The 230,686-nt window shown below is 38.5% G+C and carries 191 protein-coding genes, 3 tRNA genes and 1 other RNA gene; 76 read left to right on the forward strand and 119 right to left on the reverse strand.

The annotated features are described in order from the left end of the window. Positions 1–216: 216 nt before the first annotated feature. A complete protein-coding gene (locus B9A18_RS12280; RefSeq protein ID WP_084289596.1) occupies positions 217–2,772 on the forward strand; it encodes a zinc-dependent metalloprotease in 2,556 nt (851 codons plus the stop codon). 54 nt (positions 2,773–2,826) lie between these two features. On the opposite strand, the gene B9A18_RS12285 is transcribed toward B9A18_RS12280, so the two are convergent. From B9A18_RS12285 to B9A18_RS12300, 4 genes are all read right to left on the reverse strand, one after another. Continuing rightward, positions 2,827–3,915, reverse strand: a complete 1,089-nt coding sequence (locus tag B9A18_RS12285) for a sensor histidine kinase (protein ID WP_084289598.1) — start codon at positions 3,913–3,915, stop codon at positions 2,827–2,829. A 53-nt stretch (positions 3,916–3,968) separates the two neighbouring features. Beyond that, positions 3,969–4,715, reverse strand: a complete 747-nt coding sequence (locus B9A18_RS12290; RefSeq protein ID WP_084289600.1) for a LytR/AlgR family response regulator transcription factor — start codon at positions 4,713–4,715, stop codon at positions 3,969–3,971. Positions 4,716–5,156: 441 nt separating this feature from the next. Next, positions 5,157–5,783 (reverse strand): phosphatase PAP2-related protein, encoded by a 627-nt coding sequence (locus B9A18_RS12295; RefSeq protein WP_084289602.1) that lies wholly within the window; start codon positions 5,781–5,783, stop codon positions 5,157–5,159. Between the two features lie 313 nt (positions 5,784–6,096). Next, complete coding sequence (locus tag B9A18_RS12300; protein WP_084289604.1) at positions 6,097–6,675, reverse strand: hypothetical protein; 579 nt, start codon at positions 6,673–6,675, stop codon at positions 6,097–6,099. A gap of 223 nt (positions 6,676–6,898) precedes the next feature. Between B9A18_RS12300 and B9A18_RS12305 the strand changes: the two genes are divergently transcribed. From B9A18_RS12305 to B9A18_RS12325, 5 genes are all read left to right on the forward strand, one after another. Then, positions 6,899–7,885: a Gfo/Idh/MocA family protein gene (locus B9A18_RS12305; protein ID WP_084289606.1), complete on the forward strand. Its 987-nt coding sequence runs from the start codon at positions 6,899–6,901 to the stop codon at positions 7,883–7,885. 67 nt (positions 7,886–7,952) lie between these two features. Further along, complete coding sequence (locus B9A18_RS12310; protein WP_084289608.1) at positions 7,953–9,689, forward strand: ABC transporter ATP-binding protein; 1,737 nt, start codon at positions 7,953–7,955, stop codon at positions 9,687–9,689. Beyond that, the gene (locus B9A18_RS12315) at positions 9,673–11,433 is read left to right on the forward strand and encodes an ABC transporter ATP-binding protein (protein WP_084289610.1); all 1,761 of its coding nucleotides are present in this window, start codon (positions 9,673–9,675) and stop codon (positions 11,431–11,433) included. Before B9A18_RS12310 ends, B9A18_RS12315 begins: the two co-directional genes overlap by 17 nt. 230 nt (positions 11,434–11,663) lie before the next feature. Next, positions 11,664–12,800, forward strand: a complete 1,137-nt coding sequence (locus B9A18_RS12320) for a serine hydrolase domain-containing protein (protein WP_235005312.1) — start codon at positions 11,664–11,666, stop codon at positions 12,798–12,800. 75 nt (positions 12,801–12,875) lie between these two features. Beyond that, positions 12,876–14,660: a glycoside hydrolase family 15 protein gene (locus B9A18_RS12325; protein WP_084289614.1), complete on the forward strand. Its 1,785-nt coding sequence runs from the start codon at positions 12,876–12,878 to the stop codon at positions 14,658–14,660. Positions 14,661–14,736: 76 nt separating this feature from the next. Here B9A18_RS12325 and B9A18_RS12330 read toward each other — a convergent pair whose 3' ends face one another. Next, the gene (locus B9A18_RS12330) at positions 14,737–16,917 is read right to left on the reverse strand and encodes a bifunctional alpha,alpha-trehalose-phosphate synthase (UDP-forming)/trehalose-phosphatase (RefSeq protein WP_084289616.1); all 2,181 of its coding nucleotides are present in this window, start codon (positions 16,915–16,917) and stop codon (positions 14,737–14,739) included. Positions 16,918–17,127: 210 nt separating this feature from the next. On the opposite strand from B9A18_RS12330, the gene B9A18_RS12335 reads away from it, so the two are divergent. Beyond that, complete coding sequence (locus tag B9A18_RS12335) at positions 17,128–17,886, forward strand: hypothetical protein (protein WP_084289618.1); 759 nt, start codon at positions 17,128–17,130, stop codon at positions 17,884–17,886. Between the two features lie 68 nt (positions 17,887–17,954). Here the strand turns inward: B9A18_RS12335 and B9A18_RS12340 are convergent, their stop codons facing one another. Together B9A18_RS12340 and B9A18_RS12345 are read right to left on the reverse strand one after the other, a co-directional pair. Further along, on the reverse strand, positions 17,955–20,648 hold the full coding sequence (locus B9A18_RS12340) for a PQQ-dependent sugar dehydrogenase (RefSeq protein ID WP_084289620.1): 2,694 nt from the start codon (positions 20,646–20,648) through the stop codon (positions 17,955–17,957). 61 nt (positions 20,649–20,709) lie between these two features. Continuing rightward, positions 20,710–21,579 (reverse strand): HD domain-containing protein, encoded by an 870-nt coding sequence (locus tag B9A18_RS12345; RefSeq protein ID WP_084289622.1) that lies wholly within the window; start codon positions 21,577–21,579, stop codon positions 20,710–20,712. A 198-nt stretch (positions 21,580–21,777) separates the two neighbouring features. Between B9A18_RS12345 and B9A18_RS12350 the strand changes: the two genes are divergently transcribed. Further along, complete coding sequence (locus tag B9A18_RS12350) at positions 21,778–22,353, forward strand: thioredoxin family protein (RefSeq protein ID WP_084289854.1); 576 nt, start codon at positions 21,778–21,780, stop codon at positions 22,351–22,353. A 4-nt stretch (positions 22,354–22,357) separates the two neighbouring features. On the opposite strand, the gene B9A18_RS12355 is transcribed toward B9A18_RS12350, so the two are convergent. The 13 genes from B9A18_RS12355 to B9A18_RS12415 form a co-directional block, all read right to left on the reverse strand. Beyond that, the gene (locus B9A18_RS12355) at positions 22,358–23,131 is read right to left on the reverse strand and encodes a polysaccharide lyase family 7 protein (RefSeq protein WP_084289623.1); all 774 of its coding nucleotides are present in this window, start codon (positions 23,129–23,131) and stop codon (positions 22,358–22,360) included. Positions 23,132–23,140: 9 nt separating this feature from the next. Beyond that, on the reverse strand, positions 23,141–25,462 hold the full coding sequence (locus tag B9A18_RS12360) for a chondroitinase-B domain-containing protein (protein ID WP_084289625.1): 2,322 nt from the start codon (positions 25,460–25,462) through the stop codon (positions 23,141–23,143). Further along, on the reverse strand, positions 25,462–26,739 hold the full coding sequence (locus B9A18_RS12365; protein ID WP_084289627.1) for a hypothetical protein: 1,278 nt from the start codon (positions 26,737–26,739) through the stop codon (positions 25,462–25,464). The genes B9A18_RS12360 and B9A18_RS12365 overlap by 1 nt, the downstream gene beginning before the upstream one ends. A gap of 17 nt (positions 26,740–26,756) precedes the next feature. Next, complete coding sequence (locus B9A18_RS12370; RefSeq protein ID WP_235005313.1) at positions 26,757–28,358, reverse strand: RagB/SusD family nutrient uptake outer membrane protein; 1,602 nt, start codon at positions 28,356–28,358, stop codon at positions 26,757–26,759. A gap of 3 nt (positions 28,359–28,361) precedes the next feature. Continuing rightward, on the reverse strand, positions 28,362–31,565 hold the full coding sequence (locus B9A18_RS12375; protein ID WP_084289629.1) for a SusC/RagA family TonB-linked outer membrane protein: 3,204 nt from the start codon (positions 31,563–31,565) through the stop codon (positions 28,362–28,364). Positions 31,566–31,613: 48 nt separating this feature from the next. After that, a complete protein-coding gene (locus B9A18_RS12380) occupies positions 31,614–33,008 on the reverse strand; it encodes a RagB/SusD family nutrient uptake outer membrane protein (RefSeq protein ID WP_159452656.1) in 1,395 nt (464 codons plus the stop codon). 10 nt (positions 33,009–33,018) lie between these two features. Next, entirely contained in the window at positions 33,019–36,066 is a 3,048-nt protein-coding gene (locus tag B9A18_RS12385) for a SusC/RagA family TonB-linked outer membrane protein (protein ID WP_084289632.1), read from the reverse strand. A gap of 161 nt (positions 36,067–36,227) precedes the next feature. Continuing rightward, positions 36,228–36,980: an SDR family NAD(P)-dependent oxidoreductase gene (locus B9A18_RS12390; RefSeq protein ID WP_084289634.1), complete on the reverse strand. Its 753-nt coding sequence runs from the start codon at positions 36,978–36,980 to the stop codon at positions 36,228–36,230. 14 nt (positions 36,981–36,994) lie between these two features. Beyond that, positions 36,995–38,278 carry an MFS transporter gene (locus B9A18_RS12395; RefSeq protein ID WP_084289636.1) on the reverse strand — a complete coding sequence of 428 codons (1,284 nt, stop codon included), beginning with the start codon at positions 38,276–38,278 and terminating at the stop codon, positions 36,995–36,997. Further along, entirely contained in the window at positions 38,275–39,156 is an 882-nt protein-coding gene (locus B9A18_RS12400) for an alpha/beta hydrolase (RefSeq protein ID WP_084289638.1), read from the reverse strand. Before B9A18_RS12400 ends, B9A18_RS12395 begins: the two co-directional genes overlap by 4 nt. Before the next feature lie 18 nt (positions 39,157–39,174). Continuing rightward, entirely contained in the window at positions 39,175–39,516 is a 342-nt protein-coding gene (locus tag B9A18_RS12405) for a cupin domain-containing protein (RefSeq protein ID WP_084289640.1), read from the reverse strand. Positions 39,517–39,522: 6 nt separating this feature from the next. Next, a complete protein-coding gene (locus B9A18_RS12410; RefSeq protein WP_084289856.1) occupies positions 39,523–41,658 on the reverse strand; it encodes an alginate lyase family protein in 2,136 nt (711 codons plus the stop codon). Positions 41,659–41,694: 36 nt separating this feature from the next. After that, the gene (locus tag B9A18_RS12415; protein ID WP_084289857.1) at positions 41,695–42,432 is read right to left on the reverse strand and encodes a FadR/GntR family transcriptional regulator; all 738 of its coding nucleotides are present in this window, start codon (positions 42,430–42,432) and stop codon (positions 41,695–41,697) included. Positions 42,433–42,703: 271 nt separating this feature from the next. Here B9A18_RS12415 and B9A18_RS12420 point away from each other — a divergent pair, with 271 nt between their 5' ends. From B9A18_RS12420 to B9A18_RS12435, 4 genes are all read left to right on the forward strand, one after another. Next, a complete protein-coding gene (locus B9A18_RS12420) occupies positions 42,704–43,894 on the forward strand; it encodes an MFS transporter (RefSeq protein ID WP_084289642.1) in 1,191 nt (396 codons plus the stop codon). 178 nt (positions 43,895–44,072) lie between these two features. After that, positions 44,073–45,506, forward strand: a complete 1,434-nt coding sequence (locus tag B9A18_RS12425) for a 3-keto-disaccharide hydrolase (protein WP_084289644.1) — start codon at positions 44,073–44,075, stop codon at positions 45,504–45,506. A gap of 16 nt (positions 45,507–45,522) precedes the next feature. Next, a complete protein-coding gene (locus B9A18_RS12430) occupies positions 45,523–47,469 on the forward strand; it encodes a c-type cytochrome (protein ID WP_084289646.1) in 1,947 nt (648 codons plus the stop codon). 118 nt (positions 47,470–47,587) lie between these two features. Continuing rightward, the gene (locus B9A18_RS12435) at positions 47,588–49,273 is read left to right on the forward strand and encodes a sodium/sugar symporter (RefSeq protein WP_084289647.1); all 1,686 of its coding nucleotides are present in this window, start codon (positions 47,588–47,590) and stop codon (positions 49,271–49,273) included. Between the two features lie 145 nt (positions 49,274–49,418). Here B9A18_RS12435 and B9A18_RS12440 read toward each other — a convergent pair whose 3' ends face one another. Genes B9A18_RS12440 through B9A18_RS12450 form a run of 3 tightly spaced genes read right to left on the reverse strand, consistent with a single transcriptional unit; the run spans position 49,419 to position 53,208 of the window. Continuing rightward, complete coding sequence (locus tag B9A18_RS12440; RefSeq protein WP_084289648.1) at positions 49,419–50,777, reverse strand: Gfo/Idh/MocA family protein; 1,359 nt, start codon at positions 50,775–50,777, stop codon at positions 49,419–49,421. A gap of 7 nt (positions 50,778–50,784) precedes the next feature. Beyond that, the gene (locus B9A18_RS12445) at positions 50,785–52,149 is read right to left on the reverse strand and encodes a 3-keto-disaccharide hydrolase (protein ID WP_084289649.1); all 1,365 of its coding nucleotides are present in this window, start codon (positions 52,147–52,149) and stop codon (positions 50,785–50,787) included. A gap of 33 nt (positions 52,150–52,182) precedes the next feature. Next, entirely contained in the window at positions 52,183–53,208 is a 1,026-nt protein-coding gene (locus B9A18_RS12450; protein ID WP_084289650.1) for a DUF6807 domain-containing protein, read from the reverse strand. Positions 53,209–53,422: 214 nt separating this feature from the next. Between B9A18_RS12450 and B9A18_RS12455 the strand changes: the two genes are divergently transcribed. Genes B9A18_RS12455 through xseB form a run of 3 tightly spaced genes read left to right on the forward strand, consistent with a single transcriptional unit; the run spans position 53,423 to position 55,995 of the window. Beyond that, the gene (locus B9A18_RS12455) at positions 53,423–54,442 is read left to right on the forward strand and encodes a S66 peptidase family protein (RefSeq protein ID WP_084289651.1); all 1,020 of its coding nucleotides are present in this window, start codon (positions 53,423–53,425) and stop codon (positions 54,440–54,442) included. Further along, positions 54,417–55,811 carry an exodeoxyribonuclease VII large subunit gene (gene xseA, locus B9A18_RS12460; RefSeq protein WP_084289858.1) on the forward strand — a complete coding sequence of 465 codons (1,395 nt, stop codon included), beginning with the start codon at positions 54,417–54,419 and terminating at the stop codon, positions 55,809–55,811. The genes B9A18_RS12455 and xseA overlap by 26 nt, the downstream gene beginning before the upstream one ends. Next, positions 55,786–55,995: an exodeoxyribonuclease VII small subunit gene (gene xseB / locus B9A18_RS12465; RefSeq protein ID WP_084289652.1), complete on the forward strand. Its 210-nt coding sequence runs from the start codon at positions 55,786–55,788 to the stop codon at positions 55,993–55,995. Before xseA ends, xseB begins: the two co-directional genes overlap by 26 nt. A gap of 7 nt (positions 55,996–56,002) precedes the next feature. On the opposite strand, the gene B9A18_RS12470 is transcribed toward xseB, so the two are convergent. The 3 genes from B9A18_RS12470 to spt all read right to left on the reverse strand — a co-directional run bounded on the left by B9A18_RS12470 (position 56,003) and on the right by spt (position 59,403). Then, positions 56,003–56,995 carry an NAD-dependent epimerase/dehydratase family protein gene (locus B9A18_RS12470; RefSeq protein ID WP_084289653.1) on the reverse strand — a complete coding sequence of 331 codons (993 nt, stop codon included), beginning with the start codon at positions 56,993–56,995 and terminating at the stop codon, positions 56,003–56,005. Between the two features lie 3 nt (positions 56,996–56,998). Next, positions 56,999–58,117, reverse strand: coding sequence for a hypothetical protein (locus B9A18_RS12475; RefSeq protein WP_084289654.1), 1,119 nt, complete (start codon positions 58,115–58,117; stop codon positions 56,999–57,001). A gap of 80 nt (positions 58,118–58,197) precedes the next feature. Next, positions 58,198–59,403 carry a serine palmitoyltransferase gene (gene spt, locus B9A18_RS12480; RefSeq protein WP_084289655.1) on the reverse strand — a complete coding sequence of 402 codons (1,206 nt, stop codon included), beginning with the start codon at positions 59,401–59,403 and terminating at the stop codon, positions 58,198–58,200. A 573-nt stretch (positions 59,404–59,976) separates the two neighbouring features. Here spt and B9A18_RS12485 point away from each other — a divergent pair. Continuing rightward, complete coding sequence (locus B9A18_RS12485) at positions 59,977–60,282, forward strand: RNA recognition motif domain-containing protein (protein WP_084289656.1); 306 nt, start codon at positions 59,977–59,979, stop codon at positions 60,280–60,282. Between the two features lie 103 nt (positions 60,283–60,385). Beyond that, positions 60,386–61,072 (forward strand): lysoplasmalogenase, encoded by a 687-nt coding sequence (locus tag B9A18_RS12490; RefSeq protein WP_235005314.1) that lies wholly within the window; start codon positions 60,386–60,388, stop codon positions 61,070–61,072. A 5-nt stretch (positions 61,073–61,077) separates the two neighbouring features. Here B9A18_RS12490 and pbpC read toward each other — a convergent pair whose 3' ends face one another. The 5 genes from pbpC to B9A18_RS25160 all read right to left on the reverse strand — a co-directional run bounded on the left by pbpC (position 61,078) and on the right by B9A18_RS25160 (position 72,648). Beyond that, positions 61,078–63,477 (reverse strand): penicillin-binding protein 1C, encoded by a 2,400-nt coding sequence (gene pbpC / locus B9A18_RS12495; RefSeq protein WP_084289658.1) that lies wholly within the window; start codon positions 63,475–63,477, stop codon positions 61,078–61,080. Further along, a complete protein-coding gene (locus B9A18_RS12500; protein WP_084289659.1) occupies positions 63,477–69,056 on the reverse strand; it encodes an alpha-2-macroglobulin family protein in 5,580 nt (1,859 codons plus the stop codon). Before B9A18_RS12500 ends, pbpC begins: the two co-directional genes overlap by 1 nt. 81 nt (positions 69,057–69,137) lie before the next feature. Further along, positions 69,138–69,542, reverse strand: a complete 405-nt coding sequence (locus B9A18_RS12505) for a hypothetical protein (RefSeq protein ID WP_084289660.1) — start codon at positions 69,540–69,542, stop codon at positions 69,138–69,140. Positions 69,543–69,637: 95 nt separating this feature from the next. Beyond that, positions 69,638–72,220 carry a type I DNA topoisomerase gene (gene topA / locus B9A18_RS12510; RefSeq protein WP_084289661.1) on the reverse strand — a complete coding sequence of 861 codons (2,583 nt, stop codon included), beginning with the start codon at positions 72,218–72,220 and terminating at the stop codon, positions 69,638–69,640. Between the two features lie 269 nt (positions 72,221–72,489). Then, complete coding sequence (locus B9A18_RS25160) at positions 72,490–72,648, reverse strand: hypothetical protein (RefSeq protein WP_159452657.1); 159 nt, start codon at positions 72,646–72,648, stop codon at positions 72,490–72,492. Between the two features lie 15 nt (positions 72,649–72,663). Here B9A18_RS25160 and B9A18_RS12515 point away from each other — a divergent pair, with 15 nt between their 5' ends. From B9A18_RS12515 to B9A18_RS12525, 3 genes are read left to right on the forward strand one after another with little or no spacing between them, the layout of a single operon-like run. Beyond that, on the forward strand, positions 72,664–73,176 hold the full coding sequence (locus B9A18_RS12515; protein ID WP_084289662.1) for a glutathione peroxidase: 513 nt from the start codon (positions 72,664–72,666) through the stop codon (positions 73,174–73,176). 3 nt (positions 73,177–73,179) lie between these two features. Beyond that, positions 73,180–73,941, forward strand: coding sequence for a 5'-nucleotidase C-terminal domain-containing protein (locus tag B9A18_RS12520; protein WP_084289663.1), 762 nt, complete (start codon positions 73,180–73,182; stop codon positions 73,939–73,941). Further along, a complete protein-coding gene (locus tag B9A18_RS12525; RefSeq protein ID WP_084289664.1) occupies positions 73,919–74,869 on the forward strand; it encodes a bifunctional metallophosphatase/5'-nucleotidase in 951 nt (316 codons plus the stop codon). The genes B9A18_RS12520 and B9A18_RS12525 overlap by 23 nt, the downstream gene beginning before the upstream one ends. A 5-nt stretch (positions 74,870–74,874) precedes the next feature. On the opposite strand, the gene mnmA is transcribed toward B9A18_RS12525, so the two are convergent. From mnmA to ribD, 10 genes are all read right to left on the reverse strand, one after another. Continuing rightward, a complete protein-coding gene (mnmA, locus tag B9A18_RS12530; protein ID WP_084289859.1) occupies positions 74,875–75,966 on the reverse strand; it encodes a tRNA 2-thiouridine(34) synthase MnmA in 1,092 nt (363 codons plus the stop codon). 163 nt (positions 75,967–76,129) lie between these two features. Continuing rightward, entirely contained in the window at positions 76,130–77,821 is a 1,692-nt protein-coding gene (locus B9A18_RS12535; protein ID WP_084289665.1) for a RagB/SusD family nutrient uptake outer membrane protein, read from the reverse strand. Positions 77,822–77,838: 17 nt separating this feature from the next. Then, the gene (locus B9A18_RS12540; RefSeq protein WP_084289666.1) at positions 77,839–80,976 is read right to left on the reverse strand and encodes a SusC/RagA family TonB-linked outer membrane protein; all 3,138 of its coding nucleotides are present in this window, start codon (positions 80,974–80,976) and stop codon (positions 77,839–77,841) included. 20 nt (positions 80,977–80,996) lie between these two features. After that, the gene (locus B9A18_RS12545; protein ID WP_144009489.1) at positions 80,997–83,120 is read right to left on the reverse strand and encodes a surface glycan-binding family protein; all 2,124 of its coding nucleotides are present in this window, start codon (positions 83,118–83,120) and stop codon (positions 80,997–80,999) included. Between the two features lie 11 nt (positions 83,121–83,131). Next, positions 83,132–85,201 (reverse strand): heparin-sulfate lyase HepC, encoded by a 2,070-nt coding sequence (hepC, locus tag B9A18_RS12550; RefSeq protein ID WP_084289668.1) that lies wholly within the window; start codon positions 85,199–85,201, stop codon positions 83,132–83,134. Between the two features lie 335 nt (positions 85,202–85,536). Next, the gene (locus B9A18_RS12555; protein ID WP_084289669.1) at positions 85,537–85,860 is read right to left on the reverse strand and encodes a hypothetical protein; all 324 of its coding nucleotides are present in this window, start codon (positions 85,858–85,860) and stop codon (positions 85,537–85,539) included. 111 nt (positions 85,861–85,971) lie between these two features. Continuing rightward, entirely contained in the window at positions 85,972–86,838 is an 867-nt protein-coding gene (locus tag B9A18_RS12560; RefSeq protein WP_084289670.1) for a nucleoside phosphorylase, read from the reverse strand. A gap of 50 nt (positions 86,839–86,888) precedes the next feature. Beyond that, positions 86,889–87,503 (reverse strand): IMPACT family protein, encoded by a 615-nt coding sequence (locus tag B9A18_RS12565; RefSeq protein WP_200816359.1) that lies wholly within the window; start codon positions 87,501–87,503, stop codon positions 86,889–86,891. Positions 87,504–87,508: 5 nt separating this feature from the next. Then, positions 87,509–88,363 (reverse strand): DMT family transporter, encoded by an 855-nt coding sequence (locus B9A18_RS12570; RefSeq protein WP_084289671.1) that lies wholly within the window; start codon positions 88,361–88,363, stop codon positions 87,509–87,511. Continuing rightward, on the reverse strand, positions 88,360–89,412 hold the full coding sequence (gene ribD, locus B9A18_RS12575; RefSeq protein ID WP_084289672.1) for a bifunctional diaminohydroxyphosphoribosylaminopyrimidine deaminase/5-amino-6-(5-phosphoribosylamino)uracil reductase RibD: 1,053 nt from the start codon (positions 89,410–89,412) through the stop codon (positions 88,360–88,362). The genes B9A18_RS12570 and ribD overlap by 4 nt, the downstream gene beginning before the upstream one ends. A 39-nt stretch (positions 89,413–89,451) precedes the next feature. On the opposite strand from ribD, the gene prmC reads away from it, so the two are divergent. After that, positions 89,452–90,315, forward strand: coding sequence for a peptide chain release factor N(5)-glutamine methyltransferase (gene prmC, locus B9A18_RS12580; protein WP_084289673.1), 864 nt, complete (start codon positions 89,452–89,454; stop codon positions 90,313–90,315). Here the strand turns inward: prmC and xerD are convergent. After that, positions 90,312–91,211 (reverse strand): site-specific tyrosine recombinase XerD, encoded by a 900-nt coding sequence (gene xerD, locus B9A18_RS12585; RefSeq protein WP_084289861.1) that lies wholly within the window; start codon positions 91,209–91,211, stop codon positions 90,312–90,314. The two genes, prmC and xerD, sit on opposite strands and share 4 nt — an antisense overlap. Before the next feature lie 45 nt (positions 91,212–91,256). Here xerD and aroQ point away from each other — a divergent pair, with 45 nt between their 5' ends. Both aroQ and B9A18_RS12595 read left to right on the forward strand, forming a co-directional pair. Further along, complete coding sequence (aroQ, locus tag B9A18_RS12590; protein ID WP_200816362.1) at positions 91,257–91,676, forward strand: type II 3-dehydroquinate dehydratase; 420 nt, start codon at positions 91,257–91,259, stop codon at positions 91,674–91,676. A 5-nt stretch (positions 91,677–91,681) separates the two neighbouring features. Further along, the gene (locus tag B9A18_RS12595) at positions 91,682–92,647 is read left to right on the forward strand and encodes a M20/M25/M40 family metallo-hydrolase (protein WP_084289675.1); all 966 of its coding nucleotides are present in this window, start codon (positions 91,682–91,684) and stop codon (positions 92,645–92,647) included. Positions 92,648–92,650: 3 nt separating this feature from the next. On the opposite strand, the gene B9A18_RS12600 is transcribed toward B9A18_RS12595, so the two are convergent. Together B9A18_RS12600 and B9A18_RS12605 are read right to left on the reverse strand one after the other, a co-directional pair. Next, positions 92,651–93,664: a glycosyltransferase family 2 protein gene (locus B9A18_RS12600; protein ID WP_084289676.1), complete on the reverse strand. Its 1,014-nt coding sequence runs from the start codon at positions 93,662–93,664 to the stop codon at positions 92,651–92,653. Then, a complete protein-coding gene (locus tag B9A18_RS12605; protein WP_084289677.1) occupies positions 93,664–94,545 on the reverse strand; it encodes a lysophospholipid acyltransferase family protein in 882 nt (293 codons plus the stop codon). The genes B9A18_RS12600 and B9A18_RS12605 overlap by 1 nt, the downstream gene beginning before the upstream one ends. Positions 94,546–94,583: 38 nt before the next feature. Here B9A18_RS12605 and B9A18_RS12610 point away from each other — a divergent pair, with 38 nt between their 5' ends. From B9A18_RS12610 to bioB, 4 genes are read left to right on the forward strand one after another with little or no spacing between them, the layout of a single operon-like run. Beyond that, the gene (locus B9A18_RS12610) at positions 94,584–95,195 is read left to right on the forward strand and encodes a WbqC family protein (protein WP_084289678.1); all 612 of its coding nucleotides are present in this window, start codon (positions 94,584–94,586) and stop codon (positions 95,193–95,195) included. Between the two features lie 3 nt (positions 95,196–95,198). After that, a complete protein-coding gene (gene corA, locus B9A18_RS12615; RefSeq protein ID WP_084289679.1) occupies positions 95,199–96,317 on the forward strand; it encodes a magnesium/cobalt transporter CorA in 1,119 nt (372 codons plus the stop codon). Positions 96,318–96,345: 28 nt separating this feature from the next. Beyond that, positions 96,346–97,695, forward strand: coding sequence for a magnesium transporter (gene mgtE / locus B9A18_RS12620; RefSeq protein ID WP_084289680.1), 1,350 nt, complete (start codon positions 96,346–96,348; stop codon positions 97,693–97,695). A 12-nt stretch (positions 97,696–97,707) separates the two neighbouring features. Then, complete coding sequence (bioB, locus tag B9A18_RS12625; protein ID WP_084289681.1) at positions 97,708–98,715, forward strand: biotin synthase BioB; 1,008 nt, start codon at positions 97,708–97,710, stop codon at positions 98,713–98,715. Positions 98,716–98,717: 2 nt separating this feature from the next. Here bioB and B9A18_RS12630 read toward each other — a convergent pair whose 3' ends face one another. The 7 genes from B9A18_RS12630 to B9A18_RS12660 all read right to left on the reverse strand — a co-directional run bounded on the left by B9A18_RS12630 (position 98,718) and on the right by B9A18_RS12660 (position 107,840). Beyond that, entirely contained in the window at positions 98,718–100,877 is a 2,160-nt protein-coding gene (locus B9A18_RS12630) for an FUSC family protein (protein WP_084289682.1), read from the reverse strand. A 218-nt stretch (positions 100,878–101,095) separates the two neighbouring features. Then, positions 101,096–102,244: a tetratricopeptide repeat protein gene (locus B9A18_RS12635; protein WP_084289683.1), complete on the reverse strand. Its 1,149-nt coding sequence runs from the start codon at positions 102,242–102,244 to the stop codon at positions 101,096–101,098. 84 nt (positions 102,245–102,328) lie between these two features. Next, positions 102,329–103,405, reverse strand: coding sequence for a tetratricopeptide repeat protein (locus B9A18_RS12640; RefSeq protein ID WP_084289684.1), 1,077 nt, complete (start codon positions 103,403–103,405; stop codon positions 102,329–102,331). A gap of 77 nt (positions 103,406–103,482) precedes the next feature. Further along, on the reverse strand, positions 103,483–106,086 hold the full coding sequence (gene gyrA, locus B9A18_RS12645) for a DNA gyrase subunit A (RefSeq protein ID WP_084289685.1): 2,604 nt from the start codon (positions 106,084–106,086) through the stop codon (positions 103,483–103,485). Positions 106,087–106,215: 129 nt separating this feature from the next. Continuing rightward, positions 106,216–107,112 carry an oxygen-dependent coproporphyrinogen oxidase gene (gene hemF, locus B9A18_RS12650; RefSeq protein WP_084289862.1) on the reverse strand — a complete coding sequence of 299 codons (897 nt, stop codon included), beginning with the start codon at positions 107,110–107,112 and terminating at the stop codon, positions 106,216–106,218. Between the two features lie 158 nt (positions 107,113–107,270). After that, on the reverse strand, positions 107,271–107,471 hold the full coding sequence (locus B9A18_RS12655) for a coproporphyrinogen III oxidase (protein WP_084289863.1): 201 nt from the start codon (positions 107,469–107,471) through the stop codon (positions 107,271–107,273). A gap of 63 nt (positions 107,472–107,534) precedes the next feature. Further along, the gene (locus B9A18_RS12660) at positions 107,535–107,840 is read right to left on the reverse strand and encodes a phosphoribosylpyrophosphate synthetase (protein WP_084289686.1); all 306 of its coding nucleotides are present in this window, start codon (positions 107,838–107,840) and stop codon (positions 107,535–107,537) included. 78 nt (positions 107,841–107,918) lie between these two features. Here B9A18_RS12660 and B9A18_RS12665 point away from each other — a divergent pair, with 78 nt between their 5' ends. From B9A18_RS12665 to B9A18_RS12685, 5 genes are all read left to right on the forward strand, one after another. Further along, a complete protein-coding gene (locus B9A18_RS12665; RefSeq protein WP_084289687.1) occupies positions 107,919–108,404 on the forward strand; it encodes a DUF4442 domain-containing protein in 486 nt (161 codons plus the stop codon). A 19-nt stretch (positions 108,405–108,423) separates the two neighbouring features. After that, positions 108,424–109,047, forward strand: a complete 624-nt coding sequence (locus B9A18_RS12670; RefSeq protein ID WP_084289688.1) for an AlbA family DNA-binding domain-containing protein — start codon at positions 108,424–108,426, stop codon at positions 109,045–109,047. Positions 109,048–109,176: 129 nt separating this feature from the next. Next, positions 109,177–110,538 carry an MATE family efflux transporter gene (locus tag B9A18_RS12675; protein WP_084289689.1) on the forward strand — a complete coding sequence of 454 codons (1,362 nt, stop codon included), beginning with the start codon at positions 109,177–109,179 and terminating at the stop codon, positions 110,536–110,538. 317 nt (positions 110,539–110,855) lie between these two features. Further along, on the forward strand, positions 110,856–113,828 hold the full coding sequence (locus B9A18_RS12680) for a TonB-dependent receptor (protein WP_084289690.1): 2,973 nt from the start codon (positions 110,856–110,858) through the stop codon (positions 113,826–113,828). A 20-nt stretch (positions 113,829–113,848) separates the two neighbouring features. Further along, the gene (locus B9A18_RS12685; RefSeq protein ID WP_084289691.1) at positions 113,849–114,790 is read left to right on the forward strand and encodes a sulfite exporter TauE/SafE family protein; all 942 of its coding nucleotides are present in this window, start codon (positions 113,849–113,851) and stop codon (positions 114,788–114,790) included. Between the two features lie 22 nt (positions 114,791–114,812). Here the strand turns inward: B9A18_RS12685 and B9A18_RS12690 are convergent, their stop codons facing one another. The 3 genes from B9A18_RS12690 to B9A18_RS12700 all read right to left on the reverse strand — a co-directional run bounded on the left by B9A18_RS12690 (position 114,813) and on the right by B9A18_RS12700 (position 116,715). After that, complete coding sequence (locus B9A18_RS12690; protein ID WP_084289692.1) at positions 114,813–115,013, reverse strand: hypothetical protein; 201 nt, start codon at positions 115,011–115,013, stop codon at positions 114,813–114,815. A gap of 36 nt (positions 115,014–115,049) precedes the next feature. Continuing rightward, positions 115,050–115,631, reverse strand: a complete 582-nt coding sequence (locus B9A18_RS12695; protein WP_084289693.1) for a DUF4833 domain-containing protein — start codon at positions 115,629–115,631, stop codon at positions 115,050–115,052. Positions 115,632–116,256: 625 nt separating this feature from the next. After that, positions 116,257–116,715 carry a JAB domain-containing protein gene (locus B9A18_RS12700; RefSeq protein WP_084289694.1) on the reverse strand — a complete coding sequence of 153 codons (459 nt, stop codon included), beginning with the start codon at positions 116,713–116,715 and terminating at the stop codon, positions 116,257–116,259. Between the two features lie 218 nt (positions 116,716–116,933). On the opposite strand from B9A18_RS12700, the gene B9A18_RS12705 reads away from it, so the two are divergent. Continuing rightward, the gene (locus tag B9A18_RS12705; protein ID WP_084289695.1) at positions 116,934–117,611 is read left to right on the forward strand and encodes a hypothetical protein; all 678 of its coding nucleotides are present in this window, start codon (positions 116,934–116,936) and stop codon (positions 117,609–117,611) included. Between the two features lie 133 nt (positions 117,612–117,744). On the opposite strand, the gene B9A18_RS12710 is transcribed toward B9A18_RS12705, so the two are convergent. The 7 genes from B9A18_RS12710 to B9A18_RS12745 form a co-directional block, all read right to left on the reverse strand. Further along, positions 117,745–118,452 carry a hypothetical protein gene (locus tag B9A18_RS12710; protein ID WP_144009490.1) on the reverse strand — a complete coding sequence of 236 codons (708 nt, stop codon included), beginning with the start codon at positions 118,450–118,452 and terminating at the stop codon, positions 117,745–117,747. Continuing rightward, a complete protein-coding gene (locus B9A18_RS12715; RefSeq protein WP_144009491.1) occupies positions 118,445–118,888 on the reverse strand; it encodes an HNH endonuclease in 444 nt (147 codons plus the stop codon). Before B9A18_RS12715 ends, B9A18_RS12710 begins: the two co-directional genes overlap by 8 nt. Before the next feature lie 146 nt (positions 118,889–119,034). Then, positions 119,035–119,520: a hypothetical protein gene (locus B9A18_RS12720; protein WP_084289698.1), complete on the reverse strand. Its 486-nt coding sequence runs from the start codon at positions 119,518–119,520 to the stop codon at positions 119,035–119,037. An 82-nt stretch (positions 119,521–119,602) separates the two neighbouring features. After that, entirely contained in the window at positions 119,603–120,904 is a 1,302-nt protein-coding gene (locus B9A18_RS12725) for a hypothetical protein (protein WP_200816360.1), read from the reverse strand. Positions 120,905–121,271: 367 nt separating this feature from the next. Beyond that, positions 121,272–121,868, reverse strand: a complete 597-nt coding sequence (locus B9A18_RS12735; protein ID WP_084289700.1) for a hypothetical protein — start codon at positions 121,866–121,868, stop codon at positions 121,272–121,274. Positions 121,869–122,070: 202 nt separating this feature from the next. Beyond that, on the reverse strand, positions 122,071–122,271 hold the full coding sequence (locus B9A18_RS12740; RefSeq protein ID WP_084289701.1) for a hypothetical protein: 201 nt from the start codon (positions 122,269–122,271) through the stop codon (positions 122,071–122,073). Positions 122,272–122,314: 43 nt separating this feature from the next. Further along, on the reverse strand, positions 122,315–122,671 hold the full coding sequence (locus B9A18_RS12745; RefSeq protein ID WP_084289702.1) for a DUF6717 family protein: 357 nt from the start codon (positions 122,669–122,671) through the stop codon (positions 122,315–122,317). A gap of 345 nt (positions 122,672–123,016) precedes the next feature. Here B9A18_RS12745 and B9A18_RS12750 point away from each other — a divergent pair, with 345 nt between their 5' ends. Further along, positions 123,017–123,646, forward strand: coding sequence for a DUF6266 family protein (locus B9A18_RS12750; protein ID WP_084289703.1), 630 nt, complete (start codon positions 123,017–123,019; stop codon positions 123,644–123,646). Between the two features lie 109 nt (positions 123,647–123,755). On the opposite strand, the gene B9A18_RS12755 is transcribed toward B9A18_RS12750, so the two are convergent. Both B9A18_RS12755 and B9A18_RS12760 read right to left on the reverse strand, forming a co-directional pair. Then, positions 123,756–124,394, reverse strand: coding sequence for a DsbA family oxidoreductase (locus B9A18_RS12755; protein ID WP_084289704.1), 639 nt, complete (start codon positions 124,392–124,394; stop codon positions 123,756–123,758). Further along, positions 124,394–125,431: an aldose epimerase family protein gene (locus tag B9A18_RS12760; protein ID WP_084289705.1), complete on the reverse strand. Its 1,038-nt coding sequence runs from the start codon at positions 125,429–125,431 to the stop codon at positions 124,394–124,396. Before B9A18_RS12760 ends, B9A18_RS12755 begins: the two co-directional genes overlap by 1 nt. Positions 125,432–125,558: 127 nt before the next feature. Between B9A18_RS12760 and B9A18_RS12765 the strand changes: the two genes are divergently transcribed. From B9A18_RS12765 to B9A18_RS12775, 3 genes are read left to right on the forward strand one after another with little or no spacing between them, the layout of a single operon-like run. Then, positions 125,559–126,710 carry a galactokinase gene (locus B9A18_RS12765; protein ID WP_084289706.1) on the forward strand — a complete coding sequence of 384 codons (1,152 nt, stop codon included), beginning with the start codon at positions 125,559–125,561 and terminating at the stop codon, positions 126,708–126,710. Positions 126,711–126,725: 15 nt separating this feature from the next. Further along, complete coding sequence (locus tag B9A18_RS12770) at positions 126,726–127,256, forward strand: RNA methyltransferase (RefSeq protein ID WP_084289707.1); 531 nt, start codon at positions 126,726–126,728, stop codon at positions 127,254–127,256. A 14-nt stretch (positions 127,257–127,270) separates the two neighbouring features. Further along, on the forward strand, positions 127,271–127,924 hold the full coding sequence (locus tag B9A18_RS12775; protein ID WP_084289708.1) for a YdeI/OmpD-associated family protein: 654 nt from the start codon (positions 127,271–127,273) through the stop codon (positions 127,922–127,924). An 11-nt stretch (positions 127,925–127,935) separates the two neighbouring features. Here B9A18_RS12775 and B9A18_RS12780 read toward each other — a convergent pair whose 3' ends face one another. The 4 genes from B9A18_RS12780 to gltB form a co-directional block, all read right to left on the reverse strand. Next, complete coding sequence (locus B9A18_RS12780; protein WP_235005315.1) at positions 127,936–128,502, reverse strand: hypothetical protein; 567 nt, start codon at positions 128,500–128,502, stop codon at positions 127,936–127,938. A gap of 22 nt (positions 128,503–128,524) precedes the next feature. Then, complete coding sequence (locus tag B9A18_RS12785; protein WP_084289709.1) at positions 128,525–129,319, reverse strand: metallophosphoesterase family protein; 795 nt, start codon at positions 129,317–129,319, stop codon at positions 128,525–128,527. Between the two features lie 167 nt (positions 129,320–129,486). Continuing rightward, positions 129,487–130,953: a glutamate synthase subunit beta gene (locus B9A18_RS12790; RefSeq protein WP_084289710.1), complete on the reverse strand. Its 1,467-nt coding sequence runs from the start codon at positions 130,951–130,953 to the stop codon at positions 129,487–129,489. A gap of 61 nt (positions 130,954–131,014) precedes the next feature. Continuing rightward, positions 131,015–135,523, reverse strand: a complete 4,509-nt coding sequence (gltB, locus tag B9A18_RS12795) for a glutamate synthase large subunit (protein ID WP_084289711.1) — start codon at positions 135,521–135,523, stop codon at positions 131,015–131,017. A 398-nt stretch (positions 135,524–135,921) separates the two neighbouring features. On the opposite strand from gltB, the gene ffs reads away from it, so the two are divergent. Together ffs and fsa are read left to right on the forward strand one after the other, a co-directional pair. Beyond that, positions 135,922–136,021: signal recognition particle sRNA small type (gene ffs, locus B9A18_RS12800), an RNA gene on the forward strand. A 144-nt stretch (positions 136,022–136,165) separates the two neighbouring features. Further along, complete coding sequence (fsa, locus tag B9A18_RS12805) at positions 136,166–136,825, forward strand: fructose-6-phosphate aldolase (RefSeq protein ID WP_084289712.1); 660 nt, start codon at positions 136,166–136,168, stop codon at positions 136,823–136,825. A gap of 67 nt (positions 136,826–136,892) precedes the next feature. On the opposite strand, the gene B9A18_RS12810 is transcribed toward fsa, so the two are convergent. The 4 genes from B9A18_RS12810 to B9A18_RS12825 form a co-directional block, all read right to left on the reverse strand. Next, positions 136,893–137,423 carry a D-glycero-alpha-D-manno-heptose-1,7-bisphosphate 7-phosphatase gene (locus B9A18_RS12810; protein WP_084289713.1) on the reverse strand — a complete coding sequence of 177 codons (531 nt, stop codon included), beginning with the start codon at positions 137,421–137,423 and terminating at the stop codon, positions 136,893–136,895. A 26-nt stretch (positions 137,424–137,449) separates the two neighbouring features. Beyond that, the gene (locus B9A18_RS12815; RefSeq protein ID WP_235005316.1) at positions 137,450–138,025 is read right to left on the reverse strand and encodes a PhnA domain-containing protein; all 576 of its coding nucleotides are present in this window, start codon (positions 138,023–138,025) and stop codon (positions 137,450–137,452) included. A gap of 84 nt (positions 138,026–138,109) precedes the next feature. Then, positions 138,110–139,408, reverse strand: coding sequence for a sensor histidine kinase (locus tag B9A18_RS12820; protein ID WP_084289715.1), 1,299 nt, complete (start codon positions 139,406–139,408; stop codon positions 138,110–138,112). Between the two features lie 99 nt (positions 139,409–139,507). Beyond that, positions 139,508–140,587 (reverse strand): universal stress protein, encoded by a 1,080-nt coding sequence (locus B9A18_RS12825; RefSeq protein WP_084289716.1) that lies wholly within the window; start codon positions 140,585–140,587, stop codon positions 139,508–139,510. 179 nt (positions 140,588–140,766) lie between these two features. On the opposite strand from B9A18_RS12825, the gene B9A18_RS12830 reads away from it, so the two are divergent. Then, positions 140,767–141,870 (forward strand): class I SAM-dependent methyltransferase, encoded by a 1,104-nt coding sequence (locus B9A18_RS12830; RefSeq protein ID WP_084289717.1) that lies wholly within the window; start codon positions 140,767–140,769, stop codon positions 141,868–141,870. Here B9A18_RS12830 and B9A18_RS12835 read toward each other — a convergent pair. Next, positions 141,851–142,171, reverse strand: a complete 321-nt coding sequence (locus B9A18_RS12835; protein ID WP_084289718.1) for a hypothetical protein — start codon at positions 142,169–142,171, stop codon at positions 141,851–141,853. The genes B9A18_RS12830 and B9A18_RS12835 overlap by 20 nt on opposite strands. A 239-nt stretch (positions 142,172–142,410) precedes the next feature. Here B9A18_RS12835 and B9A18_RS12840 point away from each other — a divergent pair, with 239 nt between their 5' ends. Beyond that, positions 142,411–145,083, forward strand: a complete 2,673-nt coding sequence (locus B9A18_RS12840) for a non-ribosomal peptide synthetase (protein WP_084289719.1) — start codon at positions 142,411–142,413, stop codon at positions 145,081–145,083. 22 nt (positions 145,084–145,105) lie between these two features. Further along, the gene (locus B9A18_RS12845) at positions 145,106–145,549 is read left to right on the forward strand and encodes a GNAT family N-acetyltransferase (RefSeq protein WP_084289720.1); all 444 of its coding nucleotides are present in this window, start codon (positions 145,106–145,108) and stop codon (positions 145,547–145,549) included. 65 nt (positions 145,550–145,614) lie between these two features. Here B9A18_RS12845 and hmpA read toward each other — a convergent pair whose 3' ends face one another. The 12 genes from hmpA to B9A18_RS12905 form a co-directional block, all read right to left on the reverse strand. Continuing rightward, positions 145,615–146,826 (reverse strand): NO-inducible flavohemoprotein, encoded by a 1,212-nt coding sequence (hmpA, locus tag B9A18_RS12850; RefSeq protein ID WP_084289721.1) that lies wholly within the window; start codon positions 146,824–146,826, stop codon positions 145,615–145,617. A 56-nt stretch (positions 146,827–146,882) separates the two neighbouring features. After that, a complete protein-coding gene (locus B9A18_RS12855; RefSeq protein WP_084289722.1) occupies positions 146,883–147,320 on the reverse strand; it encodes an RrF2 family transcriptional regulator in 438 nt (145 codons plus the stop codon). A gap of 155 nt (positions 147,321–147,475) precedes the next feature. After that, positions 147,476–149,218 (reverse strand): ABC transporter ATP-binding protein, encoded by a 1,743-nt coding sequence (locus B9A18_RS12860; RefSeq protein WP_084289723.1) that lies wholly within the window; start codon positions 149,216–149,218, stop codon positions 147,476–147,478. Between the two features lie 109 nt (positions 149,219–149,327). After that, entirely contained in the window at positions 149,328–150,314 is a 987-nt protein-coding gene (locus B9A18_RS12865) for a 2-hydroxyacid dehydrogenase (protein ID WP_084289724.1), read from the reverse strand. 186 nt (positions 150,315–150,500) lie between these two features. After that, the gene (locus B9A18_RS12870) at positions 150,501–151,823 is read right to left on the reverse strand and encodes a hypothetical protein (RefSeq protein WP_084289725.1); all 1,323 of its coding nucleotides are present in this window, start codon (positions 151,821–151,823) and stop codon (positions 150,501–150,503) included. A 175-nt stretch (positions 151,824–151,998) separates the two neighbouring features. Continuing rightward, positions 151,999–152,661: a response regulator transcription factor gene (locus B9A18_RS12875; protein WP_084289726.1), complete on the reverse strand. Its 663-nt coding sequence runs from the start codon at positions 152,659–152,661 to the stop codon at positions 151,999–152,001. 316 nt (positions 152,662–152,977) lie between these two features. Then, positions 152,978–154,435: a hypothetical protein gene (locus B9A18_RS12880; protein WP_084289727.1), complete on the reverse strand. Its 1,458-nt coding sequence runs from the start codon at positions 154,433–154,435 to the stop codon at positions 152,978–152,980. Between the two features lie 7 nt (positions 154,436–154,442). Further along, entirely contained in the window at positions 154,443–155,696 is a 1,254-nt protein-coding gene (locus B9A18_RS12885) for a hypothetical protein (RefSeq protein WP_144009492.1), read from the reverse strand. A 26-nt stretch (positions 155,697–155,722) separates the two neighbouring features. Further along, entirely contained in the window at positions 155,723–156,307 is a 585-nt protein-coding gene (locus B9A18_RS12890; RefSeq protein WP_084289729.1) for a hypothetical protein, read from the reverse strand. Positions 156,308–156,702: 395 nt separating this feature from the next. Then, on the reverse strand, positions 156,703–157,404 hold the full coding sequence (locus B9A18_RS12895) for a carboxypeptidase-like regulatory domain-containing protein (protein ID WP_084289730.1): 702 nt from the start codon (positions 157,402–157,404) through the stop codon (positions 156,703–156,705). A gap of 37 nt (positions 157,405–157,441) precedes the next feature. After that, on the reverse strand, positions 157,442–158,119 hold the full coding sequence (locus B9A18_RS12900) for a hypothetical protein (RefSeq protein ID WP_084289731.1): 678 nt from the start codon (positions 158,117–158,119) through the stop codon (positions 157,442–157,444). Between the two features lie 405 nt (positions 158,120–158,524). Continuing rightward, the gene (locus tag B9A18_RS12905) at positions 158,525–159,298 is read right to left on the reverse strand and encodes a hypothetical protein (RefSeq protein WP_084289732.1); all 774 of its coding nucleotides are present in this window, start codon (positions 159,296–159,298) and stop codon (positions 158,525–158,527) included. A gap of 460 nt (positions 159,299–159,758) precedes the next feature. On the opposite strand from B9A18_RS12905, the gene B9A18_RS12910 reads away from it, so the two are divergent. After that, the gene (locus tag B9A18_RS12910) at positions 159,759–160,202 is read left to right on the forward strand and encodes an SRPBCC family protein (RefSeq protein WP_084289865.1); all 444 of its coding nucleotides are present in this window, start codon (positions 159,759–159,761) and stop codon (positions 160,200–160,202) included. A gap of 88 nt (positions 160,203–160,290) precedes the next feature. Continuing rightward, on the forward strand, positions 160,291–160,728 hold the full coding sequence (locus B9A18_RS12915; RefSeq protein ID WP_084289733.1) for a VOC family protein: 438 nt from the start codon (positions 160,291–160,293) through the stop codon (positions 160,726–160,728). Positions 160,729–160,846: 118 nt separating this feature from the next. On the opposite strand, the gene B9A18_RS12920 is transcribed toward B9A18_RS12915, so the two are convergent. Beyond that, positions 160,847–160,919, reverse strand: a tRNA-Lys gene (locus B9A18_RS12920). A 159-nt stretch (positions 160,920–161,078) separates the two neighbouring features. Further along, complete coding sequence (locus tag B9A18_RS12925) at positions 161,079–161,738, reverse strand: hypothetical protein (RefSeq protein ID WP_084289734.1); 660 nt, start codon at positions 161,736–161,738, stop codon at positions 161,079–161,081. A 130-nt stretch (positions 161,739–161,868) separates the two neighbouring features. Here B9A18_RS12925 and B9A18_RS12930 point away from each other — a divergent pair, with 130 nt between their 5' ends. Then, positions 161,869–162,303: an immunity 22 family protein gene (locus tag B9A18_RS12930; protein ID WP_084289735.1), complete on the forward strand. Its 435-nt coding sequence runs from the start codon at positions 161,869–161,871 to the stop codon at positions 162,301–162,303. Positions 162,304–163,188: 885 nt separating this feature from the next. Here the strand turns inward: B9A18_RS12930 and B9A18_RS12940 are convergent. From B9A18_RS12940 to B9A18_RS12960, 5 genes are all read right to left on the reverse strand, one after another. Continuing rightward, positions 163,189–163,261, reverse strand: a tRNA-Lys gene (locus B9A18_RS12940). A 212-nt stretch (positions 163,262–163,473) separates the two neighbouring features. After that, positions 163,474–163,764, reverse strand: a complete 291-nt coding sequence (locus B9A18_RS12945; protein WP_084289737.1) for an Rdx family protein — start codon at positions 163,762–163,764, stop codon at positions 163,474–163,476. A 44-nt stretch (positions 163,765–163,808) separates the two neighbouring features. After that, entirely contained in the window at positions 163,809–164,243 is a 435-nt protein-coding gene (locus B9A18_RS12950) for a tail fiber domain-containing protein (RefSeq protein ID WP_084289738.1), read from the reverse strand. A gap of 61 nt (positions 164,244–164,304) precedes the next feature. Continuing rightward, entirely contained in the window at positions 164,305–164,613 is a 309-nt protein-coding gene (locus B9A18_RS12955; protein ID WP_084289739.1) for a hypothetical protein, read from the reverse strand. Between the two features lie 169 nt (positions 164,614–164,782). Then, on the reverse strand, positions 164,783–165,757 hold the full coding sequence (locus B9A18_RS12960; RefSeq protein ID WP_084289740.1) for an LCP family protein: 975 nt from the start codon (positions 165,755–165,757) through the stop codon (positions 164,783–164,785). 216 nt (positions 165,758–165,973) lie between these two features. On the opposite strand from B9A18_RS12960, the gene B9A18_RS12965 reads away from it, so the two are divergent. Next, positions 165,974–166,513 carry an SRPBCC family protein gene (locus tag B9A18_RS12965; protein ID WP_084289741.1) on the forward strand — a complete coding sequence of 180 codons (540 nt, stop codon included), beginning with the start codon at positions 165,974–165,976 and terminating at the stop codon, positions 166,511–166,513. Between the two features lie 49 nt (positions 166,514–166,562). Here the strand turns inward: B9A18_RS12965 and B9A18_RS12970 are convergent, their stop codons facing one another. The 7 genes from B9A18_RS12970 to B9A18_RS13000 all read right to left on the reverse strand — a co-directional run bounded on the left by B9A18_RS12970 (position 166,563) and on the right by B9A18_RS13000 (position 177,304). Continuing rightward, positions 166,563–167,627 carry a TlpA disulfide reductase family protein gene (locus B9A18_RS12970; RefSeq protein ID WP_084289742.1) on the reverse strand — a complete coding sequence of 355 codons (1,065 nt, stop codon included), beginning with the start codon at positions 167,625–167,627 and terminating at the stop codon, positions 166,563–166,565. Between the two features lie 103 nt (positions 167,628–167,730). Beyond that, positions 167,731–168,867: a TlpA disulfide reductase family protein gene (locus tag B9A18_RS12975; protein ID WP_084289743.1), complete on the reverse strand. Its 1,137-nt coding sequence runs from the start codon at positions 168,865–168,867 to the stop codon at positions 167,731–167,733. A gap of 16 nt (positions 168,868–168,883) precedes the next feature. Continuing rightward, positions 168,884–170,365 carry a PKD-like family lipoprotein gene (locus B9A18_RS12980; protein ID WP_159452658.1) on the reverse strand — a complete coding sequence of 494 codons (1,482 nt, stop codon included), beginning with the start codon at positions 170,363–170,365 and terminating at the stop codon, positions 168,884–168,886. Between the two features lie 11 nt (positions 170,366–170,376). Beyond that, complete coding sequence (locus tag B9A18_RS12985) at positions 170,377–171,099, reverse strand: DUF4843 domain-containing protein (RefSeq protein ID WP_084289745.1); 723 nt, start codon at positions 171,097–171,099, stop codon at positions 170,377–170,379. Positions 171,100–171,110: 11 nt separating this feature from the next. Beyond that, positions 171,111–172,532, reverse strand: coding sequence for a RagB/SusD family nutrient uptake outer membrane protein (locus B9A18_RS12990; protein ID WP_084289746.1), 1,422 nt, complete (start codon positions 172,530–172,532; stop codon positions 171,111–171,113). An 11-nt stretch (positions 172,533–172,543) separates the two neighbouring features. Then, positions 172,544–175,933: a SusC/RagA family TonB-linked outer membrane protein gene (locus B9A18_RS12995; protein WP_084289747.1), complete on the reverse strand. Its 3,390-nt coding sequence runs from the start codon at positions 175,931–175,933 to the stop codon at positions 172,544–172,546. Positions 175,934–176,107: 174 nt separating this feature from the next. Further along, positions 176,108–177,304 carry a FecR family protein gene (locus tag B9A18_RS13000; RefSeq protein ID WP_159452659.1) on the reverse strand — a complete coding sequence of 399 codons (1,197 nt, stop codon included), beginning with the start codon at positions 177,302–177,304 and terminating at the stop codon, positions 176,108–176,110. A 215-nt stretch (positions 177,305–177,519) separates the two neighbouring features. On the opposite strand from B9A18_RS13000, the gene B9A18_RS13005 reads away from it, so the two are divergent. Together B9A18_RS13005 and B9A18_RS13010 are read left to right on the forward strand one after the other, a co-directional pair. Beyond that, positions 177,520–178,122, forward strand: coding sequence for an RNA polymerase sigma factor (locus B9A18_RS13005; RefSeq protein ID WP_084289749.1), 603 nt, complete (start codon positions 177,520–177,522; stop codon positions 178,120–178,122). A gap of 57 nt (positions 178,123–178,179) precedes the next feature. Continuing rightward, positions 178,180–179,553: an NAD-dependent succinate-semialdehyde dehydrogenase gene (locus B9A18_RS13010; protein WP_084289750.1), complete on the forward strand. Its 1,374-nt coding sequence runs from the start codon at positions 178,180–178,182 to the stop codon at positions 179,551–179,553. A 19-nt stretch (positions 179,554–179,572) separates the two neighbouring features. On the opposite strand, the gene B9A18_RS13015 is transcribed toward B9A18_RS13010, so the two are convergent. Beyond that, positions 179,573–180,985: an MBL fold metallo-hydrolase RNA specificity domain-containing protein gene (locus B9A18_RS13015; RefSeq protein ID WP_084289751.1), complete on the reverse strand. Its 1,413-nt coding sequence runs from the start codon at positions 180,983–180,985 to the stop codon at positions 179,573–179,575. Positions 180,986–181,221: 236 nt separating this feature from the next. On the opposite strand from B9A18_RS13015, the gene B9A18_RS13020 reads away from it, so the two are divergent. Continuing rightward, a complete protein-coding gene (locus tag B9A18_RS13020) occupies positions 181,222–182,271 on the forward strand; it encodes a response regulator (RefSeq protein WP_084289752.1) in 1,050 nt (349 codons plus the stop codon). Here B9A18_RS13020 and ppsA read toward each other — a convergent pair. From ppsA to B9A18_RS13040, 4 genes are read right to left on the reverse strand one after another with little or no spacing between them, the layout of a single operon-like run. Beyond that, positions 182,268–184,634, reverse strand: a complete 2,367-nt coding sequence (gene ppsA / locus B9A18_RS13025; RefSeq protein WP_084289753.1) for a phosphoenolpyruvate synthase — start codon at positions 184,632–184,634, stop codon at positions 182,268–182,270. The genes B9A18_RS13020 and ppsA overlap by 4 nt on opposite strands. A 25-nt stretch (positions 184,635–184,659) precedes the next feature. Then, positions 184,660–185,670, reverse strand: a complete 1,011-nt coding sequence (locus B9A18_RS13030; RefSeq protein ID WP_084289754.1) for an MlaD family protein — start codon at positions 185,668–185,670, stop codon at positions 184,660–184,662. Beyond that, positions 185,670–186,446: an ABC transporter ATP-binding protein gene (locus B9A18_RS13035; RefSeq protein ID WP_084289755.1), complete on the reverse strand. Its 777-nt coding sequence runs from the start codon at positions 186,444–186,446 to the stop codon at positions 185,670–185,672. Before B9A18_RS13035 ends, B9A18_RS13030 begins: the two co-directional genes overlap by 1 nt. Before the next feature lie 6 nt (positions 186,447–186,452). Beyond that, complete coding sequence (locus tag B9A18_RS13040) at positions 186,453–187,235, reverse strand: MlaE family ABC transporter permease (RefSeq protein WP_084289756.1); 783 nt, start codon at positions 187,233–187,235, stop codon at positions 186,453–186,455. A 181-nt stretch (positions 187,236–187,416) separates the two neighbouring features. Here B9A18_RS13040 and B9A18_RS13045 point away from each other — a divergent pair, with 181 nt between their 5' ends. Beyond that, positions 187,417–188,067, forward strand: coding sequence for a dienelactone hydrolase family protein (locus B9A18_RS13045; protein ID WP_084289757.1), 651 nt, complete (start codon positions 187,417–187,419; stop codon positions 188,065–188,067). 24 nt (positions 188,068–188,091) lie between these two features. Continuing rightward, positions 188,092–188,706, forward strand: coding sequence for a phosphoribosyltransferase (locus B9A18_RS13050; protein WP_084289758.1), 615 nt, complete (start codon positions 188,092–188,094; stop codon positions 188,704–188,706). On the opposite strand, the gene B9A18_RS13055 is transcribed toward B9A18_RS13050, so the two are convergent. The 11 genes from B9A18_RS13055 to B9A18_RS13105 all read right to left on the reverse strand — a co-directional run bounded on the left by B9A18_RS13055 (position 188,696) and on the right by B9A18_RS13105 (position 197,920). Next, positions 188,696–189,790: a baeRF3 domain-containing protein gene (locus tag B9A18_RS13055; RefSeq protein WP_084289759.1), complete on the reverse strand. Its 1,095-nt coding sequence runs from the start codon at positions 189,788–189,790 to the stop codon at positions 188,696–188,698. The two genes, B9A18_RS13050 and B9A18_RS13055, sit on opposite strands and share 11 nt — an antisense overlap. Before the next feature lie 31 nt (positions 189,791–189,821). Then, a complete protein-coding gene (locus B9A18_RS13060; protein ID WP_084289760.1) occupies positions 189,822–190,337 on the reverse strand; it encodes a YciE/YciF ferroxidase family protein in 516 nt (171 codons plus the stop codon). Between the two features lie 20 nt (positions 190,338–190,357). Next, the gene (locus tag B9A18_RS13065; protein ID WP_144009493.1) at positions 190,358–190,780 is read right to left on the reverse strand and encodes a hypothetical protein; all 423 of its coding nucleotides are present in this window, start codon (positions 190,778–190,780) and stop codon (positions 190,358–190,360) included. Between the two features lie 21 nt (positions 190,781–190,801). Continuing rightward, on the reverse strand, positions 190,802–191,710 hold the full coding sequence (locus B9A18_RS13070) for a universal stress protein (protein WP_084289762.1): 909 nt from the start codon (positions 191,708–191,710) through the stop codon (positions 190,802–190,804). A 12-nt stretch (positions 191,711–191,722) separates the two neighbouring features. Next, the gene (locus B9A18_RS13075) at positions 191,723–192,145 is read right to left on the reverse strand and encodes a hypothetical protein (RefSeq protein ID WP_084289763.1); all 423 of its coding nucleotides are present in this window, start codon (positions 192,143–192,145) and stop codon (positions 191,723–191,725) included. Positions 192,146–192,278: 133 nt separating this feature from the next. Further along, positions 192,279–192,689 carry a hypothetical protein gene (locus tag B9A18_RS13080; RefSeq protein ID WP_084289764.1) on the reverse strand — a complete coding sequence of 137 codons (411 nt, stop codon included), beginning with the start codon at positions 192,687–192,689 and terminating at the stop codon, positions 192,279–192,281. A gap of 47 nt (positions 192,690–192,736) precedes the next feature. Then, positions 192,737–193,165, reverse strand: a complete 429-nt coding sequence (locus tag B9A18_RS13085) for an Hsp20/alpha crystallin family protein (RefSeq protein WP_084289765.1) — start codon at positions 193,163–193,165, stop codon at positions 192,737–192,739. 102 nt (positions 193,166–193,267) lie between these two features. Further along, on the reverse strand, positions 193,268–194,152 hold the full coding sequence (locus tag B9A18_RS13090) for a universal stress protein (RefSeq protein WP_084289766.1): 885 nt from the start codon (positions 194,150–194,152) through the stop codon (positions 193,268–193,270). A gap of 36 nt (positions 194,153–194,188) precedes the next feature. Then, a complete protein-coding gene (locus B9A18_RS13095; protein WP_159452660.1) occupies positions 194,189–195,646 on the reverse strand; it encodes a L,D-transpeptidase scaffold domain-containing protein in 1,458 nt (485 codons plus the stop codon). A gap of 131 nt (positions 195,647–195,777) precedes the next feature. Beyond that, a complete protein-coding gene (locus B9A18_RS13100; protein ID WP_084289768.1) occupies positions 195,778–196,422 on the reverse strand; it encodes a hypothetical protein in 645 nt (214 codons plus the stop codon). A gap of 97 nt (positions 196,423–196,519) precedes the next feature. Then, positions 196,520–197,920, reverse strand: a complete 1,401-nt coding sequence (locus B9A18_RS13105) for a DUF3943 domain-containing protein (RefSeq protein ID WP_084289769.1) — start codon at positions 197,918–197,920, stop codon at positions 196,520–196,522. Positions 197,921–198,193: 273 nt separating this feature from the next. Between B9A18_RS13105 and B9A18_RS13110 the strand changes: the two genes are divergently transcribed. Both B9A18_RS13110 and B9A18_RS24990 read left to right on the forward strand, forming a co-directional pair. Further along, complete coding sequence (locus B9A18_RS13110; protein WP_084289770.1) at positions 198,194–199,036, forward strand: VOC family protein; 843 nt, start codon at positions 198,194–198,196, stop codon at positions 199,034–199,036. Between the two features lie 132 nt (positions 199,037–199,168). After that, positions 199,169–199,321: a lmo0937 family membrane protein gene (locus B9A18_RS24990; protein ID WP_144009494.1), complete on the forward strand. Its 153-nt coding sequence runs from the start codon at positions 199,169–199,171 to the stop codon at positions 199,319–199,321. 59 nt (positions 199,322–199,380) lie between these two features. Here B9A18_RS24990 and B9A18_RS13115 read toward each other — a convergent pair whose 3' ends face one another. Beyond that, positions 199,381–200,172, reverse strand: coding sequence for a pseudouridylate synthase (locus tag B9A18_RS13115; protein WP_084289771.1), 792 nt, complete (start codon positions 200,170–200,172; stop codon positions 199,381–199,383). Between the two features lie 239 nt (positions 200,173–200,411). On the opposite strand from B9A18_RS13115, the gene B9A18_RS13120 reads away from it, so the two are divergent. The 4 genes from B9A18_RS13120 to B9A18_RS13135 all read left to right on the forward strand — a co-directional run bounded on the left by B9A18_RS13120 (position 200,412) and on the right by B9A18_RS13135 (position 203,088). After that, positions 200,412–201,626 carry a site-specific integrase gene (locus B9A18_RS13120; protein WP_084289772.1) on the forward strand — a complete coding sequence of 405 codons (1,215 nt, stop codon included), beginning with the start codon at positions 200,412–200,414 and terminating at the stop codon, positions 201,624–201,626. Positions 201,627–201,629: 3 nt separating this feature from the next. After that, on the forward strand, positions 201,630–202,286 hold the full coding sequence (locus B9A18_RS13125; protein WP_084289773.1) for a hypothetical protein: 657 nt from the start codon (positions 201,630–201,632) through the stop codon (positions 202,284–202,286). 108 nt (positions 202,287–202,394) lie between these two features. Then, the gene (locus B9A18_RS13130) at positions 202,395–202,748 is read left to right on the forward strand and encodes a helix-turn-helix domain-containing protein (RefSeq protein WP_084289774.1); all 354 of its coding nucleotides are present in this window, start codon (positions 202,395–202,397) and stop codon (positions 202,746–202,748) included. 7 nt (positions 202,749–202,755) lie between these two features. Next, positions 202,756–203,088, forward strand: a complete 333-nt coding sequence (locus tag B9A18_RS13135) for a helix-turn-helix domain-containing protein (protein ID WP_084289775.1) — start codon at positions 202,756–202,758, stop codon at positions 203,086–203,088. Positions 203,089–203,342: 254 nt separating this feature from the next. Here B9A18_RS13135 and B9A18_RS13140 read toward each other — a convergent pair whose 3' ends face one another. Then, on the reverse strand, positions 203,343–203,618 hold the full coding sequence (locus B9A18_RS13140; RefSeq protein WP_084289776.1) for a hypothetical protein: 276 nt from the start codon (positions 203,616–203,618) through the stop codon (positions 203,343–203,345). Between the two features lie 599 nt (positions 203,619–204,217). Between B9A18_RS13140 and B9A18_RS13145 the strand changes: the two genes are divergently transcribed. Next, positions 204,218–204,469, forward strand: a complete 252-nt coding sequence (locus B9A18_RS13145; RefSeq protein WP_159452661.1) for a helix-turn-helix domain-containing protein — start codon at positions 204,218–204,220, stop codon at positions 204,467–204,469. Between the two features lie 341 nt (positions 204,470–204,810). Here B9A18_RS13145 and B9A18_RS13150 read toward each other — a convergent pair whose 3' ends face one another. The 3 genes from B9A18_RS13150 to B9A18_RS13160 all read right to left on the reverse strand — a co-directional run bounded on the left by B9A18_RS13150 (position 204,811) and on the right by B9A18_RS13160 (position 209,842). After that, positions 204,811–208,656 (reverse strand): hypothetical protein, encoded by a 3,846-nt coding sequence (locus B9A18_RS13150; protein ID WP_084289778.1) that lies wholly within the window; start codon positions 208,654–208,656, stop codon positions 204,811–204,813. Positions 208,657–208,707: 51 nt separating this feature from the next. Further along, positions 208,708–209,616 carry an HNH endonuclease gene (locus B9A18_RS13155; RefSeq protein ID WP_084289779.1) on the reverse strand — a complete coding sequence of 303 codons (909 nt, stop codon included), beginning with the start codon at positions 209,614–209,616 and terminating at the stop codon, positions 208,708–208,710. 153 nt (positions 209,617–209,769) lie between these two features. Further along, positions 209,770–209,842 (reverse strand) — tRNA-Lys (locus B9A18_RS13160). A gap of 372 nt (positions 209,843–210,214) precedes the next feature. Between B9A18_RS13160 and B9A18_RS13165 the strand changes: the two genes are divergently transcribed. From B9A18_RS13165 to B9A18_RS13250, 18 genes are all read left to right on the forward strand, one after another. Beyond that, the gene (locus B9A18_RS13165; protein WP_084289780.1) at positions 210,215–210,964 is read left to right on the forward strand and encodes a polysaccharide biosynthesis/export family protein; all 750 of its coding nucleotides are present in this window, start codon (positions 210,215–210,217) and stop codon (positions 210,962–210,964) included. A gap of 44 nt (positions 210,965–211,008) precedes the next feature. Beyond that, positions 211,009–213,318 (forward strand): GumC family protein, encoded by a 2,310-nt coding sequence (locus B9A18_RS13170; protein WP_084289781.1) that lies wholly within the window; start codon positions 211,009–211,011, stop codon positions 213,316–213,318. Between the two features lie 121 nt (positions 213,319–213,439). Then, positions 213,440–213,991: a UpxY family transcription antiterminator gene (locus tag B9A18_RS13175; protein ID WP_084289782.1), complete on the forward strand. Its 552-nt coding sequence runs from the start codon at positions 213,440–213,442 to the stop codon at positions 213,989–213,991. Next, positions 213,988–215,430 (forward strand): lipopolysaccharide biosynthesis protein, encoded by a 1,443-nt coding sequence (locus B9A18_RS13180; protein ID WP_084289783.1) that lies wholly within the window; start codon positions 213,988–213,990, stop codon positions 215,428–215,430. Before B9A18_RS13175 ends, B9A18_RS13180 begins: the two co-directional genes overlap by 4 nt. Continuing rightward, positions 215,427–216,596 (forward strand): DegT/DnrJ/EryC1/StrS family aminotransferase, encoded by a 1,170-nt coding sequence (locus tag B9A18_RS13185; protein WP_084289784.1) that lies wholly within the window; start codon positions 215,427–215,429, stop codon positions 216,594–216,596. The genes B9A18_RS13180 and B9A18_RS13185 overlap by 4 nt, the downstream gene beginning before the upstream one ends. Positions 216,597–216,600: 4 nt before the next feature. Beyond that, positions 216,601–217,458 carry a glycosyltransferase family 2 protein gene (locus B9A18_RS13190; protein WP_084289785.1) on the forward strand — a complete coding sequence of 286 codons (858 nt, stop codon included), beginning with the start codon at positions 216,601–216,603 and terminating at the stop codon, positions 217,456–217,458. Continuing rightward, positions 217,452–218,564 carry a glycosyltransferase family 4 protein gene (locus B9A18_RS13195; protein WP_084289786.1) on the forward strand — a complete coding sequence of 371 codons (1,113 nt, stop codon included), beginning with the start codon at positions 217,452–217,454 and terminating at the stop codon, positions 218,562–218,564. The genes B9A18_RS13190 and B9A18_RS13195 overlap by 7 nt, the downstream gene beginning before the upstream one ends. A 76-nt stretch (positions 218,565–218,640) precedes the next feature. Next, entirely contained in the window at positions 218,641–219,897 is a 1,257-nt protein-coding gene (locus B9A18_RS13200; protein WP_084289787.1) for a DegT/DnrJ/EryC1/StrS family aminotransferase, read from the forward strand. A 2-nt stretch (positions 219,898–219,899) separates the two neighbouring features. After that, the gene (locus B9A18_RS13205; RefSeq protein WP_084289788.1) at positions 219,900–220,502 is read left to right on the forward strand and encodes a sugar transferase; all 603 of its coding nucleotides are present in this window, start codon (positions 219,900–219,902) and stop codon (positions 220,500–220,502) included. 22 nt (positions 220,503–220,524) lie between these two features. Beyond that, a complete protein-coding gene (locus B9A18_RS13210; protein WP_084289789.1) occupies positions 220,525–221,769 on the forward strand; it encodes an O-antigen ligase family protein in 1,245 nt (414 codons plus the stop codon). A gap of 18 nt (positions 221,770–221,787) precedes the next feature. Continuing rightward, the gene (locus B9A18_RS13215) at positions 221,788–222,462 is read left to right on the forward strand and encodes a class I SAM-dependent methyltransferase (RefSeq protein ID WP_159452662.1); all 675 of its coding nucleotides are present in this window, start codon (positions 221,788–221,790) and stop codon (positions 222,460–222,462) included. Between the two features lie 31 nt (positions 222,463–222,493). Then, positions 222,494–223,636, forward strand: coding sequence for a glycosyltransferase (locus B9A18_RS13220; RefSeq protein ID WP_084289791.1), 1,143 nt, complete (start codon positions 222,494–222,496; stop codon positions 223,634–223,636). 25 nt (positions 223,637–223,661) lie between these two features. Further along, the gene (locus tag B9A18_RS13225) at positions 223,662–224,867 is read left to right on the forward strand and encodes a pyridoxal phosphate-dependent aminotransferase (RefSeq protein ID WP_084289792.1); all 1,206 of its coding nucleotides are present in this window, start codon (positions 223,662–223,664) and stop codon (positions 224,865–224,867) included. Then, positions 224,851–225,402, forward strand: coding sequence for a hypothetical protein (locus B9A18_RS13230; RefSeq protein ID WP_084289793.1), 552 nt, complete (start codon positions 224,851–224,853; stop codon positions 225,400–225,402). The genes B9A18_RS13225 and B9A18_RS13230 overlap by 17 nt, the downstream gene beginning before the upstream one ends. Then, entirely contained in the window at positions 225,399–226,445 is a 1,047-nt protein-coding gene (locus B9A18_RS13235) for an ATP-grasp domain-containing protein (protein ID WP_144009495.1), read from the forward strand. The genes B9A18_RS13230 and B9A18_RS13235 overlap by 4 nt, the downstream gene beginning before the upstream one ends. A 12-nt stretch (positions 226,446–226,457) precedes the next feature. After that, positions 226,458–227,534 (forward strand): glycosyltransferase, encoded by a 1,077-nt coding sequence (locus B9A18_RS13240; protein WP_235005317.1) that lies wholly within the window; start codon positions 226,458–226,460, stop codon positions 227,532–227,534. Positions 227,535–227,557: 23 nt separating this feature from the next. After that, positions 227,558–229,447 carry an asparagine synthase (glutamine-hydrolyzing) gene (gene asnB / locus B9A18_RS13245; protein ID WP_084289795.1) on the forward strand — a complete coding sequence of 630 codons (1,890 nt, stop codon included), beginning with the start codon at positions 227,558–227,560 and terminating at the stop codon, positions 229,445–229,447. 19 nt (positions 229,448–229,466) lie between these two features. Then, positions 229,467–230,558 carry an NAD-dependent epimerase gene (locus B9A18_RS13250; protein WP_084289796.1) on the forward strand — a complete coding sequence of 364 codons (1,092 nt, stop codon included), beginning with the start codon at positions 229,467–229,469 and terminating at the stop codon, positions 230,556–230,558. The last annotated feature ends 128 nt before the right edge of the window (positions 230,559–230,686 follow it).

Genomic DNA, 230,686 nt, shown 5'->3' on the forward strand with positions numbered 1-230,686 from the left:
GATGAAAAACCACTGGTAAAACCAACAGGTGCCAACTACGAATCTGTTGAATACCTACACTTTCTTGAAAGCGGTATAGCTGCTTTTAAGAATAAATAACTACACAATTGATTGTACACAATAAGAGCAATGGTTTTGCATAAAAGCTATTGCTCTTATTCGTATGGTTATCGCACAATTATACCAAACAACTAACTCTATAAATCAACAATTTAAATGAAGAAATTAAGTTTGATCGCGCTGGCGTTATGCTGTGCCAGCTATCAGGGTTTTTCTCAAAAAAGAAATCCAAAAACGCCAACTCCTGCACCTGGTACGGCAGCCCCGATAGGTGGCCCCAATGCAATGAACCGCCCTGGTGGACCGCCAGCCGGACCTAAGCCTTATAATCAGGTTATTACTGGTAAAGCAAAAACAGATAAAGGCTTATTCAAAGTTCACAATGTTGAAGACCGCTATTTCTTTGAAATTCCTGATTCACTGTTGGGCAGAGAAATCTTAACAGTAAACAGAATTAGCAAAGCAGCAGCAGGTAATCGTGGTTCAATGATCGGTTACGGTGGTGATCAGATTGGTGATAATGTGATCAGTTTTGAAAAAGGTCCTGCAAATAGAATTTACTTAAAGAGTATTTCTTTTAGTGAGCGCTCACAAGACACTACAGCACAGGGACTTTACAAGTCTGTAATGAACTCTAATATCCAGCCTTTAGTAGCATCATTTGATGTTAAAGCTTTTGCTAAAGATTCTATCTCTGGTGCTAAAGGAGTTGTAATTGATGTTACTGATTACATGAATAGCGATAACGATATTTTCTTTTTTGACGCAGGAACTAAAAGATCACTGTCTTTAGGTGGACAAGTTGCTGATAGAAGCTATATCAAGGAAATTAAAGCGTATCCGCTGAATATAGAAATCAGAACCTTGAAAACTTATACGAAGTCAGCTGGCCAGCAAGGTCCAGGTATGATGGGGGGTGGTGCACCATCTTCAACTCCTGCAACTTATGAGCTGAACAGTTCAATGGTGTTGTTGCCAGCAAAGCAAATGAAACCAAGGTTCTTTGATCCAAGGGTAGGTTATTTTGCAACTGGCTATGTTGATTTTGATGCTAACCCACAAGGAGTAAAAAACCAGTCGTTAATTACACGCTGGCGCCTCGAGCCTAAAGATGCGGATATCGAAAAATACAAAAGAGGCGAATTGGTTGAACCAAAAAAACAAATCGTTTATTATATAGATCCGGCAACTCCAAAAAAATGGGTACCATACTTAATTCAAGGTGTGAACGACTGGCAGGTTGCTTTTGAAAAAGCAGGTTTTAAAAATGCTATCGTAGCTAAAGAAGCACCAAACGATCCTAATTGGAATCTGGAAGATGCAAGACATAGTGTGATCGTTTATAAGCCGTCTGATATAGCAAATGCTAGTGGTCCGCATGTACATGACCCTCGCACAGGTGAAATCTTAGAAACACACATTAACTGGTATCATAACATTATGCAGTTGTTAAGAAACTGGTATTTTATCCAGGCTTCAGCAATTGATCCTCAAGCTCGTAAAATGAAGTTTGATGATAAATTAATGGGAGAGTTAATCCGTTTCGTATCGTCTCATGAAGTTGGACACACTTTAGGATTACGTCATAACTTTGGTTCATCTGCTACTGTTCCTGTTGAAAAATTGAGAGACAAGCAATGGGTAGAGAAAAATGGTCATACGCCATCAATTATGGATTATGCACGTTTCAACTACGTTGCACAACCTGAGGATAATGTTTCGGCTAAAGGAATATTCCCAAGAATCGGTGATTATGATTTATGGGCTATTGAATGGGGATACAAATGGTTACCTGAGTTTAATACTCCACAGGATGAAGCTTCTTACTCTAATCAAACTATTATCAAAAGAGTTGGAGCAAATAACCGTTTAGCATTCGGAACAGAAAGTGATCCTAATGATCCACGCAACCAAAGTGAAGATATTGGTGACAATGCGATGCTTGCATCTGCTTATGGTATTAAAAACCTTAAGCGCGTGTTGCCTAACATCTTAACATGGAGCAATGAGCCTAATGAAAGCTACCAGAATGCAAAAACACTTTACACTGAAGTTATTGGTCAATATGGTCGCTATATGGGCCACGTTGTAAAAAATGTAGGTGGTATTTATGCTACTCCTAAAACTGTTGAGGAAAAAGGTGGAGCGTTCAAACCGGTTTCATTTGCTAAGCAAAAAGAAGCAATGACGTTCCTGAATACTCAATTGTTTACTACACCAACATGGTTGATCAATAAAGAATTAATCGAACGTACTGGCCTTAATCCGGCGGATCTGTTCCAGGGTGTTCAAAAGAATACTTTGATTAAACTTCAGAACGCTGGTACTATTAGTAAACTGATCAATGATGAAGCTTTAAACGGTGCTAAAGCATATACCGTTACAAATCTGTTTACTGACCTTAAAACTGCTGTTTGGTCGGAATTGTATTCACATAAAAACATTGACGTTTACAGAAGGAATTTGCAGAAAGCTTACGTTGATAACATGACAAAACTAATTGTACCTCCTGCTCCTGCAACTGGTGCTCAGGGTATGGGTATGAGAGTGATTGATCCTACAAGTTCTGATGTATCAAGTGTTAGTCGTGCACATTTAACTACTATGGCAAAAGATATTCGTGCTGCAATTCCAGCTGCTACCGGAATGAGCAAGTATCATTTACAAGATTTATTGGTTCGTATCAATTCGGCCCTGAATCCTAATTCATAAGGTTAAATCTTATACTGAAAAGGGGTGTCCAATAATGAATTGGACACCCCTTTTTTATTTTAATTCAATCCTAAGTACGACATTGAAATAATTCTCCTCATCAGTATATGTTTGAAATGAAGCTCTATCTTCATAAATCATAGTCAGTCTCTTTCTTACATTTGCCAGGCCAATCTGATGGCTTACAGGGGTTATCTTTAGATCGATTAAATTTTCTGTCTCGATAATTAATGTATTTCCATCTGAACAAATTGTGACTCTGGCTGGATGATCGTTTTGCAACAAATCTCCATGCTTAAACATATTTTCAACCAGGGTAATCAACACAAGCGGAATGATTTGAACTTCCTTTAAATCATCTTCATAATCAAAAACGACATTGAATTTATTCTCTGACTTGATCTGATGAAGTCTGATGAGATTTTCTACCTGTTCAATTTCATCTGATAATGCAGTGAAAGTACGTTCGTTATCATCTTGTATTGCATACCTCATCATTTCCGAAAGTGTCATTATAGCTTCAGCAGCCTCAGGAACCACTTTTCTGGTATTAGCATAAATAAAGCTTAAGGTATTGAAAAGGAAGTGCGGATTAATCTGCGCTTTTAAATGAGCATGCTGTGATTTTATTAGTTCGGCCTGCATATTCTGATTCTCAATAACCATGATTAGCCGCTCTTTCTCAGATTGCTGGGTATTTTTTCGTTCTTTAAGATAATTCATCAGATAATAGTATCCTGAAGAAAATAGGATAAAATACATGGTCCGCCAAACCCCATTACCCAATGTCGTCTTATTGAGAACTGCAGTAACGTACACAGATAAGTTGGCATACTTTTGAAGAAAGCCAACGGTGTAAATTGTTAATGGGACATATAAGGCTACTTCAATAATAATCAATAGAGGAAGTAACCAGATCGTATGTTTTGGGTTGGTTCTAGCTATCGGCAGAATTAAATGAGCATGAAAGTAGAATAAGCAGATATTAAAAAAATAAAACACGACATAATTTCCGAAACTAGCAAAATAGCCTCTCAATATCCCTGTCAATACAACTTCATAGAGAATAAAGAAAAACCAGGCTATGAAATGGATTCGGTGTTTAATTATAAACAGAACATATTTTTGTAAATGGCTTTTCATTTCAATGTAGTATAGGCTCCTCGATGTAAGGGAGGGGCTTGAAAAAGGATAATCTAATTTGGTACTCCCCGTACGGTTTTTAAAGTCATTTCTTCCAGAAAAGTCAGAAATTGTTTTTTATACGTAGTTCCTAATGGTACTTCTAATTTATTACTCAAAGTAATGGATGCTCCCTCAACTTTACTAATGAAATCCATAGAGATAATAAATGATCGTTGAACCCGCATAAAAGAACTGTTACCATCTAATTTTTCCGCCACCTCTTTTATAGTTAGATAGGTTACATAAATACCATTAACTGTATGGATTTTCACATAGTTATTTAACGCTTCAACAGCGATAAGATCCTTTAGGTTGACCTTGATGTATTTTTGACTCTGATCTGCTCTAATAAAAAAGTAGTCTGGATGCTTTTCTTCGTTTCTCAAACCAGTGTCTGATTGAAGCAAACGATTAATTGTTAACGCGAATTTGCTCATCGAGATTGGCTTTAAGAGATATTCATTTGCTTGTACCCCAAAAGCATCAATAGCATATTTAGAATGAGCAGAAGTGAATACAAGGTATTTTGTTTTAAATCTGATCGCCTGTGATAAATCTAATCCCGTCATTCCTGGCATATCTATATCCATAAATAGAATATCAACCTTATCTTCAGCTGTAATTTCGATTAAAGCCTTAAGCGGGTCGGTAAAAGATTTTACCAAGTGTAAATCGGGCATAGCATCGATATAATCTGTCAGAAGATCAACAGCATGCTTTTCATCATCAATAATAATGCAGTTTAGTTTGCTGTTCATCAATATTATTTTCCTTTAAATTTTTACAATGTATTTTGAACCTATAGTATATCCAAAAAAAACACAAGTGTTATATGCGTTATAGTTTGATATTTTACGCTATACAAATCTAGGTGAAAACTAACTAAAACCATAATCGCATTCATTGTTATTTGTTCACCACGGAAAAACGATCATTAACCACGATGATCAAGTCATTAGCGTAATATAATTGCAGCTTGTTACAATCTTTTATACTTTCATACAAAATATCTATTAAAAACAAAAAATCCTGGCCCATTTATGTGTCAGGATTCTCGTAAAATACATCAAGGTGCTCAGTACGTTCTCGTATATATTTAGTGCTAAAGGGAGGTAAGACTCCCTTTAGAAACTAAATTTCAGGATTCTAATCATACTATTGTTTTGTTTAAATTGTTGGCTTGGTCAAGCCAACTTTTTTTAAATGGCGTTTTTAGCCACTGATTTACCTAAATACCAGCATATCCAGGTGAAAAAAGGGGCAGCTAAAATATCTACGGTATAATGTACATGCTGAATTAAAAGCAGTACAGCTATCACCCCGGTAGCGATTAGTGCAAAAGTTTTATCTTTTTTTCGTTGCATGCAAAGGGCTCCTAGAAAAACCGTTGCTGTATGGCCTGAAAAGAATAAATCCTTAGTGATCACATTGGAGTGATAAAAGAAAATAGAACAAGGATCAGCTAGATTTATAATATCATTGGGTGGATTAAGTGGTACCAGGGTTATGGTAATTATTCTAGCTACACATAAAAATATAAAAGCCCACAATGCCGTAAGACACATTATAGTGTTTTTAGACATTCGAAATAAAAACAATCCAATCATCGAATACAACACGATAAAAATAAGGAAGGAAACGTCTTTTGCAGGAATATTAGTAAGCACATGGTCGTTTAATACAATTCCCTCTCTGGCTTCAACATGTGAAAAGAAATGAGGTATAGAAACTAAAATGGCAACAAGGAGTAACATCCCTATAATAAATTTTATTCTAAATGTCTGATAATCCCAGGCAACTTGCCATGTAAGTTGTTTAGTTTGCATTAAAAGGTTTAGTTGTTACTTTGGTAAAAATATACAAATTAAGTGATTTTAATATAAAAGTTGCAAGTACTTATATATTTATTTGAAACCCGGTTCATCATTTCGAATTTAGTGAAATACTAATGCATTAGTGAGCTGGGGGAGGTTCAATTCTAAAAAAAACTTGGGGAAGGGGCGTTGGCTATCCTAAGATTAGCAAGATTGATGTAAAAAGAAACGGGGATAGGTCCTAAGACTTACCCCCGTTAAATTAACGCTCTCACTACAAATGTACATGTTATTTTTAATTCTCCAAATACATTTTACTTTTTTATTAATTCATATCACGTTCTACTTTTCTAGCTGTACTTTTTCCTGGTAGATAGATTTGAAATCCAACACCGAGTCCCAGATTGTGAGCGTAAGGACTTGAACCAAAACCTACCACACCATTGTACTTCAGCAAGGCCTCAAGACCTATCGATGGGGTGACAAAATAAGTAAATCCGGGACCAAAGCCAAAGCCTAATCCATTGGTATTTCCACCACCTGCAGGATTAATGCCTTGTATGCCTACTGTCGCTTCACCAAAAAATCTGGAATTATTTACTACTTCATTTGCACCTTTGGCGCCATAATATCTTCCTAAAGCACTTGCGCCATACCGATAGGTGGTTCCCGCGCCTTTTTGTGTTTCTATTCCTAATAGTACCTCACCACCTATAGCAATACCATCTTGTACGAACCACGCTGCTTTAGGATTAATATTTAACTGAAACACATTAGGCTTGTCCAGGCCAAAACTTAAGTTCGACAAGTTTGCCCCCATCATTATATTCCCTTTTTGTATCTGAGCACTTGCTCCAAATGCCAGTATACTCCCTAAAGTAATAGTAAAAATTAGCTTTTTCATAAGATTTTGTTTAGTGTTTTTCTAATTACGAAACTATCGTTAGCCTCAACTCTACAAAACAACAGATCTTATCGCTTTTTTGTTTATAACATTTTAATCCTGATCTTTAGTTGTACACTAAGCATTGTTGATTAGTGCAACGTAAAATAGGCCTTTTAGTGTATTTTCTGGAATACATTAGTTAAAGGAACTCCAATTTTGTTTTATAGAAAAAATTCGATACATGCTAGAAAGAAAAGATATCCAAGAGGTTAAATGGGGCATTATTGGTTGTGGTGATGTTACGGAGAAAAAAAGCGGACCAGCTTTTAATAAGGTAGCAGACTCCACTCTCATTGCAGTAATGCGTCGTGATGGTGCTAAAGCTAAAGACTATGCTACGCGACATGGTGTTTCTAAATGGTATGATAATGCAAACCAGCTTATTGACGATCCTGATGTAAATGCTATTTATATCGCCACTCCACCTTTACAACATGAAGATTATACCCTCAGGGCTTTAGCAGCAGGAAAACCAGTGTACGTTGAAAAACCCATGACTTTAAATGCTGCCTCTGCAATAAGAATGAAAGAGGCAGCTGAAAAACATAAGGTCAAGCTTTCAGTAGCGCACTACAGAAGGGCTCAGCCTATGTTTTTAAAGATTAAGTCGCTACTTGATGCTAAAGCGATCGGAACAGTGAAATTAGTACAGCTTCAAATGTTGCAACCTGAAAATTCAAATTTAATAGCGGATTCTGATACCAACTGGCGTCTTGACCCTACAATATCAGGGGGTGGATTATTTCATGATTTGGCTCCGCACCAACTTGATTTAATGATCCACTTCTTTGGGGAAGCTGTCAAATCTTCTGGAATATCTCTAAACCAGGGAAGCCCACATGGTGTCGATGATATGGTTACCGGACATATTTTGTTTAAAAATGGAGTGGTTTTTAACGGATCCTGGTGTTTTTCTGTTGCTGAACATGTCGATATATGCGAAATCATAGGAAATGAAGGGAAAATCAGTTTTCCTATGTTCGGTAATAAGGTTACTATAAGTAAAAGCGGTGACGATGAGGAATTCATCTTCGATGCTTTGCCGCATGTGCAACAACCAATGATAGAGCAGGTAGTTAAATATTTCTTAGGGAAAGCTGGTAATCCTTGCGATGCCGATCAGGCGATACAGTCTATGCAGCTAATGGATAGCTTCACAAAAAAATAAAAATTATATATACATATTTGTATTTTGATGAACTACCTTCGATATCGGCAGATCTCAATTTATATGTATGAAAAAAACTAGTAACCCCGGTAAACCAGGTATTTTTAGCTTACTCAAGCCTTATAAGGGGTTAATTATGTTATTAGTTTTATTTGCGTTGATCAGTAATGGTATAAATCTTATCCTGCCTAAGATTGTAGCTAACGGAATAGACGCTTACACTAATGGTAATTTTGACCTCCAGGGAATTCTTATCAAGTTTTCCATCGCCATTTCTTTTATTTTTATATTCACATTACTGCAAAGTATCATTCAAACTTATGCATCGGAAAAAGTGGCCAGGGATCTTAGAACGCAGCTTGCCGATCAGATTTCAAAGCAGAGTAATGCGTATGTTGAACAGGCTAATCCCTCTAAACTGTTAACTAATCTTACGGCTGATGTAGATTCTATTAAATTGTTTATTGCTCAGGCAATAGTTTCAATTACCTCATCTGTATTCATTATAATAGGGGCAACCATCCTGTTGCTAACTATTAACTGGAAATTAGCTTTAGCAATTATAGCCATCATTCCTATTATTGGTGTCACATTTTTTCTGGTAATTAAAAAGGTAAGTGTACTCTTTAAACAAAGCAGGGAAGTTATTGATTGGTTAAACAAAGTAATTAACGAGAGCATATTGGGTGCTGCCCTAATTAGGGTCATTAATTCTCAGCAATTGGAATATGCTAAATTCTTATCTGCTAATACAAAGGCTAAAGACCTTGGATTATCCATATTAAGCCTTTTTGCAGGTTTAATACCGGTGATTATATTCGTGGCCAATCTTGCAGGACTAACTATACTATTGGTAGGCGGCCATTATGTAATTAATGAGACAATGACACTCGGTGATTTTTCCGCATTTAACAGCTACCTGGCCTTACTTATTTTTCCTATTATCGTTATTGGCTTTATGAGTAATGTAATAGCCCAGGCTACTGCATCATACGGCCGTATTTATCATGTGCTGAACCAGACTAATGTGGCTGGCACAGGAACTATAACTGAATCTTTAAAAGGTGAGGTTGAAATGAAAAACATAAATGTAATATATGGACAAAAACCTGCCCTTAAGGATATCTCATTCCAGCTTAAACCGGGTTCTAAAACAGCAATCATAGGTCCAACTGCAGCAGGTAAAACCCAATTGCTTTATTTACTTACTGGTTTGATTAATCCTGATAATGGAGAAATTTTATTTGACGGCAAGCCTGTAGCAGATTATGATCAGGAATCATTTCACAATCAGATCGGGTTTGTATTTCAGGACAGTATTATATTTAATATGAGTATTCGTGAGAATATCGCTTTCAATGATCAGGTGACAGATGAGTCGTTAGAAAAGGCAATTGAAACCGCTGAATTGAAGGATTTCATTAACGCCCTCCCTGAAAAACTGGATACTGTTGTATCTGAAAGAGGATCCAATCTTTCGGGTGGACAGAAGCAAAGGATTATGTTGGCAAGAGCCTTGGCTTTAAATCCAAAAATATTACTGCTTGACGACTTTACTGCCCGTGTTGACAACAATACAGAACAACGTATTTTAGAAAATGTACATCGTAATTATCCGGGATTAACTTTACTTTCTGTAACACAGAAAATTGCGGCAGTCCAGCATTACGACTGTGTTATATTGATTATGCAGGGCGAGATTATAGCTCAGGGTACCCCTCAGCAGCTGATGAAAAGCAGTCCTGAATATGTACAGATTTACAACTCACAACAAAGCACCAGCAACTATGAACTACGATCTTAACCAGATTAGCGGTAAGGAAGAAAAAAAGTCAACATTTGCTGTCTTAAAAAAGTTATTGCAGCTAATTTCTCATGAGCGAAAAAACCTTTTACTTGCTTTTGTAGCTATAGTTATAAACTCTACTTTGCTTTTGGTCTCGCCCTTAATTATCGGACACACCATAGATAATTATGTGATTACCAAACAATTTAATGGAGTTTTGCTTTACTCAGGCATCCTTTTTATGATGTATCTGGTTACCCTGTTAACAGGGTACCTGCAAACTAAATTGATGGGTGGAGTAGGGCAAAGAACGTTGTACACCCTTCGAAATGCAATATTCAGCAAGCTGCAGGAACTACCGGTTTCATTTTTCAGTCAGAATAAAGCCGGAGATCTGATTTCAAGGGTTAACAACGATACCGATAAACTGAACCAATTCTTTTCGCAATCCTTAATGCAGTTTTTAAGCAGCATCTTTACCATGCTTGGTGCCGGTGTTTTCCTGTTGGTAATTAATTTTAAACTCGGGACGGCAACACTTGCGCCAGCTTTAATCATATTGATATTTACAGGATTTGTATCGGCATGGGTTAAAAAGAAAAATGCGATTAACCTAAAGAGCGTAGGGAACCTTAGTGCGGGCATTCAAGAAAGTTTGAGCAATTTTAAAGTTATTATTGCTTTTAACCGTCGTGATTACTTCAGAAAACGCTTTGATGAAACCAATCAGCAAAATTATAAAACCGCAATAGGAGCAGGCATTGCTAATACGATTTTTGTACCTGTCTTTGGATTCTTCTCGGGCGCCGCGCAATTGATTGTACTGGTCTACGGCATCCATCTCATCTCAATAGGTGAATTTACCATTGGCTTACTGATTAGTTACCTATCCTACGCAGTTAACTTCTACAATCCATTACGCCAGCTTGCTGCGTTATGGAGCAGTTTTCAGGTTGCTATGGCGGGCTGGGACAGAATCTCTCAGATCTTATCCCTGGAAAGCGATCTGCAGGTTATTGACGACACAAGTTTTGACGGATCAAACGAACTTTTAACATTCAAAAACGTTCATTTTTCTTATACCGGTGGTGAAGAGATTTTGCACAACATCAGCTTTAATCTCCAAAAGGGTAAAACATATGCTTTGATTGGTCCAACTGGAGGAGGGAAAACAACTACCGCATCACTAATGGCCCGTTTATACGATGCTACTAAAGGAAAAGTCCTTTTGAATGGAAAAGATATCCGTTCCTATACTGCTGAAGAGCGTAGTAAAAAGGTTGGGTTCATTTTGCAGGAACCATTTCTATTTACGGGTACGGTGAAAGACAATATATTGTATAGCAATAGTGCTTATAAGGATTACAGCAATGATCAATTAGAGGAGGTGATTAAAGGTGCTCACCTGGAAGGGATATTGGCTTTGTTCGATAAAGGCTTAGATACCGAAATCACATCGAATTCTGACAACATCAGTCTAGGTCAAAAACAATTAATTGCTTTCATGAGAGCTGTTTTACAGAGTCCGGAATTGCTTATTCTTGATGAGGCTACCGCAAATATAGATACCATTACAGAAAAACTGCTTAGTGACATCCTTAAGAAATTACCGAAGGAAACGACACTTGTAATTATTGCTCACCGTTTAAATACAATAGAAAACGCTGATGAAATATATTTTGTAAACTCGGGTGAAGTGATTAAAGCCGGCACATTAGATCATGCGATGAATATGCTGGTAAAAGGAAAAAGAAACAGTTAAACAGCGGAGATTAATGTCCGCTGGTATCTTTTTTCTTTCTGAATGTTAAATAAAGTGCTGTAATCATAATGATTACTGAAAGGGTAACTAAACTGATTAATGATGCCATATAATTAATGTTAAAGATAATTTACCCGGCAAATATAACTTTACAAATTGATAAAAAAACAATAAGGGCTATAAACTTATTCTAACTCTCCACATACATACTTTCAGACATGGTTAACTTCTTGAAATATCTAATTATACTACTTCTGTTTGCTACACTTACTGCACCTGGTTTTGCCCAGCGGGATAAAGTACAGGCTGAAGCAGAATTACAAAGTATCATGAAAAAGCTTGATGCAATAGGTCTTTCGGTAGCTGTTGTAAAAGATAGTAAACTTATTTACGCGCAGTCTTTTGGTCTAAAGGATGTAGAAAGCAATATGGCGCTAACCGTAGATCACATTTTCAGAATCGCATCTATCTCCAAATCATTTTCTGCCACCTCCATTATGCAACTCGTTGAAGCCCAGAAATTATCTCTAAATGATGACTTTAGTGATCTGATAGGTTTTAAAGTAAGAAATCCAAAGTATCCGGAACGCATTATTACTTTAAAAATGTTGATGTCACATACCTCCAGTATTAACGATAGTGAAGGCTATTTTAATCTTGATGCAATTAATCCTGAAAAAAATGCGAACTGGGAAAAATGCTACAATAGTTATGAGCCTGGTAAAGGTTATCAGTATTGCAACCTCAATTATAATCTTGTAGGGGCTGTTATAGAAAAACGTTCGGGAGAGCGATTTGATAACTATGTAAAACATCATATACTGAACCCATTGCAACTTTATGGAGGATATTGTGTGGACGCTCTCGATGCCAGTAGGTTTGCGACCCTTTATGAATTTGATACGATCTATAAGACATTCAGTCCGGCACCAGCCGCATATGCAGCACGTACCAACGAAATAAAGAATTATGTAAATGGTTACAGCACCCCAATATTTTCCCCTACAGGAGGTATGAAAATCTCAGCATCGGATTTAGCAAAATACATGACTATGCACATGAATCAGGGTAAATATAAGGGGAAAAGGATCATCTCTAAAAAAAGTGCCCGGTTGATGCAAACAAAAGTGTCTGACAAAGAAAATTACGGCCTGGCTATTCATACTACAGATAAACTTATTCCCGGAAAAACGATGAAAGGTCATACAGGTTCGGCATATGGTCTCTATAGCGCTATGTTTTTTCAACCTGAAGAAAAGTTTGGAATAGTGGTCATTACCAATGGCAGCAGCCCTAAATACACCGAAGGTTTTAATGACGTATTACTACTGTCTATTAATAGTTTATATAACACCTTCCTCAAATAGCCCCTTATCCGATGCAGTTAAGCTGAACAAATCTATGTCCAGCCTGTTGTTATATTACATCAATTGAATTAATATATGACAGAAAGACACACATACCAAACAGGTATTATTGGAAATTGTGCATTCCTTGCCCATATTAACAAAAACACAAACGTAGACTGGCTTTGCTGGCCAAGGTTCGACAGTAGTTTTGTTTTTGGAGGATTACTTGACAAAAAACAGGGTGGTGAGTTTTCCATTCTTCCAAAAGGTGAGTACATCTCCAGGCAGTACTACCTTGAAAATACTACCATACTCTGTACAGAGGTGAGCAATCCTGATGGCAAATACAGGATATTAGATTACGCTCCACGTTTCCGCCAATTTGAGCGATACTTCAAGCCACTAATGCTGATCCGAAAAATTGAACCTCTGGAAGGAGAGCCAAGGGTTCGCGTGGTATGTAAGCCCGTTTATGAATATGGGAAAATTATCCAAAAAGGACATCGGGGGAGTAATCACATCGGGTTTGATGGTGCTGATGAAGAGATGCAGTTGAGCACAAATATATCATTGAGTTATATCGAAGATGAAAAATACTTCGCTTTAAATGAATCGAAATATCTAATCCTCACTTACGGACACGAATTGGGTGCCCCTGTAATAAGTACTGCTGAACGGTTCTTGACAGAAACAATTAATTACTGGCGTACCTGGATTAAGCACACCACTATAGCTGGGTTTTATCAATCGCTGGTTATCCGTTCTGCACTCACCCTAAAAATTCATCAGTATGAAGATACGGGAGCTATCATTGCTGCCAGCACCACCAGTTTACCCGAGTCACCGGGCAGTGCCAGAAACTGGGACTATCGATACTGTTGGATGCGTGATACCTATTATGTAATTACCGCCTTAAATCATATTGGCCATTTTGAAGAAATGGAAAAGTACTTTGGCTATGTTACTGATATTTCTTTCAGGGATGATGAACGCTATCAGCCTTTGTTTGGTATAGCAGGTGAGAAGGTCCTTACGGAGCGTATTCTTGATAACGTTGATGGTTATATGGGCAATAAGCCCGTTCGTGTGGGTAATCAAGCTTATGAGCACATTCAAAATGATATTTATGGCCAGGTATTGGTTTCAATGATTCCTTTATACACAGATTCGCGTTTCATTTATTCAGAAAGGAAAGATTCTGAAAAATGGCTCGACTATCTGTTAAAAAAGATCGAACGTACCATTGACGAGAAAGATGCCGGCATTTGGGAATTTAGAAATATTGCCAATACGCATTGCTATACAAATCTTTTCCAATGGGCTGGCGCAAATGCGGCGTTGAAAATGGCAAAAACAATTGGCAATAGTATATACGAAGAGCGGGCACAGGTTTTAATTGATAAGGCTGCTCAACATATTGAAAATTGTTATGATCCGGTTCGTAAGGTGTACACACATGCTGTGGGTAGTCCGCATTTAGATGCCAGTACCTTACAATTAATATTAATGAATTATCTGGATCCAAATTCACAAAGAGCTAAAGATCATTTAGCTGCACTTGAGCAGGAATTAAAAACAGAAACAGGGCTGTTTTACAGGTATTTACATACTGACGATTTTGGAAAACCGAAAACAACATTTTTAATCTGTGCCTTTTGGTATATAGAGGCGCTTGCCTGCGTTGGAAGAATAGATGACGCGGTGAGGGAGTTTGAATCCATAATTAAATATGCAAATCATTTGTTACTCTTCAGCGAAGATGTTGATGAAAAGGATGGAAGCCAGTGGGGAAATTTCCCTCAGGCCTATAGCCATGTGGGGTTGATGAATGCTGCTCACCGAATTGCAATCAAATTGGATAGACCGGTATTTCTTTAAAACAAAGAGAGCATTCGATTTAGCACATGACGCGCTTTAAATCGAATGCTCTCCTTTCATTAGGTAAAGACTAAAACTACTGTACCAATTCCCTCAGCAACTCTCGTACTTCCCGATAATCTTTCAGATAGTAGCGTGCTACAGAGATATTGCTACCTACTTTTATAGTGTATGCTTCCGGTGATAGCGCTTTAAAAATATCCTCATCAGTATGGTCGTCGCCTAAGGCAAGTACAAAATCAGGATTATTATTGTAAAGCCAGTTTTGAGCTGCTTTCCCTTTATTCACTTCAATATTTTTAAATTCAATTACTTTATTTCCTGGCATCATTTGAAGTCCCTTATCTGCAATAAACACACGCAGGTGGTTGATGATCTCATTTTTACGAAGCTCTCCCAGTCCTTCTTCAACTTTTCGGTAATGCCAAACCAATGAATAACTTTTCTCCTCCACGAAGGAACCCGGCGTACGATCAGTATAGGTATCCAGTACAGTTTTCACTTCCTGTTTCCATTTATCTGTTAGCAGAGGCAGAGCTTTCCATTCCGAGTCCTGATACTTTTGCCAGGCACCATGCTCAGCAATCATATCCAGTTTTAAATGTCCGAACCACTGTTGAAGTGTTTGGTATTTTCGCCCACTGATAATGATAATCCGGTTTAGTGGATCAATCGTTAATTGTTTTAAAATAGCATATAATTCCTCATTGGGAGCTGCTTTCTCAATATCACCATGAAAGGGAACCAATGTCCCATCGTAATCTAAAAATAAGTAGCGTTCTTTTGCCTTGGCATAATCATTTGCAATTTGCATCCTAACGGCAATATTTGCATGTTTGGTGAGCAATGACTCCTGCTTTGACTTCACTTCTGATAATTTGTCCATAAAGTTTTTAACCCATCGGTGTACGTTGAACTTGCGGACAATAGCCCGCATGCTTTTCATTCGGGTAATTTGCTCTTCCAATGGCATATTAATCGCTTTAATGATGGTCTCCATTGTATCGACGATGTTATTTGGATTAACAATTAACGCATCATTCAGCTCTTTAGAGGCACCCGCCATTTCGCTCAAAATCAAAACTCCATCTTCATTCGTCCTCGATGCCACATATTCTTTACTAACCAGGTTCATTCCGTCGCGCATGGGCGTAACCAGACAAATGTCTGCCGTACTATAAATAGCCGATAAAAACTCAATAGAGAATGAACGATAAAAATAATGAATAGGAACCCAGTTAATGGTTCTAAAACGGGCATTGATATTACCAACAACCTGATCAATTTGATCCTTCAATTCCTTATATTTTGGAACGGTATCTCTGGAAGGAACAACAACCATGTATAGTGCTAATTTACCAATGTATTCAGGGTGTTTTTCGAGGAGTAATTCAAAAGTCTGTAAGCGCTGTAGTATTCCTTTGCTATAATCCAGCCTGTCAATGGTCAATATTGTTTTCAGGTTCTTTAAACTTGCTTTAAAAGAAGTCACATATTTTGCAACCTTCTCATTTCTTGTAAGTTCTTCAAACTTGTCCGAGTCAATTCCCATGGGGAATGCTTCAACTACAATCTGACGGTTTTTATATACCAGCACATTGTCAGACAGATTACTGGAGGAAAGCCTGGATGCTGCACTTAAAAAATGTCTGGCATCATCAAAAGTATGGAAACCAAGAAGGTCAGCCCCAAGCATACCCTCAATCAATTGTTCACGCCATGGGATCAGTCGGAATATTTCAAAAGATGGAAAAGGGATGTGCTGGAAAAATCCAATAGTCACATCTGGTTGTTCAAAACGAATAAGACAAGGCAACAGTAGTAATTGATAATCATGCACCCAAATTGTATCACCAGTATTCAGATTATCTAGTAATGTATCTCTGAATTTCTCATTTACAGATCTGTAAAATCCCCAGTAAACTTCGTCAAATTTCGCATAGGTAACCAAATAATGAAACACTGGCCACAAAATCTCATTGGAAAAACCTTCATAGTAAAAATTAATCTCCTCTGCGGTTAAAAATACCGGTATGAGGTTATGTGCTGCGAGTTTCTTTATTACTTCTGGTTTCCTTTCATCAGGTACTTCTATACCTGGCCAGCCTATCCAGATGTTATTACCTTCCTTATAAACAGATCCTAAACCTGTGGCCAAACCACCTTCGCTGGTACTTAGTTGGTATTCGCCATTTTCTTCTGTGATTTTAACCGGTAAGCGATTCGATATTATTATTGTTTTATTAATTGTACTCATATGTTAATAAAACAACTCCTGTTAATGGTATTTGTTTGAACTATTTTTAAATTAATAGTTAACAATCTCTATTAAAGGGTAATTAATAGCAATTCAAGATTGAAACGCTACTGATCACCTGGTCTCAGATTCATAAAAAAGTAATACCTTGCAAGAAAACAAAACAAACTACGTTAAATGTAGAGTTAGAGCAAACTCTTACCTAATTTTATGATTAAAAAACTTAAACTACCTCTTTTTATTGCTACAATTTTCGCGAGTTCATGCTCTTCAGTATATATGCCCAACGTACCCAACACCCCAATGCTTAGTCAGAAAGGAGAATTTAGTGGCGGGCTACACATTTCACCACGAATTAATACTAGTATTAATGGAGCTTATGCTGTTTCCGACCATATTGGTGTACTCTTTAGTGGCTCTTATATAAACAGAGAAAAGAAAAGTAAAGATTACAGGCAAAAGCTAGTAGAGATAGGGGGAGGCTGGTTCGATACCTTTGGCCCGGATAATAACAGAATTATAGAAATATATGCCGGGTTCGGAGCTGGGAATACCGATCGGGTATTTAGAGAATTTGATGATAACGATATCTTGATCAGCCGTGATGTGGAGGAGATCACTTATAGCAAAACCTTTTTGCAAGTAAATTATAGCTCTAAAAAGAATAGCAACCTACGTCTTTTCGGAACCAATTATCCATTAAATTATGGAACGGCCTTACGCATCAGCAATGTAGACATGAAAACCTTTATGCGTAATTCGATGGGGCAGGTTAGAGAAGGCAATATATTTCTGGAACCTATTTTCTTTACCAGAATGCGGTTAAATGAAACTATACAATTACAGTATACCACAAGTGGAACTTTTGGTTTAAACAGCAGGAAACATATGAATGCTGGTAATTCTATATTCACGATCGGAGCGGTAATTAATTTAAATGGGAAAAAAGCGAAAGAAAGTTCAAATTAATATTCAAAACATGCCTTCTATTCGGGTACTTCCTGGTCTCCTCATAGAAGGCATATTTTGTGTTCACATTATGTTGAAAGCTTAATATTGAGCAACAACGGCCTGTCTTTTATACCCTTTTTATTGGCCTTAAAGATAATATAAACGTCATGAAGCTGACCATCCTTAACTACATTTAAGGAGAGGTTCCCAGCTGTTGCGCTTATACTCCCCTTACCAAGTAATTGTCCGTTTTGATTGTTCAGCCTGATTTCAGCACTATACTCACTGCTTACGCCCATTTCTTTTATCACAATCGAAAGTGAAGAAATATCAGTCAGATCGATTTGTTTCAGTTTAATCCAACCTGCATCCTGAGGGAGGATTAAAGCTTCTGTGCCTGAAAAATCGCGGCGACCGAACTCAGATATATCCTTTAAATCACGAGCTTCAATTACATTGCTTCTGAGGTTAACAACATTCGTAGTACTTAAAAATTTCAATCCTGGGGCTCCCATATCCGAATAACTAGCCTTTAATGTAAATATAGGTTTGCCGGTATTTATAGTTGCAGGAGGAATAATTTTACCTGCTAAAGGGAGTGAAGGTTTATTGTTAGCCGTAGCGCTAAGTGACATGATCCATTCAGCTATTTCTTTCGCTTCTCCTTCTTTCATTGTAGGATGGGCAGGCATTGGAACTTCGCCCCATACTCCACTACTGCCTTTTACAACTTTAGCAGCCAGATAGGAAATTGCTTTGCTGTTTTGCTGATATTTATTAGAAACTTTCTTAAAAGATGGGCCAATGGATACCTCATTAACCTTATGGCAGGTACTACAATCGGATTTAAGCATTAGTGATTTACCTATCAGGGTTTGGGCGGCCTGCTGATGACCCAATTGTGCCCCAGCAAGATCAAGCCCTTCAGTGTAAGTACTAGATATATATATCCTTTTTTTGTTAACTGTGGACCCATTATCAGTAACCAGCACCTGGTAAGAAACCGGTTTAGAAGGGAAATAAAAACTCTTGTTGCCTGTAAGTCTGATTTCAACCTCCGGATGTTCATTACCGGCAAATACAGTGATTGTATTACTTGCCGATGATGCTCCGGCTTTATCCACTGCTTTTACACTGATAGCGTATTCACCTTTTTGAGTAAATGTATGCGTAAGCACAGGCGTCCTGGTTGTTTTTTTTATTCCCTTACCTAAATTCCAGATATAGGATAGCGTATCTCCATCTGGATCCTTCACATTCAAAGTAGCTATAAGTTTATAAGGTAATAAACCACTGGTCTTCTTAATTTCCATCTTATTGATCTGTGGAGGTCTATTACCTTTCAGGTAGTCGACTCTAACGATTCCGGCATCCGGGTTTTTGGTGAACCAGCCTTTTCCATATTCCAGAATATATATTTTACCATCCGGACCAAGTTCCATATCAATCGGAGCAGCTAGTTCCATATTGCCAAATATAGGCTCCATAGCCAGGTAATCTCCGGTTGGTGACATGCTTACCGCTTTTACCCAGCCTCTCATCCATTCATAAATCAATAATTTGCCATTATAATAAGCAGGATAGGGACTTACACCAGGTTTTGGACGGTAGACTGGGCCGGCCATTGCGGTTCTTCCTCCTGAACCTACTTGAGGGAACTCTTTTGATTCGCCATAAGGATACCATATAAATGCTGGTTGAGCTGGTGGGAGTTGGGTTAATCCTGTATTGTTTGGCGAATTATTGATACCGGATAGTGGATTAAAAGCTTCGCCACTTTGGCCATTAGTGTAGTCATAAGCTCTGTAGGCATAATTGTTTCCAATAAATAGGGGCCATCCAAAGAAGCCGGCTTTACGCGCCTGGTTAATTTCATCATAACCCCTTGGTCCCCTTAGTTCATTGTCGCCAGACGCATCCGGACCAACTTCACCCCAATACAAATAACCTGTTTGTTGATCAACTGATATGCGGTAGGGGTTTCTGTTACCCATTACAAAGATTTCAGGTTTACTTTTAGGGTCATTTTTGGGAAATAAATTTCCATCAGGAATGCTGTAGGTACCATCGCTTTTCACCTTTATCCTCAGTATTTTACCTCTTAGGTCATTAGTGTTCCCCGACGATCTCCTTGCGTCATATTGCTGAAGTCCCGGACGATTATCTAAAGGTGCATAACCTTTATTTACAAACTCTTGTTTTGGTACATCGAAAGGAGTAGAATTGTCTCCTGTAGATACATAAAGCAAGCCATCTGGACCAAACGTGATAGATCCGCCTGTATGACAGCAGATTTCCCTTTGAGAATAGAATTCCAGAACTATTTTTTCAGAAGAAGGGCTGATTTTATCGTTAACCATTTTAAAACGTGATAAACGGTTTACAGCAGTCTTTATAGGGCTATAGAAAACATATATGTACTTATTTATCGCAAAGTTAGGATCAATAGCGATGCCTAGTAAGCCTTCTTCGGCGTTAACATTTGGTACATTCGCTTTGTAATAAACATCTAGTTTAAGGGCTTCTTTTAAGGTTTTAGCATGATTTTTATAGATCATTATTTCGCCTCTACGCTGTGCAACCAGAATATCAAGATTTGGTAAGATGGCCATTTCAGTTGGCTCTGTGAATTGTCCTTGTACCAGTTTAACCTTTACAAATCTGCTTTGGTCTGGTGTGTCGATTTTTAATTTATGATTTTCAGCAGCTCTACTTTGCCCGAATAAGAACGACAGCAGAAACGTAATGCCAGAAAGCATTAAAGTACGTAGTGTATTCATTTTTTAATTTTGTGTGTGGTTTATACACTAAATATAAAATAAATGAATTACTTATTTAGAATTAATGAATTTGATTATGTGTTTGAATGACTTTCAATCTACGTGGCTTTATCTTTAAAACTGAGCCTTTTCTTAGAAAGTTGGTATAGCCTTTATGTAATTTTATAGCCTTTACAGCCTCATAGCCTGCATTTGTACTTCTAATCTTATTTAGTAAGAAAGTGTCATCCTTAAAAAGATCACTTTCTTTTAAAAAGCCACTTTTTAAAAAATTACGTATAATTACAGCTAACTCCTGATTGGCATATACATGTAATGGTAAATTAAATAAATCATCATTTAATCGCTTGAAAACATCGTTAATCCAGTCAGCCTGCACCTCATCTGTGACAACTATTTGCTCATCATGTAGTTTAATACGTTGTAAAAATAGCCTGGCACTATACCTCGTAATCAATCCGCCATGCAAAGAATCACGTAAGGTATAGTCCAATCGGTCAGCACAAAGATGGGGCAGGGGCTGCTCAAGAATAGGAAAATCTCCATTCAATACCTGATCAATATGATAACCATGTTTCAGCAAAACTGCAGGTATTTCTGAATTCAGTAAAACGTCAGCATATACCTGCTCATGATAGTTTTCTTCCTTATTCTCGAATACATAATCACCTACATGTGAAAATGCAGTATGTGAAACATCATGCAATAAACCAGCAATTTGTTCCAACTCAGATCCACCAAGCATTCTGATCAGCAGTGTCACACCAATAGAATGCTCCAGTCGCGAATGACTCATGTCGGGGTTCACTAAAAAAATGGCGCCACTTTGGTGTACGCCACTCAATCGTTTCAATGCTGCTGTATTTAGCAAATCCTCAAAAATAGCTGGTAATTCAACATTTCCGTAAAGTATATCGTTCAACTGTATCATATGTAAAGCTTAAATAAACCGTCATTTATTGCTATATATCGGTACTGCAATATTACTAATATTTTTAGTTTTATCTAAAAAATTGATGCAATTTATTTTAGTATACCACTAAGAAGTATAGCTTAGCAATTCGCTTGTCATAATGTTCACTTGGAAGGGAATGGCATATTTAGTAACTTCAAAAAAACTTATTATATCATGAAACTAAAATCATTATTGCTAACCATTACAACTGCGTTAGTTATTCAGACTGCCATTGCTCAAAGCACACCGGCAGTTGCTACGCCAGCACCAGCAACCGAAGTGCTAAATACAGCAATCCAAAAAGCGAAAAAAGAAAAGAAACAAGTATTGGCTATGTTTCACGCTTCATGGTGCGGTTGGTGCCATAAAATGACCGCTAGCTTAAACGATCCGGCTATAAAACCTTATTTTGATAAAAACTACGTAATTGCTGATTTTGTAGTTTATGAAAATAAAGGGAAAGAGAATTTGGAAAACCCAGGTGCTGCCGATTTGTTAAAGAAATATAATAACGATAAACAAGGTTTACCTACATGGTTGTTTTTTGATGCAAAAGAGAACTTAATTGCCGATTCGCAAATGAGACCAGAAGGCACTCCGCTTACTGCTAAAGGTGAAAATGTAGGCTGTCCGGCAAAACCAGATGAAGTGGCGCATTTCATTACTTGCTTAAAAAAGACATCTAAACTGAACGAGAAACAACTAGCAGAAATAGCCGCTGTTTTTAGTAAAAACGAGATTAAAAGGTAAAACACTATTCGTGCTTTACCCACACATTATAAATTTGTACCGCCCCAAAAGCATCGCAGGATTCACCTTCGACTTTCCTTTTGCCCTGGCAGGATGATTGAACATAGGCTCCGGCTTTAAAATAAGCACCTGTAAATGCTTTTGGGTAGGTATATTTTAGCTTCCCATTATAGTAACACTCGGTTTCGTTATTTTTTACTTTAAACAAAACGGTAAACCTTGTGCCAAGCTGATAGTTTTCATCAAGCACCGGACCTTTATCATCGTCCATTTTAACAAATAGCTTATTCTTTTCTAACCTAAACACGATTACATCATCTTCCGCATCGTGAATTTGCCCTACAACAATATGAGGCTTTTTTGTAGGTAAGTGAATAATGCTTTGATCAATTAATAGGGTATGAGTGCCTTCTGATGAAGACCATGACGCATTCTTTTTGCCATTATCGGTCATTTCTCTTAGCTCTGACCTTGGATAGCCTGAACCCTTGGTTGTTGTGCCACCTGTTAGGGCCCTAAAAACTACTGCATCACCTTCCTTATTAACGTAAAACCAATGAGGATTACTATAGGTCCCGAGCTCTGGCTGTTTATATTCGTCAGACCTATCAGGTGTTTTAACTCCCTCTGGTACATTAAGCTTCCAGTTTGTGAGGTCTAGTACTTGTGCAGGTAGTTTTTGAATAGACTTAACTGCACTTCCCGTAGCCAGCAGCAGGAATAGTCCGGCCGCTGTGCTAAGTATAATAAACCTGTATATAGTTCCTTTAAAATTCATGGTGTGTTGCTATTTACTTACGCCTATTGGCAATTGATTGCTTGTGATAGGGGAAGTACCCTGCCATTGAAAGTTAAGTCGCTCAGGATTGGCATAATTAGGTTTAGCACTGTAAATATGCTTTCCTGTGGCTTTGTTGTAAAATGATTCTACTTTTCCCGATTCATAAAAGTTGCAATAGTCAACCAAAATATTGTCCCATCGGTACTCTTGAAACAAAATAGACCTGCCGCCCTGACCGCTATTAGAAAAGTTACTGTTTGTTACCGTGGCCTGCTGCGCCCCCACAAGCCTTATTACGGTTCCTTGTTCTCTGTTTTCTACTTCGTTAAAAGTACAATGATCAATGGTTACAAATGGACCGAGCGTACTTTCGTCATTTCCGCCTCGATAAATATTTATGGCGCTGCCCAAAAGGTTGGTAAATGTGCAGTTTTTGATGATGGTATATTCTGCATTGTAAATGCCTTTATCATCTTTCTCTGCAGATAAATCTATTCCACTCCCAGACATGTGGTGAAAAATGGAGTTGATGACCACTAAACTATCGGCAAGTGTACTTTTAGATGCTTTAAAACCGCTATTTGTACTCTCATTATAGTCGTAAAACTCGCAATCATCAATGGTTAGCAGGTAAGGTCTGTTCATGGGCTGCTCAGTTGATTTGATACCTGCATCGGCAGCCGAAAAGCTCTCGTACGTACCTTTAAAAGCCAATCCTTTAACAGTAAGGTCACCACCGTTTTGTATGGTAATAAATGCCGGTAAAGATTTTAAAGACGCATTTACCAATACAGGCCTGTTTTTTAGGTTTTTAGCCGCCATAATTATAAGAGGCTTGCTAACGATAATTCCTGATACCATTTTATAGTACCCTTCATCAGCCAGCACAATGGTATCGCCAGCAAGGGCATTATTTACAACACCTTGTATAGTTGCACTTTGTGCGGCTTTTACAATAAAACTTTGTGGTTTACGCAATGACTTGTTTGTTACCACTTTATACCATTTTGCACCTGTAGCTTCTTTATTAATTAAGGGTAGTTTTTTTAAATTGGCTCCAAACTGTGCATCATAAGGTAGGTCATAGCCTTTTATGCTAATTGTGTTGATTTTTACCTTTTTAAACCCTGCAGGTGTTTCTCCTTTAAAGCTATCATTCAACGAGTTATTGGTAAATACAATACCCTTATCATTATTAGCATCAGTGTATACCTCGTTGGTTTGGCTAAGCACCAGATTGTTTTTAAAAGCTACATTTTCTGGCCCCAGTGTTCGCTCTGCATCTTTACCTGCACCAAATAGGATGCTACCACTGTTGATAAAGGTATTGTTTTCTATAATTGCATCTTTAACCTGATAATACCTGTTTATTAACGAATTGGGTACACCATTTAATACAGCCAGTGCCGACCTGAAGTTATTACCTTGCAGTTGGTAAAAGACATTGTTAAATACACGTTGCCGTGGATTAATAACTCTAACACCACCAGTAAATGGTTTGTTGTTGCCTATAAAAAAGTTTCCTTCTACCACGTTTTCAGATCCATGTCTTAATACCAATCCACCTTCGCATTCGTAAAAAGTATTGAAGCTTACATTATTGTTTCCAGATTTGACAGACACCACCTCAACCTCTCCATTGCAACGCTCAAAGTAGTTGCTTACTATGTTAGTACGGGAGGCAGTTAAAGAATACCTTGAGTTTCCTATGCGGATGGTTTCACCTCCATTTGAGCCAAAGCGCTGACGGCCTTTGAAATAATTACTGTCTATACTATGGTGATTCTCCTGACTCCGGGCATCATCCAACTCTGCTACAATTAGCGGCCCGGCATTAAGCTTGTTTACGAAAGTACAATGGTCTACACGGTTGTTTTTACCGTAAAAGGTAACCCAGTTATCTGATTTAAAACGCTCTGGCTGGCTATAGTTTTCGATAACGATATTGCTGACTCTACAATTATTGGCCAGCATATCGTTGTTGATGCGAAAAGAAATAACATCGCGTTTAGGGGAATAGCCATTTCTAAAGTGGAAACCTTTTACCACCAGATACTCGCCACCAATTTGTATAGAGGACTGACCAGTGAAGGTTACGCCACCTGGGGTTTGTGGCATAATTACAATCGGTGCTTTAGCCGCTCCTTTTCCTTGTAGCTGTATGTTGGCATTGATCCATTCTTTGTCTTTTAAATAAATAACATCGCCTGGTTTCGCACTTGCGACAGCCTTACTTAGCGCTTGTGGACTGTCAACCACAATATTGCTTGAAAAGCTATTGAGGCTGAACAATAATAAAAATGATAGAAAAAATGTATTTGCAATCATTATTTAGAAACTAAAATGTCAAACTTAATGGTGGATAGTGGTGTTGAAGAGCCAATAATCACCTCTTTAGCCCTTAGTAACATATTGGTAAAACTTCCATCAGCTTCTGGTACTCTTATCCAAACCAAATAGGCCGTAGTTAGGTTAAAAGCATTTGCCGCAGCTACAAGATCGTATTTAACACTACTGCTACCGGGCAGTAATATACCTGTAAAGAACTCATCACCCAGATCGGTAATAGTGTTAGCATTGTAAGAAGCATATATTTTATCAGTTTCTGCGGTTCCCGGAATCAGTGTTCTAAACTTTGTTGCCTTAAGATCTATTGCACTTGGTTCCCATATTTGGACACCGCATTTAAAGTTTTTGGCAATAGTAGTAGTATTCGACGGTCCATATATTGTAAATGCAGGTGTGGTGGTGCAATAGGTTACAAAATCCAGATCCTTTTCCTTTCCGCTGATGGTGCAAGTACCCAACAGTGTTCCACTTTTCCCCATAAAGAAGCTATTGGTTGATGGTGCTGCCGCTGTACCATGCGCCATCATGATGACATCTTTATAAAGTGTGAATTTTTTAAGCGGGATATTGATTACAGATTCTGCTCTTAAGTCGAATTTATCGATAATAACCACCTTTAAATTTCCGGCATTTTTACGATAGGTATACTCATAATTAAGGTCATATACCTTTTCGCTGTTGCTTAAGTCTATTTTATTAACCAACACAAAAGTACCCTGATAATCATCATATATCTCAATTAGTTTCAAACCATTCTCTGAACTGGCCTTGCCGGTAACGCTTATTATGTTTGATGCATTTGGCAGCAAGCTAACTGGTACGTTTTCTAGCTTAGGCATAGGAGGGGTAAACGAGGTTACTTTAATAAAACCTTCAAAAGTGGTGTTGTCAAGGTGTTTAACCATTACTTTTACACCCATTACCTGCGCCATTTTTGCAACTGCATAGCTCGAAGAAGGGATATTAAACTTGTAATTGTTCCTACTGTCCTCAGCAGGATTTCCAATATAGATTAACGAGTCTGTTGTATTATTGCGTACCAGATAGCAGTAAATTAACTTTATGCCAGCTGGCGAAATAAGCTCCGCGTTGATTTGTGCATCAGGGCTAATCTGTTTTGTAGCCATGTTGTACGTAAACTCGTTGGTACTAAAAGTATCTGGACTAGAGATCCCTACTTTATCTTTCTTACAGCTTTGCATTAACACGGAAGCGATTAGCAGAACAGTAAACCAAAGGTTGTTTTTATGCTTCATATTCAATTTTTTTAGGGCTAGTAACCCGGGTTTTGAACAATTTTTATCTGGTCGTTTGCATCCAACTCACGTTGCGGAATTGGAAGCAATAGTTTTTCAGCAGTTAAATTAGATTGCAATTCAGCAAGCGTAAATGCGGGCCTATAGGCCTTGTAATGCGAATCGAATTCAAGCGCATAGTGATTTTTGATAACCGTAATGGCTTGTCCAGTACGTATAAGGTCAAAAAAGCGTTGGTTTTCAAATGCAAATTCAAGTCTCCTTTCGTTCAATAAAGCATTTAAGTACTGTGCAGAAGTTGTTATAGCATTGATAGTTCCGTCTGTTGGGTACTTGTAAAAGCCCGCATTAAAATCTCCCGTACTATAATCTGCAGCTCCGGCTCTTGCTCTAACCTGATTTATCAAGGCTATACCTGTAGCTCCAAAGCCCAGCGCTTCAGCTTTCATTAACAGCACATCAGAAAAACGAAGTACAGGAAAGTCATTCTCAGCATCAAATTTAACCAGTACCGGAGAGATGAACTTTTTAACGTACAGTTTAGAAGAGTATTTTGCCATGGTTACGGCTTTTCTGTTATCTGTGGCACCTGTTGCCGGTGTTTTATAGGTTAGGTCCAACTCATTAGTAGGAAAGTTGTAACCACTACCATCGCCGTTAACAATAGCGCTTCCGCTAGATGTTGGGGCAAAGTTATTGGCCATTAAGCTACCCAAGCCAAAACCTCCGGCTTTAAACCTTACAGCAAACAGGATTTCTTTGTTCATCTCATTATTGATAGAAAAAACATCAGAAAAAGATGGTAGTAAGCCGTGGCCACTGTTTGTGATCACATCATCTAGTAAAGGAAGTGCCTCGGATGCGCGGTTTGTCGTTAAATACACTTTAGCCAACAAAGCTTTGGCGGCCCATGAAGTTGCGCGGCCAGCATCAGTGCCAGTTGCAGATGAGTAAGGCATTTGTGAAAGCAGATCTTTAGCCGCCAATAAATCAGCTGAAATGAGCTTATAACTATCTGCTAATGGTGCCCGGGTAATCTTTTTTGATTGCTCCGGATCAACGGGCTCCGTAATCAGAAATACATCACCATATAGTCTTACAAGGTTAAAATAGTGGTAAGCACGTAAAAATAAGGCTTCTCCGGCTAGCTGATTTTTTTGCTGTTGGGTCATTTTAGCCGTTCCCTCGCCAAGCGTTGTTTGTCCCGCAGCGTAGCTAACACCAAGGCTTTTTAATACGTAATTGATAGAACGAAGGTTTTTGTAGGTAACTAACCAGTATTGATATACTTTATCGTGAGCAGAATTTAGGGTGTACATATCCAGTTCATTAAATTCGAAGTTAATAGCCGCCGAACTGTTTGCTACACCTTGTTTAGAATTGTCAGTACGTAAATCTGTTAGCATCCATTCAAATTCCAGTGGCTTTTGCAGTCCGTTATAACTACCCGTAAGAGCCACACTGGTTTCTTCGTAATTTCTATAAAAAGCATTAACCCCAATATTAGAAATGGGATCAATATCGATGATCTTATTACAGGCGGTAGTGCTGATTATCAGCAATAGCCCCGCAGCTATGTATTTAAAGCTTTTCATCTTATTTGTTTTCAGGTGTTTCATGATTTAAAAATTAACATCTATACCAAATGTGAAAGTGCGTGAGATTGGAAATGCACCACGCTGATAACCGTCAATAAGTGGAGAAGAGTATTGTGATGAGGTGGTCCGTGCTTCCGGATTTATACCACGGTAAGAGCTGCCCATTAAATAAACCACATTATCTGCAGAGCTATAAACTCTTACGCCATTAACACCCAGTTTTTTTGTGATTTTAGAAGGCAGGGTATAACCTAGTATTACGTTTCTGATAGCTGCATAAGAACCATCCTCAATCACGTAATCGGTAAGTAACCAGTTTTCTCCATTGGTATAGTATGGTGTTTTACCATCACCAGGGTTGGCTGCGCTTATCCACCTGTTTTTATTGAAGTTCTCATTATACCTTCTGGATTCATTGTAATTGGCATCGCCATTAATTAAGCTTACGCCTTGTACACCTTGTATAAGAATGTTTAGATCGAAACCTTTGTACTTGAATGAGTTATTGATGCCCCACGTAAAATCCGGGAAAGGAGTACCAAGAGTTGTACGGTCGTTTACATCAATTTTATTGTCGCCATTGATATCTACAAACTTCAAACCACCCGCAGCATAGTATTTGGCAAGGGTAGAGGTTTGGCCGCTGGCTTTGGCTGCATCAATTTGCGCCTGAGAAGTCCAGATACCATCAGTTTTATAGCCAAAGAACTGGATGGCAGGCTGACCAACAATAGCTGCATATATTTCATTACGCTCGCCATAATTGTACTGAAAAGGCTCTCCGCCAAGTTCAAGTAGCTTGTTCCTGTTAGCTGAAAAATTTAAGGCCGTAGTCCATTGAAACTTGTCATTTTTGATGTTGTTAGAAGTTAATTCTACCTCTATACCTTGATTTTTCACTCTTCCTGAGTTGTCAAAATATTCATAAGAGCCGCTAAATGATTGAGTAGATCTTTTGTATAATAGCTTTTCCGTATTTGAGTTATAATATTCTAAACTTAAGCCGAACCGGTCTTTCATAAAGCCTAGATCAAGTCCTGCATTGAATTCGAAAGTTCGTTCCCAGGTAATATTTGGGTTAGCCAATACATCTGAATTTGGCGCAAGCCCCAGGTTTACATCACCATTGCTACCTCCAAAAGAGTAGTTCCCAGGATATAATAGATTTTGGAAAGCGAAACTCTCAATTTTATTGTTCCCTGTAGCGCCGTAACTAGCTCTTAGTTTCATGTTGCTAAGCCAGGTCATATTTTTCATAAAATCTTCTTTTGCTATTCCCCAACCTGCAGATATAGCAGGGAAGGAACCGTATTTCTGTCCCTTAGCAAAGTAAGAGCTTCCATCCATACGATAACTCACAGCCATCAGGTATTTGCTTTTGTAGTCATAAGTTAAACGACCTAAATAAGAAACAAGACCTATGCGATCTTTCATTGTTCTGGTTAGCGCCTGATCAATTTGAGCAGCCTGGTTTAGCGTTTCAAATTCGTCGGTAGGGAAATTGCGTCCTACCATATTTGATTCTTTGATCATTGTTTGTTGGGTAGTAAAACCCAGCAAACCGGTAAAACTATGGTTGCCTTTGGTCAGGTTATAATTTAAAGTATTTTCAAATAACAGATCGAGGTAGTTCTTAGTATAAACTGTTGCCTCGTTTACATCGCCATCTTTTCTGGCACTTGACTTTGTAAAGGTGTTATTTTCTTGCTGAGAGAAATAACCACCAATAGAGGTTTTAAAGATTAAATTAGGTAAGAATTTAATGCTGATATCACCACTACCCAGCATCCTGTAGGTTTGCTGATCCCTGGTTTCTCTTGCCGCAATAGAAAGGGGAGTGTTGTTGCTTGTAGCAAATGGTTCTACAGGACCTGTGCTGGTCCATAAACTGCCATCAGGCATGGTGCCAGAGTATTGCAAGCCATTAAAGTGACGCGCCTGTACAAATTCCCCCGGTAAAATACCTGCCCATTGTGCATTTTGGTGCACATAAGCTGCTGTAAAATCATTATGATAAACAGGCAGGAAAGATCCGAACCTGAAATAGTCTGTGAAATTTACCGCTGGTCTTTGGGTTTTTATATAGGATGGGTTGAAATTGATACTAAAATCTACTTTCTTACCTAACGCACCATCTATCTTAGCTTTTACATTTAAGCGCTCATTATCGCTGTATTTTAAAATAGCCTGATCTTTTTGGCCACTCGCGGATATATAGTACCTCAAATCTTTCTTACCACCTGATAACCCCATTTGTATATTTGCAATGGAAGCGTCTTGCAGGGCTTCTTGTTGCCAATCAGTTGGAACACCACTAATCTGATCTTCGATGATGTAAGCGGCTCTTTCTGGTCCTGTAATGAGGTTTTTACCGTTAGCAGGTACCGTGGGGTCATTTTCTCTTAAAGCAGCCTCAGCAAACAGCATTTTAGTATAATCAGTAATACTCATGATTGGGTTAAGCTCATAAGGCTTTTTAAAACCGTAATACGATTTAACCGAATATCTGGGCTTATCAGATGCACCGCTTTTAGTGGTAATCAGAATTACACCATTTGCAGCTCTGGAGCCATATATCGCTCCGGATGCAGCGTCTTTCAGTACCTCGATAGATTCTACATCTTGTGGGTTGACAAACGACAGGCCATCTGGCACGGGATAACCATCAACTACAACTAATGGCTGGGAGTTGGCACTGATAGAACTAAAACCACGAATTCTTACAATCGGTTCAGCACCCACTTCAGAACTCACATTCTGAATAGTAACGCCCGCAATTTTACCAATCAAGGCATTATCTAATCTTGAAGTAGGGATCTCATCAAGATTATCATTCTTTAACTTGCTTACAGCACCAGTTACGGATGATTTTTTTTGTGTTCCGTATCCAATTACTACAAGTTCGTTCATGGTATTTTTTACTTCTTGTAAGGTGATGGTTACAGTGGCTGCACCTTTTACAGCATAGGCCTGCGATTGGTAACCTATGTAGTTTATCAGTAAAAGCTTACCTGTTTCTGCACTAATAGTAAACTCGCCTTTGTTGTTGGTCACTGTTCCCTGTTTCGAATCCTTAATGGTAACAGATGCGCCAGGTAAAGTTTCTCCCTGTGCAGATTTAACCACACCCTGGACTTTTACCCGGGTTTGCGAAAACCCTGACTTAGCGAACAGAAAGCTGGAAATTGCAACCAGCAGAATGCTTCGCAATAAAACGCTCAATTTCATATTTATATTGTTTTAATTTGGTTTTAGATTGATTGTGTTTTTACATCGTTAATTGTACTGAGGATTTTGTTTCAGATTACCTTTACTCAAATCAATTTCTGTTTGCGGAATTGGAAAGATTAACCTGTATGCTGGCACCGTGATATTAGGATTACCGGTATTGACCAAATATGCATTGAGAATGGTAATTGTGCTCGCCTGATCCATTCTTACCAAATCGTACCATCTTTCGTTTTCAAATCCGAACTCCAGCTTCCTTTCTTTAAATATGGCAGCTCTTGCAGCTTCTTTAGTGTTTAATCCGACTAAGATATATTGACTAGCTACAGCTCTTGCTCTTACCTCATTTAATGGTGTAAGTACGTCTGTTGTTGGTGTTGCAGCCAGCTCGTTAGAAGCTTCTGCATACATCAATAAAGCATCAGCAAACCTGATAACAGGGAAGTCGTTTCCGGCATCTCTTTGAGGAGCAGTTGGATCCAGAAACTTGGTACAGAGTCCGTTTACAGCATTAAATGTGGTCGCTTTTCTGATATCCGAGGCTTCGAAAAGTGCCTGATAAGCAGCAGATGCTTTTACATTTCGGGCATCACCATTATTGGTATATTCATAAGAGAATGAGTTTCCTTCTCCATTTGCACTTGCTTTATAGCGAACAGCAAACAGGATCTCTTTACTCATTTCAGTTGCAGTGCTAAATATTGCACTGTACGATGGGTTAAGTTGATAGGTACTGCCTTTAAAATTGGCACCTACAATAGGAGCAAGCTGTATTTTAGCATTATCATACTCTTTTAAGGTAAGGTATACTTTTGCCAATAGGGCTTGTGAAGCACCTTTGGTAACTCGTGCTACTTGTGCTGTAGGCCATGATGGTGGGCAATAATCCACCGAGGTTAAAAGATCTGTTTTGATCTGACCGTAAATCTCTGTTTTATTGATGCGTTTGAATTTCTCAAAATCATCAAATTTGATAGAAGCTGTAAGCAATGGAACATCGCCGTATAGCCTTATTAAATTGAAATACATTAAGGAACGGATAAATTTGGCTTCCCCCTCAAAGTATTTCTTCTTAGCAGGATCTGTTACATTATCAATGTATTTTAATACAAGGTTACAGCGGGCAATCGTATTAAATGCACGTTGCCAGTAATCTAACACAAAGAAGTTTGAAGGTGCATCTCTAAAGAACTTTATGGCGCCCCAATCACCCTCTAAAGAAACACCAGAGGTATTATCAGCCCTTATTTCGGTTAATTTAAACTCCATGTCATATACCTTTTGGAGTCCATCGTAACAAGCAATTACACCTGTTTCTACTTCTTCGGTATTGCGGTAATAGGTTTGCTCAATTAAATTTGAAATTGGCTTTTCATCTAAAAACTTTTTACAGCTGGTAAAGCTTAATACAATTACTACTGCCGTTAATATTTTATGTCTCATTTCAGTAAGTTTAAAAGTTAGCATTAATACCAAAAGTGATGTTTCTGGTTACCGGAGCAGAGCCTCTTTGATAGCCATTTTTTAAAGGATCGTCTGTATATTCGTTTACACCCTCAGGGTTGTAGCTCGAGTAACCCTTGGCAAACTTGTACCATAAATTAGCCGCCGAAGCATATATTCTTAAGTTGCTAGCCTTAATTGCACTTAACCATTTTGCGTTTAAAGTATAACCTATATTAAGGTTTCTTAAGGCTACAAAAGATGCATCCTCAATAGAATATCTACTTTCTGTTTTATACTTGGTTTTAGCTTGTAAATTGGCAGGCAGACTTAAGTATGCCGAAGTTCCGGTTGCAGAGAACTGCGTTTCGTAATAGTTAGGGTCAGCATTAAATACGCTGGCACCTTGAGAACCCTGAAGCACAAAACTCAAATCAAAGTCTTTGTATTTAAAGCTACTGGTTAAGCCCCAGGTAAACTTTGGTGTTGGTTGCCCTAGTATTACACGATCTTGCTCATTTACTACGCCATCGTTATTGATATCTCTGGCAATAATCCTGTCCGAATGCACATTGGTAGGCCAGAAGGTGCCACCAACAGCTATATCGCTATCGTACTCGTATCCATAAAATTGAACCAGTGGCTCGCCAACTTTAGCAAGGAAATAATTTAACCTTTTAGGATCGCCTACACCAATTATGAAATTGCTGTTGCCTAAAGCTTTAACTTCATTTTCATTGGTAGCTCCGTTAGCACTTATGCTCCATTTTAAATTTTCTTTATCGATGATTTTAGCGCCTAATTCTATCTCTAAACCTTGATTTTGTACCTCACCTATATTGGTCCATACACCATTGCTTCCAGTAATCGTATTGATAGGAAGGAAGAAAAGAAGGTCTTTGGTTGTAGAGCGGTATGCATCTACTGTTAAAGTAAATCTGTTTTTTAAAAATGCCATATCCACACCTGCGTTGAAACTAAAACTGCGTTCCCAACCCAAATCAGGATTATCATAGAAGCTAGAATTAAATCCTAAACTTGTGGCATCGCCTAATATAGCACCAACCGTATTTACGTTAGCAAAAGCTCTGTAGTTACCTATGTTGTTATTCCCCGTTGCGCCATAACTTGTTCTGATTTTAAAATCGTTTACTACAGCACCTTCTGGATAGAAATCTTCATTACTTACACGCCAGCCTAATGATGCCGAAGGGAAGTATCCCCAACGATTATCCTGACCGAATCTAGAGCTGCCATCCCAACGCGAACCTATAGATACCAGGTATTTATTATCATAAGCATAGTTAGCCCTGAAAAGTAGTGAAGCTAATGTGCTGCGCTCTTCTGCAGATGTTAACGAACTTAATGTACCTGCATTTAATGTTGGAATATTATCAGTAGCAAAGTTTGTAGCCGCAGAGTTGCTGCTGCTTAGCTTGGTAGATTGCGCTGTAAAACCTGCAATCACACTCAAATCGTGCTTATCAAAACTCTTGTTATAACTTAATATGTTCTCATTCAAAAGATCGACAGTTTGAGTGTTAGATAAAGTTCCTCTTGTAGAAGCCTGTGCTACTGCAGCTCCTTGTAAAAAAGGATCTCTGGTTGCCCATGACTTCTGAAAAAACTCATTGCGCGAGTTGCTAACAAAGGCACCTCCAGATATTTTTAATGATAAAGCCTTGCTAAAGTTGTATTGAACATTTGCATTGGCAAGGGTTTTAAAGGTATAAGTGTTATTGTCTATACCGTACAAATTTGCATAACCATTGTTATTAGCTGTTGCTGACAAGTTGATGCCTTTATATCTTGTATTTGCAGCCGGATCAAAGGCGCGTTGATGAACCAGATTTCCTAACGGCAAACCAGTAGCCTGCGATATGCTTTCGTTAGCGTACAGTGGCATCCAGGTAGCAAAACTCCTTAACAGATCGTGAATTTTATAGTTAGGTGTACGTTGTGCTGTGTAAGAAGGAGTGAGGCTAACACCTATTTTCCATTTATTATTTGGGGTAATATCTATATTCGCTTGTCCACCATATCTTTTATAATCGTTCGTTACAATTACTCCTTTATCAAATAAAGCTTCACCAGATGCATAGTATCTTACGGTACTACTTCCACCACTCACATTAACCTGCGCATTTTGAAAGGCACCTTGTCTAAAAACAATATCCTGCGGATCAAGTGGTACATCATATTGTTGTGCAGCGATGATTTCGGGCGACAAAACTCCGTTGTTTACAGATTTTACATGATCAACCCATTGCGAAAGAGTAGGGAAGTCTAATCTTCTGTATACATCTTTAAATCCGGCTGAAGTATTAAAGCCAACTACAGTTTTTCCATTTTTACCAGATTTAGAAGTAATAAGGATAACTCCATTTGCACCTCTGGAACCATAAATAGCTGCCGAGGCTGCATCCTTTAATACCTCAATACTTTCGACGTTATTCATGTCGACTGCAGAAAGATCTGTAGGTACAGGATAACCATCTATTACAATAAGCGGGTTTGTACCTGCCGTAATAGATGCTGCACCACGAATTTTAATTACTGGCGCTGCACCTGCTGTTGCATCAGTAGTTTGAATTTGAACACCGGCAAGTTTACCTGCTAGTGCCTGATCTGCCCTTGAAACAGGGATCTGGTTCAGGTTGTCGTTAGTTAATTTAGCAACTGACCCCGTTACTGAAGATTTTTTCTGCGTACCATAACCAATAACTACCACAGTGTTCATGGTATTGTCCTGAGCTTGTAGGTTTATGGTAATGGTTTCGCTTTTAGTAATAGCGTAAGTTTTCGACTGATATCCTAAGTAATTTATGATCAGGTTTTTTCCAGCATCCAGGCTTAATGAAAACGCTCCTTTTTCATTTGCGACCGTACCTTGTTTGGTTCCTTGTACCGTTATGGATGCACCAGGCAATATTCCGCCTTGTTCATCTTTTACAACACCCTGAATAGTTAGTTTAGTTTGAGAGAATGCTGGTTTCCAAAACAGAAAACAGGACAATACAATGAGGAGAATACTCCGTAAGTAAACTTTCGAATTCATATTTGTAATGATTTATATTTGGTTTCAGGTTACACCTACTTAGTAAAATCCCTTTTTACCGTAGGAAACAGTTCTTAACGCGTAGAGCTGCCAGGTAATATTTTAGAGGGTGTTTAAAAATTGTGGTTCAATGCTTTTCAAACACCCTCAAATATTTAGTTTTAAGAGAAATTTAATCCACCATTGATGTCAATGTTGGTTCCTGTAATGTAACTGGCTTGATCAGATGCTAAATAAACAATTAAATCAGCTACCTCAGAGGCTTCACCTTCTCTTTTTAATAAAGTTGCATTTGCCACATTAACCCTTACTTCAGGCTTGCTAAATGTATCGTGAAAAGTAGTAGCAATCATTCCTGGCAAAACAGCATTTACACGGATGTTTTTAGGCCCAAGTTCTTTAGCCAATGATCGGGTATAGGTCATTATTCCACCTTTTGCAGTTGCATAAGCACTTGCACCGGGACCACCACCATCCCTACCTGCTAATGAAGAAAGATTTACAATTGAGGCACCCGATTTCATATGAGGGATAGTCGCCTTACTTACCAGATATGCACTTTTTAAGTTTAAATCCATAACAGCATCCCAAAATTCCTCGTCTAATTCAAGCGTAGGTTTTCTGGCCACCATACCACCTGCAACGTTTACCAGGATATGGATTTCGTCACCAAACGCCGCTCTTGCCTGGTCTACTAGCTGTGCTACCTCAGCAGATTTAGTTACATCACCCTTTACAATGATACCCTCACCACCTTGATCTGTAATCAGTTTTAAGGTTTCTTCAGCATTGGCAATATTGCTATGATAGTTGATCACAACTTTTGCTCCTTCTTGTGCAAGCTGACAGGAAACAGCTCTACCGATATCTCTGGACCCACCAGTTACAATTGCAACTTTATTTTTTAAACGCATAGTCAAAATATTAATTAGTTAATTACTTTTTTAGATGTTATAAATTTTATACATACCCATGTGATTGGAACCAGCACTGCTGCCAGAACAAAAAAGGATACATAGCTTGTTTTTGTAATAATTGGAACCGCCCAGGTAGTCAGCAATGTTCCAGCTACAGCGGCTGTACCGCCCATGCCGGCTACTGTACCTATATTTTTGCCATTGAAGTAATCACTCGGCAAGGTTTGGATGTTTCCGATAAGGAATTGGAATCCGAATAATGTGGTACCAATCAAAATCATCGCCAGTGTCGGTTTATCCTTAAGGTCATCAAGGTTGTAAACAATAGCTACCAACGAGATCAACATCACTACACAGCCAAATGCAATGGAATTTTTTCGCGCTTTTACTGCGTTTACACCACGTTTAACTTGCCACGACGAATGGTATCCTCCAGCTAAACTACCTATGGCCGCGAAGAGATAAGGCAACCAGGTAAAAGCGCCAATTTGTTTAATATCGAACAGAAACTGTTCTTTTAAAAAGGTAGGAAGCCAGGTTACAAATAACCACCATACGGGGTCTATAAAAAACCTTCCCATAATGATACCCCAGGTATTCCTGAATTTTAGAAGTTCCTTCCAGGTTAATACTGGCGCAACCTCCACAGATGTATTGGTATCAGGATTGGTATCCAATATGTAATTACGCTCTTTCTCTGTAAGCCAGGGGTGTTTTTCAGGTGCAGCTTTATTAATTACCAACCATGGTATAACCCAAATAAGTCCTAATGCTGCAATCAAGACAAATGTCATTTTCCAGCCAAACGCAATGTAAAGCAATGCAATTATTGGGGCAGAGACGACTGAACCCAAGGAGGCACCTGCGCCAAAGATACCTTGTGCTATGGCTCTTTCTTTTGCTGGAAACCATTCTGCATTACTTTTGGTCGCACCGGGCCAGTTACCTGCTTCAGAAAACCCAAGCAGGAACCTAAAGATGTTGAAGGACATTAACGACTGTGCCAATGAATGTAACGCAATAGAAACACTCCATCCAATAATGGATATTGTCATCCCTAATCTGGTACCTACAGCATCCATCAGTTTACCTGTAAAGGTTTGTCCAAGGGCATAGGCAATCATAAAGAATGTTGTGATCAACGCCAGTGCACTTTTATTGTCTACATCTGCAATCCCAAACTCCTTATAGATATAAGGCCACATGATATTAATCGCACTACGGTCTATATAATTGATCACGGTTGCAAAAGCAATCAGCGCAATAATATACCATCTTAATCCTTTTACTTTCATAAACCAAGCCCCTTCAAGAATTCCATAATCTTAGCATTTACCATGCTGTTATCTTCAGAACTGAATTTACCATGCTGTCCGCCTTTAACGGTAATGAACTCATTTTTCACACCCATCTCATCTAATTTTGCTTTAAGGGCCACAGATTGCTCATAAGGGACTATTGGATCTGCATCACCATGTACAATAAATACGGGTGGACTGCTCTTTTTAATTTGGTAAAGGGGGGATACAGATTTGGCAAAATCTTTATCTTTTGCCTTGTCACCTAACCAGCTTGTTGCTGATTTACTTGTCTTTAGCGGCCCGTAACCCCAATCCCATACATCAGTAATGCCATACTTGTCTATGATTGCTGCAACTTTAATATTTTCTGTGCCTTTGCAATTCGTATCAAAAATGTGGTTGTTCTCTAACAGGCCACCCATTAAAGCCAGATGTCCGCCCGCAGAACCGCCCATAATCACAATTTTATTCACATCGATATTAAATTTTTTAGCATTTTTTATCAGGTAAATTAAAGCGCAACGGGTGTCTTCAACGGCCGCCGGAGCCGTAGCAACGCCTGTTAAACGATAAGCAATATTGGCTACTGCATAACCTCTTTTAAAGAAACCATTAAAACCTGTTTGAGATTCCTTGTTTCCTTTATTCCAGCCACCACCGTGAATATTTATCATGAGAGGACTGAGGTCGTTCTTGGCAGGAGGTAGGTATAAATCTAGTTTACCTTCCCAATTGTTTACTTGCGTATATACCAAATTGAGCTGTTCACTAAAACCTGCAGGGTAGGTAACTTTCTTTACTTGTGCCGAATCTTGGGCACTAAGGGTCTGGCCGGCTAGTAAAAGCCAGCAAATTAGCACTATCTTCTTCATCTTATTTTATAGGATAAATTAACTTTTCAAAAAATCTTCGCGGTGAGGAGAGAAGACATCAATAAGGATTCCGGGCTCTATACACACGCAACCATGCCAAACATGAGGAGGTGCGTAAAAGCCATCGCCTTTTTTAATAATCTTCTTTTTGTCACCAATAGTCATTTCAAATATGCCACTTTCAACATAGGTAACTTGTGAATGATGATGCTCATGCAGCACCCCCACAGCTTCCGCCTCAAATTTTGCCTTTACCAGCATGATCTGGTCGTCATAGCCGTATATCTGCCTATTTATCCCGTTACCCAAATCTTCCCAGGGCGTTTCTTCATCTATTTGAAATAAGTTAGTCTGTAACATGATAAATTAATTAAGTTTTATAAAGTTTTCTTTGTTCTGATAATTGATTTGGTAGGTATAAACCTTTTGCTTCACCTTAAATGAAAGCGTAACCTGTTTTTTGTCACTGCTTATTATCCGTAAGTCGCTCAGGGCACTGGATGCCCCGGTAGTAGTTTCACTAACTGTATTGGTACGACCATGCGTTTCTATAATATTAAAGAACGTTTGATTATTTGATTTTGGAGCCGATAACATAAAGGCTTTACTTTCAACCAAGCTCATATCCGGGTCGTTCGCACCAAGAGACAATACCTTTAAATTAACTTCATTATCAGTTGCAAAATGAATGGTATAAAAGCGTTTGTTATTTAATATGCTTAGATAACCTGCTTTTTCTTTAACCAGCTGTTCTGCATTTAGCCAAATATGCTGGTAACCATAATTTTCACCAAGTGGTTTAAGTTGATCGGTAAAGCCGCTTATTTTTAAAGAAGCATCTACAATATGGCCTTTATACCAAAAAGGAAGATCATATTGATGTGGTTTTTCCGACAAGGCCTGAAATACATCTATAACCAATGGCTTTTTTAACTCAGCCACTTTAAGCAAGGCAGTAGTTCTTATCATTTCTACACCAGGATACGCATTTCGCTCGGCTGCGCTAACAACCTGCAGGTTATTGTCACTTTTGAAATACAGTACTTCAGGATAGCTTTTTTGTGCCACATCCGAGTTGCCTTTATGATGTGAGGTTTGATCAACTACTAAAGTATTATGCGCTACCGTTTGTTTGGCCCAGGATTTATTCTCAGGTAAATAATCACCACCTTTTTTAGATTCTATATTTATAAATCTGGCTGAGCCGTAATCGGGTAATATCTCTACACCATTATCATAGTACAGCAGGTTAAGGCGATCAAAGTGTCCGTGTCCCATCCCTTGAGATGCGGCTTTTATCAGTAAAACCTGTTGATCTTCATTACTGCCGTATCTCAATATACCTAAACCTCCTTCCTTACCATTAGCGCCGTCTTTGATCAATTGAGGGCGGTAAGAAAAAGGCGTGGCCATACCAGCATACAAATCGGCCGCCACTTTCAAACCTGCATCGGATACAACAACCTCGGCTTGTCTTTCCGCAACACTTAGCAAATCTGGTAAAGGTTTAATATCTGCATAGGCGATATCTACACCATAAACCAGTTCAGGAGTTTCATAAGTCTTACTTTTTATTGCATCATTAATAGGGAAGAAAGTACCATCAGTGTAAGTGAGCTGTAAAGAAGTGTTGATCGCTTTGGCCAGTAATTGGTTTCGGTATTCAAAAATCTTCAACTCCGGCTGAAAGTTATTGATGGCTTTAGCAAAAATAATAAACGGGAGCAAGGCATATCTTTGATAATATGGCCCCTCAGTATAGTATCCATCAGGAGAGAACAATTGATCTATTTGTGCAAGATAACCGGTTTTACCATCTTTTGCTGAGCCTTTTATTGCCATTTGTACATATTCAGGTTTGTTAAGTACATACCCAGTCATACCTACAGCAGCAATATCCCATGTGCCATGATTATGTATTTTATCAAAGGTCTCTTTACAATCTACAGTAAAGAATTTAAGCATGGGCTCAAATAAGCCCGCATTAATAATTTCTCTGTTTTTTGGAGAAATGGCTTCGTAAACCATATCATAGCCTTGTATGGTATAAACCTGCCACACGAAATCATTCAGACTTTGCCAGAAGATTTTACCAGCCTGATGATTTTCTTTTCTTTTAGGATGTAATGGCCATTTATTATAATCCGCAGCATACTTCAACAACATGCTTTCTACATAAGTGGCATATTTCTTATCACCGGAAATTTGATAAGCTACACCACAATTAAGCATATTGGTGTAGTTCTTTTTATGTTGTTCGTGCGTAGCACCACCGCCGGCATCTTTAGGTGTTGGTACATTAACAGATTCTACCAGAGCTTTGTCCGCATCAGCTTTTACCTTCTGATAAGATTTTTTCAGTAGTGGATAGGTATCCGTTCCCTTTCTTACCGCTTCAATATTTTTCTTGGTCAGCATAATACCCGGATGTTCCTGCGCTGATATGCGTAGGGCAAACATTAGGCAAAACATAGCCATTACCAACTTTTTTAAGTAGTTCATATTCATTTTAAAGAAATGGGAGCGGTTTACGTCTAGTTAGTTGTCATTAATAATATTTTGTGCGGAATATCCTGCTTTACTAATCTGAAACATATCGTTAAGATGTGCAGCTACTGCATTCTCTGCCGCATCTATATCCTGATTTTCTATAGCCTGGAATATGTTTCTATGCTCTTCGATAGCTAGCTTACCACGATTAGCTCCACAGATTTTGCTCTCTACAATGCTTTTAATCAAATCAGGTATTAAAATAAGGATCATAGACTCGATAACTGAGTTCTTGGTAGCTCTGGCAATTGCGATATGAAAAAGCATATCTTCTTCAATTGCATCCTGATTACTGTTGGCTTTGTTTTCGTAATCAATCATAGCTTCTTTTAGTTTCATCAGATCTTGCTCTGTTCTTCTTTCTGCTGCCAGTTTCACCGCATCCAGTTCTAAATAATACCTGGCTTCTAAAAGTGCATTGAAATCTTCCTTATTAAACTTGATGATATCAGTAATGATATTGTCTAATACTTTAATGCTTAATCCCGCAACATAGGTTCCGCTTTGTGGATTGGTTCTGAGTAAACCATAAAATTCAAGTTTTAGAATTGCCTCACGAACATAACTTCGGCCGACCCCAAATTTTTCAGCCAATATCCTTTCTGCAGGCAATCTATCGCCTGGTTGTAACTGCCCACTGGTAATGAGTTGTTTTAGCTGTCCAATTATCTTATCAACCGGTGATTCAAGTTCAATAGACTTGATGGTTTCTATAAATGATTTCATACTGTATATTTGGTCTACCAATTTATTGGTTAACCAAATATATGTATTAAAATGAATAATCAAAAAGAATTTAATAAAATATGAATGCCTGCTCTCAAAGTGTCCCGGCATTGTGCTAACACACTTGTTCTGCTTGATTTATTAAGTAAAATTAGCCTTTTCTGAAAGAGCCTTAGCCTTCTTCGCTTCTTCAGCGAAGTAATGCAGCTCTTGAAGAGAACGGCTAATTTTACTACCTTTGCAGTATTCTACTCCCGTTACCCTTCTATAAATGCATCAATCTTCTAATTCTATCTATACCTTACAATTTGGACTTGTTTGTTTAAGCTCATTTCTTTTCTCGGCCAGTTTTAACATGCTTATCCCTGAATTACCAGCTTACTTAACAGCAATGGGAGGGGCAGAGTACAAAGGACTTATTATCGCTCTTTTTACCCTTACAGCTGGAATATCAAGGCCATTTAGCGGCAAATTAACCGATACGATTGGGAGAGTACCTGTTATGGCGGTAGGCTCGCTGGTTTGTTTTGTTTGTGGATTTCTTTACCCTCTATTAACAACTGTAGTGGGTTTCCTTTTTTTAAGGTTGATACATGGATTTTCTACAGGCTTTAAGCCAACCGCTACAGCCGCCTATGTAGCAGATTTAGTTCCAGCAGGAAAATGGGGTGAAGCAATGGGTATTCACGGCATTTGCTTCAGTACCGGGCTCGCCATAGGACCAGCAATTGGGAGCACCATTACCGATCATTTCAGTATAAACATTCTTTTTTACTGCTCATCATTATTCGCACTGTTGTCCATCGTTATTTTGGCTAACATGAAAGAAACACTTCCCGATAAACAAAAATTCAACCGCAGCCATTTAAAAATCGACAAAAAAGACATCATCGAATGGCGTGTTATGCCAGCTGTTATCATTATATTTTTAAGCTATATAAGCTATGGCGCTATACTTACTGTTATTTCTGATTGGAGTGCTCACCTCGGAACTTCCAACAAAGGTTTGTTCTTTATGGTATTTACACTTACCTCTCTACTGATTCGTTTTGTTGCCGGAAAGGCATCCGACCGCCATGGCAGAACAGTCATTTTAAGAATATCACTTGGGCTATTGGCCGCATCTATGTTGTGGATTGCGCTGGCCAATTCATCTCTACAATTGATGCTTGCTTCGGCTTTGTATGGTATTGCAACCGGTATGCTTTCACCAACTGTCACCGCATGGACGGTCGACCTGAGTAACCCTGCACAGAGAGGGAAGGCCATGGCAACGATGTATATTGCACTTGAAGCTGGAATTGGACTTGGCGCATTATTGGCTGGATGGTTATTTATCGACGACATCAGAATGATTCCCGTTACTTTTTACTATTGTACCGGAATCACTTTACTGGCACTTGCGTACCTGCAGCTTCTTTATCGGCCTAAATCCAGCTTAAATACAGAGGAAAAAGCCTAGTTAGTGTAAAAAGTACAATAATATTTATCAACATTTTTTAAGCTAAAAATAGTCTTAAAACACAAATAAACGTACATTATTCACATCCAGGTTCTCAAATCTAACAAAATCATTGTTTGAAAAATCTTTTCAGATTAGATGATTTTATTACATTAGTTTAATAAACCAACCACACAATATGGAATTAAACTTTTTCAAGTTCAAAACAACTGTTTTTTTATGTTTGTTTGGAACAACACTGGTATCTGCACAGCAGATAACCGATCAACCGGGGATTAGTCTCAATGATTTCTCCTCGTTTAAAGCCCCTGGCAAAAGCTGGTCATTGGCTAACAGCGTTATAGCTAACCCTAATATAGAGGGTGAATTGAATGCAGTCACGGGTTCTGGAATTCTTGTCAATAAACCTAGTAAGAAAAACCAGGGCTTCGATTTGTTTACTGCTGCTTCGCATGGCAATATGATTCTTGAACTCGATTATCTTATGGCTAAAGGGGCAAATTCAGGAGTTTACCTTCAGAGTAATTATGAAATTCAGTTATTTGACTCATGGGGAAAGAAAAAGTCTGTCTCATCTGATAATGGCGGGATCTATGAACGCTGGGATGATTCAAAACCAGTTGGCAACCAAGGTTTTGGTGGCTACGCGCCACGTCAAAATGCAAGTAAAGCCCCCGGGTTATGGCAACACTTAAAAATTGCATTTCAGGCACCACAGTTTGATGCTGCTGGGAACAAAGTTGCCAATGCAAGAATACTAACAGCAGAATTGAATGGCGTATTGATCCACGATAATGTGGAATTGTTTGGACCAACCAGAGGAGGCAATGGGAAGGAAGTTGCATTGGGACCATTGCGTTTACAGGGTGATCATGGTGCTGTAGCTTTCAGGAATATTAAAATAGCTAAGCTACCTTCTGATATGCTAAATGGTAAGAAAAGTGATGGGGGACCAGACCCAATTTATATAGACGCTACTTCAAATACGATGATCCGCAGCTTTGTTGATTTTGCGCCTAGGCAACGCGCTGTACATGCCATATCTGTTGGTAGTCAGAAGGACGTACATTACAGTTATGACCTGGACAACGGCTTATTGCTACAAGGATGGCATGGTGAATTTATAGATGCAACCCCAATGTGGGATGGCAGGGGGAATGGCACGTCTAAAGCGCGTGGAGCAATAACACCGTTTAGTGCTAAACAAAGACCTGCATTAGCGCAGTTAAGCAACCTTCAGGCCGCATGGCCAGCGGATAGTACTGGTACGGGATTCCGCACAAAAGGTTATGTAATGGATGATAAAGACATGCCTGAATTCAAGTACAACATCTATGGCACCCAGGTTACTGATGCTATAAAACCATTAGATAGTGGCAAAGGTCTGAGCAGAACAATTACTATAGATAAACCAGTATCGGGTTTATATGTTTTGTTAGCCAATGCAAACGCTATTCAAGAATTAGCTAAAGGCCTTTATCTTATTGATGGGCAAGCGTACTATCTAGAACTTGATGAAATAGCAGATAAGCCAATTATTAGGGATGTTGATGGTAGAAAAGAATTTATCATTCTGCTTGGCAGCAAGTTAAAATATTTTATTTCATTCTAATTCGATTTAGTACAATATGAAACATACTTTAAAGATGCTGGCTATGCTGGCTTTAAGCTTTATATACACCAATATTTCAGCCCAGGAAACACCAAAAGAAGAAGATTTTTTTAAAATACTGAAGGTGAGAATACCTGAAGGTCCCGTACTTGAGGTAGGTGGACTAGTTACTTTACCTAATGGGAATCTGGGGATATCAACCCGTCGTGGTGATGTTTATATCGTTGAGAACCCAACGAGCAACAGACCTTACTTTCGTAAGTTCGCTACTGGTCTGCACGAAATATTAGGCTTAACTTATAAAAATGACGCCTTTTATGTAGCACAGAGAGGAGAACTAACTAAGCTTATTGATAAGAATATGGATGGTAAGGCTGATGTTTATGAAACTATTTATGCCTGGCCTTTAAGTGGACATTACCACGAATACAGCTTTGGACCAAAGGTAGCGCCGGACGGCTCCTTCTTTGTTACAGCCAATGTTGCTTTTGGTGATGAAGAGTGGTGGCGTGCAGAGAGCCGTGTACCAATGCGCGGCTGGACAATGAACATTACCGAAGATGGTAAAATGAAGCCATGGGCTGCAGGAATGCGCTCTCCAGCTGGATTAAATGTAATTGATGGTCAACTTTATTATACCGAAAATCAGGGTGACTGGGTTTGTTCAGGAGGAGTATGGACAGTAAATGAAGGTGATTTTATGGGGCATCCTGCCAGTTTAGCATGGACTAAAAGAAAAGATTCTCCTGTAAAATTAAGCTCAGAATTCTTTTACTCTAAAGTTGATGAGAGAAGGATAAAAAATGCAAATGGCAGATATATTAAACCGGAAAATAGGGTAAATGAGAATTTCAAAACCTTATTCGATATGAAAAAAGAGTTCAGCGAACTTCGTTTGCCTGCGGTTTGGCTTCCTTACGGTATTTTAGGTATTTCTACTTCAGAACCTGTTAAAATCCCTGCCGGTGCTTTTGGCCCTTTTGAAGGACAACTTTTAGTTGGTGATCAAGGGATGAGTATCATCTCAAGGGTGTTTATGGAAAAAGTGAATGGTGAAGAACAGGGGGCGGCGTTTATGTTTAGAAGTGGCTTCCGTTCGGGAGTATTAAGAATGGCATGGGCACAAGACGGTTCATTATTTGTTGGAGAAACCAATCGCGGATGGGGATCTGCCGGCGATGCCAATGAAGGATTGGAACGTCTGGTATATAACAATAAGATACCTTTTGAAATGAAAGCTGTAAGAGCGATGCCTGATGGATTCGAAATTGAATTTACAAAACCCGTTGATTTAAAATCAGCACAGGATGTGGCTTCATACAGTGTAGAAAGCTTCACTTACAAATATCATCCGGTTTATGGTTCACCACCGGTAAACACAGAAAGCTTAAAAATCAGAGGTATTAAAGTATCACCGGATGGCTTAAAAGCAAGAATCGTAGTAAATAACCTACGTCAATATTATATCCACACGATTAAAGTAGATGGTATCCGCGAAAAGCAAAACTTCTATTCTGTTGTTCATCCGGTAGCTTATTATACCCTAAACAATATCCCTTCGGGTGAAAAACTACCAGCGAATGAACTGAGCACCAGAAATTCGGCAAACGATCCTGTCGCTGAAGTTACACCAGCACGGGTAAAAAAGGCGGTTAGTTCTGTTAAAGGAAAAAGTGTTTCAGGAGAAAAGGTTACAGCTAAGGCACCAACTTATGCCGAAGTAAAAGGCTTATTAGCTAATAATACTTGTTTGGCTTGTCATAATCCTACGAAGAAGCAAATTGGCCCATCATTTACTGATATAGCCAAACGTAAATACACAAACGAAAAGATCCTGCAACTCATCCATAACCCTAAACCTGAGAACTGGCCTGGGTATGCAACAGAAATGCCCCCAATGCCGCAGGTTTCTAAAGCAGATGGGCTAAAAATAGCAGCTTATATCAACTCATTAAATAAATAATAAATAAAGGATAAACCAATTTGGCTTTTCTATTAACATATTTGGCCTAATTCCCCCAAATGAGATGTAATGCTGAATGTTTTTTTACATTAGTAGTCTAATAATCAATATAAATAACATGAATACACTTCACAAATACGATTATATCGTATTTCTAATCTACTTTTTAATCGTTTCCAGCTATGGATTTTGGATTTACTATAAAAAAAAGACAGCAACTGCAGACTCTAAGGATTATTTTCTGGCCGAAGGTTCATTAACCTGGTGGGCCATTGGCGCTTCTCTTATTGCTTCGAATATCTCCGCGGAACAAATGATCGGCATGAGTGGCTCAGGTTTCAAATTAGGCTTAGCAATCTCTGCTTACGAATGGATGGCAGCGTTAACACTAATCATTGTGGCTATATTCTTTATGCCAGTTTACTTAAAGAATAAAATCTTCACCATGCCGCAATTTTTAAGTCAGCGTTACAATGAGAAAGTAGCCATGATTATGGCTGTATTCTGGTTAATGTTGTACATTGTGGTGAACTTAATGTCTATTCTTTACCTGGGCGCTTTAGCCATTAGTGGTATATCAGGGCTTGACATTACGGCATGTATTCTTGGCTTAGCTGTGTTTGCGATCTTAATCACCCTGGGTGGTATGAAAGTAATTGGTTATACCGATGTAATACAAGTGTTCTTCCTTGTGTTAGGTGGTCTTGTAGCAACTTATATTGCATTAAATCTTATTTCAGGCAACGGTGGTATTATAAAAGGATTCTCAATCCTTACTGATGGAGCTTCCGAACATTTTCACTTAATCTTCGATAAAGACGATGCGAATTATATGGATTTACCTGGTTTAAGTGTGCTTATTGGGGGTATGTGGATTGCAAACTTAAGCTATTGGGGCTGTAACCAATACATCACCCAAAGAGCACTTGGTGCATCATTGCCAGTTGCCAGATCAGGGCTTTTATTTGCTGCATTCTTAAAAATGCTAATGCCTGTAATTGTAGTTATTCCTGGTATTGCTGTTTATTATATTATTAAAGAAAAAATTCCTGGCATTAGTGCCGACAACTTGCTTACCTCTTCAGGTGTTCAGGATCCAAATAAGGCTTATCCTGCATTATTAGGTTTATTACCAGTAGGCTTGAAAGGTCTTTCTTTTGCTGCTTTAACGGCAGCTATTGTAGCCTCTCTTGCAGGTAAAGCAAACAGTATTGCGACCATATTCACACTGGATATTTACAAAAAAGCATTCAATCCGAATGCCGGAGAAGGCAACCTGGTTAATGTAGGTAAAATTACAGTTGTTGTATCTATGCTGATTGCTGTTGTACTTTCTTTGATCGTTGGTGATGCTTTAATGGGCGAAGGTAAACAAGGATTCCAGTACATTCAGGAATATACAGGTTTCGTATCTCCTGGTATTTTTGCTATGTTCATTTTAGGTTTCTTCTGGAAGAAAACTACTTCAAATGCTGCACTTTTTGCAACAGTAGGAGGGTTTCTCGTTTCAGTATTGCTTAAATTCCTTCCGGGAATGGTCGACCTTTCTCCGCTTTACAATTACGGATGGGCAGTAGCAAACACCGCAGGAGTATTCGAAATTCCTTTCATGGATAGAATGGCGATCGTTTTTGCTATCTGTTTGATTGGTATGTATTTCATAAGTATATACGACAATAAGAAAGGTGTTGTTGCACATGGACTGGAGATTGATCCTAAAATGTTCAGGGTATCAACTTCCTTCGCTATTGGCGCATTAATCATATTTGCCATGGTTGTAGCACTTTATTCTGCTTTCTGGTAATAGATAAATTATGATAACTCCACAGTAGGAGTTATCAGTTTAAATTAAACAAAATGGCCGGGCTGAAATTATCAGCCCGGCCATTTTGTTTAATAAATATTGAATCGTGATGCCGAAATACATTCAGCAACGCGAAATAGAAGTGTTAATATTTAAATACCTTTCCGTCAACCATCACTTCTTGTTTCGCCTCATCAAACGTAGCTTTCTTTCCGGTTCTTGCTGCAGCATTGGTCATGATGTTTGCTATTGAATGATAATAGCCTGCTTCAACAGGAGCATTTGTTTGTTGTCTGCTTCTGATACACTCCATCCAATTACGCATATGCGCCGAGGTTAATTTATCCCCACCCGTGCTAGCCGATGCTGCAACCTGTTCAACCATATCCGTTAGCTTTAATTCAGGTAATAAGTTAGGCTGCATTTTCATTGCAGCAGCGGCTTTAGCATTCAGGCCACCTACAGGAGAAACCATATTCGTAATTAGATTCAGCTCCCCTCCATTTGAATAGTAGATTTCTGCCGGCTTCTCATCACCATTGTGCATTCTTGATGTAAATACAACCTGGAATCCATTGTTCGGATCGTTTGGTTTACCATAATCAAATACTGCAGTAGTGGTATCCCAGTTTCTTCTACCATCTTTCCATTGATAAATTCCGCCATTGGCAACCACACTTCTTGGATGCTTCAAGTCAGTAAACCAGTGTACAGTATCAATCTGGTGCGACATCCACTGACCAGGCATACCCGATGAATATGGCCAGAACAAGCGATACTCAAGATATTTACGAGGATCCCATTCTTCAAAAGGACGGTTAATCAAAAAGCGTTTCCAGTCAGTATCTTCTTGTTTTAGTTTAGCTACAAGATCCGGTCTGCGCCAACGTCCCGGTTGGTTTACATTCCAGCTCAACTCAACCATGGTAATATCTCCAAACTTACCATCTTTAATAAACTGTGAAGCAGCCTTGTAATTACTACCACTTCTGCGTTGAGAACCAATCTGAACAATTTGTTTTGAGGCCTTAACAGCTTTTAAAGCCATACGTGCATCTTCCATAGTTTCAGCAAAAGGCTTTTCGCAATACACATCACATTTGTTATTTACAGCTTCAGTAGCATGGAAGGCATGCTGAAAATCAGCGGTACTGACAATCACAGCATCAATATCCTTTAAATTATAAAGCTCATCATTATTGCGGCATGCCGTGATATCATGACCGAATTTAGATTTTAAATGATCTACCCCCAGACCTCTGCGGTAACTCCAAAGATCAGATACGGCAACAATATCAAAATTTAGTTCTTTATTATGATTTAAAAAAGATGGCAAAAGTGAATCTTTAAAGCGGTCGGAGAAACCTACCACACCAACTCTTACCCGATCGTTAGCCCCGATAATGTTGCCATAACTCTTTGCACTTAAGCCCATAGTTCCTAAATAGGTTCCAGCTGCTGCAATAGCAGATTGCTTGATAAATTTTCTTCTTGAATCTAACATGATGCTATTATTTAATTTCTTTTAATTTAATGCTTCTAAATGATACGTTATCGCCATGATCCTGAAGCAGGATATGTCCTTTAGCCGCCATCCCAAAATCCTTCCAGTTTTTATATTTACTGCCGGCAACGAGTGATTTAAATTCTTCTGATCCTCTAACATATTCAAGAATCTTATAGCCATTTAAATAATATTCTACTTTATTATCAGGGAAAACCATAATCACACCTTTATTCCATTCGCCAATTTTCCTTTGTGCATTGGGGATTTTTTTACTGGTTATCAGGTCGTATAATGAACCAAGCGTACGATTGCCATCCTTACCTAATTTCGCATCTGGGTGTTTTACATCATCAAGAATTTGATATTCAGGCCCGATTGCCGATCCTTTGTTTCCTTCAGTCAAGGTTACAAAATATTTAACGCCACTATTTGCACCTTCAGTTAGTTTAAAATCAAACTTCAGTGCGAAAGCACTATATTGTTTTTCAGTCACGATATCGCCACCATTGGTCGACTCTCCTCCATTAGATTTAACCACGCTCAGTTCACCATCTTTTATTTCCCAACCTTTTTCCGGAAAACCTGGTTTATAAGCACCTTTCCATCCTTTGGTCGTTTTTCCATCCCATAATAAGCTATACCCATTTGCTTTTTCAGCTGCCGACAAGTTATTAGGGATCATGTTTGCTACGTAAATCTTATCTGTTTTAGTAGGTTTCAATCCCTCAGTCTGAATTCGGATATTTCGCCATCTGATTTGTTTACCAGGCTCATCATTTTTACCTATTGAATGTACCTGTAAAGCGATAAAACCGGTAGAGGTCATATCATCAACTACGTTTGCTGTAGGTACACCATTTACCCATGTTCTGATCGAATTTCCAATACACTCAATGCGGTACTTATTCCATTCACCTTTTTTAAAGGCTGTTTTACCTTTCGGGTTTGCGTCCATAGGGTATAACCAACCTCGACGGGCCTCATCATATATACCACCACTGTAGGCCCTGTCTGATGGGTCAACCTCCATTTGATAACCATGAACTCTTCCGTTGTTTACATCAGATTTACTTTCGCTTCGAAACTGTACACCAGAATTCATCGAGTTATCTACAAGTAATTCCAACTCAAAAATAAAATCACCATAATTTTTCTCAGTGGTTAAAAAAGAGTTTGGTGTATCGCGGACTGTCGTTCCTACGATTTCACCGTTTTTTACTTCATATTTAGCTTTACCATTAAGTTGTTTCCAGCCTTTTAGATCTTTCCCATTGAAAAGATTCTCCCATTTCCCGCTTTGAGCGTGTAAAGAAGTTAAGGAAGTGCCTAGCATCAGGCCGGTAAGAATTAGTAGTCTTGTGGTCTTCATGTGTGTTTGTGGTTGTTTTATTTTTTGAATTAATTATTTCCCAAATTCAGCAGCCTGCTTGTTAAGCAGTTCTGGTGTTTGTTGAATAGCTGAAGCAATTACTACGCGATATCGGAAGGTAACTGATTCACCAGGTTTTAAAGTCAGATTCATACTTTCTTTGCCTTTACTAAAAATGGCTTGTCCTAGCGGGTTTGCGGCAAATAACCCATAATCCCTGGCATGCCAGTAAGTAGGGTAGCCCGGATTTTTTGGATGATCAATAACCGCAACTGAAACCTGTTGCTGATCTTTTACACCAAAAAGCACACACCAGTTGGCCCGTGTGCCCCAGGCATCATTACCCTTTTTCCCCGCACTGGTAAGGTAATCACCAGTTGCCCCATTTTTACCAGGTGCTATTTTGGTTACGATCCCGTTGTTGTCTGTATAAGATTCTTCTTTATCTGATGCCAATTCCAATTCCCTGGTCACCCTTATACCAAGCATACCATCCTTGATGTCTTTAAAATAAACTGTATCCTTTTGGGCAGTTAGCGTAGTGGTTCTATCAATAGTCCTGGTATAGTCAGTACCGCTAAATACAAAAGTCGTTGCTTCTTTCAACAGAGCTGTCCTATCCTGCCTTTCCCAGTTGGCTATGTAATTTAGGGTTCCTTTAGCCGCACCATCCTTTAAAGCAGTCACCCTCACATTTCTGATCCATCCATATTTCGATTTCTTTTCTGCAGGAATGTTGTACGAATTATTCCAGAAATCCAAACCGTTTATACTTTCATAATTGAACCATAAACCTACATGATGGGGATGGTCGGTACGCTCGTTACCTCGCTTATCCAAAGGGAAGCCCCTGGTTACGGTAAGACCGCTAGCTGTTTGCAGTGGATATAAAATTGGTTTTTCCAGATTATCCGGATAAAGGAAACTTGTGAAAGGTTTATCACCTATTAAAACATCAACCTTCTGCTGTTTCGCATTTCGAACGAAACTTACTTTTTTAGTTTGTGCATTTAGCTGCAAACCCATAAAGCAACAGCCCATGATCAGATATTTATTCATTTACATTTGGTTAAAATTAGCTGGCACTGGCAAGTCATCATCCTGAAATCCCCAGTAACTTACAGATTAAGTTTTAGCTAAATATACCCTTCTTAGAATACATTCAACTCAAAAACCAGCAGGACTTCATAAAAAAACTACGAAAACGATTGAGTAAATTTCAAAAAATTATCGTCAATAAATCTTATCATTGTTTGTCAATAATAACCATGTCATGAATCGCAAACATTTTCTTTCTTTCCTGGCGGTTGCGGGGTCAACATTGACCGGTTTCAAAGCACCAGATAGCCTTACAGATCCAATTAAGGAAATAAAAATGCCACCATATTTAAAACCGGGTGATATTATAGGCATCACCACTCCGGCAGGCCACATGACCACAGAGCAAATACAGCCCGCGATACAATTAATGGAAAGTTGGGGGTTTAAAATAAAAATTGGTAACACCATTGGCAATAGAGATTATTGTATGGGAGGCACGGATCAGCAACGTACACAAGACTTCCAGCAAATGCTGGATGATCCTAACATCAAAGCAATTATGTGCGCACGAGGCGGATATGGTGCCATCAGAATGATTGATCAGCTTAATTTCAAAACTTTTAGTCAACATCCGAAATGGATTATCGGCTTTAGCGATATTACCGTATTTCACTGCCATTTAAATCGACAATTGAACACAGCTTCAATACATGCTAAGATGTGCAATAGCTTTCCGAACGTATGGACACTTGCAGATCCCATGCAGATAGAAACTATACTATCGATCAGACAAGTATTAAGCGGTCTGCCTGTAAAATATACAGCGGCACCGGTAAGTTACAATATAATGGGCAGGGTAGAAGCTCCGCTGATTGGGGGGAACTTGAGTATCATCGAAACGCTTACTGGAACCGACTCAGATCTGATAACTGATGGTAAGATTTTGTTTGTTGAGGATACAGGGGAGTACCTGTATAGTGTAGACCGCATGTTCTGGAACCTGAAACGAAGTGGCAAGCTATCAAAATTGAAGGGCCTTGTTATTGGAGGTTTTAAAGTCAAACCTGATGATCCCGGGGAAGAATTTGGAAGAACTGTATATGAGATCATTATAGAAAAAGTAAAAGAATATGGCTATCCGGTGTGTTTTGATTTCCCTATAGGCCATCAAAAGAATAACTTTGCGATCAAATGTGGTACAAAACACATTCTCAATATCGATGCAAATGGAAGCTCACTCGTATCAATCTAACCCTGCTGCTATTAGGCTATCGGAACTGACTACTCAGATCCGGCAGGTAATTGATGAAGCTTTTGGAAACCGAACTTTTTGGGTAATTGCTGATGTAACCAGTCATACATATAAAGAACAAAGTAACTACCATTACTTTGAATTGGTGGAGAAAGACAAAGCCTCGGCAAAAATCCTTACCAAGATAGCTGGAAGAGCCTGGGGCAATGCTTCAATAAACATTTCAAATTTTGAACAGGCAACGGGGCAAAAGTTTAAAAACGACATCAATGTATTGGTACAGGTTGCTGTTCAATACACTCCGGCATTCGGTCTCCAGTTAAACCTGCTCGATATTGATACCAATTTTACATTGGGCATGTTTGAACAACAGCGGAAAGAAACGTTGCAAAAATTAGTTATCGAGAACCCTGGTTTTATACAAAAATCAGGAGAACAGTTCATCACACGGAACAACAGTCTTGCTTTAAACAAAGTACTTCAGAATATTGCGATCATCTCCTCAGCCACATCCGCAGGATACCAGGATTTCAGACATACGCTTGAAAATAACTCTTTTGGGTACACTTTTCAGATAGATGATTATTTTACACTGATGCAGGGTGAAACAAATGCTAAACAGTTTCTGGCTAAAATTGTAGAAGTATATCAATCCGGAAAGGCCTATGATGTATTGGTGATTATCAGGGGTGGAGGAGCACAGACGGACTTTCTTATTTTTGACAACTACGATCTGAGCCGGGCCATTGCCAAGTTTCCGATTCCCGTAATAACTGGAATCGGTCACCAGAAAAATGAAACCATCGCCGACCTGATGGCGCATACTTCTACAAAAACACCGACGAAAGCAGCCGAATTGATTATCGCACATAACCGGGGATTTGAAGAATCGCTGATTGGCCTGCAAAAAATGATGCTGATAAAAACTTACCAGTTGATTAACTATCATAAAGATAGGCTGGCACATATCAATCAGATTACGATCAGTACCACCAGAAACTTGTTGCATGAGCAGCATCGCAATATTATTAACCTATCGCGACTCGTGTTAACCAATCCGAAGATCATGATCTCGAACAAGCAAAAGGATCTGAGTAATATTGTCAGCAATATACAATCTTATAACAGGATCTATTTTGCCAATAAAAGAGGGTATATTAGCCACTTTCAATCGGTAGTAAGGCTCATGAGCCCACAAAACATATTGAATAAGGGATTTGCCATCCTTAAAGTAAATGGCCGTATTGCAAGCAATGCGGACGATATTGCGGTAGGATCTGAACTTACAGTCAGACTGGCCACAACAGAAATTAAAACTACAGTAAACGCTAAATCAACCCTAGATGGAAACGACGAATTTAACCTATGAAAGCGCCTATAAAGAGCTCACAGAAATAGCACAGGAAATAGAAACAGAATCGGTATCAGTAGATGTGCTGGCCGAAAAGGTAAAACGTGCTTCAGATCTGATTGAATTCTGTCAGACCAAATTACGTGCAACTGAAACTGAGGTGAATAAAATCATCAAACAAATGGAAAACCCACCCGCTTAGGGAGGAGCTACAGCCAATTGTTCAGTTTATACCATTTAATGGTTTGCATTAGTCCCTTTTCCAGATTGTACTCAGGTGTATAACCTAAATCGGATTTAGCAGCTTCAATCGTACATGCCCAGTTAACAGCAGTGAGTTCAGCCATCTTTTCCTTATTTAAAGCAGGGGTATTCTTACTGTTCGCATATGCAAAATCCATCATTCTGGCAAGCAGTGCCACCAGAGAGACCGGAATATGAAATTTAAAGGTTTTCCTGTTCAGGGCTTTTTTCGTATAAGCCGCCAACGCATAGCGGTCGTAAATCCCGCCATCGGAAATATTGTAAGGCTTATGAACCACGGCAACTGTTAGGGCTTGTACTATAACTTTAACCAGATCTTTCACATATACAAAGCTCAGCTGTTGCTTAAAGCTACCTATATGTGGCTCAAGACCTTTATTTATACTGTTGAATAGAATAAACAGATCCTTTTCCCTGGGACCATAAACAGCAGTTGGGCGAATAGTAATTAAGGGTAGTGTTTTAAATTCAGACAAGTATTGCTCTGCCAGCACTTTACTAGCACCATAATTGGTTACCGGATTAGGCGCACTATTGTCTTGAATTTCTGCAGATAAGTCTGTTAATGGACCCAATGCGGCTAAACTGCTTACAAAAATAAATTTCTCTAAGTTAATATTAGCTTCCAATGCAGCAATGGCCAGATTACGCGTGTATTCTGCATTCACCAAATCATACTCCGCTTTGGTTTTTGCTTTTGTTGTTCCTGCGGCATGTATAATATAAGCGTATTGCTGATCTTCCAGGTCATGTTTTAAACCAGGAACATCCCTATAATCCAGGTTAACATATTTAATGTTAAATGCTTTTAAATGAGATTTATCACTGCTCGGTCGTATAGCTGCATACACATCCAGACCGGCTTTTAAAGCTTCTTCAATTAAATGATAACCAACAAATCCACTCGCACCGGTAATTAATACCTTCTTTTTACTCATATGTTATATTTCTCTCTCGTAGAGTCTGTATTTCTTATATGGATCACCCTTTATTGCGATAATAGCGTTGTTTACCATATCATTATGCTCTAAAGTCCATGAGGCCTCTGCATACTCCATACCTTTTGCACGGTAAGCTTTAATCATCATTCCATAAATACAGGCTTCAATTCCCAATTTACGGTAGCCATCGATCACACCAAGTAACAAAATTCTGATGCCTTTTACTTTCTTCTTTCCAAAAAGTAGTTTAAAAATCCCGGTAGGGAATAGCCTGCCTTTTTTAATCGTTCTCTGGATTTGATTCATATCAGGAATGGCGGCTCCAAAACCAACCAATTTCCCATCCTGTTCGGCAACAAGACAAAAATCCGGATCTAATACCAGTTTAAGATCCTTAGCCTGGTAATCAAATTCCTCATCATTTAGAGGAACAAAGCCTAGGTTTTTATCCCATGCTTTATTATAAACTTCACGTAAACTATCCGCTTCCTGCTTAAAATTTTTCATGTTGATTTTACGGATCGTGATGTTGCTACGCTTTAAACGCTCTTCCAGGCGCTCCATCAGCTTTACAGAACGATCATCGTAGTTATCACCATTAAATCTCCAGGCAATCAGATCCACCTGCTTCTTCAATCCCCAGTTTTCCAATAAAGTAGGGTAGTAGGTAGCATTATAAGGCATCATCACAACAGGAGGTTCATTAAAACCTTCAACCAATAAACCACAGGATTCATTGGTTGAGAAGTTGGTAGGCCCCATTATTTTTCCTTTTACCCCTTTATCTTTTAGCCAGTTCACTCCTGTTTCCAGTAGCAAATTTGCTGCTTCCTGATCATTGATACAATCAAAAAAACCAAAGAAACCATCATTGGCATTGTTCATCGCATTGTGGCTATTATTTAATATAGCAGCAATACGGCCAATCACCTGGTCGCCCTGATAAAGCAAAAAACACTGTAGTGAAGAATGTTTGTGAAAAGGATGTGTTGTTAAAAGATCCTTTTGAGCAATAAATAGCTCAGGAACATAATTGGAGTCTGCTTTATACAGATCGTGAGGAAAATCAATAAATGTTGCTAACTGTTTCTTTGTGCTAACGGCAACAATATTCTTCATTAGATTACGGTTTATTTTGGTCTGTAAAAGGGGTGGAAAAACATAGGCTTACTTTGAGTTAAGTAAGCCTACGCGGGATGTTAAATAGTTTCCTGGAAAGATTTTACCTGCACTTCCTTAGCGGCAGCAGATAGTTTCTCAATGGCCTCTTCAATTTGCTCAAAAGTATGAGTAGCCATTAAAGAGAATCTGATTAATGAAGAATCAGATGGAACGGCAGGTGAGACAACAGGGTTAACGAAAATACCGTTGTTGCTCAAAATATTAGTTACCATAAAGGTTTTATCGTTATCTCTGATGTATACAGGGATAATAGGACTGTCGGTATGACCGATATCAAATCCAGCTTCGATAAGTAATTTCTTAGCGTAGTTTGTATTTGCCCATAATTTATCAATGCGCTCAGGCTCAGACTCGATAATGTCTAAAGCTGCAATTACACTGGCCACAGCGGCAGGAGGCATACTTGCGCTGAACATTAAAGAGCGTGCGCGATGCTTAACAAATTCAATAGTTTCTTCAGAACCGGCGATAAATCCACCTAAAGAAGCTAATGATTTACTGAAGGTACCCATAATCAAGTCAACCTCGTCGGTTAAACCGAAGTGAGAAGCAGTACCCGAACCATTAAAACCAATTACACCTAAACTATGGGCATCATCCATCATGATGTTGGCACCAAATTCATTAGCAATTTTAACAATTTCAGGTAAGTTTACTAAATCACCTTCCATACTAAAGATACCGTCAGCAACAATTAGTTTTGCGGAATCTTCAGGTAATCTGCTCAATTTCTTGCGCAAATCATCCATATCATTGTGGGCGTATTTTATAGATCTCGAGAAAGATAAGCGACTGCCATCTATAATCGAAGCGTGATCGTATTCGTCAAGAATTAAATAATCATTCCTGTCTAGCAAGCAGGAAATCACCCCTAAATTAACCTGGAAACCAGTGCTGAATAAAACAGCAGCTTCTTTACCAACATAAGCGGCAAGTCTTTTTTCCAATTCGATATGAATATCAAGTGTTCCGTTCAAAAACCTTGAACCAGCACAACCTGTTCCATATTTGTCAATTGCAAGTTTAGATGCTTCTTTAATCTTAGGATGATTAGTTAAGCCCAGATAGGAGTTCGAGCCAAACATCAGCACCTTCTTCCCGTCTATCACAACTTCTGTGTCCTGGCCTGATTCAATTGCACGGAAATATGGGTACAAACCTTTTTCCTTAATTGCGTTAGCGTCTTTAAAAGCTGCTATCCTATCGTATAATTTTTTGCGCATGCTGGTACTTGTATGTTTAGATCACAGAACTTTTTTAGTTGATATTATTTTTTTCATGAGGCATTATCTGTTCTGTCTTCAATAAGACCCCATCGTTTTTATTCCTGACTATATTAACAATTTTGTCAATTCGTAAAAGTCCCCAAAGCTAAGATCATAAACACAGAAAACAAAACTTGAAGTCAACCAAGTTTCAATATATTACTTTTTCCAACAAAAATTACAATTTTGTTATAATTTAATTGAAGCCTGCTCTATTATCATCGCTTAAAAGTAAGAACTCTTTAGCAATATTCACTAAGCGCAGTTGCACTATTTTTCAAGACAAAGTTGTAACTACCCCGTAATCAACCAGATAAAACTTATATATAAATGTTACATTATGAGATTTTTTTACGTCTATAATAGAAAATATAGACTAATCCAGTCGAAATACTCAAAAAACTAAATCATGTAAAACAATTCGTGTAAACATGTGTTGATATGATTGTCAGTTAATTATACTTATAACTGACACTAAACTTGGATTTTAAGTAAAAAAATGCTTACTTTTGTAGAAATTTTTAGACATTAATGAAGATATTTATTACAGGACTTCCTTTAGAAGTAGGGGAAGATGAATTAACAGCCGTATTTGGTGATTTCGGTCAAGTAAAATCACTTAGGATAATCAAAGATCGTGAGACTGGTCAAAGTCGCGGTTTTGGTTTTGTGGAAATGCCTGTTGAAGAAGAGGCAAAAGAAGCTATCAAACGCATGAACGGTGGTGATTACAATGGTAACCGCATCAAAGTTGCAGAAGCTCAGGAAAAACCAAACACCGGTGGTGGTGCAGGTGGTGGCTTCAGACGCAACAACCGTACAGAAAAAAGCTACTAAGCTTATTTTTAACACAGATTCTATTCAATAGAGCTAACTATATAGGACAGCAGTTATGCTTATACCATAACTGCTGGTTTTATTATAGGCCCATGTAGTACTGATGAAAAAACACATTAAGTTTAGTATTCTATTTGCGCTGATCTTTGTTATCCAGCTTACTGCACTTTATAGTGACAGCACGATTCTTGCATCACTTATTAAGCCCTGCATTGTATTATCGCTATTAATTGTACTATATATTAGCACAAGATTAAAGGGGCGATTTCACAAGCGTCTTTTCACAGGTTTGATTTTTGCTTTAACCGGGGATGTATTACTGATCTATGCAGGACAGGATGAAACTTATTTTATGTATGGCCTAATGGCTTTCCTGCTATGTCATATATTTTATACCAGTGCCTTTTATCTCGACTTTAAGTCTGCTCCTGAATTAGATAAAAAAGGAGCAAGAATAGCTATTTTTCTTTGTGCCGTCCTGGCCATTGGCTTTTACTTCTTCTTAAGGCCACATCTCGGAATTATGAAACTTCCCGTAATGATCTATGTACTGGTGATCAGCATGATGATGATGATGGCGAGCTTCCGAAATCTACGTGTTAATGCCAATAGTTTTAAGCTTATTCTTTTTGGAGCCATGTTTTTCCTTTTGTCGGATTCCATTCTGGCTTACAATAAATTTGTACAACCTATCAATTATTCTGGTATTTGGATCATGGCGACCTATATGATTGCACAATACCTTATTACTATAGGTGCAATAGAACGTAAACTGATTCGTAACAGTTAATCCCCCTAATTCTTTTCTTTATCCAAAATTGTAAAGGCCTGTACTAACCTTGCACCTTTGTCGTCTACCAATGTAAGCGTATGCTTTCCCGCAGGTGGACTTACAGCGAGTTGATGATAAGTCGTTGTAGCAGCCACATATTCTCCATCAATATGCCAGTAAATCTTAGCGTCCGTATTTCGGTGCGTAGCGTTTAAAACCACTTTCCCACGACTGCCGTCAAACTCTACCGGCACATAAATACTTGCATTATTTTTAGGGTAAATCATTTCCATAACATATTGATTATCTTCCTCACTACAGCCCGGTTTAAAAGGGGGAAGCGACTTATAATCGCTATGTTTAATCCTGTAGTAATACTCCATCGCCGGTGGTAATATAAACCAGGGCAAATGCAACATGTCCGTCGGAGTTTCGCAGGCATCAGTAACCCTGTATGTAGCCGTTCCGTCTAAATGAACCAATTTATGGTAAGGACAAAGCGTAGTTTTTTCTCCTGCCGGCGATACCAATTCTTCTACTGCGTCTTTGCAATACTCACCCGCTTTATAGCCACTTTGTCTGCATACCCGCATTTTCTTTAACTTATTCAAAGGCGTTTTAAACCATTTACTGTTTGGCAGCTGCTTAAATATATCAAACATTACCGGAGCGGCAGCATCAATGCCGGTAAGCCCAGGTCTGCCTTCACCATCAGCATTACCAACCCAAACACACACCACGTAATCAGGTGTCAAACCTATTGCCCAGGCATCTCTGAAACCGAAGCTTGTTCCGGTTTTCCAGGCTAGTCTTTGTGAAGACGAAAATTGTTCCCACAAACCTTCTTCCCCCGGTCGCATCAACTCTTCCATAGCATTAAAGGTATTCCATATGGAAGCATGGTCTATTACTGAGTTTATTTGTACATCATATTGATAAAGGCGATCCTGTTGCTCAGGGCTCATTCCAGTATCGTTTCTGATGTAACTCGGTGCATCATAATCATGTGGATTATACTTGCCTTTATAATCATTAAAATGATTTAATGTGCGCGCCATACCCAGGTAGGTTTTTGCCAGATCCCACATGGTTACCTCGCTACCACCCAGAATCAGCGACAAGCCATAATGATCCGCAGACTTATTCAACGTACTGAAACCAAACTTTTTTAAACGATCATAAAATCGCTGATACTTATAGTTTTGCAACATCTTAACTGAAGGAATATTTAAGGATCTGCTCAGCGCTTTGTCGGCTGGTATCGCTCCGTCATAACCCAGGTCGTAGTTTTGTGGTGAGTAGCCACCAATCTGGGTTGGAATATCCGCGATCAGCGTTTTTGGTAAGATGAATCCATCATTTAACATACTTGCATAGAGCAAGGGTTTTAAAGTACTACCCGGACTTCGGGCTGCCCTGATCATGTCGACATGACTTTCAAGCTCCTTGTTTTCTGGCTGATAAATATTACCTACATAAGCCGCCACTGTTCCATCTTTTACATCGAGTATCAATGCCGAAATGTTGTTGATGTCGTTTGCGCGATAACGATTATTATACCTTTTAAGCAGGGCAGCCACTTTCAACTGCAGGTCGTAATTAAGTGTTGAAATCACCCGTGTTTCCTTATTACCAAACTCAGTTTTAAAGCGATTGAGCAGGTGAGGAGCATTCTGTGGTAAAGCCTGAGGTTTCCCCGGAATAGGTTCCAGTTTGGACAAATTAGCTGTAGCCTGATCCAAAATCTTTAAGGTAGCAAGCTTGTCGAGCAAATCGTTTCGCTTTTTAATCAGTTTAACCGAGTTTTTACCAGGATGTACCAGGGAAGGACTATTTGGTAATACGGCCAGCGTGGCCATTTCTCCCCAGGAAAGGGCTTCCGGACTTCGGTTAAAATAACGCCATGAAGCCGCTTCTAAACCAACCACATTGCTTCCAAAAGGCGCGTTGGCAGCATACAGCTTCAAAATATCCGCTTTGGAATGTGTTATTTCCAGCCTTAACGACAATAACACTTCTATCAACTTTTGCCATACGGTGCGACTTTCTTTACGGGACAACCGGATTACCTGCATACTTAATGTACTTCCACCGCTAACCACGCTCTTAGCCCTCCAGTTTTGTCGCATTGCCCTGCTCATTGCCAGCATATCTACACCAGGATGATTGTAAAAGCGCTTGTCTTCAAAAGCCACAATACACTGTGCAAACTTTTCGGGAATGGAATCCGCAACAGGAAAGCGCCATTGCCCATCTTTAGCAATAGATGCGCTTAGCAACTCACCATTAGATGCCTCTACAACATAAGAAGTAGGGCTAACGAATAATCTGGATGGTAAAGCGAACCAAAACCATAAAAGCAAGAACAGAAAAACTGCATCACTAATTAATAGTTTTGGTTCGTAATTTAATTTCTTCAGCATTATTTAATTACCTGCACCCATTTCCCTGCCTCAGTTGCACTTATGTTATTGTTATACATGGCTTCGCATTGTACAGCCGATAAATAATACCTACCAATATAAGATGCATTTAACAACACTTTGTAAGTCACCGTTTCATGTTCTCTCAGATTAAAATAGGTAAACACGCGGTCGTCCCTGATGTCTCTGTAAGTATAAGGGGAAGAAGCAATGATGCTTTCATTGTCATTTACTCTGGTGTTTATGATCTCCCAACCTGAAGGGAAGATCTGCGTTAAGGCCATCTGTTCATAATAACCCATTTTGCCAGGGTTTTTAACGACCACTTCAGCATAAAAATCAGTTCCTTGTTTCAGTGTTGAAGGATCTAGCGGCTTACCATTTAATAACTTATAACTAACACTCATATCCAGTATTTCAGGATTGTTGGGCAGGAAGTCATTTTGTCCGGCTGCCGGTTGTCCTTCCAAAATCAAGCGCACAAACAATACCCGATTACCGGTATTATTGATTGCAATGCCATTTCCAGCTTTAAATGTTAAAGCAGCACTGTTCAGGAACAGATTAGCATTTACTTTTCCGCTTTTCCCATCAATGGTGTAGCTGTATTGTAAGTTATTGGCAGCTGTATTGGCTCCGCAGAATTTAGCAACTGCCAGTAGACTATATGCAGTGGTCTGTGTGCTGTACCAATCATCCTTACCTAATTTAGTAGCTAGCGACTGGATCAGTTTAGCGCCTTCAGTTTTACGACCAAGTAAAGTTAAAGTCTCCAGTATCATTGCTTCATCTCTGATATCAGATCCATAAGTACCACCCAATTGGTTATAGGGTTTTACTTCTACAGTTAAACCTTTAATGAGGTTGTTAGCTGCATCCGATTGTCCAGCAAGCTTATAAGCTGCAGCCAATCGCCATTTAGCACTTGCAGACAGGTATTCAAAGGCTCTTAATCTGTTCATCGCTGCCATATCAGCTCTTTTTGCTAGCGCCAACACATATAACCTGTAAGATTGCGAAAGATCGCCGCCATAAAAATTGGTACTGTTAGGCGACCAGTTAGCGGCCTTAGATTTTAAATACCGCAACAACTCATCCAGCATACCGACAGGAGTGGTGTAACCGGCATTTTGTGCTTCAACAAGGAAATGACCTGCATAATTACTTCCCCATTCATCTGAGCTGCCTGCACCCGGCCAATAACCTAAACCACCATCAGTGGTCTGGAAGCCGCGCAGCTTGTTGATCCCTGCTTTTAAATTACGTTCTGTTTCTGCTTTCTGTTTTTCAGTTAATGCGGTAAGTTTATTCAAAAACAATTGAGGGAATACACCTGAAGTAATTTGCTCCACACAACCATGGGGATATTGCACCAGGTAACTTAAGCGTTTTTTTAGGTTGATCGGTGGGATAGAAGACACCTCTATACTACCCGAGTTAGTCCCCGCCATTCCTATCGGAAGATATTTTGTTCCCCAATTACGACCTGGCTCAATCACTGCTGAAGCTACATTGGTTACAAATGGATTCGGATTACGAATATCCAGCTCTACATCATAGCTTGTTTTTTCAGCGCCACTTTGGGCTATCAGTTTTATTTTAGCAATTCCGGTCATTTCAGGCGCTTGAACCTCAAAGTAAGCCATTTGCTCACCTGGTTGTTTAAAGTTCAACCGAACAGCTTTACTGCCCACCACCTGCAAGTTCTGCATCTGTAGCTGTACTGTAACATTTTTCAGATGATTTTCTGTGGCAAATACGGTAGTAGGAAGCGTAAAACGCTCACCCGGCCCAATCACTCTTGGCACCGTAGCAAGCAACATCAGTGGCTTCTTAACTTGTACAGTCTTTTCAGCTTTACCATAGGCACCATCCTGACCAGCTACAACCATTGCTCTAACCGCACCGATATATTGTGGTAGCTTAAACTTATGTGTTTGAGAGCCACCTTTACTCAAGGCAAATGGGCCTAAATATTTTACTACAGGTACAAAACGATTTGCTTTAGCCGGATTTAGGTTTTTGTTTACACTACCATCACCACCAATACTAAGAATACGCTCCAGATTACCACCCCAGGCGCCCAGGACATAATCAAACAGATCCCATGTTTTTACTCCCAAGCCTTCACGAGCATAGAATACAGCATGAGGGTCAGGCGTTTTAAACCTCGTTAAATCAAGTAAACCTTCGTCTACAATAGCGATGGTATAAGTCATCGCTTTACCGTTTTGCTCCGAAACAGTAATACTACTTTCTGTTTCAGGACGTAACTTATCGGCCATTTTAATTACCGGTTTCAATATCGTTTGCGGATCTTCAACCATTAAAGGAATAGCACCATACATGCGGATTGGCAAATCATTTACCGTTTGCGCATGCGGTTGTAATAAAGTAACATTGGCAAACACGTTAGGGGCCATTTCCTTTTCTGCCTTAAACTTAAACTGTGTTTGTCCTTTCTTCGTATCTGTCCAGAATGTTTTTAATACCTTACTACCATTCTCTATAGAGATCAACGCGCGACCACCATCACCTGATGGAATTGTAAGTATAACTTCCTCACCAACCTGAAATTTGGTTTTATTGGCGGTGAAGGAAAGCATAGAAGCTTCGGTAGGGTTGCTGCCTTGTTCACGTTGTGCCCAGCCTGGCCAGTCGATATATACCGACTGGCCAGTTACATGACCACCGTTTTCATCTCTGATCAGGATCAGGTAACGACCCCATTCCGGTTCGTCAATTCTAAATTTCCAGTTTCCTTTACCATTAGACAAGCTAACATTTTCCTTTTGAATCAACTTATTATACGAGTTCTGGGTGAAATTGGCATATGAGTTCTCATTGTCTTGTTCCCACCACCAGCGCCATTGCACTTTGTAGAGTTCTACAGTTACATTTTTACCGCCTTGCAACAGCTTACCATCGCGATCTACATTCACAATGTCAAGTTTGTGATTTTGCCCCGTAAGCAACATTCCGCTTAATTTATCGCCCTCAGGTGTTTTAATTCCGTAATAGTCGCTATAAACATGGTAAGGGATGCTGAAATTGTCAATGCTAAAGTTACCACCGGCTTCGAACACCTTAGTGGTGAAATTGGCTTTAAGCACACCCGGGACACTATTGTTTTCGTTTAAATTGGTATTTACTGTAGCAGTACCATTCTCATCTAAAGTTCCTTCAAATATGGTTTTTACCTGCGACTGAAAAGCTACAGTCGGATTATCAAAGGTGTAAGCTTCGAACCCTTTAAAAGTAGTTTGCATGGTATTCAGGTTCACATCTACTTTAGCTTTAAGATGCTTACCTACAGCACCAAATAGCCAGGCTGCCGAAAGGGTAGCAGTAGAAGGGCCACCCGAGCCAAGATATGTGCGGTTACCGATATCGAAATTGATCTTCAGCCTGTTCGGCATAACGGTTTCAATTTTAATCGTTTTGGTAAATGTAGCGCCACCTGCTTTGACCTTTACCAGCCAGTTTCCGGTTGGTGAGGTATTTTCAGTAGCAGTTTTAAATGCATAAAATCCATTTAAAGGCTTACCGTTGATGTTGCGCTTGATCAGCTGTCCCTGAGGATTATATAGTTCAAAAGTAACCGGATATCCACCAGGAAGTTTCTTTAATTTATCCTCAAGTACAAAGGACAAGAACACAGAATCACCCGGACGCCAAACGCCACGTTCACCATAAATAAATCCTTTTAGTCCATTCTGCACTACGTCGCCGCCTACATCAAATCTGCTTAACGGAAGCGAGTTCCCATCATCCAGCTTTAAATAAGCACGTTCCTTTCCATTTTTTGCAACCAGCAAGTATGGCTTTCTTTTCAAATCAAATGAAGCCATACCGTCGCCATCGGTTGTTACCGTATGGATAACCTGACGCTGGTAATCCAGCAACTCCAAGGTTACACCGCTTAGCGTTTTTGCAGTCAGCAAATCCGTTGCAACGATGATCATGCTATTGTCGTTTCCTCGCTTAGCAATCAATCCAATATTCGAAGCCATTAAATTCCGGCTTGCCCAACGTTCGTTGGTATAATAGGATGGGGTACAAGGATTATCGCGATCTTCCCACCTGTAATTGTTTGGATAATAACTGTTATATCGTTCCCAAAATTCATCATCCTCGTCAATTTTCTCTCCGTAACTGCCATACTCATTGTCACCATCACGCTCCGAATCCGATAATTCTGCGCATTTATAGACGTTGTACTCTCTTCTAAAACCAATAGTAATGCGATACATAGCACCCGGTTCAGTACGAATAATCTTGTCCAGATCCAGTGTGAAACGATGTTTTTTATGAAGGTCAAGGGCTTTATCTTCATCCAGCCTGATGGTTTTCTGAATAACAGGCTTACCTACACGACGCAATTCATTACCATCTTTGTAGTTATTGGTTTGAAAGAATTGAGGGATGTTATTTTCATAAACCTTGATGATCGTTACATCTACCGCCTTTAGATTGACAGCCTCGAATGGCAACACCAGTTTGCCTGAATTAGGAATGATGGTACCGCTGCCGGCTATAACCACCGATGGTAGTTTATTCTCGAACACGATATTGGCTGTTTTTCCGGCCAAAAGTTTTTTCCCGTTAATATTTTCTATGCCTTCATTAACATTTAGCGCATAGTTACCTTCCAGTGTATTTGGTGAATAGATTTTAATCTGGCTCGCATCAATAGTAAAACGCAGGTCAGATAACCCTGATAATGAAACCAGACCTGTTAAATCCTGTCCAACATTTATAGGCTCCGAAAATTGTACCAGCGCGAAATCTTCAAGATCCTGAACGGCAAGGATATTTAATATCTTAAATACACCAACTGCCGGGACGATGACACTTTCTTCCCCCTTACTTTCGGCACCGATAGGCTCGCCTGACCAAACCAGGTCTAGTTTGGTTTCAGCTTTGGTCTTTTTGATGCTATCCACTGTAAAAGTAGAAGTGTTTTTTGCAGGATCATGCTGCCATTTCACCTTAAGAGACTGTGGATAATCTACCTTTAAACTCTTTTCAATCAGTTTAACATCCTCCTGATCTGAAGTGGTAATTTCACCACTTAGCTTCATATAGTCCAATGAAGTGTTGTTCTGCGAAACAAGTCCCTTTTGTGTTAAATGCATTCCAGGATTTATCACCCTGAAATCAAATTCGAATGTTTCAAGACCTTCTTCAGTGTCAGTAACTTTATTTAAGTTGAAAGTAGCCTCATAGGTTTCTCCAGGTTTCAAACTTTCTTCAGGTCTGAATTCCACAGTCTGGGCATCAATCCAAAAAGCTTTACCTTTTACAGAAGGAGAGAAGCTAAACAAATCTCTGCTGTCAGCCACACCAACATCATTCATTGTTTTTACCTGGTTAGCCAGGTGCACACGAATAAAACTCTTCTTTGAAACGGTTCCAGAGGTGTAGGCCTCAATGTATTTGGAATATTGTTGATTATAGTCTTTTGGCTTGTCTTTTTTAAAAAAGAAGTAAGCGCCAATACCAATCAGAGGAACAATAAGCGCAGTAATGAGCATATTTCTGTTCCGCTGAAAAAAGGAATGAGAGTTGTTTTTCATGTTTTCGTACAATTCTTTTAATAGATAGGTACGAAAATTAACAAAAATGATTTGGAACGGAAATTATTGTTATCAACAACCCTACTTAATCATGACGCCAGGCATATCTACCAGCGGCACATGGATCAGGTTTTCATCAACGATGCTTTCAGGAAGGAAAATGAATTTTTTATCGTAAATCACACCATCAATATAGTAGCTCAACCAATATTCATTAGTTAAACCGAAAACCTCAGGGTCTATAGCTTCAACACCGGCAAAAGACTTAGGTTTTAAATCACCTACAAAATGGCGTAAAACGGATGTTTTAACCATTTTACCATCTTTTTCACCGTATCCTTTAGAACTAATCAGTACATTACTTAGGGCAATATCTTTCATGTTTACCACGTAAACAGTCCAATTTTTAACCTCTGGTGTCTCGCCGATCAGCACGACAGCCATTGCAACGTCTTCAACTATATTTTCAGGAAGATCCTTTTTCATTATTTATTAGTTTACATGCTTCGCCATCCTATTGGATTATGGGAACCTGAAAAAAATCAGGATGACGAAGCATATATATGCTTAATCTTGGTTAACTACTTTTTAGCTGCAGCCTTTTTTGCCGGGGCTTTCTTTTTAACTGCAGTTTTAGTTCCCGCAGCCTTCTTAGCACTTGCTTTTTTAGGCTCAAATGCGTTAGGAACCTGCTCGATAATCAGTTTTTTAACCTCTTCCAAAGAAATTGAAGCCAACTCTTCAGGGGTATACTTATCATTGGTAGCAGGGTTTTTACGCAGTTTCAGCATTTCTTTGCCAAAACGGATAAATGGTCCCCATCTGCCGTTTTCAATAGCTATTTTCTCAGCTGTCCATTGCTGGATAAACCTGTTTGCTTCTTTTTCAATTTTCTTGCCAATCAGTTCCTCAATATCAGTTTGAGAAAGTTTGTCGAAATTATAAGCTTTAGGCACATTGATAAACAGATCATTCCATTTAATAAATGGACCAAAGCGACCTGTTCCTTTTGTAACAGGCATCTCCTGAAAATGTGCCACAGGCGCATCAGCCGTAATTTTTTCACCAATAATCTCTATTGCACGTGCCTGATCGACAGACAAAGGCTCTTCGTTTTTAGGTATAGAAATGTAAGTTTCACCCCATTTCACATATGGACCGAAACGACCTACACCAACAGAAACCTCTTTACCTTGATAATCTTCAAGCTGGAATGGTAATTTAAACTGCTCTAAAGCTTCATTTAAGGTGACAGTCCCAACCGATTGTGATTTAGCTAAACTCGCATAGCGCGGCTTCTCTTCATCATCATTTTCTCCAATTTGCACTAATGGACCAAAACGACCAACTTTAGTATATACGTTCTTACCCGTAGTAGGATCAACACCTAATAAACGCTCACCATTTGCACGGTCGGCAGTCTCCAATGTTGTTTCTACTTCCTGATGGAAAGGTGTATAGAAGGAGTGAAGCATCTTTGTCCATTCCTGTAAACCTTGCGCAATCTCATCAAATTCCTTCTCTACATTGGCTGTAAAGTTAAAATCAACAATATCTTTAAAGTGTTCTACCAGGAAGTCGTTAACTACCTCACCTATATCTGTAGGGAATAGTTTTGCTTTCTCTGCTCCAGTAATTTCTGTTTTTGTTCTCTTGGTTACTGTGCCATTCGCAAGCTCAATAGTTCCAAAACTACGCTGGCGACCGTCGCGATCTTCCTTAACCACATAACCGCGGTTTTGGATGGTAGAGATGGTAGGCGCATACGTAGATGGTCGACCGATGCCCAATTCTTCCAGTTTCTTAACCAACGAAGCCTCTGTATAACGTGCCGGCGGTCTTGAGAAACGCTCCGTAGCATTCATTACCTTTAAAGTAAGCTCCTGTCCACGTGAAAGTGGCGGCAACATACCAGTAGCTTCCGAATCTTCTGCCTCATCTTCGTCTGATGATTCCAGATATACCTTTAAAAATCCGTCAAACTTCAATACTTCCCCTTCAGCAATTAAATGCTCCTTGCGGGTACTAATAGCAATCTGAGCGGTTGTTTTTTCAAACAAAGCCTCGCTCATTTGCGATGCGATGGCACGTTTCCAGATCAATTCATATAAGCGCTGCTCTGAACTGTCGCCAGGTACGGTATGGTGATTGAAATAAGTAGGGCGGATGGCTTCGTGAGCTTCCTGTGCACCTGCAGATTTCGTTTTATAAGTTCTTGGCTGGTGATATTTATCGCCATAAGCCGTTTTAATTTCAGCGGCTGCAGCCTGTAAAGCTGTTTCAGAAAGGTTTACCGAATCCGTTCTCATATAAGTGATTCGTCCACTTTCATACAGTCTTTGTGCGATCTGCATGGTTCTGCTTACGGAGTAACCTAACTTGCGCGAAGCTTCCTGCTGTAAAGTAGAAGTGGTAAATGGCGCTGCAGGATTACGTTTTGCAGGCTTAGTTTCTAAGCTATCTACAGAAAAACCTGCACCCACACAGTCGTTAAGGAACTTTTCAGCATCAGCTTCTTTTTCAAAACGCTGTGGCAGCTCTGCTTTAACCAACTCTCTTGCGTTTCCGGTAGAGAACTCAGCAGTGATTTTATATGCAGCAGAAGCATTAAATTTATTTACCTCACGCTCTCTGTCGACGATTAAACGAACGGCTACAGATTGTACACGTCCGGCCGACAGGGATGGTTTAATTTTTTTCCATAATACTGGTGAGAGCTCAAACCCCACCAATCTATCTAACACACGTCTGGCTTGTTGTGCATTTACCAGATTGTAATCTATAGATCGTGGTGTTTCTATTGCTTTTAATATAGCCGGTTTAGTGATCTCATGAAAAACAATACGTTTAGTCTTGCTTTCTTTAAGTCCTAATGTTTCAAATAAATGCCATGATATGGCTTCTCCCTCGCGGTCCTCATCGGATGCGAGCCATACCATTTCTGCGTCTTTAGCTAACTTCTTAAGTTCAGCAACTACCTGCTTCTTATCAGATGGAACTTCATAGGTTTGGGCAAAATTATTGGATATATCTATACCCATATCTCCTTTAACCAGGTCTCGGATATGCCCGTAACTTGATTTTACAAGGAAATCCTTGCCTAAATACCCTTCTATGGTTTTAGCTTTCGCAGGTGACTCAACTATTAGTAAATTCTTCGCCATTCAGACCGTTTTTCTGCAAATAAAGCTATAAATAAGGCTAATTTCAAAATTCGACAGAATTTTATAATAAATTTATTTGTAAATGGCTCATTTAATCCCAGATATAGTAAGAATTAACCTTGTAACAATATTGATTTATTTAGCCTAACGGGCAAATAAGTAATTTTATAAAAAAAATCGGCCAGTTTAGGTGTAATTAGAAAACCCACGGCCTGATTGCTATAATAATCAATAGTTACCTTTAAAATTGCTGGGAGGTATCGAGGGATTTACTGAGGCCTTTCCGGAACTAAGGGCCCCATCAAGGCCCCGCCAACGCCCCAGCAATGCCCCGGCAAGGCTCCCGCAATCATCGTCTGCACAGCGCCATATTTTACCTTGTAATTATAGTTTGGTAAATTATTTGTACCTAAATTCGTAGGTATCATTAAAAACCCTAAATCATGAATACATTATTAATATTGCTGAGTTTATTCTTTACGCCTCCGGCCCAATCTATTTACGATTTTTCGTTTAAAACCATTGATGGTAAGGAGATAAAGCTTTCTAAGTTCAAAGGCAAAAAGATCCTGATTGTAAACACGGCATCCAAGTGTGGCTATACACCACAGTATGAAGATCTCGAGAAATTACAGAAGCAATATGGTAAAAATGTGGTATTGATTGGTTTTCCGGCAGGAAATTTTGGCGGACAGGAACTCGCTACCAATAGCGAAATCAAAGAATTTTGTACGGGTAAATTCAATGTTACCTTTCTTTTAGCCGAAAAAAGCAGTGTAAAAGGAAACGACATTACACCTTTGTTTAAATACCTCACTACAGCTGAGAACCCTGATTTCACCGGAGATATCAACTGGAATTTCGAAAAATTCCTGATCAATGAAAAAGGACAATTGGTGCACCGCTTCCGTTCTAAAGTAAAACCCTTGGATGAAGCCATCACAAAGAAATTGTAATTCATGACATTCCGTTTGAAACGTTCGCTGGCGGCTTTAACGGTAGCTGCCAGTTCACTACTGCTTTCCTGTTCATCCAATTACCAATTGGTAAAAGCCAACAGAGCTGAGTATGCCATCAATAAGGATGTAGCAGCAGATAGCGCAGTGATCAACACTTACTTACCTTATAAAAAACAGTTAGATGCTGAAATGAATCAAGTTATAGGTCATTCAGCGGTGCTGATGGTTAAAAGCAACGATTTTCCTGAAAGCTTACTGAGTAATTTTTTCTCGGATGCTGTTCTGCAACAAGCACTGAAATCCGATCCTACAATTGATTTCTCCATGCCTTCTACAAAGGGGGGAATAAGGGTAGATGTGCCAAAAGGGGATATCAGATTATCGAATATATTTGAGCTGATGCCCTTTGAAAATGAATTGATTGCCTTTACTTTAAAAGGTACCGATGTGCAACAATTGCTGAATTTCATCGCAACGACTAATGGCCAGCCTGTTGCTGGCTTGCGCATGAAAATCGTGGATAAAAAGCCGGTAGACGTGCAGATTAAAGGTCAACCCTTTGATCCACAGAAAACCTATCGGGTGCTGACTTCCGATTACATAGCAGGTGGGGGCGACAATGCCCTTGGCTTTAAAAACCCCATTGAGAAGAAAGTCATTGGTTTAAAAGTGCGCGATGCACTGATCAATTATGTGAAAGATACTCAGGCAGCCGGAAAAACCATTAACCCTAAATTGGATGGAAGAATTACTAAAAATTAACCGTAGAAACTTTATAAGAACGGGAGGGATAGCTGCTGCTGCAACAGCATTCAGTTTAAGCTCGCTGGACGCATTAGCAGCCGGCGATGTAGTGAAACTAACCATTCTGCATACCAACGACGTACATAGCCGCATAGAGCCTTTCCCAATGGACGGTTCAAGAAACCAGGGATTAGGTGGTACAGCAAGACGTTCGGCGTTGATTAAGCAGATCAGAGCAAAGGAACAAAATGTACTTTTACTTGATGCTGGAGATATCTTTCAGGGCACTCCTTATTTTAATAAATATGGGGGAGAGCTGGAGATCAAATTGATGACCGCTATGGGTTATGACGCCGCAACGATGGGGAATCATGATTTCGACAATGGCCTGGAAGGCTTCCATAAGCAGTTGCCACATGCAAATTTTTCCATTTTATGTAGCAATTACGATTTTTCAAACACCTTATTGAAAGGCGCAACACAGCCTTACAAAGTGTTTAAAAAAGGTGGTTTAAAGATTGGCGTATTCGGAATTGGGATTGAATTGAAAGGCTTAGTTGAAGGAAAAAATTATGGTGATACGGTATTTATTGACCCTGTTGTAAAGGCCAATGAAATAGCCGATTTACTAAAGAATGATTTGAAGTGTCATCTGGTAATCTGCTTATCTCATTTGGGTTATAAATATGCTTCTGGCAAAGTTTCTGATCAGGTATTGGCTAAAAACAACAAAAACATAGACCTGATTATAGGCGGCCATACACATACTTTTATGGATCAGCCTGAAGATGTACAGAATTTAAGCGGACGCATTACCTCAATCAATCAGGTTGGTTTTGCAGGTATTAATCTGGGTAGAGTAGATTATTACTTTGAAAGACATAAAGGGAAGCGGATTAAAACCGCCTCACCTTATTTAATATCGAATAATTTAGAGATTGATTAGGCTAATTAACAAAGGAAACCGCCACCTAAAAGGTCGTTACCTTCATAAAATACCGCCGATTGTCCGGGAGCAATAGCAGAAACGTTATGGTCAAATACCACGCGCATTTTGTCATTCTCCTGTACAATTGTACTTAACATACCTGCATCTTTATAACGTATTTTAGTTACTACATTATCCATAGGCTGTAAGATATTCTCGTATTTCACCAGGTTTAAGTTTCTTACCAGCGCTTCTTTGCGTTCCAGTTCATCAGCTCTGCCCAATACGACCGTGTTACTTTCCGGAAGGATTTGAGTAACAAACATTGGCTCGCCAAAAGCAATACCCAGACCTTTTCTTTGTCCGATAGTGTAAAATGGATATCCCTTGTGTTGTCCAACTACCATACCATCACTAGTGATGAAGTTACCACCTGCAACACGTTGCTCCAGGTCTTCTACTTTATGCTTTAAGAAGGCGCGGTAGTCGTTGTCAGGCACAAAACAGATCTCATAGCTTTCGCTTTTTTTAGCCAATTCTTCCTGTCCCATATCCAATGCCATTTGTCTGATCTCAGATTTAGCGAAAGAACCTAAAGGGAATTGCGTCCGTGACAGGTTTTCCTGAGAAACACCCCACAATACATAAGATTGATCTTTATTTTCGTCTTTACCTTTAGAAATTACATGTCTCCCTGTATCCAGTTGACGGATATTGGCATAGTGCCCTGTTGCGATAAATTCGCAATCCAATTTATTGGCACGTTTTAACAAAGCTTCCCATTTGATGTGCGTATTACATAAAACACATGGGTTAGGTGTACGTCCGGCAAGATATTCATCAACAAAATTATCGATTACAAAATCACCAAACTCGTCTCTGATATCAAGGATGTAATGCGGAAAACCGTAATTTACAGCTAGGGTCCGGGCATCGTTAATGCTATCCAGACTGCAACATCCGGTTTCCTTACTGCTACTTCCTGAAGTAGCGTAATCCCATGTTTTCATGGTTAAGCCAATTACTTCATATCCTTGTTCGTGCAACATTACAGCTGCTACTGAACTGTCAACACCGCCACTCATGGCTACTAATATTCTACCGCGTTTGCTCATAATTTTTAATACTGACTCGGGTTCAAGGCCCGGCATATAAATACAAAGCGCAAAAGTAAGGCTTTTTAAGCGGAATTTTGAGTAGGGGTAGTCAATTAGGTGTAAATAAAAAAAGCGGTTAGGAAATTAATCCTAACCGCTTTTTTTTTCAATCAGTTATATATTACCAACCAAAGTTTTGTTTAAACTGTGTCGCTAAATCCATTTCACGCTGTGGGATTGGGAATAGATCGTGTTTGCCTTTAGTGGTAAAACCGGGCTGTGCAACTACATAATTAGGAGCGCCGGCCGTTATCCACCATGATCCCAATTTCTTGGCTGTATCCTTTACCGTTTCATAGTAAACGCCCCAACGTATCAAATCTAACTTTCTGTCGCCTTCAAATGCCAGTTCGAAAGCACGCTCTTTACGAACAGCGTCACGAAAGGTAGTCACATCCAGACCTGCCGGTAAATCAGCTAAAGTACTGGTTGCACTTACTGGTAAGCCATAACCACGTCTCCTTACCATATTAATAGCAGTATACGCATCAGCTGTTGGTGCCTGTTTCCATTCGTTCAATGCTTCTGCATAGATCAATAATACATCTGCATAACGCAAAACATACCAATTGATATTAGATCTGTCATTATTGATCAGCTTGTTGCTTTGAGGAACATATTTTTCGGTGTCCCATTTTCCTGGTGTATAGTTTTGCTTTTCTTTCTGTTTTTTTGTCGGGTCAGCGTCATTGGCTATGGCAACCTGTTCGGTCTCACTAGCAGCCTTTACCCATAGTGTTTTAGACGGATTGTATTGATAGTTGGCTATAGAAATATCTCTTCTTAAATCCTCAGGGTAGTTACGCCAATCCAATACAAAAGTATGTACAACTTTCACATTGGCCGCATTGCTTCCTCGTTCTGCGCTAATTGTAGCTTTAACACCATTCCATTTACCAATACGACCAATCGGGTCAGCTGCTCCGTTAGTTGCTGTTGGAGAATAGAAAGAAACTTCAATTAAACTTTCTGTTGGATTCCATAAACCAGCACCAGAATTTTTCCATAGTTGTTCATAGTTGTCCAGCAAACCATGTTTGTTCGACTCGACTAATATTTGTGCAGTTTTTGCTGCCATTTCCCATTTAGAAACATCTTTAACAGGAGCACCTGCCCATGTAGCATACACTTTAGCTAATAAACCCAATGCCGAACCTTTGGAAAGTCGGAAGCTTTTATTGCCTCTGAAAGTATCGTCTACAGCATAAGGAAGATTTTCAATAGCATATTGCAAATCCTGTTCTATAAAAGCATAAACTTTTGTCGGGTCTTCCTGCACAAATGTAGAAGGAGCCTGACTAGACATCGAAGTGTTGGTAATTAAAGCAATATGTCCATAACGGCGCAATAGCTCAAAGTAATATAGTCCACGCAAACCTCTTGCTTCAGCCAGGTAAATTGTCGCCAATTGCTTATCCATATTCGAAAAGTTTACCATCTTCTGCTCCAGGCTTTCGATGAAATCATTGGCATTGTAAACAGAATTGTACAATTTAGCATAGGTACCTTGTATTTCTGCCTGATTGGGTGTAAAGGAATTGGTAGGGATAATACGGAAATTTTCGTTGGTACTACCTTCTACCTGAGAAATATCAGTACCCATCGTAAACAGGATAGATAGGTTGAAACCGTACATATCATCTGTTACCAGATTACGATAAACACCTAACAATACGTTTTCGGCTTCCGCCGCATTGTTCATATACTTATTTTTATCAATGTCGGTCCTTGACTCTTCAACCAAATAATCCTTACACGATGTGCTCATCATTAACACAAGTGCAGCTAGTATATAATATATTTTTGTTTTCATTTCTTCTTTGTTTTTGATTAAAACTGAACTTCCAATCCGAATGTAAATACCTTACTTCTAGGATATCCACCCCAATCCAATCCTGGTGTCATTGGATTGCCACCCGATGTACTAACTTCCGGATCATAACCACTGTATCCTGAAAAAGTGAGTAAATTTTGTGCTGAGCCATACACTCTAGCTCGCGACATATAAGCTTTTTTAGCCCATGTAGTAGGTAAGGTATAGCCTAATGAAACACTTTTCAATCTTACAAAAGAACCATCCTCAACAAAGCGAGAGTAAACATCGTTAGTAATATATCCATTAGTAGAAGGGACTTTGTTAGAAGCATGTGTAGGTGTCCATCTATCTGCAACCTCTGCCAGCATGTTTCTACGTCCAGAACGAGATTGTGTAGCATATAAACGAGTTGCATTGTAGATGTCATTGCCATAGTTGAATTGTACCATCACACCTAAATCAACATTTTTATAGTTGAATGTATTGTTCAAACCGCCAAAAAATTTCGGAATAGCATGGCCGATAACTGTACGATCCTTAGTCGTGATCACCCCATCTCCATCCTGATCTTCATATTTTACCATTCCCGGAGCCAGGTTTGTAAGACGTTTGTTATTGGTAACGCCATCCTTTAAGATCAATTTCCCATCAGGCGTCGTATTGAAATCGCTCGACTGATAGATGCCATCAAATTTATAACCATATATAAGGCCCAGAGACTGACCAATGATAGCCGCATAATCATTTTCGGTAAAATTACTATCAAAACCAGAGCGCGTGTACATAGCGTTCGCACCAGATTGAAGCGCAACCAATTCGTTCTTAATGAAGGAAATATTAAAATTAGTCTCCCAGGAGAATGTTTTGTTTAAAATTGGTTTACCTGTTATACCTAATTCAAAACCTTTGTTTCTGATTTTTCCGATATTTTGATATTGAGAAGAAAAACCTGTTAGCTCAGCAAGAGATTGTGCTAACAAAAGATCTTTGGTATCCTTGATAAAGAAATCGGTCACCATTGTCACGCGATTTTTTAGGAATCCCCAATCAATACCCATATTAATCGTAGATGATCCTTCCCATTTCAGATTTGCATTTTTAAGCTGTTTTGGCATCAACACTGTAGAGGTAGTACTGCCAATACCGTATTTGCTGATATCGTAAAGATCCAGGGAAAGAAAATTAGATATCCTGTCGTTACCAACTACTCCCCATCCTAAACGAAGTTTAAGATCAGATATAGCAGGTATTTTTTTCATGAAATCTTCCTGTGAAACACGCCATGCCCCAGAAAAAGATGGGAAGTATCCCCACTTGTTTTTATCAGAGAAAACAGTTGATCCATCGGCTCTTATTGTCGCAGTTAACAAATACTTATTGTCATAATTATAATTTGCCCTTGCGAAAAAAGATAGAAGCTTTTTATCGGAATAGCCTGTACCTACACGGCTTGGTGTAGCCCCAACGCCCAGGTTGTCATTACCCAGATTATCGAAAGGGAAATCCATTGCCTGACCTAACAAATACTCAGAACTGTTGAAAGACAACTCTTGTCCTACCATAACATCGTACTGGTTTTTATTGTCAATTTTCTTTTTCCAGGTTAGATTGTTATAGTTAGTCCAGCGTACATTTTTACCCATTTGTGTTTGCCCAAAAGGTTTTTGTCCATTACGGAAAGCCTCTTTTGAACCATTTTTATAAAACAGGTCGTTACGTGTATTATTTGTGTTAAAGGTTCCTGCCGAGCGGAAAGTTAACCCTTTCAAAATTTCCCAATTCACTGATAAATTGGAACCCCACAACTCTTCTGCTCTGTTATTGATGACAGACTCTGTTTGTACGATAGGATTTACCTGAGCTAAACTTGTACCATCTGCCAGCATTTCCGGGTCGATAGCTGATGACAAAAGCGTTTCATTATCTATGTTCAATCCTCCGGTAGGTCTGGCGCTAAAAATCTGTGCCAGCATATTAAATCGTCCGTTATCGGCTGTAGTTCCAACTCCCGATCTATTGGTCTTACCATAGTTTATCGTAGCATCTACACTTATCGTGTTGGTCAGTTTTTGGTTTATTCTCATTTTGGCTGCTGTTCTGCCAAAATCACTATTGTTGAATATACCGTTTTCATTATATCTGTTTAGTGAGAAATTGTACTTCGTTGTTTCTATACCACCACTTACTGAAAAATTTTGATCATTCGACCACGTTGGTCTAAATGCTTCATCTTGCCAATTAACACCTTGCACACCGATATAATCCTCAGCCGACTGGTATTTGTAAGGAATTCCATTATCATCTGCACCTGGTTTATAATAAGTACCAGCATAGGCGCTATTTACATCTGCCTGTAGTTTTACAAACTCATAAGGACTCAGTAAATCCAATGTTTTATTGATCTGGCGGTAAGTACTCGCGTTACTGTAATTTAACTGTGGTTTTCCTACCTTTCCAGATTTGGTGGTAACCAAAACTACTCCATTTGCTGCTCTTGCCCCATAAATAGCCGAAGCAGAAGCATCTTTCAGCACCTCGATAGATTCTATATCCGTATTTGGCAGAAAATCAAGGTTGGCTACTTCAAACCCATCTACAATATAAAGAGGAGCAGAGTTGCCAGTTAAAGTTCCTATCCCACGAATATTGACATTAAACCCAGAACCTGGTTCGCCATCATATTGGGTGATTTGTACCCCAGCTACCTGACCGCCTAAAGCTCCTAATACTGAACTTGACTTAAAACCTTCTACATCTTTTCCTTTTACAGTAGCAACAGATCCGGTAAGGTCTCCACGTTTTACAGTACTATAACCTACTACAACAAATTCGTCCAACAATGCAGCATCTGGTTTTAATCTGATAACTACATCGTTCTGGTCACCTATGCGAAGGGCTTGTTGTACGTAGCCTACATAGCTAATCATTAAGGTCTCACCTTTTTGAACACGTATAGAAAAAGTACCTTCTTCATTTGTCATTGTCTTATTAGGTTTTCCTGGTACGACTACTGTTGCTCCCATTAAGGGGGCATTTGTTTCGTCTAAAACTTTTCCTTTTAAGGTACGTTGCTGTGCAGACAGACTTAGAGACCATAACAATGCCACTATGAACATAATGGTCCCCTTATTTACACTTATCTTCTTTATCATATGATGTATTTCTGTTCTTTTTAAAATTTGGTATCAAACCATAAAACAATAGGGAATAGCCCAGATCCACCTTGAGGGTCTTTTCCATCAATTCCGAAGGTAATTTGTCCAACCATGGCACCATTCGCGGCTTCACCATTGTAAATCCATTTATTCGGGTTAACTACTAATTCCAAAGTACTTGCATCTAGATAAGCCAGTGGCAGGGTAAGGTTAGCCTGATTGGCATAATAGGAGAGTGGATCTCTTGAACCATAGTTTGGATTAGTGCCCTTGCTCTCAGCGTATTTATCAAAAAGACCACGGATAAACGAGTTTTCTACAGTTGGTTGACCACTTAATTGAGTGCCAAAGAAATTGTAGTAATTGAAAGTTCTTCTATAATCCATTGTAAATTTGGTTTTATCGGCTACTCCGGTAATCGCTGGTCTTGTTGATCGACCACCAGTATTTGGATTTACCTGGAAAACGAAAGGTGAATATTCAACCACCGCCGCGTTTACTGCTTGTGAATTATGAATAAAGACTGGAGTTTGAACAGCGTACTCTTCAGGTGTTCCTTTTCCTGCAGTGGCTGTAACCATAAAAACACCACATGATGCCGCATTAACAGTAGTTAATGTTATCTGTCCTGTACCAGCGTTTATTGTTCCAGATCCCTGAATATTTCTAATCTCATAGGTCAGGCTTACCTTGGCATCTGTTGCTGCTGGCGTAGGCTTGACAGTAGAAAGGGCAGCGCCTACGGCTATACGGAATTGATTTGCATAGTTTTCTGCAGGGGCCAGGCCAAGATTATTTCCGTACCTTACATAAGTGAAATAGTTTGGATTTGTGCCCACAGTTAACGTAAATGAAGCAATAGACTCATTTTTTGGGTTTGTAGCTTTTACTTTTATGGTATAGGCTCCTAGAGGGATCGTGTTGCCTTTAACAGCGCTGATAGCTCCTTGGGCACTTAAAGAAAGTTTACCTTGTAATGCAGCAGGTAGCTCTATAAATTCAAAGCGAACTTCATCTCCTTTGAAACCAGCATCTGGATTCACATTAAAAGCAACTGCTTGTGTTGCATTCTTATTCTGATAAGCAAATAACTGTATAGGCTCTATGAATTTAACAACATCAAGTACAAAAACGTCGTTAAAATCAACACCAGCCTGGTCGTAAACATTTTTTGCATTTACCGTAACTTTATACTGTTGCCCCGCAGCAAATCCATGGTTTTCCGGAACAGAAATAACGCCTGTTTGTGGATCAATCGTTATTTTATTTGTAGCCGGGCTTATGCTTTTGATGGAATAAGCTAAATCATTCATAGAACCTTTATATGCAGGAACATTACTTTTAAATGAGGTTTTTCCACTTAGCGCAGATTCTTCTTCTATCTTACCTAATGATGGTGTGTAGATTAGTGACAAGGGCTTAGAAATAATATCTATTTCAATTGCATTTTGAAATATCCCTTCATCTTCTTTCGAAGCTCCGGTTGTTAGCTTAAGCGACAGCACATATTTCCCTGGCAATAAAGTAGCATCACCTCTCACAATAGATATAACTCCGGTAGCAGATATGGCGAAGTATTTAGAAAAATCACTTTTTGCTATTTCATACTTTCTAATAGAAACGTGATTTTTGTTTGTGGTTACCTGTGCCGTAGGTAACTCCGCAGTGCTCTGAGGGTCAATGATGTCTGAATAATTAACTGTAAGTTTGTTTGGCTCTACTGTAATGCCATCCGGAACAGGTTTCATCATATTGATTTCGATGGCATTTTTAAACTCATATCTTGTACCATTAGAATAGCAGCTAACTGTAATTTTGTATAAACCAACAGGTATACCCGTTGTTTCCTTTATACTGATACTTCCATTATCCTTATTGATCTCAAAACTATTTCCTGAATAGGTCGCGCCATCTAAGCTGATGCTCAGGATTTCAAATGAATTTGGTTTAGCCCCGATAAAGGTTGGAGAGGCAATTACCCCTGACATTGACGGCCCTATATCGGTCATACCGGTATAGTATATGGCGAAAGATGTATTATCGGTAACTTCTTCCTTTTTGCATCCCCCAGTAATGAGCAGCAATGCAAATACCCACGATAGGTATCGTTTCAATTTTAGGTTTGTATTTGTTGGATTCATAATATATGAGTTTATAGATTATAATTAAGATTATATGTTTTACCATCGATGTTAACTTCTAAAGCAACACCAGTTTCTTGAAAAGGCTGTGTAAATGCAGCATTGATTTGCACTGCAGCAGCCTGAGTAGCCGGATACAATACCGTAATATAGCGAGCTGTTTGTCCAGTGCTTTTTGCCATATTAACGGTATAGGCTTTACGATTAAATTCAATACCCGGACTGTAGGAAACTTTTCCGGAGAATGGGAGGGTAGTTAGACTCTCGTTTCCAAATGTTCTTACAATGATATTATTGCCATCTGTAAAATTCGTGTGGGCACCGTTTTTATCAGTACTTACGATAACTTCATTCTCACCTTCGCATAAATTGAAATTAAGATTTACTGTTCCACTTGCAGCACCTATCCCTTCATCAACCAATACAAAAAATGTCTTGTTGACAAAAAATACATAGCGGCGATGTTTGAGGTTAGTATAGCCCTGGTTTTCTGTGGCTATTATTTCGGTCTGGCCGTTCGAGACTACAGCAAGGGATTTCCCCTTAGCATTTGTAATGTTTTTACCGTCTAATGTCATTGTATTGTGTACCCTCGTTTGGCGGTACCACTCCCTTGCACTGTTATCTCCATCGCTTGTATACGCATATACTCCCGCATCCGGGAAGAAATTACGTCCTTTATGATAAAGCTCAAAGGTACAATTATCAGGTTGCTTATGACTCCATATTTGCATAGGATCTTTTGAATAATTATTGCTGAGCATTAACATTGTTGATAATCTGTCCCAACCATTTCGCAACATATACGTTCCAGATGTTGTGAATGCTTTAGGAGTATTGGCAGGTACTGTTCCTTTTTTTCCATAAGAGGCCATGTACAGCAACTCATTATCATCAGGAAACATTTCATTATATCTTAAGAAATTACGATTGAGTACAGATCTTGACCATGAACTTTGTCTTGTATCATTAAAACCAGGGACGAACTGACTATTTGAAGCCGTACTGGTAAAATAATGGGGATAAGTAAAATGCATAACTACTTGTGCTGCCTTGTGCAAATACACATTAAAATTTGCTGCAACATTTCCTACAATGGATTTATTGGCATCTGCCAGTTTCATCACTTCATAGAAATCACCTATGGCACTAATATGGTAACTAAAATCTAACTCATAGTGCATGCCGTCCTCCAAAAACTGTGTTTTAACTTCCGTATCTAATATTCTAAAACCCGTATTCATCCATTCAGAAGCTTTTTTAAACTCTGGAAATAATACACCAGCAAAAGCAAGGGCGCTACCCTGAGATATCAGAATGTTACCGTCCGCGTAAGGATATTTTACCAGAAAATCAGCATGTTCGGAAAAATGAACCATAAATTCAGAAAACCATTCCGGTGTAAAGCTTGTCGAGTTTTTGTAGTATTCAAATAGTTGGGTCTGTCCCATAACACGCTCTGCAACCTGAAGTTGCCACCAGGTAGTCGTATTGGTACCTGTTTCAGGCATAGGATTTTTTGCCAGCCAATCTTTATACACGTTAATCCATGATTGGATATATTTCTCGTTTTGAGTTGTACGGTAAACTTTTGCCTGCGGAACAAACCACTGATGTCTGTGTAATTGCTTTTGGTATTCATTATCAGCTCCAGCTGGCTGAAATAACCAATTTATAGTACCGCCACTATGGAGTGAATAAGGCATCTTTTTAACAGCATCTTCGTAATAGTTGTTCACAAAAAACCGGTAATTATCTAATGCAAAATCTGCCTTAAGTTTATCATCTTCTGTAGCTGTTACATTAATTAACGAAATGCTGGGGTTGACTACATTTGTGCGTAGCCTATAATATTCAAGAATAGCTTTAGTTGCTTCATATTGTTTGCCAGCTTCATATAAGACTTTAGCCTTCTCCAGCCCGGGATAATTCAGATTAATTAGTTCAAAAATCCTGGGATTTATAACACTGTTTGGCTTCGAGGTTTCCGTATTCCCCGAATTCACATGTGTTTTTCTAAGAGACTCCTTTGTACAGGAAAATAGTACAATAGTCATAAGAATGAAATTGAAATACTTCATGATTTATAATTTGGTTGGCTTAGTTTTAATCCCTATATCAAAGATTGTCTATATAAAGCTTTTCGGAGTTCAATTTTGATTAATATCGTTTAGATATTGGTTAAAATCATTTAGATAATAGCGAATAATGATGGTCAAATCCAGTTTCAGGCAGATTTTCTTATTTTAAAGAGATATTGGCACCTGGATTTTTCAGGAAGAATCATTTTTCAAATGAACAAAAAAATGCCCTTCGTTTGGGAGTTACAATTGGTAACCTCAAACGAAGGGCACGGCGGAAAACGCTATATAAGCTACTATCTGCTTATTTCAGCAAATTCATTAAGAAGGATGATTTATACAAAAGCAGGAACATAGCAATCGGGATCATTTCCCTGTATTTGATTTCTACGCATATCAGAAATATCAACAGGCTTTATAGTGATCCTTTTATGGATACCTGCGGCAGCGCTATACAACAGAATGCCACCCAAAGCAACTTCTTCTACAGCGAGCAGGGGTTGTTTTTCTATAATATGCCGTATTCCTCTCTGAAGAATATAAACACCCGCTATAACGGAGATAAGACGCTTTCCGGTTTCCAGTTCAGTGGTTTCGTATTTGTCTAATAAAGAATTTAATACGGATATATTGAGTTTATCTTTTAATTTTTGAAACATAGTACTTTATTTAAATAGGGTACATAAGTAACGCTAATTTGACGCTTTTGTTTTGATTTAATTGCGCAAAATCGATGTCCATTGAGTTTACAGACCGTAATAAAGAAAAAACTATAGCTTATCAAGCACCATCTTAATGGCCTTGTCGACCACCTTATCTGGTTCTTTACTGAACTCGAAATTAACCCTGCTGGCAAGGATTGCATTTACCGACAATGCCTTGTGGCCAAGTACTTTTGCCAAAGCATATATTCCCGCCGTTTCCATCTCCAGATTAGTAATTCTATGATCCAGATGGCGAAAAATATTGAGGTGATTAACCAGGTTAGGAATGGCATTTTTAGCCCTCACTTGTCGACCTTGCGGTGCATAAAAACCCGGTGCAGTTACGGTAATACCTTGCGCCATCTCATTACCTATAGATTTCAGCAAAGTATTGTCGGCCGCTGTAACGTAAGGATGTATGCCTTTGAAATGGGAAAAGTGCGCTTTTATATTGTCCAATAAACTATGTTCATCACCAGACAGTTCGTGGATATAATAATGCATCAACGAATCCAATCCAAGGCCAAAAGTAGAGGCTAATATAGTGCCCGTCGGTAAATCAGGCTGTATCGCACCGGAAGTGCCAATACGAATAATATTTAAAGAAGTTAACTGCTCTTTGATCTCCCGCGTTTGGAAATCAATATTTACCAAGGCATCCAGTTCGTTAAGAACGATATCAATATTATCCGTCCCAATACCAGTGGAGAGGACAGTTATGCGTCTTTTTCCCAGGTATCCGGTATGGGTCATGAATTCCCGCTTGCCTTTTTTAAGCTCTACCTTGTCAAAATGTTTGGATACTTCAGTCACCCGATCAGGGTCGCCAACGGTAATAATCGTTTCGGCAATATCCTCCGGTAAAAGGTTTAAGTGGTAAATGCTGCCATCCGGGTTGATGATCAAATCTGCGGCTGATAGTTCGTGTGCCATAATTAATTCTGGTAAAGCTAACGTGTATAGCTACATAAAGCTATCAATTCTTAAGCAGTATACAGGTATTTTAATTTAACTCCTTCGATTTTTTCGATCTTCCCAAGGATAGCGTTAAGACTGGCTTTTCTGATCTCGATTTTCATGCTACAGGTGTTATCGAAGTCCTGCGACAATACATTAAGTTTTTCTTCCTTGATCAGTTTCATCACATCATTCATAACCAGATAATCAAACTGAACCTCGTAAAAGTCGTTCACTGTCTTTTCAATAATGTTTGCCGCCAGAATAGCTTCTGCAGCGGCTGTTTTGTAAGCGTTAATCAAGCCTGGAACACCAAGCAATGTTCCACCAAAATACCTGACTACAACAATAACTACGTTTGTAATGTCGGCCGAAAGCATGGTATTTAGGATTGGCCTGCCTGCTGTACCTGAAGGCTCCCCATCGTCTTGAATTCGGAATATGCTTCTATCAGGACTCAAACGTAGCGCCCAGCAAAAGTGCCTGGCTTTAGCATGTTCTGATCTTAGGCTTATTAAAATATTTTTCACCTCATCTTCAGATGAGATGGGGTAGGCATAACCTATAAATTTACTTCCGCGGTCTCTGAATATACCTTCGGAAGCTTCAGCTATAGTTTTATAAGTATCGTCGAATAACATAATTTCTAAATAACATTGGTAATGAGTACAATAGCCACCAGTGCCAGGAATAACCCCCAATAGTTCAGTTTGTTCAATTTCTCTTTAAAAATGAGTATACCAACGAGGCTACCCAAAATGATCACCCCCATATTCATCGCTGCAAATACAACAGATGGATTATCGGCCATTGCACGATGTGCCTTAAGATAAAACAGGATATTAAAGAAATTGAAGAAACCCAAAATACATCCACATATGAAATTTATAAATTCAATCTTCTGCTTTTTAACCACTGATAAGTATAAAATTGAAATCAGTGAAATGACAAAAGCAAGTATGAAGATGACGATTAATGAGGTGGTATAAGGTATAGCTTTGATTTGAGCTACCTTTTTAAAAAGGATATCAATGATACCAAAACCAACGAATACAAAAATAGGGTAGAGCCAGCTAAGCCCTTCACTTTTCTGAGTAGTTTTCTTAAACAAGGTCAGAAATATAGCCACAAAGCCAACCGTTAGTCCCACTATTTTTAGCGTACTAAAATTTTCATTAAAGAGAAAATACGCTGCCAGCAAAGGGATAAATAAGGATAAGCGCTGTGCAATATCTGTTTTTACAATCCCTATGTTCCTTACAGATCCGGCCAGGAACAAGAATACGACTGGTAGGAGTATTCCTAGTGCAATGTAGACTGAATTAATTGGAGCAAATACCAGATCATGTAAAGTAGGCCTGTAAAAAACAATGGCTAAACAGATGGCAAAGAAATAGTTCCAGGTAACGGCTTGAGTAATGTTGATTTTGTATCTTTTGGCAAGCTTTAATAATACGGCGACTGTAACGCTACAGCAAATACTGATAAGTAGAAATATCATGAATGGTTGTTTTGAAAGATCGTTAGTTTATCGTTTTCGATGGTAAACTGATCGGCAATAAGGCCATGAATTTGTGGGGATGCAATTCCTTCTTTCCATATTTTGTCTGAACTGAACACCCTGGCTTCGTCCCATAAATTGGCATGGATAAATTGGTTCAGGATATTCGCGCCGCCTTCAATGATGATAGACTGAATATCCATCAGGTATAACTGAAAGGCTATTTTTTGAGGAAGATAGTACTGCATATCTTCCATTTGTATATAATGAATGTTATCCTGCACATCAGTCTTTACCTCGTTAAAAATAACGGTCTTGGCATGATCATTATAAATATGATTGCTTTGTGGGATCTTCAGGTGGCGGTCGATCACAATACGAACGGGATTTTTTCCTTCCCATTCTCTCGCGTTAAGTTGTGGGTTATCGGCTATTGCGGTTTGCTTTCCAACAAGGATCGCATCTTCTTCGGTACGCCATTTATGCACCAGTTTTTTAGCCATAACACCACTTATCCACTCTTGCGTTGTATTTTTTGGTGCAAAATATCCGTCAGCAGTTGTTGCCCATTTTAATATGATATATGGTCTTTGCTTAAGGATGCGCGTAAAGAAACGACGGTTAAGCTCGGTACATTCTTGCTCCAGAATACCTGAAACAACGGCTATACCGGCATTTTTTAGCTTTTGGATGCCTTTACCATCTACACTTTCGAAGGGATCTTTATTGCCTATTACAACTCTTTTAAGCTGATGCTTGATTAACAGATCGGCACAGGGCGGTGTTTTGCCAAAATGTGCACAGGGCTCCAGACTAACATATGCTGTAGCGCTTGCCAGCAAATTGGCTGCCTGATCACCATATTTTTCAATAACTGATTTTACAGCGTTAACTTCGGCATGCGCTTCGCCAAATTTCTGGTGATAGCCTTCTCCAATAATCTTTCCATTGCTCACAATTACGCAACCTACAAGTGGATTTGGGCTTACGTTACCCATGCCCATAATGGCCAGTTCAAGGCACCTTTGCATATATAACTCGTCCGTCATTGAAACAAAAGTAAGGTATATTTTCGCTATTTTTACCAGATGAAGTTGAAAGATTTAGCGGAGCATTTTAATACTACTTTAGACAATATTTATGATGCTGAAGAGGCTCATGCTATATTTTTAGTCGCCATTAACACCGTACTTAACTATAGTAGAGCCGATTATTTGCTTAAAAAGGATGAAGTAGTTAATGGTAGTGACTTAGTTAAACTAAAAGATATCGCAGCTGAACTAAAAAGCGGTAAACCTATTCAATATATACTTGGTGAGACTGTTTTTTATGGTTTACCATTTAAGGTTAGTCCTGCCGTATTGATACCCAGACCAGAAACAGAAGAACTGGTAGACTGGGCTATTGAATGTAGCGAACTGGCTGATCTTACCGGCTCGAATGTACGCATCATTGATATCGGCACGGGGAGTGGCTGTATCGCTGTTTCCTTAAAAAAGAATCTACCCGGTGCTGAAGTTTTTGCGCTGGATGTATCTGAAGATGCAATAGAAATAGCTTCAGCTAATGCAGCTTTAAATCAGGCAGATATTAATTTCATTAAAGCGGATATACGGCAGTTTAATACCAAACAGAAATTTGATGTGATCATCAGCAATCCTCCTTATATCACCCCTGTTGAAAAGGAGCAAATGCATGAAAATGTATTGGTTCACGAACCACATTTAGCTTTGTTTGTTACCAACGAAAAACCACTTGAGTTTTATGAGGCCATTGCTGATTTTGCCTGGGTATCTTTAAGTGATATGGGCTTATTATTCTTTGAAATCAATGAATACCTTGCTAAGGAAACAGTAGAGATGCTTGAAGCTAAATCATTTATTCATATTGAATTAAGAAAAGATATGCAGGGAAAAGATCGAATGATAAAATGCCAGTTGGCCCAGGTTTAACTCCTGGAATGAAACTCAGTGATCACACCTTTTAAATAATCCCTGTCAAGGTGTGTATAGATCTCGGTTGTTGTAATACTGGAATGCCCTAACATTTCCTGTACGGCCCTTAAATCAGCTCCACCTTCGATTAGATGGGTAGCAAAGGAATGGCGGAAGGTATGTGGACTAATACTCTTTCGTAAACCAGATTTTATCGCAAGGGTTTTAATGATACTGAAAACGGATATGCGCGATAAGCGGGTTCCTGTACGGTTCAGAAAAATATAATCTTCAAAACCTTTTTTAATAGAAAGATGGACCCTCGTTTCCTGCAGGTAGATATTGATGTATTTTAATGCAATGTTTCCGATGGGCACCAGCCTTTCTTTATTTCCTTTTCCGGTAACCCTAATGAACTCATTATCTTCAAACACATCTGATATTTTAAGGTTAATGAGCTCAGACACCCTTAATCCACATCCGTATAATGTTTCTAGGATGGCTTTATTGCGCATCCCATCAGGCTTTGAAGCGTCAATAACTTCGATCATAGCATTGATTTCGTGCGTTTCAAGTGTATCCGGCAAGTGTCGGACTAAGCGGGGTGTTTCAAGCAGGGCAGAAGGGTCGTCGCTGATGATCTCCTCCAGCATAAGAAAACTAAAGAATGATTTTAAGCCTGAAACCACTCTTGCCTGCGTACTGGGCAACATCCCCAACTCATTGATCCAGCTTATAAATAACTTTAAGTGATCACTTGTAACATCTTTAACTAATCGGACTTCTCCGGTAGATTCGAAATACTGAAAGAGCTTATTCAAATCACTCAGATAGGCATCAATGGAGTTATTTGATAGTGAACGTTCTAGTTTCAGGTAATTTCGAAAGGACTGCAGGTAGGGGTTATGAATCACAAAAAAAATTTTATACTCTAAGTTTTTAAGGCTAAGTTTGAAATGATGAAGATACAAATTATTAATGGCCCAAATTTAAACCTTTTAGGCGTACGTGAACCCGGTATTTATGGAAGTCAGGGTTTTGAAGCATACCTAGAAACACTACGCGACATGTACAGCATTATAGAAATTGATTATTTTCAAAGTAATGTGGAGGGGGAGCTGATTAATAGATTACATGAAGTTGGTTTTGACTATGATGGTATTGTAATTAATGCCGGTGGTTATACGCATACATCAGTAGCAATTGCTGATGCAATTGCAGCCATTAAAACTCCTGTCGTTGAGGTTCATATATCGAACATCTATGCTCGTGAAGAATATCGTCACGTATCCCTAACTGGGAAGAACTGTAAAGGTGTGTTAACCGGCTTTGGTATGGATGGCTACCGTCTAGCTATTGAAAGTCTCCTTAAAGGCTAATTCCTATGTGTATAAAAAAATATTTCCTTACAGCGCTATGTTCAGTAATAGCTTATGGTGCTTCTGCACAATCAGACATTACGGAAAAAGAGATTGCTGCCCATATTTCTTTTCTGGCCTCTAAAAAGATGGCTGGTCGTTTTCCTGGAACCAGGGAGAACAAAAAGACAGTTGGTTATCTGATTAAAAACTTTAGAAAGGCTGGCATAAAACCTTTTGGTATAAGTTATACACAAGAATTCTCAGCTAAAATAAGAGTTAAAAAAGGAGTAACAGATACCCCGGTTGTTAAAACTCAAAATGTTATTGGTTTTATTGAAGGTAATGATCCGGTTTTAAAGCATGAGTACATCGTGTTGGGTGCGCATTACGACCATCTAGGTATGGGCGGCCCATCCTCAAAAAAGCCCGACACTGTTGGCATTCATCTTGGCGCTGATGATAATGCAAGTGGTACAGCCGCCTTATTAGAAATTGCAGAAAAACTACAGGCCAATAGTAAAGACCTGAAACGTAGTATACTGTTCATTGCTTTTGGAGCAGAAGAACAAGGTTTACTGGGTTCAAGATACTTTGTAGAAAACCCTGTTGTTCCTTTGTCCTCCATTAAACTGATGATGAACATGGATATGGTGGGCCGAATGAACAGCGAGAAGCACCTTTACATGGGTGGTGCAGCCACTTTTGACGGGGGAATGGAACTTATGAAAGGCTTAGGTCCGCAGATTGGCATAAACCCGCTTGTAATTGCTTATGACGTAGGTGGTTCTGACCATGTGTCGTTCTTTAAAAAGAACATTTCAGTATTAGGCTTCCATACCGGCGGCCACCCTCAGTATCACACGCCTGAAGATGATTTCGCACATATCAATGTACCTGGCGAGAAACTGGTTTGTGATTATATTTACAAAGCAATTGTTAGCGTAGCCAATCGGGAAGGGGCAATATCGTTTATTCCGGAAAAGAAATAACGCTTAAAGCTGAGTAAAATACTTGATCTTTTTAACGAAATAAGCCCATACTATGCTAGATGGGTATTGACCTTTATGCTTTAGAAAATCAATTTGATTTCCATTTCTTTTTGCGCCATTTTTAGAAAGGCTCATAAGAAAATGATAATGGGCTTTATTAATTGACCAGGCAAACTGCGTTTTACCTTGCAGTAAAAAGTGTATCCAGGCTATAAAATCCAGCGACATACGAATGAAGATTCGAAAATAAGCATCATTTAAAGGCAGGTTTTTCTGCATTAGAATCAGGTTGTTCCTGAAATTCAAATAGCTTTTATATGGATTATTTGCATCGAGACTGCCACCGCCAACATGATAGATTTCGGCATCAGGACAATAGATCACCTTATAACCGCGATTTTTTAAACGCCAGCAAAGATCAATCTCTTCCATGTGTGCAAAAAAATCAGTGTCTAAGCCACCAACTTCTTTCCAGCATTTGCTTTTAATAAACAGGGCAGCACCACTAGCCCAAAATATCTCTATCTGGTCGTTGTACTGCCCCATATCAGCTTCTACAGTATCAAACACCCGTCCTCTGCAGAACGGAAAACCGTGTAAATCCAGATAGCCTCCGGCAGCACCGGCATATTCGAACATATGCTTGTTTTTTTGCCACTTGATTTTGGGTTGTGCTACAGCAATAGCATGATCAGCTTCCATGGCAGCAATAACCGGCTGAATCCAGTTTTCAGGCACTTCAACATCGGAATTAAGCAATACATAGTAATCAGCTTCAATTTGGCTCAACAGCTGGTTATATCCGCCGGCAAAACCATAATTATGATCGTTTTGAATCAGTCTTATTTCAGGATAATTAGCTTTTATAAAAGCAATGGAGTCGTCTGTAGAGGCATTATCACCTACAACAATTTGTAAATTAGCGTATTCCGACTTTAGTACACTGGGTAAAAATTGCTCAAGTAAAGCTTTCCCGTTCCAATTTAAAATCACTACTGCTACACTTGGTATTGTCATTATTCTGCGTTATGTGGTTTATGTTTCCATCGCCTATGGCTCCAAAGCCAATAAGCGGGTTCTTCGTTAAGAATATCCTGTAACAAAGCAAATTGCATATCTGTTATCTGGTGACCATCGGTCGCCTTAGGTTCAAGGCATAATGGAATGCAATCCACCTCGTAATAACCTTTCTTAATTACCTTAGCTTTGAAATAGAATATAGGTCTATTGGTTTGCAATGCGATTTTTTCCATCCCCATTAGCACAGCCGTTGGCTGATGCATAAAATCTATCCAATAGTGCGCTTCGCTCCCCACAGGGGTTTGATCGCCCGCAAAACAGAACATGGTTGGTTCGTTCCTTGTGGCAGCGATCGATCTCAGGGTTTGGCGCATCGGAATAAATTGGTTACCAAATCGGGTACGAATCTTATAAAACCAGTCGTCAAAAACCTTGTTGTTTAATGGCTTATAAATAACGTATTCCGGCTTAGATAGTTCTGCACCCAATGCAAGCATACACAACTCCCAATTGCCATAATGACCTGTACAGGCCAATACACTTTCCCCTTTGCTAAAATATGCCTCTACCAATTCAAGGTTATTGAATTTTACTCTTTTTTTAAGCTCAGACCTTGATATGGACGCCATTTTAACCACCTCAATAACAAGATTGGCAAAGTATTTAAAGTACTGCTTTTCGATGCGAATAATTTCTTCCTCTGACTTTTCCGGGAAAGAATTAGATAGGTTTTCGCGGACAATATGCTTGCGGTAGGGAAAAATGTAATATATAATATAATAACCCAAAGTAGCCAACATATAGAGCAACGATAGGGGCAGCAGAGATAAAAAGTTCAAAAAAAATATTCCTATGTAAGAAAAGCTTTTTTTTATCATTAATTTGGCGAATTGAGAATGCAAACATAAAATATCAGATGCAAAGTTCAGCTATATTCCCTCTTTTTTATCTTCCGCCTGTTGGTTACTTCTCTGGTTTGAAAGACTTTGATTACAATTTTTTATTAGAAAAGGAAGAACATTTCCCTAAACAAACCTATAGAAACCGGACCAGCATATACTCGCCCAACGGACAATTAGATTTAATAATTCCTGTAATCAGGGGCTCAAAGGTCCATACCAAGATTAAAGATGTTAAAATTAGTAATGATTTTAACTGGCAAAGACTGCATTGGAAGAGCTTTGAAAGCTGTTACAGGAATTCTGCATACTTCGAATTTTATGAAGATGAGTTTGCTCATTTCTACCATAAAAAGTTCGATTATTTGTTTGATTACAATTTACTGCTTTTAGAATGGCTCATCAAACAACTTAAAAAAGAAGCTACCATTGGCTTTACGACTGAGTATATAAAGGAAATTGATCCCGCTCTGGATTTCAGAAGCAAACTGCACTTTAAAAATCCTATAAATGAAAGTGATTACAAACCTTATTTCCAGGTTTTTGATGACAGAGAGGGTTTTAAACCAAACTTAAGTATTGTCGACCTGTTGTTTAACCAAGGTCCGCAAACCAAATCATATCTCTGATGTATGGGAAAACCGTCTAAACGCAAGCATAAGCGCAAACATTATTCTTTTCAATCGGTAGGCACTAGTCCGGGTGTTGTATCCATCGATGAAAATGCGCTAAAGCCCATTATTAATTTCCATAGCTATAATGATCACCATTATGCGGTTAAGGAACTGGAACACATCAATGACTTAGCGCGGATTATTTGCAATAAGGAATTCAATTACTGGATTGAGATTAAAGGTTTTAAATCGCCTGAGCTGTTTGAAACCTTGAGTACTGATTTTAACATCAACAAACTGGTGCTGGAAGATATAACCAGCACTTATCAGCGTCCGAAGTTTGAAGAATATGGAAAGTATGACTTTTGTGTTAGCCGGATGCTTCGTTTTGATGAGCAGAAGAACCTGGATAATGATCAGGTATCTTTTATACTGACAGACAATGCTTTATTTACCTTCCAGGAGGAATATGAGGATTGTCTTGATCCGGTAAGAACCCGCCTGAAAGGCGGCAAAGGTAACATCAGAATTGGAGGTAGCAGCTACTTGATGTATGCTTTAATGGATACTATTATTGATACTTATTTTGTAATCCTTGGCGCCTGGGGCGATGAGCTTGATCTGATTGAAGATCGTTTGTTTGAAAAGCCGGATAAAAGTGTGATGTTTGACACCCAACTGGTTAAACGGAATCTTATTAACGTTAGGAGGGTGGTTTGGCCAGAGAGAGACAAGCTGAACGATATACTTAGAAGCGATAGTCTTTTGATTCCGGATCAAACCAAGATGTATATCCGTGATTCTTATGATCATTGCATACAGATTATTGATATGGTAGAGTCTTTAAAAGAGATTTCGGCCAGTAATATTGATATGTACTTATCCATCATCAGCAACAGAATGAACCAGATCATGAAGGTGCTGACCATCATTTCTTCCATATTTATTCCCCTAACTTTTATTGCCGGAATTTATGGCATGAATTTTTCCTATACTGATCCGGTGACGGGTAAAGTATTGCCCCAGAATATGCCTGAGCTTTATCAGGAACATGGGTATTTATATACCATGATCGTAATGGGGGCCATCGCCGTGTTACAAATCTTATATTTCTGGCGAAAAGGATGGTTTAAATAGAAACGATTATTATTACCTTTACCGCCTCATGCAATCTTTCGATCTAGACAAAACAGATATCTCTAAGATTAAAGCAGCGCTAAGCGGTGATGATGAACAACTCAAAGTTATTCTGGGGGAATATCACGCCTCTGAAATCGCTATTCTTTTCGAGAGCTTAAGCAAGGAAGATAAGCAACGGATCATCAATCTCCTTGATGTAGAAATTGCCTCGGAGGTCATCTCTGAAATGCATGAGGAATCCCATCCGGAAGAACTTTTACTGCAACTGCATCCCGATAAACGTACTGAAATCGTGGAAGAGCTGGATTATGATGACGCGACAGACATCATTTCTCAACTGGAAGAGCATGAGCAGAAGGAAATTCTTGCAGATCTGAGCGAAGATGACGCTTCCAGCATCAGGAACTTATTAAGCTACCACGAAGAAACTGCGGGTGGTTTGATGAATACGGAGTTTATCCGCGTCAATTTGAACCTGACTAAAAAGGATGCGATTGAGGAGATCATCAGACAAAGTGAAGAAATTGAGGAATTCTACACCATCTTTGTGGTTGATGACGACAATGTTTTTCATGGAATTGTATCTTTAAAGGACATCATTAAGGCCAAAGGGAACGTGAAAATCACGGAGCTCGTTAAGGCTGAAGTCGCATGGGTATACCCAGATACAGATCAGGAGGAAGTAGCCAGATTGATTTCACAGTATAACATTACCAGTATCCCGGTACTGGATAAGGAAATGAAACTTTTAGGTCGGGTTACCTTTGATGACGTTATCGATGTACTGGAAGATGAAAATACGGAAGATATCTTGAAAATATCCGGGGTATCGGAAGATGAGGAACTTAGCGGTAACTGGTTAGAGGCTGTAAAATCACGTTTACCATGGCTTATCCTTAATCTGGGCACTGCATTTTTAGCTTCTTCGGTAGTCAGACATTATGACGACACCATAAAGCTGATTACTATTTTACCCGCCTATATGACAATTATTGCCGGTATGGGAGGGAATGCAGCTACACAGGCCCTGGCCGTAACCGTAAGAAGGATTTCCTTATATGATCTAACCGACAGCCAGGCTTACCGAACTGTTTTAAAAGAATTTACAGTAGGGTTGATCAATGGAGCCTGTACCGGTGCTATCGTATTTATAGTTGCACTATACTTTGATTCCAATCCAATGCTTGGTCTGGTTATTTTTTTAGCGATGACCGGGAACTTATTAATTGCGGGTATAACCGGCGCTGGCATTCCTTTGGCACTAAAAAGAATTGGCATCGACCCGGCTATTGCATCTTCAATAATTATTACAACATTTACAGACGTTTTCGGATTTTTACTCTTGCTGGGACTGGCAAGCCATCTTTTACTTTAATAAACCAAATATATGCAACAAACAAAACACAACTGGACTAAAGAAGAAATCTCGGCTATTTATCACAAGCCGTTTCTTGACTTAGTTTATGAGGCTGCAACTATACATCGTGAAAATAAAGACTACAATGAAGTTCAGGTTAGTTCATTAATATCTATAAAAACCGGGGGTTGTGCTGAGGATTGTTCTTACTGTCCACAGGCCGCACGTTACCATACAGATTTAGAAGTTCAACCACTTATGCAGGTGAGTCAGGTTGTTACTGCCGCAGTTAAAGCAAAAGAGGGTGGAGCATCCCGTCTGTGTATGGGTGCTGCATGGAGAGAGGTTCGTGATAACAGAGATTTCGACCGTGTGATAGAGATGGTTAAAGCTGTAAATGAAATGGATATGGAAGTTTGCTGCACGTTGGGCATGCTTTCCGAAAGTCAGGCTCAAAAACTTGCTGATGCGGGTTTATACGCATACAACCACAACATTGATACCTCAGAAGATGACTATAAACGTATCATTTCTACCAGAACTTACGATGATCGTTTAAATACCATCAAAAATGTACGTAAAGCAAAACTAACTGTTTGCAGTGGAGGAATTATCGGTTTGGGTGAAACAACTGAAGACAGGGTATCTATGCTGCAAACCTTAGCCAATATGGAGGTTCATCCTGAATCAGTTCCTGTAAATGCACTTGTTCCTGTAAAAGGTACGCCATTAGAAGATCAGCCACGTGTTCCAATCTGGGATATGGTTAGGATGATTGCTACAGCACGCATTGTAATGCCGAACTCAGTTGTACGCTTATCGGCAGGAAGAAATGAAATGAGCACCCTGGAACAGGCATTCTGTTTTATGGCTGGAGCAAGTTCCATTTTCGCAGGTGACAAGTTATTAACTACACCAAATCCTGCTTTTGTAGACGATATGGCTATGTTTGAATTGCTGGGATTAAAAACCAGAGATGCATTCAAGAACGGCAGACCAGCTAATACAGTTAACAAAACTGAAACAGCAGCTTTATAAGCCTAAATTTTAATCTTTTCAGATAATTTAAAGATATCGTAAGATACCTTTTGTATTAGATCAATCTGCTCGAAAACCATAATCTCATCGTTTGGAATTTCAGTAGATTGATTTATGTTTCTTCTGATCAAAGGAACATTGCTGGTAATTTCCTTGTTATACTCCAGATTCTCAATCGCCATGTTTAACAGATAGATGCTATTCTGTACTACTGGTTTAAGCACATCAAAATCAGCTATAACAAAATCGTGTTCCTTTTTATACAAGGAAAGTGTGGCGATATAAGAGGATAAATGGTGATTTAGTGCTGTGAACTGATGAAGTTCAGTCATCATTAGCTGTTTACTTTTAGGCTCAGAAAACATCCGCTGAAAAAGCGAAGCCAGGTTGGCTGTGGTAACATACACTTCTTTACGCGCCACCTTGTAATTGGTCAGATCATGAACACCATTTGTATACAGCAATACAACCTCTTCAAAATACTTCATATTCGCTTTGAGGGTATCTAACATGGCTTCTTTAAGTTTCTCGTGCTCCCAATTTGGAAACAGCGAATAACTGGCCATCAACGCAATACCTGATCCGATCAAAGTATCATAAATCCTTTCCCGGGCAATAGATAAACTACCCATGCCGAGGAAATCAAACAGGACAAGTATGTAAGGCGTCATGAAAAGTACACTCACTACGTAGTTTTTACGCTGGAAACTATAGGCTCCAATCATACAGAAAAGAAGGATAATAAAAAGGGTATTCTTGTCCTGGATATAAACAAGTATGCCCATCCCAATAAATGCACCGATTACCGTACCTATGATCCGTTCGTAATTTCTTTTCTTGGTTAAGCTAAAGCCTGGTTTTGAGATCACCAATATGGTAAGTAATATCCAGTAACTATGCGAGAAATTTAAGGTTTTTGCGACCATAAAACCAATCAGCATCACAATCGCAACGCGCAGTGAATGCCTGAATGTAGAAGAGCTAAAAGTGATATTTTCAAATAACAACCCAGGATCTATGCTTTGTCTGGTCACAAATTTTTCCACCTCAATTTTCCTGGGTTTCAGATTTTTCTTTTCTTTTTTATTGAAGTAACTGTTGATTGTTTTAACACGGGATAGGATGTTTTCAATGTTAACCTCTATATTCTTTAAAGCGATAATACCTAAAGTGTTGTATTTACCATCAGTATTCTCACGCTCCAGCTGGGTAATCTCATTTCTTAGGGTAGCGACATCGTCAATGAGTGAAGTTGGCAGACTTGGGATTCCTCCGGTTTTTAAGGCAAAGGCAATATCATCCAGCTCATCAGCTATTTTAATAATAACAGATTCGTAATGCGTTAAAATCCCTGAAGAATCAAACTGCTCATGCAACTGTTTGTAGTTGTAATAGGTAGACATCACTTGCTCAAACAGGTCGACCATATCTACGAAAACCAACAGGAGAAACCTTCCTTCAGGAGTAGATTCCCTTACAATTTCCCGTGTTTTAAATAATACTTCCCTTACAGCATCCTGTTTTTCATGTACAAGCACCTGGAGTTGCAATAATTCAGCGTAATTATCATCATAATCGATATTTTGATGATAAAATCGGGCCTTAGCTCTCAAAAACAGACTAACCTCATGAATTGAATCACTTAAAATTTGCTGGGCAATACGAAAGGGGCGGATGCGGTAGAAAAAATAGCTTAATAGGGTATACCAGATACTTCCGGTAAAAATAAGCGCAGAAGAAAACAAGACTTCCTGCCATGGCCTGATGTCATCAATACTTAAAACCATGATCAGCAAGGATGCAGTGCCAATTGAAGCCGCTCTTAATCCATACACAAAGAACATAGAAAAACCGAAACTGAAAAGTACAATAAGTACACCGGTAAAATAAATGTTGCTATTGGTTAAGCCAACGATAATGAAAATTAGTGTAATCAATGCAGTGGTAATAAGCATCGCATTTCTGCGGTGCACAATCGGACCTGGCGTATCTACAACACTTGCACATAAAGCGCCCAGGGAAAGTGTCATTCCATATTGAATCAAGCCAAATTGAGCAAGAATCAAAGATGGACAAAGCACACCAAGCGTTATACGTAATCCATCAGCAAAATATGTACTTAACAAAAAATCATGAACACTTCTGATGGGACGATTTAACATACTTCGAATTTATAATTAATACATATCAATTATTTGACCATTATTCTTAGTAAGATCAACATTTTTTGTGTTATATTTAATTTTAAAGACAAAAAGTCTTTCCTCATAAACAATCCCAATATATCTTCCTAATAATCAACCTGCCATAATTATGTATAATTAATATTATGTTAAGTACGATTTTGTATAAGGCCCTATTGAGCTTTATTTAGTGTATTCTAAAATTCTTCGAGTTTACCTTTTAATTCCTGGATTTTATCCAATCTACCTTTACGTGTATAGATATCCATCAGCAATTGTACTGTTGCTTTATCATTTTGATTCACTTCATGTGCCTGAAGCAATGCAATTTCTGCTCTGTTGATATATGAAGAAAATTTACCGGAATTTTCTTTCTTACCATTTTTCAAGGATTCATTTGCAGAGTTTATATAAACGAGGCCAAGTTGGTATAATGCATCAAAATAATTTTCATCCAACGCTAAAGCTCTGTTGTAAGCGAGTTCTGCTGTACTGTTGTTAGCTTTATGCTGTTGAAGATAGCCATACAGGAAGAATAATAATTTATTACCAGTCTCTACTTTAAGTGTTGATTCGATGACATGTAATGCTTCCGTGTATTTTTCATTATCCAAAAGCAGATTAATGTAATCATTGGTCAGAAAAACATTATAAGGATTGACTTTGATGCCATCTTCAAGTGTTTTTATGGCTAGTTCGTGTTCAAATTTAGAACTGTACATTTCGGCCATGCTTTGAAAAACAACCGGATTTTTAATACCATTGTCTTTAGCCCGTTTAAAGTACAACAAGGCATTATCGTAGGCCTGGATACTTTGTGCCGACAATGCGGTATTGATGGCTAATGCAGTGTCTTTTGGTAAAAAATCACTTACATCCTTAAGTAGTTCATATGCAGCTGCGAAGTCGCCTTTTGCATAGGCTACTCCCCCTTTGTTTTGCTTTCTGATGTTTACATTGTAGGTCGCTGCAGAGATTAAGTTGCTATTAGCCTGAAATTTATCTAATCTTTTAGCTGAATCCAACGCTTGTATTGCGAGATTGTAATATCTATCTGCATTTCCTTCATCTGTCTCAATAATGGAGACATACGCACTTAAATATGCTTTTATAGCCCATGTTTCCGGCCACTTCTTGGTTTTCTTATCATTTTGAGCAGCTTCAACAGCTTTCACCCCCTCTCCTAGTATACTCAGCTGTTTTTTTGCATCCTGTTTGCCGTTGATTGCCACTTGTAGCTTACCAACGCTGTTACGCGCAATTTGAAGCTGACTCTTTTGGGCAAAGGCAACATTACAGCTTATTGAAACCAGCAATACACTAGAAAAAAAGGATATCTTACTCATACAAAACATGTTCTTGATACAAACTTATAAAAAAAAAAGAGGGATAAAAATTACCCCTCCTTTTAATTACTTATTCTTAATTGATTATTGCTTTAGTGCAGTCAATTTTTTGTTTACGATTTCATAGTTAACCTTATCATCTTTAAACAAATAAATGATCTTAAGATTCTCTAACGCATTAACGTTTTTAGGATCTAACTCTAAAGCCGCTTTATAGTAAGGAAGAGACTGATCGATGAATTTTGTCATCTTTACACCCATCTCATTAAATTCTTTAGTTTTCTTTACATCCAAAGCATTTCTTTGGGTTTGTATAGCTAAAGCTTGCTTGTAATAAGTATCTCCTAACAGGTACTGATAAATTGCATTTTTAGGATCTTTAGCAATTAGCTTTTTCAGCATCTCCTGAGATTTCGCGATATCACCTTTTTTGATATATAGATCGGTTTCCATACCAATGAAATAAGAATCATCTGGGTATTTAGCGCCTGCTTCCTGAAGAAGAGTCATACCACCAACACTATCTTTCAATTTATCGAAAGTAATGTTTATAATCTCAGAATATAATACTTTAGAATCCGGGTAGTTTAAATCAATTGCTTTTTTGAAATTTCTAACAACCTCAGGATAGTTTTGTATTTCTTTAGCGGTTACACCAGCATTAACATACATTCCTGTATCTGTAGGATTTTTAGTTGTGATTTCGTTGAAAGCATCAAGAGCCAGCGCGAAGTCTTTCTTTTTGTACGCGTAGATTGCTCTGTTTCTTAAAGCATTTTCTACACTTACTTTTGACTGCTCGATATTTTCTTTCTCAGCGCCCTTTTTGTCTAATTCTACAGCTTTAGCAATAGCTTCTTCAGCTATTTTCTGTTTAGCTTTAGCGTTATTCAAATCTACAGAATCAACCATTGCAATTCTTGAAGCGAATAAAGCTCTGTAAGACCAGGCCTCTGGCATAATCTTCGACTTTTCATCAGCAATTGCCTTATCGGTATGCGCTAAACCTGTGTTAAGTGCTTTTAAATGAGCATCTAAGGTCTTACCTGCGGTAATACCTAAAAGATTCCAAGCTTTTTTAGCCTCATTGACTTCACTTTTTTGAGCGTTTGCAACTGTGGCGACACCTACAAACAATACACCTAAAAGTACTTTTTTCATCGTTTTAATTTTTGTTTTTTAATGGTAAATGAAGCTACCGTATTAGGATAGCTTCATTTTATTTATGTTGAAATCGATTAATTCTCTTTTTCAGAAGAATCTTCATCAGCCTCGCCTTCTTCGGCTTCATTGTCTTCAACTGCGTCATCAATAGGCTCGTCTTCTACTTCACCTGCTGCTTCCCCATCAACAACTATATGGCTTTCTGCATCTTCAGTTTCCTCGTCTTCATGTTCAATTCTGGCAACAGAAGCAATTTCATCATTACCTTTAAGGTTGATCAGGCGTACTCCCTGAGTTGCACGACCCATAACTCTTAATCCGCTCACTACAATCCTAATTACGATACCTGATTTATTGATAATCATTAAATCATCTGCATCAGTAACATTTTTAATGGCAACAAGGTTTCCGGTTTTTTCGGTAACATTAATGGTTTTAACACCTTTACCACCTCTATTAGTAACGCGGTAATCTTCGATGTCAGTACGTTTACCATAACCTTTTTCTGAAACTACCAATACAGTTGCTCCCGGATCATCCACAGCAATCATGCCAACTACTTCATCTTTATCATGTGCAAGGGTTACACCGCGTACACCAGTAGCAGTTCTACCCATTGGTCTAACCTTCTCTTCATTGAAACGAATCGCTCTTCCTGAACGTAAAGCCATTACAATCTCACTTGAGCCGGTAGTTAAACTTGCTTCTAATAATTGATCACCTTCATTGATATTAATTGCATTGATACCATTTACCCTAGGTCTCGAATAAGCTTCCAGAGAAGTTTTCTTAATCGTTCCTTTTTTGGTACACATGATGATGTAATTGTTTTCAAGGTATTCCTGATCTTTCAGATTTTTAACCTTGATAAAGGCTTTAATTTTCTCTTCTTTAGGAATGTTGATGATGTTCTGGATTGCTCTTCCTTTACTCAACCTTGATCCTTCAGGGATTTCGTAAACTCTTAACCAGAAACAACGACCGGTTTCTGTAAAGAACAACATATAGTTGTGGTTAGAAGCAATTAATAAGTGTTCAATAAAGTCTTCATTTCTTGAATCACTTCCTTTTGATCCTTTCCCACCTCTACCTTGAGTACGGTATTCAGTAGCTGGAGTACGTTTAATGTATCCTTCATGAGAAATGGTAATTACTACCTCTTCATCCTCAATAAAGTCTTCCATACTCATATCTTCTGCTGAGTGAACGATAGAAGTTCTACGCTCATCACCATATTTTTCCTTCATTTCGATCAACTCATCCTTGATGATCTGCATACGTTTGCCTTCATCATCCAGGATAGATTGTAAGTACTCAATCAATTTCATCAATTCGTTGTACTCTTCTTTGATCTTATCGCGCTCCAGACCTGTTAACCTACGAAGGGTCATATCAAGGATCGCTCTTGCCTGAATATCAGACAAGCCGAATTTCTCCATTAAGCCCATTCTGGCTTCTTCCGGTGTTTCCGAACTACGGATCAATTTGATGACTTCATCTAAATGATCTAGTGCGATTAATAAGCCCTCTAAAATATGAGCACGTTTGTTCGCTTCAGAAAGTTCAAATTTAGTTCTACGAACCACTACCTCATGTCTGTGCTCCACGAAATAGTGGATCAGATCTTTCAGGTTCAACAATTGCGGTCTGCCTTTAACAAGCGCAATGTTGTTTACACTAAATGAGGTTTGTAGAGCCGTTTGTTTAAATAAGTTATTTAGTACAATAGAGGCATTTGCATCACGTTTGATTTCGTAAACGATACGGATACCATCTTTGTTCGACTCATCCTTGATGTTAGAGATACCTTCGATTTTTTTCTCACCTACCAATTCGGCGGTGCGCTCAATCATCATGGCTTTATTTACCTGATAAGGTATTTCAGTTACGATAATGGTTTCGCGATCTTTTGTAGCTTCAATTTCAGCTTTTGCACGCATTACAATACGGCCTCTACCTGTTTCAAAAGCTTCCTGCACACCTGTGTAGCCATAAATTATAGCTCCTGTAGGAAAATCAGGTGCTTTAATGTGCTTCATCAGCTCTGCTATAGTTATTTCATTATTATCTATATAGGCTATAGTTGCATTAATAGTCTCGGTAATGTTATGTGGAGGCATATTTGTTGCCATACCTACCGCGATACCTGATGAACCATTGATCAATAAATTCGGAACTTTCGAAGGAAGTACTGTAGGTTCCTGCAATGAATCATCAAAGTTCAGCTGGAAGTCAACCGTATCCTTATTGATGTCCGCAAGCATATCCTCGGCAATCTTCTGAAAGCGCGCTTCCGTATAACGCATTGCTGCCGGAGAGTCACCATCAATTGAACCGTAGTTTCCTTGTCCTTCAACCATCAGATAACGTAGGCTCCAGTCCTGGGCCATCCTTACCATCGTATTGTATACCGATGAATCACCATGTGGGTGATACTTACCCAGCACCTCACCAACAATACGTGCAGATTTTTTATATGGTTTATTGTTTGCTAATCCCAGATCAAGCATCCCGTACAACACACGACGGTGTACCGGTTTTAATCCATCCCGCACATCAGGCAGAGCCCTTGATACGATAACCGACATCGAATAATCGATGTAAGCGGATCTCATTTGCTCGTCAATATCGATTCTAATTATTTTGTCGTTTTCTTGATTTTCTAAATCTTCAGCCATAAATATTAATGTTCCTTAAGAACGATTTAAATGTGGTATTCTTATAACCTTGCGAATCTAATAAAAAATGCGCCATAAAGGCGCATTGTGGAAAAATTTTAACCTATAAATCTTGGGTTTATTTGGCCGTTAAGCCCATACTATTCCCTTTTTAAGCTTACTTAAAGTGTCAGACTCCTGACTACCAGAAAGTGGTTGATGGTTGTAGGTCCATTTTGCCAATGGAGGCAAACTCATCAGGATAGATTCTATCCTTCCGTTGGTCTCCAATCCGAATTTAGTTCCTGCATCATATACCAGATTAAACTCAGCATACCTGCTTCTGCGCAAATATTGCCACTCCTGTTGTTTTTCATCGAATTCCTTATCCCTGTTTCTATCGATCAGTTCTGTATAAGCAGGAATAAATGTATTTCCTACCGCTTTAGAAAATTCAAGGATCTGATCAAAGGAAAGTCCCGTATTTTCCGGTTTTAGTCTGTCGTAAAAAATACCACCTATACCCCTGGTTTCTTCGCGGTGTTTGATGAAGAAATAGTCATCAGCGTGTGCCTTGAATTTCGGGTAGAATGAAGGATCAAATTTATCGCAGGTTTGCTTCAAAAGATGATGAAAAAACCTTGCGTCAGTATCGATGATATAGTGCGGCGTTAAATCAATACCACCACCAAACCACCTGGTCTGTTCGTCCATTTCGAAATACCTGATATTCATGTGAATTATTGGCACAAATGGATTAGAAGGATGCATAACTATGGACACGCCGGTTGCAAAAAACTCATCACTTTCTACTTTAAATGCTTTCTTAACGGCATCGGGTAATTTCCCGTGTACCGCGGAGAAATTAACCCCTCCTTTTTCAATCACATTACCATGCTGCATGATGCGGGTTCTGCCGCCACCACCACCTTCGCGGCTCCATATCTCTTCTTCAAATTTAGCCTTTCCATCAGCCAGTTCTAAACTGCCACAAATCTCATCCTGAATTTTTTGATAGGCTGCTACTACTTGATCTTTAAACACCATTTCAATTAAAACTAAGCTCAAAGTTAACCTTAAATACAAGGCGTTTTCCCTAAAATTTACAGATAGTACATTGTTTTGACAAACAAAAAAAGAGGTAGTTGTCATTGCTGATCTACCTCTTTTTAAAGTATTTTTTTGTTTTGCCTTACCTCAGCTATTTACTGTACAGGAGGCTTTTTTGTGGTGTCAGGTGGCATTGTTTTCATTGTATCTTTTTTCATGGTATCAATAGGCTTAGACATATTTGTGTCAACAGCCATTGTATCGGTAGTCCCCGATACACTCTTTGTTGAATTACAGGCAGAGATTGCCATGGTTAAAGTGCCAGCTACGGCAAGAGTTAAAAGTGTTTTTTTCATGTGGTTCTTTTTTATATCCATCCACTTAACAAACCAGAGGAGTAAAAGTTTTATTAATTTACATCAATGATGCATTTTTAGCTTATCTAATAACTCAGGAGAAATATTTTCTGCATAGGCACCATAAGCATCTATAATTACGCCTTTTAAATTCCCTACACTAGAAGAGATCGCATAAATCACGGAACTATCATCCGGATCCGTCATTCCCTCAAAACGATAAAACTCATCAATTTCAAACTCTTCAGGCATCAGCTGTATATCGATGGCTTTGCACTCAATATATTCAGCTGTTAAACTGAAATCATATTCATAACCTCGTTTTTCGAGATCTTCAACTGCAGCTGTAAGGGTGTCATATATATACATAACTCTAATTTAAAAAAAAATACTTTATCCTCCTAGATTAGTTTTATTGTTCAATAATCTTTCTGATATTTAAGCATCATGGTTGTATCAGAAAATACCCTTAAATGGGGCTTGTGTTTATATCCTCCTTTATTATTTCAGCGCATCTGGGTTAAAAAATTCCATAAAGGATTTAGAGGGGTTGATGTTAAAATTGCAAAAAGCATATTCAATAAAAACTATAATGGTTCCATTTTTGGCGGTACAATTTATGCCGCTACCGATCCATTTTACGCTTTGTTGTTCGATCAACTACTTCAAAGGGCGGGCTTTAAAGTGCGGGTATGGCTAAAAAGTGCTTCCATTCAATACCTAAAACCAGGACGTGGACATTTGTATTTTACGATCTATGTAACTGATGATATGTTAAACGAAGCGATAACAGCGTTAAACTCCACAGGAAAGTTTGTAAAAGCCTATCCTATGGAAATTAAAAATGCCGAAGGTGAACTCTGCGCAACAGTGATGAATGAAGTTTATATAAGGAATCTACACCAGGGAGAAGAACCAATTATTGCCTATTAACGGTTTAAGAAGTCGAGACATGAATATTAGGAAGCTGATTTTACAAGGAGAAGGTACAACGCTGGATTTTAAAAAAACAATTACCAGCAATGAGAAAATAGCCAAGAGTCTTGTCGCATTTGCCAATAATAAAGGTGGACAACTATTAATTGGCGTTGCTGATGATGGAAGTATTAAAGGGGTTAAATCTGAAGATGAAGAGCGGTATATGATTACAAAATCAGCTCATCAGTTCTGTAAACCAGCAATTGAACCTGAATTTGAAGAAGTGTACGTGGATGATAAGCTTGTGCTTGTTGTAAAAATAGCCTGCAGTGATACAAAACCTCACTATGCCCTCGATGAGCAAAAAAAATGGTGGGTGTATTACCGGGTTAAAGATAAGAGCTTGCTGGCCAGCAAAATCATTGTTGATGTAATCAAAAAAAGCAGTGAAAAAGACGGACAGATGATCACTTATACTGAACAGGAAAAGAAACTGTTTGAATACCTTGGTGAAAAAGGAAGGATTACTTTAAAAGAGTTTAGCAAACTCACCAGAAGCTCATACAGGCAAGCTCAAAAGATCCTTGTAAGCTTAATTCTAAGTGGCGTCATCAGGCCACATTCTTCCGAAAAGGAAGAATATTTCACTTCAATTTAAGAAGGCTCGTGTCATCCCAAATTCATTTCATAATCCGTAATATTATTTTAAACGTTTTAAACTGGGATTGATAGATTATTTGCAAACCTAAAGCGATAATTCAGGACAAAAAAGCCGACTTTTGCCCGAATGTTGATGAATCTGTATACAAAATATAAGCCCTATTACTCTGATAATTTACGTCTGGCCATGCCAATTGTGGTGTCACAATTGGGACATACATTGGTGCATCTGGCGGACAGTGTAATTGTTGGTCATTTTGCAGGTACCATTCAACTTGCGGCCGTTTCGTTGGTAAACAGTCTGTTTATGCTCATTCTTGTTTTGGGTATGGGTATCTCCTACGGACTAACTCCTTTAATCGCGCAGGAAAACGGACGTAAAAATTATGATGAGTGTGGTAAATTACTGTCCAATAGCCTTATTATAAACTTTTTCATGTCTATCCTCCTGTACGCTTTTGTACATCTGGGAACTTTATTGGTGATAGACCATATCGGACAGTCGCCAGAGGTTGTTGCTTACGCTAAGCCTTATCTTGGCTACCTGGGTATATCAATTATCCCCTTGATGATCTTTCAGACTTTCAAACAGTTTGCAGAAGGATTGGGCTTTACAAAACAAGCGATGTTCGTTTCCATCTGGGGGAATTTACTTAACATCATTCTCGGGATCATATTTGTAAAAGGTATGTTTGGTATTGCGCCTATGGGTGTTAAAGGTGTAGGGTTGAGTACTTTGATCGACCGTACATTAATGGCTATAGTGATGTCGTACTATGTATTAAAGTCTAAACACTTCAAGCTTTACACTAAAAGCTTCCGTCTGGGTTTAATAGATAAGGTACGTAGCTTTAAGATTGTAAAAATTGGTGCTCCTGTGGCGCTACAGTATTCATTTGAGATCAGTGCATTCAGTGGAGCTGCTATATTAATCGGTACGATTGGTGCTGTAGAGCAGGCAGCGCATCAGGTAGCCATAAACCTGGCCTCGGTTACCTATATGATGGCTAGCGGTATTGCTTCTGCAGCTACTATAAAGACAGGAAACAACTTTGGGAAAGGTAATTTTTCTGACCTTAGGAAGTCTGCGATTGCCAGTTATCATGTTATTCTGTTGTTTATGACTGTAACTGCCGGTCTGTTTATTCTGGCTAATAATTTTCTGCCTTATATCTATACCGAAGATGTTGCCGTAATCAATATTGCAGCGCAGTTGCTCATTATTGCGGGGTTCTTCCAGCTATTTGATGGTACGCAGGTAGTTGGTCTAGGTGTTTTAAGAGGAATTGGCGATGTAAATATCCCTACCCTTATCACCTTTATAGCTTATTGGATTATCGGTATACCTTTGGGATATTTGCTGGGCATTGTGCTTGGTTTTGGTGTAAATGGTATCTGGTATGGTTTAACATTTGGATTACTTACGGCTTCTACCCTCTTGTTTCTGAGGTTCCAAAAAAAGACCAGACTTTTAACGGTTAATCCTTAAGGGTTAACCGCTCTCTCCTTCCTCTTCATAATTATTTGCAATTCCAGGCTAATTAGCCAATGGCCCTTTCCTGCCCGCAAACGGGCATTTTAAAATTAAATCTATTAAATTAGTAGAATTATTTTGATTATTGAAAAAGTTGAATTAATATTGTCTACCAATTTGATAGATATTATATATGAAACTAAAACTACTTAGCGAATTTTACACTGCATTTTTGAAAGATTCTGAAAGAAAATCAATGTGTTGCTGTCCCATGTAAACTACATGCAGATGTCAATTAACAAATTATAGATTTTCATTTTCACAAATTTCCAATGAAACCTTACAAACACAAAATATACTACTTCATTTTACCACTGCTTGCCCTTCTATCCAGTCAACACGGCTTTGCCCAGGGAAACAACTTCATCGTTATCTCAGGTAAGATTATTGATGAACTTACCAAAGAATCCTTACCGGGTGTCAATGTGCAGATTAAAGGAACCGTAAACGGGATAGCAACAGGTGCAAATGGTGAGTTCAATTTAAAAACAAGAGCAAGGTTCCCTTTCGTACTTCTGGTGTCGAGCATCGGCTTTAAAACACAGGAATTCGAAGTAAAAGGTACTGATTCAAGAATAAATATTGCACTGGTCACACAGACTCAATTGGGACAAGAAGTGGTTATCACCGCATCCAGAGTTGAAGAAAGTATTCTTAAATCCCCTGTAGCCATTGAAAAACTAGATATACGGGCCATTCGCGAATCGCCTGCACCCACCTTTTATGATGCGCTAGAAAATGTAAAAGGTGTACAAATGATCACCTCCAGTTTGACTTTTAAAGTGCCTAATACCCGTGGATTTAATATCCCCAACAACTTTCGCTTCATGCAATTGGTTGATGGTGTAGACATGCAAGCTGCAACTTTAGGTGTGCCTCTTGGCAATGCCATTGGCCCTACTGAGCTTGATATTGCAAGTGTAGAGATCACGCCCGGTGCTGCTTCAGCCCTATATGGCATGAATGCAATTAATGGTATGTCGAACTTAATTACTAAAAGTCCTTTTCTATATCAGGGCTTAAGCATATACCAAAGAACAGGTGTTAACCATGTGGATGGCATTGATGCCGACCCGAGCGTGCTTACAGAAACAGCTTTCCGTTTTGCACGTGCGTTTAACAATAAGTTTGCTTTTAAAATCAACGGTAGCTACATACAAGGTACCGACTGGCGTTCAAACACCCGGTTAGACCAAAACCCCAATAATTTAAAAAGTGCCAATCCTGGTTTTCCTGCCTTAGATGGCGCTAATAACGTAGCTTTCGATGGCTGGAACAAGTATGGTGATGATGCACTGGCAGGTAGCAATTTGGCTTCAAACGTAACCGGATTAACCATTGACGGCAAGCCTAATCAAACTTTACGTGTGGTAAGAACCGGTTATTGGGAAACAGATCTGGTTAGTCCGAAGGTAGATAACCTTAAGTTCGATGCAGCTTTACACTATCGTCTAAATGATCATGCAGAACTTTCCTATTCTTACCGCATCGGTAAAATGGATGGTGTATTTCAACGCGGTAATAAAATACAGCTTGATAATGTTGTTGTACAAAATCATAAGCTGGAGTTAAAAGGCAGTAACTTCTTGGTGCGTGGCTATGCTTCCCTTGAAAACACAGGTGACTCTTACAATGTAAAGCCACTTGCCGATAATATTGATCTTTACGGTGATGGTACAGGGACAAATGGGAATACGGCCTGGGGAACAAAGTATAAAAATGCACTAAATACCTATGCGACTAATAATGGAGGTTCACTGACTTCTGCTAACCTTGGAGCTGCTACACAGTATGCCCGCCAGATTGCCGATGCCGGACGTGCTTTACCTGGCACTCCTGAATTTCAAGCTTTAAAAAATACAATCCGGAATATCAATAACTGGGATTTTTACAACGCCAAAACATTGCCTAATGCCCCTAAAACAGGTGGAGCTGCATTGATTCAAAAAAGCAGGTTGTACAATCTGGAGGGACAATGGGACTTGTCGAAACAAGTGAAGATCTTCGACCTATTGATTGGTGCAGACGCACGTCTTTATGATATTATTCCTGATGGAAACAATTTTGTTGATTTTAAGCGTCCTATCAATGAACGTAATATTCCATTGGCCGACGGCAGTTTTGGAGAAGATGTGTATTACAAGAAATTCGGAGGCTTTGGTCAGATCACAAAAACACTATTTAACGAAAAACTTAAACTGTTCGGATCTGTACGTGTAGATTATAACCCTGAGTTTGACCCTAAGCTTACGCCACGTTTGGCAGCAGTATATACCGTTGCACAACGTCATAATTTCCGATTTACCTTTCAGCAAGGTTACCGTTTCCCGGCCTTATTTGAAGCTTTATCTTTCGTAAACAATGGTACGGTAAAGCGTGTAGGTAGTTTATCCTACATTAACGAAGGTTTAGGATACCTTGAAAACAGCTACACTCAGGCCTCTATCGTTAATTTTAATGCGGCAGTGAGCAGTCAGGGTAATACAGACGCAGCAGCGTTGGCAAACCGAGGCTTGCTTAAACCGGCCGATCTACCCAAAGCCCGTCCTGAAAAGATCAACTCTTTCGAGGTTGGTTACAAGAGCATTTTGTTAGACAATAAGCTTGTGGTAGATATTGATGCTTATTCCAATACCTACGATGGCTTTTTGGGTCAGGTACAGGTAAGCGTGCCTATTGGTACTACATTGAGCACTGATGCAGCTGTATTGGCGATGGTAGATAGAAACCGTGATGGTACGACTGCAAGTGGCGGCAATGCGGCCAGTGATGGACAGGCGCGCTATAGGGTTTATACAAATGCAAAAAACACGTATCGCAATTACGGTTCATCATTAGGTATCACTTACAACTTCTATGAAAAATATACCGTAGCAGGTAACGGAAGTTACAATAAAATGAAGAGTAATGCTACGAACGACATTTTCGTAACAGGATTTAACACACCAAAATGGTCTACTAACCTTTCTTTCGGAAATCGTGAAATCATAAAGAATGTAGGCTTCAGTGTGGTGTATAAATGGCAGGATGCTTTCTTATGGGAAAGTCCGCTTGTAACTGGTCAGATCGCCGCAATAAACACCTTCGATACGCAGGTATCTGTTAAAATACCTAAAGTTAAAACAAGCATTAAAACAGGTGCTACCAATATTTTCAACAAGCGTTATGTACAATATGCAGGCGGACCAACCATTGGTGGTTTGTATTATGTAGCGATTACCTTAGATGGATTATTAAACAAATAATATTTTAAAGAAACACAATAATGAGTATCCCAGAAACTGAAATCAAAGTACCCATACATCATCGTAAGTCCCAGGAGAAAAAGTGGCGACAAATAGCCTATTTATGTCTTTTTATTCTTGCGGCCTTATTTGTAGGCTATGCTATATACTCTTACCTATCCTATGAATCAGTAGTAGCATTTGGCAGGTCTATATATGCGCAAATGGATGAAAAATTTTATTGGATGCTCATTGTTGGGTTTCTTGCCCAATTGGTCGACGGCGCTTTAGGTATGGGCTATGGAGTAGTTTCTACTACTCTGCTGTTATCAGGTGGTTTGAATCCGGCTGTTATTTCCGGAAGTATCCATACTGCTGAGATGTTCTCGAGTGGAGCCTCAGGCTTCAGTCATTACCGTTTTGGAAACGTTAATAAGAAACTGTTCAGAACCCTGCTTATTCCGGGGGTACTGGGCGCTATAGCCGGTGCTTTATTATTGAGCTATGCGGGCGACGCATTTTCTCAATGGATCAGGCCGGTAATTTCGTTGTACACACTCCTGCTAGGTATTAAAATTCTTAGTAATGCTTTTAAGGATAAGCCTAAACCTCAGAAAGTAAAACGTGCAGGATGGCTAGCGGGTGCAGGAGGTTTCCTGGACTCGTTTGGTGGTGGTGGATGGGGACCATTAGTTACTTCAACTTTAATATCAAAAGGCCGAACACCTAAATACGTGATCGGCTCTGTCAGTTTAACAGAATTCTTTGTAACCATGGCCAGTGCTATTACCTTCTTTTTCGTTTTAGGCGTTAGTCATTGGCAATCTATAATTGGCTTAATCGTAGGCGGTGTTCTTGCTGCTCCTATAGCGGCACGCCTTGTAGGTAAACTGCCAATCAAGAAGATGTTTATTGGTGTTGCGGTAATTGTTATCCTATCCAGCCTTCGTATTATCTGGATGTCAGTTGGGAAAATGATCTAATCTAAAACCTTAGGGTTTTAGATTACTCCTGGTTATGCAACATTTCCAGGTAGTGTAATCCTTCTGGTGTTAAGGTTGCAAAATGTTGTACCCTATGCTTATCTATGGTGACGTAACCAAGCCTTTCTAATTCTTCGTAAGTCTCTTCCGTACCTCCAAGTATAGCGGCGTTAACTTGTTGATCAATGGTCTCTAATAGTGATTTAATAGCTTCCTTTTCCATGACTTTAAATATTAGGTTATTTAAAGATAGTAAAAACTAAACTTTTATTCTTTCTATTATCTGTGATTTATTGGCTGTATTGATACCTTTTAGCTCAACATATTTCACGTTTGGCAACCAGAACGATCCACCTTCTATCCTAACAAATATGCGGTCTAGCTGAATTCTCTTGTTATTTACAGTAACATAAACATGGTATTTTTTATCCTCAGCAGACTTCATCAGGTATAATGGGAGTTTTTTATGCGACACGAACCTTAACTCATATTGATCGTCTCCAATACTTTTAGTTTGAATACCGTATGCAAATTTTCTTTGGATATAACTAAGGTCTTCCTTTTTTCCGTTTTCGCCGAACCTTACCCAATAAACCTTTATAGGTTCACTTTTATTTACTACCCCATCGCGGTCTACATTCAACTCACAAATAATCGTATTGGTATTTGGATCACGCTGCAAGTAAAAAAGCTGATTGCTTATACCTTTTGGCGTTGGAAATCTTAATGGAGAAGGATTTTCATTATCTGGATTTTGGGCATATACGCCTACATTTAAAAATAAACTGATAAAAAACCAGGTTAATAAAAAGATACGAGCGTTAGGTTTTAGCGATTTCATGTTTACTATTTAAATGTGCATCAAATTTAGTTCAAAACTGATACACCTTATCCCTGTCGATATTATTTTACATTAAATCGATACTTCATTCTGACCCTATTTAGGAACAAAAAAGAGTAGTATTTAACCGAAAAAGGTTTGTGTTAATGTAACTTTTAAGTGAATTTAAAATAATCTTTAAACTTAACTTTTATGGAAAAACCACGCTTACAGTCGGTTATATTAACATTTCATCTTGCTATTTAATTAAAAAGTCATTTTTTTGAAATTTCAATAGTGTATTATGTACACTATATGAAAATATCTCCTTATATTTGTCCTATTAAAAATGAACAACAGCTTCTACTCAGGTACCTAATCAATCCTGATAGAACTTAAAGAGAAAACCCGTTCATACAGGTTTATATTTGGTTAGAATAGGGATGTGCGTGGATGCGACAACCCTTTCTTTTTTTATAGACCTTTTGTAATTGTGGTAATCAGGTAGTTAGGTTCAAAACTAAGGTTCAACATGTGTTAATTATTCTGTTGCTTATCTTTTAATACTGAATGCTAATATAGGCATTTAAAGGCTGTATTGAAGGTCTTGTCCCCCATCTTGTCCCCGTGTTTGTCCCTGTAAATTCTAGAGTAATCCCTCATCAGCAAAGCTGTAAAAGCCATCCTTGCTCACTATTAAGTGATCCATCACCTCAATATCTAGTAACCTGGCACCTTCCCGTAGTTTCCGCGTGAGGTTTATATCATTACTTCCAGGCTTTAATTCTCCAGATGGATGGTTATGCGCTAAAATGCAGCCGCTAGCTGCACTTTTAAGAGCTACTGCAAATATCACCTTAGGGTCTGCAAGTGTTCCACTCACTCCACCTTGTGAGATATTTACGAGCCCCAAAACTCGGTTCCTCCTATTTAATAGGATGATTTTAAACTCCTCTAAGAACTCGATTTTGTCCATTGACCAGTTAGCTATCAGAATAGCATAAGCTTCCTCAGAGGTAGTGATTTTAGGTCTCTCTAAAGGTTTGTAATTAGGTTTGTAGCTGATCTCTATCTCTGCTACTTTAAATAATGTGTTATGTACCATAGTTGTATGAATTATGGTAACCAGACCAAGCTTTCCGAGCGACTAAGTAAAGAGGCAACGGAATAAATAGGTGGTGTGCAAAGGAACTTCTTTAAACGTGTCGATTGGACAAGCTTAACTTTGTGTAGTAATTAATATATTCATTACCATAGTCGCACGTTAAATTTAGTATTGATATAATGTTATAAATCTTATATTGTGTTGTATACTTTTTAGTTATGATAAAACCTTTGTTTATTATTGGATGCATCCTGTTTTTAATTTCAGTGGCATCAATTCTTATCTTCACATTACCTGCCATTACTAGTAATTTTGACTTATCAACGTCATATACAGCAAATATTGGTACAACTATCAGCGGAATAACTTCACCAATCATTAATGTAATATCCATTTACTTTCTTTATATAGCATTTACTAAACAGCAAGAGGCCAATGATTTGCAAAGAAACAGGAATGACGTTGATTTAGCCTTTAGGATTTTGGATGATGTAAACACTGAATTAAACAACTTCGCAATTAAAGAGACTGATATGCGAACGAATGAAGTCACAATGTATCACGGAACTATTGCACTTTTTAGATATTGCAAGCCTTTTTATGACCATCCCGACAGATATAGATTATTTACTGAACAATATGAATCGGATGTTATAATTAGTATTTTAATGTCGTATGATATTATGGTAGAGAAATTTAAAATTGCTGCACTGCCTATGGATATTCCTAAACAATTCTTCAACTCTAAGCTCAAAGTACCTTTGAGCTATTTGGTTAAGGTACAAATTCATGAGGTGGATGATATGGCAGATCAAATAAGAACCTTTTATAATAAATGGAGCGATGCACCTATTTGTCAGGAAAATCTAGATCCCGCAGACCAAATTTGGCGCTAATCATTTTAATTGGGACAATTATTTTACTGCCTATATATGCCGTCAATATTTTGTCCCATTTTACTGAAACGTGTTGATTTGGATAAGCTTACCTCTGTGTAATGATTTATAAAAAGGATAAGCCATAGCGAAATTAAATCCAAGTAATTTGTGAAGAATTACTTTCTATATCATTTACTACTGTACTAACAAAAAGCAGAAGTGATATTGCTTTTGAGCTATTTAATTCAGTGTTGTAAGATATATCTCTACCGTGTAAAATTCTGTTCCGATTTAATGCATTTGGAAAATTTACTGATTCTGAAAAATTTGCGGATAAATTTGAATTGTATTTAAGTGATTCCAGTATTGCCAGTCTGACATCACGTGGTGTTTGTTTCTTTGAGTCAAACCAGTTGGCAGCAGTATTCTCTTTGTTCTTACCCCTGCCTTTACTAAAAATATCTTTCTCTGTTAAGTCATGAAATATTCCTTCAGTTTGAATCAAGAAAACGGGAGTAGATAATTCGAAATCTCCACTTAAGTGTGCCTGAATCCCTTTTTTTATGATATGAGCTCTTTCTTTATAGTTTTCTTGAAAAAACAACTCTATATCGGGTAATTTCTTTTTATAATGCTGTATCATGTAATAATCTAAAACCTTAATTTCATTAAAGACCTGTTTTATATACAGCTCGGAGAGGGTTTTTATTGCTAAATCATAGTCGATATACCAGCCTTCATCTGAAAGTAGGACACTGAACAACTTATCAGTTTCATTCAATTTATCCCAAAAGTTAAGCGTTTCATCAGCCTGAAAAGAAATTATTCTGTTAATAAGGTCGTCTCTTCTATTACTCATTGTTTGCAGGTTTTTTCTCATGGATAGCACTATGGCAAGTGGTGCAAAGTGATATTAAATCATCTAAATGCTCATTTCGGAAGTTGTTATAATGTTTATGATGGGCTTGCTCTGCATTACTGCCACATTTAACACATTTATAATTATCTCGTTGAAAGACGCGCTGCCTAAGTTCTTTCCATTCTCTGGTAAAATAGTAAGACTCATAGGTGTTATAGCGTATACGCCCATAGTTCCCTTTAATTAAGCTATCATAATAAGCTTTAATTTCCTGTAGCTCTTCCTTTCTGTTATCAGCTAAAGTTTCGTTGTATAGAAGAGTCTCTTCCTGATTTACCTTGGAAAATGAGGTTGCAGGAGTATTAAGCAACTTGCCGCATTTCGTACATTGATCACGTATAGTCTTTCTATCATCTTTCTGATAGTAAATAACCATTTCGATCTGATCATTATTACAACATTGGAAATAATTAACTTTAAAAAGCCCACAATTGAAACATGAACTTGTTGTCGCATATTTTTCAATCTGTGATTCTAAAGTTTGGGTTTTGGAAATTGGACACATTTCAGGAAATGGCTTCATCACTGATTATGTCTATGCTTACAACATTCTCCATTCACAGACGGTTGTTTAACTGTTCTACTAAATTTCTCTAGAATACTAATTTTAAACTTCTTCGTGCTATCTTCTAATTCACGACCATCAAAATCAACAACATTTCCACACCAACCGCAACGGTAAATTATATCATAAGCATAACTTTCAGATGGTCCGCTTATTTTGATATTGTTATAATCTCCAGCGAATCTTTCACTATCATGTTTAACAACTTTGATTCTGCCAACCGGTGTTGAATTCATTTCATCCTCTTTGATCAACACAGTCAAAAGATAATACGGTACAACTAAATTCTCTTTGTAATCATCCCTATATTCTAGTGCTAATTCATCAAAATCAATTTGGTTTAGTAAAACTGTATCATTTTCTGATATGGAGTTGTCAAGTATAAAATCCCTTAATGTTCTAATTGATGGCTTTCCAATGTACTCAATAGATGTATTTTGCATAAAAATAAGGTATTGGATAAAGTTAATTAGCTTTTATAATAAATGCTTGCATGTTGAAAACTTGCATAACTCTCAACAACATTTATTTGCTTGTTCCAGTTAGAACGTACATTTCAGTAAGCCCTTTGCGATTAAATAACTCATCTTGCTTTCTAGCTGACACCAGTAAGCTATCGATTTCTCCATCAGGTTCGTCCCAAAGTGGGTGACTAAATAGCCTTTGTAAAGAAACACGAATTCGATCCTTTTGATTATCATCCATTATTGCACGGTAAAGTAATTTTTCTCTGTCATCACTAGTTATAAAGCTAAGACTAGAACCTAATATGCTTTTTAAATATGGAGCCCAAGTTAAAACAGCTCCTTTATGCCAAATTCTTCTTGCCTTAAGCTGAATATTTGTTAATTCTTTCCCTCTGGGATTTGTTATCCAATCGTTCAAGCACCCGTATTCTACCAGTAACGACGCTAATTCACGGAAATTTTCTAATTCTGCATCTCTAAAATCTGCAATGGATTTAAACGGTGCTGTTGAGGGTTCTAAGTATAAACTATTTGGGAATAGAGCTTTAGTTAACAAATCAATTGATAAAGGATAGTTAGAATCTCTTGATGCTATTGCAGTAAAATCTTTAAAATGCGATAATTCAACAGCATTAGTTATAATAACACTCTTAAGCATTTGTTTTGCATCAGCTCTAGTATGCTTTTTGTCAGAAACCAAGAAATTAATGAAATTATCTTCCGAATGTTTATCTGCGGATTTTGATGCAGTAAATTCTTCTAGCATTTCCCTATATATAACCGATAGCCTGTCTAACAGAGTCGAGGTGTAAAAAGGAATCTGTTTGTGCTTTGAGTGAGCCTCAAGATTTGTAATCATTAGATCGTCAAATAGCTTTTTGGCTTGATGGGTATCATCTTCTGATATATAAGCTTTAATATCAACATCCTTAACGTTATTTAATATTTGACCTGCTAATTTATGTTGTCCATCAAACAACTTAAGTTTGCCGTTTACTAATCTTGCAATTGAAGGTGCCAATTGTGGGTGATCTTTTAAATGATTCCGAAGAGCTATTAATCGCTTATAATCTATTACTCTAGGCTGTAATCCTTCTTGGTCATCATTTTCAAGCCACTTAACAGGAATTCGACCGTAGAAATATTTAACATTTAATATTCTATCCAAAAGTAATGTAAAAGTGATTTTATCAATGCCATCATCAATAGTTATATCATTATCAATAGTATTGAAATGAAAAGTCTTTCGGGAGATCTCTTTAAGCTCTAGGATATCCTGTAGCTTGATATTATTTTTCTTTTCATTAAACAACCTTTCAAGCTTAAGTAGATTTTCCAAATATAAAATAAACTTAACCATCTGCAAATGCGATTGGTAACCGCCTGCCCTGAAATGAAAATCGATGGAGCAGAATTTTATAAAAATAATGTACTGTTATATTTAACACACGAGGCGGAGCTTTTTATATAATGTCGTCTTTGGTATATTCCATTTTGTCTATTAAGGTTGTGAATAGATCCTGTAAAAAATCCTGGGCTTTATCATTATCTTGATACAGGTGCCGGTAAAAAAAACGTAGCATATACGGAGCATATCTTTTATAAACTTCTTCGAATGCTTTATGGTTGCCCTTTACTAAATACGCCATTAGTTCCTCATCGGAACAAACGGCGTATTTTTTAGAACGAAATTGCAGCATTCTTAATTTAAATTAATACGTAAATTATTAATTCTGGTCTTCAAAGCTCGAATTTTGTGGCTTGCTTGGTGATGAGTTTTTTAACGTAATGTCTGTTAACGGCACGTTTTTGTCCACTACTTCAAATTTTAAATCATCCAGCCAAACCTCACCTGTTCCAGCTAACAATACACCAAAGGCAAATGCTTTGCTATTCTGGGGAGCATCAAGAACGATCTCGTACTTTTTCCAGTCAGTATTTCCTTTAATTGCTCTTTTCTGCATGTTGTCGAAACCGAGCGCATTTTTGTCCTCTCCATCTATTCTAAACCACATCCCTGCCCATTCCTTCACGTCTTTACTTTTTATGTAACCTGTAAGTCTTACCCGTTTGCCCAAATAATCCGAAGGAATGAAGCTTTGCATAACGGTTCCGAAACCTTTTGATTCTTTAACTGATTTAATGTATCCAACATTTCCGTTTCTTTCCTGGTCTTTTACTACTCCAATTTGGTAGCTTTTAGGATCGTCACCCGCTAAGAACCATCCTTTTATATCATCAAAATCTATGGGCTTAAAAGCAAAAATGGTTAAAACCGTTAGTATGGAAGCGCCAGCCATCAAGTAATTTTTTAATTTTTTCATAGGTCTTTAAATTATCAGGTTAATATTTGGATCTATATACACCTGAAAAAAGCAAACGTTCAATAAGTTCGAAAATATTTATTAAAATTCTTCGTCTTTGATTCCAGGGGTATTATTTTACCACAAAGAATCCCATTAGCTGAGTATTAAATTCAGCTAGCTATGCATATGGTTTGTTGTTTACTGGAGATATATGTTGCCGTTAAGGTTTGGCAGCTTTGTATTTTACATAAGCCAGAATAGCAAATGCAATCAGTGGCGTTGTGACTATTGCGAGTAAAACAGATCCCCAATACCCAAAAACGGTATTCTTTCCGTAATTCCCTAAAGCGATTATGAAAAATAAGGCAAGTACAATGATAAGTACCTCTCCTCCTCCTAATCCAAATGTTGCTAGCGTCATATTATTTTAATTTGGTTAAAACGAAGATAGTAAAATATAGCTTTTATTTAGAATTGGGATAACTTACATAAATAGCCCTGGGCAAATCATGAAACACATCAACTGTAACCTGACATAGCCACATATCATGATTAACCAGCTCCCCTTTATAAGTTTCCATAACATAATTGCCCCCACCAAGAGTGTTAGTTAAGTCTTGAACGAGTTTAATCCTGTCAGCACCGTCAAATGGCTCATCACTCATCTCCAGGTAACATTCATTCGTATGCCCACTCACTTTATCAAGCATAGTGTCTGCTCCTTGCACCATTTCTAAATCCTCAGTATTACCGCCCCATTCAGGTAGATCTATATACCACTTGCCAGCTGCCGTTTTATAAAATCTAAATGTTTCTTTCATAATTTATTGTGTAAGATAAAACAAAAGCATCAAATCATTGTTCCTTGTTACGAATCAGTAATTGGCGTATCTCTTTCTGTCATTTTTAATCAAGATATGACGATAACGCCGGTTGTTAACCGGAGGTTAATAAATACAGTATAAGTTTAAAGCGGATTGTCTGTCCTCTATATTTTAGAGTTTTTAAACAGGAATCCGACAGGGATTCAACAGGGACCCAACAGGGAGTTAACAGGGACAAATGCCTGTGGAATTCCTGTTTAACCCTTGTTAGATTCTTTTTACTTTATAGCAACATGCGATTTCAGCTCGAATTGTTTATTTTTTTATTATAAATCATTAATTATGGGAGTTATTAAAAATGGAATTTTAGGCGGTTTTAAAGGTAAAACCGGTACTGTCGTTGGTTATAAGCTGAAGGATCAGGATATAATACGTGGAGTTGGTGATGGGCGCAAGGCTCCGTTTACCAACGGAGAATTAAAAAATCAGTCAAAATTTGGAGTTTCTCAGCGCTGGCTTCAGCCGCTAACTGAATTTTTACGGGTTGGTTATAAGGACTACAATACACGGTATGAAGGTTTCGTCGCTGCTAAATCTTATATTTCGAAAAACGCCATAAAACAGGACGACGCTGGTTTCCATGTGGATCCGGAACTGGCATTGCTTAGCTATGGCGACATGGATCTGGCCGAAAAGGCGACTGCAGTTTCCGAGAGTCCAAATACAGTTACCTTTAAGTGGTCAGGAGGTAAAAGCGAGTATGACGATCGTGCAATGTTTGTGTTGTACGATATTGATGGTCAGGACGCTGAGTTTGATACGGCTGCGGTAAAACGGGAATTAAAGACTGGCGTGTTTAACACAAGTGAAAGTTTTTCTGGTAGATCTGTTCATGCGTATATTGCCTTCGTATCTGAAGACAGAAAAAGAAGAAGCAATAGTCAATACCTGGGTGTAATTACCGTTCTATAAGTTTTTTTTTTTAAAAAAAAAGGTGCGTGCCATAATGGCACGCACCCCAATTAACGCTTTCAACCCTATGTACGGAAAATCATAATAGTTGGTTTTAATAAGTTAACACCTATTCCTTTTCTTCTTCGGCTTTAATTAAAGCGCCTAAAAAAGTTTCCGGCGACTGTGCTCCCGATATTCCAAATTTCTGATTGATCACAAAGAAAGGAACTCCGGAAATCCCAATATTTTGTGCTGTTTTTTCATCATACCTTACCTCATCGGTAAAATCATTGCTTTTCAGCATCACCTCTGTTTCAAGTACATTCAATCCACTCGCTTTGGCAATTTCGATAAGCACCCCATGATCTGCTATGTTTTTACCATCTGTAAAATGTGCTTTAAATAAGTTTTCTTCTACCTGATCAGATACACCATTCGCCTTAGCCAATTGGATTAAGCGATGTGCATCAAATGAGTTTGCCATGATCGACTGGTCGAAATTGAATGTCAATCCAACTTCTGCAGCTGTCTGCGCTACCTGTTCATGTGTGCCAATAGCCCATTCCCTGCTTTTACCATAGCGCTCAGCCAGGTAATCATACGGGCTTTTATCAAGCAGCGTTTCTGCATTTGGATCCAGCTCAAAGCTGTGCCATTCGATCTCTACTTGATCTTTATGCTCAAACTGAGCTAAAGCCATTTCAAATTTTCTTTTGCCTATATAACAAAACGGACACCTTACATCCGACCAGATATCTACCTTCATTAGTTATGTTCTATTTTGTAAATTGTTGTTTGCGTATAACGCTCCCCAGGTCTTAAAACCGTATTTGGAAAAGCCGGAATATTGATCGCGTTTGGATGATGCTGCGTTTCCACACAAAATGCACTATAAGGATGGTAGTCTGCTCCTCCTTTGCCATTTTTCACATCCAGATATTTAGCGGTATAAAAATGAGCAACAGGTTCAGTAGTATAAACCGAAAGCGTTAGCCCACTTTCTTCCTCATAAGTCTCTGAAGCTAAAGTGAGTTCTCCATATTCCTTGTCCAGTACATAAGTTTGATCGTATCCTTCCTCAGGATCCCAATCTCTTCCTATTGCCTTGTCGCCCAAAAAGTCGTGTTTAGTCCCTTCTACAGGAATAAGTTTGCCTGTAACCACATAGTTGTCATCCTGTTCCAGGTAATTACTTGCTGGCATCCTATGTATATGGTTAGCGATTGAACCGCCCTTTGGCGCCAGATTAAAATAACTATGATGGGTAAGATTAACTGCCGTTGGCGCGTCTGTTGTTGCAGTGTAATCTAAAATTAACTCGTTATCATCCGTTAATTTAAATGTGAGCTGCACCGTCAGTGTTCCCGGAAAATTCTCCTCTCCGTCCGGACTCACATATTGCAGTGTAACACTTGGAACGATAGTAGGCATAATCTCCCACATCCTTCTGTCTAAGCCTATAACACCACCATGCAAGCAATCACCACCATTGGCTTGCGAAACCTGATGTGTCGTCCCATCTATGGTAAATCGTCCGTTTTTAATCCGGTTTGCATAACGGCCTATTACAGCTCCCAGATACGGGTAGTTGCTCAAGTAATCCTCACTCGTATATTGATCAATGTCGTCAAAACCTAAAACAATATCCTGCCGCTCGCCATTCTTATTAACTACAACAAACTTATTTAAAATCGCGCCGTAGTTGTAGATCTTCACATAAGTGCCATGAATATTAGTCAGCTCTACAGCAAGAACTTCCTGACCATCAATATATTTTCCAGTTTTAATAAGTTTTGTCTCCATTGGGATATAGTTAGTTATTTAATGGTTGATGAACTATCGTGAGTTTTGTATATTAGGACCGTTCGTAATTCGCGAGCAATACTATCAATACTTTAACTTAAAACAAAACCAAACTTAAAATATTACAATGAAAGCGGAATTAATTAATAAGTTCTTAGAAATATACGGGCATGAGCCAACTGCAAATTATTTTACCCCTGGTCGTGTCAACCTTATAGGAGAACATATTGATTATAATGGCGGATTAGTGATGCCATGTGCTGTTACATTAGGAACATGGTTAAGCATGGCCCCAAACAACAATAACGTGATCAGATTTAAAAGTTTAAACTTCCCTGAGTCACAAGAATTTCCATTGCAGTCGAGCTATACCAAAACAGGCTCGGAATGGTTCAACTACCCACTCGGCGTTTTTCACGAAGTGTTAAAAAAACACAACATTACCACCGGTTTAGATCTGTTGTTTTCTGGGAATATCCCTATAGGCTCAGGTCTGTCGTCCTCTGCCTCTATTGAAGTGGCCATGGCCTACGCTTTAAACAGTTATTTCAATCTGGGTTATGAGAAAATTGAAATCCCATTGCTGGCCCAAAAAGTAGAAAATGATTTCATCGGTGTAAACTGTGGGATAATGGATCAGTTTGCGGTTGCATTTGGCGAAACCAACAAAGCAATTGTTTTAAACTGTGATACACTTAACTACAATATTGTCGACTGCAATCTGGGCGATTATTCCTTAGCGATCATCAATACCAATAAACCACGTAAACTGGCAGAATCCAAATACAATGAACGTGTTGCAGAATGTCAGACTGCTTTAAAACAATTGAATCAGGAAGTCTCATTAAACAACCTATGTGAGCTGAATGCAGAAAAACTCTCCTTACACAGTCACTTAATTACAGATCCAACTGTATTAAAAAGAACTACACACGTAGTTAATGAGAATGATAGGGTAAATTTAGCTGCCAAAGCTCTAAATGAAGGCAATCTAATAGAGTTTGGTCGCCTAATGTATGCTTCTCATCAATCGCTTAAAGATTTGTATGAGGTTACAGGAGCAGAACTGGATGCGGTAGTTGAATTCTGTTCAGGCTACGAGCATGTAATCGGTGCACGTATGACGGGTGCCGGTTTTGGTGGTTGCGCAATCGCTTTACTCAAAAAAGGCCAGGAAGAAGATTTCACGAATAAGCTTAACGATTTCTATATGGAACGTATCGGTTATCCGACCGCAGTTTACATCAGTGAAATTGGTAATGGCGCTTCGGTAATTTAATTTTATTTTTGCGCCATGCAGAAATTAAAATTAGACGACCTGAACCGTGTGAGTATTGAAGAGTTTAAAGAACAGGAAAAGCTTCCGGTAGTTGTAGTGCTTGATAATGTACGCAGTATGCACAATATCGGTTCTGTTTTTAGAACCGGTGATGGTTTTGCTGTTGAAGGAGTTTATTTGTGTGGCATCACTGCACAACCTCCGCACAGAGAGATTGAAAAAACAGCGCTGGGTGCAACACAGTCTGTAAACTGGAAACATTTCGAAACTACACTGGATGCTGTTGCCTCTTTGCGAGCGGATGGTTATAAAATCATAGCTATCGAACAAGCTTCCGGTAGTACCATGTTAAATACATTCAAGCCAGCAACTGATGAAAAATATGCTTTAATTTTCGGTAACGAGGTGAATGGTGTGAGTGATGAAGTGATGGCACAAATTGATCAATGTATCGAAATCCCTCAATTTGGCACCAAGCATTCCTTCAACATCGTTATCTCAGCTGGAATTGTACTCTGGGATTTCTTTGCTAAATTAAGGTTATAAAAATCTGTACGTCTATGGAGAATGGCTTGTTAAAAAAACTGTATTTCAAACCAGGATTTAAAGTACGCATTGCGAACGCACCAGATGATGTGGCAGCTATTTTAGGTGACACATCATCCATTGAAACCATTAAAGATGAAAACGAGCCCTATCAGGGAATCTTGCTCTTCGTGAAAAACAGTACTGAGCTATTGCAAGCCTTAGCTACTTATGGTTCAAAAATAAAAGACCAGGTGGTGTGGTTCGCTTATCCAAAAAAGAACTCCGGAATTGAAACCGACCTTAAGATGGAGCAATGGAAAGAACTGGATAGTTATAAATTAACGCCTTGCGCTTCTGCAGCAATCAGTGAAGTGTGGACGGGATTAAGAATTAAACCTGTTGATGCGGTAAAAGCGTCTGGAGTTGGCAACAACGAAATTAAAAGCAGTGCATTCTCTGAATATATCGATGTATCGAACAAAAAGGTAATCGCTCCACCTGAACTGGCTGAATTATTAATTCAGCATCCTAAGGAACAGGAATTCTTTAATGCATTGGCTTATTCGCACAAAAAAGAATATGTACTCTGGATTCTTACTGCAAAACAGGAAAAGACCAAAGCGAGTCGATTGGAAAAAACGATAGCGTTATTGAAAGCGGGTAAGAAAAACCCAACTCTGAAATAAACAGGATGGCCTTAAAATTTCACTTTTACCCCTATTCCCAACATAAAAATATCATCCAATCTTAGGGTTTTCATATTCTGCAGGTAATTAATGAGATAAAAATCATTTGTATTGGCCTCTATGTAAAAACCCAATCTACGTACAGCCGTATTTTCCAGGACTTTAGGTGGCTTTACGTCAAGTTCAGTATTAAAAGAAAGATGAGGGCGTATGGCCTCCGACCAATAGTAATAATCTCCCGGATATTGTCCCTTAGGAAAACGAAAGCCAAGATCTTTGTGAAAGGTATAACTGGCAAAAAAACCGGGATTAAACGGATACAACTTACCCCATTCCTTTAAATGTACTTCCCAGGGCTTGTACGACAGTTTTACGGTTGTGACATGTAGTTCTCCACCCTTATTTTCCGGCACATATCCATAGTGAAAAGATAAGTTACCGCGTTTGTTGCCAAATACGTCATACCCAGCTCCTGCACTGAAAAAACCTATACTACCAGCGTATTGTACGATAGCCTCATCCGGAATTAAGAATTTGAACTGCTGCGCGCGAACACTGAGACAGCTTACTGTCAGCAACAACGAAAAAATTATTTTATATTTAAAATGGTACACGCTCAAAACTCAATTTATTATTTACAATTTGTATAACTAAAAACTCTCTGTTACCAATAGAGCTGGTCACTATATAAGGAATCCCCGACTTGTCCGGGTAAAGCACTTCATGATTATGTGTGTGGGCATGCAATGACGCTAAAAAGCCCGGCGTTTGCGCAAAGGAAGCCATATAGTCTTCCCTTAACTTACTATCAAAGTCTAAGGAGTTTACCGGAACATGCGAAACAGCTACAAAACCTGTAACATCCTGACTAGGTTTCAATTGTTCCTTCATCCATGGCATATTTGGCACTTGACCATTAAAATCATATTCTCTGCTGTTTGTATCATGACAAATGAATTTAATGCCGCCATAAACAAAGGAATAGTTTAATTCACCAAACATGTTTCTAAAAGACTCTTTACCCCTACCTGTTTCATCATGGTTGCCGATAACTGCTACATAAGGCATGGTAAGATCCTGAAGCGTTCGTGAAATCCATAGCATTTCCTTTAGCGCTCCAAATTCTGTAATGTCACCAGCTAATACTACTAAGTCAATTCCATCAATAGCATTTACGGTTCTACAAAGTTTGACGGTCTCGTCACGTGATCGTTGGCTATCGCCAGTTAAAACAAATTTTACAGTGTCATCATTTACGCCGCTCCCCAACCGTTTTAAATTAGTGGCGTTTATATCCTTTAATGATATACTATCAAAAGTTTGATTGGGACTAAATTCAAAATGATTACAGCTGGATAAAATTATGCATATAAAAAAAAGAGTGAATGTTTTCATAACCTTGCAAATCAAACGCTTTAAAAAAAACTATTTGTCAGGCTTATCTCACACTTATACACTTTGACTTTTCACAAACATTAGTCAGCAAATACAGGTTATATATAAAACAAAAAACGCCAGGAAAAGTTCTTCCTGGCGTTTTTTGTTTTATATATTTCTTCCGCTTACGCGTATGGAATACCATCTTTTGAAGGCAAACTGCTATGCCCCATTAAATACTGATCTACCTTACGTGCAGCTTCTCTGCCTTCAGATATAGCCCAAACAACGAGTGATTGTCCGCGACGCATATCACCGGCTGCAAAGATCTTGGCAATATTGGTTTGGTACTTACCTTCCTCAGCCTTAACATTACCTCTGTTGTCTACATCTACGCCCAATTTCTCAATTAAGCCTTCTTTTTGAGGATGTAAGAAACCCATCGCCAACAATACCAGCTGACAAGGTAAATCGCGTTCTGTACCTGGTTTTTCTTTGAAATTCAAAGGGCGACCTGTAGCATCAATATCCCATTCTACATCTACAACTTTTACAGCTTTCAGGTTTCCGTTTTCGTCTTTAATGAACTCCTTGGTGTTTACTCCCCAGCCTCTTTCGCAACCTTCTTCATGTGAAGAAGTCACTTTAAGCACCATTGGGTAAGTTGGCCAAGGCATATTTTCAGTACGGCTCTGAGATGGCATCGGCATGATTTCGAATTGAGTAACCGATTTAGCTCCCTGACGATTAGAAGTACCAATACAATCAGATCCGGTATCACCACCACCAATTACAATGACATCCTTACCGGTAGCCAATATATCTTCGCCTTCAACTTTAAAGTTCTTCACTCTTTTGTTTTGCTGCTTTAAGAAGTCCATCGCAAAATGTACGCCTTTAGCTTCTCTTCCTTTGGCGGGAAGATCACGTGGAATAGTAGAACCACCAGCAAGAATTATAGACTGGAACTCTCTCAATAAAGTATTCAACTCTACATTTACACCAACATTCGAGTTGCATTTAAACACAATACCTTCTTTTTCCAGCAAGGCAATACGACGTGTTACCACATCTTTTTGCAGCTTAAAATCAGGAATACCATAGTTCAATAAACCTCCAGGTGTGTCGTCACGTTCGTAAACAACAACCTCATGTCCGGCTTTGTTCAGTTGCGCTGCAGCTGCAAGTCCGGCAGGACCAGAACCAATTACAGCCACTTTTTTACCCGTACGGATCAAAGGTGGCTCTGCTTTGATGTATCCTTTAGCAAACGCAGTCTCTATAATGTGTTTCTCTATTTCTTCAATGGATACAGGTGATTTGTTGATTCCCAATACACATGCAGACTCGCATGGCGCAGGACAAATCCTTCCTGTAAACTCAGGAAAATTGTTGGTACTCAACAAAATAGTTGATGCCAGATGCCAATCTCCTTTATATACAGCTTCGTTAAATTCAGGGATAACATTACCTAGCGGGCAACCCGACTGGCAAAAAGGAACCCCGCAATCCATACATCTGGCTGCCTGTGTATTTACCTGTTCAGCTTCAAAAGCCTCTACAAACTCATTATAATGTTTTAAACGAGCTTTAGCATCTTCTTTTACAGGAGCAGTTCTATCATACTCTAAAAATCCGGTTACTTTTCCCATTATATTTTTGAATTATTAGTTATTGTCATTTTTTGTCTTCTTTTCGGTGATCTGATCAATCCTACGCTTTAACTTTTTGAGCTCTTTTTTGCAACACTGCTTTGTATTCTTTAGGGAATACTTTAATAAAGTGCGCAGATTGAGTTGTCCAATCATTTAAGATAAACCTCGCTAAATCACTATCTGTAAGCTGGATATGTCTTTTCAGCAATACATTAATTCTTAGCTCATCTTGTTCGTCAAGCGGATCAAGATCTACCATTTCCTTGTTGCATTTGCTTGCAAAATCACCTTTTGCATCATATACCCAGGCTACACCACCGCTCATACCTGCAGCAAAGTTGCTGCCCGTACCGCCAATCACAAGCACTTCACCACCGGTCATATACTCGCAACCATGGTCACCCAATCCTTCAACCACCGCAGTAGCACCAGAATTCCTTACCGCAAAACGCTCACCGGCCTGTCCGCGGACAAACAACTCTCCGGATGTCGCACCGTAAAGCGCCACATTACCGATAATGATATTCTGCTCAGGCACATACTTGATCTCACTGAAAGGATAAATAGATAACCTTGCTCCTGATAAACCTTTACCTACATAGTCATTCGCTTCACCTTCCAGCTGTAATGAAATACCTTTTGCTGCAAAAGCACCGAAACTTTGTCCCGCAGATCCTTTAAACTTGAAGTTTATAGTATCGTTAGGTAAACCCTGACTCTTATAGATTTTAGATACCTCGTTAGAAAGCATCGTTCCTACAGCGCGGTTTGTGTTTTTCAGTTCAAACTCTTTGTATATAGGCTCTTTACTGGTTAATGCAGGTTGTGCAGCTTTGATCAGTTCGTGATCTAATATTTCTGACAATCCATGATCCTGCTCTTCAGTTTGATACAAGCTCAATCCGTTATCCGGTGCTTTGTACAATATCGCCGAAAGATCCAGGTCTTTTAGTTTCCAGTCAGCAGCTTCAACAGGGCGTACACTTAATGCATCAGCCTGTCCAACCATTTCCTGTACAGTTCTGAAACCAAGCTCAGCCATCGTTTCCCTTAACTCTTCAGCTAAGAAATAGAATAAGTTAACTACATGTTCAGGTTCGCCGGTAAACAGTTTTCTTAAATTAGGATCCTGTGTAGCTACACCAACCGGACAAGTATTTAAATGACACTTACGCATCATGATACAACCTGAAGTTACAAGAGCTGCGGTTGCAACACCCCACTCTTCAGCACCCAATAAGGTTGCTATAGCGATATCCTTACCAGTTTTCAGCTGTCCGTCTGTCTGCAGTACTACCCTGCTACGCAAACGGTTTTTCACCAATGTCTGATGCGCTTCAGCCAAACCAAGTTCCCAAGGTAAACCAGCGTGTTGGATAGAAGTTAAAGGTGAAGCACCTGTTCCTCCATCAAATCCCGATACCAGGATCACATCAGCGTGTGCTTTAGCAACACCTGCTGCGATGGTACCTACACCTGCTTTAGAAACCAATTTCACATTGATTCTTGCTGCGCGATTGGCATTTTTCAAATCGAAAATCAGCTGTGCTAAATCCTCAATTGAATAAATATCATGGTGTGGTGGCGGAGAGATCAAACCTACACCCGGTGTAGCGTGGCGAACCTTTCCAATCCAGTCGTCTACCTTCTCACCAGGCAACTGTCCACCTTCACCAGGTTTAGCACCCTGTGCCATTTTAATCTGTAATTCATCTGCATTGCTCAGGTAATAACTGGTTACCCCAAAGCGTGCAGATGCAATCTGTTTAATAGCAGAACGCATAGAGTCGCCATTTGGCAATAACTCATATCTCAATTCATCTTCACCACCTTCACCGGTATTGCTCTTTCCGCCAATGCGGTTCATCGCGATAGCCAGGGTAGAGTGCGCTTCATGAGAAATAGAGCCGAATGACATCGCTCCTGTAGCAAAGCGTTTTAATATCCCTTCAATCGGTTCAACTTCTTCCAATGGAACAGCCGGACGATTGTAATTGAATTCAAATAAACCTCTGATGGTAAACGCCTGATTGGTTTGCTCATTTACCAGTTTAGAATACTGCTTATAGGTGCTATAATCCTTTTTACGGGTAGCATTTTGCAACAAGTGTATGGTTTGCGGGTTAAACAAATGCTGTTCACCCTTGCGTTTCCATTTGTAATTTCCACCTGTAGGTAATATTGGGTCAGGGCGGTTAGCCAACTTAAATACCCTGTTATGTTTAATTAAAGTTTCTTTGGCAATTTCGTCCAATCCTAATCCACCAATTCTTGATACAGCACCAGTGAAATAATTATCTACCACACTTTTATGTAAACCAAGGATCTCGAATATCTGCGCACCATGGTATGATTGTAAGGTAGAAATTCCCATTTTCGAGAAGATCTTTAACAATCCATTATTAATGGCATAGATATAGTTCTGGATTAATTTCTCAGGCTTAGCTGCCAGCTCAGTTTGAAATCCGGTAATGGTTTCTAAAGCCAGGTATGGATTTACCGCTGTTGCGCCAAAACCGATTAAGGTTGCAAAATGATGTACTTCCCAAACGTCACCAGCTTCAACCACAATACCTACTGCACCGCGGTATCCTTTACGGATCAGGTGATGGTGTACTGTAGAAACAGCCAATAAAGAAGGAATAGCAGCATGCTCTGAATCCAGGGCACGGTCAGATAAAACAATCACCTGAAAACCATCCTCTACTGCATCAACAGCATAACGGCACAACCTGTCAAGGGCCTTTGCCAGGGCACCTGGATTACCATCAGCCCTGAAATAAGTTTGAAGGGTTTTTGATTGGAATACTCCGGTATCAATACTTCTTAGCTTTTCAAGCTCGTGGTTAGTTAAGATTGGATGCTTAATACCAACGCAGTGACACTGTAAGGCATTTTCCTCAAGGATATTACCGTTGTTGCCCATAAAGCCTGCAAGACTCATTACAACCTTCTCCCTGATTGGATCAATCGGCGGATTGGTTACCTGCGCAAACAACTGCTTAAAATATGATGATAAGTGTTGCGGTTTCTGAGAAAGCACAGCCAATGGAATATCAGTACCCATTGAACCAATTGGTTCTTTGGCGTCTCTGGCCATCGGCTTCAAGATCAAGTCGACATCTTCCCTGCTGTAACCAAATACTTGCTGATATCTGAATATAGACTCCTGTGATAAACCACTAAATACCAATCTTGGCTCCGGAAGTTCTTCCAGTCTGATCTGATACTGATTGATCCAATCCGCATAAGGTCTTCTGCTGCAAACCTGTTGTTTGATTTCTACATCACTGATGATCCTACCCTGCTCCATGTCTACGACGAACATTTTACCAGGTGTTAACCTACCTTTTTCAATGATCTTACTCTGGTCAAGTGCTAATGCTCCTGCTTCAGAAGCCATAATTACATGGTCATCCTCAGTAATGGCATATCTTTGCGGGCGTAAGCCGTTTCTATCCAGCGTAGCACCAATTAGATTGCCATCTGTAAAGGAAACTGCTGCCGGTCCATCCCATGGCTCCATTAGTGTAGCATGGAACTTATAGAAGGCTTGTTTAAGCTCATCCATGTCCTCATTACCATCCCAGGCCTCAGGTATCAACATCATCAATACATGCGGCAGTGAGCGGCCTGAATGCAGCAATAATTCAACTATATTATCTAAGCATCCTGAATCAGAGTTCGACTCATCAATTACAGGAAGCAAAATATTTAATTCTTCTGGTGTGAAATACGGAGAGGCTAAAGATTTAATACTAGCTCTAAACCAGTTCAGGTTACCCTGAAGGGTGTTGATCTCTCCATTATGCGCAATATACCTGAAAGGCTGCGCCAGGCGCCATGAAGGGAATGTATTGGTTGCAAAACGGGAATGCACCAATCCAAAAGCCGACACAACACGTTTGTCGCTCAATTCCGTAAAGTAAGATCTAACCTGTAATGAGGTCAGCTGACCTTTATATACAATGGTACGTGAAGAGAAGGAAGCGATATAGAATTCGCCATTAATTCCCTTTACCGTAGTATTGATGGTTTTAGAAAGGTAGTTCTTAAATACGTATAGTTTACGTTCAAAATCTGCACCTGCAGCAATCGCGTAAGGGCGTGCGATAAACACTTGTTCCATTTCGGGCTCTACAGATAAGGCCATATCGCCAATACCTTCGGTGTTGGTCAGCACCTTTCTAAAGCCTAAAACTTCAAGGTTAAGCTTCTCAGCTGCCCTGTAAATAATCTCTCTGCACTCTTCTCTAGCTTTTACATCTTTGGGTAGAAAAAGCATACCCACGCCATAATCTCCTGATTCATTTAAGCTGAATCCGATTTTAAGACATTCGTCATACAGGAATTCATGAGGTAGCTGTATCATAATGCCTGCCCCATCTCCGGTATTGATTTCTGCTCCAACTGCCCCGCGGTGATCAAGATTTTCAAGAATGGTTATGGCATCTGAAATGATCTGCTGCGATTTACGGCCCTTAATATGAGCAACAAATCCGATGCCGCAGGCATCATGTTCAAAACGCTGGTCGTATAACCCCTGGTTATCTTGTGTTAGTTCCATAAGTTCCGTTTAATAATAGTTTTGGTATAGTGTATTTAGAACACTAAGATACAAATAAAAAATCGTTAATTATAATATTCGCATAATTTTTAGGAACTAAACAACACTTTTGAAATATATCGCATCTATATTACCAATATGACAAAATACAACGATTGAAATTACGATATTGATACTTTAGTTATTTAGATCGTTTCTTTATCGCATATCATCAACACTTGCTCAGAATGGCATTTTTTGCCATAAAAACCGGTATTTAGCTCAAAATAAGAAATATTATTCATTTTTTTCAATTACAATCTGTTTAACATCAGCGAATTATGCGTTTTCAGCCTAAAAAACGCTAATAATTATGAATTTTGTTTTTGTAAACTAAACTCTTTTCCTACATTTGCAGTGGGCAAGTCTTTTACGATCAGCTCCCTTTGAACTCCCCCAGGGCGGGAACGAAGCAAGGGTAGAAGGTTGTAGCGATGCGATAAAAGGTGCTTGCCCATTTTTTACTTTTTCTATAAAGTAATCTGGCAGCACCCCGCTTATTATTCATTTATTATTTTTTGAAAGAGCTCAATGTAATTGCCTAATTTAGGCGAAAATAATTTGAATATATGAATACGTTAACCAATTGCTAATTTAAATAATATGAAGTTTTTCATCGATACAGCTAACCTGGACCAGATAAAGGAAGCACATGACCTGGGTATTTTAGATGGTGTAACCACCAATCCAAGTCTGATGGCTAAAGAAGGTATTACAGGTGAAGCTAATGTAATAGCACATTACAAAGCGATCTGTGCTATTGTAGATGCTAATGTAAGTGCGGAAGTGATTTCAACGACTTTCGAAGAAATGATTAAAGAAGGCGAAGCTTTGGCTAAGCTAGATCCAAAGATCGTTGTAAAAATCCCAATGATTAAAGATGGTGTAAAAGCAATCAAATATTTGACTGGAAAAGGCATCAGAACAAACTGTACATTGATTTTCTCTGCTGGTCAGGCTTTATTGGCTGCTAAAGCAGGTGCATCTTATGTATCTCCTTTCTTAGGTCGTTTAGATGATATTTCTACTGATGGTTTACAATTAATTGAAGACATCAGGTTGATATTTGACAACTATGGCTACCCTACAGAAATCTTAGCAGCTTCTATACGCGGACCGTTACATATCGTTAACTGTGCAAAATTAGGTGCCGATGTTATTACAGCGCCATTAGCTGCAATCACTGCATTATTAAAACACCCTTTAACTGATAGCGGTTTGGCTACATTCTTAGCCGACCATGCTAAAGCTTCAGGTAAATAATATTTAAAAATACCAGTAATGAAAAAGCCCTTGATGAAATCATCAAGGGCTTTTTCATTACTTCTTCTTACTTAAGCATGCCTGCAGACAACACTTCGAACTTATCTTCGGCTAATACCTGCTTGATAAAATCGTAATCGATTTGCTCATCAGGAGCAATCAACACGCCCTTTACCCCTGCCCCCTTTGCAGCTTCTACGTCACGTGGTTTATCACCAATCATGACAGATAATGCGGGATCAATGTTATATGTCGCAATAGCTTCTAAAAGCATCCCTGATTTAGGCTTGCGGCAATCACAGGCTTCAGAAACAGTTGGATGATGGGGACAATAGTACGCATGAGTAATTAATGCTCCCTGAGCTTCAAAACTAGCGCTCAATGCACGGTGCATTTCGGCAAGTGCATCTTCCGTATAGCGGTTTTGTGCAATTCCACCCTGGTTGGTAATGATAATTAAAAGATATCCTTCATCATATAACTTTTTTAAAGGGGCTATCTGATATTCCAGGATTTTAAAATCTTCTAACCTGGTAATGTAATCGTTCATTTCGTGATTAAGTACACCGTCACGATCCAGAAAAATGGCTTTATTCATACTGATTATATGGTCTTTATTAAGCCTTAGCTTTGTTTTCTAACATATTTGGTAAGGATAACAATGGTTTGTCCCTCAATTTTTCCTTCAATCTGGTCAGTATTGTCTTCAACCAAACGGATGTTCTTCACTACAGTTCCCAATTTAGCACTCAATGAAGAGCCCTTTACATCCAATGTTTTGATCAATACAACAGAATTTCCTGCTTCAAGCAAAGCACCGTTACAATCCTTATGAACATCATCAACAGCACTATCTTCATCTTCAGCACCTGCCTTTGCCCATGCCAGCGTTTCGTCGTCCATGTACATCATGTCCAAACAATCTGTAGCCCAGCTTTCGTCTTTTAAGCGATTTAACAAACGCCAGGTAAGTACTTGCACGCCAGGAACGGCACTCCAGATACTGGTTCTTAAACAATTCAAATGTTTAACATCCAATTCTTCTGTTTTCTCAACCTGACCTAAACATTTATCACAGATCATGATGCAATTATCTTCGGTCCTGCTGGTTTGAGGTAATACCTCATATAATTTTACAGGTACTGCAGACTGACATAATTCGCATTTGTTTTCGCTTCTATCTAATAATTGTTGTTCCAATGTTATTCTATTTTATATTTAAAATCAAGATTGCAAAGGTAGTTATTTTTAGGGAGTCCGCCTCGCAATGTCCAGACCAGATCGCTAAAAAACCCTTGGCATTTTAACTTGAAACGTCGTCCCCTCTTCCGCTGAACTGGTAAATATGATTTCACCACCTTGCTGTATTACGAAGTCTTTACACAGTACAAGACCAAGTCCTGTTCCTTTTTCATTCAAGGTTCCATAACTGGAAGCTATGTTCAAACTAAATATCTGATTTTGCCTTTCAGGGGATATCCCAATACCGTTATCTTTTATCATAATCAGACAATCGCCCTCACTTAAAACGGTACTAATCCAGATCTTCCCATTACTTTTAGTAAACTTCACCGCGTTGTTTAATAAATTCCGTATCACCAGATCAAACATATCTTTATCTGCAAGAATGTTTGCGTCTTTATCAATATCAACCACCAGTTCTATTTCCTTTTTGGCTGCAATCTGCTCAAACATGCGTAAGGTGGGCAACAATTGGCGCTCCACATTTACTGGGATCAACGACATCGGTACATTGTGTAATTGATTTTTTGCCCATTCCAGTAAATTCCCAAGAAGATACTGTGCATCTGATAAAGACTTTGCCAGATGTTGTTCAGCAGTAGAACGTTCCTCAGTGCTCAACTCCATCTCATTCAATAAATGAAGGTACTGCTGTAATGAATTTAATGGGCTATTGAGATCATGTGCAATGATTGAAAAAAGCTTATCCTTTTCCTTGTTCATCAGCTCCAGCTTCAAAGCTTTCTCTTCAGCCCGCTCCTTTTGTGTGCGATAACTTTTACGCAACTGGATTGTTCCCACTGCAATAAGTATGGTCACAACAAGATAGGTAAAGCCCATATCCAAAAACAATTCGCCCCTGCCCGAATAAAATTGCTGTACACTATCGGGATAGATGTATTCGATACTAAGGACAATTAATACCAATACGATATTAAAAAAGTACCAGAATGCTAATTTTTTACGGGGGATAATTAAAAATATAAGGTATAAGCTTACAACGAAGAGCAGCAATATACTTCCCCCAACGCCACTATTGAAAAAGTAAGCAAGGGAAATGGCAACATTAATTTGTATGACTGATAATATAACAGCTAGCTTTGATTTACCCTTGTATCGGCTAAGGGCAAATAAACCAATCTGGATAACCAGAATTGCAAAAGAAATTAAGCCCGACTGATGGAGAGAAATGCAAAAATTGTATACGGTAAGTATAGCAACAGCAATTATCGTTGTTATAGAAATAGCATGAAAAATCCGACTCTCCAAAGAAAAGCGATCAGCGTCTCCTACCAACTGTTGCCAATTGCGTTCCCATTTAAGCTTTAATCCTTTAAACATTAATAATCCAAATTGATACCTCTGCAATATAAAAATTTGAGGCTTTTAATGAACTATAAATAAAAGAATAAATGTTGCAACAAATAACCTATCCTCATGCTATAACTCTTCCCTGAACAACAATAAGGGAAGATGGCTATGGTAAGCCAGTTTTTTAGTGAGGCTCCGGTGAAAAATACTTTCAAAAAAGCCATAAATCTTAGGCACAGTTATAACGAGATCAGCATGGTGTTCGTTCGAAAATTCCATGATTCCTATTGCGGTGTCCTCATGGTCGGTATAGTGATATTCCGGGCGTTCATCATCCCATAACAGATGTAGATCCGACATTTCAAGAATGGTATTGGTATCAAAATAGGCACCGCTCCGATCTACATTTAAAATGAGGAGTTTTGCCCCCAGCACATCGATAAATGTTTTTATAGCAAAAACGGGGGTCGTTTCTAATACTTGCCTCAGGTCGCAGGCAAAAACCACGGTCTCTATTTTTTTATAAACTGCCTGAGGCGGCACAATCAGCAAGGGCGCAAGGCACTCCCTAGCCAGATTTAGGGTATTGCTTCCAATGAGGACTCTTTCGAGTTTACTTTTGCCGGTAATCCCGGTCACAACAAGACCGCTATGCAATTGCTGAACCAGCATATTTACGGCCGCAAGCAAGGACCGTTCATCAGTCCTCACGTCTATTTTTGTATGTGCCGGCGCCAATGGCTCAAGCTCATTTTTTATTTTTGTTATTTTCTCCAGGCTCTCATCTGGTGTCTCTACAAAACCTTCTGTAACCGGAGCAAAAGCTGTGGGCGGTATCATGATGGGTTCGTAAGAATGGTATAACGTCAGCCTGGTGGTATTTAATTGCGCGCTCAATGCCACCGCGTACTTGCAGGCATTCAGCGCTTCCTCAGAGAAATCAGTAAGTACCAGCATAGACTCTACACCGTAAAACTGACACATCTGCGCTTCTATTGCCTCTTGTAATACAATAAACTCTTTGTCTGTAATATTTCTTTCACCGCGCTGGATCACCGACCACAATCCTTTGGAGGAGCGCATCAATAAAATAGGACTGGGTTCATTGGTAACCATTTCAACTTTGAACTGACGATTATGGTCATATGCAGTTACCATGGCATTCAATTCGATACTACCTGCACTGAATTTTACAGAAAATGTTTCCATATTATTTTTACTGTTAATTGAGGTTTTAAAGCCCCGGTTCGCAAAACATGTTTTTTAGCAATTTAATACATCGCCGAAACGTAGAGAATGAAATTTATAGCGCGGCTAATGCTTACAACAAATACTAAGCGCCAATGGTTTTATAAAACATCATAGGGATTCTGGTGTTATAAATCATTGTGGATCTTTCCGATTACATCATAAAGCAAATCCATGAAAAGGGGCCTATCTCCTTTCAGGAATTCATGGAATTATCTTTGTATTATCCGGAGATGGGGTATTATACTTCTGCCCATGAAATTATTGGCAGACAGGGCGATTTTTATACGAGCGCAACCCTTACACCTGCATTTGGCGCCACTATTGCCATACAGCTGGAAGAAATATGGAGGATCATGGGTGGTGGCGAATTTACCATAGTAGAATATGGTGCCGGAACCGGAGATCTGTGCAAATCAATACTCGACTATTTAAAAGACAATGAAAAAATGTACGCTCAATTGCGGTACTGCATCATTGAAAAAAGTCGGGAGATGCGAAATTTAGAAGCGAAGCACTTGCCTGATAAAGTGGAATGGTGCAGTTCCATCCTTGAAATTAAGGGACTAAACGGTTGCGTGCTGTCCAATGAACTGCTGGATAATTTCGCGGTACACCGGGTAATGATGCAGGAAGAACTCATGGAAGTTTATGTTGATTATCAGCACGGTTTTACTGAAATACTCCGCCCTGCTCCGCCCGAACTCAAAAAATACTTTACTGAACTGAATGTGGTGTTACCCTTTGGATACTGCACAGAAGTCAATACACAAGCCATTGCCTGGATCACTGAAATCGCTTCGGCGCTTAACAGTGGCTATGTCATCACCATCGATTATGGTTATGAAAATCCCACCATGTACAGTGCAAGCAAAAGCGAGGGTTCGCTACTATGCTATTATAAACATTCGATAAATGATTCTCCTTACCTGCATATTGGTGAGCAGGACCTCACCTGTCATGTCAATTTTTCGGCATTGGAACATTGGGGAAACAAGGTTGGCTTAAGCGCATGCGGTATCACCAACCAAAATTACTTCTTAATGTCTCTGGGATTTAGAGAACAACTTGTCCGGCTTTTCTCTAAAGACAATAACGTCCTTCAGGCCGCTGCCAAAGTCGCTGCTATTAGCCATACCCTTTTGATGGATATGGGCAGCAAATACAAGGTATTGATTCAACAGAAAGGCCTGAATGGACAAAAATTAACAGGATTGGCCTGTGCTATAAAGTCTCCTTTGTAGTGTTAATGGTTTTTTCTAAAGCCTTTAACATTACATCTTTATAGACAGTGAAATTATTCTGACGTGCTTCATCTGAATCACTCTCCTTAACAGATTTTTTACCGGCCTTTACTTCCTCCAGTTCATTTTTGTATAAATCACCAAAGATTTCAGGCTCTTTGTTTTTCAAAATCCTTACTGTGTGTGAATACTTTTCGTGCGTATCAATAAGCGTCGCTAAACTCTTCTCATTGAACGTATTTATATCAGCAACTTTTGCCACTAGCTTCTCAAGCTTTCCTCTTTCTTTTGCGTAACCCATAATTATCGCGAATATACGGTTATCTGTTTAACTTTTACTTTATCCTACCAATTCATTATCCAGGCGCACCTAATTTCATATGCTTTATATGATATGTGATAAAATTACTTTTTCTTTATAGAAATTACCAAAGTAATGTAGGATTAAATTTTGCAAACTACTAATAATTAATTAACTTATATTAGCCGACAAACAACATCTGGTCCGATAACTATTGAAAGAATTAAAACATTAAATTAATGCCTTATAAACCATTACAAACTGCAAAATCAATGCCTGATTTAGCCGCCTTTAATGATACCATAATGCCTTATCCAAGAGATAAGACACTGAATACCCTGTTTGAAGAACAGGTAGTAAAAAGCCCCGGTAACCTTGCGTTGCAACTTGGCGACGAGGCCATGACTTACAAAGAACTAAATGAACGGGCCAATCAACTGGCCAGACAACTCATTGAATTCGGCATAAAGCCTGCTGATAATGTAGGGTTATTGGTTACCCGCAGTTTTGAAATGATTATAGGTATGTACGCTATTCTTAAAGCTGGCGCTGCCTACATTCCGGTTGACCCGGATTACCCAATTGACAGACAGCTGTATATACTTTCAAACTCGGCGGTAAGTCTATTGATTACCGATTCAACGCATCCACTTAATGCGCTGATGCCTGAAGTTAAATCCATAAACATTAAAACAGTTGACTACAGTCAATATGACAGCAGTAACCCTAACTTAAAAATTGATAGCCGGCAATTGGCTTATACCATTTACACTTCGGGCTCAACCGGACAACCTAAAGGTGTAATGATCGAACATCACTCCGCTGTAAATCTGGTTTTATGGGTAAACAATCGTTTTAATGTTGGTGCTGATGACCGCATGCTCTTCCTCACCTCCATGTGCTTTGATCTTTCTGTTTACGATATATTTGGAATTTTAGCAACCGGTGGCACATTGGTAATTGCCGAACAAGCCCAGGTAAATGACATCAACCAATTGATCGATATGCTTCAGGAATATCAAATCACTTTTTGGGATTCTGTGCCTTCTACATTAGATTATCTGGTGAAGGAGTTGGCCGCTGGAAACACGGATTATAAACAAGATGCTTTAAGACTGGTTTTCTTAAGTGGCGACTGGATACCGGTAAATTTGCCTGATAAAATAAAACACTTTTTCCCTTCCGCCAATGTGGTCAGTCTGGGTGGTGCCACAGAAGCTACAGTCTGGTCGAACTATTTCGTAATCAAGCATGCAGATTCCAATTGGAAAAGTATTCCATATGGCCGCCCTATAACTAATAACTTCTTCTATATCCTTGATGATGACCTACAGCCAGTACCTAATGGCGATACAGGAAACTTATTTATCGGAGGTGTAGGTGTAGCCCGGGGTTATGCCAATGAACCTGAAAAAACGGCAGCATCATTTATAGCCGACCCATTCAATAGCGATTGCGGAGGGATGATGTACCGTACCGGTGATCTAGGGCGAATGTTACCCGACATGAATATGGAGTTTCTCGGTAGAAAAGACAATCAGGTAAAAATACGTGGTTTCAGAGTGGAGCTAGGAGAAATTGAGCACATGCTTAACCAATACGACCAGCTGGAAAGTGCAATCGTACTAGCCAAAGACGATCACTACGGTAAAAAGGAATTGATAGGCTATGCGGTTGCCAATGGAACTTTTAATAAGGATGCCATTATCAATTATTTAAAAGAGAAGCTGCCGGAATATATGGTTCCTTTATCATGGGTAGAAATGCAAAGTTTTCCTTTAAATATAAATGGTAAAATTGACAGGAAAGCTTTATTAGACCTACCCGTTCCTGAGCACATTGCCAATGCCTATACCCCACCTATAACCGACAGCGAGAAAATAATGACCACCATCTGGCAGCAAGTATTTGACATGGAAAAGGTTGGCACTAATGATAATTTCTTTGAATTGGGCGGTCATTCGCTAATGGCACTCCAGATTATGGCCCGGTTTGAAAAACAAACCGGAACAAAATTTCCTGCTGCAATTTTGTTCAAAAACCCAACTATTTCATCCTTGTTAGGTTCTGTAGAAAAAACAGACCGTGCTAAAGAATGGAAATCTCTGGTACCAATTAAATCAACAGGGAATAAAATGCCTTTATACATTGTGCATGGTGATGGCCTTTACGTATTGAATTTTAAAGATCTGGCAAAACATGTTGATGAAGAACAGCCATTATTTGGCTTGCAACCTGCCGAACTAAATGATGATGATGAGACAATACGTACCATGGCCGATATAGCCAGACATTATGTAAGAGAAATATTAGAGCACAATCCGAATGGCCCTTATGCTATAGCAGGTTATTCCTTTGGTGGATATGTTGCAATTGAAATGGAAAGGCAGCTAACTGAAATGGGCAAAACGGTAAAAATGCTGGGGATTTTTGATACAGATGCAGGAAACATCCTTTACAGCAAGTCCTGGCAAATAACCCTACTCAAAAAGATTGGACGACAGTTCCCTAAACTGCTGTGGGTGGGTAAATCATTCCTAAAAGATCCTTCAGGTACTTTTCAATATCAATACTATCTCCTCTTAAAAAAGATTCAACAACTGGGCAACAAGATTGGCCTAACAGAGGAACCTAAAGTAGATGGGATTTATGACCAGATCAAAGTCATTAACGAAAAACATCATATGGCTTTCAAGAGCTATAGTATGCAGCCGTTCAATAATTATGTTTATCTGTTTAAAGCAAAAAAACGCATCTACTTTGTTGATGACTTTAAATACCTGGGCTGGCAAAAATATGCTAAAAAAGGTGTGAAGGTCTTTGATGTTCCCGGAGATCACGCTACGATGCTACAACAACCGAATGTAAGTGAATTTGGAAAAAGCTTACAGGACGCCTTAAACAATTGCTAAATAAAATCAAATTTCTGATCTTATGACCATCAAACCAATAACAGATAATGATCTTGAGCCATGTGCAAAGATATATATACAAGCCTATAATCAAGCGCCATGGAATTACCACTGGGAATTAGATGATGCGCTAAAGTATTTACGTGAATACACCGTATCCGGCCAATTTAAGGGCTTTATAGTTTGGGACAACGAAGTGCTTGCAGGTGCGATGTTTGCGCACACAAAGACCTGGTGGACGGGCGAACAACTTTATATTGATGAGCTATTCATTGATCCCGGCTTACAAAAGAAGGGGTATGGAAAGATGCTGATCAATTATGCCGAACAATATGCCGCAGAGCAAGGACTAAGCACCATCACCTTAATGACGCATAAATTTATGCCGGCTATGAAATTCTATGAAAATATTGATTTTATGCATGCACAGCCTTTGGTTATTCTATTTAAACAAGTGGGCGGATAAATAAAATAAACATCGCTCTGATCATCATATAACGATAATCAGAGCGATGCAAAAAGGTCGATAATCTAATTCAGCTGAAGCAAGGCAGGACCAAATTCTTCAAACAGAATCGACTCCTTTTCAATTCCTTTCGCAATGAGGTCATTATATTGCTTTTGAATGAAGGCTGAAGGTCCGCATACGTAATATCTTGTTCCCGGAAACTGAGGTAGAGATGCTATTTTATTGATATCCAGGAATCCTTCCATCACCCCTTCCTGTTTGTCAGATGCAGTTGGAAGATCATAAAAGACATGTTGGGTGACATTCTGGTTTGCTTTGGTAATCTCATCTAACTCGGCTTTAAATGCATGTACGTTACGGTTTCGACAACCATGTAGCCAGGTAATTGGATGATTATAGTCTTTAGCCACCAGGTTCTGTAACATGCTCATCATTGGCGTTAAACCTACCCCGCCACTAATCAATACTACCGGCGCATCTAAATCTGCAGCTAATGTAAAGTTACCCGCCGGAGCAGTAAGGTCTACTTTATTCCCCTCAAGAATAAAATCATGGAGGTAATTGCTGATCTTACCGTCGGTATCTAATTCTACACCTTTTTCCTTTTTTACAGAGATGCGATAATACTCATGGGTTGGCGTACTGGAAACACTGTACTGTCGCGATTGATACAAACTCAGTTCAGGCAAAAATACTCTGATACTAATGTATTGACCAGGAATATGGGGCATCACCTTTCCCCCATCAGCCGGATGCAGATAAAAAGAAGTAATCTCTGCCGACTCCTCAATTTTCTTTCCGACAAAAAATGGTCTCCAGCCAGTCCAACCGTCTTGCTGTGCGGCTTTTTGTTGGTACAATTTTGTCTCATGTCCCGACATTAGTTCTGCCAGTTGCTGATAGGCTACTGTCCATGCATCAATAATATCAGCAGTTGCAGCTGCTCCTAAAACTTCCTGTATGGAAGCGATTAAATGGCGACCTACAATTTGATAATGCTCAGGTCTGATGTCCAAACTCACATGTTTATGTCCAATCCTATCCACAACAGGCATAAGTACGCCAGGATTGGCAATATTCTCTGCATAAGCCAGCACAGCCAAAGCTAAAGCTGTTTGTTGCTTGCCACTCTCCTGGTTTCCCATGTTAAACATATTCTTGAGTTCAGGATTGTGTGTAAACATTCTGTTGTAGAAGTGTTTGGTCAATAATACACCATTCTCTTTTAATACGGGTACCGTAGCGCTAATCAATTGTTTTTGTTCGATGTTCATAATAAATATATTAATACCTTTTTATCCTTTACTATTGTAAATTTTTTTAACTCTTCTTATTTTCTCAATTTCGTGATGCCTAGATTCAAACTTTCACTAAAATCAGCAATAGTTGTTTGCTCCAGTAAATCCTTTAATTGGTTACGAATGGCTTTAAATTCATGATGCAATGGGCAAGGGTTAGTCTCTGAGCAATTAGCTAGGCCTAAACCACATCCGGTAAAAATGCTGTTTCCATCAACTGCTTCTACTACATCTGATAATGGTCTTTTACGAGCAACATCATCCAGGTAAAATCCACCGTTAGGACCTTTAGCAGATAGCACTATCCCCTTTCTACTTAAGTCCTGTAAAATTTTAGCGAGAAAATGCTCAGGAGAATCAATGCCATTGGCAATTTCCTTTATCCCTACCTTATTGCCAGAGGCAGTTCGGTGCGCAATAAAAAAAACCGAGCGTATTGCATATTCACATGTTTTTGAAAAAACTCCCATTTGTGATGCAAAACTAATACATAATGATTAAAAATAAAAGACAAACATATCTTTTATTTTTAATCTATGCCAATCGCCTACCCTTAACTTATCACAATCTATAAGCTTTTTCTATGTCTCACCATAAATTTTAGCCTTTATCTTTTAATGAGAGACTATCTTCTTTCCCCGATCTGCTGGCGCCACATCGAATAATACAACCCTTTATCTTCCAATAAGTCGTCATGTGAACCAGACTCAGAAATCTTTCCTTTTTCAAGCACATAGATCACATCGGCATGCATCACGGTCGACAGGCGGTGCGCGATCAGGATTGTCATCTGTGCTCGGCTTCCGGATATCTCCCTGATCGTATTGGTAATTTCCTCCTCCGTCAGGGAATCCAGTGCCGAAGTAGCCTCATCAAAAATCAGCAAACGGGGCTGCCTTAACAATGCCCTGGCAATAGATAAACGCTGCTTTTCACCGCCTGAAAGTTTCATGCCATTTTCACCAAGGACAGTATAAATCCCATTTGAAGCTTTGGCAATTAAGCCCGACGCTGCCGCCCTATCCAGTGCCTGGTTGATCTCATCATCCGTAGCTGTAGGTTTAACAAAGCGAAGGTTATCTTTAATGGTACCTGCATATAACTGCGTATCCTGTGTTACAAATCCTATCTGCCTTCTAAGTGGATTATAGCTAACCTTTGTTGAGGAAATCCCATTAAAACAAATCTCGCCCATAACGGGCCTGTACAAACCAACCAGTAGTTTAACCAATGTAGACTTGCCCGCCCCTGACGGCCCGACAAAAGCTATGGTTTGTCCGGATTTTATGCTGAAAGACAAATTATCTATGGCGTTGTATCCGGCTGATTTATGTTTAAATACGACCTCATGGAACTCCAGACTTTGCAAATCGCCTACTTCAACCGAATTTTCCGGACGCTGCTCTACAGGTCGCTTCATTAGCCTGTCAAAAGTGTTTAAAGATGCATCGGCTTCCCTGTAGAGAATGATCATATTTCCCAGATCCTGCAAAGGTGTAAATATTGCAGTTGAGATAAACTGCATGGCAATCAACTCTCCTGTAGAAAGTACCTGCCTGAAAATCAACCACAACAGGATAAATAATATGGATTGTTTCAGCAGACTGAGTAAGTTTCCCTGTAAAAAGGAGAGCACACTTACTTTTCTTGCCTTAAGCATCTCCAGGTTAAATATTTTGAGGGTCTGCTCGCTTAATCTCCTGATCTCCGAAAAGGTCAGGCCAAGGCTTTTCACTAACTCTATATTCCGTAGGCTCTCAGTGATTACTCCAGCCTGACTGTCCGTCTGTCTGTTAATAGACCGCTGTATATATTTAATTTTTTTTGAGACCAGGCCGGTAAGCGAACCCAGTAAAAGCACTCCGACAAAGAACACGGGTACCAGCATCCAGTTTTTGCTGACGCTGTACCAGATCAGAAAACCGATTCCTACCAAAGAAGAAAACAACACGTTGATGAACGCACTGGTAAAACGCTCAGTATCTGTTTTTACCTTTTGCAGCACCGATAAGGTGGTGCCGCTCCTGCTGTCCTCAAATTCCTGGAACGACAACCTCAGTGTTTGTTTCAATCCATCATTGAAAATATGCATACCAAAACGCGCAACTGTCTTACGGGTTACATAATCCTGGGCTGCCTTACAGAGTCTGGCCAGGATGGCTATCCCAAGTGCCAGCAAAAGCCAGTATACAATACCACGTATCAGTTCATTTTCCGGAAGTTGATCTTTATTCGTTGCGTATTTATCAATGATATGCCCAAATATAATCGGATCCAGTAGACTGAGCAATTGCGCAGATGCTGCGAGTATAAGCGATAAGGCAACCAGCAATCGATGTGGACGAAGATACTTCCATAATATATGCATAGGCGGTCTGATAATTAAGCTGCAACATTAATAGAACACTTTTAAAGGCAATATGGTTGCATAAATTACGCTACTATGTGAAATTATTGTCCAGAGATAGAATCGATACTCATTTGTCCACTTCGTTGACCAGAGATATTCCAGACTCAAAAGCATCTGCATTAGCAAATGTGACTTCGGCTATTTGCTGCATTGCTTCCCGGGTGAAAAACCCCTGATGGGAGGTAATGAGCACATTCGGAAAGGAAATAAGTCTTGATATCAGGTCATCCTGAATAATATCGCCGGAAAGATCATGAAAGAATAGCTTCGATTCCTGCTCATAAACATCGAGCCCAAGATAGCCGAGGTGCCCTGACTTTAAGGATGTGATTACATCTTGCGTGTCAATCAGTCCCCCACGGCTGGTGTTAATCAACATAGCCCCTTTTTTAAAAAGTTTAAGTGTGTTCGTGTTAATCATGTGGTGATTTTCCTCAGACAGCGGACAGTGTAGTGATACGACTTCGGCGTCCCTGAGTACCTCTTCCAGGTTATCATATATCAAGCCCTCGCTAATCAGGTTAAGGTCAGGATATGGATCGTAAGCAGCTACCCTGCATCCGAATCCTTTTAATAATCTGTAGAATGCCTTTCCAATGTTTCCCGTTCCAATGAGAGCGACTTTGCAATTATGCAGATTAAATCCCATTAACCCATCAAGCGAAAAGTTTCCTTCTCTAATTCGGTTATAGGCTTTATGGGTTTTGCGGTTAAGGGTAAGGATCATAGCCATAGCATGTTCTGCTACAGCTTCAGGGGAATATGCAGGAACCCTAAGTACCTTAATTCCTGTCTTTGCAGCAACTTCGATATTTACATTATTATAACCAGCGCATCTTAACAGGATAAGCCTTACTCCATTTTCCTTCAACGCGTACAGTACTTCGGAATTAGCCTGATCATTTACGAACAAACATAAAGCATCAAATCCTTTTGTAAGCGTCACATTCTTTAACGTAAGTGTAGATTCAAAAAAGGTCAGTTCATGGCCAGTATTATACTGCTTGAGAAAATCATGGTCATATTTACAGCTACTGAATATTGCAATTTTCATTTGGGTAGATTTTCTGTAAGGTACTGTTATTTCCAGCCACTATTGCAGCCCCCATGAATTTATGCTTCCTATAGGAACACCACCAAATGCACTTGGAACAAGTTGGATTTGCAGTGTCTTAAAATGTAAAAAGAGGCAAAATGCCTCTTTTTACATGACTTGTGATCCCGTTGGGATTCGAACCTACTAATTTTTTATCGGCAAACCACCTGTAAGTGTAAAGCTTCCCATTGACAGCTGAACTTCCCTTAAAGACCTTAAGGTTTCTACAGCCCCTAATTGCTTGATGGCATCTACATAATGTATGTGTCCTTGCTTTAATTTCCACAACATGGAAATTTCAAGAGCCGCATTTGCTGTAAGTAACTTACCATTTGCATCTTCAAACCTTACTTTAAGCGTCCCTGCATAATTACCCGGAAGTATAGCCGATATTTTAATGACCTGAGTGGTTGAAGTAGTCACGATAATTCCACTATCAAATTTCACGGCAGGATCATCACTTTTAAGCGCTATTCTAGAACCAATAGGTACATTTTTACAACGTGCCACAAAAGTGAATTCCTCTTCTGTATTATCCTGATTGTAAAATGACAACTGATCTTCTGTTTTAATCTGAGGATCAAAATTATGCCATGCAGAAGCCCCGTTATGGGTAATGTAGGTGCTGGAATTCCAATTACCCAAAGTGATCTTCAATGGATTATTTTTTGCAAAAAAATCAGAAGTTATTGCCGAAATTACACAAATATGCTGTGTAGATGTTGGGTTGAGCATAAATGCTTCAGAAACGCCACGAATACCGGCTCCAAGAGGCCCCGGCTTGCCACCTTCTAGCACTACATCACCTATTGCAGCACCATTTTTGGCAGTGAAGCACTGGGTCCAGGCAGTTGGAGGTTGATTAAAACCACCCGTTGAATAAAACATTTGTACCTGCGGTGTGGTAATCTCTCCCAAAAAATTAGTATTTGCACAACGGGCATAAATGTAATTCTTACCTACCTGTGGCATTTGCCAGAATTGATTGTTCCATTGCTCTATCACCTGATCGGTATCCAATTGCGTATTCTGGTTGCAAACAATATCAATACTTTGAGAATAATCGCCCTGTGTAGGAATAACGCCAGTATCGTTGATGTTTTTGCGGCTCAATACCCCTCTCCATTGAGAAATAGCAATACCGGCTATAGTATTGGCTGTGCCTAGATCAAGGCCCAACCCCTGTACAAGGCTCTTGGCTAGCAATGCAGGATCCATGAAGATGTTACTCCAATAAGTGTCCGCATATACCCCACTACAAACATTTGCGATGTCCTGGAAAGTAAGTTTAGGGTTCATGTTTTTATAAATCTTGTACATTGCTTCGGTGTCATATGCACCGGCTTTTTGTAAAGCAATTGCAGCATCCCACATTTGCTGAATGTTCCTGATTTCCTGATTCAATTCTAGACCATTTTCAATTTCTAAAACATCAGTTTCTTCCGAATAATTTTTAGTTCTTAACATAGTGATGGTGTGTAATAAGGATGATGCCTACTCTCTTTAAGGCTTTTCAGCAAACGCCTGTTAATCAAACATTTTAATCTAATGATTAACCAAAGTAACATCAAATAAATCCTTTAAAACAGCGTATAACTACCTGATTTTAAAATCGGGTAGTTATACGCTGTTTTGTGTTGGATTACAGCTTTAAGTCAAACAATCCGGCTTTCACGGCAAACAGAACCAGTCCGGCGGTATTATGGCTGTTCGTTTTTAGTAAGAGGTTTTTACGATGTCCTTCAACAGTACGAGCGCTTAAGTAAAGTTTTTCAGCTATTTCAGCAGTACTCAGTTCACAGCAGATCATTTCAAGGATCTGCATTTCACGCTTAGTGATGGATAAAGTGATTTCAGAAAGGCTCTTTTGCCGTGCTGCTTTTAAAATAGCTGTGTACTGCACCGCTTGCATAGTTTGATGATTTGCATAAAACCCCGTATGATAAACACTATTTATGGCACTGATCAGTTCCTCTGTATCACAATTTTTAAGCAGGTATGCACTTGCCCCCAATTCTATCATTCTTGAGACAAGACTTGGCGATGAATCTAGGGAGAGCATGATTACTTTTATAGAAGGAAAATATTGTTGCAACTGTTGGTTTAGTTCAATACTGCTCATTTCCGGCATATCCATATCTATCAAAACCACATGAGGTAATGTTTTAGCATTTTCCAATAGTTGCAGGAGCTGGGGACCGTTTTCAGCCTGGATGTCCAGACAAAATTCTCTTTCGTGCTTCAGAAGCAAACAAAGTGCCTGCCTGAATAACTTTTGATCGTCAGCAATAGCTAAATGAATCATATAATTGCGTTAAAGGGGGATGAATAATTTAATTAATTGATTAATGGTTCATACACAATAGTAAAATAACATTAAAAGGGGGGAGAATGTTTTACCTTTTCCACTGTAATGCAAGCCTTTAGGTGAGCTGCAGTTGTTGTGATCCCAGATATAGTTACATCTGATGCAAGAGGTTTGCATGAATCTCAGAAAAGTAAGGAATAAAGGTTTACGGAAAAAGCAAAAAGGCCGTTAATCATGCGATTAACAGCCTTTTTTATTTTGAATCTTGTGCCCCATATGGTAGGTACTTAATACTTATAACAAAAAGGATTTTCTATTTAGAAAACGTTACAGTCTTAACGGCTTGGCTATTTGCTGAAAGTACGGTTACTTTTCCATTACTAGAAACTGTATATTGTGGTAACAAGGTATAAGAACTCATCTTGATATCCAATTCTTTTGAAAACTGAACCGGTGCTTCCATTAAGCCGTCGTTGGTAACCAAAACTGCTACCGGAACTTTTAAACGGGTAAATTCGTGATACTTATCTTCAAAGTATTTATTGTACTGATCATTGTAAATGAGTGCAAGTTTATTATTGATCACACCAGTACCGACCATGAGTTCTTGATCGAAGTTCTGTGAGCTCATTTTACGACTGATCGGAATCTCAAATTTTTTGCTGCCATCATTACTAAACGCCGTTACATTAATATCTCCATGTGTATAGTTGTAATTAGGGTTCGAAAGCTGCGAAGGACTAATAGTTCCACTCGTTTTTACTTCTTCTTTTTTATATTGTTCCCCGATCAAGAAAAAGGTATCCCCGTTGTAAACAATGTTCCTGGCGATAATATTTTGAACTGCTGTTTCCGCTTTAAAAATTTTAACTTCATTGGGTACCGAAGAGTTGAATAACCACATACCATTATTAGCTATTTCACCGGCCACAAAACTGGCTTTCTTCTGTGTGTACCCAGCAATGATAAGGTCGCCTTGCGGACTTAAAGCAGATGTATAACTGAGGTTCTTTAAAGTAGGATCAGTAATCATTACCGGAATGATCATTGGCGTACCACCAACAGAGAATTTATAAACTACGGGATAAATATATGACTTGTCGTATTCGTAGCTCGTCATGTAAAAATCACCTTTATCTGAAGCTAGAAAATCTCCGAAAGAAAGCTCTTTTGTATACCCTGAAAAACTGAATTGGCCCTTGGCGGTTTCTTTCAGGTTTTCATCCAAAATATAGTAATTTACTACATCCGGGGCATCTTTTACATGTGGACTTACACCAATAATCACGAGATGCTTTTTATCGGGGGTAACGCTAGTATACCATTTTCCACCATTTGAAAGCTTAAGGAAATTCATGCTGGCAATAGGAGTCGCGTCAGTGGCGATATTGCCATTTATATCAACCACTTTTGCTACCAATTGGTTTTTTAAATCCGCCTTGCTTTTGTTCTGTAAAAATATCAATGATCTGTTGCCAAAAACCATCAGATCAACTACGTCCACAGTGCTATTTGAAACACCCATATTTACACTAATATCCTTGCTGGTAACGATATTCCCAATCTTATCAACAGTGATGAGGGTGTTTATTTTTTGAAAACTTACTACTTTGCTGATGATGAAATAATCCTTGTCGGCAGTACTATAAGCATTAAAAGTAGGCTGTTTTTCAACCACAAACTGTGGACTGTTTTTTCCGATTGTAACTTTAATTTGTCCAAAAGCATTTGTGCTAACGAACAAGGTAATTAAGTATAAATAATATTTCATAAGATTGTTAATTTGTTGTCTGTCTTTTTTTAAGTTCGGCGAATAAAATGTCGTAATCTAATTTCAACCTTCTTTCATTGTTGCTCATGCTCAGCGAATTCATTTTCTCTAAAGTGCTTTGTCCACCCCTGGCGTCGCCAATTGCGAAATTACATTCCAATAGATTAAAATAAATCCCCATGGTGATTTCTTTGTTGATCCTGGCTTTTTTATTGTTCAGGTCTGATTCGGTTAGGGCTTTATTCCAGATTTCGTTAGCTTTCATAAGCTTTCCTACCGCCGAAGGGCCATCTTGTTGCAACATCAATAAACCTGAAGAAGCCTCATTAAATGCCATTGTTAAATCAGAATATTCACTATCTCCATTTTTAATGTAGTTTAGGATCGCATCTCGTTTTACGCTAGAATAGCCATATTTATCATTGAGCAGGTTATTAATGAATGTCAGGTTTGCCTGTAGTACACGTTCTTCGTTCTGTTTGATCAATAATTCATTATTCGATTTCAACTGGCGATCAGAATTAGCTGATTTGTATATTTTGTAACTGTTCAGTTCCGGAGGTGTTACACTTAAAATTTCTTTTTGCTGTGGGTCATAAACCTTTACTGCCATGGGATGGCGATAGGAAAATTCGGTATGATAAACCATCGATTTATAGGCTGATGTTTTGCCATCTCCGCTACTCAAATTGCTCATTTCTTCACCAATAGACCTTGGTTGGGTATGATCGAAACCATAAAATAACACCACGATTTTTAATGCATTTGACGGGTCAAGCTGATAGCCCTCCAATTTGACATAAGTACTCAAAATGGTATTATAATCATAAGATGATTGCAGTTTTGGCAGTTCGACAGTTTCAAGGTAAGGTTTGGCAACAAATTCTTTTTGAGGCTTGCCTGACGCCAACAAAGACTGTTCGACGATTTTTTTTCCTATTGTTTTTTTATTGTATTCTGCCATAGCCTTCTCATAGCTTTCATTTGCAGATTTTACCAAACTTGCATAAACAGCAATTTCTCTGTTGTATTTATCTATGGCTTCTTTTTTTTGTTGTTTATAATCCTCTAAAAGCTGCTTGTTTTTTACTTCATAAGCAGGTTCCCCAACAACCTGATAATTTTTTATACCTGCAATTGTTGCCGAAGGTAGTCTATTATAGCTGTAGCTGATTTTTTCTTCTTTAAGTCTTTGACCAAAGCTGTTGTTCATATTTAGACACAGCAATAACATACAAAAACCGAGATATCTATTTTTCATAATTTTGGCGTTAATTTAACAGGTAATTAAGGTTTTTCAGCCAATGCCTGGGCATTGTATTCATTAATAATATCAATGATATTCATCATACCATAACCTTTTTGTTTTTGCTCCACCTTGCTGGCAAGCGCTGTATTATCACCAATAAGCTTATTGATGTTTTTCTTAAACCCTAAAGTTAAATCAGCACCAATAACTGGCGCTTCGTTTCCTTTTGCCCAAAAAATTTGCTTTTCTGAACCATAGTATGCATAAGTCGTGATTGCACCTGGTTGCGCCACAAAAACAAAGTTTTTACCTGGTTTGCCAAATCTAAGCGTGCCATCATAATTAACACTTCTATATTCGGTATTTTCAATAGTATAACTTATTAATTCATTTGGCTTGTAAATACGCTCGCTTCTCCCGTCTTTTTCTTTATAAAACAAACACTGTTTTTGATTTTTTTCCTTGTAGTTATTATAAACATATCCATTGATTACAGTGCCGTCAAGTGTAACTACAGTGCCTGGATAAAGTTTTAAACTAGGTAATGGATCGATGTAATCCTGTGCTGTTGATTGAGAGCGAACCCCAATTACAATTAATAGAAGAAATAATATTTTTTTCATAATTAAAGAATTTAAAGCGTAAAGCTAATCAAAAACGTCTAATTATAAAGATTTAAGAACCAAACTATTGAATAAGTGAAAATATGTTATTAGCTCAAAAAAAAGATTACCCATTTTTTAACCGCTGCTCCACAACTTTTGGGATTGATTACCTATATACCCACCTAATCAATGATAAATATCAATTATATATACAGCGAAAAGAATAAGGGAAAGTTTAAGTTACTGACAGTGATATTGTCAGTAAACAAAAAACCCTTGCAAATTCGATTCGCCGAATCACTCACCTTTTATTTTATACATTTTAACTGCAATTACTATAGATAAATTTTGATAAACCTGCCTGGTTCATGATCTGACAGATAATTTCTGCCGTGAATGAAATAACATAATTTTTAAAACGGATAAGTATAGAGTGTAATGATGTTTTTCTCCTCTTTTCCAACCCTATAGTTACCATGCCCCCAACCAAGATTACGGTGTATAAGATGATATACAATAAAATCGAAGGTAATATTTGAAGGAACTTTAATGGATACAAATCCATTCTCATCAGTTACCCCCTTAAGGGTTGAGGCCTTAGCAACATCTGCTACGTTATCGGAATTAAGTCGGACACCACTAACTGGATGGGCTGCAACCCCCAGGTTTTTTAATGGAGTCCTGTAGTCAATATTAGATATCAGCCTGATGTTTAAAAGACCCGAAAATTCAGATACTTTGATAACCTTTTTTTTTTCGATATCAGCAACAATCTGAACGAACTCATCGGTACGGTATTTAACCTTATTTACTGTAGGAGAATCCGTAGTCACCAGATAATTTTTAGGCAACAAATCCGAAAAATAGGCTACACCTTCATGATCTGTTAGGACTGTACCAACCAATGCATTAGGATTTGGCGAGCTCGTACTGAAATTAGTCTCTGTATCATAAACTGAAACCTTAACACCAGCCAAACCTTTCCCAGAATCATCATTAAGTTTGTAACTCAACTTTCCTGTATTGACCCCATCAACTACTTCAACATTTGTAATCTTCTTACAGGAGACTGTCAAAACAGACAGTCCCAGCAGAAGTATTGTTTTACATTTCATATTCTTATAAAAAATAAGCGTATTTATAATTCAGCTATTATTGATATATAGTCATTGAATAGTTAAGCGTAGCATCTTTCTGGACAGATACACTATTATTATAGTTGTAAGATGCATTTGTTAATGTATTATAAAGATATACCGCGTATGATTTATTAGAGGGGATTTTAAATGTGATTAAACCAGCGTCGTTAGTAACTCCTGAAAAATCTGCGACTTTTAAATTGACAGTTGTAGAAAAGGTATAATTAAATTTATTGGATGGAATCATGATTACACCGATATTTTTTAGCGGTTGATTATTGTTGTAGGATCTAACCGTCATTGTAAATGTTCCCGAATGATCCGTGACTTTTGTCTCTTTATGCTTAACAGCACCCGTGATTACCTGGACATATTCCTGAATGAAATAGGTTACATTGTTAACCTTCGGAGAATCTGTAACAAGCAGATAATTTTTTGGATTAAGATCTCCAAAGTCAACCTGGCCATTTGGATCTGTTAAGCGTGCATCCAGAAGGATCGTTGTATTTGAATAATTGTCCTGACGATCCATTAAAGAAACTTTTACGTTTGGCAATCCTTTTCCGGCATCGTCAGTCAGTTTATAGGTAAGTTTTCCACTGGTAGAAAGCTTAACTTCAACATTAGTAGTTTTTTTACAGGAAGTAAACACTGCCAAAAGCAGGATTAAGAAGGTTAATTTTGATTTCATGATGTTTATTTATTTTGGCGCAAATATATTATAATGATTGAGTTGTTGTTAAATATTTTTTTTAATTAAAAAATAAATACCAATATTGCTATTCTCCTTATGGTTTTAATAGAAGTCATTAGCTATTGCGAATCTCATACTATCGCTGAGCTACAAAAAGTAAACTTCAGGATTGCCTTAGCCAGATTGATGGGTTACCCCTAACATCGATAATTTTGGGGAATCGATAGTTGAAATCAGCACATACCATAGATTTCAAATTTTCTGAAGCAAATCCTGACTTAACAGATAAAGAAATTGATGAGCATCCCGATATGATCAGGGAGTGGAAATATCAGCTTGAGTCGCTCTAGGGTTCCTCGTTTTGAGGATCGGAGAAACTATTACAACCAAGTACCTGGATTCCTATTCTTTTGTAACGACTACACTTGCCACAGATTGCCAGTTCCAGATCACCTGATCATAAAATGGTTCATCTGCAGATCCTCCTTTGAAAATGTAAAAGGTTCTTTTGCCATCTTTATAATAGTTTTTAGCTGACTCCATTTGTCCAGCAGAGATTCCCGTTAAAACTTTATTCAAGTCAAAACTGAAAGTAGCCTTATAGTTATCAGAGGGGTCAATTACGATTTCGTTTACTGAAAGATTTGCCTCAAAAGGAAGCGAACTTCCGACAACCACGCTGTCTATACCACCAAGAATGTTTTTAAATGTACCCTTGAAATAAAATGCATAATAATTAAATGCCAATCCGGGGATCAGTGACTTCCGGCATTGTAGTTTAACGGCGACGTCTTTATAAGAACCGGAAGGTAATTTTAATACACCTGCCAGCGCATCCTGACTAAAAATATTCAAATTCTTTTGGACCGTTATTGTCGTATCAAGCAAGCTGTTACTTTTTCCGACAAAGGAAATTTTTTCTACATAAACAGTTGCCGAAGACCATGCTACATTTACCGTCGTTGTCGTATCAACTACACTCGAAACCCCGGTTTTAATACCATTACTTGAAAATTTTCTGACATTAGAGCTTGAAGCGTTTGCAAAATAGGAAATGTTGCCAAAACCAGTTTTTTCTTGTTCAGAATTGTTATTCTTCTTACAGGATAAAGCGGCTGTACCGATAACGAGCAATAAACTAATGTAACGGGTTGCGAACAGCGAGAGAGATTTCATAGAAGTCTGAGAGTTAAAATATTCGATCTAAATATATAAAGAATTTTTCATAGCTGGCAATAGCCCCGGCTTCCTACTACTAAGGAAAATACTAAACTGCAATCTTTGGAAAAAATCCTAACGCAAATAGTACCGCTATCCCTTCCTGCAAAAAAAGCAGTTTGCACTTGAGCCTAAAATTGCATGAACAAACTCATGCTTATAAGCCTGGTTGCCAATAAAGTTTCAACTAAAAGACTTTTTATAAAACTATTGCGCTGCTAAAATTGTTTAAAGAACTCATTATTAATGCAATTAAAACAAAAATCATGAAAAAGACACGCCCCTGTTTATGGTATGGCGAAAATTATTGTCAAAGATATCCAGGAAGCTGCAAAGGAGTAATTGCATTAATACCTCACTGATGTCTGTTTTATTCTATAATTTATTAGACAGGTCGAAAACTTTAAAAAATATTTCTATGAAAACATTACAGTTCACAAAAGAGATCAAAGCACCGGCTCAAAAAGTTTGGGACACGCTTTGGAACGAAACTACTTATCCCCAATGGACAGACGCCTTTAGCCCAGGTGCCGGTTCGACCGTGCAAAGTGATTGGAAGGTTGGAGGCAGAACCCTCTTCGTGGATGGAAAAGGCAATGGCATGATTAGCACCATTAAAACCAAAAATGAACCTTATGACATCGTATTTGAGCACCTAGGAGAAGTAGCTGATGGCAAGGAAGATACCATTAGTGAAAAAGTGAAAAGCTGGGCAGGTTCGCTTGAAGAATACCATCTTTCTGAAGAAGACGGGATTACTAAACTTAAAGCTTCTGTACAAACAGGAGAAGAATGGGAAGAGACGCTGAACAAGGGCTTTACTAAAGGCTTGGAAGAAGTAAAAAGACTCTCAGAGCAGTAAAATATTACAATGATGATCAATAACTACTAAGCCCGCATATACTTTCAGATTTATAACTAACCATAGTAAATTCCTAAAAAATACGATTATGCCAAAATTTAATCCTTATTTAAACTTCGACGGCAATGCCGAAGAAGCGTTCAACTTTTACAAGTCCGTTTTCGGTGGCGAGTTCTCCGGAGGTATCATGAGGATGGGTGAAATGCCTGACAGCGAAAATATTACTGAGGCAGAAAAAGGCCTGGTAATGCACGTGTCATTGCCAATAACTGGTGGCGATGTAATAATGGCTTCAGACATTATGCCTTCTGCCGGACAAAAATTAGTGGTCGGCAATAACAACTACATTTGTATCAGCCCTGAAAGCAGGGAAGAAGCAGACCGCTTGTTTGCGGGTCTATCTGAAGGTGGCGAAGTGGAAATGCCCATGCAAGATCAATTCTGGGGTGATTATTTTGGCAGCTTTAAAGATAAATATGGGGTGTGCTGGATGATAGATTACGGTGTCGCTAAAGAAGCGAAATAATCCATAGTCAAGGGAAAACCACTTTTCCTTGACTATGGATATTTGTAGTCAAGGAAAAGTTAGAAAATGTTGTAATATTTTTTAACGCAAAAAGCCTCACATTTCTGTGAGGCTTTCGTGATCCCGCTGGGATTCGAACCCAGGACCACTACATTAAAAGTGTAATGCTCTACCAGCTGAGCTACGGAATCGTTCCCTTTTTGAAGGAATGCAAAAGTATAAAAATTATGCGGATTTAATACCTTAACGAAGACTTAATTTTAGTTTAACGCAGCACTTCCTTATAAACTATTGATTTATAGAGAAAAAGAAATTCTGTTTTTAACTGAAACACGAACCAAATCTTTGATTTAGGCCTTCCTGGTGGAAACACGACGTGCCATTGATACCTTATTCAGGCTTAAATCTCTAAAATTGTCAAGATCTTTCTTTAATTCTACGATTAACTTTATCAGCAATTCGACATTGTTATCATCATGATTCAACAGTCTGTAATTATCCGTATCAGGCAGACTTAACTGACGTTTCAATACAAGTGGTATTTTGTAACTCTGTGCTGTTAAAGCACAAGCATACAACGATAAACTTTCTATAATCCCTGATAAAGTACGGTCATAGTACGGGATTAATTTCTTATAACTTTTAGATCGCTTAAAAACCAAGCGATAAGGTTTAAATCTATGTGATTGCGAAACAATGAACTCGTCTGCCAGGTCTTCGTCTTCATCTATCCCAAATCTTAAGGCAATCTCAAGTTTATATTCAATCAGCCGCTCCATTGTAACAAGACAATTTTGAACAATGGGATCGTCAATTTTCATAAAGAAATCATGATGATCTATGGATTGTTCCCAGGGATTTCTGAAATCTGCGGCGTACATTTTCATAGATTTCTTAAACGTAAAATAGTAAATAAACTCATAAATATCGGAATGCATATAGGTAACCCCCACTCCCAGCCCTCTGATACAGAGGTTCAAATCAAATGGGTCATTTCTCGATATTTTCATAAATACTTAATCCCTTTTTATGTATTGTTCAATAATATGACATTATTCTCGTAGAATGAAATGGGATTAAAAAAATAGGACTTAATAAGTTGTTACCTTTACACCTTTAATAGCACCAAGCAAAAATAGAATGACAAAGCAACGTATACACATCTGGGCAGGAACATCAAATAAGACACAAGAACAATTCTACAAGTATTTTGACCAAAACAAATTTATCAAAGATAACCACAGGTTCAAGACCGATGAAGCCTATGCAAGAAATACCCCAGACTTCAATCTCCGCTCCCAGTTCAGCAAAGACATCAATAAACAATATGATTACGATGTAGATTGGATCACAATTTACTACAGTCGCAAAAGAATCAGTATACAAACTGCCATAGAAGAACTACCAATCTGGAATGATCAAACGGAAGTTGACATCTACCAAGCGTGCGTCAGCAAAGGAATCTCCACTGTAAATGTCATACTTGGTTATGCTGATGACGAGCTTATTATAGACAAACCACTCGAAAATTATAACGACATGCTCTATATTGGTAGTTTCAACATCCCTGGCTAAACAGATAAACCAAGTAGCGGGCTAGAGAATCATTCCTTTCTTGATGAATTTTATACTTTTAACTCACTAAAACTTAAATATTGAACAAACCTCGCCAATTCGGAATGATTCGGACTGGCCGCATGAGGTAGTGACTCCAACCAAACAATAAGATCTCCTCCAGACTCATACTATTCATTAAACTGAATTAGCGCTTTATCATAAAATTCCCTCCCTTTTAAATTAATAAGCCATGCGCTAAAATGTTCGTGATCTCTGCAAGTGCTATATAGAAAATAATAGATTTCAAAAAGACCTATTTGTATGTCTAAGATATGGGAAGAATCCCCACAAATGAGCGCAATTTTTAACATACGAGAGCATTAAAATTTTTAGCGTAAAGTCAGATTGATAATGTTCGGATCTTTGTAGTACCTGTATACCTCTTATATACCTCTTATATACCCGTCCACTTGCTTCGGGGATCCTTCGGTCTTGCGTCGGGGTTGCTTCGGTTCTGGCTAACGCAACCCTGACTAAAATTTGATTGACGCACAAAGTATCTCCGTTTGAATAGGACAGGTATACTGGAGGTATACTGGAGGTACACTGAAGGTATACTGGAGCCAACAGCTCTCGTCGAACTAGCTTCCCATTTCCAGGATCTTATCGAACTCTTCTGCCCTTATCCATATGGTAAGCGCTTGGGCTAGTGATAGTAATATGGTTTTTAGGGCAGGTAAAGATAAGTGAGGAATCAAATGAGATTACCGCTATACCAGAGCTGTTAAACAGTTCGTTTATAAAGGGCAATTAGAACGGAGAGTGAAAGATGCGGAATAGTCAAGGAAAGGCAACAAGATATCCTTTAATGCAAAAAGCCTCACATTCTGTGAGGCTTTTCTGTGATCCCGCTGGGATTCGAACCCAGGACCACTACATTAAAAGTGTAATGCTCTACCAGCTGAGCTACGGAATCATCGTTCTTATTTGAACATTTACTCTAAGCGTTTCCGTTTAAAGTGATGCAAATATAGGGTTACGATATATATTCTGCAAGAAATTAATCGACAAATCTATAGTAGGCTGATTTTAAGAGAGATTATTTACAATCGACCTGCTCCAGTGCCCAGTTTTATTCAAAAAAAGCGCCAATCCAATGCAGGAATACATTTTTTTGGCATCAAATAATCACTTGGTTTTATCAGAATGTCCCAGATCTTTTTCCGGACTCACCACATCTCGTATTAATTGTTTCAATTCTTTAACCTCAGGAAAACGGCCTTTCGCTTTCCGGTCGAATACAATCATCTCATTTATGCTAATAATATAGGCCCCTCCTATTTCTGCAGGCTTTAACAATACACCACCAAGTTCATCTGTAAAAGTGCTCAACAGTTCTTGAGCCATATAAGCCGCTCTAAGCATCCATCCGCACTTCGGACAATACTCAATAGTCACCGTAGGTTTTATGTTGTTCATTAAGCTAATATAAGTATTAAAATAAAGAGAGGGTGCCGTCAGAACTACTTGGATTTTTCTTTAAGCAACTGCATTTCTTTTTTCAAAAGCTCAATTTCTGCTTGTTGCTCTTTAATAGCCGCCACGAGCACAGGAATCAGATCAGCGGTCTGCACTTCACTATATTTTGCTGTTTTTGAGTTATTCTTACCCGCCGGATACATTTTAGAGGTCTCATGAACCATAGCCGGGAAGTTAGCTTCTACATTACTAACTAAAAAGCCATACTGCTCGCCTGCCGGAAGTTTAAGATGCTTGTATTTATTTACATCGTATTTAAAAGTAACCGGCTCCAGATTTTTTAATTGTTGTGTTGAATTAGAAATTTTGTCAACATTAACCTTTAAATCTGTTTCTTTAATTTTTTGCGCACTAACAGTTAAAGTAGCTGCACTTAGTAAAAGTCCCATCACAGAACCTTTAAATAATAAAGTTTTCATATTTATAAATTATCGTATAATAAAAAAAGAGTGAATAGCTTCAGGCTATTGTAGATAAAGCTTATAAATCCGCGTTGGGAGGCGGATATGGCAACGCAATATAAGTGGAAAATATCCCTGGGACCATTGTAGGCCATACTTTTCCGGAAAAAGATGAAATTAATTCCTTAGCGTCAGCTCCATCAATAAAATCTTCATCCGCAATTTCAAGCTGCTTGGTTTCCTTTTCGGCATCCTGATCTTCATCAGTATTCTGTTCTGTACAGGATACTGTTACCTTTTGCACATATTGATCTGCAGCAAATAAAGGCGTACTTTTTATCAGTAAAAAAGAAATCAGAATAAGTAAACCAGTTATTTTTCTTAACATATAAGCAGCTGAATATCTCAATAAGTTCGTCGCCAAATATAGTAGCTATAACATTCCCTACAAAGGGTAATGCTTAAACCCTTACACTAAATTTACATTAGTTTCCTTAAAATAAATTAAAACGAAAATATTCATTTAAGCCAAAAATCGAAGAAGGTAAAAGCCCGGCTTATTTCGCTCCGGGCTTTCCTTTTTTGTATATAAAATTATGAATAGAATTCGTAGTGGTTTTTAAATCAGTTGTGAGATACCAGATATTGTTGATCCTTTTCCCCACACTTTCCCCATCTAATGGAAATCTAGCCTGATCGATGATCTTATTTTCAGAATTTAAAACACTCCCCGCAAATTTCATTAACGTGAAATTAGCCATGCTGGTTTCCAGATTTGGTAACACTTCTGAAGCGAAAGCCGAGAACATTTCCTGTCCTGAACTTTTCATTTTACTAAACAGTGCAACCAGTACAGAACGCTGTCTTTCAGTCCTTTCATAGTCGCCATTACCCACACCTCTGATTCTGGTATAGGCTACCGCTTGTCGGCCACTAAGCTTTTGCAAACCCGCTTGATTAACATGAATTGCAGGAATTTTTTCATAAATAGCCAGCTCATCCAGGTAATTATTAAGGTATGAAAGTTCAGGTTGTTTTACATTTACATTAACCCCACCCAGCGCATCAACAATTTTTGCTGCGCTATAAAAATCAACATTTATATAGTCCTTAATATCCAGATCAAAACTCTGATTTATAGTCTTAATGGCTAACTGAGGCCCTCCAAGTGCATATGCTGCATTAATTTTGCCCATGCCATGTCCATCAATATTCACATAAGTATCTCTCATGATAGACGACATTTTAATTTTTCCGTTTTGCTGATCGATGGAAATTACCATGATCACATCAGAATTTGCTTTATCATCTTCCTTACGCTTGTCGACAGCAAAAAGTGCGATATTAACCGGAGGATTAACCATGGCTTTAACCTTATCTCTGGTTTTTGTTGATATACCTAAGGCTTCAGTACTTCTGTTCAACTGAACAGCTACAGGTTTCGTATTGGTTACGGTCGCAGTCTGAGTTTCCTGTGCATGTATATATATACACTGGGTAATTAATAAAGCAGATAGTAATAACTTCTTCATCACTTAGGTTGATATTGAGTTTAGGTTATACTTTATAATTACAATTTCCAGGCCACGACGTTTATATTTCTTATACAGTTTTAGCATTTGATTTAAAAAATAATCATCTTTATATAAGATATAAGCAATTGTATTAAACAGGGAATATAAAACATTTCAAGATAACAATTAATAATCGCTATTTAAACAACCAATTAGAAACTAAACAAGATCATTATGAAAATTTTAAAAGGACTTTTATTTGTCATCGTTGGGATTGTTGTCCTGGCTTTAATTGTTGCCTTTTTTGTTAAAAGGGATTATGCGGTAGAGCGTCAGATCACGATTAACAAACCTGAGGCCGAAGTGTTTGATTTCATTAAACACATTAAAAACCAGGACCAATACAGTGTTTGGAACAACATTGATCCTGGAATGAAAAAGACATATACAGGTACCGACGGTACTGTTGGTTTTATTTCTGCCTGGGAAAGCACCAACAAAAATGTGGGTAAAGGTGAACAGGAAATCACCAATATCACCGAAGGCGACAGAGTAGATATGAAATTAAGATTTAAAGAGCCTTTTGAGGCTGAAGATGATGCTTATATGGCTACCCAATCTGCGGGTGAAAATCAGACAACGGTAAAATGGGGATTTAAAGGAAGTATGTCTTATCCAATGAACCTGATGTTGTTATTCATGGATATGGAAGGAATGTTGGGCAAGGATTTACAGGGCGGCCTGGAAAAATTAAAAGTAGTAATGGAGAAATAATGATTTCTGATAGCAAACAAAAAAGGCCGGTTAACACCGGCCTTTTTTGTTATTTAATAAGTTTTTCTAATTCATTCTCTAGTGAAGCACCTCTTAAATTCGAGGCAATGATTTTTCCTTCAGGGTTGATCAGGTAATTTTGAGGGATTGCAGTTATACCGTAAAGTACAGCTGCTTCATTTTTCCACCCTTTCAGGTCCGAAACCTGCATCCATGGCATACCGTCTTTCTCTATGGCTTGTAACCAGGCTTGTTTTTTGGTCTGATCATCAAGAGAAACACCCAATACTGTAAAGTTTTTATCTTTGAAACTGTTATAAGCCTTTAGTACATGTGGGTTCTCTGCACGACATGGACCGCACCATGAAGCCCAGAAATCAAGCAATACATATTTACCTCTGTAATCAGATAATTTAACAGCTTTTCCGTTGACGTCATTTTGAGTGAAATCCAAAGCCATCTTACCTACTGCAGTTTGTTTTGACTTGTTAATCGCCGCATTAAATTCCTTTCCAGTCGGGCTATTGCGTAGGTTGGCAGAAAGCTTATTAAACAACGGTTCTATTTTAACCGGATCAATACTATAACCGGCCAGTCTTTTTAATTCTATTAAGCTGATTTCAGAAGCTGGATGCTTTGTGATGAACTGTAAAGTTTTTGCATTTTTTTCTTTTACCGCTGCAGCTCTTGCTTCTTCAGTCCCCGTACGTTCTTTAGAACCGTCACCTACCAAGGCCATATATTTCTTATAATCCGCATTAACCTGCGATCCGGAAATAGTGGCATTTTTTATAGAATCAGCTGAAGTTAAAACGATGTTAGCGTTCTCCAAATAGAAGTTCAATAAATCCCCCTTGCCCTCTTTAAGGCCCAAGCCTTTATGAGCCAGAAACAAACGTGCGTAAGTAGCTTCCGTAACAGATCCTTTAAACTCAAAAGCGCCCTTGTTAACTGCTGCAGAATCAAAACTGGTTTTACCAGCACTAAAACGCATTAAATAAACTTTAGCTGGAGCGTTAACGTTTGCTACATTTCCTTTTAAAGTAAAAGCAGCACTTTGTGCAACTGCCAATAATGGTGCGGCAGCAAGCACGGATAGGATCAATTTTTTCATTTGTTGTGTATAATAAGTTGGCGTAAAGCTAATTTATTTGACCGAAAATTTTCTATTAGATCTCTAATTGAAGCATAATTTGGTAGGAGTCAATTATTTTAAGTTATTTAATGACTTCAGCCAGTTTCTTTTCTAAGGCTTCTCCCCTTAAATTCTTGGCAATAATTTTTCCTTTCGGATCGATTAAGAAATTGGAAGGAATGGCTTTAATAGCATATAGATTCCCAGCACCCTTAGGGTCATCGTTATTAGGATCGACTAACTGCATCCATGGCATTCCATCATCCTTTATTGCTTTAAGCCATTTTTCGCGGTCTCTTTCCTGATCAAGCGATACACCTAATACAGTGAAGTTTTTGTCTTTAAAAGCATTATAAGCTTTCAATACTTTTGGGTTTTCAGCACGACAAGGGCCACACCAGGAAGCCCAGAAATCGATAAGCACATATTTCCCACGGTAATCAGACAATTTAACAGGCTTATTTTCTGTATTCATTTGAGTGAATTCAGGAGCAATCTGACCAATCTCGGTAGACTTACTCGCCGCAATCGACGCGACAAAAGCTTTACCTGCTTTAGAATTCCGGTTTTTAGGCGATAAGCCATTAAACAATGGTTCAACCTTAGTCACATCAAAATACGACCCAGCAATTTTCTGCAAAGCATCAAAGCAGAAATAAGAATCAGGATTTTGTTTTATAAACTGAATTATTGCGGCTTTCCCGGATTCACCTGCCTGCTCCATTTTGGCCTCTAATGCATCAGTTAATGCTTTATCTTTGCGCTGTTCAGGAGTTAGACTACGGTATTCTTTCCTCAATTTAGTAAGTTCAGCATCTGAAGCTTCAACAGCAGCACTATACTTTCCATGCTCAGCATTAATCGCCGCTCCGCCAATTTTAGCTGTTTTAATGGAATCTACGGCATCAATCGTGATGATCCCTTTGTCAAGATATAGCGACCTTGCATCTGTACGCCCTTTATTGCTTTTTACTTGCCCGGGATTACTATTGAAAGACATGTAAACCTGTTGCGGCCCTTCCAATGGACCTGTTAATTCGAACACACCATTTTTAACCAAGGCGCTGTCCCTTTCAGTTTTTCCGGCCTTATAATAATTGATATACACTTTACCATTCTTACCGGCATCTTTAAATTTACCTTTTACATGGTAGGTATTATTTTGCGCCCATCCCAATACCGGGATTAGGATAAGCGCAGTTGTAACTAGTTTCTTCATAATATTTTATATCAGATTATATATTAGGACTACGGAAATTGATTTGTACGATGTTGCCAAAGCCACCAAATTTTTTACTGTATGTACCATTTGCTATATCGCCAATTGGCAAAAGATCCAGGTAATAAAGTTCACCCTCGGTTCCATTGTAAGTTGCGGCTACCAGTCGTGCATTGTACAACGGATTGGCTTTACCCCAACCCGGTCCTTTATACATTTTCAGGTCTTTGATTTGTGTGTTGGCTGGAAAAGTATAAACCAGCTTAGCCGATTTTGAAAGGACACTGTATAAATAAATCTTATTGGCAACCGTATAATATAATTGTTTATTCACTTCAGAAGCTGCAAAGCTACTGGCTTGGTCAATTTCAGGTGCAGCATCCATCTTATCCATAAGCCCCGTAGGTTTCTTGTTATTCGGCAACACAGAACATAAATAGTAGCCAGTCGGATCTTTCATAACCAGGAAATATTCTGTGTTAGGCCCCCTATCGCCTCCTACCATTGTCTTATCAACCTTACTTAAGTCGTAAGCAATACCGTCATCCGTATTTTTGGTAAAAGTGTTAAATGACCGACTCGTATAGGTGGTATGCAGGAAACGCTTTCCATTATTGTCATAAAACAGTGCCCAATATGTTGATCCACTCATGAAATAAGGGAATACGGAATATCCTGCAGGGCCATTAAAACGGTCTGAATAGTTCGCCAATCCTTGATTAGGGGTTAACGTCCCATAAACGCTACCATTACTCATCACATACTGATCGAAATTGACACTGTTTACTGCATACCCTGGGTTGGAAACCGGAGAAATTGGAGCGTCAAATAAGTCGGGAGATTTCCCGGTAAAAGTGAAATCATTAGCACTGAAGCGATACATTCCCTGATCGGTAAACACATTTACATGTTCCAGTTTCGCCTGTATGCCAGCAAACGCAGCCAAAGGTTTCCCACTGATCGTTAAAGTTGGATTGGAAGCCCCTATAACATCCTGAAAAACAACATTATCCTGGCGAACAAAGGAAAGTACTGCCTTTCCACCATTGTCGGCCATGACCAACCAACCTTCATAATACTTGCCATTAACTATTAGTGGATAACGTACAGATTGCTTTAAATTGGTCTTGGTATCTGTTATGGTATATTGTAGCCTATACGTTCCTGGGGCCACCATTGCGGGAACATTTAGGTTTTTTTCTGTAGAAAGCGTGGTAGACTTAGTGGCCGGATTAATTGGTGTAATTTCCCAACTATTTAAGTCTGCCGAACGGTATATTTCCCACTTATAAGTATAAGGACCACTACCAGCTACAGATTCAGTGATTTCTGGATTAACAACGATCATATCACGTTGGACAACAACCAGGTCTTCAGTGGGAACATTAACTGTAACCTGGTTCACTTGATTATAAGTATATTTATTGTTTTCCTTTTTACAGGCAAACAGCAAGGCAAGGCAAATGGCCGCACCTGGTATGATTTGTTTAATTTGCATAAAGTTCATTTTTACAATGGAAATTCTACTACTGCGCCATTTTCATCCATCAATGGGCCATGCAGAAGCACATAAGCATCCATTGCATTTCTCAACCTGCCCTTAATGTTAACCCACTGGGCATAAGATATAATCCCGCCCTTGGTATCTGGCCTAAAGTTCGCTGTACCATAAACGTCAATCATAAATTGATACCTGGCCCGGCTATACGCTCCAATATACGAGGCAATGTAATTCCAGTAATCAGGTTTAACGAGGCGGTTGCTGAAGTTGACTTTAAAAAGTACGGTATTGGCAACATCTGACTGGCCTTTTGTACCAATAATAAAATCTTTGCTCTCCGCCACTTCCATAACCACTCTAACCTCTTTATTGTCTAAATCTGGTGTACTTAGCAGTACTAGTGGGTATCTAACCTGAAAAGAGTCTGCTGGAAGGTAAAGATCAGGAAGAATAAAGTGTTTTCCTTCAACTGCCGAAGTACCTGGCCCAGCTATAACTTTAATTTGTCTTGGTTGTTTGGACAGCTTTCCTATCAGGCGCATTTTAACCCACACGGTATCTTTTGTTTTGGGGACAGTATTGAAACTGAAAGAATAGCTCACACTATCCTGTTCTACACCGGACTTATAGTAAAAAGTTATGCCGTCTTTTCCAGAAAACACAGCCTCAGGCCCCTTTTTACAGGATGCTAAAATCATCAGCATCACAAATATGATTGATAAATATCTCATTTCCTTTTGCTTTAGTTATAGTTAGGATTAAATTCCAGCTCATTATCCGGAACAGGGACTACGTAGTTCGCTTCCGTGAGGTTTTTAGTCGAAAACAACATCCTCGGACTCAACTTACGTTTATAGTAATAAAACAGCTGACCTTCGGCATAAAAATCTTTTTGGTATTCTTTGGTAATCTCATCAGTAAGTCGTTGAGCCGTAACTCCAGAAGCTATAACAGGAAGCACTCTTTTATCTCTCACTTGATTCAAAAACACCAAGCCTTCATCGGGTGTTGTCGCTGTCTCTGCCATAATATAATACATTTCGGACAAGCGCATTAAAGTCACATTTTGATCCAGACGGTCATTCTCAACAGTACCGACCCAAGTTTGCCAGTATTTTGAGCAAAATGAGATTAGTCCATCCGTTTCAATCAGGTTTGCGTATCGAATATCTGTACCACCAGTAGCATCAACTTCATATAGCGTTTTAAAATCAGCAAGCGTACGGGTAAGATTCTTTCTATTGTCGCTTACTGTTTTGAAATACGCATTTTCCGTTTCTACCCATACTCTCATATCTTTCACACGAATTGCAAATACTTGTTCAGTTGAAAAGGTGCGATCCTTTGCTGCTGCTGCCACAGATACTTTTTTAGCGTCTATCAGTGTAAATATTCCCGAGTTTATGACTTCATTTGCTGCTGCTGCTGCATTAACCTTATCTCCCCTAAACAAGTAAACCTTGGCCTGTAAGGCTTTTATGGCATAATAATTCATGCGGAAACGTCTACTTTTCTCTGTTAAGATCGGGTCTTTACCTTTCATCAGCATTTCTGCCTGCTTCAAGTCTTCAAGAATGAAAGCAGATACCTCTGCTACGGTAGATGGAACTTTAGACAGCGCATTGAGTTCCGTACGATAGGGAATTGCTTTTTTTGTTGGGTTTGTTGCGAAATTTGCACCAAATAGACGCAGCAGATCAAAATGCAGGTAAGCCCGAACACCCAATGTCTCCCCTTTTATAAGGCCGTAGTGATGCGCTGTAAACTTATCCTTTTTGTCGTCTATCTTCGCCAGGATATTATTTGCTCCAGCAATGGTATTGTAAGCCTTTGTCCAGATTGCAGCCACCAGTGGTGCAGCATCAGCACCTTTGTAATTTAAGGCAACAGTTGTTGGAAAGGAAAAAACACTGCTAAGTGAGGCGCTATAGTTTTGAGCAATTAAGCTGCTAAAACCCATAGTGAGGTTATCACCATACAAATCCCGACTTGCCATTTGCGAATAGAGTCCAGTTAAGGCTTGTTGAAACCCCACTTCAGAGCTCAAGAGCTGATCCGATCCCATGGTAGATTTTGGATCGACTTCTAGAAATTTTTTACATCCTGCGCCAGACACCAATATGAACATGGTTAGTATGGCAAATATTTTTGTCTTTGTTTTCATATCAATGCATATTAAAATCCTGCCCGTATGGATAGAGAAAAGGTGCGAGAAAATGGATTATTGGTGCCGCGTTCTAACTCAACAGAGCTAAGCGTGAACAAATCATTGGTGCTGGCTGTAAGTGAGAAACTGCTTAGCCCCATTCTTTTCACGAAGGCATGTTTATAGAAATTATATCCAACAGATGCCGAATTCAGACTCATGGTATTGTCATCTTGAACAAACCTGGAGCTTAATCTTGTTAAAACAGGATTGGTTCCAAATCTGGTAAACATACTTTCATCACCAGGCTTTGTCCAGCCAAGATCGTAGGCTCTTCTGTCTACATTATATTTTGTATCCGCACCCTGTACCTTATCTACCAACGTTTGGTTGTAAATCTGTCCGCCAAAACGATAACTAAAGATTACACCAACCTCTAATCCTCTGTAGTTCAAGTTAGATCCGAATGCACCGTTCCATTTTGGATCTGTTATGCCAACAGCAACTTTGTCAGCAGCGGCCCAGGTAAAAGTAGTTGTACCATCTTTTTTAAGGAACACCTCTGTTCCAGAAATTGGATCTATACCCAATGACCGAACAACAAATAAGGTGTTGATGGATTGACCCTCCTCGAGGATGATATTCGGAGCTTTTTGGTTACTTGCCGCATTCAACTTAGTATTACTTGCTTTAAGTTTATTAGACAACTCTTTAAGGACATTTTTATTGGTAACAGCGGCAACATTAACAGACCATACAATGGCCTTTTGTTTATTGTCTATAATTTTATAACGTCCGTAAAATTCATAGCCCGTATTCTGGATCTTCCCTAAATTTTCTGCATAATCACTAAAACCATTTGATGGTGCTAAAGAAACATTGGTAATGGTGTTGTTTGTGGTACTTCTATAGTGATCAAAACGCATATCCAATCTATCGTGGAACAAGGTAATGTCAAGCCCCAGATTTAAGGTCCGCACATCTTGCCACCCCAACTCGGTATTGCCTAAGCCCATTATAGCAGCACCTAAATCTCCATCGTAAACATTATCTACACCAAATGTATAACGAGTTTGTGCACGATAAGCTGGAATATTCAGGGAACCGGAAGAACCATAGCTAGCTCTTGCTTTTAATCTGCTTACTTGTTGATTTCCCTTAAAGAAGGCTTCATTATGTATGTTCCAACCGAGACCTGTAGACCAGAAAGTACCATATCTTTTATTCGATCCGAATTGGGATGACCCATCTCTTCTTACAGAAATATCAGCCAGGTAACGGTTATCAAAAGCATAATTAGCATTTAGTAACAAACCTAATCGCCTTACTGTACTTTCATCTCCTGTAGGGCGAGAATCAGGTTTATATTGCGAAGCGAAAAGCAGGTTATCCAACTGATCAAACGGGAAACCTACCGTCGATACATTATAGAAATTACTTGATGTGCTTGCAATATTAACCCCTAAAGTTGAATAAATTAAATGCTTACCCATGCTTTTGTTGAAGTTAGCCGTAGTTAAATTCTCAAAGCCAAGTGAGTTGTTATTACCTACGTCATAAGATCCTTTACGCTTCAGATCCTTTTCATTCACAAACATGGAATGTTGAGCCGGGAAAAATTTGTCTGAAGAACCGGTTTGCTTATTTAAGCTAAACGCACTTTCCAGAAATAGTGAAGGCAAAATATTCCATCTTATCTGCAGATTATTGGAAATACCGAAGTATTGAGATTTGTTAATGGTATTGAGCTGCGCATCATACAACGGATTGGTAAATGTACCAAAAGCATTGGTTTCCATAACTTTTACAGGGTTCCCATTTTCGTCAAAAGGTTTCCAATATGGATTCATCCGCGCATATTGAGAAAACGCACCATAAGAAGATTCATTCGCCGTATTTTGAAACAGCCGGACAGAGTTTCTAAAACGAAGGTTCTTTACTTCATAACTTAAATCGAACTGTCCAGAGTAGTTGTTACGATTCTGGCCCTTCATTACTCCTTTTTGAAAATCTCCAGTCATCTGTAAACCATACCGGATAAATTGGTCGCCACCTTGAACATATAAAGACGTGCGGTTACTGGTACCCGTTTGTGTCGGAAAAGACAACCAATCGGTATTCACACCATTAGCAACTGCTCTAGCTCTGCTGTTGTAAATCTCATCCAATGTATACTGTTGATTAGATTGACCAGCAGTATAAAACCCTACCCGCTTTTCAAAATCCAGTTTCTCAGCTGCATTAAGCAAGTTGTAAACAGATAAATCTGGTGTAGTTAACCTGAAATCGTTATTCACAGTTACCTGTAATTTACCCGATTTCGGCAATACTGTTGTAATAACAAGTACTCCGTTTGCGCCCCTTGAACCATAAATTGAAGTTGCTGAAGCATCCTTTAAAATGGTAATCGACTTGATCATGTTCATGTCCAGATCAAAGATTCGTTGTGCTCCAACCTGAAAACCATCAAGAATAAACAAAGGTGCATTTGGATTATCCGCGAACTCTCCAGTTAAATTGGGTAAGGAATTTGCCCCTCTCAACTGAATTTCAGGTAACTGATTAATGTTTCCACCCATGACATTATTAGGAACAAGGCGAAGCGCAGGATCAAGAGCAGCTATTGCCGCAAAAATACTGTTTGAATTAACCCTTTTAAGTTCCTGTCCATCGATCGTTTTGGCCGCTCCTGTGAAATTTTCTACAGGTCTGTCAAATACACCCGTTACCACTACATTATCCAGAGACGTTAAATCCTCTTCCAGTCGGATCGTGAAACTCTTAAAGTTAGCAAGCGCCACTTCCTGAGTTTTATAGCCGACAAAGCGAATAACCAGGGTTTCAGTACCATTCGGAACGTTCAGGGCAAAATTACCTTTGACATCCGTTTGTGTGCCGATTTTTGTTCCCTTAATGATTACCGTAACACCTGGAAGGGGTTTTCCATCTTTTCTATCCACAACAGTACCTTGTATCTTCCTATCTGGAGCAATAACACCATCATTCCGTTCCCTGATTACAATAGTTTTGTTCTGTATCTCGTAGGTAAATGGTTGGTTTAGAAAACACCTTTCCAATACATCAGCTAAGGATGCATTTCTGGCAAAGACATCTACTTTTCTAGCCAGCTTTATTTGTGGTGTAGCGTATACAAAATCGTATCCACTTTGCTTTCTGATCTCCTTAAACACTTCTGTTAAAGAGATATTATTTTTGGTTAGGTTTATTTTCTGTGCAAAACCTCCTGCACTTACCTGAAGTAAGGAGGCGGTTAACAGAATTACGGTTAGGTTGATTCGCATAATCAGTTTTCTTTTATCTGTATTACGAATCAGGTCCAAAACCGAATTCATAATACGCAAAATTGGTTGTGCCACGCGAGCTAAATGCCTGCGTTTAAATAGCGCATAAAATTTCATACATTTGAATTTTAGGCCCCTGATTTAGGTTAGGGGTTTAGGTTTGGTTTTAGTTAATTATAGTGTGCGAAACATTCTTTTTAAATAAATCAGACTGTATAGCCAGGGGTGGGTCCAAGCACTCCTGGTTTTTTCGTTTTTGATACGAAGTATGATCTATTATGCTTGTAAAGTTTACGGCATAACTGTCACCCTCCTTCCCTCAATCTTAAAGTGAACTGTTCTGGTTGTTTCCAATACTTTCAGTACTTCTGATAGTTTTTTACTTCTGGATATTTCCCCGCCAAAATCAACATCAGGTATTTTTCCCTGATAAACGACATCTACATCGTACCAGCGTTCCAATTTGCGCATGATACTCTCTATACTTTCATCATTGAATACAAAGTTCCCGTTTCTCCAATCAATGAACTGCGTAGCGTCTATTTCAACGACTTTAAACGTGTTCTTTAAGATCGACTGTTGCCCTGGGTTAAGCATTACATGATCCCGTGATGAACTAGCCACCTTTACAGATCCTTCCAGCAAAGTTGTCTTGGTAACACCCTCGTTTTGATAACTATTGATGTTAAAATGTGTACCCAATACGGTTACATCCTGCGCTTTGCCAGCACCATTGGTCGACACAACAAAAGGTTGCCTCTGATTTTTAGCTACTTCAAAATAGCCTTCGCCTGTTAACACTACCTTACGTACAGCATCCTTAAAAGCTATTGGGTATTTTAAGGACGACAAAGCATTTAGCCAAACAGTAGTTCCATCAGGAAGATTTATCTGATACTGGCCACCCGCCGGAGTGCTGATCGTATTGTATACCACTTCAGTTGTACCCGCCATATCATCGCTTACTTCATAAACCAGTTGTCCATCTTTAGTCTTGGTAACAACCATTCCTGCTTGTCTTGCCAATTCGCCATTGTCAGCGTCTGTTAAGGATACTTTTGATCCATCTGCCAATGTCAATATTGCTTTATTTCCACCAGGTTGTACATCATTCCCTTGGTGCTGGGCGGTTAAGCCCTTCTGATTTGTTGTACCAGAGTTGATATAAAAATAGAAAACAGCAGAAACAACAATAAGAACGGCCGCTGCTATACTATACTTAAAGTACCCACTGAGTGGTCGGGATGCTTTTTCGATTTCAGCATCAGGGCTAAGGTTAGGCTTCAACTGACTATAAATATGCTGCATGCGCGCGTCAAGCTCAGCGTCGTCAACCACTGCAGTATCCTTCTCCATTTCAGCCGCAATCACTTGCTTCAATTCCGCTTCATTACCGACTTCGTTAAAATTCTGCATCAACAACCTGATCTCGGCGGTTGTGCAGTCATCTCTCATATATTTGGCAAAAAGTCCTTTTAAATTACTCATATACATTATGCGACACATTTTTAATGTGCCCTATATAAACCAATACGGAGTAAACAGGAAATACATTGATGCGCTTAGTGAAATATTTACAATAATTTAATAAGCAGCTAACAATCAGTAGAATAATTTCACAATAAACGATCGGTTGAACAAAGTTTATTGAATACTTAAAAATATTGTATATCATTGAATAATAACCCAAACAACCACCACCATTGAAGATTTTAGTAGACGAGGAAGAATTGAAGCTTTTGCTATTGCAATTGAAGCAAGGACATGAGCCAGCATTTAATGCCTTGTACCTCGCTTACAGCAAAGTCCTCTATAGAAAAATCAACAGCATTGTTAAAGATGAATCCGTTGCCGATGAATTACTGCAGGATTTGTTTTTAAAGGTCTGGGAGAAAAGAGCCTGGATCAATACAGACTTATCCTTCACTTCCTTTCTATACACCATTGCCAATAACCTGGTTTACGACTACTTCCGTAAAGTTTCGAAAGATAAACGGCTCCATGCGCGCTTACTCATTAACGCGGTAGATTATTACCTGCAAACCGAAGAGAACCTGATTGGAAAGGAAACATCTGCAATTATACAGCAAGCCATTAGCAAACTGACAGATCAGCGACGCAATGTTTTTACCCTTTGTAAAATTGAAGGTAAATCTTACCAGGAAGCCGCAGCAGCCCTTGGAATCTCAGTTGCTACGGTCAACACCCATATGGTAAACTCCATCCGCTTCATTAAAGAATACCTTCGTAAAAATCAGGAAATTGGTACGATGCTCATCATAGCTTCAATCCTGAGTCAAAAATGAGCCAAACAATAGCCAATCGGCATTGTTGATTTAAATTAACAAGCAATCACATTGATTATGAGTATACAATCCATTAACCCAACCAATGGGAAGGTTATTAAATCTTATAAAGAAGATCCAGAAAATATAGTTGTCCGTAAAATAGCTCAAACGCAAAAAGCATGGTTAAAATGGCGCGAATCAAGCTTTAAAGCAAGAGCGATCTTGATGCTTAAGCTGGCAGATCAATTACATAAAGAACGTGTCCATTTAGCAAGCCTGATGGCTGATGAGATGGGAAAACCTTTAAAAGATGGTTTAGCTGAAATTGATAAATGCGCTGGTGTTTGTCAGTATTATGCTAACGAAGCAGCGGCCTTTCTTGAGGACCAGCTGGTTGAAACCGAGGCTACTAAAAGTTATGTAAGCTTTCAGCCACTAGGCGTGGTTTTAGCCATCATGCCCTGGAACTTCCCCTATTGGCAAGTATTTAGATTCCTGGCTCCGGCATTAATGGCCGGTAATTGCGGACTGCTAAAGCATGCTTCAAATGTACCTGGATGCGCTTTATCGATCGAAAAAATGATTAAAGACGCAGGATTCCCAGTCCATGTTTTTCAAACACTGATGATTGGAAGTAAAGCAGTAAGCGAGGTAATTGCCCATCCTGATGTAAAAGCTGTTACACTAACGGGTAGCACCGATGCGGGGAAAAAAGTAGCAACACAAGCCGCTTCACTCTTAAAGAAAACAGTACTGGAACTTGGTGGGAGTGATCCATACATTGTGCTTGAGGATGCTGATCTGGAAATGGCCGCCGACATTTGCGTCAACAGCAGGCTAATCAATAATGGTCAAAGCTGCATATCTGCCAAACGCTTCATATTGGTAAAGAAAATAGAAAAAGAGTTTACGGCACTTTTTATGCAAAAAATGAAGCAGCGTAAACTAGGTGGTCCTTTTGAAGTTTCAACAGACCTGGGGCCAATGGCTCGTGCCGATTTGCGGGACCAACTTCATGAGCAAGTGCAAAGGAACATCGCCATGGGAGCAAAATGCATACTGGGAGGTAACATTCCCGCATTTAAAAATAAGCACGCCTATTATGAACCAACGATATTAACCGGAATTAAAAAAGGAATGCCTGCTTATGATGAAGAGTTGTTTGGTCCGGTAGCCGCTATGCTATCTGCAAAAGATACCGAGCATGCAATCAGCTTAGCCAATGACACGACATTCGGACTTGGCGCTGCAGTATTCACAAAAAACGGGTCGTTAGGCGAAGAGATTGCCAGAACAAAACTGCAAGCAGGATCCTGTTTTGTTAATTCATTGGTAAAGTCAGATCCGAGGTTGCCCTTTGGGGGCATCAATCAATCCGGCTATGGCCGGGAGCTTGGTTCCTTTGGAATTCATGAATTTGTGAATATTAAAACGGTTTACATAAAGTAATCGTTTAGTATCAATTACTTTATTCCGCCGGACGAAGATCCTCGGCAATATTGCTACAGTTAAACAAAAGCACATCTTCATGCTGCCTCATGATCTTTACAGGAAGATGTAATTCAGTCTGGATTTTTACCCTAAAGGCCTCCTGAGCAGAAGGCTCTCCGTGTACAAGCATCACCAATTGTGGTGGTACTTCAAACTTTCTGATCCAATCCATCAATTCATTTTCATCAGCATGAGCAGATAAGCCCAAAATCTCTACAACCTTGGCTTTAACTCCGTAATATTTACCATGAATCTTAAGTTCGTGAGAACCATTAACCAAAGCCCTTCCCCGCGTTCCTTCAGCCTGAAAACTAATGATTAGAATAGTATTCCGGCTATCCCCCAGATAGTTTTTCAAATATGACAATACTCGACCACCGGTCAACATCCCACTGGCAGCTATAACAACTTTACTTTTTTTATCACTGATCGTACCGATTGTCTCTACGTAATCCTGATTAATCTGGATCTGATCACTCATCTCCTCATATTCTTTTTGATGTATTTTGGTAAATTCATTCGCATAACGAATGAGTATTTTGTTCGCCGCCGCAGCCATTGGGCTATCCAGTACAATAGGAATATCATAAGGTATGCGGTTTTGTATTTTTAAAGTATTGAGTATATAAATCAGTTCCTGAGCCCTTCCTACAGCAAAGCTTGGGATCAACACATTTCCCCGCTTATCAATCGTTTCATTAATCATATCCGCCAAATCATCATAGGGATCAGTATGCCCATGAAGCCTGTCGCCATAGGTAGATTCCATCACAATAAAATCCGCAGCGGTGAAAAAGTCTGGCGCCGGTAAAAGCGCACTGTTATTCCTGCCAATATCTCCTGAAAAAATAATCGTCTTCCCGAAACAGGTCAGCTCAACCGAGCAGGCACCTAAAATATGTGCACTGGTTTTAAAACGAAAATGGATATGATCACTTAAACGAACAAAAATACCAACTTCAATAGTCGCAAAATGATCAAATGATGCTCTTGCATCCTCAACGGTGTATAATGGTATTGCAGGATCATGTTTTGAAAAATGTTGTTCATTGGCATGTTCAGCATCTTCTTCCTGCAGTTTTGCACTATCAAGCAGTATCAATTCCGTGAGTTCACTTGTGGGTCGGGTCATGAAAATCTTTCCCTTAAACCCATTTTTCACCAGCAAAGGGATATACCCGCAATGATCCAGATGGGCATGGGTTAAAATAATCAGATCAATTTCAGACGCTGCAATCCGCAATGATTTCCAATTCTGTTCACGTATCGATTTAATGCCCTGAAACAGGCCACAGTCGACAAGAATAGTAAGTTCAGGCGTTTTTAACAAGTGTTTGGAACCCGTCACTGTCTCCGCAGCGCCAAGTGATTGTAGGACTACTTCGTACATTACCTATATCAATTAGATACGTAAAGTTGCTTGGATTATCTTGTAATGAAAATGACATGGAACACCCAAAACAGTGATTAAAAACACGCACCCACATGTGCAAGATCATAGCAAGAACACTACAATTTAATAAAATGGCATTCATCACATTTATTATTAATAAATTATGATTAACTTCATTCCACAGAGTCCAGATCACCCCTATATTAATATGTTAAATTTTTAAGCAAATTAATATGAAAACTGTTCTGATCATTGAAGACAATGTCGATATCTTAGAGAGCTGCGCAGAAATACTAGAACTTTCAGGTTACCATGTTTTGCAGTCCGACAACGGGAAGCATGGGATTGAATTGGCAGTTGAAAATCAACCGGACCTAATTTTATGTGACATCATGATGCCCGAAATGGATGGTTATGATGTTTTAAAGCTATTAGGCCAAAACAACGACACTGCAGAGATTCCTTTTGTATTTTTGACCGCTAAAACAGATAGGTTTGATTTTAGAAAGGGTATGGAAATGGGCGCTGATGATTATCTGACTAAACCTTTCAACGATACAGACTTGCTTCACGCTGTTGAAACAAGGATTAAGAAACACCAAAGGCAAAAAGCTTATTACAGTTCAACGTTTCAAAACCTGGAGAAACTTAGTTTGGGTAACGGTAATGGAATGAAGGAACTTAAAGCACTCATTGCAGACCGTAAAATCCGGCACATCAAAAAGAAGCAGGTACTTTATTATGAGGGTGATACCCCACAGGGCTTATACCTTGTGGTAGAAGGCAGTATTAAGACCATAAAACTTGCAGCAGATGGCAGACAGTTTATTACCGGCCTGTATAACCCTGATGATTACATCGGCCTCGACGCGCTTTTGCTGGATGAGGATTTTACTGAAACAGCTGAAGCAGTGGAAGATACTTCCCTCTACTTACTACCCAGAGAACTGATTCTCAATTTAGTAAATAAATATCCAGAAGTAAGCAACCAGTTCATCAAGATATTATCTAATAATATCCATGAAAAAGAAGAACAATTGCTCGAACTGGCTTACCTCTCCGTACGCAAACGCCTTGCCCAGGTATTACTTCGGCTGAGCAAAAAAGCGTCAGACAGCGACCTGTTGAATGTCACGAGGGATGAGCTAGCCGCTTTAGCTGGTATTGCCATTGAAACAGTGAGCCGAACCCTTTCTGATTTTAAAGAAGAGGGACTTATTGAGAAAAATGGCACACAGATAAAATTGGTCAATATCGAGCGACTCATGAAAATGAAAAATTAATGAACCTTATTGATATTTTTAATCCCCTGAATCAACGCATCAGCATTAAATGAAATGCTGTCAATACCCGCCTCTACCAGCAGACGCGTAAATGACTCCGAATCACTTGGAGCCTGCCCACAAAGCCCTACCTTTTTTCCCAGTAATTTCCCTTTTTGAATCATTTGCAATATCAATTGCTTACTGGCCGCATTTTGCTCATCAAACAGATCAGCAATCAGTGCTGAATCACGATCGATGCCTAAAGTTAACTGGGTTAAATCATTAGAACCAATAGAGAAACCATCAAACAGCTTAGCAAATTCTTCAGCTAACAATATGTTACTTGGAATTTCGGCCATTACAAATACTTCAAGTCCATTATCCCCTCTCCTCAAGCCATACTGCTCCATCAAGCCAATTACCTTTTCACCTTCCTGAACTGTACGGCAGAAAGGAATCATCAGTTTCACATTAGTAAATCCCATCTCATTTCTTACCACTTTCATCGCCTCGCACTCCAATTCAAAAGCCTCCTTGTAATGTTCGTGGTAATACCTGGAAGCACCTCTGAATCCAATCATTGGATTTTCCTCTTCAGGCTCAAATGACTTACCGCCAATCAAACCTGCATATTCATTGGATTTGAAATCACTCATCCTTACAATTACTTCTTTAGGATAAAAAGCTGCTGCAATGATGGCCACTCCTTTTGAAAGCTGATCTACGAAATAGCTCTTTTTATCAGGATAATGGCTGGTAAGATGCTCAATAACCGCTCGTTCATCCGGATTATTTACTTTATCAAACTGGATCAATGCCATCGGATGTATCCTGATGAAATTACTGATCATAAACTCTATTCTAAGTAAACCAACGCCATGATTAGGATAAAAGGATAAATCGAAGGCCTTTTCCGGATCAGCAATAATCAACTGAACCTTAGGTGTATCAGGAAGTCCGACATCCACTAGTTCCACAACATCCTCTTTCCATGCCAGTTTCCCCTCATAGATGTATCCTGTTTTACCTTCGGCACAATTCAAGGTGATCAGGTCGCCATCAACAATTTTATCAGTAGCAGAGGTTGTGCCTACAATAGCAGGAGTACCCAATTCTCTGGCCACAATAGCTGCGTGACTGGTTCTGCCTCCTCTGTTGGTTATGATACCTGCTACCTTTTTTAAAATGGGATCCCAATCCGGACTAGTGGTATCTGTTACTAAAATATCTCCTTCTTTTAATTTACCTGCCTCGTCTGGCGCATTGAGAATTCGCGCAAAGCCAGCGGTAATCTTACTGCCTATGGCTTCTCCCCGAACCAATTCCCTTCCCAACTCAGTTAAGCGGAAAGTTTTCAATTGTAGTTTTTTTTGATGACCATGCACTGTTTCTGGCCGGGCCTGCAAAATGTATAGCTGATGGTCGATGCCATCCTTAGCCCATTCAAAATCCATTGGTCGCTCGTAATGCTGTTCAATAATTAATGCCCATTTTGCCAGTCGCTCAATTTCCTTGTCTTCCAGCACAAACTGATCCCGCAGATCAAAAGGCGTGTCGTTATTAACTGTTGCGTTTACATCGTCCTCATCTCCGGCATATACCATTATCTTGCTCTTACTACCCAGATTTTTTTGAATGATAGATTTTAGCCCTTTATCCAGGGATGGCTTAAAGACCAGGAACTCATCTGGGGTAACCGTTCCTTGCACAATGTTTTCACCGAGGCCCCAGACTCCGGCAATATGGATGATATCCCTAAAGCCTGATTCAGGCTCAAGTGTAAAGCCAACCCCTGAGCAGCCAATATCTGAGCGAATCATTTCCTGCACGCCAACAGAAAGATATACCTTATTGTGGTCGAAGCCCATATCCTCACGGTATTTAATAGCCCTGTCTGTATACAAAGAGGCATAGCATTGTTTAACCGCATAAAGCAATGGGTAATTACCCTTTATATTTAAATACGACTCATGTTGACCTGCAAAACTTGCCTCCGGTAAGTCCTCAGCAGTAGCACTACTACGCACGGCAACCTCTTGGGTATCACTTTCAAAAACAGCCTCATATGCCCCAATAATATCCATCCCTACATCGTTCGTTAAACGCCCGGCCATAATAAGTTCCCTGATCTTTCTTCCTATTTCTGATAGGTTACTATAGTCTTTTCTATCTAAGGTTTTTAGCAGGTCCGGAATCACCACTTCCAGATTATTACAACGAATAAAGTACCTGTAAGCAGCTGCAGTTACAGCAAACCCCTTTGGCACTAATACGCCCCGGGGACTTAACTGTGTAAACATTTCACCTAAAGAAGCATTTTTACCACCTACCTCACCAATATCTTTAATGGTGATCTCACTAAATTTTTTAATATAGTTCATCTGGATAAAGTTTATCTGATTGCCCTTATTTATCTATACGTAAAGACTGGTCAATTGTCTTTCTTTTTTCTTTTTCCTTTTCAAGTTTTTTAAAATAGCCTCTAAACAAAAAGTTATGCTTTAAGGCTTCCATATTCTGATTAAAGCCATCGGTTCCCTTTTCAATATTATCCATGGTGGCATTTAATTTCTTTATCATGAGAGAATCTTTCACCAGAAAATTCAGAAAGCCATTGCTATTGTCTAAATCCTTTTTCAGATCACTGGCCATTTGATTAAGCTGGAGTGTTAGCTCATTAGCGTGATCTCCTGCTGATTTGATCCCCACAAGCGCCATTCTTAACTGGGTAGCAAAAGCGGTATCAGTAAGTAACAAACCAGCAGTGCCTTTACCACTTTTGGTTTCCGACAGGATCATTTCAAGATCCTTACTAAAGGCGTTGGCATTTATACTGGCCTGATGCATCTGATTTATGGTGGATTCAATTCCGTTTGCTGCAGCTTTATCCCCTAAGAGTTTCCATAAGGTACTCTTATTGATCTCCACGACGGTTTGCCTCAAGCCATCCGAAATGCCGGCTATATTGTCGTTTGTTCTTGATAATGTCTGGAGCATTTCATCTATGCTCGCTACTTTTTTACTCTCTAACAGATCTCCTTCTTTTACTAAGGGACTATTTCCTTTAAATGGCGTAATCTGAATCACTTTGTTCCCCATCAAACCTTCGGTACCAATGGTCACAATGGCATTTTTACGAATAAACGACTTCACCTCATTATCTATCAATAAAGTCGCTTCAATTGTAGTATCATTAATTAACTTCAGGCTTTTAACTGTTCCAGCCTGAATTCCAGAATAAAGAACATTGCTTCCCTTCATTAAACCGTTCGAATTGCTAAAACGGGCCTTCAGCTCAAAATTACCGCCGAATATGCTCTTGTTCTTGCCAACCATATAGAAAGCGAATATCAGTACGATTAAACCCACCAATACAAAAATGCCCAGACGCATATTATTTTCTGCATAGTTTCCCATCACGATTCCAATTCAAAAAACTGCTTTATTTTTTTATCTGTCGATTGCTCCAGATCCTTGTATGTCCCTTCCATATAGCATTTACCCTCCAGCAACAACAATACCCTGTCGGCAGTATGCTTTACGCACTCCATGTCATGGGTAATGATGATTGATGAAGTATGATATTTTCGTTTCATCTTTAAGATCAGCGCATTAATTTCCCTGGCTGTAACGGGATCAAGACCGGCAGTGGGTTCGTCATAAAAAATGATTTCAGGTTTTAAAATCATAGCCCTGGCCAGGGCTATCCGCTTAGCCATTCCTCCTGATAATTCAGAAGGAAGCATATCTATAGTATCCTCCAAACCAACGTTCTCCAGGGCTTCAGTTATTTTACTATCTATTTCGGCTTGCTCCATTCCTTCCCAATGTCTCCGCACTGGGAATTCAAGATTTTCTCTTACCGTCATCGAATCATAAAGTGCATTACTTTGGAAGAGAAACCCCAGCTTTGTCCGTAGAAGGTCTAACTCGTCCTCCTTCAAAGTGGCAATGTCCTCACCTAAAACATAAACACGCCCACTATCAGGTTTCATTAATCCAACAATGCATTTTACAAGCACCGATTTCCCTGATCCCGATTTACCAAGTACAACCACATTTTCTTGCGTAAAAACTTTCAGGTTGAAATCATCGAGCACCACATTGTCGCCAAACTTTTTATACAAATGTTCAACAACAATTACTGTAGATTTATCCTCACTACTGCCAGCTGTGCTTTCTATTGTTCCCATAGCTATTTAATAGTTTAAGCCCATCAGATCTGCGATCTGCACAGCAAGTAAATCGATAATAAAAATCAGGACCGACGACAATACTACTGCAGAGTTTGCCGCAATACCTACGCCTTTGGTCCCCTTATTAGAATTGAAGCCCTTATAACAGCCAACCACACCAACGGCAAACCCAAAAAAGAATGTTTTGATTACCGCAGGTAGTAAATCATTCAAATCCAGACCTTGAAACACTTGTGTAAAAAACAAACTAAAACTGGTTACTGAATTGATATTCACACCAATATAAGAACCAAATAATGCAATAGCATCAGCTAGTACAGTAAGTATTGGCAGCATCAAAGTTGTTGATATGATCCTTGTAGCGACCAGGAACTTGAAAGGATTAATTCCACTAACCTCCATAGCGTCGATCTGCTCGGTTACTTTCATAGAACCTAATTCAGCACCAATACTACTTCCAATTTTTCCAGCAAATATTAACGCAGTTATCACTGGCCCAACTTCCCTTACAATGGATATCCCCACCATTTCGGGCAATTGAGATTCTACACCATAAACTATCAAAGACGGTCTTAACTGCATAGTTAAAACCAGTCCCATAATAAATCCAGTCAGGGCAACCAAAGGAAGAGATTTATATCCTATTAAGTAGCATTGGGTAAGTAGCTCCTTAAATTCGTATCGGGGCTTCATACCTACTATGAAAAAGCGATTTGCAAACTTTGTAATGCTGCCGGTTTCATTAATAAATTCTTTGTTACCTTCAGTCAGTGTCCATAGTTTCATTTCCTTTAATTTATCAGCCTGTATATCAAATTGTATAGAAAGTTAACAAAAAACAAAGCCTGGTAGAATGACACAAATCATTAGAAAATATGATTCTAGACAATTACATAACACTTATTATCTACAGGTTACATGACCACCGTCATTGTGTAGTCTAACTACTTCAACTAACTTTGTACTTATGGAAACCAGGTTTCATAACGACATCAGCATCCCTGTAAACGGCATACGTTTAAGGGGTGAGTTGTGCGTTCCAATTAACGCCAGTTCCATCATAGTTTTCTCTCATGGCAGTGGCAGCAGTCGCCTAAGCCCACGCAACAGACAAGTTGCCCTTTACTTACAAAAAAGAAACTTTGGCACTTTACTATTTGATTTGCTCACGCCGGAAGAGGATCATAACTACCATAACCGTTTTGAGATCGATCTTTTGCAAGAAAGATTGGTTCAGGCTACAATATGGCTGCAGAACTTTCCGGTAGCACGCAACACTGCGATAGGTTTTTTTGGAGCCAGTACAGGAGCGGCATCAGCTTTAAAAGCTGTTATAGACTTACCCTATGTTTTCGCCCTTGTTTCCCGTGGTGGACGCCCGGATCTTGCTATGCAAGACCTACCTACGGTAAATGTGCCAACACTACTGATCGTTGGTAGTGAAGACGAGCAGGTGTTACAATATAACAGGATGGCCTATCAAATGCTTAACTGTGAAAAAAGCCTTGAAATAGTTAATGGGGCGACACACCTGTTTGAAGAACCAGGAAAAATGGAAATCGTATCAGAACTGGCTGCAAACTGGTTTAATCAGCATGTACCAAACCCTTCAGCTTAATTTTTGAGGATAAAAACAATCATCATGTTTAAAAACAGAATAGATGCCGGTAGTATGCTGGCCGCGAAACTTATCAGATACAAAGATAATTCGGGTATTGTGCTTGCCGTACCACGCGGCGGAGTTCCTGTAGCTTATGTTGTTGCCAAAGAACTCGGATTCCCATTAGAACTTGTCCTTACAAAGAAAATAGGCCACCCGAGCAATAAAGAATATGCTATAGGTGCAGCCAGCCTGACCGATTATTTCGTATCCTCCCCCCATGAAGTGACAACGGCTTATGTTGCACAGGAGCTCATAGCAGTCCGTCATCGACTGCTGGCTATGCAGCAAAAATTTATGGGCCATGGGAAACCAACAAGTCTCACCGGAAAAACCGTTATCGTTGTTGATGATGGCATGGCTACAGGAAATACGCTCCTGAGCACGGTTCAGCTGATCAAAAAAGAAAAGCCCGAAAATATAATTATCGCAGTACCCGTAGCATCTGCAAGCGCAGTTCAGAAACTAATGAATGAGGGGGTTGAAGTCATAACACTAGGTATACCTCCCGGCTTTAACAGCGTAGGTGCCTATTATCAAAATTTCAATGAAGTGACAGATGATGAAGTGATCTTTTATTTGGATGCTAATAAGTAAGCAGTGCAATATGTTCATATTCCTTTAAGGCATCATGTTCTGCAAATTCAACATCACCGCCATTGGCTAATACTTTTTCTATCATATCATCTACTGCATCCCTGATATAGGAGAATTCATTATAAGGTTTACTCAGTTCTTCAATGGCAAACTGGTTGCTTCCATGTTGTGCAGAAAAAACATAATCACTTTCTACAAAAAGGCGATGGCCAAGGTTATTCGTTACCGCTTCCCATACTGCTTTTACACCCGCTACCAATCTATGTTTACCATCCGCCTCATCTAAGATACTAATGATCTTTTTCTGTTTTTCATGCCGCCATATTTCCAGATGGGGCTTTAGCACTTCATAAAGTTGCGGGAAGCTCAGCTCCTCGTAATTGCCTTCTATGTAAGCTGCTATAGCACCTTCATGTTTAGTGAGTTTTTTAAAATGACCCAGAATTTTCGTTACGCCCAAAACGAAGACAGGTAATTGATATGCTTTGATCACCTGCTCCAACTCCTTATCAATATGCTCCAAAAATTTATCGGTTACAATTTCTTTACGATCACCTGCATCGGTAAAATTGGCTACCTTCTCAGGCCATTCATTTACATAAGCATTGATGTTCTCTGGAATTTGAGATTCGATCCTCTTAAATTCAGCATTATCGCCTTCATACATCCTGCTCTGTTTTCCACTAAGCATTAGTACCATATATTTATCAGCTTGTTTTTTATCATAAATGAGGTCACGAATTTCAAACGACTCGTCAATTATAATCCGCTCCTGAACAACGATATCCAGAAAAAGAATCTTTTCGAATACAAGGGATACAAATATGGCGACACTTTTTTTACGATGGTCAATAGCGATTCCTTCGATAAGTGCTCTTAATTTTTCCATCATTTGTTTACAAATGTCGTCAGGATAGTCCTTTTCCAACTCTAGCTCTACTTTATCTGCGGCTATTTTGAGGGAATGCATTAGTTCTTTCTCCAAACTTATTTTAACGCCAAAAGGCACTAAAATTGAAACTGCAGGCCTATAATGTAATGCACCTATTACCTCCTTAATGTCGGATGTTATTATAGTGTTCATGATGAAAAAATATTAATAAAGATTAAATGCACTAAGGCAATGCTATGGGCGATTTAGCTTTTACATTAACTTCATATTCAGCTAACTGAGACAAGCGATCATCGATGTGTTTTTCATTAATTTCAGCTTCATGAAATATTTCAGCACTCTTAGCTAATTCAAGAAGCTTAGCAAAAGCTGCTGCTGTTCCATACAGGCAAATTTTAAAATGGTTAATGGCCTGTACACGGGCAAGTAAACAAGCATCTCTGACCTCTGCATTAGAACAGTGTGAAAGCTCCTCCTGAGTTTCCTCTATAAGAACCCGCATGATTCGATTGTTCACATTTAATAAACTAATTTGTTCCTGATCTATAAACTCCTCCAGTCTTAACAAATGCTGCCCAACAAAATCAAGATACTTCTGAAGAGCCGTTTTTAATTGAAAAGAGTTTGCTATACTAATCCACTTGGGCAAAGTCATTTTCAATTCATTTTCAGCGCTAACAAACTTGCTGATGTCATAATCAATCAAGTTGTGGAGGGTATTGATAACCGGATTTTCCATGATATTTTGAATTTTTATTTTTACACATCATAAAGTTCATCTTCCTCTATTACTTTTTCTATAATAGCGTAAATCTCTTTTTTTACGTTTCTGGTTTTTTGCGTTAACTCTTCCATAAGCGGCCATAGTTTACCATACCGCTCTTCTAAATCTTTTTGTTCATCGTCGTCCATAGCTTCAGCTGTCGACTTTACCTTTGACATATATGAACCAAGCTGTTTGTCTATCGCATGTCTTTCCTCCTCCAGCATAACCAATTCATGTTCAATATGCTTTAAACTATCTATATGCCTGGGCGTTGTCAGGCGGTTGAAATAATTATCCAATAATTTATGCAGAAATGAACATTCAGATTTATAAAACTCCAAATCAGATGTCCAGGTTTTTACTTTATTCAAATCCTGCAAAATATGTTCAGATATGTCGTGTTTACTTTTCATCATAGTTAGTTTTTGGCATGAAAACTATTGTCTATGCCCCGTCATTGTTTTCTTAACAGCCTTACCTGGTTTTTTCTCTAATGTGGAAGGGAATACTAACAAGGGTAATTGTTGTTTAAATAGTGATTTTTTAACGATTCCCTCTTTAAGCATCCTGATAAAATAGGAATGATGCTGATGCGTAAAGGCAAGAAGATCAGATTCCCTTTCTTTACACAAATGATTCAACCGCTCTATAAGGTCTTTCCCCTTAACACTGTTGTATATCACTGAGGGATATTTATTATCACTCAATTGTTTGATATAATCAACAACCTCTTTATTGGTACGTGTGCCTGAGTCACCATATATATTCACATGAACAATCTCTAATTGGAATTCAAACATTTTCCCCATTTTCACGAGATATTCTATGGCATCAATATCGCTTTCATTATAGTTTGTCGCGAATATGACTTTGTTAAGTCTGGTGATGTATTTTTTTTCAGGAACAATCAAAACCGGACAAATGGCATGATCGATTACGGCACTTGTATCACTTCCAAACATGATGTGATCAATATTGGTCCCTGTGCGCCCGCCCATCATGATAAGGTCCACATTTTCTTTCCTGACAATATCATTAATATTCGAAGCGAGCGTACCTTCTTTTAACAGTATACGCACCGTTGGTTTACGCTGATCTAAATAAATATCAGCAATAATCTTTTTAAGATGATCGGCTTGTTGTTTTAGTTTGTTTTCACACTCATCTTCCCATGAAATATTCTCATTTACCAGGATGACTCCCGGATAATAAGGTATAGCAGGAACCGTATAATTAGAATTAAACAGCAGTATATTCGCCCGAAGCCTTCCTGCAAGCATAGCAGCAGATTCTGCCGCCTTTAATGCATTCTGAGAAAAATTCGTCAATACTAAAATCGTTTTCATGATAACTATCAATTATATATCATTAAATAAACTTTCATCTTTCATTACCTTCTCCACAATATCAAACAATTCCTTTTTTGTTTCCCGGTAATCCTTTATGAGCGTTGTCATTAAATCCTGCAATTTGCTTTGCTTATTTTCTATTCCTTCCAAATCCTCTGGCATGATATCTTCAGCCATGAGTTCGACCTTTGTGAGTTGTTCTGTAAGCACCTTATCGGTTTGATGTCTTTCTTCTTCAAACTTTAATAATTTAGCTTCTATCGCTTTTAACTTTTCAATGAAATAAGGAGAGGTCAGACGAATAAAATAATCATCCAGCAAACGATGAAAGAAGCTGGTTTCTACTTTAAAAAATTCAAGATCAGATGTCCAATGTTTGGCTTCTACATAATACTGTAGAGATTTGGATGATAAATTTGCCGGTGTTTTCATATCAAAAAAAATTAAATGTCGACTACCCCGTCATAAATGACACACTGATTTATACCTCAAATTTAAACACCCGTCTTCCTTATAGCTATGATGGTTGTCATGCTACAACATGATGCTCATCATACCAGCATATTCATACCTGTTTGGAGTCCAGATATGCTCCAATAACAAGAAAAATCTCTTCTTTTATAACCCGGTATTCATGAATCCAATCGATCATTAAGTATTCCAGATGAGCGCGTTTTTCGGCTAGTTCTTCTGTATGTTCATCTAATGAATCTTTGGCAAGCTGTTCGAGATTTTCAAGCTGCAGGTCCAGTAATTCTTTGATTTGATGCTCCTCACTTACCAATACGGATAGCCTGATACCAAGTTGTTTTAACTTGTCCTGAACTTCAGGAACAACCAGTCCCTGAAAATGTTCATCCAGCACCCTGTTTAAGAAAGTGATTTCGAGGTTAGAAAAATAAAGATCTGATTTCCATCTTCTGGAAGTGATGTAATACTCCAATGCTCGTGCAGATAACTTTGATAAGGTTTCCATCGCCTAAGTTAAAAAGGGATGCCTGGATCAGACATCCCCAATAAAGATCAATCAATACTTATTTCCTTTTTGTTTGGCAGAGCTTTAACAGCTTTTTTGATGCTAACCTTAAGCAAACCGTTATCGTAGTTTGCTTTCATATCGTCTTCTTCAATATTTTCAGGCAAGCTAAAACTTCTGGAAAACGAAGAGCAGGAGAACTCTTTACGGGTATAGTTCTTTTTAACCTCTTTGTGTTCCGTTTTGGTCTCTGCACTAATGGTAAGCATTCCATCCTCAGAGGTAATTTTAAAATCTCCCTTTTTAAATCCGGGAGCTGACATCTCAAGTTCATAACTACCTTCTTCATCACGGATATTTACAGCCGGCATAAACTCTGTATTCACAAAGGGTTTATTAAAAACATCAGTATTGAAAAAATCATCCATCACTGAAAGCAGTGTTGGGAAAGCTTTGGATTTTACTAAAGTTGTCATGATTATTAGGATTTAAGTTAATGGATCAAAATTAATTTGAATATCCCGCTGTAAGAATGACTTCCATTAGCAATTGTGATGACTTACGTCACTTCGCGCTAACTATATTACCCAGCTGGAACATTCTTGGGGAAATACCATTAAAGGAATCCCTATATGTCTTTTAAGCCTTTGCGTATGACTCCCTTTAAGTATATTATGCATCATGCTATGTTTCCTATGCACCATAGCCAGCATTTGAATTTGTCCATAAGATGCAAGCCAATCGAGGCCCTCGTCTATATCCTTATCTAAAACATATTGATAATAGATCTTATGGTAATTTACGTTATTGGTAACGTCATTTAAAAAGCGTTCTATATCCAGCTTGTGCTGTATAGTCATTTTTTCATTTTTATCTTTAATATGCACAATGAGTAGCTGAGCATTAAAAACCCTGGCAAACCCGGCTAGTATATGAATTGCAACCACATCTTCCCTACTCAAATCTGTAGCGAAAGCAATTTTATGGAGACATTTAAACTGGCTGTCTTTTGGAATAAGTAAAACCGGATAATTAGCCTTTTCGACAATGGTCCGACTGCTGCTACCTAATATGAATTCGTTTAAACCTCCGGCTCCCGACATCCCCATAACCACCAAACATACATCATGCTGATTTGCAAAATTTGAAACTACTTCCGGTACTGTACCAATTCCGGTAACGTACTCAACTGCCGGGGTGTAATCGCCCAATGCAGTTTGAAATTCCTCAAGTGTCTCTATTTCTCTTGCCGATCGTTTTAGTTCTGCTATCGCAGCTTCTTCAAGTGCATTGACAGCAATTAAGGGCGTAGTAACGTGTGCCACAGCTGGTGCCTCAACCGGAACCACAATGGCATTACACAATTGGATATTTGCTTTCATCTCCCTGGCAATGTGCATAGCAAAAGAGGCAGCCCCTTTCGCTGCAAATGAAAAATCTGTGGGCACTAATATCTTTTTCATCTGTATCTATTTTTTAAAAAATGGTTTCATTTTCCTTTAATTGGATGTCAATAGTGCTTTAGCTTCGTAAAACGCCTCTTCTAATGCCTGATCTTGTTTATAGATATCATCATATTCCACAATCAAACCGTCAATAATTTCACAAGTCAGGTAGGTAACCTGTATTGGAACAGCCCTTTTTAAAGTAAAAGTTTTTGCCTGGTAAGCAGACATGGCTTGATTAAGTTCCGCAATTTTTTGCCCCGCACCATCGCTCATTAATAACATTGAAGCTAATTTTTCAGGTTCAGCTACACGGATACAACCATGACTTAAGGCCCGGACCTCTCTTTTAAAATACTGTTGTTCAGGCGTATCATGCAAATAAACATCATAAAAATTCTGGAATCTGAAAACTACACGTCCGAGTGCATTATGACTGCCCGGGGACTGGCGCAATACATACGCAGCAGGATTGCGCCTTGCTGATGCAAGATTTTCACTTGTGGCGGATACGGCAGCTCCTTTAAGATCATACAGGCTATAATGATTAGTTCTCAGATAAGATGGATCTTTTAATATCTTTGGCAACAGCTCTTTTGTAAAAATACTATTAGGCACATTCCACTCAGGCCCTGTCCTGAAAATAACAACCTCACTTTTTAATACAGGGGTTGGATTCTTAGGTTTACCTACAACCACTTTGAACTGTGCCACCGAGTCGGCATGTTTAATCCTCAATAAAAACGATGGAACGTTGATCCATATTCCCATACTTTCATCGGCATCGGCCCAACGTAACCTTTCCATATTTATAGCCAGCTTTCTAACCACCGGTTCAGGAGTCTCATAGCAATCCCCAACATACTGTCCTTTTAACAAGCGCATATAATCCTGCATTAAAAAGTAGGCTCTGGATTTAGGCTGTACCCCTAACACCGCCCCTGTAAAGTCTTCTTGCGGTATAGCAGCAATGAGCAGGTCGTCGGCGCAAAAGCCTAGGGTTTGTCCACCATCAATCCTGTTAGTTTTAGATAGCGGATTCAATTTTCCAAAATGTAAGTGGTTAATAAAAGTAATCACTGCATCCGTAAGCAACATATCATACCTTGCCTTGTCGAGGCTACTCACTTTTGATGGGATATCAAACATATCATGCATTCTACTGTATAAAAGTTCCTTAGGGTGATAATCAGTATACTGAAGTCCATACTGCGCTACACAATCCAGCATTTGCAATGCTTCCCAGGTTTTATCCTCGTCATTTTGGGCTGTAACCCAAGCAGGCTGAAAGTCTCTCTGGTTATAAAAACGCGTAACAGACTTTGGAAAATGAAAAAACTGTATGGCTCCTTTTTTAATCAGTGTATTTTGAATAATAGCTCTGACAATTGTATCGCTACCCAATACCGACGCTTCAACCCGAAACGCAAAATGTAACGATAAAACAAGCATTGCTAATACCGCATATTTTATACTTTTAAATCTCAAATGACCACCGCTCACCAATCTCATAACTAGTTCAATTAACCACTTAAAGATGGTCATTTTCAATAACTTAAAGAATGACACACGTCATTGTCACCTATGACATTCGGCACATACACAACATGGAAACCATGGATTCACGGTCTTTAGGTAGCCTGTTATCGCTTCATCCCGTTGCCTACTAAGGCACCATTTTTCACCATGTTCTCTATAATTAGTGTTCCGTACTCCTTACCTAAACTTTCAGGGGTCGATGGATCAAATGACTGCGTTTGTACAGAGTACAATAGTTTTTGAGTGCTCAGATCAAAAAGATTACTTTCCCAAAAATACCGGGTATTTACTACGTAATAACCAGGCTCATAAATCCGGTTATATAAAGTCATGTTATAATTCCACCAACGATTGCTGTAATAGCCATAAGGTGAATAGTAAATATTGCCGGCAACATAGTTTCTTTCTTTCTGTTTGTTCAGCAACACAATGGTAAGCACTGCATCAACGCCACTACTTCTCAGCTTTCTCAAGGCAGCTTCCTCGTTCATTTGATTAAAAGCTTTTGGGCCATATTCCTGAAGGGATGACATGGCTGAATAACCTAAATTTTGCAAACCACTTACCAGTTGGTTTTCAATATTTTGCTGTATGCTTCTGTCAGGTTCCTTAATCAAACCAATTACCATAATCTTACCTTTAGTTACAGGAGCCACATTTTCGGCTTTCCACCAGTTGGTAATCTTTGTGGAGGAACATGCCATAAGCAATAATAACAGGAAGTATCCTGTCCAACTTAGCTTTTTCATTTCTCTAAGATTATTATCCATGTAAAGTTCGGCTATAATTTTTCGCTAAGAATGATTTTCAGCACATCAGCGCGTGATTTCCGTCATATAAAAAAAGCTAAAAGCTGAAACCATATCTCAGCCCAAACTTTAAATACCTGTAGGTCCTATTGATATCCTTTTCAATCTTAAAATTGCCATCAAAAGAATAAAATCCAGGCTCCCCATAGATAATAAAATGCTGATTCAGATTCGCACCAAGTTCATTTGTGATGATATTCAGTGCGTAGCCGGAAGCATTTCCATTCCATGTTTTGAACCATCCTCCCCGGTAATTAAATCTGTAGAAAAGATGTTTACCGAAGCTAATATCAGCACCAACATTCACGCCCGCACCTGAGCAATAACCATAAGACCGATCATTATAAATATAGGGATCAGGTAAAGCTCCCAATAAAACCGGCCCTGCACCAAGGACTGTATTGACCTGAAACTTATCGGAATAACTGTAACTGGAATACAAATTGAGATTAACACTTTGCGCCCCATAAAAGAAGTCTTCAAGATTGTGATAATCGAAATTGGCTGTAAGTCTACCTGAATGACGTGTATGCTCCGTTGAGTACAGGGGCCAGCCCCTTATTGAACCTGAAACATTGATCATACTAAATTGATTGGTATGATCTTTCCCAAACTCGGAATTTAAAGAGAAGAAGCTAAAGGGGATTTTACACTTTTCAAAAGGCGATCCATATCGTACTTTTAAGCGACCGCTCCAGCCAAAATTACTATTGCGGTTAGTCAGACTATAATTGCGAAAGCCAACGTCAAACTCGGCATAGGCTTTTGAAGAATCCACTCCAAATGAACCAGAAGGTACCTTTCCCCATTTGCCATCAACGATTCTATTGAAACCACTGATCGGATTAATGAGACAAGCCAGCACCTCGTTTACCTGTCTTTTAACACCTGTACTCCTGTTGTTCACTAATTTACCGGATAACCGATGTGCCATTTCCCCAATAATGATGCCCCCAAAACTAGCATTTACAAAATCGTTTATGGAAGGAGCCTGCCGCTCGGCAAAGGTCTCCCACATATAGCTACCGGCAAAGGAAGCCGGTATGGACTGCAAAAAACTGTAACCGTTTGACCTGAAGGTATTGAAGGCAATGCTCCCATGCATGGGATGAGAAAACTGGTTGGTAATAAACCGATCATTATCCCAGGCCCAATGTCCTGGGTTTAGGTTATACCTGAATGTATTAAGACTAACTCTTGCAAAATCTTCCTTCATAATATACCTATCATATACCCAGGGAGCAAGGTTTGTTGCTAATAACAATCCTGCACCACGGTAAAACCTTTTCTTGGGTAATGTATCGTTTGGACTGGGCAAAACCAGACTATCCTGATTGATTTGCTGCCTGTACCTGTACAATGGAGTTTGAGCAAAAAGTGAATCAGGGACTAATAACAGGATAATCAACAGCAGTTTATATCCAATTGAGTTTTCCATGATAAAGCATTTCAGGCAATAGGTAACTCAATGCCAAAGTTTATAAAAATCATTGAATTGACAAATGACATCCGTCATTGAATGGAATGATTTGAAAACCACAAAGCATTTACCTTCATCTGATTCTGTTTTACAAAAACAAGTTGCCCTGCCAATCTGTTTTATGTCGTAACCTCCCCTCTTAATTGCCGCTTAAACACTTCATATAACCTTATAAAGAACGCTAACTTAGTATAGCAAGCATAAAATGCTTAATCTTAAAACATTACAGTTATGAAAAACTCCATTTATCCTTGTCTAACCATAAAAGGTAAAATTACAGAAGCCTCAGACTTTTATATTGATGTTTTTGGTACAGGAAAGATAAGCCAATCCAACCATTTCGTGATACAAATTGAATTGAGAGGACAAAAAATCATGCTACTCAATGAGGGACCAACATCTACACCTAACCCCTCTATTTCCTTTATGGTGATGGCCGAAAGCGCGGAAGAAACTGAAAAATACTGGAACAAATTAATAGCCGGTGGTAAAATATTAATGGCGCTTGACAGCTATCCATGGAGCCCCAAATATGGTTGGGTAGAAGATAAATATGGTGTTTCCTGGCAAATATATACCGGGACGAAGGAAGATTCGGTACAGAAGTTTTGTCCTACCTTAATGTTTACAGGTGAAAAGGCTGGTAAGGCAACCGAAGCGATCCAAGATTACACCCAGTTATTTCCTGATTCAAACATACAGGGCATATTAAAATACGCTGAAGGTGAAGGAGATCGTACCGATTTTGTAAAACATGCGCAATTTAAGATCAACGACTATGTGATGATGGCTATGGACAGTTCGGCCGACCACCATTTTGAATTTAACGATGCCATATCCTTGGTTGTTGAATGCGAAACACAGCAAGAAATTGATAAGTATTGGCAACAGCTCACTGGAAATGGCGGCCATGAAGTTGCCTGTGGCTGGTTAACTGATCAATATGGTATAAGTTGGCAAATCATTCCAAAAGCATTGGGAAAACTAATCAGTGATCCTGAGCGTGGTCAAAGGGCAATGGGTGCAATGATGAAAATGAAAAAACTGGTGATAGCAGACCTGGAAAATGCCTAATCCAGCTACATAACCGGACAGGTTTTGCATCCTAACGGCGGGGAAATTATTAACGGATAAGGGCATAAAAAATACTTTAAAACTAAATCCTAGTTAAAATGGTTATAATAGGAACAACTAAAACTAAAAACTATGGGAAACATACTTTATTTAATTGCCGTAATACTCGTTATCATTTGGGCCATTAGCTTTTTAGGTGGGTATTACACCGGTGGCATTATTCATGTCCTTTTAGTTATCGCAATTATTGCAATCCTACTAAAGGTCATTAGAGGAGCTACTTAAAGACAAAAAATATGGGCTGTCTAAAAAGATATCTTCTTAGACAGCCTTTTGTATTTAAGTTAATTCTCATCCTGGGATTCTGATAACATATGCGCAAGTATTGGTGCACATTTTTCACGACAAGGGGGATAAAAGTGTCCATGCTTCCAATTTGCAGATTTGGGAGATAAGCCCCACCAGAATTCAGCCAGCGCCAACGGTTCCATTTCATAGCGAAAAGCATACTGTAGCAATTTAGGCGCCGCGCACTCCCCTGCACCCGCAGGTGGTTTTGTAGCCGTGCATTGTTCAAAAGCCTCAATTAAACTTTTCGATTCTCCCGCCTTATTTAAGAAATGATACTGTTCAAAAATTTTATCCTGCAAAGAAATGGAATGGCTTTTACGTAACTCTTTTAAATGCTTAATATTTTCGTTAAACGTTTTGTCTTTCATCAATTCTAAGGTCCGGATTTGCTCACTAAGCTCAGTGAGTTTTTCCATTCCGGTATTTACAAATCCTCCTGGTGTCAGTCCATCGAATATTGGCGGAACAAATTTAGCATGGTGATTTTCCCCTGCTAATTTTCCGGAAAAGGCAGACAAATATCCCAATCGCCCCTCTTTTGTCCGAACGATTAACACACCGAACATTTTCCCAATAACCGATCCTTCCACTTCAGATGATAATCCAAAATTATGCTGCCATTCTTGTTGATGCTGCAAATAAAATTGCAGCTTGCTAGCAGCGAGTAAACAAAGCGGATGTTGTTCAGTATCTAAAGAAAACCTAAGCCCAGAGGCTAATGCATCAATATCTGTTGATTCATCAAAAGGACTGAACGCGAAGTTTTCATTGGACTGACTATGCATTATAGACGTAATAGGTGTTTAACAAAAAAGCCTCACATTAAGTGAGGCTTTTTGTGATCCCGCTGGGACTCTAACCTCACATACTTTGTTTTATCAATTATTAGCTTAATAATATCAATAAGGCAACATTTTAACTATTTAGAGATGGTTTTCAATAAATTAAAATAAATCAAAAAACATTTGAATTAACCAAAAATTGACAGTAATATTGACAGTGAAACATTTTTACTGTCAATTCTATGGCTACAGTTAACTTCTACTTAGACAAACCAAACAGGAAAGATCAAAGACCGATCCTACTTACTTACCTCTTAAATGGCTCAAAGATACGCTTTTCAACCAAGCTTAAAACAACGGATAAAGATTGGAATGCAAAAGATCAAAAAGTCAAAAGAAATGGCGCAAATGAAAGTGAAATCAATTTCGCTTTGGATGAATTCAAAAGAGTGATTACCAAAGCAGAACTAGATACCAAATTTGACCCCTCCGGTTTAACACTTGATCTTATCAGAAGCAAGCTTGAAGAAGCTACTGGCAAGAAAAAAGCCGCCTTTACCATCTTCGATGCATTTGATGAATATATTAGAGAAGCTGAAATTACTAAAACTACCAGCTCCAAAAAGATATACGAAGTAACGCTCAATAAACTTAAAGCCTTCAATGAAGATAAACGTTACCAATTATCCTTTGACAGTATAGACAGCAAATTTGAAAGCAAATTCACAGATTATTTAATCAATGACCATAAACTGGTTAACAATACAATTGGCAGGTATATTAAAACAATCAAATCGTTCATGCACTTTGCTACTGAACGTGGATACACCAACAATTATAGGTTTAAATCGTTCAGCGTTATTAAACAAGGTGTAGACATCATTTATTTAACAGAAGAAGAATTACTAAAGATTTACCACTTTAAAAACCTCCCTCCCAGACTAGACACTGTCAGGGATGCTTTTTGTTTAGGCTGTTTTACTGGACTTAGGTTTTCTGATCTATCCGAACTTAAATTCGCGAATTTAAAACAGGATTTTATTGAACTAAAATCAAAGAAAACTCGTGATTTTCTACGGATACCTCTAAATGATTATTCAAAAGAGATATTAGCCAAGCACAAAGGCAATCCACCACAAGTAATCAGCAACCAAAAGATGAATGATTACATCAAAGAAATTGGGGAATTGGCAGAGATTAATAGCAACACCATACTAATCAAATACCAGGGGGCAACTAAAGTTGAAAAAATAGAGCCTAAATACAATTTCCTTTCTACCCACACAGCAAGAAGAACCTTTGTAACCCTCTCCTTAGAAAAAGGGATGCGCCCAGAGGTGGTGATGTCAATAACAGGGCATAAGGATTATGCCACATTTAAAAAGTACATCAAATTAACGGAAAATGTTAAGTTAGCAGAAATGAATAACGCTTGGAACAATAAAATAGAACCATAAAAAATGGCAGACCAAATTAAACTTAAAGATCAGATTAAAATCATAAAAGACAAGATTTCAAATGTTTACAGCTATGAAATATTCGAATTAAGAGATAAGTCAATTCATTCTTTTTTCTATGATGAAATTACTAGGGTGCACATTGAGGCCATTAAATTACTAAAGTCAATTGAAGCAGAGCCAACACAAATCCTTTTAGAAATTAATCAGTGGATAAATCTGTTAAAGCGAGATATGGATATAAAATTGAGGTCACGGAATCCAATTAAAAACAAACTTGGAAGGATGCTGACTGACTTTATTGAAAGTCTTGAGGAATTTAAACTATCCCTTCCAGAGCACATAAATTTACCACAGCCAGAGGGCGTTAAGGACAAAGCCCGAAAGAAGCACAATGTTCATGACTATAACAAGCCTGTGATTAAACAAAGTCAAGTCTTATTACTAATGCATTACCTAAGAAAAAATTCTGTTTTAATAAATGACCTTGATGATTCAGCCTTATCAGAGTGTTTTGGAGCTTTAACAGGTTTTAGTGGCGACCAACTTAGAAAAAGGTATGTCGATTTTAAAAAGGATGATATTGAATATAAACCTGAGGAAATCCTTGAATTAAAGGATCTTTTAGTAAAAGTAAGTAAAGATATTTCCGAGCATTAGTAAAATAAAGCAAATTGAAATACAGTAAGTTATATTTTTGTCCCCAGACAAGTCTCCCATTACAGAAGGAAAAATGAAGGTGTTTTGCAGCTCACAAAATTTAAAAACATGAGTTACACAAACACAAAAGCATTACGCTTCGAAGAAACAGAAAGAAATCCTTTAGTATTAATTGACATGGCTACACTTAAATCCATGTTAAATGGTGTTATTGGAAATGCACTTCAAAACTTAAATTTTAACGGTGCTAATTTGAAGAATGGTGAAAGCCTTAATGAAAGCCCAGACCTAATGGATATGGTGGAAGCCGTTAAATTTCTAAAGGTTTCAAAAGTTACAATCCACAACTGGAAAAAGAAAGGGATTATAAAAAGCCATAAAATGGGCAGAAAGCTATATTTCAAACGCTCAGAGCTTTTGGAAGCGATTAAGAGACAGAAATATTCTTTAAACCTTATTTAACTGGGATATGAGATATTTACCAATGACTCTTCAAGAATTCAGAGAAGAATTTACAAAGCTATTTGATCAAAAAGCAGATGAGTTTTTTAACAGGGTCTTCGGAGGAACAAAACCTCGGAAAAACGAAGGAGCAGAAGAAAGCCTGATGACAACCAATGAAGTAACAGCTTATTTTGATATATCCAGAACCACACTCAACAACTGGATAAGGCAGGATAAAATAATGAGCATAAAAAAAGGTAATCAACGCTTTTTTGACAGAGCATATATTGAGCGATACAAGAAGGTTAACTTCTCTTTTAATGAAAGACTACCTACTTACCTCAGCAAGCATGTTTGACAGGGATGTAAAGCAATGATGTAAAGTTAGTGCCATCGGTGGGATACTTTGGTATATGTTATAGGACTTATACCATTTAAAATTAAGAATTAAGCCCCGAGAAATCGGGGCTTTTTTATTGATAATAAAACTTTCCTAAAGGCTATCCACTACACATCGCGGCCTATCGGCTTCGCCCGATTTAAGGATTTAGCCGAAACAGACAGACAGACAGACAGAACACCTGTCACTGCTGCAAGCCCCAAATATAATTGCTATTGCGCCTCTTTTCTCTTTTCTGTAGTAATAAAGGAAGCGTTCAAAAACCCGATGATCTGGGTATAGAAAAGAATCATTGCCCTGATTTCACCTGTATCAGTGTATTCTGAATCGTGGTACGTCCAGCTTTTATAAAGCTCCCATAAATTCTCTCTGATTTCGTGAATTGAATAATTTTCAAAGAAACATTCAATTACATTTTCAGGATTTTCCAGTTCGTAATTGGTTAGACTGGAAGGCTGATAGTTCAGCCTTTTCATAACATCTTCCATAGTAATTTGATTTAGGTTTATATTGCATTAAATAATTGGCTGTTGATTGACATTTCGCCAGCAAAGAAGCTGTTTACCAATGGGATATAATTCTTTCAATGGTGTAGTTTGAACGAAACAGCAAGATGTTGTTTTCTGAATTTCCAGATTAATAGCCTAATAAGGCTTTTAAGGGACTTTGAATGTTTACTAGTTATTGACAAAGATTGCATTTCCATATTTGATCTCATTTAATTCCAACATTAAATAAGCCTCAAGAACTGAATGCCAGCGATAAAAAAAATAGGGCTGGTAACTCACTCAGTCTAATGTAACTTGGCTCTGACAAAGCCGTCCTTTCTTTCGAAAGGTTCCCACATAGACATAAGCGAGCACCAACCCTATCACAAATATAGGGTTTTGGTTGCTCAACTTACTCTCGCGGGATTAAACTGTCAGATTTAGTTGCGAGGCTTGCAAGCAATTCCTTATCACCGATTATAGAACTGCAATTTTATTATTCGTTCGTTTATTTATTCATATAAGCTAATGTAAGTAGTATTTATTTTAATAGCAAATTTGCTATTAATTATTTTGTATTATAGGTGTCTATTTGTCCTGTGAAGTATTTAAAAGACGAAGATTTTATTAAAAAGTTTGGCCAAAAGCTAAAGCAAGTCCGCGAAGAGAAAGGTATTTCTCAAGAACAGCTTTCATTATTAACAGAAATATCACAGAGCCAAATAGCCAGAACGGAGTTAGGACAAATTAATACCAGTATTAGCCATGTGTCCACCTACGCCAAATTGCTAAAAGTTAATGCAATGGAACTTTTTGATTTTTCAGATCTAAAAGCTAAAAGCAAAAAATAACTCCTCCGGATTTCGCGCCGAAACAACACACCAACATATTAATAATAAGATGTTTAATGAGTTTACATGAACAATATCTATAACTAAGATAAGCTTTAGATGTATCCCGAAAAAGAAAACAAGACTCTCAATTAAAAGATACCTAAGGTGTAAACCAAAATAAAGCAAGCATATAAAGTTAGTCCCAGTAATGAGACACGTTCCCGTATGTTATAGGCAAACTCCACTCACCAGAAAAATAAGCAACAAACAGGTCTGACTTTAAACTCAGATATTTAGTTTATGGTTCAGTTTATCTTGCTACAGAATTATCAGTGTATCATTTCATAGTCTATTTTCAATTATCGATATAATTCCTCGTCTCTATTTTTTTCGTTTTGGATTTGTTGCTCTGTATATGCTACATATCTCGTTGACCATTGAGCAACATTTAGATTTGAATGTGTTGCAAGATGTTTAAAGATATTCAATTTGGCCGTTAGCAAAGGAACTACACTTCCTATCCATGAGTAAGTTCCCATGTTTGCGCTTAGATTGTCAAGCACAGATTCAATGTGACCAAATTCATTAACTAGCCTTGCACAGAGTGGATGAAGCTCAGAGTAGTCGTCATTATTTTTTCCAAAAATTGGAATTAATTCCGCCAAGCGAGTCGGTGCTAATGGTTCATTTTCATGACACCATTTGAATATTGATTCAATATCACCATCAAATAACACCCCAATATTTCTTCCGACACCACCAATATGAGAACCAAGAAGGTTTTTTAATTCATAAAAAACTAGATAATCTTCTTCTTCTGAAAGCAATGCTCTAGATAATTTCGGCCAAACTGCTAGAAAATGTCTTTTCAATAGAATTGAATAAATATTTTGAACTTCATGATCTAAATGATAGGAGAAATTTATTCCAATAGAATCAATAATTGAGTCGTTGATTGATATTGCAAACAACTCTTCATTTTCATCTTTTAATATCGAAGAAATTGTTTCGGTCCATTTGTATTGGTCGAGTTGTCGATTTCTATTTCTATTTACGCCTAATCTCAGAATGCACTCCTTGAAAATTGGAGAAAGCATATTTTTTAATTCCTCATTATTATAGCCCAAGTTGAAGAAAATATCAAAGATTATAGCGTATCCACTTTCGCCATACGTAAAAAATTTCCTACTAATTTCCTTTAACTCCTGGAAACTCAGATCTGAAAAAGCATTGCTATATGCAAAGGCAGAGAATTCATCAACATTATACTTCCCACTATCAATCAAATTAAAAAGTAGATTGAAATTTTCAGCTCCTTCAATATCTATCGACAAGAAATAAAATAATAGATAATCTAATTGCTCATCCCCATATAAGGATTGATAAAACTTCAATTTTACATCCTTGTCAACTTTTGATAGAAAACCACCTAAAATAGTTGGATTTCTATCTTCTTTAGAAAGGACTTTTAACGATTTCACTGAAAGATCAATAAAATGAAAGACCCTATCATTGCTTGAGTTTATCAGAGAATAGATTCCATTTCCTAAATGATATGAATAATCATATTTATTTGATGTGATCGCCATTATATAATCAGGCCATTCTGATTCAGATTCAACAAATTCTTTAGCAAATTCAGAGACTAAAAGCAATATTTTCTCCGCAGATCCGACACGAGAATAGTTACTATAATAGTCTGCACCGACATTTATAAAACGGCTTATGAAATCTGACTTTGTCAATTTATTGATTATTTCTTCTAAATCTAGCTGAGTTTGTTTTTCTAAACTAGTTTTCTCATATTTCCTAGTGAGCTTTAGGTTTTCAAGAGCCTCATCCCAATCATCGCTTTTTAACTCTGCAATTTTTTGTAGATATGGTAAAATAAGTTCTCCAAACCCCGCCCTGAAAACAGAACGGATACTATCAGACATTATCCCTGTTGCCAATTGAGAATTTTCATTGCCTTGGCAAGTTATTTTAAATAGCCGATCCAAAATATTATTCCAATATTCTCTAGTATCTTGAAATGTAGGGTAAAAATCTGTTAGTACTTTAATGCCTTGTTTTTCAGCACCACCTGACCGACCAAAGTGTCCATAGCTTAGTCCGCTTTTCATCGCACTAATGGCCAGTCCGACATATTCTTTGTCGCTATGATTCAGCCCCCAATCAATAATTTTTAATCTGTCAGTTAGATTGGCTTCAGTACCAGATAGGATCAATTTGAATAAGTGTAAGAATTGTCCTGTAGCATTATTTGACCAAGTTTCATTTTCTGCAACAGCAAAAGAAAACAGAATTTTTGCCGACTCTAAAAATGTTCTATTATCAAAGCATAGCTTTTCCAAAACCCATATTATATTTCTTCTTCCTGCAACTATTGCAAGCAATTGATCTTTTGATTTATTTGAAAATTGCCTTACGAAGTTTTGAGCTACGGCAACTGGATTCACTTCAACAAACGAACGGAAGAGGCGTGAACCCAGTTCTGTATTTAAAACTTCCGTGTTATCGAAAGGGCTGTCAAGTCCCACGATTTTTTCAACTATATAAACTGCATTTTCATTATACCCAAGGTATTTCATTTGTTCTGACAAAGCATCTGAGAGGCTTTCTTTATCAAAATCTGGTAAATCAGCAATACTGGTTATGACTCTAAGTAGTCTTTCAGGTGAGCATGGCTCTAACCATTCTTGAGCCAAAGACAGAGCGAGTGGGAATGGCCGCATTCCTATTAACCTTCCACGCCTTTCAAATATTTCTCTTTTTAAAAAAAAGTGACATGTTTCTTCGAATTCATTGATAATAACTTGATTATCTCCATTTAAACTTGTTAAATCTTTATTCGTTGCAATGAAATTTAATTGTGACTTTAGTTCATCCTTTATGCCAAAGAAGTTGAAAACCGAACATGATTTCAATATGGTTCGGGCCCTTTCATTTTGACCCCGAGGCCCAAGAAGCTTATCCAAAAGGTCTTTATCATCTAATTTCCCGATGAACTTCTCACCATTCTTGATGCTTTCGCCTATCAAGACGGCCATTAGTGGAATTCCCTGAGAAAATTCTCTTATTTTATCTAGGTTATCTTTCCCTAAGACTTGAAATTCCTTTTCTAGAATGTCATTTACTATGCTCGTTAAATCTTCTTTTTTGATAATGATATAGTTGACCCCATTTATTTTGTCTTGCTCAATTTCTTCTGGATTAGAGTCAATCGTTACTAAAGAGATTTTGTTTTTTTTGTGATTAGTAAACTGAAGGAGGTTTCTATGAAGTGATTGAGGGCAGTTGTCTACTATAACAATTCTATCTTCGCCCTGATTTTGAAGATTAGTAAATATACCTTGGAAATCGGCTTGAGAATAGTTATTATAGTTTATATAAAGAATCCTACTTGTTAAAATCACTGATTCTTCGCTATCATCAACATTTCGGAATGCCTCAAGCATTATTCTTGTTTTGCCTAATCCGGATAGCCCAAGCAGTCTAATACTTTCCTCTGGCTTAGAAATTCCTTGCCTTGTCAATTTTACGACTTCATTAATTTTTTCATTAACATAAAATTCCTGAGAAGTTGAGATGTTTTTTTCCCATTCAGTCCAAACAATTAATGGTTTATATTTTTCCTTTTGACTCTGAAGTGCGTGAATAGCAGTATCTTTTATTGCTTTAGTCAAGTTCGAAACCAATTGTTTTTCTACCTCCTCTTTCTTATCCTTGTCTTTTGAGTAATTATATTCAATCGGAAATCTAATATGAGCTAAGTCAAATGGTATGTTAGAGGGGTTTTGGTTAGGCGATCCAAATGCGCTATTCAAAACACCAATTATCTTTTGTTCTCCAAGGGAGTTATACGCTACCCCATACTCATAGATAACGTTATTATTCTGAAACGGTTTGTATTTATTGCCAGTTAGATTTTGAATCTCTCTGCCGAGCCAAGAAATGTGGTTTACGACAGATAAATCAGCTATAAAAATATCGCAATTTGGAATCCTTTCATCGACAATTAGAGATGCGACTTGTGGAGAACCAGCTTCACCAGTTATCCCTTCAAGAATTATAAATTCAATATTTGAAAATTCCGGTTTATTTTTCAGTTTCTTAACCGCTTTTTCTATACAATTCAATATAAATCTTTTATTGTATTTCACGTCAGTAGTCATCTGCCATGAAAAGAAGATTTTTAATTTCATAGTTGAAAAATGTTAAACACAAAAATATTTAATTTTATTATTGTCATTGGTTTAAGGATATGTTGTGGTTCGGAAATCATTTCTTTTTATTTTTAGAGCCTCAACTGAGGGGTAATCTTTTGAATTAGTGGGGAGATTTATCTTCTTGCCACAAAAACTATAATAATAATCATTTTTTAAAACGGAACTTATGTGTATTGTATATTCCTCATCTATATACAATAGTCCATTGTCAAATAATCTATGTAAATCAATTCTTAAAAGAATTCCGTTTTGAATATGATTAGAATTAATGTTTAGATAGGATTGGATATGGGACGCTTCCAATAGCTCAGGTGTTGGGTCGCCACTTATACAACATCTGTGATTATACGCTTTAAGCACGGCAGATTTAAATCTTTCTTGGCCTATCCGACCATTTACTTGAGTAAACAAATTTTCACGTTGCCCCTTTAATGGATGGAATCGCTCTATCAAAGAAGATGGGTCTAACATGTTAAGAGCATCATCAAAATATTTTAATTTGACTATTTGACTCGAAAACTTGATTTTGTCTTTATCAAGTTGCTTGAATTCTTCATTTTCCCAAAATTGACAGTTTTGTAATATAATACAGCCAATAGTATACGTATTTGCGTTTATAGTTTTTTTTCCAAATTTCTTGCTATTTGAATCAATATATTTTTGAATGCTATCAATAAAATTCTGTTTTGAATCCCTTCCATTCCTAAATCCAAATTCAATCCAAGCTTGTTCTGCCGTTAAATTTTTATATTCAACGAACTCCCCAAAACCTCCTATAAGTCTAATGGGAGCTTTTAACATAAAAAAAAACTTGTCTCCCTTATTAAGGCCTTTAATATTCCATGGGGTCGGTGTCCAAAAATTTACGGTCGAGTTGAAGTTGTTTTTTTTGAGGTAGTAAAACCAGTTATTATCAGTAGGAGAAATTGCAAACATTTAAGAGTGTATTTATTCTCGACAATTTATAAAAAATATCGGAACAATCGGAGTTCTCGATTCCACTAAATTTGAATTTTGACAGTAATATTGACGGTAAAAGTAAAAAGCCTCTGTAAGTATTTGACTTACAGAGGCTTTTTGCTTTTCTTGTGATCCCGCTGGGATTCGAACCCAGGACCACTACATTAAAAGTGTAATGCTCTACCAGCTGAGCTACGGAATCATTCTCTGTTTGAAGAGGCTGCAAAGATAGGATTATTAATTTATTCTCCTAAAAAAAAGTGAAAAAACATTACGCTTTACATCCCGAATTAAAAAAATCAGGCTGATACAAAGAAATCTCCTGTTTTAAGCAGAATTTGATTGGGCAAACCAAGTCTCATAATCAATACTTTAAAGCAAAAGCACTCCCTACTGTAAGGTACATTGTCAACTTGTTTACAACATTGTACACTTTTTGTAAACCACTTTTTACAAGGTTTACAACCTACAATACAACTGCATGTAGTGCATATTTCCTGATATATTATTTATATAACTTTATTCTACAGATTTAAAGAATATTATTTAGTGAAACAATTTAGCTTTTATCAAAATGAGAAATTTATTGTTTGTAATAATCGCAGCTTTCTACCTAATGGCATGTGCTCCACAGAGAAATCTTGTCTATTTCAGTAACCTATCTGAAGTTGTCAAGAATCAGGTCAAGGTTAACGAAGCTGAATTAAAACTTCAAAAAAATGATCTGATAAGCGTAACGCTAAATAGCTTAAATACCGAGTATGACGCTTTATTTAATGGTACAACCCCTAATAGCTATCCAAACGCAGTCAAAACAGGCTTTAGGGTGAATAACGATGGTTATGTAAAATTGCCAAGAATAGGCGATGTAAAAGTTGAAGGATTAAATCTTGAAGAGGCTCAAAACCTGATTACAAAGGAGTTGAGTAAACAAATCAAGAATCCTATTGTCAATTTACAATTAATTAATTTCAAAATCACCGTTATCGGAGAAGTCAACAACCCTTCCTCACTAACAGTTACAAGTGACCAGATCAATTTGCTCGAAGCGCTGGGCATGGCTGGTGATATGACGGTCTATGGAAAAAGAGAGAATGTACTGGTCATTCGTGAAACGGATGGACAACGGAATATGGTTAGACTTAACCTTAATGATAAGGATATTTTCCAATCTCCTTATTTCCAGTTGAAACAGAATGACATTGTATATGTAGAACCAGATAAATCTAAAGAGAAAGAATTCAGTCCAAACAACCGTGCTTTACCGATCATAACTGCCTGCATTTCAGCAGTAGCTGTACTTATAACTGCATTAATCAGATAGTATTATTAATATAAAACATAATTATTAATATAAAACATAAAGACATGAACTCCCCTACTCATCAAACATCCATGTTAGAAGATTTAAAGGATATTTTTCAAAAATGTCTTAAATACTGGTATGTATTTGCCATCACCATTACATTAAGCTTTCTGGGCGCTTATTTATACCTGGCCATTACCCCTCCTAAATATAAAGTCACCAGTACCTTATTGGTTCAAGATGATAAACAGGGAGATGGAGCAACAAAAGAAAGTGCTTTTAGTGACCTGAATATGTTTAAAATTGACAGGAAAGCTGACAATGAAATAGAAGTACTTCGCTCAAGAGATCTGATTTACAAAGTATTAAAAAAGCTATCATTAGAAACTTCCTACTTCCAGAAGGAAACTTTAAGAGAGAAGGAGCTTTATGCCAACAACCTACCTATCAAAGTTAAAATACTAGCAATAAATGCTTTGGGATATAGCAAAGAGCTAGTTGTAAAACCTTTAAAGGACGACAAATTTAGCTTAAAGGATAAAGATAAGGAATACGTATTTAAGTATGGTGAGCTAATAAAAAAGCCTGGATATCAAATTGTTGTAGATAAAGGTCCTGCTTTTGAAAAGAACCAAAAACCTACCAAGATCAAGTTTCGCGACCTCAACCTGTTGGCCGAAGCTTACAGTTTGGCGGGACTAACAGTGATGCCGGTAATTAAAGATGCGAACACCATCTCCATCAGCCTTAATGACGGGGTGCCACAAAGAGGTATTGATATATTGACCGAACTGATCAGGACTTATAATGAGGAAGATGTAACCAGAAAAAATATTATTGCTGTAAATACAATCAACTTTATTGACAACAGGCTAAAATACCTGAGCAAAGATTTATCAGTTGTTGAACAGGATGTAGAAAACTACAAACAGAGCAACATGATCTCCGATGTAGGTATGGAATCGCAACTGAACATCGCTAAATCGGGCGAATACAATCAAATGTTATCTTTTACAAATGTTCAACTCCGTGTACTGGAATCATTGGAAAAATACGTAGGAAATACCAATAATCTGAATTTAGTACCGAGTTCGCTAAGTATCAATAATGCCACGTTAAATGATTTGACCAGCAAATATAATTCACTGCAACAGGAAAGAATTAAAATGCTGCGTACTTCGGAAGAGGGTAATCCTTTACTGGTAAACCTTACTGCACAAATGCAGAGTTTAAAATCAAATATTCAGGAAAACTTACAAAACATTAAAAAAGGATTGCAGATCGAAAGAAACAACCTGCAGGCGATGACCTCAAAATTTGACAACAAGATTCGTCAGGTTCCGGCTGTAGAACGGGGAATTTTAGAACGAAGCAGAGAGCAGAGCGTAAAAGCAGGGCTTTATAAATACTTATTGCAGAAAAGAGAAGAAACTACACTGTCACTTTCAGCAACAGTACCAACATCACAAGTTATCGACAAACCAGCTTACAACAGTATACCTACAAGTCCCAGGAAACAGTTGGTATACCTTTTTGCTACTTTATTTGGTTGTATTATTCCAGCAGGAATAATTTACGGCAGGTCGATGTTGAACACCAAAGTAATCGATGCAAAAGATATCCAATTGCTTACCGGTGTACCGGTACTGGGCGTGCTGAGCCACCTGAAAAAAGATGAAGTATCTGTCATAGAACGCAATAGCCGCTCTACCATGTCAGAGCTCTTCAGATACATTAGAAGTAACCTGCATTTTATGAATTCAGGTCAGCCAGACCAGGTGCTTTTGGTTACCTCCTGCATGAAGGCGGAAGGAAAAACCTTTTTCTCCATCAATCTGGGTGTTACACTCGCTTCTATCAACAAACGGGTTGTACTGTTAGAATTTGATCTGCGTAAACCGCAATTGATGTACAAGATGCATTTAAAAGCTAAAATAGGCATAACAGACTATTTAATGAACGATGAGATTACAGTTGACGAGCTCATTGTAAATTCAAGAAGGTTTAACGACTTGCTGGTGATTGACTGTGGACCTGTGCCGGAAAATCCGGCTGAGATCATGACGCATCCAAAAATCGGGCAATTAATTGAGGAATTAAAAGAGAGATTCGACTATGTGATTATAGACACTGCTCCTGTTGGTCAGGTAGCTGATGCCTTTAGTTTATCGCCATATACTGATGTGAGTATCTTCCTTGTACGTTACAACTATACAAATAAAATGCAGTTGAACATACTTAAAGACATATTTTATTACAAAAAACTAACCAATCCAATGGTAGTTTTTAATGATGCCAAACAAGAAAGCAACAATGCGTATGGATACGGCGGGTATGGATATGGATACGGAGTAGAGTTATCAAGAAATTAGTAAAATAATCATCCTTTATTGAGTTTTTTAATCAAAATCATCATGTAAGTGATATGGCGAAGCCCTGCACTTTTCAGAAGGAAACAACAATTGCCGTTAAAATCTAAAAATTCTCTATACAATGGAAAATCAATTCGTAACAAAATCGCACTGGAAAAAACGCTGGCTGGTTATCTATACCCGTCCAAGATGGGAAAAGAAAGTAGACAAATTGTTAAAAATGCAGGACATCAAATCATACTGCCCTTTAAGAACTGTTACGCACCAATGGGCAGACCGTAAGAAAGTTGTTGATATGCCACTCTTTAGCGGTTATGTATTTGTGTGGATTGACGAAAGAGAAGAATATAAAGTTCGCCAGACTTTGGGCGTATTAAATTTTATCTACTACATGGCTAAACCTGCCGTAATTAGAGATTGCGTGATAGAGAAAATTGAGCAATTAACTAAAATGGAGCACGACTATGAGGTAGTAGATTTACAAGAGATCAATCCGGGCGACCGCATCAGAATTAAATGTGGCATCTTCTATAACCAGGAAGGAACAGTGATTAAAGTTCAGGGAAAAAATGTTTTAATGGTTTTTGATCATTTGAACTGTGCCCTGGTAAGTAATGTTCCGATAAGTAACATAATGTTAAATACGGCTAATGTGCAACCTACTTATGTATGAGCCTCAAATTAAAAACGATCTCTGGAATATTATGGTCCCTCGGTCAGCAATTCATCATAAAGATAGTCGGTTTTTTAATTATGATTGTGCTGGCCAGAATTCTGGCTCCGGCTGAATTCGGACTGATCGCAATGTTATCCTTGTTTATTGCCATTGGCAATTCATTAATGGATAGCGGACTTGGTTCCTCACTGATCAGAACTAACGATGCCGATAACAGAGACTACTCGACGGTGTTTTATTTCAACCTGGTAGGAAGCGTCTTAATCTACTTCCTACTCTATTTAGCCGCCCCACTCATCTCGGGATTCTATCGCCAACCTGAGCTGATTAATGTAATTAGAGTTTACGCAATTATCATCATCATCAATGCCTTTTATTCGGTACAAAGTACCCTCCTGGTTAAGGATATGAATTTCAGGCTTCAAACAAATATCCAGGTACCGGCTGCTATTGGTGGTGGCATACTTGGAATCATCATGGCAAAAATGGGTTATGGGGTTTGGAGTCTGGTTTGGATGAGTTTGTTCAACGCATTTTTATCAACGGTAATGCACTGGACTTTTTCTAAATGGCGGCCTGATTTTATAATTGATAGGGCTAGGTTCAAGCAACATTTCAATTTTGGTTACAAAATGGCACTTTCAGGTTTAATTGAAACTGTTCACCAGAATTTATACACACTAATTATAGGGAGATTATATTCAGTTACCCAATTGGGATTTTACTCCAGAGCAGATCAGGTTAGTCAGTTACCCATTTCAAATATCTCAGCGGCCATCAGCAAGGTTACTTATCCAATGTTTTCGGAAATAGCCCAGGACGATGCAAGGTTAAAAATGGTGTATAAAAAGATGATGCAGCAAGTTATTTTTTGGAATGCTCCTATTCTCATTTACTTATGCATAGTAGCAGAACCATTGTTCATATTCCTGCTTACCGATAAATGGCTACCGGCAGTACCTTACTTTCAAATACTTTGCCTTGCCGGGATTATATATCCGCTTCACTCCTACAATCTGAACATATTAAAAGTTAAAGGAAGAAGCGACCTGATACTGAAATTAGAGATTATAAAAAAAACAATCAGTGTAATCGGGATCATTAGCGTAATCCCCTTTGGCATCTATGGTTTACTATACTTCCAGCTACTCTTTAACTTTATAGGTTATTACATCAATTCAATATATAGCGGCCGGTCAATCAACTACCCGGCAACAGAACAAATTGCTGACATACTACCAACGTTGGTGCTATCAGCAGCCGCAGGCTTACTCTGCTACTTTACCGATCAATTTCTTGTTAATTTTCTCAACCTGAATGCTTTATCGAGAATACTGATTGATGGAGTAATGTACGCCGCTACTTATTTAATGCTGAGTACCCTTGCTCAGCTAACAGCAATAACAGATTTCAAACATTTAATTCTAAACAGATGATTCCTGTAACCAAACCATTTCTTCCAAAGGAAGAAAAATTTCAAGAATATCTTGACAGCATTTGGGACCGTCAATGGCTCACTAATAATGGTCCGTTATTGAATGATTTCGAGTTAAAGCTCAAGGAGTATTTAGGGATTGACCACTTGTTGTTTGTTTCTAACGGAACTTTCGCTTTGCAATTGGCAATTAAGGCGTTAAATCTAAGTGGCGAAATCATTACTACACCATTTTCATTTGTGGCCACCACAAGCAGTATTGTATGGGAAGGTTGTAAGCCTGTATATGTAGATATTGATAGTGAAACCTTTAATATCGACCCTTCAAAAATTGAAGCTGCAATTACTCCCCAAACCTCTGCGATATTGGCAACACATGTTTATGGAAATCCTTGTGATATAGACGCAATACAGGAAATAGCTGATCGGCATGGGTTAAAAGTAATTTATGACGGTGCCCATTGCTTTGGTACCAATTACAAAAACAGATCAGTTTTTGAGTATGGTGATATCAGTACCACTAGCTTTCATGCAACCAAATTATTTCACACGATTGAAGGTGGTGCCGTATTTACCAGGAACCCGGAATTGTTAAAAAAAATGGCCGGTATGCGCAATTTTGGACATAGCGGTCCGGATACATTTTCAGGTCTGGGTGTTAATGGTAAAAACTGCGAATTCCACGCAGCAATGGGATTGTGTAACCTGGAATCTGTGGATGAAATACTGGAGAAAAGAAAAAGCCTGTCCTTACATTATTATGATAGGTTAAGCACATTAAAAGCCAGATTTCCAAAATTAAACAGAAGCAAAGATTACAACTATTCTTATTTCCCTGTGCTATTTGACTCGGAGGAACTCATGTTTAAATGTTTGGATAAACTGGAATTGTCGAAGATTTATTGTAGAAGGTACTTCTACCCTTCGCTTTCAACCTTGCCATATGTAGATCACACGGCTATGCCTGTATGCGACGATGTGTCGAGAAGAATAGTTTGCTTGCCGCTCTATCATAGCTTAACGGTTTCAGATCTGGATTTAATCTGCCGCATCATCCTTAGAGTGCAAAATAATCAGAAAGCGAAACCAATGGTCATAGATGCTTATGACGGAATAATCGCCAATAACGCCAACCCTGCAATTAACGGACACTACATACATAAGTAAATTCATGGAACGTAAAGAAGATATCCTGGTGAGCATATGCTGCATCACTTATAACCACGAGAAATATATTGCCCAAAATATTGAAAGTTACTTGATGCAGGAAACCAATTTTAAATTCGAAATTATTATTGGCGAAGACTGCTCAACCGACAATACGCTGAAAATATTAGAAGCCTATCAGCGCATGTATCCTGAACTCATTACTTTGATTACCTCTGAAGAAAATGTAGGCAGCATAAAAAATCATGCACGCTCCATGGCACAGTGTAAGGGCAAATACATTGCAATGTGTGATGGTGACGACTATTGGACTTCTCCTTTAAAATTGCAAAAACAAGTAGATTTCCTTGAAGCCAATCCTGAATATATTATATGTTGCAATTACAGCCAGGTTATAAACGAAAATGAGGAAACTGTTTACGTGCACCCTTCGCCGGTTGGTCTTGAATTTACGTATGAAGATTTGCTTTATGACAGAAAGGATGAAACCAGGATCTGTTCATTAATGATCAGAAACTGTAAACAAGTCATTGACATCGGATCAGAAGATTGGTACCATCGTACGCATGCAGCTGATCGCATGTTCAAACTGTATGTAGTTAGTAACGGAAAGAAAATTTATGTGATTCCAGAGGTTATGAGTTGCTACAGAATTCATACCGGTGGAGTATGGAGCATGATAGATACAAACTTGAGAAAATCAAAAAGGTTAAGCGATTTCAATCTGATCATTAAGCACTTCAAATACACTTCACTTCAAAAGAGGACTTTGTTAAAAATCTACCTTAAACAATACCTCATTTTTGAAATACGGCAGCTCAAATTTAATCATGCAATTCAAACAATATCTGCATTATGGTAGCTCGTAAAGGTCAAAGCTTATTCTTTATCATCAACTCACTTAATGGCGGGGGCGCAGAGCGGGTGATTTCCAATTTATGCAATTATTTTAGCAGCCACCACTTTGATGTAAGCATTATTTGCCTGAACCAAACTAACCCTGCTTACTTTCTGGCACCGGAAATAAAGGTTTATACCTTAGTTGATGTTAAACGTAAATCCAGCTTCCTGTTCAGAATATGGTATAGCCTTGTAACCTTCTTTAAACTGTTTACTTTATTAGTAAGACACAGACCGAAAATGGTTATATCCTTCATGGCTTCTGCTAATTTATGGGCTGGCATTACCTGTAACCTCCTAGCCGTACCTTATATTGTATCAGAACGGATTACACCCGATGTTACGGTAAATAAGTTTAATATTTTATTGCGTTGGTTGTCCTTTCACATCTATAATAAGGCAAAAGTAATTGTTGTTCCGTCGAAGGGCATGATTCCTTGCTTCAGGAAAAACAAATCTTTTAGAAAACTGAAAAATTTTGAGGTCATCAATAACCCCATCAATCAATTTAAATCGTCGGTAGCAAGGGGTGTACATAAAAGAAAATTCATTCTTGCCGTAGGCAGACTAGATGATCAAAAAGGGTTTGACTTGCTCATTACAGCTTTTAAGGGTGTAAAACAGGAGGACATTGATCTATTGATATCAGGTGAAGGTGATGAACGTAAAAAACTTGAAGATCAGATAAAGGAATTGAACCTGGAGCACAGGGTAAAACTGATTGGTTTTAAAGCAAACTTACAAGACTATTATAAACAGGCACAGCTATTTGTGCTCTCTTCGAGAAATGAAGGTTACCCGAATGTGTTGGTTGAAGCGATGAGTTTGGGTTGTGCCTGTGTAGCTACCGATTGTGATTTTGGACCATCGGATATTATTGAACATGAAATGAATGGACTTCTTGTTAAGGTGAATAGTCCTACTGACCTCACCGAAGCTATGAACCGGGCACTGGAAGATTCGGCCCTTAAATCCAGAATAGCGAACAATGCTAAGCTGATTAACAATACCAATTCTGCAGAAAACACTTCAGCAAAGTGGGAAAAATTAGTCCTGCAAAACCTATAAAAATATTCCGGCTCAGGATACCCACCCTACCCTACCAGACCCATTGAAAATTGTATTCACTAAAAAACTTAAGATTATGCACCACATCTCATTCTCACCTCCGTTTATTGATCAAAATGTAATTAACGAAGTAATTGATACGCTTAAGTCTGGGTGGATTACATCTGGGCCAAAGGTAAAGGAGTTGGAAGCGGAGGTAATCCGTTTAACAAAATCCAAATCGGCTATCTGCGTGAATTCATGGACCTCAGGCGCACTTATGATGCTGAAATGGTTTGGAATAAAAGAAGGGGATGAAGTTATTATACCCGCATATTCTTACTGTGCTACAGCTTTATGCGTATTGCATTGTGGTGCAACTCCGGTGATGGTGGATATATCCGATGACCTGACTATAGATCCGCAGCGGATTAAAGAGGCGATTACCCCGCGTACAAAAGCAGTAATTGCTGTAGATATAGCTGGTTGGCCATGCGATTATAATGCGATCAAAGCTTTACTTAAAAGCCCTAAAGTGAGAAGCTTATTTGTAGCCGAATCGGAAAAGCAAATAAAACTAGGGCGGATATTGTTGGTATCTGATGCTGCCCATTCAATCGGTGCCAATTATATGGGACATTCGGCAGCAATATGCAGCGACATCACCATATTCTCTTTTCATGCTGTAAAGAACATCACTACTGCTGAGGGTGGCTGCATCTGCTTAAATCTGCCTACTTATTTTAACCATGAAGAAGAATACAACTTCTTAAAGATTTTTTCATTAAATGGACAAAATAAAGATGCTTATACCAAGTCAAAAGGGGGAAACTGGAAATACGACATCCTATGTAAAGGATTAAAGATCAATATGCCGGATATCTGTGCTGCAATTGGCCTTGCGCAGATCAGACAGTATAAAAGATCCTTATTACCTGCACGTAAAACAATTGCGTTAAAGTATTGCGAACATTTAAGCGGCTTTGATTGGTTTATCCCACCAACCTTAAAAGATCATTCCAGAGAGACTTCTTATCACATATTCCCCTTGCGCATAAAAAATATAACTGAAGCACAAAGGGATCAGATTATTGAAGAAATGGTATCCCTCGGAATCATTGTAAATGTACATTTCATACCTATGCCAATGCTAAGCTTTTTCAAAAAAAGCGGGTACAATATCGCAAACTATCCCAATAGCTATAAGCAATATGCATGTGAAATATCATTGCCTATATACCCTAATCTAACAGATGAGGATACCGATTACATCATTGATGCAGTAATTAATGTTGTACAATCTCAGCTGAAAAACACCAAGCTACAAGAACTAGCTGTCATTCAACACCATTAACCGTGAACACTAAACGCATCTTCGACTTACTTGTATCGTCTATTGCGATCTTGCTACTGTTGCCGTTTTTTATACTGGTAGCACTGTTTATCGCATTTGATTCGAAAGGCAATATCATATATGCGCAGAATCGTGTAGGCAGAAATAAGGTAAACTTTAGATTGTTCAAGTTTAGAACAATGTGTACAAATGCGGATAAACAAGGGCTTTTAACCGTAGGAGATCACGATTCAAGAATTACCCGGGCTGGCTATTGGTTACGGAAATATAAAATTGACGAATTACCGCAGCTATTCAATATTTTAAAAGGAGACATGAGTTTTGTTGGCCCACGTCCGGAAGTGAGTAAATATGTAGAATTATATGATGCTACACAACAGCGGGTATTATCGGTAAGACCGGGTATAACGGACTGGGCTTCTATCGAATACATTGACGAAAATGAGCTTTTAGCTTCGGCCAGTGATCCTGAAACGTACTACAAAACCAATATCATTCCTCGTAAGATTACTCAGAATTTAAGGTACATAGATCACAAGAATCTATGGATTGATATGAAGATCATTTTACTGACTTTAAAATGTATCATCCTAAAACACCGCTAGCCTAAATTAAATAGACATCATCATGAAATATTTAGCTTTTGTTTTTCTGGTATTATATATCTATTGCGTAACCTTCGCCATATTTCTTACAGATTTCATCAGGATCCCTGCTCCTATTATGTTTGGTTTGCCGCTCGTATTTATTTTTAAAGCGCAATGGGCTAAACTCCAATACGGTAAAGAGATCGTTTTATTTACATTATCAATTTTCCTTTACTATTACATAGGTTTATCAGACAATAAGGAGTTCTTCTCCAACGCCATCAAAATTGTCATGTGCGCGCTGTTCTTTAGCTATTTTGTGGGTGACAACAAGCAACGTTTTACGCTCACTATTTTTACTTTTTACGCTTTGCTTACCTTCTCAGCATTGCTGATGGTATTTAATACATTTTATCCTGAAAAGATCAACGCACTAAGAACAATGCTCCTGGGCGAGCCGGTTATGCAAAGCCCATCAGGAATAGCGGTTTACCAATTTACTTTTGGTTATCAATTGGCAGCCCTTGTACCCTTTCTGTTCATTTTTACTTTTGCCTTTAAAAAACCATTAATTGTTAAAGCTGCAAGTCTGGTTATTTGCCTGATTTTTATCTACCTGGGCATGCAACGTTCGGTACTGATAGGTTTCACTTTAACCGTTTTCTTGTTTTTATGGTGTTATTATAACTATAGATCGGTATTTATTGTAGCCGTAGCTGTGTTTGCTGCAGTGATGCTTTATACTTATGTGCTAAAAGATAATTTTGATTCCTATAACAACATCATCACCAAGAATGAACGCAATACAGCAGAATATAACAGATCCGCGCTTACAGCAGAGAACCTAAAGATCTACACTCAATATCCATATGGATTGATATTTTATGGGAAAAACTGGAGTGATGTCATTTATAGAAACGAGGTGTTTTCATCAGGTATCACTTCTCACAATGCCTATCTCATGTTTTTCACCTACCTGGGACCTTTTCTAGGTATTGGCCTGCTGATTGGCTTATATTATAAGATTGCGAAAATAGCCTTAGCAACTTTACGCAATGTCCGAAAGAAGGAGAATGCTATGATGATCTGCCTATGTTGTTCATTTTTTGCCGTGTCGATAAACTCATTGTCACATAATTCATGGCTAGTGAATGCAAATGGGCCTACATTATTCCTTTATTTCAGCATACTTCATCTCCACTATCTACTCCAGAAGAGCGCAGAACCTGAATACAAATCAATGCCTGACAGTAAATCTTCAATAAGAGAAACAGCTATTTATTAGTTATAAAACTTCAATATTTTGGAAAAGGAAATTATCAAAGACGTTATAGAATGGGATATAGCGAATTGGTCAAGGGCCATTTGTTACTGGCATAAAAATGTCACTATAACCCACAAGAAACACCAGTGTCTGGAATTGGGTGCTACCCGTGGAGGCCTGTCTTTATGGCTCGCTATACATGGAAATCAGGTACTCTGTACCGACCTTAAGAACCCCGAAAAATGGGCCAGCGGTTTACATCAAAAATACAATTGCCAGAACATTACCTACGCGGCTTTAGATGCAACTGATATTCCATACGACCAGCAGTTTGACATTATTGTATTCAAATCCATACTGGGAGGCATTAGTCAAGACAACAGAAATGAATACAAGGCAAAGACCATAAATGAAATCCATAAAGCATTAAAACCAGGCGGCATGCTACTCTTCGCAGAAAACCTGGCTTCCACGCGTCTGCATCGTATTCTTCGGAGAAAATACGGCACACCAAAGTGGAATTACCTGGAGATGCATGAAGTGGATGAAATTTTCAGCTCTTTTAAATCCCTAAAGTACACGACAACTGGTTTTTTTGGCTGCTTTGGAAGGACAGAAAAGCAAAAAAACATTTTAGGCAAAATTGATGGCTTACTGGAGTTCCTCATACCTAAAGGAAAGAGATACATTCTGAGCGGTATCGCAATTAAGTAAACACGTATATCTGAATACAAGAAATATCACTATGCAAAGGACAAAAATAATACACATTATTGGCTCATTAACTAAAGGTGGAGCGGAACGTTTTGTTGTTGATTTATGTAATGAGCTGGCAAAAGAAGATAGGAATGAAGTATACCTGGTTTCTATTTGCAAAGATAATCCGAAAGATAATTTTATTAACGACATCCATTCTGATGTGCAGTTTATATCCTTTAACAAGGAAAGAGGCTTTAGCTTTAGTGTATTTTTAAAACTTACCAGATGGCTAAAAAATGAACGGCCTGATATTGTACACTCTCATTTGAATGGCTTTGAATACCTTACCTTATACTTGTTGCAAACCAGCAATACACGCTTTTTTCATACCATTCATAGCAATGCCGAATTTGAATGCCCTAATTACATTATAAAAACCTTTCGTAAAATCTTCTTTAGAACAAACAAAGTATGCCCTATCACGATATCTGAGGACGGCAGTAAAACATTCAGATCATACTACCACCTTAGCAACGACATTTTAATCGAAAATGGTCGTCCCGATATTCTGCCAACTATTGAATACAATCACCTGGTGAAAAAATACAGAAGTAATACAGATTCCTTCCTCTTGTTACATGTTGGTAGTATTACAGCCCCAAAAAATCAGGAACTCCTGATCAAAGCAGTATTAGAGTTCAATGCCAGGGAAGAAAAAAAATGCAAATTATTGATTATTGGGGAAATAAAGGATACCATCATTTATGAGCGTTTAATTCAAATTGTTAACAACAATGATTACATAGAATTTTTAGGAGGCAAACAAAATGTTGTCGACTATCTGAATATCGCTGATGCCTTTTGTCTTTCGAGTTCCTTTGAAGGAATGCCTATCTCGCTAATCGAAGCACTATCCGTTGGATGCATACCGATTTGCACACCGGTTGGTGGTATCACTCAAATGATCAGTCATGGTAAAACCGGTTTTTTAAGTAAAGATGGTTCTGTGCAAAATTATTACGAAGCTATAAAAGAAGCGCTCTATTTTAATGATCCTGAAAGTATAAAATTGAACAGCATGCTGAGTTTTAAATCAAAGTATACGATAAAAAGATCAGCAAGAAATTATTCCGACACCTATTTAAATATGTTGGCTACTGAAAGAACAGTAGTAGCAGCAATCAGATAAATCTAAGACCTAAACTTCAATTAAGATGATCAAATTCACTGATGACGAGCTAAAAGTCGTAAAGAAAATCGAGCAATTAAAAGATGAAGCCGGCTCCCATGCCCCAAGCTTTTTTACATTCAAACAGAAGCTCCCTGAAATAGACATAAAGGTTGACGCTTGCTTTCTGTCTAACCCCTATGCTACAGATCTCTTTATTGAATACTTTAACAAGGAAATTCTGCATACAGGAAATATCAGAGATCTGTTGCAAAGCTATCCTTCACAAAATGGGGTAATTGCAGAAATTCTGGCTGATTTTTTAAAAATTGATTCTAAGCGAATCTTTATAGGTAATGGGGCAATTGAAATCATTCAGGCTGTCATTCATAATTTCACCAAAGAAAAGATCATTATTACTATCCCTACGTTTTCTTCCTATTATGAATATGTGAAAGATGGTATTGAGGTGGTATATTATAATCTGGCTAAAGAAAATGACTATAATCTGGATGCGGATCAATATATAACATTTGTTAAACAACACAGACCTGACACGATTGTATTGATCAACCCTAATAATCCTAATGGCGGCTATACAAAAATTGCCGATGTTCAACGGATTATAGAAGAGCTTTCTTTCGTTAAAAACATCATCATCGATGAGAGCTTTATTCACTTCGCTTATGAAAGTGAGTCCTATCAACTCGTATCCTTGTCGCACTTGGTTGAGCAGCATCCCAACCTGATCGTATTAAAAAGCATGTCGAAAGATTTTGGAATTGCCGGTATCCGTGCAGGATATGGCGTAATGAGAAAAGAATATGTAGACACTTTATTAAAGAATGGTTATTTATGGAATTCAAATGGATTAGCTGAATATTTTTTTCGGTTGTATACCAGAACAGATTTTGCTTATAAATATGATAAGGTAAGGATTAACTACATCATTGAGACTTTGGAGTTTATCCATGAATTGCAGCAGATTCCTATGATTAAAGTATATCCAAGCATGGCCAACTTCGTACTCATTGAATTGGCTGATGGGATTCAGTCTACCGATTTTGTATCTAAACTACTGATCAGCTATGGCATTTATGTGAGGACTTGTGATGATAAAATCGGGTTGAAAGGACAATACATCAGGTTAGCTTCCCGCTCTAAAGAGGAAAACGACTATATCATTAAGAGTTTAAAAGATTGTGTTAATACACAAATGAAATTAGCCATAGCTAATGAAACAGTTCATTAAGCGCATTGTATTCAATGTCTGCAACCTTTATTTTGACCTTAGATTTAAAAGATTTTTAAAGACTGTTGACTCAAAAAGCAACGTATATATTATTGATATAGACAATACACTTGCACATACCTGGCCTTCTTTACAACATAAAGCTTACCAAAGCGATAACAAACGCTACCGGTCGCTGGCAATTTTTATTGGGATGCGAAACTTCATCCTCAACAAAATCAAAAAGCAGCAAAAGGTGGTATTCATTTCAGCCAGGAGTTTTTTGAGCTACCCAGCTACAAGGAACTGGCTTTTTGAAACAGGCTTATCCGGTCCCGGAATTCAACTGGTTCTGGTAGCCAGGCCAGATGATAAACTCAAATACATCAACACCATTTTAAACAGTGGGCATGGTGTTACTTATATAGATGATCTAAGTTATAATCACGAAAACGGTGAAATGAAGCTGTACAGCGATTTGATCCGCCAGGTAAGGGAATTACCGATTCAATATTATGGTATCGATGAAATAGAACTTATAAACTCAAAGCCATGAATATATTTACCGTAGTACTAAAACGGCTCACAAGGATCGGAAAAATTCTGTCGAGCATAAACTGGGTTACTTTTTTGAGGTTATATCATTCAGACGCCCAGATTATCATGTGGATACCCAACACTTCCCTTAAATATTTTGGAACTGATGCTTTTTTATGGGATATGGCTACCCTGTCCAGTCTTGTACTTGAGCGTAAAGCCTTCAAAATAGTCTATGGAAAAGGAATCGGTAAATACCACAATAAAAAAATATTCTATACGATCAGTCACCATTATAATGTTTATAAGTTTGATGACTCGACTACGGTTCTGGTATATATAGCCAAGCAGTTAGAACTCCAGGGAAATACGGTGTTTCCAAAATCCCAGGAAACTATTTTCTGGGAAAACAAAGCCCATATGCATGAAGCCTTTGACCATGCAAAGGTTAATATCCCCCGCACAAAAATATACAAATCGTATGAAGCCTTACTAAACTCCTACCTGTCCTATCCGTTTCTGGTTAAAGCTGAACATTCATGTGCTTCTGAAGGAGTTTATAAAATCAATAGCTTTAAAGAGTTGAATCACCTGATGCAGGAAGAACATTTCGCCGCTAAGAACAAAAATATCATTGTACAGGAGCTGATCAATATGCGTAAAGACTTAAGGGTAATTCTGTCGAGGGATGAAATTTTACTTTACTATTGGCGAATTAACCCTGATAAAGAATGGAAACCGACATCAACAAGTTATGGCAGCCAGGTTGATTTTGATTACTTCCCTGAGCAATGGCGTGAACATATACTCAAAACTTTTAAATCTTTAAACCTCACCACCGGTGCTTTTGACATTACCTGGCAAAATGATGACCTGAGTACTGAACCCATTTACCTGGAGGTAAGTCCTTATTACCAACCCAATCCGAAGATGGACACCCATGGCAAATCCTATGCATTTTATAAACAGCACTTTACTCCTTTTCATTGCTGGGATGTGAAATATGTAGATATCGTTTTTGAGATCAAACACAAGCAGGTACAAGCTTATCTGGCTAATTAATTACAATATATTATGGCTATGAATAAACGCGTGATCCTTATGACACCTTCTATGTGTAAAGGAGGAGCTGAAACACAATTATTGAAGGTTGCACTTTACCTGAAATCCAAACAGTACGACGTGATGCTTATTTCACTCAAACCCATTAATGAGTTTGAAATCGACTTAGAGGAACAAGGGTTAAGTGTAGTCTTCTTAAAAAATTGGTTCGGCCATGCCTTTTCTAACTGCGTGACGTTATACAAAACCGTTAAGGCCTTTAAGCCGGATGTTGTACTGGCATTCATGTTTATTGCCATCATATTTGCCCGTTTATTAAAGCTGAGATTTCATTTTAAATTAATCTCAACCATAAGAATATCAGTAATTAATAAAAAATGGTACATCCCTTTTAAGATGACCTCTGGGTTGGATGATATGGTAGTTTACAATTCCAATGCTTCAAAAGCAAATTTTGAACGTTGGAATCTGGTGAGAAAAGAAGGTATAGTGATCAATAACGCCATTTCAATTCCGGTATTAAACGGTATGTCCCCTAATGTGAATTATACACAAACATTCAATTGGGTTTGTGTTGGTCATTTCAAGTATAACAAAGATTACCCAACGTTATTTAAAGCAATAGCTTTACTTAAAGACAAAATATTCCAGGTAAACATCGTTGGTAAATTGAACAATGAGGTTTGGCCTTATAAAATGATCGAAGATCTGGGGATTCAAAATCATGTAAACATCCTTGGGTTTAAACAAAACACGTCTGACTATATTACAAATGCAGAAGCTTTTATTCTCTCCTCCTATTCAGAAGGCATGCCTAACGCTGTGCTTGAAGCTATGGCACATGCAAAACCAATAGTAGTTACCGCTATTGATGTAAATAAGGAACTGGTTGATGCCGCCCATTGCGGCTTCCTTACAGAAAAGGAAAATGAAAAGCACCTTGCAGGTAAAATGCTGGAGATGATGAATATGACTGCTACACAGCGGAAGGTCTTCGGTCAAAACGGAAAAACTTATATCCAATCGAATTTCAGCGATAAAAGTGTTATGGATAGTTGGATGCAGTTGATCAATCAATTCGCTAGTTAAGAAACTAAAGAACCCCAAAGCATATGTGTGGAATATTTGGAACAATAAATTACTACCTTCCTTTAGATCAACAACAGATCTTTAAAGGTTTGCAGCACCGTGGGCCGGATGATCAGGATGTCGAAATCATTGACAACCTGGCCTTGTACCATACCCGTCTTTCTATTCAGGATCTTACCGCTTTAGGTAAACAGCCCATGGAATACAATGGACTAATCATTGTATTTAATGGTGAGATCTATAACCATATGGAACTAAGGGAGAAATATGGTCTTGAGGCGTCATCAACCTCGGATACAAAAACCATCCTCATGATGTTTGAACTGATGGGAATGAAGATGCTGGAAGAATTTGATGGTATGTTTGCATTTGCATTGTATGATTTAAGAAACCGTTTATTATACCTTGCGAGAGACCGGTCGGGGAAAAAACCATTATTTGTTTACCGGAAAGAGGGGACTTATATATTCTCATCAGAGCTAAATACTTTATATCAAGTTGCCAAACCCGAAATCGACTATTCGGCATTATCTGATTACCTATACCTGGGTTATCATTATAGAAAATCGACGCCCTATTTATCGGTGTCAGAACTCGAAAATGGCCATTATTTGAAAATAGATACACAAAACCTTACCGAGGAGAATATTACCTGGTTTGAAATGGCCGACAATTATAAAACCACATCCAAATTAACCCATCAGGAATCTGTAGATCAGCTGGACACACTTTTGCAATTAGCCGTCAATAGAAGGATTGATAGTTCGGCACTTGATGTAAGTTCCTTTTTAAGCAGCGGGATCAATAGCGGTTTAATAACCGCTATTGCAGCCCGACATTCAGCAAAACTGAAAACCTTTACTTTCAGAGCCCGGGGTAGCTATGATGAATCTGTACAGGCAGAAAAAGTAGCGAAAAGATATAACACCAATCATACGCTATTAGAGATTGACTTCTCAAACCTGCAAAATGATATTGAAAAAATAATAGGTAATCAGGGAGAGCCTAATTGCGACAGCTCAGCAATACCTAGTTATTATGTGGCTAAGGAAACTAAAAAACATACGGCGGTTGTATTAAATGGAGATGGAGCTGATGAATTATTTGGTGGATACAGACGTTATGTTCCTTTCAAACATGTAGACTTCTTTCATCCCAACAACCTGACAAAGGTTAGCGCCAAAATTTTAGCCGACATACTTCCAATCGCAAATGAGAAACAGAGCTACTATACTTATTTATACCGGTTATTGAAATTCTCGAGCTACACAGATGTGCTTAAGATCTATTGTTCAGCCTCATCTGATTTATTTGTCGGTTTTGAAGATCAATTTTTGAAAAGACCATTAATGAGAGAGATCTCCACAGATCTGATATCTGTAAATAAACTGCCTCTATCCTCTTTGAACAAAATATTACTGATGGACTTTCAATCTATGTTGTTCAGCCGGCTATTACCAAAAACTGATATGGCTGCTATGACGCATTCATTAGAAGGGCGAAGTCCATTTTTATCTAAAGAACTATTAGCATTTGCACCAGCTCTACCAGATAACTATAAAATCAACAATGTAACCACTAAATCTATTTTACGCGATTTAGCTATGAAATATCTTCCTGAGGATTTGATTTACCAACCTAAGCGGGGCTTTGAAGTACCACTAAGCAAGTGGGTAGATACGGATTTAAAGGAGGTGATTGAAGATTATCTACTTAGCCCAAACGCTTTATATCCTGGTATCATCAAGCGAAGTTTTATTGAAGATCTTATCGCTAAGAAAGTAAAGGTGGCTGATGAAAGAAGAGCTAAGATACTTTATTGTGTATTCGGTATGGAGGTATGGTATAAGAACCTATCAAAGATAAAGGCTCCTGAAATTCCTTACAGCCTCGAAAATTCTCTGAATAACTAACCCCCTTAAATATTTTATTATGAGAGTATTGGTTACCGGTAGCGCCGGTTTTATTGGTTTTCATTTAGTAAAATCCCTCTTGGAGCGCGGAGATGAGGTGATTGGCATCGACAACATCAATGATTATTATGATGTTAACCTGAAGTACGCAAGGCTTGCAGAGACTGGCATTTCAAAAAGTAAACTGACTTATGGTCGGCAAATTCACAGCACAAAGCACAATGGATATGTATTTTTGAAGTTGGATCTTACAGATGCGATTGGAATGCATCGTTTATTTGAAACTTACAAATTTGATTGTGTTTGTAACTTAGCGGCGCAGGCTGGTGTGAGATATAGCTTAACCAACCCGGCTGCGTATATAGAATCCAATATCAAAGGTTTTCTTAATGTATTAGAATGTTGCAGATACAATAGCATTAAGCATTTATTATATGCCAGTTCATCAAGCGTTTATGGTTTGAATAAGAAAATGCCCTTTTCAGTGAATGATAACGTAGATCATCCTGTTTCACTTTATGCAGCTTCTAAAAAAAGTAATGAGTTGATGGCTCATGCATACAGTCATCTGTTTAATTTGCCAACAACGGCTTTAAGATTCTTTACTGTTTATGGTCCGTGGGGCAGACCAGACATGGCATTGTATTCATTTACAAAAGCTATTATTGACGGAGAACCGATAAACATCTTTAATAATGGCAAGATGAAACGGGACTTTACTTATATTGATGATATTATAGCGGGTATTATTACAACATTAGACATACCGGCTCAAAGCAATTTATTGTGGGATGGTGATGCGCCAGACCCTGCAAGTTCATCAGCTCCCTACAGCGTATTTAATATTGGAAGAGGTGAACCGCTAAATCTTATGGATTTTATTGTAGAAATAGAAAGGAATGTTGGAAAGCATGCCAAACGCAATTATCTACCTATGCAAAATGGTGATGTGTTGGAAACCTGGGCAGATGCTGGCGACCTGATTACCCATTCAGGCACTAAGAAATTTGTATCTGTAAAGGACGGTGTAAAGGAATTTGTGAAATGGTATGTTAATTTTTATAAAAAAGATGGTTCAAAAGCTAGAAATAAACACCAACACGTGCTATAATTTCAATCAAAGTGCCTGATTATGAACTATTTTCAAAAAAAAATCATTTTTTTTTAAAAAAAAATTAAACCGAAAATAGATTACGATTTAGCATAATTCACCTGAATATGTTCGTGAGTTGGTAACAT

It is taken from the genome of Pedobacter nyackensis, assembly GCF_900176505.1.
GTDB classification, from domain to species: domain Bacteria; phylum Bacteroidota; class Bacteroidia; order Sphingobacteriales; family Sphingobacteriaceae; genus Pedobacter; species Pedobacter nyackensis.

Coding starts and splice junctions, on each gene's coding strand:
- B9A18_RS12280 (WP_084289596.1), top strand. CDS start 217: ATGAAGAAATTAAGTTTGATCGCGCTGGCGTTATGCTGTGCCAGCTAT.
- B9A18_RS12285 (WP_084289598.1), bottom strand. CDS start 3,915: ATGAAAAGCCATTTACAAAAATATGTTCTGTTTATAATTAAACACCGA.
- B9A18_RS12290 (WP_084289600.1), bottom strand. CDS start 4,715: ATGAACAGCAAACTAAACTGCATTATTATTGATGATGAAAAGCATGCT.
- B9A18_RS12295 (WP_084289602.1), bottom strand. CDS start 5,783: ATGCAAACTAAACAACTTACATGGCAAGTTGCCTGGGATTATCAGACA.
- B9A18_RS12300 (WP_084289604.1), bottom strand. CDS start 6,675: ATGAAAAAGCTAATTTTTACTATTACTTTAGGGAGTATACTGGCATTT.
- B9A18_RS12305 (WP_084289606.1), top strand. CDS start 6,899: ATGCTAGAAAGAAAAGATATCCAAGAGGTTAAATGGGGCATTATTGGT.
- B9A18_RS12310 (WP_084289608.1), top strand. CDS start 7,953: ATGAAAAAAACTAGTAACCCCGGTAAACCAGGTATTTTTAGCTTACTC.
- B9A18_RS12315 (WP_084289610.1), top strand. CDS start 9,673: ATGAACTACGATCTTAACCAGATTAGCGGTAAGGAAGAAAAAAAGTCA.
- B9A18_RS12325 (WP_084289614.1), top strand. CDS start 12,876: ATGACAGAAAGACACACATACCAAACAGGTATTATTGGAAATTGTGCA.
- B9A18_RS12330 (WP_084289616.1), bottom strand. CDS start 16,917: ATGAGTACAATTAATAAAACAATAATAATATCGAATCGCTTACCGGTT.
- B9A18_RS12335 (WP_084289618.1), top strand. CDS start 17,128: ATGATTAAAAAACTTAAACTACCTCTTTTTATTGCTACAATTTTCGCG.
- B9A18_RS12340 (WP_084289620.1), bottom strand. CDS start 20,648: ATGAATACACTACGTACTTTAATGCTTTCTGGCATTACGTTTCTGCTG.
- B9A18_RS12345 (WP_084289622.1), bottom strand. CDS start 21,579: ATGATACAGTTGAACGATATACTTTACGGAAATGTTGAATTACCAGCT.
- B9A18_RS12350 (WP_084289854.1), top strand. CDS start 21,778: ATGAAACTAAAATCATTATTGCTAACCATTACAACTGCGTTAGTTATT.
- B9A18_RS12355 (WP_084289623.1), bottom strand. CDS start 23,131: ATGAATTTTAAAGGAACTATATACAGGTTTATTATACTTAGCACAGCG.
- B9A18_RS12360 (WP_084289625.1), bottom strand. CDS start 25,462: ATGATTGCAAATACATTTTTTCTATCATTTTTATTATTGTTCAGCCTC.
- B9A18_RS12365 (WP_084289627.1), bottom strand. CDS start 26,739: ATGAAGCATAAAAACAACCTTTGGTTTACTGTTCTGCTAATCGCTTCC.
- B9A18_RS12370 (WP_235005313.1), bottom strand. CDS start 28,358: ATGAAACACCTGAAAACAAATAAGATGAAAAGCTTTAAATACATAGCT.
- B9A18_RS12375 (WP_084289629.1), bottom strand. CDS start 31,565: ATGAAATTGAGCGTTTTATTGCGAAGCATTCTGCTGGTTGCAATTTCC.
- B9A18_RS12380 (WP_159452656.1), bottom strand. CDS start 33,008: ATGAGACATAAAATATTAACGGCAGTAGTAATTGTATTAAGCTTTACC.
- B9A18_RS12385 (WP_084289632.1), bottom strand. CDS start 36,066: ATGAATTCGAAAGTTTACTTACGGAGTATTCTCCTCATTGTATTGTCC.
- B9A18_RS12390 (WP_084289634.1), bottom strand. CDS start 36,980: ATGCGTTTAAAAAATAAAGTTGCAATTGTAACTGGTGGGTCCAGAGAT.
- B9A18_RS12395 (WP_084289636.1), bottom strand. CDS start 38,278: ATGAAAGTAAAAGGATTAAGATGGTATATTATTGCGCTGATTGCTTTT.
- B9A18_RS12400 (WP_084289638.1), bottom strand. CDS start 39,156: ATGAAGAAGATAGTGCTAATTTGCTGGCTTTTACTAGCCGGCCAGACC.
- B9A18_RS12405 (WP_084289640.1), bottom strand. CDS start 39,516: ATGTTACAGACTAACTTATTTCAAATAGATGAAGAAACGCCCTGGGAA.
- B9A18_RS12410 (WP_084289856.1), bottom strand. CDS start 41,658: ATGAACTACTTAAAAAAGTTGGTAATGGCTATGTTTTGCCTAATGTTT.
- B9A18_RS12415 (WP_084289857.1), bottom strand. CDS start 42,432: ATGAAATCATTTATAGAAACCATCAAGTCTATTGAACTTGAATCACCG.
- B9A18_RS12420 (WP_084289642.1), top strand. CDS start 42,704: ATGCATCAATCTTCTAATTCTATCTATACCTTACAATTTGGACTTGTT.
- B9A18_RS12425 (WP_084289644.1), top strand. CDS start 44,073: ATGGAATTAAACTTTTTCAAGTTCAAAACAACTGTTTTTTTATGTTTG.
- B9A18_RS12430 (WP_084289646.1), top strand. CDS start 45,523: ATGAAACATACTTTAAAGATGCTGGCTATGCTGGCTTTAAGCTTTATA.
- B9A18_RS12435 (WP_084289647.1), top strand. CDS start 47,588: ATGAATACACTTCACAAATACGATTATATCGTATTTCTAATCTACTTT.
- B9A18_RS12440 (WP_084289648.1), bottom strand. CDS start 50,777: ATGTTAGATTCAAGAAGAAAATTTATCAAGCAATCTGCTATTGCAGCA.
- B9A18_RS12445 (WP_084289649.1), bottom strand. CDS start 52,149: ATGAAGACCACAAGACTACTAATTCTTACCGGCCTGATGCTAGGCACT.
- B9A18_RS12450 (WP_084289650.1), bottom strand. CDS start 53,208: ATGAATAAATATCTGATCATGGGCTGTTGCTTTATGGGTTTGCAGCTA.
- B9A18_RS12455 (WP_084289651.1), top strand. CDS start 53,423: ATGAATCGCAAACATTTTCTTTCTTTCCTGGCGGTTGCGGGGTCAACA.
- xseA (WP_084289858.1), top strand. CDS start 54,417: ATGGAAGCTCACTCGTATCAATCTAACCCTGCTGCTATTAGGCTATCG.
- xseB (WP_084289652.1), top strand. CDS start 55,786: ATGGAAACGACGAATTTAACCTATGAAAGCGCCTATAAAGAGCTCACA.
- B9A18_RS12470 (WP_084289653.1), bottom strand. CDS start 56,995: ATGAGTAAAAAGAAGGTATTAATTACCGGTGCGAGTGGATTTGTTGGT.
- B9A18_RS12475 (WP_084289654.1), bottom strand. CDS start 58,117: ATGAAGAATATTGTTGCCGTTAGCACAAAGAAACAGTTAGCAACATTT.
- spt (WP_084289655.1), bottom strand. CDS start 59,403: ATGCGCAAAAAATTATACGATAGGATAGCAGCTTTTAAAGACGCTAAC.
- B9A18_RS12485 (WP_084289656.1), top strand. CDS start 59,977: ATGAAGATATTTATTACAGGACTTCCTTTAGAAGTAGGGGAAGATGAA.
- B9A18_RS12490 (WP_235005314.1), top strand. CDS start 60,386: ATGAAAAAACACATTAAGTTTAGTATTCTATTTGCGCTGATCTTTGTT.
- pbpC (WP_084289658.1), bottom strand. CDS start 63,477: ATGCTGAAGAAATTAAATTACGAACCAAAACTATTAATTAGTGATGCA.
- B9A18_RS12500 (WP_084289659.1), bottom strand. CDS start 69,056: ATGAAAAACAACTCTCATTCCTTTTTTCAGCGGAACAGAAATATGCTC.
- B9A18_RS12505 (WP_084289660.1), bottom strand. CDS start 69,542: ATGAAAAAGGATCTTCCTGAAAATATAGTTGAAGACGTTGCAATGGCT.
- topA (WP_084289661.1), bottom strand. CDS start 72,220: ATGGCGAAGAATTTACTAATAGTTGAGTCACCTGCGAAAGCTAAAACC.
- B9A18_RS25160 (WP_159452657.1), bottom strand. CDS start 72,648: ATGATACCTACGAATTTAGGTACAAATAATTTACCAAACTATAATTAC.
- B9A18_RS12515 (WP_084289662.1), top strand. CDS start 72,664: ATGAATACATTATTAATATTGCTGAGTTTATTCTTTACGCCTCCGGCC.
- B9A18_RS12520 (WP_084289663.1), top strand. CDS start 73,180: ATGACATTCCGTTTGAAACGTTCGCTGGCGGCTTTAACGGTAGCTGCC.
- B9A18_RS12525 (WP_084289664.1), top strand. CDS start 73,919: ATGGAAGAATTACTAAAAATTAACCGTAGAAACTTTATAAGAACGGGA.
- mnmA (WP_084289859.1), bottom strand. CDS start 75,966: ATGAGCAAACGCGGTAGAATATTAGTAGCCATGAGTGGCGGTGTTGAC.
- B9A18_RS12535 (WP_084289665.1), bottom strand. CDS start 77,821: ATGAAAACAAAAATATATTATATACTAGCTGCACTTGTGTTAATGATG.
- B9A18_RS12540 (WP_084289666.1), bottom strand. CDS start 80,976: ATGATAAAGAAGATAAGTGTAAATAAGGGGACCATTATGTTCATAGTG.
- B9A18_RS12545 (WP_144009489.1), bottom strand. CDS start 83,120: ATGAATCCAACAAATACAAACCTAAAATTGAAACGATACCTATCGTGG.
- hepC (WP_084289668.1), bottom strand. CDS start 85,201: ATGAAGTATTTCAATTTCATTCTTATGACTATTGTACTATTTTCCTGT.
- B9A18_RS12555 (WP_084289669.1), bottom strand. CDS start 85,860: ATGTTTCAAAAATTAAAAGATAAACTCAATATATCCGTATTAAATTCT.
- B9A18_RS12560 (WP_084289670.1), bottom strand. CDS start 86,838: ATGGCACACGAACTATCAGCCGCAGATTTGATCATCAACCCGGATGGC.
- B9A18_RS12565 (WP_200816359.1), bottom strand. CDS start 87,503: ATGTTATTCGACGATACTTATAAAACTATAGCTGAAGCTTCCGAAGGT.
- B9A18_RS12570 (WP_084289671.1), bottom strand. CDS start 88,363: ATGATATTTCTACTTATCAGTATTTGCTGTAGCGTTACAGTCGCCGTA.
- ribD (WP_084289672.1), bottom strand. CDS start 89,412: ATGACGGACGAGTTATATATGCAAAGGTGCCTTGAACTGGCCATTATG.
- prmC (WP_084289673.1), top strand. CDS start 89,452: ATGAAGTTGAAAGATTTAGCGGAGCATTTTAATACTACTTTAGACAAT.
- aroQ (WP_200816362.1), top strand. CDS start 91,257: ATGAAGATACAAATTATTAATGGCCCAAATTTAAACCTTTTAGGCGTA.
- B9A18_RS12595 (WP_084289675.1), top strand. CDS start 91,682: ATGTGTATAAAAAAATATTTCCTTACAGCGCTATGTTCAGTAATAGCT.
- B9A18_RS12600 (WP_084289676.1), bottom strand. CDS start 93,664: ATGACAATACCAAGTGTAGCAGTAGTGATTTTAAATTGGAACGGGAAA.
- B9A18_RS12605 (WP_084289677.1), bottom strand. CDS start 94,545: ATGATAAAAAAAAGCTTTTCTTACATAGGAATATTTTTTTTGAACTTT.
- B9A18_RS12610 (WP_084289678.1), top strand. CDS start 94,584: ATGCAAAGTTCAGCTATATTCCCTCTTTTTTATCTTCCGCCTGTTGGT.
- corA (WP_084289679.1), top strand. CDS start 95,199: ATGGGAAAACCGTCTAAACGCAAGCATAAGCGCAAACATTATTCTTTT.
- mgtE (WP_084289680.1), top strand. CDS start 96,346: ATGCAATCTTTCGATCTAGACAAAACAGATATCTCTAAGATTAAAGCA.
- bioB (WP_084289681.1), top strand. CDS start 97,708: ATGCAACAAACAAAACACAACTGGACTAAAGAAGAAATCTCGGCTATT.
- B9A18_RS12630 (WP_084289682.1), bottom strand. CDS start 100,877: ATGTTAAATCGTCCCATCAGAAGTGTTCATGATTTTTTGTTAAGTACA.
- B9A18_RS12635 (WP_084289683.1), bottom strand. CDS start 102,244: ATGAGTAAGATATCCTTTTTTTCTAGTGTATTGCTGGTTTCAATAAGC.
- B9A18_RS12640 (WP_084289684.1), bottom strand. CDS start 103,405: ATGAAAAAAGTACTTTTAGGTGTATTGTTTGTAGGTGTCGCCACAGTT.
- gyrA (WP_084289685.1), bottom strand. CDS start 106,086: ATGGCTGAAGATTTAGAAAATCAAGAAAACGACAAAATAATTAGAATC.
- hemF (WP_084289862.1), bottom strand. CDS start 107,112: ATGGTGTTTAAAGATCAAGTAGTAGCAGCCTATCAAAAAATTCAGGAT.
- B9A18_RS12655 (WP_084289863.1), bottom strand. CDS start 107,471: ATGAAAAAAACACTTTTAACTCTTGCCGTAGCTGGCACTTTAACCATG.
- B9A18_RS12660 (WP_084289686.1), bottom strand. CDS start 107,840: ATGTATATATATGACACCCTTACAGCTGCAGTTGAAGATCTCGAAAAA.
- B9A18_RS12665 (WP_084289687.1), top strand. CDS start 107,919: ATGGTTGTATCAGAAAATACCCTTAAATGGGGCTTGTGTTTATATCCT.
- B9A18_RS12670 (WP_084289688.1), top strand. CDS start 108,424: ATGAATATTAGGAAGCTGATTTTACAAGGAGAAGGTACAACGCTGGAT.
- B9A18_RS12675 (WP_084289689.1), top strand. CDS start 109,177: ATGTTGATGAATCTGTATACAAAATATAAGCCCTATTACTCTGATAAT.
- B9A18_RS12680 (WP_084289690.1), top strand. CDS start 110,856: ATGAAACCTTACAAACACAAAATATACTACTTCATTTTACCACTGCTT.
- B9A18_RS12685 (WP_084289691.1), top strand. CDS start 113,849: ATGAGTATCCCAGAAACTGAAATCAAAGTACCCATACATCATCGTAAG.
- B9A18_RS12690 (WP_084289692.1), bottom strand. CDS start 115,013: ATGGAAAAGGAAGCTATTAAATCACTATTAGAGACCATTGATCAACAA.
- B9A18_RS12695 (WP_084289693.1), bottom strand. CDS start 115,631: ATGAAATCGCTAAAACCTAACGCTCGTATCTTTTTATTAACCTGGTTT.
- B9A18_RS12700 (WP_084289694.1), bottom strand. CDS start 116,715: ATGGTACATAACACATTATTTAAAGTAGCAGAGATAGAGATCAGCTAC.
- B9A18_RS12705 (WP_084289695.1), top strand. CDS start 116,934: ATGATAAAACCTTTGTTTATTATTGGATGCATCCTGTTTTTAATTTCA.
- B9A18_RS12710 (WP_144009490.1), bottom strand. CDS start 118,452: ATGAGTAATAGAAGAGACGACCTTATTAACAGAATAATTTCTTTTCAG.
- B9A18_RS12715 (WP_144009491.1), bottom strand. CDS start 118,888: ATGGTTATTTACTATCAGAAAGATGATAGAAAGACTATACGTGATCAA.
- B9A18_RS12720 (WP_084289698.1), bottom strand. CDS start 119,520: ATGCAAAATACATCTATTGAGTACATTGGAAAGCCATCAATTAGAACA.
- B9A18_RS12725 (WP_200816360.1), bottom strand. CDS start 120,904: ATGGTTAAGTTTATTTTATATTTGGAAAATCTACTTAAGCTTGAAAGG.
- B9A18_RS12735 (WP_084289700.1), bottom strand. CDS start 121,868: ATGAAAAAATTAAAAAATTACTTGATGGCTGGCGCTTCCATACTAACG.
- B9A18_RS12740 (WP_084289701.1), bottom strand. CDS start 122,271: ATGACGCTAGCAACATTTGGATTAGGAGGAGGAGAGGTACTTATCATT.
- B9A18_RS12745 (WP_084289702.1), bottom strand. CDS start 122,671: ATGAAAGAAACATTTAGATTTTATAAAACGGCAGCTGGCAAGTGGTAT.
- B9A18_RS12750 (WP_084289703.1), top strand. CDS start 123,017: ATGGGAGTTATTAAAAATGGAATTTTAGGCGGTTTTAAAGGTAAAACC.
- B9A18_RS12755 (WP_084289704.1), bottom strand. CDS start 124,394: ATGAAGGTAGATATCTGGTCGGATGTAAGGTGTCCGTTTTGTTATATA.
- B9A18_RS12760 (WP_084289705.1), bottom strand. CDS start 125,431: ATGGAGACAAAACTTATTAAAACTGGAAAATATATTGATGGTCAGGAA.
- B9A18_RS12765 (WP_084289706.1), top strand. CDS start 125,559: ATGAAAGCGGAATTAATTAATAAGTTCTTAGAAATATACGGGCATGAG.
- B9A18_RS12770 (WP_084289707.1), top strand. CDS start 126,726: ATGCAGAAATTAAAATTAGACGACCTGAACCGTGTGAGTATTGAAGAG.
- B9A18_RS12775 (WP_084289708.1), top strand. CDS start 127,271: ATGGAGAATGGCTTGTTAAAAAAACTGTATTTCAAACCAGGATTTAAA.
- B9A18_RS12785 (WP_084289709.1), bottom strand. CDS start 129,319: ATGAAAACATTCACTCTTTTTTTTATATGCATAATTTTATCCAGCTGT.
- B9A18_RS12790 (WP_084289710.1), bottom strand. CDS start 130,953: ATGGGAAAAGTAACCGGATTTTTAGAGTATGATAGAACTGCTCCTGTA.
- gltB (WP_084289711.1), bottom strand. CDS start 135,523: ATGGAACTAACACAAGATAACCAGGGGTTATACGACCAGCGTTTTGAA.
- fsa (WP_084289712.1), top strand. CDS start 136,166: ATGAAGTTTTTCATCGATACAGCTAACCTGGACCAGATAAAGGAAGCA.
- B9A18_RS12810 (WP_084289713.1), bottom strand. CDS start 137,423: ATGAATAAAGCCATTTTTCTGGATCGTGACGGTGTACTTAATCACGAA.
- B9A18_RS12820 (WP_084289715.1), bottom strand. CDS start 139,408: ATGTTTAAAGGATTAAAGCTTAAATGGGAACGCAATTGGCAACAGTTG.
- B9A18_RS12825 (WP_084289716.1), bottom strand. CDS start 140,587: ATGGAAACATTTTCTGTAAAATTCAGTGCAGGTAGTATCGAATTGAAT.
- B9A18_RS12835 (WP_084289718.1), bottom strand. CDS start 142,171: ATGGGTTACGCAAAAGAAAGAGGAAAGCTTGAGAAGCTAGTGGCAAAA.
- B9A18_RS12840 (WP_084289719.1), top strand. CDS start 142,411: ATGCCTTATAAACCATTACAAACTGCAAAATCAATGCCTGATTTAGCC.
- B9A18_RS12845 (WP_084289720.1), top strand. CDS start 145,106: ATGACCATCAAACCAATAACAGATAATGATCTTGAGCCATGTGCAAAG.
- hmpA (WP_084289721.1), bottom strand. CDS start 146,826: ATGAACATCGAACAAAAACAATTGATTAGCGCTACGGTACCCGTATTA.
- B9A18_RS12855 (WP_084289722.1), bottom strand. CDS start 147,320: ATGGGAGTTTTTTCAAAAACATGTGAATATGCAATACGCTCGGTTTTT.
- B9A18_RS12860 (WP_084289723.1), bottom strand. CDS start 149,218: ATGCATATATTATGGAAGTATCTTCGTCCACATCGATTGCTGGTTGCC.
- B9A18_RS12865 (WP_084289724.1), bottom strand. CDS start 150,314: ATGAAAATTGCAATATTCAGTAGCTGTAAATATGACCATGATTTTCTC.
- B9A18_RS12870 (WP_084289725.1), bottom strand. CDS start 151,823: ATGTTAAGAACTAAAAATTATTCGGAAGAAACTGATGTTTTAGAAATT.
- B9A18_RS12875 (WP_084289726.1), bottom strand. CDS start 152,661: ATGATTCATTTAGCTATTGCTGACGATCAAAAGTTATTCAGGCAGGCA.
- B9A18_RS12880 (WP_084289727.1), bottom strand. CDS start 154,435: ATGAAATATTATTTATACTTAATTACCTTGTTCGTTAGCACAAATGCT.
- B9A18_RS12885 (WP_144009492.1), bottom strand. CDS start 155,696: ATGAAAAATAGATATCTCGGTTTTTGTATGTTATTGCTGTGTCTAAAT.
- B9A18_RS12890 (WP_084289729.1), bottom strand. CDS start 156,307: ATGAAAAAAATATTATTTCTTCTATTAATTGTAATTGGGGTTCGCTCT.
- B9A18_RS12895 (WP_084289730.1), bottom strand. CDS start 157,404: ATGAAATGTAAAACAATACTTCTGCTGGGACTGTCTGTTTTGACAGTC.
- B9A18_RS12900 (WP_084289731.1), bottom strand. CDS start 158,119: ATGAAATCAAAATTAACCTTCTTAATCCTGCTTTTGGCAGTGTTTACT.
- B9A18_RS12905 (WP_084289732.1), bottom strand. CDS start 159,298: ATGAAATCTCTCTCGCTGTTCGCAACCCGTTACATTAGTTTATTGCTC.
- B9A18_RS12910 (WP_084289865.1), top strand. CDS start 159,759: ATGAAAACATTACAGTTCACAAAAGAGATCAAAGCACCGGCTCAAAAA.
- B9A18_RS12915 (WP_084289733.1), top strand. CDS start 160,291: ATGCCAAAATTTAATCCTTATTTAAACTTCGACGGCAATGCCGAAGAA.
- B9A18_RS12925 (WP_084289734.1), bottom strand. CDS start 161,738: ATGAAAATATCGAGAAATGACCCATTTGATTTGAACCTCTGTATCAGA.
- B9A18_RS12930 (WP_084289735.1), top strand. CDS start 161,869: ATGACAAAGCAACGTATACACATCTGGGCAGGAACATCAAATAAGACA.
- B9A18_RS12945 (WP_084289737.1), bottom strand. CDS start 163,764: ATGAACAACATAAAACCTACGGTGACTATTGAGTATTGTCCGAAGTGC.
- B9A18_RS12950 (WP_084289738.1), bottom strand. CDS start 164,243: ATGAAAACTTTATTATTTAAAGGTTCTGTGATGGGACTTTTACTAAGT.
- B9A18_RS12955 (WP_084289739.1), bottom strand. CDS start 164,613: ATGTTAAGAAAAATAACTGGTTTACTTATTCTGATTTCTTTTTTACTG.
- B9A18_RS12960 (WP_084289740.1), bottom strand. CDS start 165,757: ATGAAGAAGTTATTACTATCTGCTTTATTAATTACCCAGTGTATATAT.
- B9A18_RS12965 (WP_084289741.1), top strand. CDS start 165,974: ATGAAAATTTTAAAAGGACTTTTATTTGTCATCGTTGGGATTGTTGTC.
- B9A18_RS12970 (WP_084289742.1), bottom strand. CDS start 167,627: ATGAAAAAATTGATCCTATCCGTGCTTGCTGCCGCACCATTATTGGCA.
- B9A18_RS12975 (WP_084289743.1), bottom strand. CDS start 168,867: ATGAAGAAACTAGTTACAACTGCGCTTATCCTAATCCCGGTATTGGGA.
- B9A18_RS12980 (WP_159452658.1), bottom strand. CDS start 170,365: ATGCAAATTAAACAAATCATACCAGGTGCGGCCATTTGCCTTGCCTTG.
- B9A18_RS12985 (WP_084289745.1), bottom strand. CDS start 171,099: ATGAGATATTTATCAATCATATTTGTGATGCTGATGATTTTAGCATCC.
- B9A18_RS12990 (WP_084289746.1), bottom strand. CDS start 172,532: ATGAAAACAAAGACAAAAATATTTGCCATACTAACCATGTTCATATTG.
- B9A18_RS12995 (WP_084289747.1), bottom strand. CDS start 175,933: ATGAAATTTTATGCGCTATTTAAACGCAGGCATTTAGCTCGCGTGGCA.
- B9A18_RS13000 (WP_159452659.1), bottom strand. CDS start 177,304: ATGAGTAATTTAAAAGGACTTTTTGCCAAATATATGAGAGATGACTGC.
- B9A18_RS13010 (WP_084289750.1), top strand. CDS start 178,180: ATGAGTATACAATCCATTAACCCAACCAATGGGAAGGTTATTAAATCT.
- B9A18_RS13015 (WP_084289751.1), bottom strand. CDS start 180,985: ATGTACGAAGTAGTCCTACAATCACTTGGCGCTGCGGAGACAGTGACG.
- B9A18_RS13020 (WP_084289752.1), top strand. CDS start 181,222: ATGAAAACTGTTCTGATCATTGAAGACAATGTCGATATCTTAGAGAGC.
- ppsA (WP_084289753.1), bottom strand. CDS start 184,634: ATGAACTATATTAAAAAATTTAGTGAGATCACCATTAAAGATATTGGT.
- B9A18_RS13030 (WP_084289754.1), bottom strand. CDS start 185,670: ATGGGAAACTATGCAGAAAATAATATGCGTCTGGGCATTTTTGTATTG.
- B9A18_RS13035 (WP_084289755.1), bottom strand. CDS start 186,446: ATGGGAACAATAGAAAGCACAGCTGGCAGTAGTGAGGATAAATCTACA.
- B9A18_RS13040 (WP_084289756.1), bottom strand. CDS start 187,235: ATGAAACTATGGACACTGACTGAAGGTAACAAAGAATTTATTAATGAA.
- B9A18_RS13045 (WP_084289757.1), top strand. CDS start 187,417: ATGGAAACCAGGTTTCATAACGACATCAGCATCCCTGTAAACGGCATA.
- B9A18_RS13050 (WP_084289758.1), top strand. CDS start 188,092: ATGTTTAAAAACAGAATAGATGCCGGTAGTATGCTGGCCGCGAAACTT.
- B9A18_RS13055 (WP_084289759.1), bottom strand. CDS start 189,790: ATGAACACTATAATAACATCCGACATTAAGGAGGTAATAGGTGCATTA.
- B9A18_RS13060 (WP_084289760.1), bottom strand. CDS start 190,337: ATGGAAAATCCGGTTATCAATACCCTCCACAACTTGATTGATTATGAC.
- B9A18_RS13065 (WP_144009493.1), bottom strand. CDS start 190,780: ATGATGAAAAGTAAACACGACATATCTGAACATATTTTGCAGGATTTG.
- B9A18_RS13070 (WP_084289762.1), bottom strand. CDS start 191,710: ATGAAAACGATTTTAGTATTGACGAATTTTTCTCAGAATGCATTAAAG.
- B9A18_RS13075 (WP_084289763.1), bottom strand. CDS start 192,145: ATGAAAACACCGGCAAATTTATCATCCAAATCTCTACAGTATTATGTA.
- B9A18_RS13080 (WP_084289764.1), bottom strand. CDS start 192,689: ATGGAAACCTTATCAAAGTTATCTGCACGAGCATTGGAGTATTACATC.
- B9A18_RS13085 (WP_084289765.1), bottom strand. CDS start 193,165: ATGACAACTTTAGTAAAATCCAAAGCTTTCCCAACACTGCTTTCAGTG.
- B9A18_RS13090 (WP_084289766.1), bottom strand. CDS start 194,152: ATGAAAAAGATATTAGTGCCCACAGATTTTTCATTTGCAGCGAAAGGG.
- B9A18_RS13095 (WP_159452660.1), bottom strand. CDS start 195,646: ATGAGATTGGTGAGCGGTGGTCATTTGAGATTTAAAAGTATAAAATAT.
- B9A18_RS13100 (WP_084289768.1), bottom strand. CDS start 196,422: ATGAAAAAGCTAAGTTGGACAGGATACTTCCTGTTATTATTGCTTATG.
- B9A18_RS13105 (WP_084289769.1), bottom strand. CDS start 197,920: ATGGAAAACTCAATTGGATATAAACTGCTGTTGATTATCCTGTTATTA.
- B9A18_RS13110 (WP_084289770.1), top strand. CDS start 198,194: ATGAAAAACTCCATTTATCCTTGTCTAACCATAAAAGGTAAAATTACA.
- B9A18_RS24990 (WP_144009494.1), top strand. CDS start 199,169: ATGGGAAACATACTTTATTTAATTGCCGTAATACTCGTTATCATTTGG.
- B9A18_RS13115 (WP_084289771.1), bottom strand. CDS start 200,172: ATGCATAGTCAGTCCAATGAAAACTTCGCGTTCAGTCCTTTTGATGAA.
- B9A18_RS13120 (WP_084289772.1), top strand. CDS start 200,412: ATGGCTACAGTTAACTTCTACTTAGACAAACCAAACAGGAAAGATCAA.
- B9A18_RS13125 (WP_084289773.1), top strand. CDS start 201,630: ATGGCAGACCAAATTAAACTTAAAGATCAGATTAAAATCATAAAAGAC.
- B9A18_RS13130 (WP_084289774.1), top strand. CDS start 202,395: ATGAGTTACACAAACACAAAAGCATTACGCTTCGAAGAAACAGAAAGA.
- B9A18_RS13135 (WP_084289775.1), top strand. CDS start 202,756: ATGAGATATTTACCAATGACTCTTCAAGAATTCAGAGAAGAATTTACA.
- B9A18_RS13140 (WP_084289776.1), bottom strand. CDS start 203,618: ATGGAAGATGTTATGAAAAGGCTGAACTATCAGCCTTCCAGTCTAACC.
- B9A18_RS13150 (WP_084289778.1), bottom strand. CDS start 208,656: ATGAAATTAAAAATCTTCTTTTCATGGCAGATGACTACTGACGTGAAA.
- B9A18_RS13155 (WP_084289779.1), bottom strand. CDS start 209,616: ATGTTTGCAATTTCTCCTACTGATAATAACTGGTTTTACTACCTCAAA.
- B9A18_RS13165 (WP_084289780.1), top strand. CDS start 210,215: ATGAGAAATTTATTGTTTGTAATAATCGCAGCTTTCTACCTAATGGCA.
- B9A18_RS13170 (WP_084289781.1), top strand. CDS start 211,009: ATGAACTCCCCTACTCATCAAACATCCATGTTAGAAGATTTAAAGGAT.
- B9A18_RS13175 (WP_084289782.1), top strand. CDS start 213,440: ATGGAAAATCAATTCGTAACAAAATCGCACTGGAAAAAACGCTGGCTG.
- B9A18_RS13180 (WP_084289783.1), top strand. CDS start 213,988: ATGAGCCTCAAATTAAAAACGATCTCTGGAATATTATGGTCCCTCGGT.
- B9A18_RS13185 (WP_084289784.1), top strand. CDS start 215,427: ATGATTCCTGTAACCAAACCATTTCTTCCAAAGGAAGAAAAATTTCAA.
- B9A18_RS13190 (WP_084289785.1), top strand. CDS start 216,601: ATGGAACGTAAAGAAGATATCCTGGTGAGCATATGCTGCATCACTTAT.
- B9A18_RS13195 (WP_084289786.1), top strand. CDS start 217,452: ATGGTAGCTCGTAAAGGTCAAAGCTTATTCTTTATCATCAACTCACTT.
- B9A18_RS13200 (WP_084289787.1), top strand. CDS start 218,641: ATGCACCACATCTCATTCTCACCTCCGTTTATTGATCAAAATGTAATT.
- B9A18_RS13210 (WP_084289789.1), top strand. CDS start 220,525: ATGAAATATTTAGCTTTTGTTTTTCTGGTATTATATATCTATTGCGTA.
- B9A18_RS13220 (WP_084289791.1), top strand. CDS start 222,494: ATGCAAAGGACAAAAATAATACACATTATTGGCTCATTAACTAAAGGT.
- B9A18_RS13225 (WP_084289792.1), top strand. CDS start 223,662: ATGATCAAATTCACTGATGACGAGCTAAAAGTCGTAAAGAAAATCGAG.
- B9A18_RS13230 (WP_084289793.1), top strand. CDS start 224,851: ATGAAACAGTTCATTAAGCGCATTGTATTCAATGTCTGCAACCTTTAT.
- B9A18_RS13235 (WP_144009495.1), top strand. CDS start 225,399: ATGAATATATTTACCGTAGTACTAAAACGGCTCACAAGGATCGGAAAA.
- B9A18_RS13240 (WP_235005317.1), top strand. CDS start 226,458: ATGGCTATGAATAAACGCGTGATCCTTATGACACCTTCTATGTGTAAA.
- asnB (WP_084289795.1), top strand. CDS start 227,558: ATGTGTGGAATATTTGGAACAATAAATTACTACCTTCCTTTAGATCAA.
- B9A18_RS13250 (WP_084289796.1), top strand. CDS start 229,467: ATGAGAGTATTGGTTACCGGTAGCGCCGGTTTTATTGGTTTTCATTTA.